The 230686-nt window shown below is 45.6% G+C and carries 206 protein-coding genes, 1 other RNA gene, 2 pseudogenes and 1 other annotated feature (2 of these 210 running past the window's edge); of the genes and pseudogenes, 41 read left to right on the forward strand and 168 right to left on the reverse strand.

The features are described 5' to 3' along the window. The 20 genes from murG to OM416_RS06865 form a co-directional block, all read right to left on the reverse strand. A protein-coding gene (gene murG, locus OM416_RS06765; RefSeq protein WP_169481616.1) for an undecaprenyldiphospho-muramoylpentapeptide beta-N-acetylglucosaminyltransferase crosses the window boundary here: on the reverse strand, positions 1 to 307 show its start. It extends 803 nt beyond the left edge of the window; the window shows 307 of its 1110 coding nt (coding positions 1-307); it begins with the start codon at positions 305 to 307; the stop codon falls past the left edge of the window. Between the two features lie 7 nt (positions 308 to 314). Continuing rightward, positions 315 to 1412 carry a stage V sporulation protein E gene (gene spoVE / locus OM416_RS06770; protein ID WP_062835457.1) on the reverse strand — a complete coding sequence of 366 codons (1098 nt, stop codon included), beginning with the start codon at positions 1410 to 1412 and terminating at the stop codon, positions 315 to 317. A gap of 48 nt (positions 1413 to 1460) precedes the next feature. Further along, on the reverse strand, positions 1461 to 2882 hold the full coding sequence (gene murD, locus OM416_RS06775) for a UDP-N-acetylmuramoyl-L-alanine--D-glutamate ligase (protein ID WP_264928060.1): 1422 nt from the start codon (positions 2880 to 2882) through the stop codon (positions 1461 to 1463). Between the two features lie 3 nt (positions 2883 to 2885). After that, positions 2886 to 3854 carry a phospho-N-acetylmuramoyl-pentapeptide-transferase gene (mraY, locus tag OM416_RS06780; protein WP_169481619.1) on the reverse strand — a complete coding sequence of 323 codons (969 nt, stop codon included), beginning with the start codon at positions 3852 to 3854 and terminating at the stop codon, positions 2886 to 2888. A gap of 12 nt (positions 3855 to 3866) precedes the next feature. Then, a complete protein-coding gene (locus OM416_RS06785) occupies positions 3867 to 5279 on the reverse strand; it encodes a UDP-N-acetylmuramoyl-tripeptide--D-alanyl-D-alanine ligase (protein ID WP_319951902.1) in 1413 nt (470 codons plus the stop codon). Continuing rightward, complete coding sequence (locus OM416_RS06790; RefSeq protein WP_264928063.1) at positions 5279 to 6766, reverse strand: UDP-N-acetylmuramoyl-L-alanyl-D-glutamate--2,6-diaminopimelate ligase; 1488 nt, start codon at positions 6764 to 6766, stop codon at positions 5279 to 5281. Before OM416_RS06790 ends, OM416_RS06785 begins: the two co-directional genes overlap by 1 nt. Before the next feature lie 140 nt (positions 6767 to 6906). After that, entirely contained in the window at positions 6907 to 8859 is a 1953-nt protein-coding gene (locus tag OM416_RS06795; protein ID WP_264928064.1) for a stage V sporulation protein D, read from the reverse strand. A 93-nt stretch (positions 8860 to 8952) separates the two neighbouring features. Beyond that, positions 8953 to 11286 carry a penicillin-binding transpeptidase domain-containing protein gene (locus OM416_RS06800; protein ID WP_264928066.1) on the reverse strand — a complete coding sequence of 778 codons (2334 nt, stop codon included), beginning with the start codon at positions 11284 to 11286 and terminating at the stop codon, positions 8953 to 8955. Between the two features lie 12 nt (positions 11287 to 11298). Continuing rightward, on the reverse strand, positions 11299 to 11727 hold the full coding sequence (locus tag OM416_RS06805) for a hypothetical protein (protein ID WP_264928067.1): 429 nt from the start codon (positions 11725 to 11727) through the stop codon (positions 11299 to 11301). A 27-nt stretch (positions 11728 to 11754) separates the two neighbouring features. After that, positions 11755 to 12705, reverse strand: a complete 951-nt coding sequence (gene rsmH / locus OM416_RS06810; protein ID WP_145151100.1) for a 16S rRNA (cytosine(1402)-N(4))-methyltransferase RsmH — start codon at positions 12703 to 12705, stop codon at positions 11755 to 11757. Positions 12706 to 12723: 18 nt separating this feature from the next. Continuing rightward, positions 12724 to 13161, reverse strand: a complete 438-nt coding sequence (gene mraZ, locus OM416_RS06815; RefSeq protein ID WP_017687291.1) for a division/cell wall cluster transcriptional repressor MraZ — start codon at positions 13159 to 13161, stop codon at positions 12724 to 12726. A 274-nt stretch (positions 13162 to 13435) separates the two neighbouring features. Then, positions 13436 to 14701: an adenosylhomocysteinase gene (locus tag OM416_RS06820; protein WP_047843755.1), complete on the reverse strand. Its 1266-nt coding sequence runs from the start codon at positions 14699 to 14701 to the stop codon at positions 13436 to 13438. A 44-nt stretch (positions 14702 to 14745) separates the two neighbouring features. Next, complete coding sequence (gene bshC / locus OM416_RS06825; protein ID WP_264928072.1) at positions 14746 to 16377, reverse strand: bacillithiol biosynthesis cysteine-adding enzyme BshC; 1632 nt, start codon at positions 16375 to 16377, stop codon at positions 14746 to 14748. Between the two features lie 157 nt (positions 16378 to 16534). Beyond that, the gene (locus OM416_RS31805) at positions 16535 to 18304 is read right to left on the reverse strand and encodes an ABC transporter ATP-binding protein (protein WP_319951892.1); all 1770 of its coding nucleotides are present in this window, start codon (positions 18302 to 18304) and stop codon (positions 16535 to 16537) included. Positions 18305 to 18321: 17 nt separating this feature from the next. Next, positions 18322 to 19203 carry an ABC transporter permease gene (locus OM416_RS06840; RefSeq protein ID WP_413775768.1) on the reverse strand — a complete coding sequence of 294 codons (882 nt, stop codon included), beginning with the start codon at positions 19201 to 19203 and terminating at the stop codon, positions 18322 to 18324. A 47-nt stretch (positions 19204 to 19250) separates the two neighbouring features. Then, a complete protein-coding gene (locus OM416_RS06845; protein ID WP_264928075.1) occupies positions 19251 to 20183 on the reverse strand; it encodes an ABC transporter permease in 933 nt (310 codons plus the stop codon). Between the two features lie 189 nt (positions 20184 to 20372). Next, on the reverse strand, positions 20373 to 22070 hold the full coding sequence (locus tag OM416_RS06850; RefSeq protein ID WP_264928076.1) for a peptide ABC transporter substrate-binding protein: 1698 nt from the start codon (positions 22068 to 22070) through the stop codon (positions 20373 to 20375). A gap of 153 nt (positions 22071 to 22223) precedes the next feature. Further along, positions 22224 to 22598 (reverse strand): DUF3397 domain-containing protein, encoded by a 375-nt coding sequence (locus tag OM416_RS06855; protein WP_264928077.1) that lies wholly within the window; start codon positions 22596 to 22598, stop codon positions 22224 to 22226. Continuing rightward, positions 22598 to 23557, reverse strand: coding sequence for a ketopantoate reductase family protein (locus OM416_RS06860; protein ID WP_264928079.1), 960 nt, complete (start codon positions 23555 to 23557; stop codon positions 22598 to 22600). The genes OM416_RS06855 and OM416_RS06860 overlap by 1 nt, the downstream gene beginning before the upstream one ends. A 148-nt stretch (positions 23558 to 23705) precedes the next feature. Beyond that, positions 23706 to 24356 (reverse strand): RsfA family transcriptional regulator, encoded by a 651-nt coding sequence (locus tag OM416_RS06865; protein ID WP_017687282.1) that lies wholly within the window; start codon positions 24354 to 24356, stop codon positions 23706 to 23708. A gap of 315 nt (positions 24357 to 24671) precedes the next feature. On the opposite strand from OM416_RS06865, the gene OM416_RS06870 reads away from it, so the two are divergent. Further along, positions 24672 to 24908: a DUF2626 domain-containing protein gene (locus tag OM416_RS06870; RefSeq protein ID WP_169481632.1), complete on the forward strand. Its 237-nt coding sequence runs from the start codon at positions 24672 to 24674 to the stop codon at positions 24906 to 24908. Positions 24909 to 25091: 183 nt separating this feature from the next. Next, positions 25092 to 26171 (forward strand): hypothetical protein, encoded by a 1080-nt coding sequence (locus tag OM416_RS06875; RefSeq protein ID WP_264928082.1) that lies wholly within the window; start codon positions 25092 to 25094, stop codon positions 26169 to 26171. A 2-nt stretch (positions 26172 to 26173) separates the two neighbouring features. On the opposite strand, the gene OM416_RS06880 is transcribed toward OM416_RS06875, so the two are convergent. Next, a complete protein-coding gene (locus OM416_RS06880) occupies positions 26174 to 27442 on the reverse strand; it encodes an extracellular solute-binding protein (protein WP_264928084.1) in 1269 nt (422 codons plus the stop codon). A gap of 221 nt (positions 27443 to 27663) precedes the next feature. Further along, entirely contained in the window at positions 27664 to 28998 is a 1335-nt protein-coding gene (locus OM416_RS06885) for a PhoH family protein (protein WP_024628438.1), read from the reverse strand. A gap of 152 nt (positions 28999 to 29150) precedes the next feature. On the opposite strand from OM416_RS06885, the gene OM416_RS06890 reads away from it, so the two are divergent. After that, positions 29151 to 29801 (forward strand): YhcN/YlaJ family sporulation lipoprotein, encoded by a 651-nt coding sequence (locus tag OM416_RS06890; RefSeq protein ID WP_264928088.1) that lies wholly within the window; start codon positions 29151 to 29153, stop codon positions 29799 to 29801. 7 nt (positions 29802 to 29808) lie between these two features. Here the strand turns inward: OM416_RS06890 and OM416_RS06895 are convergent, their stop codons facing one another. The 6 genes from OM416_RS06895 to OM416_RS06920 form a co-directional block, all read right to left on the reverse strand. Further along, positions 29809 to 30261, reverse strand: coding sequence for a pyridoxamine 5'-phosphate oxidase family protein (locus OM416_RS06895; protein ID WP_264928090.1), 453 nt, complete (start codon positions 30259 to 30261; stop codon positions 29809 to 29811). Between the two features lie 98 nt (positions 30262 to 30359). Further along, the gene (locus OM416_RS06900) at positions 30360 to 31421 is read right to left on the reverse strand and encodes an LCP family protein (protein WP_264928091.1); all 1062 of its coding nucleotides are present in this window, start codon (positions 31419 to 31421) and stop codon (positions 30360 to 30362) included. A 90-nt stretch (positions 31422 to 31511) separates the two neighbouring features. Continuing rightward, the gene (locus tag OM416_RS06905) at positions 31512 to 31808 is read right to left on the reverse strand and encodes a YlaH-like family protein (RefSeq protein WP_036614990.1); all 297 of its coding nucleotides are present in this window, start codon (positions 31806 to 31808) and stop codon (positions 31512 to 31514) included. Between the two features lie 343 nt (positions 31809 to 32151). Continuing rightward, positions 32152 to 33996, reverse strand: coding sequence for a translational GTPase TypA (gene typA / locus OM416_RS06910; protein ID WP_264928092.1), 1845 nt, complete (start codon positions 33994 to 33996; stop codon positions 32152 to 32154). Between the two features lie 176 nt (positions 33997 to 34172). Continuing rightward, a complete protein-coding gene (locus tag OM416_RS06915) occupies positions 34173 to 34667 on the reverse strand; it encodes a hypothetical protein (RefSeq protein ID WP_264928093.1) in 495 nt (164 codons plus the stop codon). Between the two features lie 297 nt (positions 34668 to 34964). Continuing rightward, positions 34965 to 35624, reverse strand: a complete 660-nt coding sequence (locus tag OM416_RS06920; protein WP_264928094.1) for a TerC family protein — start codon at positions 35622 to 35624, stop codon at positions 34965 to 34967. A gap of 86 nt (positions 35625 to 35710) precedes the next feature. On the opposite strand from OM416_RS06920, the gene OM416_RS06925 reads away from it, so the two are divergent. After that, positions 35711 to 36421 carry a TerC family protein gene (locus OM416_RS06925; RefSeq protein ID WP_264928095.1) on the forward strand — a complete coding sequence of 237 codons (711 nt, stop codon included), beginning with the start codon at positions 35711 to 35713 and terminating at the stop codon, positions 36419 to 36421. Positions 36422 to 36548: 127 nt separating this feature from the next. Here OM416_RS06925 and thiI read toward each other — a convergent pair whose 3' ends face one another. The 6 genes from thiI to OM416_RS06955 all read right to left on the reverse strand — a co-directional run bounded on the left by thiI (position 36549) and on the right by OM416_RS06955 (position 41358). Continuing rightward, positions 36549 to 37790 carry a tRNA uracil 4-sulfurtransferase ThiI gene (gene thiI / locus OM416_RS06930; RefSeq protein ID WP_264928863.1) on the reverse strand — a complete coding sequence of 414 codons (1242 nt, stop codon included), beginning with the start codon at positions 37788 to 37790 and terminating at the stop codon, positions 36549 to 36551. Positions 37791 to 37796: 6 nt separating this feature from the next. Then, complete coding sequence (locus OM416_RS06935) at positions 37797 to 38945, reverse strand: cysteine desulfurase family protein (protein WP_264928096.1); 1149 nt, start codon at positions 38943 to 38945, stop codon at positions 37797 to 37799. Between the two features lie 171 nt (positions 38946 to 39116). After that, positions 39117 to 39869 (reverse strand): lytic transglycosylase domain-containing protein, encoded by a 753-nt coding sequence (locus tag OM416_RS06940; protein WP_264928097.1) that lies wholly within the window; start codon positions 39867 to 39869, stop codon positions 39117 to 39119. Positions 39870 to 40016: 147 nt separating this feature from the next. After that, positions 40017 to 40430: a hypothetical protein gene (locus OM416_RS06945; protein ID WP_413775748.1), complete on the reverse strand. Its 414-nt coding sequence runs from the start codon at positions 40428 to 40430 to the stop codon at positions 40017 to 40019. A gap of 35 nt (positions 40431 to 40465) precedes the next feature. After that, entirely contained in the window at positions 40466 to 40684 is a 219-nt protein-coding gene (locus OM416_RS06950) for a DUF1540 domain-containing protein (protein ID WP_076211597.1), read from the reverse strand. A 167-nt stretch (positions 40685 to 40851) separates the two neighbouring features. After that, the gene (locus OM416_RS06955; RefSeq protein WP_062835484.1) at positions 40852 to 41358 is read right to left on the reverse strand and encodes a YpuI family protein; all 507 of its coding nucleotides are present in this window, start codon (positions 41356 to 41358) and stop codon (positions 40852 to 40854) included. A 283-nt stretch (positions 41359 to 41641) separates the two neighbouring features. Here OM416_RS06955 and OM416_RS06960 point away from each other — a divergent pair, with 283 nt between their 5' ends. After that, complete coding sequence (locus OM416_RS06960; protein WP_264928098.1) at positions 41642 to 43516, forward strand: S8 family peptidase; 1875 nt, start codon at positions 41642 to 41644, stop codon at positions 43514 to 43516. Between the two features lie 100 nt (positions 43517 to 43616). Here the strand turns inward: OM416_RS06960 and OM416_RS06965 are convergent, their stop codons facing one another. Further along, positions 43617 to 43874: a hypothetical protein gene (locus OM416_RS06965; protein WP_264928099.1), complete on the reverse strand. Its 258-nt coding sequence runs from the start codon at positions 43872 to 43874 to the stop codon at positions 43617 to 43619. Positions 43875 to 43960: 86 nt separating this feature from the next. Then, positions 43961 to 45481: a PLP-dependent aminotransferase family protein gene (locus tag OM416_RS06970; protein ID WP_264928100.1), complete on the reverse strand. Its 1521-nt coding sequence runs from the start codon at positions 45479 to 45481 to the stop codon at positions 43961 to 43963. Positions 45482 to 45589: 108 nt separating this feature from the next. On the opposite strand from OM416_RS06970, the gene OM416_RS06975 reads away from it, so the two are divergent. Further along, positions 45590 to 46819 (forward strand): PLP-dependent aminotransferase family protein, encoded by a 1230-nt coding sequence (locus tag OM416_RS06975; protein ID WP_264928101.1) that lies wholly within the window; start codon positions 45590 to 45592, stop codon positions 46817 to 46819. 257 nt (positions 46820 to 47076) lie between these two features. Here OM416_RS06975 and rnpB read toward each other — a convergent pair. From rnpB to OM416_RS07095, 24 genes are all read right to left on the reverse strand, one after another. Continuing rightward, positions 47077 to 47486: RNase P RNA component class A (gene rnpB, locus OM416_RS06980), an RNA gene on the reverse strand. Between the two features lie 82 nt (positions 47487 to 47568). Further along, positions 47569 to 48684 (reverse strand): Nif3-like dinuclear metal center hexameric protein, encoded by a 1116-nt coding sequence (locus OM416_RS06985; RefSeq protein ID WP_264928102.1) that lies wholly within the window; start codon positions 48682 to 48684, stop codon positions 47569 to 47571. Next, on the reverse strand, positions 48660 to 49418 hold the full coding sequence (locus tag OM416_RS06990; protein WP_264928103.1) for a tRNA (adenine(22)-N(1))-methyltransferase: 759 nt from the start codon (positions 49416 to 49418) through the stop codon (positions 48660 to 48662). The genes OM416_RS06985 and OM416_RS06990 overlap by 25 nt, the downstream gene beginning before the upstream one ends. A 184-nt stretch (positions 49419 to 49602) precedes the next feature. Beyond that, positions 49603 to 50742, reverse strand: a complete 1140-nt coding sequence (rpoD, locus tag OM416_RS06995) for an RNA polymerase sigma factor RpoD (RefSeq protein ID WP_062835490.1) — start codon at positions 50740 to 50742, stop codon at positions 49603 to 49605. Positions 50743 to 50785: 43 nt separating this feature from the next. Further along, the gene (dnaG, locus tag OM416_RS07000; RefSeq protein ID WP_264928104.1) at positions 50786 to 52606 is read right to left on the reverse strand and encodes a DNA primase; all 1821 of its coding nucleotides are present in this window, start codon (positions 52604 to 52606) and stop codon (positions 50786 to 50788) included. A gap of 47 nt (positions 52607 to 52653) precedes the next feature. Further along, positions 52654 to 53121, reverse strand: a complete 468-nt coding sequence (locus OM416_RS07005) for a YaiI/YqxD family protein (RefSeq protein WP_413775749.1) — start codon at positions 53119 to 53121, stop codon at positions 52654 to 52656. 229 nt (positions 53122 to 53350) lie between these two features. Further along, the gene (gene glyS / locus OM416_RS07010) at positions 53351 to 55426 is read right to left on the reverse strand and encodes a glycine--tRNA ligase subunit beta (protein WP_264928106.1); all 2076 of its coding nucleotides are present in this window, start codon (positions 55424 to 55426) and stop codon (positions 53351 to 53353) included. Then, positions 55419 to 56306: a glycine--tRNA ligase subunit alpha gene (gene glyQ / locus OM416_RS07015; RefSeq protein ID WP_145323243.1), complete on the reverse strand. Its 888-nt coding sequence runs from the start codon at positions 56304 to 56306 to the stop codon at positions 55419 to 55421. Before glyQ ends, glyS begins: the two co-directional genes overlap by 8 nt. A gap of 410 nt (positions 56307 to 56716) precedes the next feature. Beyond that, on the reverse strand, positions 56717 to 57469 hold the full coding sequence (gene recO, locus OM416_RS07020) for a DNA repair protein RecO (protein ID WP_264928107.1): 753 nt from the start codon (positions 57467 to 57469) through the stop codon (positions 56717 to 56719). Between the two features lie 33 nt (positions 57470 to 57502). Beyond that, positions 57503 to 57643 carry a YqzL family protein gene (locus tag OM416_RS07025; protein WP_076332313.1) on the reverse strand — a complete coding sequence of 47 codons (141 nt, stop codon included), beginning with the start codon at positions 57641 to 57643 and terminating at the stop codon, positions 57503 to 57505. Between the two features lie 104 nt (positions 57644 to 57747). Continuing rightward, entirely contained in the window at positions 57748 to 58647 is a 900-nt protein-coding gene (era, locus tag OM416_RS07030) for a GTPase Era (RefSeq protein WP_047843779.1), read from the reverse strand. 39 nt (positions 58648 to 58686) lie between these two features. After that, on the reverse strand, positions 58687 to 59100 hold the full coding sequence (locus tag OM416_RS07035) for a cytidine deaminase (RefSeq protein WP_062835495.1): 414 nt from the start codon (positions 59098 to 59100) through the stop codon (positions 58687 to 58689). A 310-nt stretch (positions 59101 to 59410) separates the two neighbouring features. Continuing rightward, positions 59411 to 59782 carry a diacylglycerol kinase family protein gene (locus tag OM416_RS07040; protein ID WP_145151048.1) on the reverse strand — a complete coding sequence of 124 codons (372 nt, stop codon included), beginning with the start codon at positions 59780 to 59782 and terminating at the stop codon, positions 59411 to 59413. Further along, entirely contained in the window at positions 59782 to 60279 is a 498-nt protein-coding gene (ybeY, locus tag OM416_RS07045) for an rRNA maturation RNase YbeY (protein ID WP_036674804.1), read from the reverse strand. The genes OM416_RS07040 and ybeY overlap by 1 nt, the downstream gene beginning before the upstream one ends. Positions 60280 to 60311: 32 nt before the next feature. Further along, positions 60312 to 62561, reverse strand: a complete 2250-nt coding sequence (locus tag OM416_RS07050; protein ID WP_264928108.1) for an HD family phosphohydrolase — start codon at positions 62559 to 62561, stop codon at positions 60312 to 60314. A 16-nt stretch (positions 62562 to 62577) separates the two neighbouring features. Next, the gene (locus OM416_RS07055) at positions 62578 to 63549 is read right to left on the reverse strand and encodes a PhoH family protein (RefSeq protein WP_017687243.1); all 972 of its coding nucleotides are present in this window, start codon (positions 63547 to 63549) and stop codon (positions 62578 to 62580) included. Between the two features lie 6 nt (positions 63550 to 63555). After that, positions 63556 to 64749: a sporulation protein YqfD gene (gene yqfD, locus OM416_RS07060; RefSeq protein WP_264928109.1), complete on the reverse strand. Its 1194-nt coding sequence runs from the start codon at positions 64747 to 64749 to the stop codon at positions 63556 to 63558. Next, a complete protein-coding gene (gene yqfC, locus OM416_RS07065; RefSeq protein ID WP_145323259.1) occupies positions 64746 to 65039 on the reverse strand; it encodes a sporulation protein YqfC in 294 nt (97 codons plus the stop codon). Before yqfC ends, yqfD begins: the two co-directional genes overlap by 4 nt. Positions 65040 to 65218: 179 nt before the next feature. Further along, positions 65219 to 65818: a hypothetical protein gene (locus OM416_RS07070; RefSeq protein WP_264928110.1), complete on the reverse strand. Its 600-nt coding sequence runs from the start codon at positions 65816 to 65818 to the stop codon at positions 65219 to 65221. A gap of 13 nt (positions 65819 to 65831) precedes the next feature. Continuing rightward, complete coding sequence (floA, locus tag OM416_RS07075; RefSeq protein ID WP_264928111.1) at positions 65832 to 66842, reverse strand: flotillin-like protein FloA; 1011 nt, start codon at positions 66840 to 66842, stop codon at positions 65832 to 65834. 161 nt (positions 66843 to 67003) lie between these two features. Then, the gene (locus tag OM416_RS07080) at positions 67004 to 68326 is read right to left on the reverse strand and encodes an NfeD family protein (RefSeq protein ID WP_264928867.1); all 1323 of its coding nucleotides are present in this window, start codon (positions 68324 to 68326) and stop codon (positions 67004 to 67006) included. Positions 68327 to 68610: 284 nt separating this feature from the next. Next, complete coding sequence (locus OM416_RS07085; protein WP_062835503.1) at positions 68611 to 69054, reverse strand: GatB/YqeY domain-containing protein; 444 nt, start codon at positions 69052 to 69054, stop codon at positions 68611 to 68613. Positions 69055 to 69069: 15 nt separating this feature from the next. Continuing rightward, on the reverse strand, positions 69070 to 69243 hold the full coding sequence (gene rpsU, locus OM416_RS07090; RefSeq protein WP_005547957.1) for a 30S ribosomal protein S21: 174 nt from the start codon (positions 69241 to 69243) through the stop codon (positions 69070 to 69072). 189 nt (positions 69244 to 69432) lie between these two features. Continuing rightward, on the reverse strand, positions 69433 to 69792 hold the full coding sequence (locus OM416_RS07095) for a histidine triad nucleotide-binding protein (RefSeq protein ID WP_264928112.1): 360 nt from the start codon (positions 69790 to 69792) through the stop codon (positions 69433 to 69435). 326 nt (positions 69793 to 70118) lie between these two features. Between OM416_RS07095 and OM416_RS07100 the strand changes: the two genes are divergently transcribed. Genes OM416_RS07100 through OM416_RS07110 form a run of 3 tightly spaced genes read left to right on the forward strand, consistent with a single transcriptional unit; the run spans position 70119 to position 72823 of the window. Beyond that, positions 70119 to 70763, forward strand: coding sequence for a class I SAM-dependent DNA methyltransferase (locus OM416_RS07100; protein WP_264928113.1), 645 nt, complete (start codon positions 70119 to 70121; stop codon positions 70761 to 70763). A gap of 1 nt (position 70764) precedes the next feature. Then, entirely contained in the window at positions 70765 to 71688 is a 924-nt protein-coding gene (locus tag OM416_RS07105; protein ID WP_264928114.1) for a PLP-dependent cysteine synthase family protein, read from the forward strand. Between the two features lies 1 nt (position 71689). Next, positions 71690 to 72823, forward strand: coding sequence for a bifunctional cystathionine gamma-lyase/homocysteine desulfhydrase (locus OM416_RS07110; RefSeq protein ID WP_264928115.1), 1134 nt, complete (start codon positions 71690 to 71692; stop codon positions 72821 to 72823). A gap of 309 nt (positions 72824 to 73132) precedes the next feature. Here OM416_RS07110 and OM416_RS07115 read toward each other — a convergent pair whose 3' ends face one another. The 6 genes from OM416_RS07115 to OM416_RS07140 all read right to left on the reverse strand — a co-directional run bounded on the left by OM416_RS07115 (position 73133) and on the right by OM416_RS07140 (position 87989). Further along, positions 73133 to 73477: a hypothetical protein gene (locus OM416_RS07115; protein ID WP_413775750.1), complete on the reverse strand. Its 345-nt coding sequence runs from the start codon at positions 73475 to 73477 to the stop codon at positions 73133 to 73135. A 360-nt stretch (positions 73478 to 73837) separates the two neighbouring features. Next, a complete protein-coding gene (locus OM416_RS07120; RefSeq protein WP_264928116.1) occupies positions 73838 to 77257 on the reverse strand; it encodes an SbcC/MukB-like Walker B domain-containing protein in 3420 nt (1139 codons plus the stop codon). Continuing rightward, positions 77254 to 78438 (reverse strand): exonuclease SbcCD subunit D, encoded by a 1185-nt coding sequence (locus OM416_RS07125; RefSeq protein ID WP_264928872.1) that lies wholly within the window; start codon positions 78436 to 78438, stop codon positions 77254 to 77256. Before OM416_RS07125 ends, OM416_RS07120 begins: the two co-directional genes overlap by 4 nt. A 56-nt stretch (positions 78439 to 78494) precedes the next feature. Then, positions 78495 to 82922: a helicase-exonuclease AddAB subunit AddA gene (addA, locus tag OM416_RS07130; RefSeq protein WP_264928117.1), complete on the reverse strand. Its 4428-nt coding sequence runs from the start codon at positions 82920 to 82922 to the stop codon at positions 78495 to 78497. Then, a complete protein-coding gene (gene addB, locus OM416_RS07135; protein WP_264928118.1) occupies positions 82919 to 86422 on the reverse strand; it encodes a helicase-exonuclease AddAB subunit AddB in 3504 nt (1167 codons plus the stop codon). Before addB ends, addA begins: the two co-directional genes overlap by 4 nt. 190 nt (positions 86423 to 86612) lie before the next feature. Continuing rightward, positions 86613 to 87989: a class I SAM-dependent rRNA methyltransferase gene (locus OM416_RS07140; protein ID WP_211080818.1), complete on the reverse strand. Its 1377-nt coding sequence runs from the start codon at positions 87987 to 87989 to the stop codon at positions 86613 to 86615. Positions 87990 to 88505: 516 nt separating this feature from the next. On the opposite strand from OM416_RS07140, the gene OM416_RS07145 reads away from it, so the two are divergent. Further along, positions 88506 to 89507, forward strand: a complete 1002-nt coding sequence (locus OM416_RS07145) for a Na/Pi cotransporter family protein (RefSeq protein WP_264928119.1) — start codon at positions 88506 to 88508, stop codon at positions 89505 to 89507. 58 nt (positions 89508 to 89565) lie between these two features. On the opposite strand, the gene OM416_RS07150 is transcribed toward OM416_RS07145, so the two are convergent. The 18 genes from OM416_RS07150 to gpr form a co-directional block, all read right to left on the reverse strand. After that, entirely contained in the window at positions 89566 to 90000 is a 435-nt protein-coding gene (locus OM416_RS07150) for an NUDIX hydrolase (protein ID WP_264928120.1), read from the reverse strand. Between the two features lie 107 nt (positions 90001 to 90107). Further along, positions 90108 to 91454 carry a tRNA (N(6)-L-threonylcarbamoyladenosine(37)-C(2))-methylthiotransferase MtaB gene (gene mtaB / locus OM416_RS07155; RefSeq protein WP_264928121.1) on the reverse strand — a complete coding sequence of 449 codons (1347 nt, stop codon included), beginning with the start codon at positions 91452 to 91454 and terminating at the stop codon, positions 90108 to 90110. A gap of 2 nt (positions 91455 to 91456) precedes the next feature. Continuing rightward, on the reverse strand, positions 91457 to 92221 hold the full coding sequence (locus tag OM416_RS07160) for an RsmE family RNA methyltransferase (protein WP_264928122.1): 765 nt from the start codon (positions 92219 to 92221) through the stop codon (positions 91457 to 91459). Positions 92222 to 92359: 138 nt separating this feature from the next. Then, positions 92360 to 93040 carry a site-2 protease family protein gene (locus OM416_RS07165; protein ID WP_264928123.1) on the reverse strand — a complete coding sequence of 227 codons (681 nt, stop codon included), beginning with the start codon at positions 93038 to 93040 and terminating at the stop codon, positions 92360 to 92362. Positions 93041 to 93043: 3 nt separating this feature from the next. Then, entirely contained in the window at positions 93044 to 94009 is a 966-nt protein-coding gene (prmA, locus tag OM416_RS07170; RefSeq protein ID WP_264928124.1) for a 50S ribosomal protein L11 methyltransferase, read from the reverse strand. Positions 94010 to 94198: 189 nt separating this feature from the next. Further along, positions 94199 to 94591 carry a hypothetical protein gene (locus OM416_RS07175; protein ID WP_264928125.1) on the reverse strand — a complete coding sequence of 131 codons (393 nt, stop codon included), beginning with the start codon at positions 94589 to 94591 and terminating at the stop codon, positions 94199 to 94201. Further along, a complete protein-coding gene (locus OM416_RS07180) occupies positions 94584 to 94763 on the reverse strand; it encodes a YfhD family protein (RefSeq protein ID WP_062835520.1) in 180 nt (59 codons plus the stop codon). Before OM416_RS07180 ends, OM416_RS07175 begins: the two co-directional genes overlap by 8 nt. A 28-nt stretch (positions 94764 to 94791) precedes the next feature. Next, entirely contained in the window at positions 94792 to 95160 is a 369-nt protein-coding gene (locus OM416_RS07185; protein WP_264928126.1) for a hypothetical protein, read from the reverse strand. A gap of 238 nt (positions 95161 to 95398) precedes the next feature. After that, the gene (dnaJ, locus tag OM416_RS07190; RefSeq protein ID WP_062835521.1) at positions 95399 to 96523 is read right to left on the reverse strand and encodes a molecular chaperone DnaJ; all 1125 of its coding nucleotides are present in this window, start codon (positions 96521 to 96523) and stop codon (positions 95399 to 95401) included. 129 nt (positions 96524 to 96652) lie between these two features. Continuing rightward, positions 96653 to 98497, reverse strand: a complete 1845-nt coding sequence (gene dnaK, locus OM416_RS07195; RefSeq protein ID WP_169481182.1) for a molecular chaperone DnaK — start codon at positions 98495 to 98497, stop codon at positions 96653 to 96655. Between the two features lie 161 nt (positions 98498 to 98658). Then, positions 98659 to 99231 (reverse strand): nucleotide exchange factor GrpE, encoded by a 573-nt coding sequence (gene grpE / locus OM416_RS07200; RefSeq protein ID WP_371327915.1) that lies wholly within the window; start codon positions 99229 to 99231, stop codon positions 98659 to 98661. 35 nt (positions 99232 to 99266) lie between these two features. Beyond that, positions 99267 to 100298: a heat-inducible transcriptional repressor HrcA gene (hrcA, locus tag OM416_RS07205; protein ID WP_036615092.1), complete on the reverse strand. Its 1032-nt coding sequence runs from the start codon at positions 100296 to 100298 to the stop codon at positions 99267 to 99269. Between the two features lie 253 nt (positions 100299 to 100551). Continuing rightward, entirely contained in the window at positions 100552 to 101022 is a 471-nt protein-coding gene (locus OM416_RS07210) for an N-acetyltransferase (protein WP_169481184.1), read from the reverse strand. 118 nt (positions 101023 to 101140) lie between these two features. Next, positions 101141 to 102325, reverse strand: a complete 1185-nt coding sequence (gene hemW / locus OM416_RS07215) for a radical SAM family heme chaperone HemW (protein ID WP_036668565.1) — start codon at positions 102323 to 102325, stop codon at positions 101141 to 101143. Between the two features lie 249 nt (positions 102326 to 102574). After that, entirely contained in the window at positions 102575 to 104389 is a 1815-nt protein-coding gene (gene lepA / locus OM416_RS07220; RefSeq protein ID WP_264928127.1) for a translation elongation factor 4, read from the reverse strand. 146 nt (positions 104390 to 104535) lie between these two features. Further along, positions 104536 to 104892 (reverse strand): hypothetical protein, encoded by a 357-nt coding sequence (locus tag OM416_RS07225; RefSeq protein ID WP_169481186.1) that lies wholly within the window; start codon positions 104890 to 104892, stop codon positions 104536 to 104538. 54 nt (positions 104893 to 104946) lie between these two features. Next, on the reverse strand, positions 104947 to 106242 hold the full coding sequence (locus tag OM416_RS07230) for a stage II sporulation protein P (protein WP_264928128.1): 1296 nt from the start codon (positions 106240 to 106242) through the stop codon (positions 104947 to 104949). Between the two features lie 144 nt (positions 106243 to 106386). After that, positions 106387 to 107388, reverse strand: coding sequence for a GPR endopeptidase (gpr, locus tag OM416_RS07235; protein WP_062835528.1), 1002 nt, complete (start codon positions 107386 to 107388; stop codon positions 106387 to 106389). A 175-nt stretch (positions 107389 to 107563) separates the two neighbouring features. On the opposite strand from gpr, the gene rpsT reads away from it, so the two are divergent. Next, positions 107564 to 107836, forward strand: coding sequence for a 30S ribosomal protein S20 (gene rpsT / locus OM416_RS07240; RefSeq protein WP_169481189.1), 273 nt, complete (start codon positions 107564 to 107566; stop codon positions 107834 to 107836). A 189-nt stretch (positions 107837 to 108025) separates the two neighbouring features. Here rpsT and holA read toward each other — a convergent pair whose 3' ends face one another. The 3 genes from holA to OM416_RS07255 form a co-directional block, all read right to left on the reverse strand. Further along, positions 108026 to 109042, reverse strand: a complete 1017-nt coding sequence (gene holA, locus OM416_RS07245) for a DNA polymerase III subunit delta (protein ID WP_264928129.1) — start codon at positions 109040 to 109042, stop codon at positions 108026 to 108028. Between the two features lie 257 nt (positions 109043 to 109299). Then, positions 109300 to 110586: a zf-HC2 domain-containing protein gene (locus OM416_RS07250; RefSeq protein WP_264928130.1), complete on the reverse strand. Its 1287-nt coding sequence runs from the start codon at positions 110584 to 110586 to the stop codon at positions 109300 to 109302. Beyond that, a complete protein-coding gene (locus OM416_RS07255; RefSeq protein WP_017687205.1) occupies positions 110583 to 111131 on the reverse strand; it encodes an RNA polymerase sigma factor in 549 nt (182 codons plus the stop codon). Before OM416_RS07255 ends, OM416_RS07250 begins: the two co-directional genes overlap by 4 nt. A gap of 350 nt (positions 111132 to 111481) precedes the next feature. On the opposite strand from OM416_RS07255, the gene OM416_RS07260 reads away from it, so the two are divergent. Further along, complete coding sequence (locus OM416_RS07260) at positions 111482 to 111784, forward strand: hypothetical protein (RefSeq protein ID WP_062835531.1); 303 nt, start codon at positions 111482 to 111484, stop codon at positions 111782 to 111784. Positions 111785 to 111919: 135 nt separating this feature from the next. Here the strand turns inward: OM416_RS07260 and OM416_RS07265 are convergent, their stop codons facing one another. From OM416_RS07265 to OM416_RS07275, 3 genes are all read right to left on the reverse strand, one after another. Next, entirely contained in the window at positions 111920 to 112075 is a 156-nt protein-coding gene (locus tag OM416_RS07265) for a hypothetical protein (protein WP_264928131.1), read from the reverse strand. Positions 112076 to 112185: 110 nt separating this feature from the next. Then, positions 112186 to 113238, reverse strand: a complete 1053-nt coding sequence (locus OM416_RS07270; RefSeq protein ID WP_264928132.1) for a copper amine oxidase N-terminal domain-containing protein — start codon at positions 113236 to 113238, stop codon at positions 112186 to 112188. Next, complete coding sequence (locus tag OM416_RS07275; protein ID WP_264928133.1) at positions 113238 to 113882, reverse strand: hypothetical protein; 645 nt, start codon at positions 113880 to 113882, stop codon at positions 113238 to 113240. Before OM416_RS07275 ends, OM416_RS07270 begins: the two co-directional genes overlap by 1 nt. Positions 113883 to 114592: 710 nt before the next feature. Between OM416_RS07275 and OM416_RS07280 the strand changes: the two genes are divergently transcribed. Continuing rightward, on the forward strand, positions 114593 to 115045 hold the full coding sequence (locus tag OM416_RS07280; protein ID WP_264928134.1) for a hypothetical protein: 453 nt from the start codon (positions 114593 to 114595) through the stop codon (positions 115043 to 115045). 412 nt (positions 115046 to 115457) lie between these two features. On the opposite strand, the gene OM416_RS07285 is transcribed toward OM416_RS07280, so the two are convergent. The 4 genes from OM416_RS07285 to OM416_RS07300 form a co-directional block, all read right to left on the reverse strand. Next, on the reverse strand, positions 115458 to 115946 hold the full coding sequence (locus tag OM416_RS07285) for an NUDIX hydrolase (protein ID WP_264928135.1): 489 nt from the start codon (positions 115944 to 115946) through the stop codon (positions 115458 to 115460). A gap of 394 nt (positions 115947 to 116340) precedes the next feature. After that, positions 116341 to 119214: a ComEC/Rec2 family competence protein gene (locus OM416_RS07290; protein ID WP_264928136.1), complete on the reverse strand. Its 2874-nt coding sequence runs from the start codon at positions 119212 to 119214 to the stop codon at positions 116341 to 116343. A 102-nt stretch (positions 119215 to 119316) separates the two neighbouring features. Further along, a complete protein-coding gene (locus tag OM416_RS07295; RefSeq protein ID WP_062835557.1) occupies positions 119317 to 119838 on the reverse strand; it encodes a deoxycytidylate deaminase in 522 nt (173 codons plus the stop codon). 39 nt (positions 119839 to 119877) lie between these two features. Next, positions 119878 to 120513: a ComEA family DNA-binding protein gene (locus OM416_RS07300; protein WP_264928137.1), complete on the reverse strand. Its 636-nt coding sequence runs from the start codon at positions 120511 to 120513 to the stop codon at positions 119878 to 119880. 186 nt (positions 120514 to 120699) lie between these two features. Here OM416_RS07300 and comER point away from each other — a divergent pair, with 186 nt between their 5' ends. Beyond that, a complete protein-coding gene (comER, locus tag OM416_RS07305; protein WP_264928138.1) occupies positions 120700 to 121545 on the forward strand; it encodes a late competence protein ComER in 846 nt (281 codons plus the stop codon). Here the strand turns inward: comER and leuS are convergent. The 17 genes from leuS to spoVAC form a co-directional block, all read right to left on the reverse strand. Further along, positions 121526 to 123970, reverse strand: a complete 2445-nt coding sequence (gene leuS, locus OM416_RS07310; RefSeq protein ID WP_264928139.1) for a leucine--tRNA ligase — start codon at positions 123968 to 123970, stop codon at positions 121526 to 121528. The two genes, comER and leuS, sit on opposite strands and share 20 nt — an antisense overlap. A gap of 78 nt (positions 123971 to 124048) precedes the next feature. Further along, positions 124049 to 124318 (reverse strand) — a binding site (T-box leader). Positions 124319 to 124430: 112 nt separating this feature from the next. Further along, positions 124431 to 125387, reverse strand: coding sequence for a phosphotransferase family protein (locus OM416_RS07315; protein ID WP_264928140.1), 957 nt, complete (start codon positions 125385 to 125387; stop codon positions 124431 to 124433). 222 nt (positions 125388 to 125609) lie between these two features. After that, positions 125610 to 126380 (reverse strand): class I SAM-dependent DNA methyltransferase, encoded by a 771-nt coding sequence (locus OM416_RS07320; RefSeq protein WP_264928141.1) that lies wholly within the window; start codon positions 126378 to 126380, stop codon positions 125610 to 125612. Positions 126381 to 126509: 129 nt separating this feature from the next. Continuing rightward, positions 126510 to 127415: a S1 RNA-binding domain-containing protein gene (locus OM416_RS07325; RefSeq protein WP_036668546.1), complete on the reverse strand. Its 906-nt coding sequence runs from the start codon at positions 127413 to 127415 to the stop codon at positions 126510 to 126512. Beyond that, positions 127412 to 127759 (reverse strand): ribosome silencing factor, encoded by a 348-nt coding sequence (rsfS, locus tag OM416_RS07330; RefSeq protein WP_036615136.1) that lies wholly within the window; start codon positions 127757 to 127759, stop codon positions 127412 to 127414. The genes OM416_RS07325 and rsfS overlap by 4 nt, the downstream gene beginning before the upstream one ends. 17 nt (positions 127760 to 127776) lie before the next feature. Next, on the reverse strand, positions 127777 to 128343 hold the full coding sequence (gene yqeK / locus OM416_RS07335; protein WP_264928142.1) for a bis(5'-nucleosyl)-tetraphosphatase (symmetrical) YqeK: 567 nt from the start codon (positions 128341 to 128343) through the stop codon (positions 127777 to 127779). Continuing rightward, positions 128327 to 128917, reverse strand: coding sequence for a nicotinate-nucleotide adenylyltransferase (locus OM416_RS07340; protein ID WP_074095918.1), 591 nt, complete (start codon positions 128915 to 128917; stop codon positions 128327 to 128329). Before OM416_RS07340 ends, yqeK begins: the two co-directional genes overlap by 17 nt. 15 nt (positions 128918 to 128932) lie before the next feature. Then, entirely contained in the window at positions 128933 to 129226 is a 294-nt protein-coding gene (gene yhbY, locus OM416_RS07345; RefSeq protein WP_017687186.1) for a ribosome assembly RNA-binding protein YhbY, read from the reverse strand. Between the two features lie 82 nt (positions 129227 to 129308). Continuing rightward, positions 129309 to 130178, reverse strand: coding sequence for a shikimate dehydrogenase (gene aroE / locus OM416_RS07350; protein WP_264928143.1), 870 nt, complete (start codon positions 130176 to 130178; stop codon positions 129309 to 129311). 42 nt (positions 130179 to 130220) lie between these two features. Then, on the reverse strand, positions 130221 to 131348 hold the full coding sequence (gene yqeH / locus OM416_RS07355; RefSeq protein ID WP_017687184.1) for a ribosome biogenesis GTPase YqeH: 1128 nt from the start codon (positions 131346 to 131348) through the stop codon (positions 130221 to 130223). Beyond that, positions 131345 to 131872: a YqeG family HAD IIIA-type phosphatase gene (locus OM416_RS07360; protein WP_062835565.1), complete on the reverse strand. Its 528-nt coding sequence runs from the start codon at positions 131870 to 131872 to the stop codon at positions 131345 to 131347. The genes yqeH and OM416_RS07360 overlap by 4 nt, the downstream gene beginning before the upstream one ends. A gap of 110 nt (positions 131873 to 131982) precedes the next feature. Continuing rightward, a complete protein-coding gene (locus OM416_RS07365) occupies positions 131983 to 134196 on the reverse strand; it encodes a DUF4129 domain-containing transglutaminase family protein (RefSeq protein ID WP_264928144.1) in 2214 nt (737 codons plus the stop codon). Then, on the reverse strand, positions 134193 to 135440 hold the full coding sequence (locus OM416_RS07370) for a DUF58 domain-containing protein (protein ID WP_413775751.1): 1248 nt from the start codon (positions 135438 to 135440) through the stop codon (positions 134193 to 134195). Before OM416_RS07370 ends, OM416_RS07365 begins: the two co-directional genes overlap by 4 nt. Before the next feature lie 3 nt (positions 135441 to 135443). Next, positions 135444 to 136400: an AAA family ATPase gene (locus OM416_RS07375; RefSeq protein WP_264928145.1), complete on the reverse strand. Its 957-nt coding sequence runs from the start codon at positions 136398 to 136400 to the stop codon at positions 135444 to 135446. A 208-nt stretch (positions 136401 to 136608) separates the two neighbouring features. Then, positions 136609 to 136959, reverse strand: a complete 351-nt coding sequence (gene spoVAE / locus OM416_RS07380) for a stage V sporulation protein AE (RefSeq protein WP_062835568.1) — start codon at positions 136957 to 136959, stop codon at positions 136609 to 136611. 5 nt (positions 136960 to 136964) lie between these two features. Further along, positions 136965 to 137981: a stage V sporulation protein AD gene (gene spoVAD, locus OM416_RS07385; RefSeq protein WP_062835569.1), complete on the reverse strand. Its 1017-nt coding sequence runs from the start codon at positions 137979 to 137981 to the stop codon at positions 136965 to 136967. Then, positions 137978 to 138481 (reverse strand): stage V sporulation protein AC, encoded by a 504-nt coding sequence (spoVAC, locus tag OM416_RS07390; RefSeq protein ID WP_036615164.1) that lies wholly within the window; start codon positions 138479 to 138481, stop codon positions 137978 to 137980. The genes spoVAD and spoVAC overlap by 4 nt, the downstream gene beginning before the upstream one ends. 652 nt (positions 138482 to 139133) lie before the next feature. Here spoVAC and OM416_RS07395 point away from each other — a divergent pair. Then, on the forward strand, positions 139134 to 140207 hold the full coding sequence (locus tag OM416_RS07395; protein ID WP_264928146.1) for a M42 family metallopeptidase: 1074 nt from the start codon (positions 139134 to 139136) through the stop codon (positions 140205 to 140207). A 183-nt stretch (positions 140208 to 140390) separates the two neighbouring features. Then, the gene (locus tag OM416_RS07400; RefSeq protein ID WP_264928147.1) at positions 140391 to 140714 is read left to right on the forward strand and encodes a hypothetical protein; all 324 of its coding nucleotides are present in this window, start codon (positions 140391 to 140393) and stop codon (positions 140712 to 140714) included. 226 nt (positions 140715 to 140940) lie between these two features. Here OM416_RS07400 and OM416_RS07405 read toward each other — a convergent pair whose 3' ends face one another. After that, entirely contained in the window at positions 140941 to 141648 is a 708-nt protein-coding gene (locus tag OM416_RS07405; RefSeq protein ID WP_264928148.1) for a metal-dependent hydrolase, read from the reverse strand. A 275-nt stretch (positions 141649 to 141923) separates the two neighbouring features. Between OM416_RS07405 and nirB the strand changes: the two genes are divergently transcribed. The 4 genes from nirB (at position 141924) to OM416_RS07425 (ending at position 146476) form a co-directional block, all read left to right on the forward strand. After that, complete coding sequence (nirB, locus tag OM416_RS07410) at positions 141924 to 144353, forward strand: nitrite reductase large subunit NirB (protein WP_264928149.1); 2430 nt, start codon at positions 141924 to 141926, stop codon at positions 144351 to 144353. A 56-nt stretch (positions 144354 to 144409) separates the two neighbouring features. Further along, complete coding sequence (gene nirD, locus OM416_RS07415; RefSeq protein WP_017687170.1) at positions 144410 to 144736, forward strand: nitrite reductase small subunit NirD; 327 nt, start codon at positions 144410 to 144412, stop codon at positions 144734 to 144736. A 49-nt stretch (positions 144737 to 144785) separates the two neighbouring features. Continuing rightward, positions 144786 to 145568 (forward strand): formate/nitrite transporter family protein, encoded by a 783-nt coding sequence (locus tag OM416_RS07420; protein ID WP_264928150.1) that lies wholly within the window; start codon positions 144786 to 144788, stop codon positions 145566 to 145568. A gap of 278 nt (positions 145569 to 145846) precedes the next feature. Beyond that, a complete protein-coding gene (locus OM416_RS07425; RefSeq protein ID WP_062835575.1) occupies positions 145847 to 146476 on the forward strand; it encodes a YfbR-like 5'-deoxynucleotidase in 630 nt (209 codons plus the stop codon). On the opposite strand, the gene OM416_RS07430 is transcribed toward OM416_RS07425, so the two are convergent. Beyond that, positions 146477 to 147298, reverse strand: a complete 822-nt coding sequence (locus tag OM416_RS07430) for a response regulator transcription factor (RefSeq protein WP_264928151.1) — start codon at positions 147296 to 147298, stop codon at positions 146477 to 146479. Then, on the reverse strand, positions 147291 to 149210 hold the full coding sequence (locus tag OM416_RS07435; RefSeq protein ID WP_264928152.1) for a sensor histidine kinase: 1920 nt from the start codon (positions 149208 to 149210) through the stop codon (positions 147291 to 147293). Before OM416_RS07435 ends, OM416_RS07430 begins: the two co-directional genes overlap by 8 nt. Before the next feature lie 135 nt (positions 149211 to 149345). On the opposite strand from OM416_RS07435, the gene OM416_RS07440 reads away from it, so the two are divergent. From OM416_RS07440 to OM416_RS07460, 5 genes are all read left to right on the forward strand, one after another. Next, on the forward strand, positions 149346 to 150650 hold the full coding sequence (locus OM416_RS07440; protein WP_264928153.1) for an ABC transporter substrate-binding protein: 1305 nt from the start codon (positions 149346 to 149348) through the stop codon (positions 150648 to 150650). A gap of 100 nt (positions 150651 to 150750) precedes the next feature. Continuing rightward, on the forward strand, positions 150751 to 151623 hold the full coding sequence (locus OM416_RS07445; protein ID WP_264928154.1) for a carbohydrate ABC transporter permease: 873 nt from the start codon (positions 150751 to 150753) through the stop codon (positions 151621 to 151623). Position 151624: 1 nt separating this feature from the next. Further along, on the forward strand, positions 151625 to 152449 hold the full coding sequence (locus OM416_RS07450) for a carbohydrate ABC transporter permease (protein WP_264928155.1): 825 nt from the start codon (positions 151625 to 151627) through the stop codon (positions 152447 to 152449). 92 nt (positions 152450 to 152541) lie between these two features. Continuing rightward, positions 152542 to 152967, forward strand: a complete 426-nt coding sequence (locus OM416_RS07455; RefSeq protein WP_076332272.1) for an Rrf2 family transcriptional regulator — start codon at positions 152542 to 152544, stop codon at positions 152965 to 152967. A 110-nt stretch (positions 152968 to 153077) separates the two neighbouring features. Beyond that, positions 153078 to 153935, forward strand: coding sequence for an SDR family oxidoreductase (locus OM416_RS07460; protein ID WP_264928156.1), 858 nt, complete (start codon positions 153078 to 153080; stop codon positions 153933 to 153935). Positions 153936 to 154108: 173 nt separating this feature from the next. Here OM416_RS07460 and OM416_RS07465 read toward each other — a convergent pair whose 3' ends face one another. From OM416_RS07465 to OM416_RS07615, 32 genes and pseudogenes are all read right to left on the reverse strand, one after another. Then, positions 154109 to 154963: an IS3 family transposase gene (locus OM416_RS07465; RefSeq protein ID WP_264928157.1), complete on the reverse strand. Its 855-nt coding sequence runs from the start codon at positions 154961 to 154963 to the stop codon at positions 154109 to 154111. Further along, positions 154915 to 155262 (reverse strand): transposase, encoded by a 348-nt coding sequence (locus OM416_RS07470; protein ID WP_264928158.1) that lies wholly within the window; start codon positions 155260 to 155262, stop codon positions 154915 to 154917. The genes OM416_RS07465 and OM416_RS07470 overlap by 49 nt, the downstream gene beginning before the upstream one ends. 131 nt (positions 155263 to 155393) lie before the next feature. Further along, on the reverse strand, positions 155394 to 155933 hold the full coding sequence (locus OM416_RS07475; RefSeq protein WP_264928159.1) for an RNA 2'-phosphotransferase: 540 nt from the start codon (positions 155931 to 155933) through the stop codon (positions 155394 to 155396). A gap of 32 nt (positions 155934 to 155965) precedes the next feature. After that, positions 155966 to 156406 (reverse strand): Imm48 family immunity protein, encoded by a 441-nt coding sequence (gene imm48 / locus OM416_RS07480; protein WP_264928160.1) that lies wholly within the window; start codon positions 156404 to 156406, stop codon positions 155966 to 155968. 236 nt (positions 156407 to 156642) lie between these two features. After that, positions 156643 to 157545 carry a nucleotidyl transferase AbiEii/AbiGii toxin family protein gene (locus OM416_RS07485; protein ID WP_264928161.1) on the reverse strand — a complete coding sequence of 301 codons (903 nt, stop codon included), beginning with the start codon at positions 157543 to 157545 and terminating at the stop codon, positions 156643 to 156645. A gap of 36 nt (positions 157546 to 157581) precedes the next feature. Continuing rightward, complete coding sequence (locus OM416_RS07490; protein WP_264928162.1) at positions 157582 to 158163, reverse strand: hypothetical protein; 582 nt, start codon at positions 158161 to 158163, stop codon at positions 157582 to 157584. A 523-nt stretch (positions 158164 to 158686) separates the two neighbouring features. After that, positions 158687 to 159019 carry a CbrC family protein gene (locus OM416_RS31900; RefSeq protein ID WP_413775752.1) on the reverse strand — a complete coding sequence of 111 codons (333 nt, stop codon included), beginning with the start codon at positions 159017 to 159019 and terminating at the stop codon, positions 158687 to 158689. 415 nt (positions 159020 to 159434) lie between these two features. After that, complete coding sequence (locus tag OM416_RS07495) at positions 159435 to 159953, reverse strand: SecY-interacting protein Syd (protein ID WP_264928881.1); 519 nt, start codon at positions 159951 to 159953, stop codon at positions 159435 to 159437. 362 nt (positions 159954 to 160315) lie between these two features. Then, entirely contained in the window at positions 160316 to 160549 is a 234-nt protein-coding gene (locus OM416_RS07500; RefSeq protein WP_264928163.1) for a hypothetical protein, read from the reverse strand. Between the two features lie 211 nt (positions 160550 to 160760). After that, positions 160761 to 161165, reverse strand: coding sequence for a hypothetical protein (locus tag OM416_RS07505; RefSeq protein ID WP_264928164.1), 405 nt, complete (start codon positions 161163 to 161165; stop codon positions 160761 to 160763). Then, positions 161132 to 161764: a DUF4291 domain-containing protein gene (locus tag OM416_RS07510; protein WP_264928165.1), complete on the reverse strand. Its 633-nt coding sequence runs from the start codon at positions 161762 to 161764 to the stop codon at positions 161132 to 161134. Before OM416_RS07510 ends, OM416_RS07505 begins: the two co-directional genes overlap by 34 nt. A gap of 15 nt (positions 161765 to 161779) precedes the next feature. Then, a pseudogene (locus OM416_RS07515) lies at positions 161780 to 162487 on the reverse strand (RHS repeat-associated core domain-containing protein); the annotation flags it as partial. A gap of 341 nt (positions 162488 to 162828) precedes the next feature. Beyond that, entirely contained in the window at positions 162829 to 163305 is a 477-nt protein-coding gene (locus OM416_RS07520) for a hypothetical protein (protein WP_264928166.1), read from the reverse strand. Between the two features lie 4 nt (positions 163306 to 163309). After that, positions 163310 to 164005: an RHS repeat-associated core domain-containing protein gene (locus OM416_RS07525; protein ID WP_264928885.1), complete on the reverse strand. Its 696-nt coding sequence runs from the start codon at positions 164003 to 164005 to the stop codon at positions 163310 to 163312. A gap of 135 nt (positions 164006 to 164140) precedes the next feature. Continuing rightward, on the reverse strand, positions 164141 to 164674 hold the full coding sequence (locus OM416_RS07530) for a SecY-interacting protein Syd (RefSeq protein ID WP_264928167.1): 534 nt from the start codon (positions 164672 to 164674) through the stop codon (positions 164141 to 164143). Positions 164675 to 164688: 14 nt separating this feature from the next. Further along, positions 164689 to 172182: an RHS repeat-associated core domain-containing protein gene (locus OM416_RS07535; RefSeq protein WP_264928168.1), complete on the reverse strand. Its 7494-nt coding sequence runs from the start codon at positions 172180 to 172182 to the stop codon at positions 164689 to 164691. Between the two features lie 33 nt (positions 172183 to 172215). Beyond that, positions 172216 to 172689: a DUF4280 domain-containing protein gene (locus OM416_RS07540; RefSeq protein WP_264928169.1), complete on the reverse strand. Its 474-nt coding sequence runs from the start codon at positions 172687 to 172689 to the stop codon at positions 172216 to 172218. Between the two features lie 2 nt (positions 172690 to 172691). Continuing rightward, positions 172692 to 173222: a hypothetical protein gene (locus OM416_RS07545; protein ID WP_264928170.1), complete on the reverse strand. Its 531-nt coding sequence runs from the start codon at positions 173220 to 173222 to the stop codon at positions 172692 to 172694. A 50-nt stretch (positions 173223 to 173272) separates the two neighbouring features. After that, positions 173273 to 174406, reverse strand: a complete 1134-nt coding sequence (locus OM416_RS07550) for a pentapeptide repeat-containing protein (RefSeq protein ID WP_264928171.1) — start codon at positions 174404 to 174406, stop codon at positions 173273 to 173275. 53 nt (positions 174407 to 174459) lie between these two features. Continuing rightward, entirely contained in the window at positions 174460 to 175983 is a 1524-nt protein-coding gene (locus OM416_RS07555; RefSeq protein WP_264928172.1) for a hypothetical protein, read from the reverse strand. Next, positions 175980 to 176603: a hypothetical protein gene (locus OM416_RS07560; RefSeq protein ID WP_264928173.1), complete on the reverse strand. Its 624-nt coding sequence runs from the start codon at positions 176601 to 176603 to the stop codon at positions 175980 to 175982. The genes OM416_RS07555 and OM416_RS07560 overlap by 4 nt, the downstream gene beginning before the upstream one ends. 22 nt (positions 176604 to 176625) lie before the next feature. Then, positions 176626 to 177402 (reverse strand): DNA and RNA helicase, encoded by a 777-nt coding sequence (locus tag OM416_RS07565; RefSeq protein ID WP_264928174.1) that lies wholly within the window; start codon positions 177400 to 177402, stop codon positions 176626 to 176628. Between the two features lie 29 nt (positions 177403 to 177431). After that, positions 177432 to 180077, reverse strand: a complete 2646-nt coding sequence (locus tag OM416_RS07570; RefSeq protein ID WP_264928175.1) for a molecular chaperone — start codon at positions 180075 to 180077, stop codon at positions 177432 to 177434. A gap of 38 nt (positions 180078 to 180115) precedes the next feature. Then, positions 180116 to 180805 (reverse strand): iron-dependent peroxidase, encoded by a 690-nt coding sequence (locus OM416_RS07575; RefSeq protein WP_264928176.1) that lies wholly within the window; start codon positions 180803 to 180805, stop codon positions 180116 to 180118. Continuing rightward, positions 180802 to 182121, reverse strand: coding sequence for a normocyte-binding protein (locus OM416_RS07580; protein ID WP_264928177.1), 1320 nt, complete (start codon positions 182119 to 182121; stop codon positions 180802 to 180804). Before OM416_RS07580 ends, OM416_RS07575 begins: the two co-directional genes overlap by 4 nt. After that, positions 182118 to 183962, reverse strand: a complete 1845-nt coding sequence (locus tag OM416_RS07585; protein ID WP_264928178.1) for a SpoIIE family protein phosphatase — start codon at positions 183960 to 183962, stop codon at positions 182118 to 182120. The genes OM416_RS07580 and OM416_RS07585 overlap by 4 nt, the downstream gene beginning before the upstream one ends. A gap of 40 nt (positions 183963 to 184002) precedes the next feature. Continuing rightward, positions 184003 to 184884: a PP2C family protein-serine/threonine phosphatase gene (locus OM416_RS07590; protein ID WP_264928179.1), complete on the reverse strand. Its 882-nt coding sequence runs from the start codon at positions 184882 to 184884 to the stop codon at positions 184003 to 184005. Then, complete coding sequence (locus OM416_RS07595) at positions 184869 to 185402, reverse strand: FHA domain-containing protein (RefSeq protein ID WP_062835604.1); 534 nt, start codon at positions 185400 to 185402, stop codon at positions 184869 to 184871. Before OM416_RS07595 ends, OM416_RS07590 begins: the two co-directional genes overlap by 16 nt. A gap of 43 nt (positions 185403 to 185445) precedes the next feature. Beyond that, positions 185446 to 185970, reverse strand: a complete 525-nt coding sequence (locus OM416_RS07600; RefSeq protein WP_264928180.1) for an FHA domain-containing protein — start codon at positions 185968 to 185970, stop codon at positions 185446 to 185448. 69 nt (positions 185971 to 186039) lie between these two features. Next, positions 186040 to 186462, reverse strand: a complete 423-nt coding sequence (locus tag OM416_RS07605; RefSeq protein WP_264928181.1) for a J domain-containing protein — start codon at positions 186460 to 186462, stop codon at positions 186040 to 186042. Positions 186463 to 186588: 126 nt separating this feature from the next. Further along, positions 186589 to 187014 (reverse strand): membrane-associated protease 1, encoded by a 426-nt coding sequence (locus tag OM416_RS07610; protein WP_264928182.1) that lies wholly within the window; start codon positions 187012 to 187014, stop codon positions 186589 to 186591. A 184-nt stretch (positions 187015 to 187198) separates the two neighbouring features. Further along, positions 187199 to 189367, reverse strand: a complete 2169-nt coding sequence (locus OM416_RS07615; RefSeq protein ID WP_062835607.1) for a hypothetical protein — start codon at positions 189365 to 189367, stop codon at positions 187199 to 187201. A gap of 649 nt (positions 189368 to 190016) precedes the next feature. Here OM416_RS07615 and OM416_RS07620 point away from each other — a divergent pair. Next, positions 190017 to 191999: a vWA domain-containing protein gene (locus tag OM416_RS07620; RefSeq protein ID WP_264928183.1), complete on the forward strand. Its 1983-nt coding sequence runs from the start codon at positions 190017 to 190019 to the stop codon at positions 191997 to 191999. Positions 192000 to 192172: 173 nt separating this feature from the next. On the opposite strand, the gene OM416_RS07625 is transcribed toward OM416_RS07620, so the two are convergent. The 4 genes from OM416_RS07625 to OM416_RS07640 all read right to left on the reverse strand — a co-directional run bounded on the left by OM416_RS07625 (position 192173) and on the right by OM416_RS07640 (position 195809). Then, the gene (locus OM416_RS07625; RefSeq protein ID WP_264928184.1) at positions 192173 to 193162 is read right to left on the reverse strand and encodes a serine/threonine protein kinase; all 990 of its coding nucleotides are present in this window, start codon (positions 193160 to 193162) and stop codon (positions 192173 to 192175) included. A 298-nt stretch (positions 193163 to 193460) separates the two neighbouring features. After that, complete coding sequence (locus OM416_RS07630; RefSeq protein ID WP_264928185.1) at positions 193461 to 194330, reverse strand: alpha/beta fold hydrolase; 870 nt, start codon at positions 194328 to 194330, stop codon at positions 193461 to 193463. Between the two features lie 210 nt (positions 194331 to 194540). Beyond that, positions 194541 to 195194, reverse strand: a complete 654-nt coding sequence (gene rnhA / locus OM416_RS07635) for a ribonuclease H (protein ID WP_264928186.1) — start codon at positions 195192 to 195194, stop codon at positions 194541 to 194543. A 126-nt stretch (positions 195195 to 195320) separates the two neighbouring features. Then, the gene (locus OM416_RS07640) at positions 195321 to 195809 is read right to left on the reverse strand and encodes a HEAT repeat domain-containing protein (protein ID WP_264928187.1); all 489 of its coding nucleotides are present in this window, start codon (positions 195807 to 195809) and stop codon (positions 195321 to 195323) included. Positions 195810 to 196015: 206 nt separating this feature from the next. Here OM416_RS07640 and OM416_RS07645 point away from each other — a divergent pair, with 206 nt between their 5' ends. After that, positions 196016 to 196648, forward strand: coding sequence for a DUF421 domain-containing protein (locus OM416_RS07645; protein WP_264928188.1), 633 nt, complete (start codon positions 196016 to 196018; stop codon positions 196646 to 196648). 143 nt (positions 196649 to 196791) lie between these two features. On the opposite strand, the gene OM416_RS07650 is transcribed toward OM416_RS07645, so the two are convergent. Then, the gene (locus tag OM416_RS07650) at positions 196792 to 197559 is read right to left on the reverse strand and encodes an ABC transporter ATP-binding protein (protein WP_264928189.1); all 768 of its coding nucleotides are present in this window, start codon (positions 197557 to 197559) and stop codon (positions 196792 to 196794) included. Between the two features lie 2 nt (positions 197560 to 197561). Then, the gene (locus OM416_RS07655; protein ID WP_264928190.1) at positions 197562 to 198671 is read right to left on the reverse strand and encodes a FecCD family ABC transporter permease; all 1110 of its coding nucleotides are present in this window, start codon (positions 198669 to 198671) and stop codon (positions 197562 to 197564) included. Positions 198672 to 198804: 133 nt separating this feature from the next. Between OM416_RS07655 and OM416_RS07660 the strand changes: the two genes are divergently transcribed. The 3 genes from OM416_RS07660 to OM416_RS07670 all read left to right on the forward strand — a co-directional run bounded on the left by OM416_RS07660 (position 198805) and on the right by OM416_RS07670 (position 201362). After that, positions 198805 to 199869, forward strand: a complete 1065-nt coding sequence (locus OM416_RS07660) for an ABC transporter substrate-binding protein (protein WP_264928191.1) — start codon at positions 198805 to 198807, stop codon at positions 199867 to 199869. 141 nt (positions 199870 to 200010) lie between these two features. Continuing rightward, positions 200011 to 200457 (forward strand): MarR family winged helix-turn-helix transcriptional regulator, encoded by a 447-nt coding sequence (locus OM416_RS07665; protein WP_264928192.1) that lies wholly within the window; start codon positions 200011 to 200013, stop codon positions 200455 to 200457. 56 nt (positions 200458 to 200513) lie between these two features. Next, positions 200514 to 201362: an alpha/beta hydrolase gene (locus OM416_RS07670; RefSeq protein WP_264928193.1), complete on the forward strand. Its 849-nt coding sequence runs from the start codon at positions 200514 to 200516 to the stop codon at positions 201360 to 201362. Positions 201363 to 201408: 46 nt separating this feature from the next. On the opposite strand, the gene OM416_RS07675 is transcribed toward OM416_RS07670, so the two are convergent. The 7 genes from OM416_RS07675 to OM416_RS07705 all read right to left on the reverse strand — a co-directional run bounded on the left by OM416_RS07675 (position 201409) and on the right by OM416_RS07705 (position 208114). After that, the gene (locus tag OM416_RS07675) at positions 201409 to 202770 is read right to left on the reverse strand and encodes an amino acid permease (protein WP_264928194.1); all 1362 of its coding nucleotides are present in this window, start codon (positions 202768 to 202770) and stop codon (positions 201409 to 201411) included. 163 nt (positions 202771 to 202933) lie between these two features. Then, on the reverse strand, positions 202934 to 203179 hold the full coding sequence (locus OM416_RS07680; RefSeq protein ID WP_264928195.1) for a hypothetical protein: 246 nt from the start codon (positions 203177 to 203179) through the stop codon (positions 202934 to 202936). A 176-nt stretch (positions 203180 to 203355) separates the two neighbouring features. Next, positions 203356 to 204054 carry an RNA polymerase sporulation sigma factor SigK gene (gene sigK / locus OM416_RS07685; protein ID WP_062329827.1) on the reverse strand — a complete coding sequence of 233 codons (699 nt, stop codon included), beginning with the start codon at positions 204052 to 204054 and terminating at the stop codon, positions 203356 to 203358. Positions 204055 to 204184: 130 nt separating this feature from the next. Beyond that, on the reverse strand, positions 204185 to 204364 hold the full coding sequence (locus OM416_RS07690; RefSeq protein ID WP_264928196.1) for a hypothetical protein: 180 nt from the start codon (positions 204362 to 204364) through the stop codon (positions 204185 to 204187). A gap of 199 nt (positions 204365 to 204563) precedes the next feature. Continuing rightward, complete coding sequence (locus OM416_RS07695) at positions 204564 to 205517, reverse strand: alpha/beta hydrolase (RefSeq protein WP_264928197.1); 954 nt, start codon at positions 205515 to 205517, stop codon at positions 204564 to 204566. Between the two features lie 396 nt (positions 205518 to 205913). Beyond that, positions 205914 to 207161 (reverse strand): MFS transporter, encoded by a 1248-nt coding sequence (locus OM416_RS07700; protein WP_264928198.1) that lies wholly within the window; start codon positions 207159 to 207161, stop codon positions 205914 to 205916. A gap of 26 nt (positions 207162 to 207187) precedes the next feature. Then, the gene (locus OM416_RS07705; protein WP_264928199.1) at positions 207188 to 208114 is read right to left on the reverse strand and encodes an ADP-ribosylglycohydrolase family protein; all 927 of its coding nucleotides are present in this window, start codon (positions 208112 to 208114) and stop codon (positions 207188 to 207190) included. A gap of 501 nt (positions 208115 to 208615) precedes the next feature. Between OM416_RS07705 and OM416_RS07710 the strand changes: the two genes are divergently transcribed. Both OM416_RS07710 and OM416_RS07715 read left to right on the forward strand, forming a co-directional pair. After that, complete coding sequence (locus tag OM416_RS07710) at positions 208616 to 209284, forward strand: HAD family hydrolase (RefSeq protein WP_062835621.1); 669 nt, start codon at positions 208616 to 208618, stop codon at positions 209282 to 209284. Positions 209285 to 209331: 47 nt separating this feature from the next. Then, positions 209332 to 210504, forward strand: a complete 1173-nt coding sequence (locus tag OM416_RS07715) for a mannitol-1-phosphate 5-dehydrogenase (RefSeq protein ID WP_264928200.1) — start codon at positions 209332 to 209334, stop codon at positions 210502 to 210504. A gap of 250 nt (positions 210505 to 210754) precedes the next feature. On the opposite strand, the gene OM416_RS07720 is transcribed toward OM416_RS07715, so the two are convergent. From OM416_RS07720 to OM416_RS07730, 3 genes are all read right to left on the reverse strand, one after another. After that, positions 210755 to 211645, reverse strand: coding sequence for a hypothetical protein (locus OM416_RS07720; RefSeq protein ID WP_264928201.1), 891 nt, complete (start codon positions 211643 to 211645; stop codon positions 210755 to 210757). A 142-nt stretch (positions 211646 to 211787) separates the two neighbouring features. Next, positions 211788 to 212441: a YkyA family protein gene (locus OM416_RS07725; protein WP_264928202.1), complete on the reverse strand. Its 654-nt coding sequence runs from the start codon at positions 212439 to 212441 to the stop codon at positions 211788 to 211790. Between the two features lie 37 nt (positions 212442 to 212478). Next, positions 212479 to 213387 carry a polysaccharide deacetylase family protein gene (locus tag OM416_RS07730; RefSeq protein WP_264928203.1) on the reverse strand — a complete coding sequence of 303 codons (909 nt, stop codon included), beginning with the start codon at positions 213385 to 213387 and terminating at the stop codon, positions 212479 to 212481. Positions 213388 to 213609: 222 nt separating this feature from the next. Between OM416_RS07730 and OM416_RS07735 the strand changes: the two genes are divergently transcribed. The 6 genes from OM416_RS07735 to OM416_RS07760 all read left to right on the forward strand — a co-directional run bounded on the left by OM416_RS07735 (position 213610) and on the right by OM416_RS07760 (position 221494). Next, positions 213610 to 214554, forward strand: a complete 945-nt coding sequence (locus OM416_RS07735) for a DMT family transporter (protein WP_076332254.1) — start codon at positions 213610 to 213612, stop codon at positions 214552 to 214554. Between the two features lie 99 nt (positions 214555 to 214653). After that, positions 214654 to 215490, forward strand: a complete 837-nt coding sequence (locus OM416_RS07740; RefSeq protein ID WP_264928204.1) for a sulfurtransferase — start codon at positions 214654 to 214656, stop codon at positions 215488 to 215490. A gap of 463 nt (positions 215491 to 215953) precedes the next feature. Then, positions 215954 to 218830, forward strand: a complete 2877-nt coding sequence (locus OM416_RS07745) for a helicase-related protein (RefSeq protein ID WP_264928205.1) — start codon at positions 215954 to 215956, stop codon at positions 218828 to 218830. A gap of 488 nt (positions 218831 to 219318) precedes the next feature. Next, on the forward strand, positions 219319 to 220026 hold the full coding sequence (locus tag OM416_RS07750; protein ID WP_264928207.1) for a hypothetical protein: 708 nt from the start codon (positions 219319 to 219321) through the stop codon (positions 220024 to 220026). Between the two features lie 93 nt (positions 220027 to 220119). Then, the gene (locus OM416_RS07755; protein ID WP_264928210.1) at positions 220120 to 220533 is read left to right on the forward strand and encodes a TIR domain-containing protein; all 414 of its coding nucleotides are present in this window, start codon (positions 220120 to 220122) and stop codon (positions 220531 to 220533) included. Positions 220534 to 220543: 10 nt separating this feature from the next. Continuing rightward, positions 220544 to 221494: a caspase family protein gene (locus OM416_RS07760; RefSeq protein WP_264928212.1), complete on the forward strand. Its 951-nt coding sequence runs from the start codon at positions 220544 to 220546 to the stop codon at positions 221492 to 221494. A gap of 173 nt (positions 221495 to 221667) precedes the next feature. On the opposite strand, the gene OM416_RS07765 is transcribed toward OM416_RS07760, so the two are convergent. After that, a complete protein-coding gene (locus OM416_RS07765; protein WP_264928215.1) occupies positions 221668 to 222372 on the reverse strand; it encodes a hypothetical protein in 705 nt (234 codons plus the stop codon). Between the two features lie 177 nt (positions 222373 to 222549). Here OM416_RS07765 and OM416_RS07770 point away from each other — a divergent pair, with 177 nt between their 5' ends. Further along, positions 222550 to 223206: an NPCBM/NEW2 domain-containing protein gene (locus tag OM416_RS07770; RefSeq protein WP_264928217.1), complete on the forward strand. Its 657-nt coding sequence runs from the start codon at positions 222550 to 222552 to the stop codon at positions 223204 to 223206. 321 nt (positions 223207 to 223527) lie between these two features. Further along, positions 223528 to 223815, forward strand: coding sequence for a hypothetical protein (locus OM416_RS07775; protein ID WP_264928220.1), 288 nt, complete (start codon positions 223528 to 223530; stop codon positions 223813 to 223815). A gap of 7 nt (positions 223816 to 223822) precedes the next feature. On the opposite strand, the gene OM416_RS07780 is transcribed toward OM416_RS07775, so the two are convergent. After that, complete coding sequence (locus OM416_RS07780; protein ID WP_264928889.1) at positions 223823 to 224848, reverse strand: DNA cytosine methyltransferase; 1026 nt, start codon at positions 224846 to 224848, stop codon at positions 223823 to 223825. Positions 224849 to 224853: 5 nt separating this feature from the next. Then, the gene (locus OM416_RS07785) at positions 224854 to 226680 is read right to left on the reverse strand and encodes an ATP-dependent nuclease (RefSeq protein ID WP_264928223.1); all 1827 of its coding nucleotides are present in this window, start codon (positions 226678 to 226680) and stop codon (positions 224854 to 224856) included. Positions 226681 to 226878: 198 nt separating this feature from the next. Here OM416_RS07785 and OM416_RS07790 point away from each other — a divergent pair. Continuing rightward, a pseudogene (locus tag OM416_RS07790) lies at positions 226879 to 227676 on the forward strand (sulfurtransferase). 135 nt (positions 227677 to 227811) lie between these two features. Here OM416_RS07790 and OM416_RS07795 read toward each other — a convergent pair. The 3 genes from OM416_RS07795 to OM416_RS07805 form a co-directional block, all read right to left on the reverse strand. After that, entirely contained in the window at positions 227812 to 229368 is a 1557-nt protein-coding gene (locus OM416_RS07795; protein WP_264928225.1) for an acetamidase/formamidase family protein, read from the reverse strand. Between the two features lie 500 nt (positions 229369 to 229868). Continuing rightward, positions 229869 to 230456: an imm11 family protein gene (locus OM416_RS07800; RefSeq protein WP_264928228.1), complete on the reverse strand. Its 588-nt coding sequence runs from the start codon at positions 230454 to 230456 to the stop codon at positions 229869 to 229871. Positions 230457 to 230506: 50 nt separating this feature from the next. Next, positions 230507 to 230686, reverse strand: the end of a protein-coding gene (locus OM416_RS07805) for an NAD(P)/FAD-dependent oxidoreductase (RefSeq protein ID WP_264928229.1). Its footprint extends 861 nt past the window's final position; 180 of the gene's 1041 nt are visible here — the last part of the coding sequence; its start codon lies off the right edge, out of view; the stop codon is at positions 230507 to 230509.

A 230686-nucleotide genomic window follows, 5' to 3' on the forward strand; every position in this document is an offset into this window, starting at 1 on the left:
CATATCCCCCCGTACCAATTACAACATCCGGTTTGAATTCCTTCAGCATTTTTTTGGACTTGCGTACACCTTGGATGAAACGCATGACCGTTTTCAGGTTGTCGATGGATAATTTGCGCCGAAAACCGGTGATATCAATCGATTTAAAAGGAATGTTTTCCTGGGGGACCAGTTTGCTTTCCAGCCCTCTGGTTCCGCCAATATATAGAAATGTCGAGTCCGGGTTCTCCGCCTCACATTGTCTTGCTATGGCAACGGCCGGATAGATATGTCCACCCGTACCGCCACCGCTTAGAACGACTCGCATCGCATAGTCACCTCGCATAACGGGATAAGTTCACTAAAATGCCCAGTGCTGTGAGCATGAGGGTCAATGATGATCCGCCGTAACTGATCAGAGGTAAGGTAATACCCGTAACTGGCATCATTCCAATGACAACACCAATGTTAATAATGACCTGTACGGCGACCATACCTACGATACCAACACCAAGCAGGCTGCCGAAGGCATCCGGGACGGTCATCGCTACACGCATTCCTCTCCACACCAACACCAGAAACAACAATAATACAATCATTCCACCTATAAAGCCGAGTTCTTCGGCCAAAATACTAAAAATAAAGTCCGTTTGCGGTTCAGGTACATAACTGTACTTCTGCCGGCTCATGCCCAGTCCCAATCCCGCCAGTCCACCAGGACCAATCGCGTATAACGATTGAATGATCTGATAACCGGCACCCAGTGGGTCGGACCACGGGTCCAAAAACGCTGTGATACGCTGCAACCGATAGGGAGCTGCTGCGATCAACGCTGCAAATCCGGCTACGCCGCCAAGAGCAAGCAAGCTTAGATGTTTCATTCGTGCTCCGGCTGTGAAAATAATAAGCATCGATGCTCCCATCATCACGGTGCCTGTCCCCAAATCAGGTTGCAGCATAATAATACCAAAAGCCAAACCGATCAATCCCAGCGGTGGCAGAAGCCCCGTTGTGAAAGTCTTGATTTTGCCCGGCTCCTTGCTCAGCCAGTGAGCGAGAAACAGAATCATGCCCAGCTTCATGAATTCTGAGGGCTGGATACCGAACGAACCTATACCAAGCCAACTTCGTGCGCCGCCGCGAACCACTCCAATTCCAGGAATGAGCACCGCAATAAGCATAATAAAACAGGCAATCAATATTGGCTTGGCATATTTCCTCCACACCCGATAGTCTACATTAGCAGTTACGAACATGGCCACAAGCCCAAGCACCGCAAACAAGGCCTGTCTTTTTACAAAATAAAATGAATCGCCATAATCATGAAAGGCAAGCACGGAGCCCGCACTATATACCATTATGATGCCGATGGCAAGCAATGCCAAAATACAAATCAGCAACCAAATATCTGGTGCTGGTCGCGTCTGTTTCATCAGGAGGCCACCCCTTGCATGGAAGTAGGGGCTTTTCCACCCCCCTACTTACAAGTTATGCGCCGCCTCTTTAAAAATGCGTCCCCGCTCTTCATAGGAAGCAAACATATCCCAACTTGCACATGCCGGAGATAACAAAACGACATCACCGGCAGTAGCAAGCTTCGATGCTTCCTGCACAGCAACGGTTAACGTCCGGGCAGCGTCCTCCTCATTATCGACGACCTTAATTTGCTTTAATCCGGCAATTTCCGCGACCTTGGCAATTTTTGTCCGTGTCTCTCCAATTGCAACGACAGCTTTTACCCGTTCCTGGAACAAGGGTAACAACTCCATCATGTCTGATCCACGATCCAGCCCTCCAGCAATTAACACGACCGGTTCCTTGAACGAATTCAGAGCCATGACCGTAGCCTTTGAATTGGTCGCTTTGGAGTTGTTGTAGTACGCAGATCCATTATGTTCCAAAACATATTCAAGGCGGTGTTCAACCGCCTTGAAGTCTGCAAGCGGAGCAGCCAGCACTGCTGGATCAGCTCCTGCAGCTACGGCAATGGCCACAGCAGCCATTGCATTTTCCACATTGAATCGTCCAGCGATGCCAATGTTCTCGATGTCGATAATGATGTGGCGATCTCCATTTTCATCCGCGTAGATCATCTGACGTTTCGCATCATCCTCTTCTCCATCCACATAAGGAGGATCTGCATACACACCTGTATCCAATTTCTCTATCATTGAGAAGGGGAGCAGTCTGCCTTTGATGTAAGGAACCAGAGCACGACATACCGCATCATCCCAATTCAGGATAGCTACGTCGTCAGGCTGCTGATTGGCGAACAGTTTGGATTTGGAAGCCACATAATCATCCATGCTCCCATGATAGTCCAGATGCGTCTCTGCAACGTTAAGCAAGCTGGCAATACGCGGTCGGAAATCAGCCGTTCCTTTGAGCTGGAAACTGCTAAGCTCAACAACCATCCAGTGATCTGGAGAAGCCTGCTCTGCCGCTTCACAGAGAGGTGTTCCAATATTACCGGCAATGATCGGCTTAAGGCCGGCATGTTCCAACATTTCCCCCACCCAAGTGGTCGTTGTTGTTTTGCCATTGGAGCCCGTGATACCAATCATGGGTGCAGCACATAGATGATACGCGACCTCTACCTCTGTCACCACTTTAATGCCTAATGCCAGAGCTTGCTGCACTGGAGCAGCATGGTATGGGATACCGGGATTTTTGACGACCAGCTTCACATCACTGTGAATCAGATCATCCGGATGCCCACCGCATACAACAGAAATTCCCAAAGCCTCCAATTCGGAAGCTTCGGGACACTGTTCTCTCTCTTTTTTATCATTTACTGTAACCTTCGCTCCGGCACGATCCAGCACTTTGGCGACTTGTACGCCGCTTTTGGCCAATCCGAGCACAACTACTTGTTGTCCGCGATATGATTCAGGATGGTTCATGATCTACAACCCCTTGTTGAGATAAAGTCCAAGAGCGGCCAAAATTGCGCCTACCGCCCAAAAGGTAATAACAACCCGCCATTCCGACCAGCCACTTAATTCAAAGTGATGGTGAATAGGGCTCATTTTGAATACACGCTTGCCGCGAGTCTTGAATGATACCACTTGAATGATAACAGACAGGATCTCGATGACAAAGATACCGCCAATGATGACAAATAGAAGCTCTGTTTTGGTTACAATCGCTACCGCGCCAATCGCACCGCCAATGCCCAGAGAACCTGTGTCTCCCATAAACACTTTGGCCGGATGTGCGTTATATACCAAGAAACCAAGCACGGCTCCAATCATGGCTGCTGCAGCTACAGCTGCTGGCATCGACGTGGCTTGCATCGCCACAATGGCAAACGCTCCAAAAGCAATCGCACTTACCCCGGACAACAAACCATCCAGACCATCGGTAAAGTTAACCGCATTGGTAATGGCAAGCATCATGAATACAACAAACGGATAATAGAACCATCCGGTCCAGTCGAACGAGAATGACGTACCCGGAATAGAAATGGCTGTGCTGTGCCCATTCTGGATCAGCAAGAAACACATCACTGCACTGAAGAATAATTGGCCCAGCATTTTTTGTCTGGCCGTTAGTCCCAGCGAACGTTTGAACACAATTTTGATGTAGTCATCCAGGAAACCTATCAGCCCAAATCCCAGCGTAGCCACGAGCAAGACATAAAAGTCTGTATTCTTGACTGCCGAAAATTTCAAAAAGGCCAATGTGAACGCAACTAAAATGACGACGCCACCCATTGTAGGTGTTCCGCTTTTTTTCAAATGGCTCTGAGGCCCATCTTCCCTAACCTGCTGCCCGAATTTCATTCGTCGTAACAGCGGAATCAAGAGCGGTGCGGCAATCACCGCCAGAATAAATGAAACGCCGATTGTTAACAGTAATACCTGAAAATCCATGGGTTCACCCCTCTAGTCTACTCGATTCTGTAATGGTGCTATTTGTAGTGCTTCGACCACGTCCTCCAGCTTCATGCCTCTTGAGGCTTTGAACAAGACAACGTCTCTGGGATGTAGTTTCTCCAGTAGATAACGGGTCATTTCTTCTTTATCTATAAAAGCATGCACAGCCTCTGTAGGCATATGCTTGCTTGCTCCTTCAGCAATCTTGGCTGATAGCGGACCATATACCAGCACCATGTCCATTTTGGCCGATGTGATATACTCTCCAATTCCGTAATGCAGATCCTGCTCCTGGGGACCAAGTTCAAGCATATCACCAAGCACAGCCACTTTCATGTGATACCCTTTCAGACCTTCCAATACATCGATTGCGGCCTTCATGGAGGTTGGACTTGCATTGTATGCATCATTCAACAGGGTTAGACCACTAACACCTTGAGTAACCTCGATGCGCATGCCTGTCAGTTTCAAGCGGGACAATCCCGCAGCAATCTGTTCCGTAGTCACTCCAAAATGACGGGCTACAGCGAGGGCAGCCAAACAGTTAATGACATTATGTGTTCCCAGCAGGGGGAGCGTAATTGCATGGTCTCCAAACTGTTTCGTGGTGAAAACAACCCCGTTCTGAGCATTCATGAGTCCGGTAGGATAGTCATCATTATCGGTTTGCAGACCAAATGTAAACCGCTGCAATCCCTCTGGTTGTTTCGTTGCGGGCTCTTCAAGGACTTGTGCAATTAAAGGCTCGTCTCCGTTGTAGATCAGTAATCCGCCCGGCTTCATTCCCGCTGCAATCTCGGCTTTGGCTCTGGCAATCTCCAATCTGGACCCCAGTTGCAGCAGGTGAGATTCACCTATATTGGTAATGATCGCTACATCAGGCTGCGCAATAACCGATAAATCGTTAATTTCCCCGCGACCACTCATACCCATCTCCAAAATGATAATCTCTGTATCCGGGTCCATGCTTAGTACAGTCAGTGGTAAACCAATATGGTTATTGAAGTTGCCTTGCGTCTTGTGCACTTTAAACGTCGTCGAGAGAATCGCATCCACGATGTCCTTCGTTGTCGTCTTGCCGTTACTGCCTGTAATGCCAACAACAGCAGCTCTATTCTCCGTTAGATAAGCAGATGCGAGTGCTTGCAGTGCGACAAGTGTGTCGTTAACAATAATGACAGCTCCTTGTGGCGGAGTACCATGATCCTTTTGCCAGATCGCCCCTGCGGCACCCTTCTCTAGACAGGCTTGCACAAATTCGTGTCCGTCAAACCTTTCACCCACTAGCGGGAGAAACAAACTGCCCTCCAGAGGTTTACGCGAATCGGTAAACACCCCTTCGACCATTACATTGCCATGAGCAGCAACGTCACTTAATGTTCCTCCACACATCTCGGCCAATCGTGCCAATGTTCTTTTTATCAATTGGATTTGCCCCTTATCGCTTCTTTGGCTATGATCCGGTCATCAAAATCGGTTTTGGTTGTGCCGATAATCTGATAGGTCTCGTGACCCTTGCCCGCAATCAATACTACATCGGCTGGGCTTGCCATTTCAATAGCTTCATGAATCGCCTGGCGCCGATCCACAATCATCGTATAACGTTCAGCAGGAACGGATTCTTCAATCAGGCCCTGTTCAATGTCTTTGAGAATCAGATCCGGATCTTCTGTCCGTGGATTATCAGAAGTGACGAGTACAAAATCGCTATACATCGCAGCAATCTTACCCATGAGAGGTCGTTTGGTACGATCTCTGTCACCCCCACAGCCAAACACACAGATCACACGTCCTTCAGCAAATTCCTTCACCGTCCGCAGTACATTCTCCAGTCCATCCGGTGTATGAGCGTAGTCGACAATAACAGCAAATGGCTGCCCTTCGTCAACTCCTTCAACACGTCCATCCACACCCGGAACTGTCTCCAGACTGCGTTTGATCTCTTCCAATGGAACGCCTTCCACCAGCGCTGCAGAGATTGCTGCCATCGCATTGTACACATTGAATTTACCTACCATGCGCAAGCGAATATCCGTGCTGCCTGCAAATGTATCCACGTGGAAAGAGGTCCCCAGAGAGGTAATTGAGATTTGGGATGCGCGTACATCCGCCTCTTCACCCATTCCATATGTAATCACTTCAGCCGCAGTCACAGAGATGAAATATGCCGCAGCCGGATCATCTGCATTGATGACAGCGAATTTACGCTGTGAAGCATCTTCGGTATACCCGTTACCCAGTCGTGCAAAGAACAACCCTTTGGCCCCGCGATATTCCTCCATGGAATGGTGGTAGTCCAGATGATCCTGCGTCAGATTAGTGAATACCGCAGTACGGAAATTCGTTCCCTTTACTCTCCCTTGTTCCAATGCGTGAGAAGAAACTTCCATAACACAGCAATCCGTCCCCTTCTGAACCATATCATGCAAGCTACGCTGCAGATCAAGCGCCTCTGGTGTCGTTCCTGACATCGGGTAGGTGCGACCGTCATACCGCATTTGAATAGTACCGATCAATCCCGTCTTGCGTCCAAAATCACTCATGATTTTTTCAATCAAATAGGTGGTCGTCGTTTTTCCGTTCGTTCCCGTTACACCAATCATATTCATCTTCTGGCTTGGCGAGTCAAAAAAGAAATCTGCCAGAACAGCCATCGCAAACCGACTGTCCTTCACCAGCAATTGCGGCACAGGCAGATCCAGCTGACGTTCAACCACCAATGCAACTGCACCGGCATTGACAGCTTTTTCTGCATAATCATGACCATCTACCGTATGTCCCGGAAGACAGATAAACAGATCACCCGGTTTTACCTGCCGGGAATCTGTCTGAAGGTTTTGGCATTCTGTATTCGATTCGCCCACGAGACGGGCGGTGGTCAGCATCGATGCAAATTGTTTTAAAAGCACATGAATAACCTCACTTTTCCAATTATACTTCTGTTTTAGCATATGTCTGTATTTATTAATATCGTCAATACAACCAAATAATGAAACGCGTTTGGATGAATTTTGTTGCGCTTGAAACCACAAACTGCTTCAAAGCCCCATTAATCATCCTTTGTGTGGTCATGCGCATCGTTCAGAACATCACCCATGTAAATGCGGATGGTTGAACCCTGATCTACCCTTGCCCCAGGCTTAGGCGCCTGATTAATCACGTATTTTCCACTGCCGGACTTCGCCAGCATAAAATTCATGTTCAGGTCTTCATACAGATCTTCGACTGTGGCTCCTGTCAGATCTGGAACCGTCACGATTTTGGTCTCACCATATTTGTATTCTTTGGCGACCTGATCTTTCCGAACAGGGACATTCATGTAATGCAGCGCATCCTCAAGGATGTTCTGTACAATCGGAGCGGCAACTACACCCCCGAACTGTATTCCTTTGGGATTATCCACTGCAGTATAGACCACAATCTGGGGGTCATCTGCTGGTGCAAATCCGATAAAGGATACGATATGCTCGGTTGAGGAATAACGTCCGTTGATAACCTTCTGGGCTGTACCTGTTTTGCCACCGACCCGGTATCCATCAATGAACGCTGGACGCCCGGTACCTTTCGCGACAACACTCTCGAGTGCTTCACGTACTTGCTTGGATGTATTCTCCGAGATCACCTGACGAACCAGCTCCGGCTTGGCTTCTTCCATCACTTCTCCCGTTACCGGATGGACCCACGCTTTCGTAACATATGGCTTGTAAAGTTTACCCCCGTTGATGGCCGCTGACACAGCTGCTACTTGCTGAATAGGTGTAACCGATACACCTTGACCAAAAGCAGTCGTTGCAAGCTCGACAGGTCCCACTCTGGACAGTTTGAACAGAATTCCACTGGCTTCTCCGCTAAGGTCGATCCCTGTTTTGGTACCGAAGCCAAAGTCTTTAATATAGGAGAACAGCGATTCTTTTCCCAGCCTCTGCCCCAGAGCCACAAATCCCGGGTTGCATGAGTTCTCCACAACTTGCAGGAAAGTCTGACTTCCATGGCCGCCCTTTTTCCAGCAACGCAGACGGGCTCCACCCACCTCAACATATCCGGGATCAAAAAATTGATCCTGTTGCAGATTGACCTTTTTCTCTTCAAGTGCTGCTGCCAAGGTAATGATCTTGAACGTAGAACCTGGTTCGTACGTCATCCAGATCGGTAAATTTCGATTGTAAATCTCCGCAGGATATTGTTGATAATCGGCCGGTTCGTATCCCGGCCTGCTCGACATACCCAAAATTTCACCCGTTTTGGGATTCATCGCTATAGCCAGAGCTGAGTTCGCCTGGAATTTCACCATGGCCTGATCCAGTTCTCTCTCCATGATGGACTGAATTGATTTATCAATGGTCAGCTTGAGGTTAAGGCCGTCCTTCGGTTCCACATACTTCTCGGATGAGCCCGGCATTAGCCTTCCGGCCGCATCGGACAAGTAGGACACACTGCCATTCAAACCATTCAGCTTATCATCATATTTCTTCTCGACTCCCGTTAGGCCCTGATTATCAATCCCCGTAAATCCGAGAATATGAGCAGCCAGATCATCATAGGGATAAAAACGTTTATTGTCCTCAGCAACAACGATACCCGGAAGCTTCAAATCACGGATGCGCTGAGCTTTCTCCATCGTAATTTTGCGGCCGCCGGGTTGTAATCGTACAATGAGTTCACGTTTCTTGATGGTTGCCAGCACTTTCTCTTCCGTCATCCCCAGCAATGGGGCAAGCGCTCTGGCTGTCGTTTCAGCTTCCTTGACTTGTGCCGGGATAGCCATAATGGTTGGTGTTGTCACATTATAGGCCAGAGAGGTTCCATTTCGATCCAGGATCTCCCCTCGCTTGGCAGAGTAAGGAATATTACGACGCCAGGATTCTTCTGCTTTTGCTGACAATTCAGGGCCTTGCCCGAGCTGTACATAAGCAAGCCTAATCACCAAGGCCGAAAATAACAAAACTAAAATCACTAAACTCCATAGCAACCTGCGCCGCAGATTTACGCTTGATCCCTTCACGAAAAGATCCCCCCACTCGTCCCAAAATCATGATCTCGTTCCATTCATGAATATTCAGGACAACCGGGGGTTAGAACAAGCTGTCAGAGCTCCCTATGGTAGTGAAGCCCCGTTTGTTGCTGCATCATCAGAGGATTCTGATTCATTGGCAGGAGCTTTATTGTTATCCGTTTCGTCTTTTCCGTCGGTTTTACCTTCTGCACCTGACGTTTCTTGTTCCTTCACTTCGGTTTCTGACGACGGATCAGAAGAGATTGGAGCCTCATCTGCTATGCCGGTAACTGCGGCTTTGGCAGTCTGCAAATTCAGCTGTACGGTTCTCTGCTCACCCGAGACCTGCTCAGTTTGCTTCACGACATAACCCTCGCCCTTGACGGTAACTCCCACTTTCATGAGAGAAAGTACTTCAAGAGCATCCCGGAGAGATTCACCTGTTAGATCAGGAATCTTCATCTTGCTACTTTCTTCCGTAAGCAGATAGATTCGTTGGCCTGGATTCATGGATGCCCCAGCAACCGGATACTGCCGAATTACATTATCCCCTTGACCAAGCGTCACATAAGCAATACCTGCGCTTAGAAGTTGGCTTCTGGCCTGTTTGGCTGTTTTACCACTCAGGTCCGGCGCCTTGGCTTGCACGACAGGAACTTCTTTTGACTTTTTGTCAGCAGTTTTGGCTGTATCCTTGGGAACTCCCATATATTGAAGCGTTTGGCTCACAATTTTTTTGAATACCGGGGCAGCTGCAGTTCCTCCCCCAATGTTCGTACCATCAGGCTGGTCAATGACAACAAGTATAGCGATCTTCGGATTGTTTACGGGTGCAAATCCAATAAACGATACAACGTCTTTCGACTTGCTGTATTCCCCGTTAACAACCTTTCTTGCTGTACCTGTCTTACCAGCTACACGGTAACCCTCAATATAAGCGTTACGACCGGTACCAATCGTTTGGTCTGCAACCACTTGTTCCAGATAACCGCTCACTAATTTGGAAGATTCCTTGGAAATCACCTGACGAACAACTTTGGGTTTGATGATTTCCGTTGTCCCATCATTCGGGTTCTTGATCTCTTTCACCAGATGCGGCTCCAGCAATTTGCCGCCATTAGCAATCGCCGAGATCGCTGCGACTTGTTGAATTGGTGTTACCTGTACAAGACCATGACCGTAAGCTGCGGTAGCAATCTCGGATTTGTAAACCAGTGGCTTGATCGGTGAAGCTGCCTCACTCGGCAGATCAATACCTGTCTTTTTACCAAAACCGAATTGGTCTATGTAATGACGCAGACGTTCACCACCAAGCATGTTGTAACCCAAGTTAACAAAGGCAATGTTACTTGACCTTTTAACACCTTCAAGATAAGAAATCCAACCATAGGAATGACCATTATCACTAATCGGGAAACCCCCGATATACATGCGTTTGGACTCAAAACTTGCATTGGGATCAAAGAGTTTTTCTTCCACAGCCCCTGCCAGTGTAACGATTTTGAATGTAGAACCTGGCTCATAGATGGATTGCGTCGCATGATTAATAAAGTTCTTTTGATCGGGCGTACTGCCGTACGTATTAGGATTAAAGGTTGGCCAGTTCGCCATCCCCAGAATCTCCATTGTGTTCGGGTCCGCAGCAATAACCGTCATGCTCAGTGGATTATACTTGGCGACGGCTTCTTTCATTGCATCCTCAATGTAGAACTGGATCGTATCATCGATCGTTAGCGTGAGGTTTTTCCCGTTCTGTGGTGGCAGATAGTTGTCCTGTGAATCCGGAAGTTTGATGCCTTTAGCATCCTTCTGATAATTCAGATACCCGTCTGTACCTGTCAGTGCTTCATCATATGAGACTTCAAGTCCATTGACAGCTTTTCCGTCACGGCTCATATATCCCAATAGATGAGAAGCAAGTGTTTCTTCCGGGTAAAAACGCTTCGACTCCTGAGCCATCACAATTGCATTACGAGCCTTGTATTCATCTTGCAATTCTTCACGCAACTCATTGACTTTTGCGGCAAGCTCAGGACTGATCTTATATCCTTCACTGCGCACTTCACGTTGCTGAAAAAAATCGCCATTTTCTTTCTTCGCTGTGACCAGAGCACGCATCTCACTCTCATTTTTCCCTAGAAGGGTAGAGAGTTTCTCCGTGACAACATCCTGTATGCCGAGTTCATCGATCAAGAGGGGATTGACCGAAACCGTATACGCAGGCGCATCAGTAGCCAGAATGTTACCATTACGATCCGTAATCGTTCCACGTGCAGCCTTAATGGTCTGTTCCCGCTCTACCAAACCGGCCGCCCGTTCCTGCCATACACCGCCATTCACAACTTGAATGAAAAAGATTCGGGTTACGAGTACAAGAAAAAAGAGGGTAATACATCCCCCTATTAGCAACGTGCGCATCTTTATTCTTTTTATCATCGGAACACCTCTTTACTTACTGCTTGCTGTATTCGAGGACGATTCAGTACCTGTTGATTTCGTACTTGTTGAGCGAGGTACAAAAATGACATCCTTACCGGAAGCTTCAACGTACCCAAGTTGTTTTGCATTTGCGATGACCTGGTTGTTCAATGTTTCTTTTTCCACTTGCAGGTCTGCAATGGTCTTCTCATACCCCTTGACTTCCGAAATAGTGGACTGTGCCTGCTTGTTCAGATCATAGATATGAGCATAACGAGACATCAAGGCTCCTCCAACAAGGATCACTGCAACCAGGGTAATCAGATACAAAATTTTCTCGCGTGCCGGAAGACCGGTACGACGAGTCACCACTTTGGTGGTTTCTTTGTATCGTTGCTGGGTCACACGTTCCTGGGACGCTTTTTCTTTTACGGCGAGATTACCACGTGTATATGCCATACTCCGATTCTCTCCTCCACTCTTGATCTACAATTTCTCGGCTACGCGCAGCTTGGCTGAACGAGCACGTGAATTTTCGGCCAATTCCGTTTCCGTTGGAATCAGCGGTTTTCTGTTAATTAAACGCAGGGACCCCTTGCCCCCACATACACACAACGGAAAATCGGGTGGACATGTACATTTCTCCAGATAACTGCTTAAAATCTGTTTACATATCCGATCCTCTAGGGAGTGGAAGGTAATAACAGATACACGTCCTCCTGGTGCCAGACAACGAACAGCCTGATGCAATCCTTCTTCAAACGCACCCAACTCATCGTTGACGGCAATCCGTAATGCCTGGAAGCTACGTTTGGCAGGATGTCCCCCGGTACGGCGAGCTGCCGCCGGTATGCCTTCCTTGATCAGTTCCACTAGTTCACCAGTCGTCTCAATGGTAGACTGAGCTCGTTTTCCGACGATAACACGAGCAATCCTTCTCGAAAACTTCTCTTCACCATAGCGATACAAAATTCGAGCAATCTCTTCTTCTGGCCATTCATTCACAATCTCTTTGGCCGTCAGCATTGCATCCTGGTCCATTCGCATATCGAGCGGAGCATCGTGATTGTAGCTGAATCCACGTTCTCCTTCATCAAATTGCGGAGATGACACACCCAAGTCGTACAAGATACCATCGACCTGTGGTACGCCATCCTTCATCGGTACATCCAGATCCTTGAGTACCTGTTCCAGATCTCGAAAATTGGTTTTCACCAATGTTACACGTTCTCCATAGGCAGCGAGCTTCTCGCGAGCATTATCCAAAGCCCAATCATCCTGATCAAGTGCGATCAGACGTCCCCCTGGACCGAGCTTGGAAGCAATCACGGAGCTATGTCCGCCACCGCCTAAAGTGCAGTCCACGTATATACCGTCCTGCTTGATGTTTAATCCCTCTGTTGCCTCTTCTTTGAGTACGGTTATGTGGTGAAACAACCTGCACCCCTCCTGACTTTATAAATCAAAATTAAAATCGACCAGCTTTTCGGCAATGTCGTTGAATGCTTCTTCGGATTGATTGAAATAACTCTCCCATATGCCTTTGCTCCAAATCTCCACCCGGTTCGACACGCCAAGAACAACACAATCCTTGTCCAGCTTGGCATACTCTCTTAAATTGCCCGGCAGATTTACCCTGCCCTGTTTGTCCAGTTCACATTCGGTTGCACCCGAGAAAAAAAACCGGGTAAACGCACGTGCATCAGATTTCATCAATGGCAGTGCTTTGAGCTTCTGTTCCATGACCCCCCACTCCTCCATGGGGTACACGAAAAGACACTGGTCCAAACCCCGTGTGACAACGAAAGACGGTCCCAGAGATTCGCGGAATTTTGCCGGAATGATAACCCGACCCTTATCATCAATGCTATGTTGGAACTCCCCCATAAACATTGGCCCACTCACTCCTCACCCGTTTCTCCCACTTTGCCCCACTTTCCACCACCTAAGCATAATAGATTCGCACAAAAAAATCAAAACCCTTCTTGCATTCTTTGATTTTTTGTTTTTTTAGCATAAAAAAAACGTCTTTGATCCTGTCACTCAGGATCAAAGACGTTTCCCGTATACGGGCAATCGTATGTCTACCCGCACATGAGCCATATCATCAATAAACCATTCTATACCTTTTGAACCATTTCAGCAGCTTGTAATTATTGGATAGTGCTTAAAATTTCCAGCTATCCAAATATTTTTCCTGTTCTGCTGACAAGGAATCAATCCCGATATTCAGGCTTTCAAGTTTGTAGCTGGCAACCTGTTGGTCGATATCGTAAGGTACATTAACCACGTTTTTACCCAAGTTTTCATAATTTTCACTCACATAACGCAGACCAAGCGCTTGAAGAGCAAACGTCGTATCCATGATTTCTGCCGGGTGACCATCTGCTGCACCCAGGTTCACAAGACGACCTTCTGCAAGAAGGTACATTTTACGACCATCTTTGAAACGATATTCTTCAATGTTGCGGCGAACTGTGCGAATCGATTCCGAACGTTTAGCCAATTCAGGTTTATTCACTTCAACATCAAAGTGACCTGCATTGCTCAGGATTGCTCCGTCCTTCATCACATCGTAATGCTCACCCGTGATAACATCCTTATTACCTGTAACTGCGATAAAGAAATCGCCCAACTTGGCCGCTTCCACCATCGTCATGACCCGGAATCCGTCCATGTGTGCTTCTACCGCTTTGATTGGATCAATCTCGGTTACGATCACATTCGCTCCAAGACCTTTGGCGCGCATCGCTACCCCTTTACCACACCAACCATATCCGGCTACTACTACATTTTTCCCTGCTATAACCAGATTGGTTGTACGAATAATACCGTCAAATGCGGATTGACCTGTGCCATAACGATTATCAAACAGATATTTGCAGTATGCGTCATTAACTGCCACCATCGGGAATTTCAATTGGCCTTCTTTCGCCAATGCTTTCAAACGAATAATGCCCGTTGTCGTTTCTTCTGCTCCTCCGCGAATCGTCGCTGCGAGGTCAGGACGCTCGGATGCAATAATGGTTGCGAAGTCTCCGCCATCATCAATAATGAGATCAGGTTTCACCTCAAGTGCACGAAGCTGCAGTGATTTGAATTCCGCAGGTTCCGGGTTGTACTTCGCATATACGGTAACGCCATCCTCTACCAATGCTGCACAGACATCATCTTGTGTAGACAATGGGTTGCTGTGCGTAATCGTTACTTCTGCCCCACCGGCTTGGATCACTTTTGCTAAGTAAGCTGTTTTTGCCTCCAGATGAAGACAAATGGCAACTTTCAAACCTTTGAAAGGCAGATCCTGTTCAAACTGGCGACGAATGCGGTTCAATACCGGCATGTGTGCCTCTACCCAATCAATTTTCAGATGACCCTCTGAAGCGAGTCCCATATCTTTAACAATACTGTTTTGCAATGCAGGTGTAGTCATTTCATGTCCTCCTCGTTTAAGTGTTTCTTCTATTATAAAGGTCTCTACAGTGCAATAACCCTGTGCTCTCCACGGAATTCACTTGAAGCCTTAATCAGTTCATCGATCCACTCGGTGCCATAGCGATTTAGGTAAAAGAGCGCATTATGTACTCGTTCCTGCGGTTTGCCCGTCGGGAATAGGGAGTTTTGAATGCCGTTCCAATGCCTTAGACTTACATTATGTTTATCCTCAATGGCTTTGTGAGTCTGCTGTTTGAGATACTGCATTTGCTCGTTGATTTTATTCAAGTTAGTATCTCCAATTCGTTCCAACCCCGGATGGATTTCCGTAATCTCATCTAACAATGGGCCATACAAATCCAGAAATGCTTCCTGAACCTTATCAAATTGTTCATCTACCTGGAACGTCTCCTGTTGTGCGAGCCACTGTTCCTTCTTGTCTTCCATATCATATTGAACATCCTGAAAAGAAAGTCCATATTGTTTCATATGTTTGTGATGAATATCTTCCATGATAGTGAAGGACAACCGTGGCAACAAAATAGGCATTTGCAGTCCAAACTGACGGAATGCTTCGCGAGTCAAACCCCAATATGCAATTTCACCTTGCCCCAAAATAACAGCCGCTACAGGCAGAACCGAATCCTGCATTAATGGCCGAGTCAATACGTTGTTACTGAAGCGCTCCGGATGTTCTTCTAGTTCCTGGAGCAGACGCTCCTCTGTGAAAGAAACCAGGCCTTTGCGGTCGCCGTATAAGCCATCCTTGAGCATCAAAAGCAAACGCGTGCCTTCATGGATATAGAACAGATTGGCTCCATCCTCAGCCACTTCGGCAGGCATAGCATAACCAGCTTGTTGTACCAACGAAGATCCTTGTGTGTACGCGTTACGCAACACTTCATTTTGTCGGATCAGCCGTTCAAACACGGGCTGTTCCAATCTGCGCAAGTCTGGATCTGATGCATCCATTAGTACAAGTCCACTACTGGCAAACAAAGCGGATATCATGCGGGCAAATGCATCACTCAGATTCGAACTGGATTGATGGATCTCTGTGATGCATTTCATCAATCCCGGTTTATGTATCGTATCAGGCAACAGATGTTCCACCTGCTCGAGTACACTCATCCACTGCTGTGTATCCACATGAACATTACTCACAGAATCCCTTCCTGCGAATCGTCCTTGCAACTTGACTTTCTTCATGTCTCCCTGTGGATCAGGCAAATACGTATGGTTAACCTCATCCCAGTCATGGTCTTCACCAGCGATCCAAAACACTGGAACTACCGGGCGTTGAAGTCTTTCTTCGGCTTCACGGGCAGCTGCCACTACGCTAGCTGCTTTGTATATGACGAACAGTGGTCCGGTGAGTAGACCGCTCTGCTGTCCTCCTGTAACCACTAATGCGTCTTGTTCAGCAAGACGTGTGATAGACGCATGAACCTCTCCATGGTCGTTCACCCGTTTATTATATATACGTAAATACTCTGCCAGATCACGACGATCAATACGTGTGTTTTCCGATTGGTCCAGCCACTCGGCACGCGCCTGAAGTCCTGATTCCCAGCGAATGTCATACTCGTAAAGGACACGCGCAGCATCTCTTGAACAGATATAATCTTCTGCAAGTCTTGATCCGCTGCGGAGTGCCTCGGTAATACCGTTCATGAGGTCTGCCTCCTATTCTGCTTCAAAGAGCCTTTCTTGATTGTACCGAATTCAGGGCCGCTTCGTCAAAAGAAAGTAATTAAAAAACGAAAAAAACCGCCGAACAAGTCGGCGGTACATAATACATCAATAATAGCATATTACTTTAATATTTCTATTATACGTAAGGTTCTGCTACCCAGTGACCTTTGGAAATCTCAATCAATTGAGCATTTTCCAGGTTGTACGGGTCATTTGCAGGACCACCAGATCCATTCTGAATCGGGCTCATATGCTCTTCCGGCAGCAAGATGCGACGTTTGTTCGCTTCGACTTCCGGATCAGGTACAGGGATCGCTGAGAGCAATGTTTTGGTGTAAGGGTGAATAGGGTTCGCATACAGTTCTTCACTTTCTGCGAGTTCAACCACTTTACCCATGTACATTACAGCTACACGGTCACTGATATGTTTAACCATCGACAAGTCATGCGCAATAAACAGGTATGTCAAGCCCAGACGTTGCTGAAGTTCTTCAAGCAATTTAACGACCTGTGCCTGGATAGATACATCCAGTGCAGACAATGGTTCATCACAGATGATGAATTTAGGGTCTACAGCAAGTGCTCGTGCAATCCCGATCCGTTGTCTTTGACCACCGGAGAATTCATGTGGATAACGAAGTGCATGACTCGGATTCAAACCTACGAGATCCAGCAACTCTTCCACTCGTCTCTTGCGCTCTTTAGTGCTGGAAGCCAGACCGTGAATGTCCAGGGATTCCCCGATAATATCCATTACGTTGAAACGCGGGTTAAGCGATGCATATGGATCTTGGAAGATCATTTGCATATCTTTACGCATTTCTTTCATTTTACGCGGGGACAACTTGTAGATATCTGTTCCGTTAAAGTTAACACTTCCGCCAGTTGGCTCATAAAGACGCAGAATGGTACGACCTGTTGTGGATTTACCACAGCCGGACTCGCCTACAACGCCAAGCGTTTCACCTTCAAAGATATCAAAGCTTACGTCATTGACCGCTTTGAGAATGTTACCTTTACCCAAATTAAAGTACTGTTTCAAGTTTTTCACTTGTACCAGAGGCTTGTTGCTGCCCTTGATAATACCAGCTGGAGCTGGCTTTTCCTTTTTGGGCTCGTCCAGACGAGGCAAAGCATTGAGCAATTTAATCGTATATGGATGTTGAGGATTACTAAAGATTTCAGCAGTTGTTCCTGTTTCAACAACCTCGCCTTCTTTCATAACAACAACACGGTCACACATACCTGCTACGACACCAAGGTCATGCGTAATCAGCATGATCGAAGTTCCAAGCTTCTGCTGCATGTCTTTCATTACATCCAGAATTTGAGCCTGAATTGTAACGTCAAGTGCAGTTGTCGGCTCATCCGCAATCAGAAGGGATGGACGACAAGCAAGTGCGATCGCAATCATGGCACGCTGACGCATACCACCAGAGAATTGGTGTGGGTAATGATTCATGCGAATAGCCGCATTTTTGATACCTACAAGTTCCAGCATTTCCAACGCAGCTTTATTTGCCGCTTGTTTGGACATATTCTGATGCTTGCGCAGTACTTCAGTAATTTGTTTACCAATTTTAATGGTAGGATTCAAAGAAGTCATTGGATCTTGGAAGATCATACCGATATCTTTACCACGAATCGCTTCCATTTGTTTGTCTGTCTTATTCAGCAGGTCTTGCCCGTGAAAAGTAATTTCTCCGCTTTTGACCTTCGAAGGCGGGGAGGGAATCAATTTCATGATGGTTTGGGCTGTAACACTCTTACCACTACCCGATTCACCTACGATCCCCAGCGTCTCTCCTTTGCCAAGTTCAAAACTCACATGTTTAACGGCATCAAATTCACCAGAGCGCGTTGAGAACGACACACTCAAGTCTTTGACTGTTAAAATCGGCTCCATAATCCCACCTCCTATTTCTATTTACGTAATTTCGGATCGAGTGCATCGCGCAGACCGTCTCCGAGCAAGTTAAATGCAAGCATTGTAAGAACCATTAGACCTGCAGGGAACCACATCCGCCACGGGAATAGTGTCCAGCCAGTAAGTGCATCGTTGATCATGGAACCTAGTGAAGATCTCGGTGCAGATACACCCAATCCAAGGAAGCTCAGGAACGCTTCGGCAAAAATTGCATTCGGAATGGACAACGTTAATGTTACGAGAATCGGTCCTATTGCATTTGGCAGCAAGTGGCGGAACAATTGACGCCCTGTGCTTGCGCCCATGGACCGTGCAGCAAGAATAAAGTCTCTGTTTTTGAGTTGCATAATTTCACCGCGCACAATCCATGACATGCTGATCCAGCCTGTTATAGTAAGGGCAATGATAATCGTTGTCAGACTTGGTTCCAATACAACCAGCAACAAAATTACAACGAGCATGTAAGGCAAGGAATAGAGGATTTCGGAGAACTTGTTCATAATTCCATCTACACGTCCACCGTAGAAACCCATGATCGCTCCATAAACAACCCCGATAACAAGGTCAATCAAAGCTGCGGCTAAGCCTACAGTAAGGGATACACGTGCCCCTACCCAAGTTCTTACCCACACATCACGTCCAAGCTCGTCCGTACCGAACCAGTGTTCCGCACTCGGCGGTGCGTTGGAATTCAGCAGATCATTGGAATAATAATTATAACTGGTAAACAAAGAAGTTGGACCAATCAAAGAGAAAATCACGACAAGAACCAATACACCTAGACTAATCATTGCAGCCTTATTGGTTGCAAGTCTGTACATAGCATCTTTAAAAAGGGATACACTTTCTTGCGGTTTAACCGCTGCCTGACTAGTCAGGTCAGTGTTCGCCGTTTCATTGTTTTTATTATTCGTGCCAGACAACGTTATGCCCCCTTCCGGCTTTCCAGCTTAATTCTAGGATCAATCAGCACGTAAGCGATATCTGTAAAGAAACGCGCCAACATCAGGAGGATACCATAGAAAATCGTAATCCCCATGATCATGGTGTAATCACGGTTTGTGATACTCTCTACAAACACTTTACCTATGCCACCGATGTTAAAGATCTGTTCAATTACAACGGAACCTGTGATGATATTCGCTGTCATTGGACCAACATAAGTTACTACCGGTAGAATACCGTTTCTTACAACGTGTTTAAACATAATTGCAGGCCATTTCAGGCCTTTGGCTTTTGCTGTTTTGATGTAATCGGCGTGTAAGACTTCGAGCATACTCGAACGCGTCAACCGAGCGATAAAAGCAATCGGAGATGCAGACAGCGCTGCAACCGGAAGAACGTAGTCCAATGGACCATCAAAGCCCATAACGTTAAACCAGCCCAATTTAGTAGCGAAGAGATACTGTAATAGGGAAGCAAGCAAGAAGCTCGGAACAGCTATACCTATGACAGCTAGAATCATCGTGACATCATCAATGAGTTTACGATGGTAAACTGCAGCAATAAGCCCCAGTAAAACACCCACAATAATGGAGATAACAATTGCAAACACTCCAAGCTTCAACGAAGCGGTGAAAGTTTCACCGATCATTCCGGCTACATCTCGATTGAGATATTTCATTGAAACCCCGAAATCTCCCTTAATGATTCCACCCATATACTTCAGGTATTGTTCATACATCGGTTTGTCCAATCCATACTTCTGTTCCAGTAAGGCACGAATTTCAGGAGACACTTTTTTCTCGGCTGTAAAAGGGTCACCCGGAATTGCCTTCATCAGGAAGAAGGTTGCAGATGCGAGTATGAAAAGCGATAGCAGCATAAATAGCAATTTTTTCAAAACGTACTTAATCAACCCTTGCACACCTCCACAAACAATATTTTGTATACAAATCGATTGTAGAATTAGACAGAAATAAAGTCCAATCCATTTATCGGAAATTTCAAGAATTATAAGGAAAATCGGTGCACATACAAAAAAATCGGGATATATATGGAATTCCACATATATATCCCGAAGTAATCATATAGACTTCAGAACAACTTATTTCTCTTCCAGATATGCACGAGTGAAGTCAATAGCTCCACTGAAATCAAGTTGTACGTCTTTCAGGTAAGGCTTAGTCAAAGATACGTTAGTGTAGTAATAGATTGGCATAACGCCCATTTCATCTTGAATCAGGATTTTCTCAGCGTCAGCAAATGCAGCCATACGTGCAGCTGGATCAGCAGATTTTACAGTGTCTTTAACATCTTTGTCATACTGTTCGTTGCTGAATTTGGAATCATTGTTTGTGTTTCCAGTAGTCCACATTTCCAAGAAGTTGTATGGATCGTTGTAGTCAGCAGACCAGCCTGCACGAGCTACTTGGAAGTTTTGGTTTTGACGGTTCTCAAGGAATACGCCCCACTCTTGGTTTTCTGTTTTCACATCAACACCAAGATTTTGCTTCCACATGTCAGCAATCGCCAAAGCGATTTTCGCGTGACCATCACTAGTGTTGTAGATCAAAGTGACAGCTGGCAAAGTTGTGTAACCTTCTTCTTTCATACCTTCAGCAAGCAATGCTTTAGCTTCGTCCACATTTTCAGTGAAGTAATCGTCTTTGTGCTCATCACGGAATTCGCCGTTTTCACCACGGATACCTGGAGGTACAAAACCGAATGCTGGAATTTGTCCACCTTGTGTTACTTTGTCAACAATCAGCTGACGCTGAATTGCCATTGCAAATGCTTTACGGATTTTAACGTTGTTAAATGGTGCTTCGTTTACGTTGAACTGGTAGTAGTACGTACTTGCAATACCAGTAGCTTTGAACTCGTCCGGCAATTCCGCTTTTACAGAAGGAATTTGGTCGGAAGGAATTTCACCGTTAGGTGCACCAGTGTAGTCCAATTGTCCTGATTTGTAAGCTTGCAGTTCAGAAGCACTGCTGTTAGTCAGGGACATATCGATTTGAGACAATTTGATGTCGGCAGCCGCATGGTAGCCATCGTTTTTCTTCACAACAATTTTTTGACCTTTAGCGAATTGATCCAAAGTGAATGGTCCGTTAACGATCATGTTTTTGTAGTCTGTGAAGAACTTATCATTGGTGTCAGCAGATGCATGTACTGGGTAGTACGTGTAGAATGCTGTCAGACCCAAGAAGTAAGGTGTTGGGTTTTCCAACGTTACTTCCAGCGTGTGCTCATCAGTAGCTTTAACGCCTACTTGTGAGAAATCTGTGATTTTAGTACCAGTGTATGTTTCGTCTTTGCTGAGGTTGTAACCTTCAGCGCCTTTGATGTAGTACAATTGGTATGCATATGGAGAAGCTGTTTCCGGTTTCAAAGCACGTTCCCAAGAACGAACAAAGTCTTCGGAAGTGATTGCATCACCGTTGCTCCATTTAGCTTCCGGGTTCAGGTTGAAAACATATTTCAAACCATCTTCGGAGATTGTCCAGTCTTTAGCTACACCTGCTTGTTCTTTACCATCAGCATCGATGCGTACAAGACCTTCATACAAGAATTTCAGAACTGTGTTGGTTTGGCTGTCTTTTGCTTGAGCCGGGTCCAACGTAGGAGGTTCAGCTGACAGGTTGATTTTCAGGATTTGATCTTTAGCAAGACCATTTCCTTCGTTTGCAGAACCAGTATCGGTGTTACCTGTGCCTTCGTTTTTCGATCCGCACGCTGCAAGTACGGTACCGAACGCCAAAATCAGCGTCAAAAGGACTAATAGACTTTTCCTTTTCATCTAACACGTTCCCCCTAAATTGATATGGTTTATATGTTTATAGATTATACAACCACCGGTCAAAAAAATCTACATTACTTTTTCAGAAAGTAATGTTTTTTTCAGTTTTCGACAAAATCGACACATTTTTTAGCCCTTTTGCGTTATGTATCCTCACATCTGTTGCATGAAGTATCTAATTAATCCAAATAAAGTAAACAAAACATACCCGAAACTCATGATGATGAAGGCCATGCGCCATACGGCCCGGAACATTCTACCCCCATCGACCTTCCCCTTTAGTCGATTTTGCGCACCCCCGATGAATCCAAGTGCTAGTAGTATGAGTAATAATGTCAGATAAAAACCAAAATTCGAGTCAAATGTTAAGTTGAATAACGCCGAAACTGAAAATACAAGAAAAAAAGTGGTTACATCCATTGCTGTCCGCAATGCTGTGCGTTTGTCTTTTTTCCATACGTACATGCCCCAATATACAAGAAAGAACGGAAAAAAAGGTAGTATGCTCAACACAATAAAAAGTCCCATTAACTCACTCCTTCCGGTTGCATTCCTTCAATCAGATGAAGCAGTATTTCATGTGTAGGTGCAGCAAGGCCTGATTTTTGTGCCATCCTTACAATATGTCCGTTAATTGATCCGATTTCTGTACCACGCCCTTGGAGCACATCTGCAAGCATAGAGGAGGTATTCGAAGCTGTGGAATGACAAACCGATATCAGTTGTTCCCACATATCCTGATCTAGCTGTATTCCATTGGCTGAGTAGATTTCCCATGTTTCATCATATAACTGGCGCATAAACCGTTTGCGTTCTTCTTTAATGATTAATTCACCGTTAGGAACCCGCCATATTGCCGTAAGCGGGTTAATAACTGCGTTGATCAATAGTTTCCTGTATATCAGCTTATCGATTTCATTCGACACTGTACAGTCAAATCCTGCCTGCTGCAGGAGTCTCGATAGAGTAAATGTTCTTTTATCCTCAATAGAGACAGAAGTTTCTATATGTATATTACGCCTTCCCACTCTGGTTTCACCTATACCCGCACGAGTGACTTGATACTGGGCACGCTTCGCGCCTTCTGTTGTAATCACGGGACATATAAGTGAATGCGGCAATGCAGCTTCTAGTTTCTCCAGATGACCCATCCCATTTTGAAAACACGCGATATTCAACACATGATCTTTCAATATGCCAATCTCATGAATAGAATCGTCAATGCTTGTCTGCTTAACCATTAGCAGTAACCATTCTCCAGGCGTGTGCTCCCATGTGTCCGACAGCTCGCTTAGCGATTTTGCCTGGATCTGATCCGGTTGAATATGTATCTTCCCGTCTCGTTCCACGATAGTTACTCCATCACGGCTTAGTAGGTCTGCTTGAGCGGATGTTCTGGTCCAAAATCGAACCTGGTTACCTGCCGCCAGTAGTTTTCCGCCATACAAAAGCCCCAGCGACCCCGCTCCTACGATGTCAATGATCATATGATGCCCCTCTCCGCTTCAGTAGTTGCTCTTACCTTATCTATAATAGAACAAAAACACCAAACAAAAAACCCGTCATACCTGCCGTTATGTAACGGAGGTGTGGCGGGCTCATATCTGTCTTTCGCAAATCTAACGCCTGTTCTCACTATTCAATTCGTTCCAGGTTCCCGTTGGCATCCATCTTGAAACGTGTCTTAAGTTCCTCTTCTTCTTCGGACAAAAATGCGAGTCTGCGAGCCCGATCCATAATCTGAATCAAAGCTTTGTAATCGTCATTCACCACACGGTAATCCGTTTGTACTTCGTTCACTTCCTTGGAGAGACGGTCATTCTCGCAACGCAGTTCAAGCAATTCGTCTTCTTTCTCCCGAAGCTCCTTCTCGAGCATCTTGAGCTGACGACTGCTCTCCTGCACTGTTCCTTTCCATTGTCGCAGGAAGCGGATTACTGCATCCATTGATAATGAATCGTCCGAGATCCCATCTGATTTGTACAGATGTTCTTCGGTATCCAGTGTAGACAGAGCTGCAACCTGCGGTCCCAGCATAGCCGGCTGCTTTCTGAGATAACTACGTTTTTGCCGTTGTGCCTTGGCGTTACTGATGGCAGACTCATACTTTTTACGTACACAGCTGTTCCAGCGAAAACCGCATGCGGCAGAAGTTCTGCCTATTTTTTCGCCTACCTCTTCAAAAGCGGCCAGTTGTGTACTGCCTTCCCGAATATGACGCAAAGTAACCTCAGCCAATATCAAATCGTCCTCTGTACTCCAAGCATCCTGTCTCACTGCAGTCATGCTATAATACCCTCCTAACAACATCCTAAAATAACCGTCCGCATTACCGGAAGCCCGGTATGTGAATTAGGTATAAAAGCTGCTTCATTCATTCTTATGCCTCTCATAGAGTTCATAGAATTGATTTCATACTAAAATGTATTTCCACATTTAGGCTTGCTCATACGTAGCATATGTAAAACTAACACCGCTGTACTTGTATGGAGACAAAAAAAGAATTCGCTTTCATATCCAATTTTGTTTACACGTTTTTCCTTTCCCGGTATAATGTTGTGTAGACAATCTATGATCGCACTTAGGAGAGGAGGATTTACCGTGGCACGCATGTTTCGGGTACTCGGGTTCTTCACGCTTGCGATTGGCCTGATGGCTTTTGCGGGAGATCTGGTCGAAATGGCTTTGCTTTTTTTCCTGCAGACTGCGTTTTTTGTCATTTTGGGATACTTGAAATTTACTGAACGAACGTACATATTGCTCTTCTGGGGTTATATGATCGTGACATTTTCGGGGTTCAGCTACTGGACCGTATTCCAAATGGGGTTGCCGCTCTAATCCACCTGCAGCATCAAAGTGATCCGGCATCAGTCGGGTTGCTTTTTTGTTATGTTCAGATTGAATGATGGTTCGTGGTGTTATGTAACCACTAAGGATATTTCACGTATTTGTTTCATATATTGTCTGGAAGACAACAAGCCTGTACTATTGTCATTTAAGAAGTAGAAAGGAGAATGATCGGTGAAACGTCAATACGGCATTGCCGCTTTTATATTATGCATCATTGTATTCCTACAGCCACCCTCAGCCCATGCCTATGGAGAGTCTTCGCCCGAAGATACACGTGAAATATTGCAAAAAAGTCTATCCATCGTCGAAATCGATCATGAAATCGAACGCATCGCAGAAAGGCAGAAGCAGCTAGCTCAACAATACGAGACATTATCCGTCCAGCTTCAGGAACAAGAACAACAGATACATATTCAGCAAGATCGAGCTGGGGCTGTGGTAAGGTCCTACTACACCGGGGAACGTGACAGTCTTCTCATGACGGTCCTGGGAGCCCGGTCATTCAAAGACTTGTTCGTCCTGTATGATTATTACCAGATTATAATCGGACGGGATCAGGCTGTGCTGGACAAGTATCAAGACCGTTATCGCGACCTGCAACAGACTTCGACTCAGATTCGTCAGACTACAGCAGAATTATCTGAAATGAAGACTAATCTTCAAAACCAGCGAGAGCGTGTTGTCGCCTTGCAAAAAGAAGTGGATGCCCAAATAGCCACCAGCGGAGATGCGGCGGCGATTCAAAAACTGATGGATGAACTGACTCTCTATTGGGAGAACATCGGCATTTATGAGGTGAAACGATATTTTAAAGCTTTGGCATCTGCCATGCAGAACCTGCCCGACTTTATTCAAGAGCAAAACGGCGGTATATCCACCACCGGAACAACGTATACGATTCGAATTGGGCAGGATGAGCTGAATGCTTTTCTACGTTCCCAAAATTCCATTTTTGAAGACTTTGCCTTTAAGTTCAATCAGGATAAGATTACTGCTTCCGGTCAGCGGGATCAGTTGCAATTAAGCATTGAAGGACATTATACGGTAGAAAATGAACCTCAAAACTCCATTCGTTTTCATGTGGACAAACTTGTTTTCAATCAGCTTGAATTACCAGACACCACCCGCCGAATGCTGGAAAGAGAATTTGACCTTGGATTCTATCCACAGAAAATTCTGTCCTTCGTCAAAGCCACCGATGTTTCAACAAGTGAGGGTGTATTGGAAGTAAAACTGGCTATATCTTTTTAAAGTTAATTTGTCGATCTAATACTATCTACGTATTGATTGGCCGTGATTTCTCCCTTTAAGAATTGCTGCACTTTTTTATGAAAATGGGTTATCACAGCGTGCCTTTCGGCCGGTGCAGTCGGGACATCTTCGGTTGAAAACCAGGATTGTCCCTTCGTCATGTCATAACGTTCAGCGAGCTTCTCAGATTCCATATCCAATTCCTTTTGCTTTGCGGGCAACTGATTAGACTGTTGGTACCATTTCAACTGTGTCGTAGCGGACGTCATGCCTTCAATCCATCTGCTTGCTTCCTCTGCCTCAACAGATCCTGCAGTAATCACAAGACTTCTGGACATTACAGATTCCAAGGTTTCCAAAGAAAGTCGCTCTAATGAATCGTTATCAACTGTACTCGCTTGTTCTGCACTTAATAATTGCGATAACGATGATACAACCATTGGTGTTCCGTTATCGTCAGCCGTTGGAGAGAACATCGAACTGGTAGACTGAGCTATAATATAAGGTTGGATCTGATTCATCAATTGAATTCCCTGCTGGAGATCCCCCGTTTGCGAATCTATTTGCGTACGATTAACTTGATCCGGTGCCATCCTCGGTTCCAAATGATTCAACCACGCACTCGTCCCGTACATATCATTGATGTTCATTGTAATTAAAGGGATGCCTTCAGCAATGGCATGATGAGTAAGTTTGACCCACTGATCTTTATTGTGAGGTAACGACTCCATATCAGCTCTCTTCAAAAATGAAGATTGTGCAGCCAGAATGTACGGATCAAAATCAAAAGGCATCCCCCATTGATAACCATTCCACTCTGTCATTCCCCTTAGCCCAACTACCGTATCTCCAAGCGACTTCGATAATGTTGTTCCGTTTAACGGATACAGGTACCCTTTTTGCGCATAGTACTGCACTTCCTCACTATCAAGCAGAACCACATCTCCGTTCTCCCCTAGTGAAAACTCAAGATCCAAAATACGCTTATATGTATCCGGCTTCTCATTCCGAAGATTAATCTCTACTAATTGTGAAGCAGCAACTTCTTTGGCTATCTTTTGAAAGGCTTGAAACTCTTCATCCGACATGGCGACTACAATCTCCAGCGGGGCTTGAGCATCCTCATTACGGGAAGAAGAACCCGGGAAGGTATCCTTTTCCTGGTCACGTTCCTGATTGAGCTGCGAACCTCTGAAGTCAAAACTCGGAGACAGGATCGTTAACGAAAGCAGCAATACCGCAAATAAAACAACCTGATGTCTACGCTTCATTAACTCCCCTCCTTGTTCACCTAGTTTTTTCCTGCAACAATTATTGTAACAAATAAATAGTACTCTTGTCCTACCCTGCCGAAAAACACTTTTTCGGATTTTTGCATAATAAGAGCATATCGAGTTCTGTGCAATAACGCTTTCTTATTTTTTCAGCAAAAAACCGGCTCCAAGAGCCGGCTTCAAGAACAACATTTTCCGGGAAATAAATCCCCTGAATTTTACAGTAGATCAGCTGCAAGCTGTGCCAGCTTGGAGCGTTCTCCTTTTTCGAGCATGATGTGTCCGCTAATCCCCTCTTGCTTAAACCGTTCCACGATATACGTTAGGCCGTTACTGGCGGAATCGAGATACGGATGGTCTATCTGCTCAGGGTCTCCCATTAAAATAATTTTACTGCCTTCACCGACCCTTGATACAATTGTCTTCACTTCATGTCGAGACAGGTTCTGAGCTTCATCAATAATGATAAACTGTCCAGGTATCGATCTTCCTCGAATATATGTTAAAGCCTCCACCTGAATACTGCCAAGCCCCATTAGAATTTTATCGATATCTCCGGCTTTTTTGGTGTCAAACAAGAATTCCAGATTATCATAAATCGGTTGCATCCATGGACGAAGTTTTTCTTCCTTCTCACCAGGCAAGTAACCGATATCTTTCCCCATCGGAACGACAGGACGAGCAATCAACAGTTTTTTGTATTTATGATCATCCTCTACCTTGAGCAGACCTGCTGCAAGTGCGAGCAAGGTTTTTCCTGTTCCAGCTTTACCAGTGATGGTTACCAGCGGGATGTCATCATTTAAAAGCAATTCCAGTGCCATGCGTTGTTGCGCGTTACGTGCGCTAATGCCCCAGACATTATCATTACTGAGGAAAAGCGGCTCCAGCTTCGTCCCCTCTGTATTCACTTTAAGCAAAGCCGATTTATTGGTTCCCATCTCATCCTTAAGAATGACGAATTCATTCGGATACAATGAATAAGACAACTGTAACGGTTTGATCGGTAAAAAACGATATGTGTAAAACTCATCAATCACAGACGGGTGAACTTTTAGGGCCGTATAACCTGGATATAACTCACTGAGTCCTGCCGTCCGATCTGATAAGTAATCCTGTGTGAACAGACCAAGTACATCCGCTTTGATACGCACAAGTACATCTTTACTGACAAGCACGACCTGACGTTCGACTACTTCCTTTTCATTCTCCTCAATCTGATAATTCAGTGCGACAGCCAAAATGCGATTATCATTGGACACTTCACCAAACATTTCCTGAACTTTTACGAAACTCCGATGATTCAGCTCTACTTTCAGATTACCTCCATTAGCCAAAGGTACCCCACTGTGCAGGTGACCCAGCTCACGTAATCCATCCAACAGTCTGGATACATTGCGGGCATTACGCCCAATTTCATCGGCATTTCTTTTTTTGGAGTCGATTTCCTCCAGTACAACCGCGGGAATGATTACCTCATGTTCCTCAAAGGCAAATATGGCATTGGGGTCATGCAGAAGCACGTTAGTATCCAATACAAAAATCTTTTTCATTCAATCCCCTCCAAAGCGGCGTCGTTAAAGGCATGGATAGTGTGATCTTTCAGCAGCGGCATGGACAATCATGATCCCATACATAAATGTATTCGACTAGGGCAAAATAATTGTCAACCATTCTGAAAAACTCCAAGAAAGGATGAACATTTATGAAAATATGGGTATGCACGCTGCTTCTGATCTTTATACTTACAGGTTGCAACAGTTCCACACGCAACGCTTCGCCGAATCAGGGTACACATGCGAAAGGTTACGGAGGAAATGTAACAACTCAGCAAGATCAAAGGAAAGGATCTCACATGCTCAATGAGAATACAGGTGAAGTTCATGATACCAACATTGCCGATGATGCAAAGAATGGCCGGATGCCAAATGAAAAACGAGTCAATCACCTTAAAGCCCTTGCCAAGCAAGTGGAAGGTGTCGAAGATGCGAATTGCGTTATACTGGGTAATACAGCCGTAGTTGGCATTGATGTTGATGGTGAACTGGAACGTGCTCGGGTAGGTACCATTAAGTACTCTGTAGCAGAGGCGCTTCGCAAAGACCCCGAAGGTGTAGATTCCATTGTTACTGCAGATGCCGATGTCACTGAACGAATCAAAGAAATTGGTGAACATATTCGTCAAGGACACCCGATATCCGGTTTTGCTTCAGAACTCGCTGACATGGTGGGACGCATTATTCCCCAACTACCAAAAGACGTCAAAGTCCGTCAAAATCCGGATGAACACGAGAATCAAAAACAACAAATGCAGCAGCTGCATTCATCGGACAAAAGACAACAAAAAGCCCAGTGATCTCTCACTAGGCTTTTTTCATGGCAGCAAAAACCTGCTCATCTAATTTCTCAGCAGCACGCTGATCATATATTTTGACATATTGAGGCACAGAAGACAGTTGAGCGCCGTAAAACAGAGCATTCCTCACCGCTTCAATCGTAATGTCGAAACAGCACATATTAAATGGAACATTCTGTAGCGGATCTTGTCGTACCGCAGCACGTCCGTTCACTGCGTACACCGTCTCTTCCCCAAAGACAGTAACTGTAATGAGCGGATTCGTAATCATGTTGTTTACTAAGCGTGAACGATGATCGATCGCTACACGAAACGTAGAAGCATTCTCCGCATAAATCCAGGAGATGGCTGTTGAAGTCGGACCTCCGGATTCGGCATCCACTGTGCTCAGAAGCACAAAGGTCTCATTCTTGAATTGCTGTAAAAGAGATTCAGTTAATTGTGTGACGGCTTCGGACATTCAACCAGCCCCCTAACCTTCTTTATGCAATTCTTAAACTTGGTTTATGTTATTATAGCATACCAATTAACGTGCTTCCAATCCCAAAAGAATGGAGGTTATTCGGCTGAAGGTGAAGTCGTTACTTTACCTGAAAGTGTATCTTGCAAAGCCTGCTTCGCATTGGCGAGTTCCGTCTCATTAATATATACATACGGACTTCTCCACTCTCCGGTAACCGGAGTATAATGTACATCCGAGGTGGAAATGTTCCAATACGTCGAGATAAAGTTTTTCATTTGTTCCGATTCCACATCTGTCGTCATGTTATCGTCAACTGCACCAATCACTTTGCTAATCTTCGTAATGCCCCCAAGAGATTTCATCTGATCCAGCATGGAATTCAGCACTTGGTTTTGACGTTTATTACGATCAAAGTCGTTGGATTCAGCAGTCTTTGGATTACAATTGGATTTGCGGTAACGAACAAAGTCCAGTGCCGCTTTACCATCGAGATGTTGTGCGCCAGCGACAAGATTAATATCCGTACCGTCGGCTGTATCTCTGTAACACATATTTTTATCCACAGTCACATCCACGCCACCTACGGCATTGACAGCATCACGGAATGCTTGGAAATTCAGGACGGTTGTATAATTAATATCTACATCCAAATACTTGCCCATCATTTCTTTCATCTGATCCTCTGCATTTTTACCAGAGGTTTTTTCCTGTGCTTTGAACCTTGGATAATAGGAGTTTAGCTTGTTGGATTTGTATCCATCCAATTGAATACGTGTGTCTCGTGGCAAAGATACAATGGTTGCCGTCTTGGTCTCCGGATTCAACGAAGCCACCATAACAACATCCGAGAGATACGTGCCCGTTTCAGGACGGTTATCTGTACCAAGCAACAGCATCGTGATCGGTTTGGTTGTGGCTGACATCCCCGGCGGTACCGGTTTGTCGATGCCTGTATCCACGACTTGATTGTATACCCAATACGCATATCCGCCGCCTACCACAATGGCAATAACCAATAGACTTAAAAAGATTCTGCCAAAAGCATTCATTCTCTTTTTCTTCTTAGGCTGCTTTCCCTTGCCATTCTTCGACCCAGAAGCGCCGGATTGCGTCGGTGCCTGTCTCCGTGGAGGCAGTCCGTTCGAATTCGAGTTCATATCTTCAACACCTTTATCACATCTGTTTTTGTCTAAATAAAAGACAACCGCTTTCCCTAAGGAAAACGGATGGTCTGTACAAGACAGGATTTATGAGTTTCGAGCGGCAGCTTCCGCTTTTTTCTTTTGACGACCTTCAATAAAATAACGCACTCTCACTAATAACATCAAACCAACCGCCACCAACAAACATTGAATGATGGGAAGCTTGTCGATCTGAAAAATAAGAAGCATGAATGTGCCCATCGCCATCAATATATAGAGAACGATTTCCTTACCAAGCGGTAATTTCTGACGTACCCGAAACACCTTGTTATATACGTAAGTAATCAATACAAAGATGACGATGTAGGCTACGATCGGGTGTGATGCGAACCATGCTTGCATGCACAGCCAGCTCCTTTCGTTATCATGCTAGGATATAAGTTAACTAGTTGATGGAGCACCACCAACAACATTAATTACAAAGCTCTGCATGTGACCGTTTCGGATTCGGATCGTTCTTTTGGTCGCTGTTATCCCCAGATTTTTTTGATCCATTTTTCAATGGTAAAATCCGGGGATAAGCGTATGCTTCCGATGTAGCTTTCTTTCAGAAAGCTTTCAGGCGAACGCTTCGCTCCTACAGAATCGATTCCGTATCCTCCACTATTTTAGTGGGTTGTAATCAACGCCGATGGTGCAAATGTGTTCCATCAAATGCTAACTTATATAAATTATTTTGTTGTTATTAGGCTTTAGAAGCCATTTTGCGTTGTTTTTCTGCACGTTCACGCTCGGATTTGTTCAGGATCTTCTTACGAAGACGAATTGATTTAGGTGTAATTTCACAATATTCATCTTCATTCAGATATTCAAGCGCCTGTTCCAACGAGAAGATAATCGGAGTTTTAATTTTAACCGTATCATCTTTACCGGAAGAACGAACGTTAGTCAGTTGTTTTTCTTTGCAGATGTTAACAACGATATCATTGTCACGTGTATGCTCACCAACAATCATACCTTCGTAGATTTCAGTACCCGGCTCAAGGAAGAGGGTACCACGATCCTCAACGCCCATCATTCCATAGAACGTAGATGTACCAGTTTCAGTTGAGATCAGTACACCTTGGTGACGTCCACCCACTTGACCGGAAACTACTGGAGCGTAGCTGTCAAATGCATGGTTCATAACACCATAACCACGAGTCAAAGTCAGGAAGTTTGTGCTATATCCGATCAAACCACGTGCTGGAATCAGGAACTCCAGACGTACTTGTCCACTACCCGTGTTGACCATGTTAACCATCTCTGCTTTACGTGCGCCCAGGCTCTCCATTACGGAACCCATGCTCTCTTCAGGGATATCAATCAACAAGCGCTCAACCGGTTCCATTTTCTTACCGTCAACTTCTCTTACGATAACTTCTGGTTTGGATACTTGAAGCTCGTATCCTTCACGACGCATATTTTCAATAAGGATACCCAAGTGAAGCTCACCACGTCCGGAAACGACAAATGCATCCGGGCTTTCCGTTTCGTCAACACGAAGGGAAACGTCTGTTTCCAACTCTTTGAACAAACGCTCACGAAGTTTACGGGAAGTTACCCATTTACCTTCACGACCTGCGAATGGACTGTTGTTCACGAGGAACGTCATTTGCAGGGTAGGCTCGTCAATTTTCAAAACTGGAAGTGCTTCTGGGTTATTCGGATCAGCGATGGTTTCACCAATGTTGATGTCCTTGATTCCTGCAATCGCAACAATGTCGCCTGCTCCTGCTTCTTCTGTCTCAACACGCTTGAGACCTTGGAAACCAAACAGTTTCTCGATACGTGCAGTTTTGCTTTTACCATCACGCATAATAACCGTTACCGATTGTCCTTGACGGATCACACCGCGGTTAACACGACCAATGGCAATACGGCCAAGGTATTCATTGTAGTCCATCAAAGTAACGAGGAATTGAAGTGGCTCTTCAACATTCTCTGTTGGGTGAGGGATATGACTAACGATCGTATTGTAGATCGCCATCATGTTATCGTCCTGTTTCGCAGGATCATTATCCATGCTGGATGTTCCGTTCAATGCGGAAGCATATACAACAGGGAATTCAAGTTGTTGATCGTTGGCACCCAGTTCAATGAACAGGTCCAGTACTTCATCAATAACCTCAGTCGGACGAGCCGCTGGACGGTCAATTTTGTTTACAACAACGATTGGTGTCAGGTTGTGCTCCAGAGCTTTACGAAGTACGAACTTCGTTTGTGGCATACAGCCTTCATATGCATCAACAACGAGCAATACGCCGTCAACCATTTTCATGATACGTTCCACTTCACCACCGAAGTCGGCGTGTCCTGGTGTATCCACAATGTTGATCAGGTAATCTTTATAAGTTATAGCCGTGTTTTTGGCCAAAATCGTAATACCGCGTTCACGCTCCAAATCGTTGGAGTCCATTGCGCGCTCCTGTACCGTTTCGTGATCACGGAAAGTACCGGATTGCTGGAGCAACTTGTCGACGAGCGTAGTTTTCCCGTGGTCGACGTGGGCAATAATCGCAATATTGCGAATGTGTTCTCTTGAATGCATGGTTTGTATCCATATCCTTTCCAATTTCAATTCTTATCTACTAAACTTCCCGCAATTTCGCAGGTTACTCACAAAATAAGCGTCGGTGATATCCCGACGCATGTCTATATCCCTTATATTATAGTTTATTATAGGTAAAAATCAAGATATTTCGCACGAAAAGACCACTGGGAATGTTACCAGCCTCTCCCTTGACGTCCTCGACCAAGCAATAACCAGACTCCACCCAAGATCAAAAGGACAGCAAGTACATAGATTATTCCCGTTTGGAGCAAGGTAAATCCGAATAATATGATGGATATCGCACCAAAGATCAAAGCCGCAGGTAACACAAATTCCGGTCTTCGCCTCTCAGCCATTCCATATTCCAGTAAACCTATGGCAACCCCCAGCAAAAATACTGGCCACAGCCTGTTCATAAGTCCTGCACCCCATGTATTCGTTATACTAAATAAGACACCATACACCGTTAGTATGCCGGCAGGAACAAGTGACCACGATGGTGAAATACGCGCATAGTATAATGCATGAAGGGCTATGCCTGGCAGCAGGATCAGCAAAGGCCAGAAATTACGACCAATGAATCCAAACACACCAAACTTGCCAAGCAGAATAATAATTCCCGCAGCTACAATAAATAGTCCAATCGCTTTTTCATTTCTCATCCTCATCTGCATTCACCTCTTATACCATTGGCTATGTATTTTATTTTTTATAAACGATGTGCATTCCATGATGATTTTTGGTTTTCAATCCTGTAATCCTGCTTCTAGTGTATCCGATGTTTCGTCAAAAAACTATACTTTATGTCGCATTATGCTTGCTCCCTTTACCTGTATTACCCTAAAATCTGCAACTTATGACTAGCCCAATGAAAACTCCATGGACAAGATATTCCTCTCCACACAAAACCGTCTAAACCGGACGGTTCAGACGGCCATATGTCCAAGCTTTTACCCAAAACCAAACTATGCGTTCTTCCTCACAAATTTATGTGCGCCTCCAACCGCGACAACAAGACAAGCCATTGCTGCGGGTAGTAGCATGTGCGCCTCTGCTGCCATTCCTCCAAGCCATTCTCCTAACTTGGGGTCTTTCATCAACATTTCACCTGCTGTGAAGGCCAGAATGCCTGAGCCGACGAATACCAGAATTGGAAATCGCTTCAACAAGCCAACAATTAACCCGCTCCCCCATACGACAATTGGGATACTAATGGCAATCCCGATGACGATCAATGCCAGATCTCCATCCGCCAATGCCGCTATAGCCAAGACGTTATCCAGACTCATCACAAAATCGGCAACCAGTATTGTTTGAATGGCTTTCCAAGTCGTCGAAGCTTCTCGAATATGTACTTCATCATCACTCTGAAGCAGCAGCTTCACTGCAATCCAGAGTAGCAGCAGCCCACCTGCAGCCTGGATAAATGGAATTCCCAGCAGTAATACCGCTACGAAGGTTAATACACAGCGTAACAGTACCGCACCAAAAGCCCCCCACCATACCGCCTTTTTCCGTTGTATCGGTGGCAGATCCTTGCTGGCAAGTGCAATAACAACCGCATTATCTCCACTCAATACCAGATTGATCATTAAGATTTCAGTTAAAAGCCATAGTGTATCCATGTCCTCACCCCCCACATTAACTTGTATGTCAGAGTTGTCCATGCTATTCTTAATGATTGAACTTTATATAAGGAGTGACATATGGCATGGAGCTATTTAGTCCCACATTCTGGCTGGCTTTGCTGAACGTTGTCTTTATTGATCTCATTCTGGCTGGAGACAATGCCATCGTCATTGGTCTCGCAGCTCGAAATTTGCACCCTTCCGTGCAGAAAAAGGCGATATTATACGGAACGGGCGGCGCACTACTGATTCGAATTTTGGCAACGATTGTTGTTCTATGGTTGCTTAAAGTACCTTGGCTCTTGCTTGTGGGAGGCTTACTTCTGATCTGGATCGCCTATAAATTATTGGCGGATCAGGGAGATGAACACAATGATATCCAGGCAGGAACTTCTCTATGGACGGCTATTCGTACCATTGTAATCGCGGATGCAGCGATGGGATTAGATAATGTGATTGCGGTTGCCGGAGCCGCACAGCAGCATCTCGTGCTTGTCATTCTCGGACTCCTGATCAGCGTACCCATTATCGTCTGGGGCAGCACCCTGTTTATCAAGCTAATTAATCACTTTCCTTGGATCATTTATATCGGAGCCATCGTTCTCGGGTATACGGCTTCCAATATGATCACTGAGGAGCAGCGACTCTTGCCTTACTTTACTCAACATCCGGCATTACGCATTCTCTTCATCGTTGTCGTTATTGCAGGCGTAGTCTTTGCAGGTTATCGCAAACGCTCCAGTAGCTCCAGCAACAAGGGATCTGGCGGGGAGCAGCAGCGTTCCTACTCATAGGAAAGCCTATTCTTAAAATATCTTCTGAATACAGCAAAGGACTGAACGATATTTCATCGAACAGTCCTTTTTTTTTTTACAGTTTACATAGCCCTTATTATGTCAGCCGTGCTAATTTTTATTTAGTTTAGAACCAATCATCCTTCAAACCATTATCACCTGTCTGATTCGATACCACAGAAGTTTCACCGGCATGAAGAGTAATCGTTTCTGTTTGCTCTACCGCCTGATCCAGCCATTCAGGCAACTGGCTCATTGTCGATTCAATTTTATCCACAATCCGAAGATTTGGATTGGTTGAAGGCGACTTTGGCACGAAGAGAGTACAGCAATCTTCATATGGCAAAATAGATATGTCATACGTTCCGATCTGTTTGGACAGAGTGATGATCTCCTGTTTGTCCATCATAACCAGTGGTCGTAGCAGCGGTAAATCCGTCGCACGACCAATGACATTCATACTTGGAAGCGTTTGACTCGCTACTTGACCTAGGCTATCTCCAGTGATCAGTGCAAGTGCACGTTCACGCTCGGCAAGTTTGGAGGCAATTCGCAGCATTGAACGTCTCATCAGCGTAATAATCAAGTTATCCTGACCCAGTTGGGTAAATGCCGTTTGGATCTCTGTAAATGGAACCAGATGCAGCTTGATTGTTCCTGCATGATCAGCAAGGGCACGCGCCAAATCGATGACTTTCTCTTTGGCACGCTCGCTAGTGAACGGATAACTGTAGAAATGTATACATTCCACTTCCAGTCCACGGCGCATGGAAGACCAGGCTGCAACGGGACTGTCTATGCCACCTGACAACAGTACCATCGCTCTTCCATTCGTACCCAGCGGAAACCCACCTACTGCCGGAATGGTTTCGTTGAAAATATAGGTGCCCTGATCCCGAATTTCCACTCGCAGTTCAATATCAGGTTGACGAACATCAACACTTAATTGCTGAAACTTCCGTAGAATTGGGGAACCAACCAGATGATTCATTTCATGCGAAGAGTTCGGGAACTCCTTCCATACCCGCCTTACATTTACCTTAAATGTGGTGCCTTCCTTGAATTCATCTTCCCTTTCGTCCATAAACGCGACAGCCGTTTTCACAATCTCATCAAGCTCGGATGGGGTGACTTTAACCGGACTAATCGACATCACACCGAATACCCGCTTCAGTACATTAATCAGTTCAATATGTGATTCACCGCCAAGATCCACATAAACACGCCCGTATTCTTTGCGAAGGCTCGCTCCTGGATAAGGTTTAAGCAAAGCTTTCACCTGTGTAATGATCGTTTTTTCAAATCGTGCACGATTCTTCCCTTTTAACATAAACTCTCCGAAACGGAGAAGCAGCATATCATATTTCATATCCATTCACATCCGCCTTTCAAGGGGTCGCAACTGCGCCACCATCTGATATAAAGCCTGCTCAAGCAAGGCTACATCTTCTTCTCTGTGTTCATCTCCAAGACTAATACGCAATCCACCAGCAGCACAAGCTGCATCTCTGCCCATCGCAAGTAGAATCCGACTCGGTTCAGATGAACGCGAAGAACAGGCAGATTGGGTGGATATGGTTACACCAAGTTGCTCCAAGGTGTGCAGCGCCACTTCTGCCTTCATCCCAGGATAGGAGAAGTGCACAATATGAGGAGCCCCCTCTTTGCGACTGTTCAATTCAAATTCAGGAATGGAATGTATCGTTTCCATCAATTGATCACGGAGCACCGTTGTACGTCGAGCAAAATCAAACTGATCCTCTGCAGCCATTCTCATGGCCTTTGCCATACCTACCAGCAAGGCCACGTTCTCTGTGCCTGCTCTTAGGCCCTGCTCCTGTGACCCCCCTGACAATAGTGGTGTAAGTTCCACTCCACTTCGCACATACAGGAGACCTGCTCCCTTCGGTCCACGGATCTTGTGAGCAGACAGACTGTACAGATCTGCACTCCAAGCGGCAGGTGTAGCCTTCATTTTCCCAAAGCCCTGAACACCATCCACATGGAAAAGCACGCGTGGTGCTCTCTTTTTGAGCTGTTTGCCGATCTCTGCAATCGGATGGATAGCTCCTGTTTCATTGTTTACATGCATCAGGCTCACAAGCACCGTATCCGGTCTGATCGCGTCTACAACCTGCCGAGCGTCTACCACACCATCAGAATTGACAGGAATTAGCGTCACGTCCCATCCCCACTGCTGCAATTGCATAAAACTTTCATACACCGAGGCATGCTCGGTAGCCGTTGTTATGATGTGTCTGCCTCGTGACTGATAACGTAATGCCGCACCTTTTATCGCCAGATTATTACTCTCGGTCGCACCGGAAGTAAATACAATCTCTTCAGGCTTAACGCCTATTGCCGCAGCACAGCCGGATCGCGCACGACGCAACAATTGATCAGCACGCTCTCCATACCCATGAATAGAGGACGGATTTCCGAATTGTGTCTCCATAATTTCGGCCATCGTGCGAATCACATCGGGATGGGGAGGTGTGGTTGCAGCATAATCAAAATATTTCAAATGAGGTTAGACCTCCCTTATCTCTTCGTTCATAAACCTACAGTGAGCATTGTAACACGATACCCGTACAACACAAAAAGACCAACCGGGAACAGGCGTTTCAAGCGCTGCTGCTCCCACATTTGATCTCATCCTGTAATGATGTGTTATCGTAAATGTCTTTCTGTAAGTCTAGATCACATATTTCAACTGCGCCTTCTCTACTTTGGAGATATAATTCTGAGTTTCTGAAGGTAGACGGTTAAGTACACTCATCAGTTCGCTATCATTCGATACGCCCAGACGTGAAACACGACCCGGTCCTGCATTGTAAGCAGCAAGTGCCATCTTCACTTCTCCACCGAAACGCTGGAGCTGAAGGGAAAGATACTTAGTCCCAGCATCAATGCTCTGTGCAGGATCAAATGAATTACTCACACCCAGCCCTGCAGCCGTGCCATCCATTAATTGCATAAGCCCCTTGGCACCTGCGGAGGACACTACATTCGGGTTAAAATTGGATTCTGTGTCAATGACGGCCTTGATCAATGATTCAGGCACACCATACTTGGCACTTGCCTCAGCAATCAAAGATTCATAATCCGTAGGTACAGATGCACCGGAATCCAGAATTCCTGTATTGGATGAAGATAATAAAGACTCAACGATGTTATTGGAGACAGAGGACGACCCTGCCGTATTTATATCCGGATTGTACGTGCTGCCAAGTTGCAACCACAGCAGACCATCACTGGATCTTTTGGAGACTGTGGCGCTGGAATCCGTATTGCTTGACGAATTGGCACCCGTGCCTAACAGCCCGTCCATCATATTGGCGAAATCCACTGTTGAACCAGCACCTGAGTCTGATCCTTTGGTTTGGTTGTTCACATTGGACAATTGCAATTCCAACAACTGCCGCGATCCGCTTGGATCAATCTGCATGAGTTATACCCACTCCCGTATAATAAGCGTATTATGACCTTATTCTACATCGTTTTACAGCAAGGTTCCATTGTTTTCAAAAAAAACCTTCTGTAATTCACCGCAAATGGGTGAGAACAGAAGGCTTTTGAATGAATATTTTACACTTTAGCGAGCGAATGGAATCATGAAAAAATAACTCAGCGTGGCTACAACACCCAGTCCAATGGACCAAGCTCCCGCTGTCTTCCGACCATTCACATATGCATAGTAACCCAATACGGCTGCAGCCGGTCCAAGTACGATTGACCACATGAACAAAGACGCGATCCCGAAGGCAAGCCCCATGTAACCCGCGACCTTGCCTGTGGATTCCATGACCCGGTCTGCCTCATGCTTCTCAGGTACAGGCTCCGCCCGTTCGGTACCTCCAGTTCTTACAACAGTCGGAGGAGCGACCTCTGCCCCGTATTCCTCCCGATGTGCTTTTCTGGGATAATCGACACGCATACGCTGTTTTTCAACATCAACATTGGTTTCAGGACGATCTTGAAAATTAAACTTATTATCGTCATTTTTCATTCGGAAGCACCTCCATTATGAATAGGGATGACTGCTCACTTGGGTTTGAACGTGTGACAGCATGTTGCAGAGGATGTGCGTGCATGATCATGGTGATCCGAGTCAAATGTCTCACCGGCAAATTCCTCATGCAAACGACGGGTGGCATGTTGGTCAATGTCAATCATGATGGCATCAGCTTGGCAGAAGTTGTTTTCTCCCCAGAAGTTGCAGTTGGAGACGCTGCATTTGACTATTGGTTTGTCTTGGCTCATTTTTTATCACCTCGACTACTATTGTCTCCCCGCCACAAACCCGATATTCCCCGCACAAATGCCAGATGATGACATGATCACGCCTCAGTTTAATTCTTACCTAGAAACACAAAAAAACCGCCACAAGGGCGGTTTCGTCCAATTTCATATTAAGGTTTAAACGTTCATTAAGCGTGATTACGTTGATTTTGCATACGACGCTGAGTCAAGTAGTCACTTTCATAATATGCCAGATCATCGCGCAATTCTTCGTACGTTTTGGAAACCTCAAGAATGACATCCCGTACTGCACGGATTGGCTTGTCACGGAAACGAATGGCATCCTGTCCTGTGTAAGCGTATCTTCCGTCTTCGGAATAACATTCATTTTTGGGATAGAAAAAGCTGTTTACGCATTGGTGATACGTATTATAAAGAGCCTTTTCGGCAAAATCGACATCAAAGTTGGCACGACGCAGCACAACGCCAAGTTTTTCGTAAGAAACTTCAGAAAAAACGAGCAAATGACGGAGATCTGAAAGAAATCCTTTGTAGAAGGCTGTTGATTCTTCCGTCTGATTCTGATCCAGTTCAGGCAAGGCATTTTCATTCAAAAATTTTTCAATCCGATCGATAGCCGGTTTTAACTTTTCCCTAGTTGACTCACATGTTTTCTGTACATTGGCTGCTGACATAAAGGTAGCTCCCCCTTAAATAAGTCCTTACATATAGGTCGGCCAACGGTGGTTTTCCCCTGACCTTTGAATTCTCAGCTATAATCCTACCATAAAAAGATGACGAGCGGTATCCCTTAATCATGCTTTCCGTTTCTGTCATTAAACATGCCTATTATACGCAGTTGGACTCGAACTCGCCTGCATAAAAATATGCGCTTTTTCTAACGATAGATATAACCAGTGACAACGATGAAGCACTGTTAATGATTGTCCAAAATGAACGAAGGAGGTTCCATCCACCATGTCCAGACCGAAATGGATTAACTGGGCCCTTGCAGCTGGTGTGGGAGCACTCGCCCTGACGCTCCTGCTTCCAACATCCAATCGTCCCGAACCTAAGCCAAGTGCCCTGCCCGATTCTGCTCATGAAGAGCACACGAACAAGCAACGTCTGAAAGTGCAGGATGTCAAAGCAACAGATCTCCTGACTCGCATGGATGCCAAGCAACATCTCAGTATCATGCTGGATAAAACTTCCACAATGAATGCCTCGCAGATTAATCGCTATGTGAGTGATCTCCAAAGTTCACATGAACATATCAGATCCATTCATCTCATGGGTGCCACTGGCTCATTCAATAAGCCATTTGATCAAGCATCCCAACAAGGAAGCAAGCTAGAGCGACAGAAGCTTGATCATGCGCTGAATCTTGCCAAAAAAGCGGTAAACAAACGTCAAAGCTTCGAATCCTCTTCTTTCCCTTTGGGAAAAGAAAAATATTTTGTTGTGGGGCAACCCTCGAAAGATGGCAAAAGAGCTGTGATTGCCTTGTTCAGTCAGAACGTATTGAATGCTGTTGAACAACATCAGCGCAAAAATCTGCGTATGATCCCTTATCCGCGTGAAGGCAAGTTCAAAATTGAGTCGGTTCACCCGGATACGCTGAACGAAATCACGGTGAAAACCGGGCATGATAATGCCAATGCCAGTCATTTTTACGAAAATGAAATCGTCATCCGTTTTCGACAAGATCCCGGTGAACGGGATATGCGAATCATTAAATCTGATCTAAGAGCGCAATCTGCGCGCAAGCTGGGATATACGTATGTTTTTCGGTCAGAACACATGAATTACAAGCAATTGCATAGCTATTTCGAAAGTAAATGGAATCCACTCTATATGGAACCCCATTACATGTATTTAACCAATGACACCGTAACTGAACAAACCGATGTAACGATACCCAACGACATTTTGTTCTCCGATTATCAGTGGAACTTGCCTGCGATTGAGACAAATAGAGGTTGGAATATTACCAAGGGGAACAAAGATGTCATCGTTGCTGTGGTCGACACGGGGGTTGATATGAATCACCCTGACCTGAAGGGCAAGCTTCTTGAGGGCTATAATGTGGTCGAACCGGGAAGCCAACCAATGGATGATGTGGGACATGGTACACACGTCGCAGGCATTATCGGCGCCATTGTCAACAATAATGAAGGCGTGGCAGGCATGAGCTGGTATAACAAGGTCCTGCCGGTAAAAGTATTGGATAACTCGGGGTCTGGAACCACGTATGCCGTTGCTGAAGGTATCATCTGGGCAGCCGATCATGGAGCTAAAGTCATCAACATGAGTCTCGGCAATTATGCTGACGCGCAATTTCTTCATGATGCCATTAAATATGCTTTTGACCGCGATATCGTGCTGATTGCAGCTACAGGAAACGATAATACGGAGCGTCCAGGCTACCCTGCTGCCTATCCGGAAGTATTTGCTGTATCTGCTACGGACCCGGATATGAGCAAAGCGTCCTACTCCAACTACGGGGATTATGTGGATGTGATGGCCCCGGGGTCCAGTATCGCGAGTACCTACCCGAATAATCAGTATGCAGCCTTATCTGGAACGTCTATGGCGAGCCCTCATGTTGCCGCACTTGCAGGTTTGATACGTTCCTTGAACCCGGATTTAACCAACACGGAAGTCATGGATCTGATGCGCCAAAGTGTCATCGACCTCGGTGATCCGGGCCACGATAAGTATTTTGGCTATGGGCAGATTGATGTCTATAAAGCACTGCAAGCCGCATCAGGCAACAGCGCACCCTTACAGTTCTGGCCCCAGCATGTCAGACAACAAATGGATAATACGATGAAAAAGTATACCAAGTAGTCGTCATGACTCAATTCTGTAAAAACACAAAAGCAGCTGCGCCCCGGGGCGTACGCTGCTCTTTGGTTTATATCCAAATTCCCCGGGGCACCCGCTGCGATTAACGTTTGCGTGAAGTTGTGCGGGCTTTGCTTGATTTTTTCACGGATTTTCTCTTCGGATTATGGCTGGATACATAGCAAGGGTCTTCTTCTTTAACAACAACCGGGTACATGTGGTGGTGAATCGGAACACAGTGATGTTTTTTGATAACTTCAATCGGGTGGATTACAGGTACGATTTGCGGGATGTAGTAATCCTCAACAACCTGGATCGGGTCACAGACAATCGGACAAAGCGGTGGACAGTAATGGTTCATTTCAAAACCAACTCCCTTTCTGGTGATACTATAACCTATTGCATCAGGTCGAAAGTGGATTGGATGTATGTCCATACTCCGAAAAATTATATGAGCGGTAGCCTGTCCGCCACTGCCCCACCCTGCTGAGGTGTTACTTTGTCAATGACTCCGCAGAGTACACGAAGCCCTTCACACAAAAGCTCAACGCTCGTTACCGTGAAGCAGATACGCAGACTTGATGTATCCGTCTCCCCCACATAACAGGCGGAACCCGGTAGGAAAGAAACCCCGGCAGCAAGTGACTGATGATGCAGTTCACGCATATCCAGACTACTCGGAAGTTGAAGCCACAGATTAAGTCCTCCCTCTGGCAAGCGCCAGTGTATATCCTTAGTAGCATGCTCTTCCAGCACCTCAGATGCCGCACACAAGCGAGAATACAATTCATCCCTCAAGCGGGATACATATGCCCCATACTGATTCTGTATAAAGGATTGCAATGCCTTCTGTGTGAGCAGCGGGCTCCCCAAATCCGCCGTAGATTTCGCAGCCACAAGCCGGGTCAGTACGCTTCCATCTGCAATGGCGCAGGCTATGCGGCAACCGGGAGACAGCACCTTGCTGAAGCTTTTGATATACACCACATGACCTGTCCCATCCATGGATTTAATGGAAGCCGGGGGAGGATCACGAAAATAAAGATCGGCAAACGGGTCATCCTCCAGAATGAGGCAGTGATAGCTTTGCGCAAGATTCAGAAGTTGTGCTCGCCTTCTTGCACTCATCGTAATCCCAGTCGGATTGTGATAGGTCGGGATCGTATAGATGAGCTTGGGCGGATAGGTGTCACATAAGCGGGTTAACAGATCAATACGCATACCTTCGTCGTCCATCGGAACCGTAATGATCTTCGCACCTCTGCTTGTAAACACATCAATGGCTCCGGTATAGCTTGGCGCTTCCATATACACTACATCCCCGGGTCCGACAAAAGTCCGTGCCACAAGATCAATCCCCTGTTGAGCACCGCTTGTAATTAACATGCGTTCAGGTGTCACCTGTAGGCCACGCTCGGCAAAATGTTCCGCAAAGATCTGTCTGAGTTCCCGATCTCCCTGAAAAGATCCATACGCCGCCATACGCTCTGCATGATCAGAGGAAAGGCGATAGGCACTGTCAATAATCTCGCGTGTAGGTAACAGTTCAGGCTGAATCGCTGACATATGAAGTTCATAACGTACTTGAGGTGATGTATCAAAATGTCTCCAGAGCTGTGCTCGCGGTAAATAATCCACCAGTGCCATCTGCCAATTCCATGGCGTACTGGATTCACTATTGCTATTTTTCCGCTGCGCTCGGTCCACATCCTCCCTCTGATCCGTGTGTAACGCCCCTCTGACATAACAACCTTTACCCTGGGAGCAGGTAATCAATTGAATCGCTTCGAGTTCAGCATAGGCCTTCGATACGGTGACCAGGCTGACACCCAGATCCGTGGTCATTTTACGAACAGATGGAAGTCGGGTTCCGGGTTCAATCAGTCCTGATCTGATGCGGTCCGCAATCGTTAGCGCAATTTGCACGTACAATTTGGTACTGCTTCCCCTTTTTAATTCGATATGCATGCATGCTCCTCCCAACTGTTATGATCTTCATTTTACTGTTATAGTGCAGTCCGTCTATTATAGTTTATAATATCAGTATAACAGTGAATAACAGGAGATGAGAATAACATGAGTATCCCTTGGTCCAAAATGGCACAAAACACCCCGTCCTCTGTCGTTCGTGACATGCTCCAGGCCGCTCAGGCACCTGGAATGATCTCACTAGCCGGTGGATTACCAGCCCAGACTTCATTCCCGCTGGAAGCTATCCGTGTTGCATACGAAAAAGTATTTATGAGCGGAGCAGCCGCTCTTCAATATGCGGAGACTGAAGGTTACCGTCCTCTCCGTGCCAAAATTGCGGAGCGTCTTGAATCCAAAGGCATTCCCGCTTCACCCGACCATATGCTCCTCACGACGGGTTCACAACAATCCATCGACTTGGTCTGTCGTATCCTTCTTGATCCGGGTGACCGCGTACTGGTTGAATCACCTACCTACCTCGCTGCCCTGCAAGTTATTCATTCCTATCAAGCTGAATCTCACGGCGTAGCCTGTGATGATCACGGCATGTTGCCTGAATCTCTGGAGGAACAGCTCCAGTTGCATCGTCCAAAGCTCGTCTACATCAACCCAACGTTCTCCAATCCTACGGGTAAAGTATGGTCACGAGAAAGACGTCAGCAGGCTGTAGACCTATGCCGCAAGTATGGTGTACTCATCCTCGAAGATGATCCCTATGGCGAAATTCGGTTCAATCCGGAGCAGTTGGATGTCCCTGCTCTTGCAGAATTGGATGCAGCATCTTATGATGGCCCTTCTAATGTCGTTTACACCAGTACGTTCTCCAAAACGGTAGCACCGGGTCTTCGTACCGGCTGGATTCTGGCCGCTCCCGATATTGTCAAAATGGCAGCACGGGCTAAACAGGGTGCCGACTTGCATTCCAGCAGCATCGACCAAAGAGCTCTTCACGCACTGCTTGAATCTTTCGATCTGGATGCGCATATCCGCCATATTTCAGAGGATTACGAAAAACGCATGAAAACACTGACGACCCTCATGGCAGCCAAAGCATGGGAAGGTATCTCGTGGAATTCACCACAAGGTGGCATGTTCTTGTGGCTGCAATTACCTGAAGGCATGCTTGCAAGCAATTTGTTCACTTACGGTATTCAGGAGAAAGTGTGCATTGTTCCGGGTGATTCCTTCTATGCGGGTACACCGGAGTTGAACCGCATGCGGATCAACTTCACGCATACGGATCCCGAGCTACTCCCGGAGGCTGTAGAACGAATGGATCGCGCCATTCAACGCTGGCATGCTTCGTTAACATCGGATAGTGTCGTTACACTGTAATGAACTGTCATAAACGTTTCGCTATTTATTAGCGTATGAAGGTTAAATTACTTGATATGAGAAATAAAAATAAGGCGGCAGGCCCGAGAATCTCGGAACTGCCGCCTTATTTTTATAGAACCTGTTATCAACAGGAGTTATGTTTTTTCGGATGTTCATGGGTCCTTCTGATCAGTCAGGCCATCGGATGATTCATACGAGTTGTCCTCGACTGATAGGTGGACTACATTGTGTTGCTATGGTGTTGTTGTTGCAGTTAGGAAAGCTTACCGTAAGCCGGGTTCTGTGCTCTTCGTGGTTCATACGGGAACTACCCTCCCACCAGAAGCGACAATCATCTATCTAGGCCATACATTGCTGCACAGCTCAAGCGACCAACCTAGACACACCTCGGGCTAAGGTTGCCTCCTCCGAAAAGGCGGCTGTGTCCCATTAGGTCTTGCTCCAGATGGGGTTTACCAGGAACGAAGTCACCAGCGTTCCTCGGGGTCTCTTACACCTCGGTTCCATCCTTGCCTGTGCCGGAAAATCCGGCCATCGGCGGTCCATTTCTGTGGCACTATCCTTCAACTCGCGCTGACTGGACGTTATCCAGCATCCTGCCCTGTGGAGCCCGGACTTTCCTCTCGTGGCAACAAAGGCCACCAGCGATTGTCTGTCAAACTTTCCGAACAACATTACATAGTATACAGGCATTTGAGTTCCCAGACAAGCTTAATATTACTGGGAATCGCACAGCAACTGTCTTTTTAGATAAACTGGAATACTTCCGTATTTACCTCCGAAGCCGTAACTTGCGTATCATATCGTTTATCTTGCAAATTAGAACGAAGCCAATCAGCTGTTTTCGGTTTCATAATCTTCTCGGAATTATGTCCCGGGTCGATGATACACATGCCTACCATTAACGCATCATGAGCCGTGTGATAATCGATGTCCCCGGTTACAATAACATCCGCACCTTTGAAGCGAGCCGTAAGCGCGTAACGGCTGCCGGAGCCGCCAAGAACCGCTGCTTTTTTGATCTTTTTGTTCAGATCCCCTACTACACGCACATGAGGAACATTAAATTGGGTCTTCACGACCTCCACGAGCTCACCTAATGTCTTAGGCTCCCTAAGGGGTCCCAAGCGTCCCAGACCGAGCGTACGACCTTTTAAATCCATTGCGTAGAGATCATAGGCCACTTCTTCATACGGGTGTGCCTTAAGCATCGCCTGAATGACCTTACTGCGCAAACTTTGAGGCACAATGGTCTCAATCCGCATTTCTTCCACACGTTCCATCTGCCCTTGGGTACCAATAAACGGTTGTGTCCCTTCACCTGGTACAAAAGTTCCTGTACCTTCCGTGTTGAAGCTACACTTGTTGTACTGGCCAATACTCCCTGCTCCGGCTTCCAGAATGGCTTGAAGAACCTGCTCATGATGCGTACGAGGCACAAATACAGCCAGTTTGTACAAATGATCTGTATGTACATCCTCCAGCGATTCCTTGCTCTCGATGCCAAGTGCTTCGGCCATCCAGTCATTGATACCACCTTCTGCCACGTCCAGGTTCGTATGACTGATATAGACAGCAATATCATGCTTAATCAGCTTTTCATACAATTTACCCATAGGCGTATCCGTACTCAATGACTTGACCGGTCGAAAAATAATGGCATGATGAGCGATAATCAAATTGGCACCGATGCGAATCGCCTCGTCCACCACTTCATCCGTCACATCCAAAGCAACTAGAACGTGACTGATTTCTTTTTGCAAACTGCCCAGCTGCAGACCAATGCGGTCATCCGGTACAGCCAGATGTTTAGGAGCAAGTTGCTCCATCAGTTGAATTACAGTTTGACCTTTGGCAAGCATGCCAAAACCTCCTTCAAGTTTGCGATAAGACGCTCTACCTCAGCCGCCTTGTCCCGGGAAGAATCCTGATCGGATTTGGAGATGGAGTTAACAACTCCTTGCAGTTTGACAATCTCACTTTCCCATTTGGCAAAGAATACATCCGTTGGACGATCCACCAAATAAGGCCCCATCCGCAGCAGCAAATCTTCCGTCAACTCTGCCCCGCCTTGAAGTGGACGTGCACGATACACCTCAACATTTGCAATCGGGCTTACGGATTGTGGCATCGCCGTGATAATTTCATAGATCTTACCGTCTTCTTCGAGCAACTGCTCTGCTACAACTACCCAGTGATGCTCCAGCAACCAGCGTCTAAGGATATCCTCTCCAACATTCGGTTGCAAAATAAGAAGCTGGACCCCTTCCAGTTTAGATAAACCTCGGTCCAAAATAGAGGCGATCAGAGCACCGCCCATACCCGCAATGGTGATGACTTCCACTTCTCCCGCAGAGATCACATCAAGTCCGTCTCCACGACGTACTGTGATTTTCTCTTTCAGGCCAGCATCGCTGACTTGTTTACATGCAGCATCATAAGGGCCGGGATTGACTTCCCCAGCTATTGCACTTGCGGCTTTCCCACTGCGGATCGCGGCTACTGGCAGCAACGCGTGGTCTGAACCGATATCAGCCATGCGGCTACCATCGGGAATTTGATCATGTATTCGTTGTAATCGATTCGAAAGTTTCATGAAGCACCTACACCATTCATTTAATTTATTGATTTGCATTGAACAAGGAAAAGCGATAAAATAAAATCCAATCAAACATTTCAAGGATGAATTTCCAAAACCAAGAAATCAAGACGTTTAAATTAAAAATAAAGGAGACCCCGCCGCCGCTAAAGCGTCTTGCGGAAAGTCTCCCATAGTTCGATTATTCGAGGAAATCCTTGAGTCGTTTACTACGACTCGGGTGACGCAACTTACGAAGAGCCTTGGCTTCGATCTGACGAATACGCTCACGCGTAACACCAAATACCTTGCCGACTTCCTCCAGCGTTCTCGTCCGTCCATCGTCCAGACCAAAACGTAGACGAAGAACATTCTCTTCACGCTCAGTCAATGTATCAAGTACATCTTCGAGCTGTTCTTTCAACAACTCATACGCAGCAGCATCCGCCGGAGCAAGTGCTTCCTGATCCTCAATGAAGTCACCCAGATGGGAATCATCTTCCTCACCAATCGGTGTTTCCAGAGAAACCGGTTCCTGTGCAATCTTCGTAATTTCACGAACTTTCTCCACACTCAGATCCATCTCAGCAGCGATTTCTTCTGGTGTCGGTTCACGCCCAAGTTCCTGCAACAGCTGACGGGATACCCGGATCAGCTTATTAATCGTCTCTACCATGTGCACAGGGATACGAATGGTACGCGCCTGGTCAGCAATAGCACGAGTAATCGCTTGGCGAATCCACCATGTGGCATACGTACTGAACTTGTATCCTTTTTTGTGGTCGAACTTCTCAACCGCTTTGATCAGACCCATATTACCTTCCTGAATCAAATCAAGGAACAACATTCCACGTCCAACGTAACGCTTGGCGATACTGACAACGAGCCGTAAGTTCGCTTCAGCCAGACGACGCTTGGCTTCTTCATCCCCGTTCTCAATCCGTTTGGCTAGTTGTACTTCGTCATCTGCCGACAACAATGGCACACGACCAATTTCCTTGAGATACATACGGACAGGGTCATTGATTTTGATACCTGGCGGCAAGCTCAGATCATCATCAAAGTGGAATTCGTCCTCTCCCTCTCTGGTGTTGTTCTCGGAATCTTCACTAGGACGAAGTGTAACCTCTTCATCATTTTCATTCACTACATCAATACCCAGATCACTCAGTTGCTCATAGAACTCATCCATTTGCTCTGCATCTTGCTCAAAAGGAGAGAGTTTCTCTATAATTTCCTTGTAATTCAGCGAAGCTCTTTTCTTACCTGATTCAATCAATTGATCTTTAACCTGATCCAGTGTCAATTCTGTTTCTAGTTCAGTATGCTGATCATTCGCCATAACTCGACTCCCTCCTCCCTAGAAACATCCAATAATCAGACGTTCACTGTCTCTCTAGGGCATTCATTTCAATTGCAATCTGTGCCGCGCGTAAATCATCACCTGCACGCTCTGCAGCAATCATTTCTTCTTTTTTCATTTCGTACTGTTTCTTACGCGGATACTTCAGCACTTCCCTGATGCAATCATCGAGCATTTGAATACTCCATTCACCTGGACCATCCATCATCGAGATTGAACTGACCGTTTTTTCCAGGCGATCGTCATGCAGTGAAGACATAAAGCGGCTTGTATCCGACGGTTTGCCTTGCGCATAGTAGGCATATAGATAAGCAGCAATAGCTGCATGATCATCCAAGTTAAAAGCTTCACCAAGATGCTCATTCACGTACTGGGCAGCCTCATCATCCTGCAACATCCAGGCAATCAGTTTGCGTTCAGCAGCGTGGTAAGCCGGCAACAGATTGGGTGTAGGCACCTGCCTATTTTGTTGCCTACCATTATTCCACCTTTTCGGGTTATTATCCCCAAACTGGAGGTTATTTTTCATCGCCTCCCGTTCTTCATTACACTCCTGCTTCAATGTTTCGAAGGATACGTCCACTTCTGCAGCCAGTTCACGAAGATACACCTCCCGCTCTGTTGGAGAAGGTAAGGGGGCAATCAATTTTACTGCTTCTTTCGAATAGGCGATTTGTCCGCCACCCTCTAGCAGTATATGGCTTTTTTTTAGGTTTATAAGTTTAAATTTTGTAGTTGTCACGGCGCCGTCCACAATCTGGTTTCGGAACCGTTCACCACCATGCTTCCGGATAAAATCATCCGGGTCAAGTCCCTCAGGAATGAGAGCCACTTTGACCTGCAATCCGGCTTCCTCAAGAATGGGAAAGTTTTTGAGTGCAGCAGCCTGTCCTGCTCGGTCGCCGTCATAACATATGATGACCTCGTCGCACATCCCTTTAAGCATCAATGCCTGATTCTCGGTTAACGCCGTACCCATTGCCGCTACACCATTCTGGATATCCTGATCCCATGCGGAGATGACATCACCATATCCCTCGAACAAAATGGCTTGCCGTTGTTTGCGAATTGCATTTTTGGCATGATGCAGATTATAGAGAACACGGCTTTTGTTAAATAACCGGGTTTCCGGTGAATTTAGATACTTCGGTTGCCCATCTCCCAATATGCGTCCTGCAAATGCAATCGGCTTACCGCTCCTGCCATTAATCGGGAACATAATCCGGTCTCGGAATCGATCCACATATCCCTGACCTTCATTTCGCGGTGACAGAAGTCCACCCTTTTCCATCTCTTCGAGCGGATAGTTACGTTTCTCAAGAAATTGTACCAGTGTGTCCCAACGATTTGGTGCAAAACCAATCTGGAACTGGTCAATCAACTTGTCGCCAAAACCTCGTGAGCGTAAATACTCCATGGCTGTTTTGCCGTGCTCTGTATTTTTCAACAAAAAATGATACAGCTTCGCGGTAAGCTCATAAGCCTCCAACAGACGTTCTGTCTCCGGATTCACATGAGCAGATTCACGCCCTTGCCAGTCGCCCATAGAGATGTGGCTTTCTTCCGCCATCGTCTTGACAGCCTCGGGAAAGGATAACCCTTCGATTTCCATCCTGAATTTGATGGCATTTCCACCCGTGCCGCAACCGTAGCAGTAGAAAATTTGTTTCTCAGGTGTAACGGTGAACGAAGGCGTCTTCTCGGAATGAAAAGGACAGAGGCCTTTCATATACTTCCCCTGTTTGGTCAGATGCACAAATCGGCTCACCGTATCGACAATATCATTCTGCTGTAACACCGATTCAATAATACTTTCGGGTATACCGCCTTGTCCGGTACTCATCTCTGGCCACCTTCATCTCTTCAACACGTAAATATAATTCGATAAACTTACACATTCTCCTGCAAATCTTTTAAAAGTTTTGTCAGTTTATGTTGAAAAATTTCTCGATCCTGCTCTGTGAAAGGCTTTGGGCCTTTCCCGTAATGGCCTCTTTTTCGTACTTTGGCCGCAGTATGACGAGAATCCAACATGAAATCAATGTCACGATCGTTAAACTCACGACCACGAAAGGACAAAACATAACAACGTTTGCCGAGCGCAAGTGCCGCAAGTCCATAGTCCTGAGTGATAACCACATCGTATGGCTTAATATGATTAGCAATATACAGGTCTGCGCTCTGATCACTGCGATCCACTTGCACGGTTCGCACCCCTTCTCCTCCTTGAAGCAAATGATCAAATGAAGAGACTAACAGTACGGGGATGTTGAAAAGGCGAGCGGTTTGCGCAATCTCGGTTTTGACCGGACAAGCATCACCATCCACAACAATGTGGCGTATATTTAACTCACTCAAACCCAGACCACCCGGTTTCATAAAATAGCTGCATATTGTAATATACGACCCCGGCCAGGCAAAATCCTTCTGCCGGAACGAGGGAAATCAAAGGCTAAAATACGGAGCGGTTGTCAAAAATACATTTCACAACCCGTTCCGTATATTTATACCCTCATATATCCTTCTTTAATACTGAAATTTAGCATTGCTCCAAGTCTGTGGAAAAGGACTCATGAAATACGCCCAATTACCCAATCAACTTGGAAAAATCAGCAAATCCTTTCAAGTCACGATCAATAGCCGCGAGCAGTGCAAGTCGGTTCGCACGAACAGCATCATCTTCAGCCATAACCATGACTGAATCAAAGAATGAGGTAATACCATCCTTCCAAGCGGATGCAATAGCCAGCGCTTCAGCAGCATCGTGCTGAGCCAACGCCTGACGGTACTCTGCATTCGTTCTGCTCCATGCCTCGTGTAACTGACGCTCTCCATCTTCTGTGAACAGTTCCGGATGTACGGAAGCATTGGATGCTTTGGCAGCCAGATTACCCACACGGTTGAACGATTCAACCGTTGTTTTGAATGCGTCTCCTGTCAGAACAGCCGCCATCAGCGCTTCACCTTTTGGAACCACAGCGCTGATATCATCGAATCCAGAAGAAATTACTGCATCCACAACGTCGTAACGGACGGTTTCGGACAACAATTTTTTCACACGAAGACCGAAGAAGTCTTGCAGATCTTTACGAACCTCTTCGTCCGCACGTTTCAACAGGTTCATCTGGGCATGTACTTGAAGTGCTACTCCGAACACATCTGACAATGTCAGCGGGAGCTTGTGATCCAGCAAAATCTGTACAATACCTGCAGCCTGACGGCGCAGCGCATACGGATCTTGAGAACCTGTTGGAATGATGTTGATGGAGAAGCAACCCACGATTGTGTCCATTTTATCCGCAGCACTGACAAGAGCACCTACAAGAGAAGCAGGGGATTGATCTCCAGCGAAACGTGGCTGATAGTGTTCAAATACCGCTTTGGCCACTTCTTCTTTTTCGCCAGCTTTACGAGCGTAATCCTCACCCATCACACCTTGCAGTTCCGGGAATTCTCCCACCATCAGTGTCACCAGATCGAATTTGCAGATATCTGCTGAGCGGCTAACAGATTCAGCAACATCACCGGATACTTGCAGTTTGGCAGCAAGTCCATCGGCAATCTTGCGAATACGACGCACTTTGTCTCCAACCGTTCCCAATTCTTCCTGGAAGACGATACTTTCCAGTTTCGACAATGCATCCTTAATCTGTAGCTTCTGATCTTCCTCATAGAAGAACTTGGCATCAGACAGACGTGCACGCAGAACTTTTTCATTCCCTTTGGCAATAACGTCCAGTGAATCACTTCCACCGTTACGTACCGTCACGAAGAATGGCAACAGTTGTCCCTCATTGTCCAGTACAGGGAAATAACGCTGGTGCTCACGCATGGAAGTAATCAATACTTCTTGTGGAATATTCAAAAATGAAGAGTCGAATGTCCCGAACAATACCGTAGGTGTTTCCACCAGGAACAGCACTTCTTCCAACAAGTCTTCCTTAATCGCAATATCCCATTTTTTTTCAGCAGCCAGAGCCTGAATTTGGGATACAATGATCTGTTCACGTTCCTGGATATCTGCAATGACATGTTCGGAACGCAACACTTCCACGTACGAAGACGGATTGGAAATCACGGCCTCCTTGCCGAGGAATCGATGTCCGCGAGTTACATTACCCGATTTAACACCTGTTACTTCCAGATCAATGACATCACTGCCGAGCATAGCCACAATCCAGCGGATTGGACGTACAAATTTGAAATCATAGGAAGCCCAACGCATGAATTTCGGGAACGTCATGGCATGTAATACAGAAAGCAACCCTTCGCCAACCACAGAAGCTGTTTCCACACCTTTGCTGCTCTTCGTTGCATAGATATATTCGACACCGTTTAATTCTTTGAACGTGAATTGGTCTGGTTCAACACCTTGACTGCGAGCGAATCCGAGTGCAGCTTTGCTCCAATTACCACTGTCGTCTAGTGCAATTTTGCGTGAAGGGCCTTTCACTTCTTCCTCTATATCTTCCTGCTTTTCAGCCACATTCTGAATCAAAACAGCCAGTCGGCGTGGTGTAGCATACGCATTCACTTCACCATAAGCAATGCGGGATGCGTCAAGCCATTTCACGACACGTTCTTGCAGCTGTGCGATTGCTGCGCTCATGAAGCGTGCAGGTACTTCTTCCAGCCCGATTTCAAACAAAAGATCCTTAGACATGCTCGGCTCCCCCTTTCTTGATCAGCGGGAAGCCTAGCTTCTCACGCTCTTCCATATATGTTGCAGCGACTTGGCGAGCCAGATTACGGACACGTGTGATGTAGCCCGTACGTTCCGTTACACTGATAGCTCCACGTGCATCCAACAAGTTGAACGTGTGGGAACATTTCAGCACATAGTCATATGCCGGGAATACCAGATGCTGCGCCATGGCCTTGTTTGCTTCTTCTTCATGCATGTTGAAGAGTGTAAACAGCATTTTGACATCGGATACTTCAAACGTATATTTGGAATGTTCGAATTCTGGCTGACGGAATACATCACCATAAGTAATGCCTTCCACCCATTCCAAATCAAACACATTCTCTTTTTCCTGAATGTAAGAAGCCAAACGCTCCATACCATACGTAATTTCAACGGCTACCGGATTCGTCTCGATTCCACCAACCTGTTGGAAATACGTGAATTGTGTAATTTCCATTCCGTCCAACCATACTTCCCAACCAAGACCTGCACAACCAAGGGAAGGATTCTCCCAGTTGTCTTCAACAAACCGAATATCATGTTTGAGCGGATCAATGCCCAGACGCTTCAGACTTTCCAGGTAAATTTCCTGAATATTGTCCGGAGAAGGCTTGATGATCACCTGGAACTGATGATGCTGGTACAGCCGGTTAGGGTTCTCGCCATAACGTCCGTCCGAAGGACGACGGGAAGGCTCCACATAGGCTACTTTCCAAGGTTCGGGTCCAAGCGAGCGCAAAAAGGTCATCGGGTTCATCGTACCTGCCCCTTTTTCCGTATCGTATGGCTGGACAATAATACAGTTATGCTCGGCCCAGAATTGTTGCAGCGTTAGAATCATCTGCTGAAAATTCATAATCATGCTCCTTTTCAATGGTTTGTTAGCAAGCTTAGAACGGTGCAGACAACAATAAATAGCCCCCGTCCTACGCCTGTTGTACAGACGTAGGGACGAGAGCTATTCCCGCGGTTCCACCCTACTTGGCTTGGATCAAACAGGATGATCCTGCTCGTTCCAGCCCACTTTTCCGTGTCCATTCATGCTCCCGAGTGCCGTTTCAAAAACGGATTCAACCAGGCTTCCACCATCCCCGGCTCGCTCATTCATGATTCGCAAGTGTCATATACGACTTGTCCCCCACAAATGCAATAAATCCAGTCTTTTACTTTCTCGTTCAATGCATGTCTCATAAAGAGAAATTATATTTCATAATATATAAAATCTAGTATGAAGTCAAGATATAGTTTCACTTCCACCAAAACGCCTCAAATCCCGTACTTCTCCATCTGATCGAGGAAAGAACGGGATTTAAGATTCAGGCCAAGCTGATGATCCATGAAGGCCCGCATCAGTTTTTTGATCTCATCACGGGTAGACTCACTTACTGATATATTTCCCAGGCGCTGCAGATCCAACTGAGCGAACAAACGCAACAACTTCAGAGCCTTTGGACTGACTGACATCGCCGGAGGATCGAAATGTTTGCATGCACGACACAGGACGCCGCCTAGTCTGGGACTCATAAACAACTGCTCATCCGGTCGCTCCTGGTTACAGGAGATACACTCATCGAACTGTGGACCATAACCGGATGCCTGTAATATTTTCATTTCGTACAGACTCGTAATAACAACCGGATCTTTCTCTTCCTTCAACGCCTGCAAACACGCCTTTAACTGTTTGAACCAAAATGTACCTGTCTCTTCATCCTGAAGCACGCGATCCAATAGTTCACATGCATAAGAAGCATAGGAGGCCTTGACCAGATCTTCACGCAATTCATGATAGGATTCAACGATTTCTCCAGCATTCAGTGTACCTAGACCCGTATTGCGAAAATAAACATATTGACCAAACGTAAACGGCTGCACCAGTGCAGCATGTCGGCTCTTGGGCTTTTTGGCACCGCGGACGAGTACCCCTACTTTCCCGCCGCTTTCGGTGCAAAGCGTAATGATTTTGTTCCCTTCGCCGTAGTCCATGCTGCGGATGACAATGCCTTCCACCCTGTATAGCATGCCTCGTCACCTAACCATTCTCGAATCAGCCAGTTATACCTCGGCTTCTTCATCTTCAATCACTTCCCTTGCAGGTTCCGACTCCTGTCCTAACGAATTACACGCCTCGGTATATAACAAATAGGACTCCACGTCCCCCGTCATCGCAAAAACCTTCCACGAAAAATCTCGCATCGGAATTTCATCCTCTCTTCGGAAATGACGTCTGCATCTACCAAATAGGATGGAGTCTTGCAAGGTAAACTATGTGTTGCAATTACTGGATACAATTCCGACGATCAGTCACGGCCAAAGCCAAGGTCACGCAGTACTCTATCCTGATTTCTCCAGTCTTTTTTCACTTTAACCCACAGATCCATGAAAATTTTGGAGCCAAGCAAATTCTGAATGTCGTGTCGGGCTCGTTTACCCACTTCTTTCAGAAGGGCACCTTGCTTCCCGATAATGATCCCTTTTTGGGAATCCCGTTCCACAAAAATGACGGCCGAGATATAAACGACACCGTTATCCTGTACTTTCATATCCTCGATCGTTACGGCAATCGAGTGGGGTACTTCTTCACGAGTCATCTGTAGAATCTTCTCACGAATCAACTCCGCACATACAAATTGCTCCGGATGGTCAGTAACCTGGTCATCAGGATAGTACTGGGGACCTTCCGGCAAATACTTGCCGAGCTGTTCCAGCAACGTGCTGACATTGCTGCCAAGCATGGCAGAGACAGGAACGATTTCAGCGAAATCGTGAAGCTTGCGATATGTCTCAATGAGTGGCAGCAGCGCTTCCGGCTCAATTTTGTCAATTTTATTCATGACAAGAATGACAGGCGTACGGATGTTTTTCAACTGTTCAGCAATATAACGGTCACCGCCACCCAAACCCTCCGAAGCGTCAATCAGGAACAGTGCTGCTTCCACTTCTCCGAGCGTGTTTAGAGCGGTCTGATTCATGTAATCGCCAAGTTTGGATTGACGTTTGTGAATACCCGGTGTGTCCAGGAAAACGATTTGCTGATGTTCGGATGTATACACACCATGAATCTTATTACGGGTAGTTTGTGGCTTGTCCGACATAATGGCAATTTTCTGTCCAATAACTTGGTTCATCAGTGTGGATTTACCTACGTTTGGACGTCCAATAATGGCTACAAAACCGGATTTGAATGCTTGTTTTTTCATATTTTCCTCCTCAGGCGCCTAGGCCTGGAATGTATTGGTTTATTTTTTGGCAGAATTCAGATCAGAAGGACCAAAAGCCCATGGTAACAGTTCAGCAACGGTGGTCTCTTGCAGATCACCTTTCATGTTCCCCAAGATGACTTTCATATCGGGTTCACACAGTTCGTACATGACCTGACGACATACGCCACATGGAGCAATCGGACCATCCGTGTCTCCCACAATGGCAATCGCTTTAAAGCTGCGAGGCTGCTGTCCACCTGCAATGGCACTGAACATCGCTGTACGCTCAGCACAGTTACCTGGGGTATACGCAGCATTCTCAATATTACAACCATGATGCACATGCCCTTCACTGTCAAGCAAAGCTGCTCCTACACCAAAATGGGAGTAAGGCGTGTACGCCTTCGTACGTGCCTTAATTGCCTCTTGCATTAGCAAACCATTATCCATTGATATTCTCTCCCTTAGGGTGCAATATAAAGTTATTACCTACGAGTTAAGTTCAACCAAAGCCAAATTTACACTAGTCACTCCGAGTCCAGAATAACCCTTCGATCGCTGTTATCCCCCGATTTTTTGATTCACTTTTTCAAAGTGAAAATCCGGGGATAAAGGCGAACGCTTCGCTTCTACAGGTTTATTTCTGTCCTCTTCGTTATCGTGTAATGTCTACAAGTTCAACTTAAAAAAGGTCTAACTTCACAAATTTGTGTAGTAATAAAATCAAATCATAACGAATCAAAACAAAGTTAAAACAAAATTAGTACAAACCCAGCCAGCTCATCACCGGCTTAATGAAAACGATGCAACCGATGATGACGGCGAATACCGCAGCCAGCAGAACTGCCCCGGCCGCGGTATCCTTCGCCGCTTTTGCCAGCGGATGGATATGGGGATGTGCCAAATCAACTGCAGCCTCTACAGCCGTGTTCATCAATTCAGTCACCAGGACCAAAAAGACAGCGGTTAGCACAAACATCCAATCTATTCTTGAGATTCTGAAAAAAAAGCCGGCTACACACATCAAAACAGCCACTCCCGTGTGAACTCTCACATTACGCTGAGTCCGCAACCCATATGCGATTCCTTCCGCTGCATTACGGAATACCAGACCCCAGGAGCGCCTTTTCATTATCGTGTCAACCCGGCCTGGGCCAATACCGCTTCTTGTTTGCCCATCATTTCAGCCTCGCTAGCTTCATCCTGATGGTCATATCCGAGCAAGTGCAAGAAGCCATGGACAAACAGAAAACCAAGCTCACGTTCAAATGAATGTCCGTATTCCTCACTTTGCAGGATGGTCCGCGGAACGGAAATAATGATGTCTCCAAGAACATCCGGCATTTCTTCCATTTCCTCATCTTCGTCCAGCTCATAGATAATATCGAGTTCTTCATCCACCGTTTCGTTCATTGCAAAAGACAATACATCCGTAGGACGGTCAATACCGCGATAATCACGGTTCAACTCATGGATCTGCTCATCGTTCACAAAAGTCAGAGCCACTTCCCCGTCTGCAACACCTTCTGCTTCTCCTGCAAGGTTCAGCAGCTGCTCCAGCATTGCAATCATCGGTTCTGTAATTTCTTTATCCTGTTGTTCATTATTCCATGCCAGATTAAGACTCATTCCTTCATAACTCCTGTCTTCATATTATTGAATTAGCCTGCTTCGGGTGAAGTCGGCTTCGGTTTCTTGATCTCCTCCGGATATTCTATCCGGGAGTGGAAGATACCCATGACCGTTTCCTTCAATGTTCTGGCGACAATATCCAGTTCACGCATCGTAAGGTCACAATCATTGAATTGATGATCGTCCAATCGTCCTTTAATAATCTTTTCAATCATGGACTCCACTTGCTCCACTGTCGGTTTGCGTAAAGATCTCACAGCAGCCTCCACACTATCGGCAATACCAACAATAGCAGATTCCTTCGACTGAGCCTTCGGCCCAGGGTAACGGAAATCTTCTTCCGTGAAATCAGGTTCAACGCCTGCTTCTTCCGCCTGGCGCAGTGCTTTGTGATAGAAATAGTGGAGAAATGTCGTGCCATGATGCTGTTCCGCAATATCCCGAATAGGTCTGGGCAGCTTGTAATCCTTTTGCATTTCCACACCATCGCGCGCATGGGCAACGATAATGGATTTGCTCAGTTTCGGATCGATCGAATCATGCGGATTCTCCATATTGTTCTGATTTTCAATAAAATAGATGGGGCGTTTCGTCTTGCCAATATCATGATAATACGATCCAACTCGACAGAGCAATCCGTTTGCTCCAATAGCTTCTGCTGCAGCTTCGGATAGATTCCCAACCATAACGCTGTGATGATAGGTCCCCGGTGTCTCCGTCAGCAACTTGCGTAGAAGCGGATGGTTCGGGTTAGACAGTTCCACCAGTTTGAGCGCTGACAAGATACCGAATGATGTTTCGAAAAATGGCATCAGCCCGATGACCAGTATGGCAGTTAATACGCCACCAGCAAATGCAAATCCAACGCCATACAGTGTCGTGGTTCGGTTCCAATCTCCTGAGTCAATCAAAGCCAGAGTGAAGACGGCTATGGACCCGAACAAGCAGACCATAATGGCCCCTTTCAGGATCGTCGATCGCTGGCTGGCCTTATGCGTTGCGAAGATCGCAACAAACGAAACTACCACGGCGAAGAACCCTAGTTCAAAGTCAAAAAGCTGACCCTGATGCGTGTTCAAAATAATGCTAGACAACATGCCGATCAGTATCGAACATACAAAGGCAAGCGACGTATCCAGTAACAGCGCAATTAACATCGCCCCTACCGCAACAGGTGCAAGGAAGCCAACATAAGACCTCTCATTGGTCTGAATAATGGCCGTTACATGCATAACCACAATCGTAATAATAAAAATGAGAACAAGCATCAACAGCTGCGCATTATTATATTTGAAATGCGTTCCGCTGCATTGCTGAATATACATCAGAATTGCTGCCGACAACAGGCAGGAAAACATCAGAAGTCCAAGCTGCGGCCAGTAGTTCACTTCATTTTTCAGCAAATCATTCTCATCCAGCAGTGTATACATTTCCGGGGTGATCATCTCACCTTTGGCAACTAATGTGTCACCTTGCTTGATAAAGACGGTTTGCGTGTTCTCACGCGCCTGCACTTTCGCTTCCTTGGTTCCCTCTTCGTCATAGAAGCGGTTAGAGGTCACCACGAGGCGAGCAAGCTCTTGCACCACCTCACGTTGCGTGCGCTTACTAAGAGAGCTGACACTCACCATCTCGGCTACTTTGGCACGCGCGGTGGTTGCATCGCTGATCTGGTCCGTCATTAGACGGGCAACAATGTCCCTCGCAACTGGTTTCATCTCCTGGATATCATCCGATGTCAGACGTGAGATTTTGATGTAGGTCTCTTCGGGAATACGATAGCTTTGCTCCTGTACCACATTTCGGATCTCTTCCAACAGCGTCTCGGAGTATGTACCGGCTTTCCGATTATTATTGATATAATTGGTCACAAAATCCTTCTGGCGTTGCGGAATTTCATCCCGATAAATATCAATCTTATCCTGACTTGAAATCTGATCATCCTGATTCAATCGATCTACACGATCAAGCAGGGTTGTCATCAAATTTTCGTTCCGCATCTGCACGATCTGAAATATCGGCTGTACGCGTTCAGCCGCTTCTTCCTGAGCTTTGAGTGTGGCCTTGTTATTCGGAATCTGCATGGGCGCAGCAATATCCACTTCACTTCGTGTACCTTCCTGAATATCATACCGCTCGGGGAGCAGCTTGGAAGCCAGACTCACGTAGAAAAGAATCACCAGAAACAAAAACAGAAGATAGCGTGCCCACACGCTATACTTCCATCCTGTAGCCTTATTCTGAAAAGATTTGCCTTTTGACGGTTCCTTCGAGGTCACTTTAGACAATCCCTTTCTATGCTTGATTTTCTGCGGCGTGGTTGTAAGCCACGATAATTTTCTGGACGAGGGAATGCCGCACAACATCTTGCTCGGCAAAATAGACAAATCCAATCTCGTTAACTTCGTTCAAGATCGTATTCGCTTCCACAAGCCCGGATTTCTTACCACGCGGTAAATCAATCTGTGTCACGTCTCCGGTGATGACCATTTTGGAGCCAAAACCAAGACGGGTCAGAAACATCTTCATCTGTTCCGGCGTTGTGTTCTGTGCTTCATCAAGAATGATGAAGGAGTCATCCAGTGTACGCCCCCGCATGTAGGCGAGTGGGGCAATTTCGATTAACCCACGCTCCAGTGCCTTCGCGGTCTGTTCCTGTCCCATAACGTCATACAGGGCATCGTACAGCGGTCTCAGATACGGGTCTACCTTCTCCTGAAGATCACCTGGCAAAAAACCCAGGCTTTCTCCTGCTTCAACAGCAGGCCGTGTGAGTACGATACGTTTGACGCTACCTTCTTTAATCGCGGCAACAGCCAGAACAACAGCAAGGTAAGTTTTACCCGTACCGGCAGGACCAATGCCAAATACAATATCACGTTTTTTAATTGTAGTTACATAGTGCTTCTGTCCAATGGTTTTAACACGGATTGGTTTACCTCGGTATGTCGTCGTAATCTCGCCCTTGAACAGATCCAATAGCTGGTCTGCCCGCATATCCTTGGCAAGTTCAATTGCATACTTCACATCTCTTTCGGTTAACACATATCCGTTGCGTATCAATTGCAGTAACACATCAAATAATTGTTCAAGCGATTCCACCTGTTGTGCATTGCCGAAAATTACAATCTCCGCTTCACGGGATGCAATCTGGGCGGGAATCTCGGATTCAATCAGTTTAAGAAAAGTATCTTGGGGTCCAAAAAGAGATTGACCCTCTCCCGCACTCTGGAGGGAGATTTGTATGCTGCGTGTTTGCTCTGACAAATATCCTCATTCTCCTTGACTATGGACTAGCGGAAGTTCCTCCGCAATGCTTTCTTCTACCTCAAATAAGACTTTCATATAAACTTTACCATTCTCTTTCTTCTCATGCAAAATTTTTTCACTTATAATTTTCGTTCCTTTGCCGTTTTTGGCGATAATATCGTTCCTTGCTCCTTCCAATCCTTTCGTTCTGGCCCATTCTATCGTCTGTTGTTCCTCATGCTCTCGGGTCTCCAGATCTTTCTCTGTCAGCCAGCCCATGGGAAGTGTAAAGGATCGCCAGGTCAATGGTTTATGATCGCTCTCGGTATCAAAAGAACTGAACGGTGTACTTCCATATCCCCACAGTTGGATCGCCCATTTCCCCAGCACCATGTAAAAGCGTTCTTTGCTCTCACCAGTCATCGTGTTATGTTTTTGCACAAGCGGAACTTCTACCTGATACTCACGCCATACCAGACCACGAACTTCCCCTTTGGCAACGATGGTCTTGGTGTTCTCCTCATCCCCGAGAATACCCGAGATCAAGACCTGACCCTTTTTGACACGCATATCCTTCTGAACAACAGGACGTCCCTGCTCTGCATAGATTTGAGTGACGACAGCATCTGCTTTGCTGATCAAATGTCTGGGATTCAATAACGGCTCGCGCTTCGGTTGCGCCGACTCTACGACCTGAATGGTAATGGTTGTCCCCTCTTTGCTCACGCCAATCCAAGTCACATCCGGTAGAGCGAGTGCAAGCTGTCTGGAGAGCTTGTCTTGGCTCTGCAAGCGGAACCCCCATTGGAAAGGGTATACCCCTTCTTTCTTCGCTGCTGCGAGCACCTCGTCCGTGGGAATGGTAACGTTACCCTTGACCTCCACATTCCATACCATAGACGACAATGCAAACAAAGCTGCCACAAAAAACAACATTCCCCCGAGAAAAAACTTCCTTCGCAATAGTCGGGCTGCAAAAAATGGAAAACCGCTGCGATGGGTCACTTTCACTCTGCAGCCTGTCCGTTTCAACATCGGACGCAGCCTGAAAAAATGCGGCAGCAGAATGTTCATCTCTGCCACGCGTCCATCGTGAGCACGCAGGTTCCACACTTCCAGTCCCTGCTCTGCCACTGTATTGATCAATGCTTCAATGTCTCCCCCAGTGACCGTGATTCGGACTGCTCCCCGCAGTTTGTACAGACTGGGCTGCTTCATGCGTTCCCCTCCACTCCATTCATATGAATATCCAGAATCGTTCCTTCAACAGCTACTTCATCCGGCAAAATGTTGCGTATCACCAAAGCAGTCCCCTTGATCTCCAACTGGCCTTGGGAAAGAGCCAGCACGATGCGATCCGGCGTGAAATGGATAACACCGCGATGATTCTCTATATATAGTTGCTTACTGCCAATCAGGGTTAACCGTGGCATATCATAAAGCACATCCTGCGGCAGATCCAACACTTCACTGGTCCATCTGCGCAGCTTGCGGCTGATCCGGGTCATTCGAAGGTCTTCCCCCTTCCTCTACAGTTCAACTTATGCGCAGATTCGTGAATTTATGAAAATTCCGGGGCGTTTAGATACGAATGTTGAGAAAAAAGCAAAGAACACAGAAAAAGCCGTCTCCGGCGGCTTTATGCTCACCAGAGACGGCTCTATTTCCGTCCAACAGTATGACTAGTTTATAGTTTCCCTCTTGTGCCAAACGGCTGTTTGGAACGAGGGGAACCCAGTACTTCTGCCCACAATACACCTGTACGAATATCGGCAGGGCGAAGCGGGGATGCACCCGATCCATCGGTGCTAGACTCATCCCAACTGGAATCAGACACAACTGGTCGATTCGCAGAAGAGATGCGATTCAAGCGTTCTTCAATCAAGCGTTGCTGCTGTTCCATGCCTCTCATCTGTTCCTCAAGTGAATTTTCCATGGCACTCATCGTGCCCTCACTTCTGTAATCACTTGCGGGGCGAGAAGATGCAGCAGGCTCCGAATACGGCTGATCATACTGATTCTCATATTGCTCGTCATCATACCGATCGTCATACTGTTCATCATAGCGGGGATCTGCAGGTCCGGAAGACTGCTGCGGAGATGAGTTATCTCTTGAGCGTTCATCCCGGCCTGAGTCACCGCTGCCTCCAAACGTAGGCATCCCGTTAGCAGGACGCTTTTTGTTCGGATCAGCCGATTTGGCAGCTTTCCCCAAGAAGGAGAAGAGCGCAAAACCGATGACGGCCACAATATACAGATTATCAAAAATCCATTCAAATAGGCCCATATGCACTCACCGCCTATCTTCCGTTTTTGGAATCACCCTGATCGTTGGAATTCGAACCTTCACCAGGTTTTCCCAATGTGTTACGCATTTGAGTATCTGCTTCAATATTCTTCAGGTTCATGTAATCCATGACACCAATTTTACCACTACGCAGTGCTTCGGACATCGCCAAAGGTACTTGGGATTCGGATTCAACAACGCGCGCTCTCATTTCCACTACGCGTGCTTTCATCTCTTGCTCTTGGGCTACGGCCATTGCACGACGCTCTTCTGCTTTCGCTTGAGCGATTCGTTTGTCAGCTTCTGCTTGCTCTGTTTGCAAGAATGCACCAATGTTTTTACCTACATCAACGTCCGCAATATCAATGGACAGGATTTCAAAAGCAGTACCTGCATCCAGACCTTTGGACAATACCGTACGGGAGATCAGATCCGGATTTTCCAGGACGTCTTTGTGAGAATTGGAGGAACCGTTCGTACTTACGATACCTTCGCCGACACGGGCGATGATCGTTTCTTCACCAGCACCACCGACGAGACGGTCAATATTGGCACGAACCGTAACCCGTGCTCTAACTTTAACTTCGATACCATCTTTGGCTACCGCAGAGACAATCGGTGTTTCGATAACACGTGGGTTAACGCTCATTTGTACGGCTTGCAATACGTCACGACCTGCGAGGTCAATGGCAGCAGCACGTTCAAATTCGAGCGGAATGTTCGCACGTTGTGCAGCAATCAGAGCGTTTACAACACGGTCAACGTTACCACCTGCCAGGAAGTGACTCTCCAGTTGGTTCATTGAAAGTTTAAGACCCGCTTTAGTTGCTTTAATCATTGGATTTACGATACGGCTAGGCGTTACACGTCTCAGTCTCATCGCAACCAGTGTAATAATACTTACACGTACGCCGGATGCAATCGCTGAAACCCAGAGCATAACCGGGAAAAAGCTGAAGAATACGCTCAATACGATAATACCTACTACCGCAATGAGCAAAATCGTAATCATAGGTGCGTCCATAGTTTAAAATCCTCCATTTACCATTTGAATTTGTTAAAAATATTAGAGAAGACAATCATAAGTCTGCTACTAAATCAAAAAATGCACCACCTCGCTGGCAGCTTCAGCTACGTGGTTATGTACATTGCCGAGGCGTTGATCCGCTTCGACAACAGAGCGAGTTACACCGGCAATGCTTGCTGAACCACAATCCGGGTACCTTCCGCTTTAATCACAATAATCGGTGTATCAATGGGAATGAAGTCTCCGTCGGTCACGACGTCAATTCGTTCCCCTTCAAACATCGCTGTTCCAGAAGGACGAAGCGGTGTCAGACTGATTCCTTGCAGACCCACCAGCTCTTTGCGTTCTGTCGCTGATGAATAACCACGATCCGCAGACATACTGTCACTCAGTATGAACCGATTCCAGATCCCTCGATCCTTAAAGATGATTGAGATGATCGCAATGACTACCAGTGCTGCTCCAAAAGCGATACCCAGAGATACAAATGCATCACTCGTATCATAAGCAGCCCTTACAACACCGGCCACAAGCGCAATCGATCCCAAAATCCCCAGAATACCGAAGCTCGGAATAAACATCTCCAGAATCATCATGATGAGTCCAACAGTAAATAGTACCCATGTCTCCGCTCCGGCAAATCCCGCAATGTAATTACCTGAGAAATATAAGACGAAACACACGATACCCACAATACCAGGAACTCCAAAACCAGGAACAATCAATTCAATGATCACACCCGCGATTCCGAGGAACAATAATACAGTCATGACAACAGGATTGGTAAGAAAAGATGAAATATTCTCTGCTGTCGTCCGTTCTACCTTAAATACATCATCCTGACTGTAACCGAGCCAAGTTGCCGCTTCTTCCGGTGTGTTGCTGATGTGGTCGGCATAACCGACTTTCAGCGCTTCTTCAGCCGAGAGAGCAATAATTTCACCTTTTTGCTTGGTTTTATTGATCTCTGGCATCTCCACAACCATGTTAACATCCGTCATTCCAGCTGCAATTTTGCCATCACGGCCACTGATTTCAGCCGCTCCCTGCATTTTGCTCTTCCAAAATGCAACAAGCTTCGGATCATCAATATGTTTACCAGAACTGTCCACCATTGCCGCCGCACCAATCATACTGCCTGGTGACATTACGATCTTATCTGCATTCAGAGCCAGAAAACTTCCGGCTGAAGCAGCATCTCCACGGACAAATGCAACCGTCTCTATCGGACTGTCCTTAATCAGGGTTCCCAATGCTTCTGCAGTGTCGACACGGCCTCCCGGCGTATTGATATCAAGAACGATCAGGCCAGCGTTCATCTTTTCCGCTTCCTTGAACCCGCGTTCCATGAACTTGCCAAGTCCCTGCTCGATTGGTTTGTCAACCGGAATAATATATACGGCGCCACTCTTCTCAGCTGCATGCGCTGACGGTGATCCAATCCAGACAGGAAGCAACAGCGTCAGCAGCATTAAGAGCATCAATGGCCCCGTAAGCTTCTTCCGGCGCTTTCCCTTCACAATAGTCCCCCCTTTTCCATTAATGTTATACTGTCCAGCTTATGGTATTTATTACGTGCAATGCAACATTTCGTTTCAAAATCTTAAAATTATATTTGAAAACAGGATCAATTGCAAGAATATAAATCCATAATAATATATATTAACCATTAAAAAGAAAAAATCACCGGTCACACGGACTTCATGTGTTCTTGTACATGGAAAAAACACCCCCTGACAAGTCAGGAGGTGTTTATTGATTTGCTTTATTGCAGAAATTGTTGAACTGCTTGATTTACCAGTTTGCCGTCCGCTTTGCCTTTAACTTTCGGCATAAGGGCCGCCATGACTTTCCCCATCTCTGCTTTCGAAGAAGCACCGGTTTCCTGGATGGTCTGCTGTACAATAACTTTAATTTCTTCTTCGGAAAGCTGTGCGGGAAGGTACTGGATGAGTACTTCAATTTCCGCTTTTGCATTTGCCGCGAGGTCTTCACGGCCCGCTTTGTCAAATTCTTGGAGGGCATCTTTGCGCTGTTTGATTTCACGACTCAGGATATCAAGCACTTCGTTGTCATCCAAATCTCTTTTCAAATCTATTTCAAGATTCTTGATCGTCGAACGAATCAACCGAATGTTGGAGAGTCTGAACTTGTCCTTACTCTTCATCGCTTGCTTCATATCTTCGTTCAATCGTTCGCTAAGATTCATGTAGTTAAAATCCTCCTAAAACTTTCTCTTACGAGCAGCCTCGGACTTTTTCTTGCGCTTTACGCTTGGCTTCTCATAATGCTTACGTTTCTTCACCTCAGCCAATACGCCATCTTTAGCGATGGAGCGTTTAAAACGACGAAGTGCAGCATCAATAGTCTCGTTTTTGCGAACTTTAGTTTCAGACACCAGTTTTCCCTCCCTCCGACCAGACCGTCCAAGAGCAATAACACGGTTCATCATCTTTCATTATAGGCGAAAGGTAATAAAGGTGTCAACCTCCATGTAAAGATCACTTATTTATATGAGCGTTTGGTTACATATTCATGGATTTAATGCATATGCATAACGACTCAATATTAGCACACGTTAGCTCTTTTATTTGTGAGAATCAGACAAACTTGTCAACACGCCAAGTCTGGTACCACCCAGCAAATGATAATGCAGATGATGAACGGTTTGTTCTCCATCCTTACCACAATTGTTGATTAAGCGATACCCTGTTTCCTCCACGCCAAGACGCTTGGCCGCTTCTTGAGCAGCCAGATGAATCTCGCCGATCAAAGGCAGATCTTCTGCAGTCACTTCATTCATGGAAGCAATATGTTTCTTCGGAATGATGAGCACATGTGTCGGTGCTGCGGGCTGGATGTCATGAAACACGATAACATGGTCATTCTCCAGTACTTTATTGGAGGGAATGCTGCCCTCTACAATTTTGCAAAATAAGCAATCCATAGTTCATACCCTCCTTTGTAAACCAATGTATGTATTCCTTCCTATCATACTAGAAGTAAAAACCCACGTCCAATCTCTAGGCACACTGCCAGCTAGTCTAAACAAACTCATCGTTCCTCTTCCCTTCAGCAATCCATATCCATGGCTTTCAGGTGAAGAAATAACTCAAGAAAGTCACGGGAATCAATCAAGTAAAGAGGTACAGAGGTGATGATTTAAAGCCATAAAATTCCATATTTTTCTTTTAAATTACACTTTTATAGTATATAATCCCCATTGATATAGTTGATTTTATTCTTGGCAATACCAAGGAGGATATTAAAGTAATGGGTAGAGAGTTTGTGGCTTTATTTGACCAATGGTCAAATGATTATGATCAAACCGTAATGGGACATGACCAACAATATCAGGAAGTATTTGAGCATTATGAAGAAATCCTTCATACAGTGGTCTCAGAGGTGCGCGGAACGATTTTGGAGTTTGGCGTAGGGACGGGAAATCTTACAGAAAAGTTGATAGCCGCAGGTCATAAAGTATACGGGGTTGAACCTTCACAAGGGATGATCCATCAGGTGCAAAAGCGGAACCTGAACTTCGAATTGTTTGAAGGAGACTTTCTGGAGTTCCCTCCTCTCGCTGAGCCAATCGACGCCATCGTGAGCACCTATGCTTTTCATCATTTAACGGATGCGGAGAAAGAACAGGCGATTTCAATATATGCCAAGCTGCTAAGCCCCAATGGAAAAATCGTGTTTGCAGATACCGTCTTTCAGGATCAGGAGAGTCGTCGTCAGATTGAGGATAAGGTAGCATCTCAAGGCTATACTGAACTGCTGACAGATCTACGGACCGAATACTATACGACAATCGATGTATTACAAGCCATTTTATCGAAATATGGTTTTAACACGCACTTTTCCCGATTAAACCAATATGTATGGTTAATGAACGCACAAAAGGAGATTGGTTAATTTGACCGTTTATCAACATGTACAGGAACTTATAGGTAATACACCTCTGCTTGAATTAACTCGTTATCCATTACCGGAAGGAATCCGTCTATTCGCCAAACTGGAATTCATGAATCCTGGAGGAAGTGTGAAAGATCGGATCGGCAAGTTTTTATTGGAGCAAGCATTGGCAAGAGGAGACGTTAAGCCAGGTGGAACGGTAATCGAAGCAACCGCAGGCAATACAGGGATTGGGCTTGCGATGGCGGCTGTAGGCCTGAACTTAAAGGTCATTTTTACAGTACCTCAGAAGTTCAGCGTCGAGAAGCAGCAATTGATGAAAGCTCTTGGAGCTACGGTTGTGAACACACCCACATCAGAAGGAATGACGGGTGCCATACGCAAGGCCGAATCGTTGGCGAAAGAAATACCAGGTTCGTATATTCCAGGTCAGTTCTCCAATCCGGATAACCCACTCGCACATTACGAACATCTGGGCCCTGAGATTTGGCGTGATTTGAACGGACAGGTGGATGTATATATCGCCGGAGCCGGGTCTGGCGGTACTTTCATGGGAGGATCGCGCTATTTGAAGGAGCAAAACCCGTCAATCAAAACATGTATCGTCGAACCCGAAGGTTCGATTCTCGCAGGAGGTCCCTCGGGACCACATCGTACAGAAGGAATAGGCGTCGAAACATTATCTTCTTTTATGGATGTGAGTTATTTTGATGCCATTCATACGATCTCAGATGAAGATGCCTTTGAGCGGGTCAAAGATCTAGCCCTATTGGAAGGATTACTGGTAGGAAGCTCCTCAGGAGCAGCTATGCAAGCCGCATTAACCGAAGCTGGTCGCGCAGCCCCTGGAAGTAAAATCGTCGTTATTTTCCCGGATAGCAGCGAACGGTATTTAAGCCAAAATATCTATGATGGAGGACAATAACATGAGACCAAAAACAAAGCTGATTCATGCAGGAATTGTTGGTGATCCACACACTGGAGCAGTGAGTGTACCTATCTATCAAGTAAGCACGTATGAGCAAGAATCGGTTGGCGTACACAAAGGATACGAGTATTCACGTACTGGTAACCCTACCCGTCATGCGTTGGAAGAAGTCATTAAAGAGCTGGAGGATGGCGTTCGCGGTTTTGCTTTTAGTTCCGGAATGGCTGCGATTCACGCTGTACTGTCTCTGTTGAAAACTGGAGATCACGTCATTCTGACGGATGACGTCTACGGCGGGACTTATCGTATTTTCACCAAAGTGCTGAATCGTCTGGGGATCGAGTCTACCTTTGTAGATACCACCTCACTACAAGCACTGGAGCAAGCTTTGCAATCCAATACGAAGGCCATCTATGTAGAAACACCTACCAATCCGTTACTCAAAGTCACCGATATTGCTGCTGTAGCGAAATGGTCGAAACAACATGAGTTGCTATTCATCGTGGATAACACGTTTAGTACGCCTTATTGGCAAACCCCGCTGGCTCTGGGAGCGGATATTGTATTGCATTCTGCAACGAAATACATCGGCGGTCATAGCGATGTCGTGGCAGGACTTGCGGTTGTCAACTGCGAGCAACTTGGAGAAGACCTGCATTTTATTCAAAATGCCATCGGCGCAGTCCTGGGACCCATGGATTCCTGGCTCTTAATGCGAGGTCTTAAAACATTGGGATTGCGGATGGAAGCGCAAGAACGCAATACCGAGCAGATTGTGGCATTTTTGAATCAACATCCGACTGTGAGCAAAGTCTATTATCCCGGGTTGCCCGACCATCCACAGTATAAGCTCGCTTCCACGCAAGCGAGAGGATATGGCGGTATGGTTTCCTTTGATGTAGGCAGCGCTGAAAAAGTAGATGAGGTGTTAAGCAAAGTCCGTTATTTCACATTGGCTGAAAGTCTGGGCGCAGTGGAGAGTTTAATCTCTGTACCTGCCCGAATGACGCATGCTTCCATTCCTTATGAACGTCGTCAAGAATTGGGGATTACGGATGGTTTGATTCGTATCTCCGTTGGGATCGAGGATGTTGAAGATTTACTTGAGGATTTGAAATCTGCATTAAGTTAAGGGCATTTTGAATAAAGTCTAAGCTGGCCATCAATCGATTCTTACACTAATTAGGTTCAAAAAAAGTCATGCCTTACAGAAGTTCGCTTCTGCACAGGCATGACCTTTTTGGATGTTCGGTATGTTGCCAGTTGTATTGCAATGACTGTCGCGATACATCAGGCTGGACTCCATATGTGATAAGACCGCTCTATTTCATAATCTAGGGTATCCATGAATCAAACATATCCATCCTCAACTTGTTCTTTTCAAAGACTTTCATAAGGTGCATAAAAATGGATCACTGTCGTTATACTTGATTTTCTAATTTCAATAGTACGGTAAAAGGGTTAACGCCGTAAGCGCAAATAACGGGAGCACCAGTCGGTTAAACCGTCTACGGCCATAACCATAATACGGATAAGGAGTAGGGTACCCGTATCCTGGATAAAATCCGCGGGTATGACCTATTGGATAGTTCGCTCCCGGCATTGCATTTGGAGCCCAGTTTGCATGATTCACCATGGCTTCTGGTCCAACGGGAACAGCCAAATAAATCATTTCATCATCCACATTTTCCATAATGCCATCATAGTGCATGCCATCATTCATCTGTACACATACATAACGATGCATGTGTTCCTTACACATTTTCTTCGCTTCCACCTTTTCCACTTGCCAACGCCTCCTCGATTCTGCTCTTGATCACCTTTTCATGGTATTCAGAACTGGGCGAATTGACACTACGGGGAAAAGGCAAAAAAAGAAGCACCCCGTGAGCGGCTTCCTTGGAAGGCTGCTGCGCGGACATCTATTCAGGAAACGTCCTGATCAGATGTCCGCCGGGGTACTTAAATAAAGTTTGTCGGCTTAACTGTAGTATAACAGCGGGATGAACCTGTATCTGTGATGTAACTCACTCCGCTATGTTATAAAAGCAAGAAAAGAAATATTTTTACAATAAGATTCGGTAATATTCAGTTGTTTGGACTATAAGAGGCGTTTCTATCATTTGTATTACTTACACGTTTCCCTCTACAGGGTCTCCAAGACCACCCGTGAGCCGTTTCCTGCTTCACCTGCAGGGATCACCACAAGCTTGCGTGGCAAGCGTGCGCGCAGTTCAGGCACGTGACTGATTACACCGACAGCCAATCGGTCGTCATGCAGTTTTTCCAGCGACGTAATGACGGTATCCAACAACTCCGGGTCAAGTGTACCAAACCCTTCATCCAGGAAGAAGAATTGAAGCGGGTACTGACCTCGCAGCTGAATCTGGGCCGACAATGCCAAAGCCAGTGACAATGAGGTCAAAAACGTCTCCCCACCTGACAACGTCGATACTGGTCGTTTGACTCCCCCGTTGGCATCATCACAAATCACAAAACCACCACCGGAGTCTACCTCCAGTGAATAACGCTGTTTGGTCAGGAAACGCAGACGCTGAGATGCCGCATGACTAACCTGCATCAGTTGTTCTTCGGCAATATACTCGACAAAAGCATTGCCTCTGAACGCGGATTGCAGTTTGCTGAGCAGCTCGCCTTGACGGCTTACCTCCACCCGCTTGTTCTCCAGTTCGGTCCAGCGAACATGTCGCTGCTCTACATCCTCCAGATCACGTTCAGCGCGTGCTTTGGCACGAAGGGCAGCCTCATCCTCAATTCGGACCTGCTGCAAACGTTCGGTACAGGCTAACCACTGTTCCTCCGATACAACAGCACCACCCAGCTTTTGTTCCAGTTCACGCAACTGGGATGCCAGTTCACGCTCGCGTTCACGGTGCTGCTGGATTTCGCCTGCCAGTCGTTCTGCTTCCTGTGATGGAATCGCCGCGGATACAACAGCATCATCCGAGTCAAACGGGGATTGTTCCAGCAATAGCTGCCACCGTTCCTGTGCCTGTTGCAGATGTTCTGCTGCTGAGGCAGCTGCCTGCTGAGCCATGACATCTTTCTTGGCTGATTCCTGCTTCAGCGTGTCCGCTTCTTTGAAGCGTTGTGCCGAGTCCGCAGCTGCTTTTCGCAGTCCATCCAGACGAGCCTGAGCCGCAGCAATCAGATCTTCTACTCGCTGCTCCCCGACCCACTGGCGCAAACGTTCTTCCTTCTCGGTGAGCTGTTTGCTATTTCCCTGCCACTGCGTTTGCCACTGGATCAGTTGTTTATCCAATTCAACCAGCTTTTGCTGGAGAGTTTGGATGCTCTGATCTTTTTCCTCAAGGAACGTCACGCTTTTGTTCAGACGTTCCTTGATGTCTTCGGCGCGTGCATCGCGCTCCTGCATCGCCTGATAGAGGGCCTTGGCCTCCTCCTGAGCGATGCCCGGCAGTTCCGCGGCCCAGCGGCCCTGCAAGGCAGCCGCTGCGGCCTCGCTCTCGGCCAGCTTGCGCTCCGCCTGGGCGAGCCCGGCACGGCCGGCCTCCTGCGCAGCTGCCGCTTCCATGCGGCGCTGCTGTGCGCCCACAGCCGCCTGCTGCAACGCGGCGGCTTCGGCCTGGAGCGGCGCTGCTGCGGTAGCCAGCGCCTGCGCGGCTTCGCGCAGCGCAGCGGCACGCGATACCCAGCCTGCCGGGGAGCGCCCGTGTTCGGGCGACCCGGCGGGCTCGGGCTCCGCTGCCGCAGGCGCGGCCTCGGCTGCGGCAGGAGCTTCGCCGGCCGCAGCGCCAAGCTGCGTCAGCAGGCTGCGACGTTCGTGCAGCTGCTGGCGCAGCCCAAAGCGCAGCTCCTGCAGCTCCGCGTGCAGGCTGCGCAGCAGTTCCAGGTCCGCATCGCCTGCGTGCGGACCTTCTCCCGGCGGCGCAGCCGGGAGCGGGTGATGCGGCGAGCCGCACACCGGGCATGGCTCGCCGTCACGCAGCTCGGCGCGCAAGGCGGAGGACAGCCGGTGCAGCTCCTGCTCACGCATCGTGCCACGCATCTGTTCCTCCGCAAGGGACAGCAGGCTTTGTTCGCGACTGATGTCCTGCTCACAGCCAAGCAAGGCCTCAAGACCTGCTGACGCCTGTTCTACCAAGTGCTGACGCTGATCACTCAGGCGTTTTTCTTCCTCAGCCGCCCCCTTCAGCTTGTCGGCTCCCTGTTCTGCCGACTGCTTGTAGGCCAGCATGTCAGCCTTGTTTTGCTGCAGCTGCTCCGCGGCAGTATCCACACGATGCTTCAGTTCAAGCGCAGCCTGCAGCTGTCTGCGTTCCTCTGACTTCACTTCATTTGGCTTGAGGCTCTCCTGTAGTTCCTCACGCCGTTTGCGTCCACGCTGTTGCAATTCCTTTTCTTTCTCAAGCTGCTGTCCCAGCGCAGTCTGTTCGCCCTGCCCCTGTTCCAGCAGCTGCGCGAGGCGCGAGCAATCGGCTTGAAGTCCGTCCCGTTCCCGTTGCAGCTCTTTCGCTTGTTCCAGTTGTTCGAGGCGCAACAGCAGTTTCGGTTCTTCCTCAGCCATTTGCGAACGTGCCGTCTCGGCCTTCTCCGCTTCCTGAACAGCCAGACGCTCATGTTCCAATGCTTGCTGATGAGCTGTCTCGGCGGTATCCTGCCGCTGCTTCTGCGTAGACTTGGAATCTCGAACCGTCTGCAACGCAGGCAGTATTGCATCTGCCGCAACAGATTGTTTCAGCCGTTGTTCGCCTGCCTCAACCTGCGGTTCCAGCGCTTTAAGCTTCTGCTGTTCATCCGTACGGGCCTGCCGTTCGTTACTTAACTCACGAATTTTGCCCAGCTGTTCGGCTTCCTTCGCAGCTTCATCCAGCGCTTTGCGGGACAATTCAGACTGCTGAACAGCAGTTTGAAGAAGACGTTTCGTTTCTTCGAGCGTCTCCTTGCTGGCATTACCAAGCCCCTGTTGCTCCGCAGCAAGAGATTGGTGAACCATATCATTATCCTTGACACGCCGACTTAATTTGATAGCCAGCTGATCCCCATACTTTTCCAGATGGAACAATCGTTGCAGCATCTGGCGACGTTCACTGCCTTTGAGTGACAAAAACTCGGCAAACTTCCCTTGCGGAAGTACCACTGCCCGTGTAAAATCATCCATCTTCAAACCGATCACATCTTCAACACAGCGATTCACATCTGCCAATTTGTCGGCAAGTACCTGTTCTTCGCCATTGACCGTCTCTATGAATTTGCTGATCGTGTTACTCACCGAAACTTCATTATTTCGTTTGAAACGTCGCTCTACCCGGAACCTCCGAGTGCCTTCCGCCGACATCAGTTCGAATGTAAAAGCAACCGACAACGAATCTTCTGCGTGATTCATAATGCCTTGTGTACCGTTCACCGCACGTTCTACTTTTCCGTACATGGCGAGTGTGATGGCATCGAGCAAGGAAGATTTACCACTGCCCGTAGGACCGAAAATACCGAATAGACCCGTCTCCGTCAGCACGGTAAAATCAATTTCCTGCATCTCCCGATAACTTTGCAGTCCGGCAACTTTTAATAAAATGGGCTTCATCTTTCCTCGACCTCCTCACGCACACCCGGCTCGTCTTCATCCACAAGTTCCAGGAAAAGCTGTACCAGGCTGTCTTCCGGTTGTGCACCACCCGTCTGGCGCTGATAGAATTTACGGAACAGTTCGTGTACCGGTAGCTCGGATCGTTGCTCCAAAAGCCCTGCTGCAGCCATCTCGGGGTACACGGGGCGAATGTGAATAATACCCTCATGTGATTTTCGCAACTGCTGAATCTCCTTCAGCGACATCGCCTCGTCCAGCCACACTTCCATGTCGATAAAAGCCTGCGGATCACGTCCCTCGTCCAGCCAGCGATATACTTCTGCCAGACCACCACGTGCCTGCCAACGCACAAGCGGACGCCCAGACGTTAACAAAACTTCCTCTACCTGTGCAGCTCCACCCGGTGCCAGATCAACCATCGTGACAGACTTACTCTGCCCCGCTTCCGAGAAGCTGTAGGCCAGCGGAGAACCGCTATATCGAATCACTCCGTCTCCTTTGACAGCCTGTGCACGATGAAGATGCCCAAGCGCTGTGTATTGTGCGCCAGTCGATAAGGACGAAGGGTCTACCGTGTAGGCCCCACCGATCTGAATCGGACGTTCCGAATCACTCTCAAGTCCGCCGAGCACATAGATATGGCTCATGGCTAAATTTACGGTATCCGGGCGAAAAGAAGCTGCCAGACGCTGCATTAACATGCCTACCCGGTGACTGTATGCCTGACGAAGTACATTTTCGTCCCCATCTGTTGTCAGCAATTCATTCAATCTGGCTTCAGAAGGATAAGGTAATGCGGCAATCTGTGCAGTTTCTCCGGTTCGCTTCGCATAGATGGTTACCGCTTCTGAAGTAGGCATCCCTACGAGTGTAATACCCTGCCTGTTTACCAGTGGAGTTACAGAAGCCACCCGCTCTGGCTGATCATGATTCCCTGCAATTACCACGAGAGGTCTTCCATGCTCCGTCAGACGTGCTGCCGCTTCATAAAAAAGTTGTTCCGCCGCTGCGGGAGGATTCACGGAATCATACACATCTCCGGCCATCAATATGGCATCCGCCTGCTGCTCATCAGCCACCCTGACAAGTTCATCAACGAAATCTTCCTGTTCACGCAGTCGGCTTCGTCCTTCCAGCGTTTTTCCCAAATGCCAGTCCCCTGTATGCAAAATACGCATCGTCCGTTCCACCCCTCTCTCCCATGTAATATCCATGGTTTTAAATTCCGACCTTTTTATAACTTCACTGCATGTCCACCATCAAAAAAGTACAGCCACTTCCGGTCAACTTTCCGTCCCAATATATCTTCAATGGCCCGTCCATACAGCTCCAGTTGGAAGCCATAGTTGTCTGTAAGTGTACGCAGTCCACCGCGATGGTCCAAAACCCGATCCGTCTTGTAATCGAGCAACACAAGCTCACCGTCCACCTCATATAGACAGTCAATAATTCCCCGGACCAACACCGTTTCATTTTCAATGGTGGCCTGCATTTTATTTTTTTCATCTACAGTCTGGATTTCTGAGTTCGTAGACTGCGCATGTAGCCATTCCACAGGGGACTGATGTGCCGGAAGTCCATACACAAACGGGATCTCCCGTTTTACCCACGCTGCACGCAACAGCTCTTTACCTGGTTCTGTATCGAAAAATCCGACCAGCTCTTCGAGTTCGATAGCCTCCACGTGGTGGGGCAGTAAAATCTGAAGTTTTACCAATCGCTGAGTGGTCTGCTCAATAAGCTGTGAATCAATGGCCGATCCATCTACAGGAAGATGTTGCATCAACGTATGATACACGGTCCCCCGCTCTGTCCCTGTCAATTGCTTCTCTCCCATAAATTTGGGACGACGCAGATGCAATTTGAATGACGTACCCGCAGATCCCGCATCCGAAACATTCACCGTACCGTTTGAATCTGACCCTGATCCAGTCTCGCTCTCGTTATATTCACCAGATACGCCACGTAGTACATGGCCTGCTTCATCTCTGGTGTAATTGATTCCTTGGGTGTTGTGAGCCAATAATTTCTCGGACTGTTCTCCCAGTTCCTCCATCACCTCTACGGACTGGATGTCCTGCATCGCAAGTAAAGTTTTCAACTCCGTGACAGATGTACTGGCTGCTACTTGAGTTGCTGCTTCATAGGGGTACGTCCATGAAAGCCGTTGATCTACCTCGCGAATCAGCCGAGCCTCTTCTTCTTGATTAACGACTATATTTCCATCTTCATCTCCAAAGTTTTGGTTAACTGCATCTTGTGCACTCTCCGTCAGCTCTTCTACAGTTGAAGTTGGAACCAAATTCACAGGCTGAACTGCTTTTAGAGCAGCAATCCGTTCTTTCCGCACCTCAGTCATCCCGTCTTCTTCCCCAAGTGTCTGATCCACCACATGGTCACGAGACACCTGATCGGCAGAAATAATAGAAATCGCCCATCGTGATTGATCATCTGCAAGACAGGCTGAGAAAGAATCATTGCTTCCAGCAAGTTCTCGCAACACAGCCGCATCTGGATGTCTCATCAGGGATGGTCCAATCCAGTCCAGGTAGCTTCGTCCTGCAGCAAGCAGATAGTCTGGCAATGCCAATTCAGGGCTATCCTTGACCTGAGACCACGCCAGCGCTTTTTTCGCGGTATCTTTTACGGTACCCAGCAAAATCATTTTCTCTTTGGGACGGGTCAACGCAACATACAGCACACGCATCTCTTCAGCAAGCAGTTCAAATTGCGCACGACGACGAATCGCCAGATTGGCTAATGTAGGATAGGCAACCCGATTCTCACGATCCACAAACCTCGGGCCAAATCCCAATTCCTTATGCATTAGAAACGGTGCGTTCAAGTCTTGCTGATTAAACATCTTGGATATGCCACCGACAAAGACAATTGGAAACTCCAAACCCTTACTCCGGTGAATCGTCATGATCCGTACGGCGTTGTCCTGCTCACCAGAACTACTTGCTACAGTCCCGAGGTCTCCCCTGTTTTCCCGCAGTCTGGAAACATAGGTCAGGAAACGGAACAAGCCGCGATTCGCAGTCGATTCCTCATATTGTCGTGCGCGGTCGTACAATGCCTTAAGATTACTTTGACGTTGCAGCCCTCCTGGAAGACCACCAACCCAGTCCAAATAACCGGTTTCCCGATACATACGCCAGATCAGTTCACTTAGACTGCCTTGCCTTGCCTCAAGTCTCCACTGCTGCAATTGACGCATAAAACGAATTAACTTTTGCTGTAATTCCGAGCCTGAGATCTCCGTTATGCCCAAATCCTCACTTGCATGTCCCGCAACACCAGCATCTTGCATTCCATCTGTATGCAATGTATGCACATCGGATTCATAGACATCATCCAGGATCTCTGCCTCGACTGAAGCTGCTGTCTCCCGCTGTCCCTGTTCCATCTCTGCCCAGGCTTCCGGCCACTGCAACTGGACCATATTGGAATCAGGATGATTATCCTGCCGGGATTGTTGTACAGCATTAGTGGAGGAATCGCTCCAATCTCCCGCAGCCGATATAACCGCATCATAGAATGATTGTCTTTTGTCACCAAGCCGAATCTGTGCCAGTTCCTCTTCATCCAGTCCAACAATCGGGGAACGAAGCACGGAAGCGAGCGGAATATCCTGCCTTGGATTATCAACAAGCTGAAGCAGAGACATCATGATTTCCACTTCTGTAGCCTGAAAATAACCCTTGCTCTGTTCTCCTCCAGCAGGAATTCCCTGCTGTCTGAACTCCTCTATCATGAGCGGAGCCCACATCAAGGTCGAACGCAGCAAGATGACCATGTCACCGTAACGTGCCGGGCGCATCGTTTGCAGGGCTTTGTCATATACATTGAGGGCAGGTTTGTCCGTATCCCCAACCATCTCACGAATACGCCTTGCGATCGCCCTTGCTTCCAACTGTGCTGTTTCGAGTTCGGCACTCTCCAGTTCTGCGGAGACCGATACATCCCCATTCTCATCCGTGCTCTCTGTCAGATCAGGACCACCACCCTGACGATCGATCAGCATGAGTTCAGGTGTATACGCCTCATCGCCAAGCGTCTCTGACGGGAAGGTAGCCCCATATGCCAGCTGAGCTCGCTCATCGTAAGCAATCTCTGCCACACCTTCGTTCATGAGTTGACGGAATATCATATTGACTGAATGCACGACTTCCGCACGACTGCGGAAATTCCGTGCAAGATCAATACGTTGACCCGTTCGATTCATGCGATCTTCATCGTTTCCGTCCTCACGCGTGCTCGCTCCATACTGGCGATACTTGTTCATAAACAGACCCGGCTCAGCCAACCGAAAACGGTAGATACTCTGTTTGACATCCCCTACCATGAATCGGTTACCCGGGTTTTCTCTAGAGATGAGCTTCACGATATCTTCCTGAACCGTATTGGTATCCTGATATTCATCAAGCAACACTTCATCGAATCGCGAACGGTACTCCATAGCCGCATCGGAAGGCATCGACAGTTCAGGTGTTGAATCCTCATGTCGCAAAATGTGGAGGCAATAATGCTCCAGATCACTGAAGTCAACTTGCCCACGTTCCTGTTTGGCCTGTCGATAACGTTCTCCAAATGTACTAACCAGCCTCGACAGTTCCTGCATGAGCGGTGCCGCCTGCTCCAGTTCCTGCCAGAACGAAAACGCAGTTCTTCCGAACAATGAGCCTTTCAGTTCGATAACTGCTTTTTTTGCAGCCTCACGGAGTTCCTTCACCTGATCCTGTAAAGCAGGGTCCGTCTGATCTTTTTTGCAAGGTTTCAGTTTACCAAATACAGCGGGTTGAAACACTTCAGGCAACCTCTCCCATGGCATAACCTGGGCCGCAGATAACAGCTCTTCTACCATCACCAGGTCTTCTTTTAACGTATCTGAATAAGGTGCCGGACCTTCAGGCTGCATGGAAATATGGATGCCTTGACGGAGCAGTCCTGCTGCACCACTTAGAGCAAGAGCCGCATCACGCAAAATACTCTGAACCCATGCTGAATGTCCAAGTGCCTCCACACTTTCCACCTGAAAAGCAGATGCCATCTCTGAGAGCCAATGATCCGGCCAGGAATGACTGCGGGAGAAATCATACAATCGCTGCACCAGTCGATGCATCGCATCATCATTTCGTTCTCCACTGAACCAGTCTACCAATTCGCGGAATGTACTCCCTTCATCTTCTTCACCATACTTTTCCTCAAATAGTTCTTCGAGCAGTTCCTGGCGCATGATTTCCGCTTCATTTTCATTCAGAATACGGAAAGCCGGGTTCAACGGAATTTGCTGATAATAACGGCGAATGACTTCCATACAGAATGAATGCAGCGTTGTAATAGATGCACGCCCAAGCAGTGACAGCTGCTTACGCAGATGCTCTTCTCCTGGCTGTTCTTCAAGCGCACGTTCCAGCGCTTCCCGAATCCGTTGTTTCATCTCGGCGGCGGCTGCTTTGGTAAATGTAGCTACAAGCAAGCGATCCACACTGAATCCTTGGGAGGGATCTGCAATCTTGCGAATAATTCGTTCAACCAATACGGCTGTCTTGCCTGATCCCGCCGCTGCGGCAACCAGAATGTCTTCTCCGCTTTCGGAGATGGCACTCCACTGGTCATCGCTCCAGAAGCTACCTTCCGGTTTTGGCATATTCGTCATGATGTTTCCCCTCCCTTGGTGTGAGATAACATATCCCAGATTTGCTGTTTGCCCGGTTTGGACAAAAGTTTATATTCATTTCCTTCAATATTCTCATCAAACTGACAAACAGGCTTATACGGACAGAAGGTGCACGCCACTTCATGCTGAATACGATAAGGCTCAATGGCCACATCCCCATCCGTAATCCGGGTACCAATCTCACGGATATTACTGCGTACCGAAGCAAGCAGCGTATCCCATTGCTCTGGCGTAGCTACAGCGGCGCTACTATAAAAGCTTCCGTCTGCCTTAAGGGCAACTGGAATAATGGCTGAATACCCCTTATCCAGAGTGTTATCCATTTGAGCAATTGCGTCCCGATCCGCCAGCAGCAAACCTTTCATTTTGAACCGTTTCAGCAGTTCTTGTCCGGCCTGCTCCGATGTCATGCCATTAGCGGATTGCAGCAGCGGGTTATGCACATGGAAATACAGCGTTCCTCCCGGCATCGCCGTTTCCCCAAGCCATTCCTCGGCAGCACTAAGCAGCACCTCCAGATAGGTGAGCATCTGCAATGACAGACCATAGTACACTTCATGTAACTTGAGGTCCGTCTGGCTTGATTTATAGTCAATGACACGCAAGAGCAAACCATTCTCGCCTTCTGCCACATCCACACGGTCAATCCGACCCACGATCTCCATTACACAGCCGTTCTCCAGTTCGAAACGTAGTGGTGGCAGTGTTTTATCCGGTCCAAAATCAAGCTCCAATCCAATTGGTTCAAAACTTCCGCGTCTGGACTGTTCACCAAGAATAACGGATGCCCGGCTAACGATGTCCTTCAATTTGCGGAAAATATAACCGTATCGCTTGGTGCTTAGCAAAATCTCCCCTTGCAGTTGTGGTGCAATCTGCTCCACGGTTTGCTCGGCTTCCTTACGACATTGGTCTGGAGTCAAGCTGCCCCAACTACGATTTTCTTCACGCAACCGCATAGCCAGTTGGCTAAGTGCAGCATGAAACAGTTGTCCGATATCAGGAGCCTGAAGGCGGTACAATTGCCGTTCTTTGAGACGCAACCCGTGCGAAGCAAAATGGGAGAACGGACAAGCTACGAAACGCTCCATTCGCGAAACACTCGTCCTCACCTCTGTGCCATACAATCTGCGACTGGTAGCTGTACGTAGTGGTAATGCCCGATTACGATAAAAGATCGATCCCATTAACCGCTCCAGCTGAGGTCTGCTTGTCTCCCGAGATACATGCCAATTGTAGACCGCCCACCACATTTCAGGGATGTCTTCCCCACGGCGCCATTTGCGCAATTGTCCAATGAGAGTAGACAGACTCTGTCCTGGATGGGTGACATAGGACCAATGCGCTTCTTCCGAGTTCGCAACCGGCGGTTGAGCGAGCAATGGCTGTTCTTGTAAACCAAACATCTTCCGTACATGGCGGACAATCTCGGAAGGAAGCAGTGCTTTCCCCTCATCATCAGCAACCGGGTAACTCAGCCACAACTGGCTGCTTGCCGCTGTAAGTGCCGTATAGATCAGAAAACGTTCATCCAGCATCTGCCTCGTTGCACCTGGTCCAAGCGCCACGCCTCTTTCTGTCAGTAACGCTCTCTCCAGTTCTGTTAATACGCCATCATCCTGAGGTACGGCGGGTAATTCACCATCAACTGCGCCAAGGATAAATACATATTTGATGTCCTGAAGGCGTGTACGGTCCATAGAACCCATCAAAACCTGATCAAGTGCTGGTGGTACCAGACCCAGCTTCAGTTCCGTCAATCCGGTCTCAATCATCCCGGCAAACAGCGTGATTTCCAGCCGTTCATTCCCCATCATATCGACCATCTGATCCAATAAATCCAGCACAGCTCCCCACATCTGCCGATGCTCTCTGTACCGTTCGGGGTCACCTTGATCCTTAGCTTCGGCAGACATATGTTCCAACTTCCAAGGAATTTCGGCATCTTCCAGCAGTCTGTATAATGCCTCGCATTGGGCTTTGGCTGTCTTTGCCTTTTTCATTCGTTTCTCAAAAGCACCCAAGGAATCTGTAATGACCGTTCGACAACTCTCCATTAAAGAAAGCATTTGGTCCCGTCCTCGACTACGGCCATCCTGACCGTTATCTTCCAGTGATAAGCTAGGAACATACTTCCACGGTTTGCCGTCAGTCCAGCGATATCCATGAATACCACAGGCCAGTGCATAATTCTCAAGCTGGTCCATATCTTCACGGGTGATGGAACCATCACGCGGAAGCAACAGATCCGTTTTGACACAGCGAAATACATCCTCGTAACGCCAGTGGCGACGAACAATATCCAGTGCGGAACGGATAAACTCAGATAATGGATGATGAAGTTCATTTCTTCTGCGGTCCAGAAAGACAGGTACGCCATAATCCCTAAATAGCGGTTCAGCTATATCGGCGTAGGTATCCAACTGACGGACAAGTACCGCCATATCCCGATAACGCGCACCCTCGTTTTGCGCCAGGCGCCGCATCTCACGCAGTGCTCCCTCCATCTCAGCTCGTCGGTTCTCCGCTGCAACCAGTCGGATTCCGGAATCACAGCCATCACTTTTCCACCGGATTCGGCGGTCGAAACCAGCCTCCAGATGAGCAAGTCCCGGACGATCCCTGTATCTCGGTGGAATCTCTGAATCTAGCACAGTTATATCACTCGGTACACCCAGTTCTTCAGCCATTCCTTTCAGGCGCGTGTAGGCACTCGCCGTGGGATAGAACAGTTCCAGTTCTCCAGGCAGCGCACCGTGATCATATGGACGATCCAATGTCAGTGCAATCGTCACGGAAGAGGATTGCAACATGAGCTGACCAATCACACTCATCTCCTGTGGCGTGAATCCCTGAAAACCATCAATCCAGATCTGGGCATTCTGTAGCAATGCACTTTCCGACAAACGCTCTGTCAGCTCGGTCAACGTGTCTTCATCATCAATATATAATTGGGTCAGTTCCTGTTCATAGTCACGATATATTAGATTCAAGTCATGCAACTTGTCCTCCAGAATTGGCGAAGAGGATGAGGTATTCCATCCAGACAGCCCTTCTTCCAGTGATGATGGATCAACTTCATAACGTTTAAATTCACTATACAAGTCATTTAATTCCCCTATAAAACCCAGCTGGCTGCCGGATGCACCAAACAGCTTCAATTCTTCCTTACGGCGCTGGATGACTTTGTAGAGCAGCATCTTTTTGCCTTCGGCTCCGATCGGAATACGAGCAGAACCGCCTGCTTCCTGCATTACACGATAGGCTAAACGGCGAAAGCCGAGCACTTCTGCACGCATCGTACCTTTAATTGCTCCAGAAGACACCAATGCCTGCTCTGTTCGAAAAGAACTCTGTTCCGGAACGAGTAAAATCAAAGGTTTACCTTGCGGCTCCTTTTGAAGCAGGGATGTAATTTCCCGGGTAATCAGCGAGCTCTTGCCGCTGCCTGCCCGACCAATAATAAAACGAACGGACATGTCTAATCCTCCAAACCACACGTACAAGATTTTAATTCCCAGTATAACATATCTGACTTAGTCGGAACATACGTTTGCCACTATCCGGTAAAACCGGAGAACATCTCCGTTAACACGGCAAAAAGCCCGCAACTATCACACTGTGGACTTTTGACTTGATCTATACTTGATTGGAACGAAAATCATACGATTAATTCTTTTTACTGCGCACTTCGAAAATAGCAAATTTCAGGTAATGTCCTTCATCCACGCCCAAAATTTGTGGGTGATCCTTACCGGCTGCTTTCCAGTCGATCAAACGAAGCACTTTGCCTGCATCTTCCGCTGCATCAGCAATCGTATCCAGGAATAAGTCTGGACGCATATGATACGAACAGCTGGCTGTTACCAAATATCCGCCCTCATTAACCAATTTCATTCCTTGCAGATTGATATCTTTATAACCGCGACATGCACCTTTAACTGCTGATTTCGTTTTGGCAAATGCAGGAGGATCAAGGATGACAACATCAAATGTTTTACCGCCAGCTGCCAGCGCTTTGGATGTATCCACTTTCTGTTCGGCTGCACGCGCACGTGCAGTACGTTCATCCAGTCCTTTCACTTGCTCACGCAAGTACTGGAATGCATCGGCAACTACGAATTCGACCCGGTCGGTGAATCCGTTCAGCTCCACATTCGTTCGTGCACTCTCAATGGCATGCTCTGAAATATCAAGACAAGTCACTTTTTTAGCTCCATATTTGCAAGCATTCAACGTGAAGCTACCCGTGTGTGAGAAGCACTCCAGTACGGTGGCACCATCCCAATAAGGGAATGTAACTACCTTACCGCTTTTGTTCACAGGTAAGAGCTGCTCTGTGCCATCCTGCTCGGTTGTTTGGAGTGTAATTCCACTCTTGTAGCCCCAACCCTTCATGAGCGGTTCGATCGCTGCACGATTCTCACGTTGGTCGAAGAAGTAACCTGTTTTCTGTCCTTCCACGATATCCACTTTAATGAGAAGTCCATTCTCTGTAACGGTGACATGTCGCGGGCACTCTCCGTACAGCGGACCTTTAGTCTGCTCCAAACCTTCGAGTTCACGAATTGAGACATCACTGCGCTCATATATGCCTTCCGGCTGCATTACTTCAATGAGTGCCTGTACAATCGCTTCACGGCAACGATCCATGCCAAGTGTAAGCAACTGTACAACGAGGATGCTGCCGAATCGATCAACGATCAATCCTGGCAGAAAATCAGCTTCGCCGTAAACGAGACGGTATGCCTCTCCATCCTGGATAAAGCGTTCCCGATGACGCAAGCAATCGCGGAAACGCGCTGCAAAAAACGCGGTGTCCATCTGTTCAGACTCCAGTGGTTGATAAGCTACAACTCTTACAGTGATCTGAGATGCGGGATTGTAATATCCTGTCGCCAGATAGCGACCTTGATGATTCAATACATTGACCAGATCTCCCGGTTCCGGGTTTCCGTCAACAGAGGCAATTTCATTGTTAAATATCCATGGATGTGCATGTTCTAGCCGCTTTTTGCGACTGCGTTCGAGTGTAACTGATGGCAAGGTAGATCCACTTCCTTTAATTTAATAGTTCAAAAGATAGGTTTGGTGCGGCGCGTAGATGGCGTTTCGGTTACGAATCGATCTTCCGATCGCTGTTGTCTCCAGATTTTTTTGATTCCCTTTCTTAAAGGGAAAATCCGGAGACAAAGGCGCACGCTTCGCTTCTTCAGATTCGATTTCGTCCCCTCCACTACGTTTGCACAAATCACCGTATCTTTCGAATTGGGGTGTAGCAATTAGGGGCCGTTCCGGGTTCGAATCGATCTTCTGATCGCTGTTGTCTCCAGATTTTTTTGATTCCCTTTCTTAAAGGGAAAATCCGGAGACACAGCGCACGCTTCGCTTCTTCAGATTCGATTTCGTCCCCTCCACTACGTTTGCACGAATCACCGTATCTTTCGAATTGGGGTGGGGTAATTTAGGTTGCTTCCCTCTGAATTCCTTTGGGCTTGTCATGGTTGTCTTTGTTTACTCATAGGATGAGTTAAGGAACCGGACGGAAGGAATGATGTTTCTATGTTTAGAGATGTGATATTGCCCCTACTCTATGGGCTTATTATCTTTTTTGGTGGCATGAAGCTGATGGAAACGGCCTTGCAACGCATGGCTGGGCCCATGTTGGCGGGTTGGCTCAATCGTGCTACCTCTGCTCCATGGAAAGGCATGGCCTTCAGTGCAGGTGCAACGGCCCTGTTGCAGAGCAGTACTGCGGTCACTGTACTCACCATTGGACTGGCTAATGCCAGATTAATTACATATGGACGCACACTCGGCATCATCCTCGGCACCAACATCGGGACATGTCTGACGACGGAGCTGGTAGGACTGCAGATCGGACGTGCTTCCTTACCGCTACTCGTCCTGTCGCTGACGGGCTGGGCCACGTTTGTTGTTCTTGGTGAACGCAATCTGGCCGCTCCTGAACGCACGCGCCGGACTTTGTTTAATATCCAGTACAGCTTCCTCGCGACTGCCGGATTTGCACTCGTCATGACAGGCATTCAGGTGATGCAATCCATTGCCTTACCCTTACGGAGCATGGGCGTGTTTCAATGGTTTCTCGATCGATCGGCCGACAGCTTATGGTGGGGCTTCCTGGCAGGTGCCTGTCTCACAGCGCTTATTCACAGCAGCGCAGCTGTCATTAGCATGGCGATTACGCTCGTAGCCACAGGCGTATTACCTGTGGAGATCGGCATCGCCATTGTGATCGGGTCCAACGTGGGGACCTGCATCACCGCCGTGATCGCTGCCGCGGGCGGAGCATCCGCAGGCAAATTTGTCGCAGCCTCCCATGTTGTATTAAACATTACGGGAGCGCTGCTGTTTATGCCGCTGATCGGCCAGCTGCATGCAGCTTCGGCCTGGCTGTCAGCGGATAACGGGGCACAGATTGCGCATGCCCAGACCCTTTTTAACATCACCAGTTCACTGCTTGCCTTACCGTTCTGTTACTTGCCAATCTGGCACAAAAAACCACCGGTCCACGCCCCCGCGGCGAAGTCACCCGTGGCTTGATGATCTGTCTATCCAGACCTCCAGAACGTGTGCGCTAACTGGACAAGACAACCACTCGTTATACGTTAATGCCTAACTTGTTCAGGGCTACACGCAAGATATCATCGTTATTATCATATCCGCTCTGCTGCTGTAAGGACCATGCTTCTTCCGGAGCATACCAATCCACACCCTTGATCTCTTCAATCTGAGGCTGTAAATCACCACTCTCGGCTTCAACCAGATAGTAATGGACTTCCTTATCTACCGGACCGAACTCTGCATGTTGGTACGTATAGGCGATGATATCAACTGGCTCCACAATACGACCGACCATACCCGTCTCTTCCAGAATCTCGCGCAGTGCCGTCTGTTCAATTGTTTCTCCATCTTCCATTTTGCCCTTGGCGAGAGTTGTTTTACCATAACGATCTACGATAAGCTGAATTTGAAGACGTCCGTCTTCCCTTGTTCTATAGACAACTCCGCCTGCTGAAATTTCTTTTTTGTTCATCGTGCTCTCCCCCATCGACTTCAATATCTTATTTTTTTGCAAAAGAAGGACCTCATCTCCCGGGTAAGCTCCCCAAGGAAATGAAATCCTTGTTTCTGACGCCTCGATTACATCGCGGCGGACTTAAGATTATCTTCCAACACACGTACCAGTGTAGCCTGACTTTCGTTGACGCCAGCTTCAATCACTTTGACTCGGCACACTTTACCGACCATATCCATCGTTCCTTCAAAGACCACTTGAATGTAGTTGTCGCTATAACCGTGCAGCTTGCCACTTCCCTCGCGACCCTTGGCTTCGCCTTCAGGAATAACATCAAGTACCTGTCCGACAAACTGTGTGGCGTACTCCAGCTGCATCTGCTCGGACAAGTCAATCAGTTCATGAACACGTGCATTTTTGACTTCTTCGTGCACCTGATCTTCCATTCGTGCCGCTGGTGTACCTGTACGCTTGGAATAAGGGAATACGTGCATTTCGGAGAAACCGATTTTCCGCATCAACTCATAGCCATTACGGTACATCTCATCCGTCTCACCTGGAAATCCAACAATAATGTCAGTCGTGATTGCCACATCTGGCATCGCTTCCCGAATGCGAAGCATTTTGTTATAGAACTCTTCTGTCGTATATTTGCGGCGCATGCGTTTCAACACCGTATCATCCCCCGCTTGCAGCGGAATATGGAAGTGACGAACGAGTTTGTCCGAACGTTGGATCACGTCGAGCATGCGGTCATCGATCTGGCTGGCTTCAATCGAGCTGATACGAATACGCTCCAAACCCTCTACTTTATCCAAATCCCACAGCAAATCGGTCAGATCATAGTTCTCCATGTCATCCCCATACCCACCTGTATGAATACCAGTCAGAACAATCTCCTTGTATCCGGCGTGCACGAGTTGATGAGCCTGTTGAACGATGCTGTTCGCTTCCCGGCTACGTGAGAGACCACGAGACCAGGGAATAATGCAGAACGTACAGAAGTTATTGCAACCATCTTGAATCTTCAGGAAAGCGCGGGTACGGTCAGCAAAATCCGGTACGTCCATCTCTTCAAATACACGGGTTTTCATAATATTACGCACCGCGTTAACGGGTTGACGTGACTCCTGAATTTCATTGACATATGGCAAAATCTTATCACGGTCCTGTGTACCGATAACCAAATCCACGCCAGGGATGTCCAGAATCTCTGCCGGAGAAGTCTGCGCATAGCAGCCTGTAACGGCCACAATCGCCTCCGGGTTGCGCCGAATGGCACGACGAATAATTTGACGGCTCTTTTTGTCGCCGGTATTGGTTACTGTACAAGTATTAATCAAGTATACATCCGCTGTCTGTTCGTCAAAGTCCACTTGATCGTATCCTTCGTTTTTGAACAATTGCCAAATCGCCTCTGTATCATAGAAATTAACTTTGCAGCCTAAGGTGTAAAACGCCACGGATGGCATAATTACATTCCTCCCATTTCTCCGGATTCATATAGCACACAAGTTAGTGCTGCCATCCCTGCTGTCTCAGCACGCAAAATGCGTTTGCCCAGTCCAACAGATACAGCACCTGCCTGATCAGCTTCTGCCGTCTCCTTCTCAGAAAATCCACCTTCCGGTCCAACAACGATCAATACTTCTGCACTTGCACCAGGTGCAAGCTGCTCAACAAACGGTTTCAGCGCATCTCTCAGCTGTTTACCGTTTTCTTTCTCATAACAATAACATACCAGGCTATAGCCCTCAAAAGAAGATAAAAGCCCTTTCCAGGAAAGTGGCTGTTCGACGGATGGAATGCGATTCCGGTGACTCTGTTCGGCAGCTTCCTTGGCAATTTTCCGCCACCGCTCTAACCGTTTGCCTTCTTTCTTGGCATCATATTGCACAATCGTACGTTCTGACAGGAAGGGTACAAATGATACCGCCCCAATTTCGGTACATCTCTGGATGACCGTCTCCATCTTGTCGCCTTTGGGCAAACTCTGTGCCACGGTTACGCGAATCTGCGCTTCATGGTCCATAACCAAAGGTTCTACAATATTGGCCGTAACTTGGCCAGCTTCAATCGTCTCAATCTCCACGAGTGCTTCTCTGGAATTTCCGTCACTGACAATCAGTTTATCTCCAGGTTTACCACGCATGACTTTGCCGATATGGCGTGCATCATCACCTGTGATGATCACAGCGTGTTCATTAAACTGTTCTGCAGATACAAAATATCGCTGCATAAGTCAATCCACCCATTCTGTCCTGTTATGACTGGAATTCACCCCGCCTGTTGGCAGGCGTGAATCCAATCGCCACAGATGATCATACAACTTTTACGTGTTTCTGACCAGTATATCCGTCCAAAACACGATACGCTTTTAGCGATATAATTCAATAACCAGCTTTGCCAGATCCACATACATCGTTTGCGCGAACTCATACAAAGGTTGAATGGTTACATTTTGCAAAGGAGGTATAACAAGAATTAATAGGAAGATAAAAATGGACCATTGCTCCACACCTTGCAGCTTGCGGCTGATTGAAGGTGGCAGTGCATCTTCTAGAATCCGATAACCATCCAACGGGGGCAACGGAATCAAGTTAAACAGGAACAGGAAAAAGTTTGTTAGGTTAAAAATAGCGAAGAACGTCGTGATTGCTGTGAGCAGTCGCTCATTATCAATCCCGCCGAGTGCTCCTGAACCAACCAGTGAAGCATAGATGATTGTACCGATGATCGCGAGTAACAGATTGCTTAGAGGCCCTGCTGCAGATACGATGATGCCCATCAATCTAGGCTTGTCGAAGTTAGCCCGATTAACCGGAACCGGACGTGCCCAACCAAAACCGGCAATAATGAGCAGGAGCACACCAAACAAATCAAAGTGAACAACCGGATTCAGTGTAACCCGACCCAACAGCTTGGCTGTCGGATCACCGAATTTGTTTGCAAAATATGCATGCGAGAATTCATGCACCGTAAATGCGATCAGAATGGTCAGCAGGAAAAACGGAAGCTGATCGATCGGATAACGAAAGAACGAATTCCAAAAGTCCATGGGTTACCCCTTTCTGGCTACAAACGCCAGCCAATCCTCATCACGGTGGATCGCACTCACTTCAAACCCGGAGGCTACCAGTGCATCATGCACAACCTGCTCTTTGTTCTTCCAAATGCCCGATACAATATAGGTACCACCAGACTCAAGCGCATTATAGACATCATCTACGAATAACAAAATGATCTCAGCCAGAATGTTCGCCACGACAACCTTAACTGGCAGTTGCACACCAAGCGCAGGGTCCTGACTCCCGAGGACGGACAACAGATCACTCTCTTTAACCGTAATTTGTTGCTCCAGCCCATTCAGTTCCACATTTTCCCTGGCGCTGATTACTGCAACCGGATCAAGATCCAGCGCCAGTACATGTTTTGCCCCAAGTTTTATAGCTCCGATAGCCAAAATACCCGAACCTGTACCTACGTCAATAAATTCCTCGCCGCCTTGAATAACCGTTTCCAGTGTGCGCAAGCAGAGGGAGGTCGTTGGGTGGGTTCCTGTACCAAAAGCCATGCCTGGATCAAGCTCAATTATTTTCTCATCTGGACTTTCTGGCGTATACTCTTCCCACGTTGGTTTGATCGTCAGACGTTCCGATACACGTACCGGCTTGAAATATTGCTTCCAGGCTGTTGCCCAATCATCTTCGTCCACTGTACGCGTCTCATAACGAACCTCACCAGTATCAATTCCGAATTCGGAGAGTTCCTCAATTCTCGGATGAACTTCGGACTGTAATGCAACCATATCCGTTCCTTCGGAAAAGTACCCTTTGATGACAGCAAAGCCTTCAGGAATATCATTCAAAGGAACGTCGTATAACTCACCATACGTTGTGTCCCGTTTTTTATTTAAAGTACCGGACTCTTCAATCGAAACCCCTCCAGCACCCGCTTCATGTAAAAAATTCGAAATCATCTCCACAGCTTCTTCTGTGGTATGTATTGTTAGTTCATGCCATAACATACTTGGTTTTTCCTCCTCATTTTTCAAACATCCCAACTATTGTACTACACAAGCGAGCCGGAGCACAAAGCCGACCACTAAAAGAAAAACAAAACAGGATACCCGCAGTCTAACTGCTCGAATATCCTGTCATCTATTCAACCATATCTGTTTCATTTACTTCAGCATTTTGCATAATTCGAATCTCACTTAGCAAAAACGTCCACCGTTCTGTGTGATCATCTCTGCGGCTTGCGGGAGCGAATCGTTGGACACGGACACGGTCAGCAAAATTTCTTGTTTTAGCCTGTTTGCCGAATCCTCTTCGGGCGTATCATACACCTGACCATTAGATAACATTTCCGTTTCATCACTAATCAGCGCAAGTACATTCAGTTCGCCACTAAATCCTCCGACGACAGCCGTAGGAGAATTATCGGAGCCCGTAACATCGTATGAGTCCAATGCAGAAGCTTCATTGCCAAGGCTCTCGATACTCAATTGGTTCGGGTGTAACAATTCCAGGGCTCTGCGTGCAGACTCGGCCTCAGTCCAGCTTGTAAATACAGCTTCGAGGGTCACTGCCGATCGATCTTCAGTCATGAAGCTCCCGTCCCTGACGTCGATCAGCCGCTTCACTGCGTCGTAGTGCTTCTATATCTTCATGATCCGCAGCTTCAGCGCTGAATTCCACGTCCTCATTTTTAGCGGACTGCAATCGTTTCATCTTTTCCGTTTTCGTGAGAATCTTGCCTGGACGTTCATGTTCTGCCATTGTTATGCTCCTCCTTCATATTGGGAAACTAGATCATTCCACCGGCTTGTTCGATAATAGACATCGCGCGGTGATGTACCGATTCATCTACGATGACCGTTAGTAATACATCCCTTCCTGTAGGTCCTCCCTGTCCGCCATCACTCATGCCGCTTGCAGAAGGGTCCGCCGCAGCCATAATTCCAGCACTGGCATTCGCCTGCATCGAATCGGGCACCCATGATGAAAAACTGCCGGAAACGCCCGGCTTGTAGGAAGCCCCACTTGGTCCTACACCCGCATATCGGCTGAATCGATTAATCGACAGGTCCTCCACTCGCAATGCCTCCAGTTTTTTGGCTGCCCCTTGAGCTTGCTCCGGGCTATGAAAGTACGCCAAAATATTTTTCTCGGTCATCCGCTTCACCTGCTTCCCTAATTTCTCGCATATCAGCTATGCATATCATTCTCGCCATGCTATCTTTCCGCAAGTTTGCTCAGAATATACTGAAATGCTCCCACAAATTGCTGTCGTGCTTTGTAGCATAAATCCATGGATTTTGCGAAAACCATTGAATTACTAAAAAAGGCGTAAAAAAAGGACACCCGCGGTAAAAACCGCTGTGGTGTCCTTTTGGGATTGCTATATTTTATTCTCAGTCGCCACGAAAGGCGCGTTTCACTCTGTCAAAGAAAGATTGTTCATGCTCATGTGTTTGCTCTCCATCCAGCGCAGCAATTTGGCGAAGCAGATCCTTCTGCTCGTCATTCAGCTTACTAGGTGTAACCACAACCACTTTCACATGCTGATCCCCTTGCCCCATACCGCGCAGGCGTGGAACACCTTTTCCTTTGAGACGGAAATACGTTCCCGTTTGTGTACCAGCTGGTACTTTCAACTTCACTTTCTCGGTCAACGTCGGGATCTCAACTTCATCTCCCAGAGCTGCCTGAGCAAAGGTAAGTGGAATTTCGCAATAAATGTCGTCGCCTTCACGCTCGAAGAAATCATGTGATTTCACGCGAATGACAATATACAGATCTCCCGCTGGTCCGCCACGCAGGCCTCCCTCGCCTTCACCTGTCATACGCAGTTGCGCGCCGTCATCTACACCCGCTGGAATACGAACATGGATTTTGCGTTGCTTGCGAACTTTACCGCTGCCACTGCACGTAGTACATTTTTCTTTGATAATTTGGCCCGAACCGCTACAGTTCGAACATGCACGACGATTAACCATACGACCGAACGGTGTATTTTGCACGACTTCCTGCTGACCGCTACCTTGGCAGACCGAGCAGGTTTCCGGTTTCGTTCCAGGTTTCGCACCTGAGCCATGACACGTATCACAGCCTTCGGTACGAGGAATCGTAATATCGGTTTCTTTGCCGAATACAGCTTCCTTGAACTCAATCGTCATCGTGTACTGTAGATCATTCCCCCGTTGCGGAGCATTTGGATCACGTCGTCCGCCGCCACCGCCGCCAAAGAACATATCGAAGATGTCGCCAAATCCGCCGCCGCCAAAATCACCGCCACCACCGAATCCACCTTGATTCGGATCGACATGACCATATTGATCATACTGCGCACGCTTCTGACCGTCACTCACTACATCGTAAGCTTCTTTAACTTCTTTAAATTTAGCTTCCGCATCAGCAGCCTTGTTTACGTCAGGGTGATACTGACGGGCAAGCTTACGGTAAGCCTTTTTAATCTCATCGTCGTTAGCCGTTTTGCTAACGCCAAGCACCTCATAATAATCACGCTTTTCAGCCACTCTTCCACCCCCATATCATTCACCATATCGCACATCGTGACAAAAGGAAAGCCAAAGCACGGGAGCCCCGGCTATGACTTTCCCTCTAATTCGAACGTCACCGATGTTTAATTCGCGTAGAACTACGAATTAGTTTTGTTTTTTATCTTCGTCCACAACTTCGTAATCAGCGTCTACGACGTTGTCACGTTTAGCAGAACCTTGTTGCTCTTCAGCACCTTGTGCTTCTTGCTCTTGCGCCTGTGCTTGCTCATACAGTTTCACAGACAGTTGTTGAACGATCTCTGTCAGTTCTTCTGTAGCAGCTTTGATATCTTCCAGGTTGTCGGAAGCCAGAACGCCTTGCAGTTTTTCTTTAGCAGCATTAGCTTTTTCTACTTCGCCAGCGTCTGCTTTTTCGCCAAGATCTTTAATCGTTTTGTCAACAGAGTAGATCAGTTGATCTGCACTGTTTTTCGCTTCAACGAGTTCTCTGCGTTTTTTATCTTCTTCAGCGTGCAGCTCAGCATCTTTCATCATTTGCTCAACTTCAGCATCGCTCAAACCGCTGGAAGAAGTGATTGTGATTTTTTGAGTTTTGTTTGTTCCTTTATCTGTTGCAGATACGTTAACGATACCGTTGGCATCAATATCGAAGCTAACTTCGATTTGTGGAACGCCACGTGGAGCTGGTGGAATATCACCCAACATGAAACGTCCAAGCGATTTGTTACCCGCTGCCATCTCACGCTCACCTTGCAGAACATGAATCTCAACGCTTGGTTGATTATCTGCATATGTGGAGAACACTTGAGATTTGCTTGTAGGGATCGTTGTGTTACGCTCGATCATTTTAGTGAATACGCCACCCGCTGTTTCGATACCCAGGGACAATGGAGTTACGTCAAGCAATACAACGTCTTTCACATCACCTGTCAATACGCCCGCTTGTACAGCAGCACCCAATGCTACAACTTCATCAGGGTTAACGCCTTTGTGAGGATCTTTACCCGTCAGTTTTTTGATCGCTTCTTGTACTGCAGGAATACGTGTAGAACCACCAACCAATACGATCTTGTCGATATCGTTAGCTGTCATACCCGCATCGCTCAATGCACGACGAGTTGGTTCAAGCGTACGCTCAACCAGACCTTCAGAGATTTCTTCAAATTTCGCACGGCTCAGGTTCAACTCCAAATGCTGAGGAACGCCATCAGCAACTGTGATGAACGGCAAGGAGATCGTTGTAGTCAATACGCCGGAAAGTTCTTTTTTCGCTTTTTCCGCTGCATCTTTCAAACGTTGAACCGCTGCTTTATCTTTACTCAAGTCAATGCCTTGATCTTTTTTGAATTCACTTACGAGATAATCGATGATCACTTGGTCAAAGTCATCTCCGCCCAATTGGTTGTCCCCGCTAGTTGCTTTAACTTCGAAGAAGCCATCACCCAGTTCAAGAATGGATACGTCGAACGTACCGCCACCCAGGTCATATACGAGGATCGTTTGGTCTTCGGATTTCTCCATACCGTATGCCAAAGCTGCTGCTGTTGGCTCGTTGACGATACGCAGAACTTCCAGACCTGCAATTTTACCCGCATCTTTAGTTGCTTGACGCTGACTGTCATTGAAGTAAGCTGGTACAGTGATAACTGCTTGAGTTACCGTTTGACCCAGATAAGCTTCAGCATCGGATTTCAATTTTTGCAGGATGATTGCAGAAATCTCTTGTGCGGAGTAGTCTTTGCTATCAATTGTTTCCTTGTGGGAAGTACCCATGTGACGTTTGATCGACATGATGGTACGATCCGGATTTGTGATGGCTTGACGTTTTGCTGTTTCACCAACAACGCGCTCTCCATCTTTTTTGAAACCAACTACGGATGGAGTTGTACGTGCGCCCTCCGGATTTGGAATTACGACAGCCTCGCCGCCTTCCATTACTGCTACGCATGAGTTTGTTGTTCCTAAGTCAATACCGATTACTTTGCTCATCCGAAAATTTCCTCCCTCTACAATTTAAAATGAATGGGTCTGATATGACCCTTATTAGATGTTCATGTTGCTAATCGTGCTCTATGTGTACAAACCTTTATATTAAACTTCGCCCACATTGTTCAACCAAGGAAGCCGACTCATTCCTTCCAATACGGAAATTATGAGCTGACTTTAACCATAGCTGGACGAAGCACTTTATCTTTCAACATGTAGCCTTTTTGGACTTCCTCAACAACGATACCTTCTTCGTATTCGTCGCTCTCCACTTGCATGATTGCTTGGTGGAATTCAGGATTGAACGGTTGTCCTACCGATTCCATTGCTGTCAGTCCTTCATTCGTCATCACAGTTTCCAATTGACGGAAAATCATTTGGATGCCTTTGGAGAAAGATTCGGACTCTGTTCCTTCCGGTACAGTAGCCATGGCGCGCTCGAAGTTATCAATAACCGGTACCAGTTCGGTGACCAGCTTCATCGAAGCGTATTTAGCCAATTCTTCTTTTTCCTTCTGTGTACGACGACGGAAGTTGTCAAAATCAGCTTGTGCACGGACATAACGCTGCTGTTGCTCCTCAGCTTCTGCCTTCAGACGTGCAAGCTCATCCTGCTCCTGATCAGCGATCTCTTCAGCTTGTGCTTCTGCAGCGCCAGCTTCATTGACAGGCTCCTGCTCAGCTGCTGTTACCTCTTGTTCTTCTGTAAATGATTGCTCCTCTTTCAAGATGTTCACCTCCTTATACGAATGAAATGGTTCATTCCCGTCTCTTATTTGAAACGATGCGTCAGCATCGCCGTCAAATCACGGGATAGTGTATTTAAAATATGAATGACACGTGCGTAATCCATCCGTGTGGGTCCCAGAATACCGATCGAACCCAAAGCCTCGCCGTCCAATGAATAGGAGGCTGTAATCAGGCTGCAGTTAGCAAAGGCTTCATGATCATTCTCAGTGCCAATTCGCACCTGAATACCAGATCCACCCGGCACGGGCATCATCAATTTCATGAGTGTTGGTGTCTCTTCCAGCAGGTCAAGAATATCTTTTACCTTTTCGATATCTTTAAACTCCGGTTGAGTCAACATGTTGGTGGCACCACTGAGGAACAGACGATTGTCATGTTCGTTGTCAAAGGCACTGTTCAGCACCTGCATAACTTCCTCATAACGTGTAATATGCCGTTCCATCTCTTGCCCAAGTTCGGTATAGAGACGGGACTTTAATTTGTAAATTGGTACGCCCACAAGCTTGGTATTTAACAGGCGAACCACATTCTCCATCTCGGCGACCGAGATTTCTGGCGGAATCTGGACCGTCTTATTCTCTACCTGACCTGTGTTGGTCACAATGATTGCCACAGCTTCACTCTCGTTCAGCGGAAGCAATTGGAAGTGACGAAGGGACGTATGGAATACCTCCGGTCCAAGCAGGATCGAAGTATAATTCGTCATATGTGACAAAATATTGGATGCATGCTGAATAACTTGTTCCATAACGTTCAGCTTTTCGGCGAAGAACGACTTCAGATCATCCAACTCTTGAGGCTCCACCTGATTCCAGGGAACCAAATGATCGACATAATATCGATAGCCTTTATGGGATGGAATGCGTCCTGCCGATGTGTGCGGTTGTTCCAAGAAACCCATATCTTCAAGGTCCGCCATTTCATTACGGATCGTCGCCGGACTGTATCCAACATCTCCCCTTTTGGAAATGCTCCGGGACCCTACGGGCTCAGCTGAACGGATATAGTCATCCACTATAGCGTTCAGAATCATTCGTTGACGCTCTGTTAACATGGTGAGTATCCCTCCTTCTGACTGTACTGTCCCATGTCGTTAGCACTCCGGTTAGATGAGTGCTAAGCGGTAATACAAAAATACCAAACTGACGTGAACATTGTCAAGTGAGTTTGATGAGTGGGCTCATCTATTTATAGTATAGACCAATGTCGGCGAGTACTAACAACATTATTGAACATCCTTTGAAGTAAAAAGGACTGCATGTAGGGCAGAGGTTAACTCGGCTCAATCCATGCAGTCCATTCAGTTGTTAGGCGGAAACGTTAAGCTCTTTCAATACCGCGATCTCATCACAACAATCCTGCTTGCTGCAATGAACACAGTCGGTCCATACTTTCTCGGGGAAAATCTCTTTCTCCACCACGGCAAAGCCGTTTTTGAGGAAAAAGGATACTTCATAGGTCAACGCCATTACCTTTGGAATCTGTTGTTTTTCGGCTTCTTCTACCAATCGATCCAGCAATTTGGAGCCAATTCCGAGCCCTTTATGCCCTTCCGAGATACCGAGTGATCTGACTTCCACCAAATCATTCCCTAGACGACAAAGCGATCCGCAGCCCACCACTTCACCATCGACTTCGGCTACAACAAAGTGCTCCAGCTGTCGGTGCAGTATTTCCCGTGATCGCGGAAGCATGATCCCACGCTCTGCATAGCCCTTAATCATTTCATACAGTGGTTCAACATCTTCCGGCACGGCTTTTCTGCATATTACCGACATCCTGCTCTCCTCCTATTACCAAGCTTTCCAGAGGAAAGCTGACTTCGTAGTTGTTAAAATAACACGCTCTGTAAAATCAATATGAATAAATATACAACAAAGCGTATAGAATTTCAAGCTACGAATTCAGCGATATGGACCCGATAAACTCCGCAAAAACGTCATTTCCGAACAGGATACCCTGCTCGCTCAGTCGGAAGCCGTCTGCCGTCCGCTCAAGCAATCCTGCGTTAAGCATTTTGCCCAAAGGCTTCGCAAACACTTCTTCCATGGACTCTCCGAACTGTTCGCTAAAGCGTGAGGCCGAAGCTCCCTCCAACATTCTCAGTCCAACCATCAGATAATCTTCCATGGCCTCTGGGCGAGCAATCTCAAAATGATCCAGACGAGGCAGTCCTGCTCGCGAAGCTTCAACATAAGGATTTATACCTTTAATATTCATATGCCGTTCGCGACCCACGTATCCATGTGCACCTGCACCCAGACCATAGTAGTCCTCATTACGCCAGTAGGTAATATTGTGACGACTCTCGAAGCCTGGCTTGGCAAAGTTACTGATCTCGTATTGTCCATAACCTGCTTCTTTCATACGTCTCATTAATAGAAGATACATCTCCAGCTCGTCATCTTCATGAGGAAGAGGTAACTGGTTCTTCTGATACAGTGTATGGAAAAGCGTATTCTCTTCTACTTTCAGGCTGTAGATGGAGTAATGCGGCAAATCCAGTTCCAGCGCTTTGTCGATGCTCTCATTCAACATTTCAACGGTCTGGTTCGGCAACCCGAACATTAGGTCAATGGACAGGTTATTCAAGCCTGCTTTGCGAGCATTCTCCAAACTACGGTATACATCATCCGTATTATGAATACGACCAATGCCTGTCAGCAGATCATTCTGAAAAGCCTGTACGCCAAAACTGACGCGGTTGACGCCGCCTTCTTTCATCGCCGCGAGTTTCTCAGCATCCGTGGTTCCCGGGTTGGCTTCCATCGAAAATTCAATATCGTCCGCCCAATTTGGGAAATACGTTTTGACGGAACGTAGAAATACCGCCATCTCATCCGGTTTCAGAGCTGTTGGCGTACCACCACCTACAAATATGGTCTTGATCTCACCCGGTGGATTTGCCTTAACTGTATGTTCCATCTCCCGTTCCAGCGCTTCGAGATATTGCATCACGGGCTGATCTTTCAGAACGTAGGAGTTAAAGTCACAATAAAAACATTTATTCGTGCAAAAGGGAATGTGAAGATACACCGCTTGGGGCGCACCTGTCTTCCGGCTGTGTGCTGCCAATGTCATGGCAAGTCCCCCTCTATTTGAAAAAAGGAAAGCCATCCGGCTTCCCTTTCAGCTTAGTTATTTAATATTCTGTGTTGTACCAATTCAATTTCGATACACACAATCTGTGATGTACCCGAAACAAACTTTTGTTTATCCTTTCATACACAAATTATTGATGTACCAAAAGGATTCACGTGACGTTTGCAAGCAAACGTCCTAATCTAATTTGAATACACACATTCTGTGTTGTACCTCAAATTAGATTGTTTAGTCATCAATTTTCAGTACCGCCATAAATGCCTCTTGCGGTACCTCAACGTTACCAACCTGTTTCATCCGCTTCTTACCTTCCTTCTGCTTCTCAAGCAGTTTCCGTTTCCGCGAGATGTCACCACCATAACACTTGGCAAGTACGTTTTTACGCATTGCTTTTACCGTTTCACGAGCAACGACCTTCGTACCCACAGATGCCTGAATCGGCACCTCGAACATTTGCCGTGGAATCAGCTCGCGCAACTTCTCACAGATAATGCGTCCGCGGTTATACGCACGGTCACGGTGAACGATAAAGGACAAGGCATCGACTTGTTCGCCATTGAGCACGATGTCCATCTTCGCCAGATTGGACTGACGGTAACCAGACAGTTCATAATCCAGGGATGCATAACCTTTGGTACTGGATTTCAGCTGGTCGAAGAAGTCATATACAATCTCAGACAACGGGATCTGATAAGTAATGGTAACCCGCGTTGTGTCCAAATATTCCATATTCACATATTCGCCGCGTTTATTCTGACACAGCTCCATAATGGTACCTACATAATCATTCGGTACGATAATGTTTGCCTTAACGTATGGTTCCTCGACAAAATCAATCCGTCCTACTTCAGGATAATTGGATGGGTTGTCAATTTTCATCACTTCACCGTTCGTCAAGGTCACGTGATAGATTACACTTGGTGCAGTCGTGATCAACGGAATATTGAATTCACGCTCAATACGCTCCTGGATAACGTCCATATGAAGCAGTCCAAGGAATCCGCAACGGAATCCAAAACCGAGTGCACTGGATGTTTCCGGCTCAAAGCTGAGCGAAGCATCGTTCAATTGCAATTTCTCCAACGCTTCACGCAGATCAACATAGTCCGATGTTTCGATCGGATAAAGACCACAATACACCATTGGATTAATTTTGCGATAACCCGGCAAAGGTTCCGGTGTTGGATTTTTGGCATCCGTTACCGTATCCCCGACTTGTGTATCACCTACATGCCGAATACCAGCAACGATAAATCCAACATCACCCACGTTCAGCTCGTCCACGATGGACATGCGAGGTTTGAACGCTCCAACTTCAATGACTTCAAATGATTTGCCTGTTGCCATCATTTTGATTTTGGAACCGGATTTGATTTTACCATCAATAACACGCACATATACAATTACACCTTTGTACGGGTCATAATGCGAGTCGAAAATCAGCGCTTTCAGCGGTTGATCCGGGTCGCCAGTCGGTGCAGGAACACTTTGCACCACTTGCTCCAGAATCTCTTTGATTCCGATACCTGCTTTGGCCGAAGCTAGAACAGCGTTGCTCGTATCCAAACCAATAACATCTTCTACTTCCTGCTTCACCCGATCAGGATCAGCGCTTGGAAGGTCAATTTTGTTGATAACCGGTAAAATTTCAAGATTATTGTCCAATGCCAGATACACGTTGGCGAGTGTCTGGGCTTCAATTCCCTGAGCCGCATCCACAACGAGTAGAGCGCCTTCACAGGCTGCAAGGCTCCGTGATACTTCATACGTGAAGTCTACGTGCCCCGGTGTATCGATCAGATTCAATAGATACTCTTCACCGTCATCCGCTTTGTAAGTCAGGGCTACTGCTTGTAGCTTGATCGTAATTCCACGTTCACGTTCGAGATCCATCTGATCCAGTACTTGTTCTTGCATTTCTCGTGTTGTCAGCGCACCTGTGTACTCCAAGATCCGGTCCGCAAGTGTTGATTTGCCGTGATCTATATGTGCAATAATAGAAAAGTTACGAATTTTACGTTGTCTTGCCCGAATATCAGTCATTCCTTACCCCCAGAAACAGCCTAGTGTCAATCACTTCATTATAACAGTTGATGCAGAGTGCATCAATCCCGTGATGTCTTAACTTTATAATAAAGTGTGATCATGAAACTCCCAGAGGTTATATTGTACCAATAAATCATCGTATTTTATTCAGCAACTCCGCTAAAAAGAGAGACCACCCACTTGATTCCACTATGAGAGAGATTTTGCAATAGTCCCGCTGTTTTGTCTGCCAACACATCAACCGGAGCCTTACTCTGATCTGCCCCAAGCACTTGGCTTGGTGACTGAACAGGTACAAATGTTTCTTTGACTTCCTTTTGGACAGGAGCAGTCGGAACAGATTCGGTAACCGATGAAGTTGGCTCTGTTGTCACAGCGGTTGACGTGCCACCTGATGGATTACCCATATGAAAGTTGCTGCCAGCCAGTTGCATTCCAAACAGCACACCCAGCAACATTAATACAGCGATGGATAACAGTCTTTTACCGAATCTGGACATATTCTTTGCCTCCTATCACTCTCTACTATTTTCATCTTCATACATATATAGTCCTTATCCGCCCTGTGACGAGGTTTCTGCACTGGCTTTGTCTACCTTCTGATCTTCCCAATACACTTGGGCAATCATGTCAGCGAGAATTTTGGATGTCCGTTGTAGCTCAGCTCCTGTATTATCAATCCCACCAATCTCAATCAAAATGCTGTTGGGTGAAAGGGTTTGGTTATACTCTCCGTTGTTGGCACCACCGCCGTCCTTGCCCCATACACCACGGGATACCCCAGGATACTTGGCTTCCAGTTTCTTATGAATTTTCGCTGCAAAGGCTTCATTCTGCCGCCAATTTGGATTTTCATGTCCAATAATGAAATACACTTTGGCGTAACCCAAGTCATTAATAGTAGTTGTTGTTTTGCCATGACGCTGTGAATCCCGATGAATGTCTATGAGATACGTCAGATCGTCATTTTGAGCGAGTGCCGCTTTTACCGTTTGACGTGAGTATTTATAGGAATAGTTCCAGTTATAGTCCTTTACTTTGGTAGGGTAATCATCCTTGGCGTGCTCTACGCCGATTCCCAGCTTCTCCAGACTGTCTGAGAGGTAGGTTCCCACTTGAAATACATTGCCTGTTGATTTGCCTGATGATGGATTGTCACTCTTCGTACCTAGTAGTGGATTGTAGCCTTCCCTTGGATGAGAATGATAGATAAGAACTGATTTTTTACCTGTTGTCGGTGAGCCGCTATTGTCTTTCTCGCCATCCTTCGCTGGGGGGTCTCCTTTAACTTCTCCATCTCCAGGCTCGCTCGAATCAGGTGGATCCGTGTTGTCCTGACCTGGTGGAACATGCAGCTCACTACCGGGTTTTCCTCCACCCGCTGACGCCGTATCCGTAAGACCAGGACCGGGCTGATAATCTTCGGGAGCTTCGGCTTTTTCATTACCAGAGCCAGGTCGGAGCAGTACGGGTTGGTTGGAACCCATGCCCGGCATTTCTCTCGCAATCAGGCTCTTGGGGTCTTGGGGATTTACATTCGTCAGCAATTGGAAAACAAAAGAGGTGAGATTCTCACCGGATATGGCAGAGGTCTGTTCTTTCTGGGTGAGATGAGGCATCTCCATACCAAGCATATCGACGAAAAAGCGGCTTGATACGGCACTCGCAAATCCCTTCATGGAAGAAACGGGGGAATTATTCAAACGTTTCTCTGCCATGCCCCCCAGACCTAGTACGACAAAAAACAAGGCAGATATGATCATAAGCAACAACAACGTACGACCCATGGCCAGCACGTGCAGACATCTTTTTTTCCACTTTCCAATATTCCAGGCCAATATCTTGTTCATTCTGCTGTCTCCTTCCCTGCTGGACAACTCTTATACTTCAACTCTATGAGCCTCCAAGAATTGATAGAACAGGAAGATGAAAGATTCCAGGAACAAAAAAAGAAAGTCCGATAGATTCGGACCTTCTTCTCAGCAGTTTAAGTTTTAATGTGTATAGGCGGCTACGTTATCTGGATTCACTGCATCATGGAGTGCGGCGTTAAGTCCTGTAGCGATAACATTGGCGATTCCCTCAATAAACTCATCAATTTCTTTGGGAGTAACAATGAGGTCATGACCCAGTGGCTCCAGTACCTCTTTCACCAGACTTAGTCGATCTTGCTCACCGATGTCGTCCAGCATGCCCATGATCTGTTTCGTCTGATCCGTTTCCTGGCGGAAGTGTGAGCGCATCATCTCAATGACATTGTTCACAATAGTGGATGCATAACATACGGTTGGTACGCCGATGGCGATGCAGGGAACGCCCAATATTTCACGGGTCAAACCACGCCGTTTGTTTCCAATACCGGACCCTGGATGAATACCAATGTCCGCTACCTGAATCGTTGTATTTACACGTTCCAAGGAACGGGAGGCCAGCGCATCAATCGCAATAATGGCATCCGGCTTGGTCCGGTCTACAATCCCCTGTACGATGTCACTGGATTCAATGCCCGTTGTTCCTAGCACGCCGGGGGCAATTGCGCTGACTTCCCGATACCCTGGCGCAACCTGGTCTGGCACTAGTTCGAAATACTGACGGGTCACCATCAGATTTTCCACAACAAGTGGACCGAGTGAATCCGGGGTGACATTTAAGTTGCCCAGACCAACAATCAAGACCTTGGATGTTTTGTTAATTCCGGCCTTAACCATAAAATCTTCCATCTCACGTGTGAACTCGGCGGCAACACGCTCCTGTAACTCCGTATCACCATTCCGTAGTGACGGCACCTCCAAAGTGACATAGTGGCCTTTCACTCGACCAATGGCTTTGGCTGCTTCATCATTAAGTACATCAATACGTGTGATCGTAATACCCTCTTTTTTCTCAACATCTTCCCGTAGTCCGGGAATGGTCTGTTTCTGTCCACCTTGCGCCATTTCCTTGGAGTCAATTGCCAAATCGGTACGAACTGTATAGTTTTGCAAATCCAGTGTCATTCTGTCCCTGCCTCCCTTACCGCATTTGAGCATATTGTGTGGGAAAAAGAGTTTCTTTATGCAGCATGTCGAACATCGTAGGAATATCTGTTGCATTTTACATGCTAGCGTGATAGAATATTTTAAGTTGTGAAACGTTTGTATTCATGCAAATGCCTTACAGGAGGTGAATGTAATGCCAAACATCAAATCCGCTGTTAAACGCGTAAAAACGAGCGACAAGCGCCGCGCACTCAACGCTTCCCAGAAGTCTGCACTCCGTACAGCTGTTAAAGCTGCTGATGCTGCTCTGGTAAGTAACGAAGTTGATACTGCAAAATCTGCGATTCAAGCTGCTTCCAAAAAGCTGGACAAGGCTGTAACTAAAGGTCTGGTTCATAAAAATGCTGCAGCACGCAAAAAGTCTCGCTTGGCGAAAAAACTGAACGCTCTTTCCGCACAAGCGTAAGAAGCGTTACTTATACGATCCAATGGAAAAATCCTGAACAGCATAGGCTTTCAGGATTTTTTAGTATCTGATTCGTTAAGTATAAGACACAAACAAAAGCGACCTTTATTCCAATGATCTAACCATCATGGAGCAAAGGTCGCTTTGTTTTTTTATCATACTATTATTCTATCAGGTTTACGTGTTCATTCACGCACCAAGTCTTAATAAGAACAGCTCCAGACCAAGCACTTTATCCACCGCTCCTGTTTTCATCTGGTAATCCAGTTCACTGAGGTGACTCAGGATCATTCTCAGACGTTCCGCCTGAAATTTACGGGCTTGTTCACCCGCAATCTTAACGGCATATGGATGCAGACCAAGCTGACTGGCGATCTGCTGCTGGGAGTAACTTTGCTGGCCCAACTCTTTCACCTGGATCATGATCCGAAACTGACGTGCAATTAAAGCCGCAATTTTAATCGGTTCTTCGCGCTGCTTCAGCAACTCATAAAAAAGAGCCAACGCTTTTTCCAGTCGCAAATTGGCGATTTCTTCCACCAGTGAAAATACATTCTGCTCTGTACTGCGGGCAACCAGCGACTCGATATCAGCACGCTTGATTGTTCCCCCATTACCCGCAAACAAACATAACTTGTCTACTTCAGCAGACAGCGTCTGAAGACCTGTTCCCGCGTAGCTGATCAACGTGTCTGCCGCTCCCGTCTCAAAGGAGACATCACGCTGCTTCGCCAGTTTCACAATCCAATTCAACAGCTCATCTCCACTCAATGGAGCAAAAGCAAGAACGACCGCCTGTTTCTTGACAGCCTTCACCAGTTTCTTACGCTCATCCAGCTTATCCCCTTGGGCCAGGAAAACAATTGTACTATAATCTGCCGGATTTTCCATATATGTAAGCAGACGATCAACCTGATGTTCAATCTTGGATTCTTTACCTGCAGTGAACAAGCTAGCATCCCTTACAATAATCAATTTGCGGGGTACCAGAAACGGTACAGTCTCCGCTTCTTCAATAACGACCTCCACAGCCGTTTCAGACAAATCATATGGAATAATCGCAAAATCACGATGTTCTTCTTCAATAACCTGTTCTTTTAACATATCCGTAAATTGCTGTATCTGATACTTTTCCGTTCCATACAGCACATAGATCGGAGCCGGTTCTCCATTACGTATTGCCTTTGTTGCACTTTTCACATCCATTCACGGCGCCTCCTTATCCCTCTTATCCTACCAGAAAAAGCGCAAGACAACAAAGGGACCTTACATCCAGTTTACGGATGAAGGTCCCCTGTCCTACATCTATATAAACGCAGACACCAGCAGTTCTAGAAAAAGCCGGTGCGCGGTCATACGACGTCAGTTGTTTGAACTGAGATAGGACGTTTTGTTACTTCCAATATATGCTTGTCATACTGAAAATGTTCTTTCGTTTAGTGGCGTTGAATCCCCAATTCCACTTATTTCGCAGAAGCTCCACCTGAAACAGAAGTTACATTAAACGAGTTCTTCGCCGTTGTTCCGTCCTTGTCCGTTTCGTAGTTAAATAGGGTACCATCCTTCGACCAACTTGCTGACTTCAGCGTCCCCTCTATATTGCGTTGCTCAACCAGATTCAGAACATCCGGTTCATTGGCAGGTTTGGAGTATATGCTGATTTGATCACCAAGAAGCATAACTACATAGGAGCCGTCAGGTGATTTCCATTCTTTTGGTGCTGCCGTTGTAGCCATTCCTTGATCCGGTCCTGCCAACCCTTTGTTTCCTCCAAAGGTGTCTGCACCAGTACCGGAATCAGGAGCAGCAGCGCCTTCTACCGGAGCATCTTCATTTGTATTCGGTGCTGTATCCTCAGAAGTGAAGGATTTCGCATCTCCATTTTCTGGTTCGGTTGTTCCATTCTCTTCCCCATCTGCAGAAGATGTAGAAGCACTGCCAGATTCTTGATTCCTCTGCTCAGCGTCTTGGTTCTGAACCGGACTCTTCTGATGATCCGTTGAAGGAGTACTGGACGAAGGATCCTGAGTTCCTTTATTCGGAGCAGGTGTTGATTCAGTAGCCGGTTGTTGAGGTGTCGGATCTTTCTGAACTCCAGGCTCCTGTACCTGACCTCCACCATTCTCTTCAGGCATGGTTTCTGATCCCAGGTTATCCCCTTCCGTTGAGGAAGCATTAGATTCACTCACAAATACATCGTTGCTGCTTGGTTGGGATGAAGTTGAAGGATCATAATTCTCAATATTTTTGCTCAAGGCATTCTGATCCACATTGCCGCTCTCTTGAGTAGCTCCAGAGCTCAGCATCATGGAATCGGCATTCTCAATCTGTTCAGGCTCATATCCCCAGATGGCAAATCCCAATACAACTGCAGCAGCCGCTGCCCCCATGGACATTCTTCCTGCCATCGAGTTAAGCCATTTTTGTTTTTGCTTCGTTTTCCGCTCACTTGAACGTTGTAAATTTTCAAATGCAGCGGGGACAGGATTCATTTCCTGTATGGTGCTACTTTGCTCCCTACGCGCTTCGTCTATAGCATCAAGCTGTGGCATAATCGCATCAACCAGACTAAACTTCGGGCTTACTTGCGGTAATTCTTCCAGTTCTCTGGAAAGAGCTCTGAGTAAACTAAAATTCTCGGCGCACTCCGGACACTTCGCCACATGCTGTAGCATCTGCGCGGTTTCCGCTTCGCCCAGATCATGATCCAGATAGCGGTGCATCCATTCCACCACCTCTTCGCATTTCATCCTGTCACACCACCTTTCTGATATTCCTGTAGTAGATTCTGTAATTGCTGTCTGGCTCTAAATAAATAAGATTTCACCGTATTCAACGGAAGATCGAGACAATCCGCAATTTCATTGTAGGATAAGTCCTGCAAATATCTTAGAACAATAACGGTACGATGATGCTCGGGAAGCTTGTTGATCGCATCCTGAATGTCTTGGGCCACGTATGTAGACATGACCTCGTACTCCACATCCTGATTATCCTGAAAAACCATATCATGTTCGTCAATGGAGACGGACGGCTTGGTTCTTCTGAATTTATCAATACAGATGTTCGTGACGATGCGTTGTACCCATGTTTTGAATTGGGCCTTTTCTTCGTATGAATTGATTTTGGTGTAAATTCGGATCAACGCTTCCTGAGCAGCATCCAAAGCGTCCTGTTCATTATTTAGAATGTAATATGCGGTCCGATAGACGTGTTGTTCAATCTCCCGCAATAGGGTAATTAGAGCGTCGCGATCGCCCGATTGAGCGGCTCTGATGAGTTCCGGCTCTACCACAAAGGATCCCCCTCTCCCTGCAACCTTACAGACGTGATCATCAATAAAATTGTTGCAAAGTTAAGTATTTTTTAATTTGCCATAACAAAATAACGGCGTATGTATTAGGGCCGCTGAAATCTCCTCTTAGAATAACAGAAATCGCATAACGAGTCACCAAACGAGTCCAAATGGGATTCCATTACTTACACGACTCAATTCAAATGCAATGGCATACATTATAGCTAACCACCTTTTTGGTCCCTAAAATAAAAAAAGTCGAAATTTGTCCAAATTTAAGCTATTTTTAATGCAATTTTCATGAAAATAGTGTATTGTAAATTTACATTCATAAACACGAGGTGATGAGCATGCCAGCTCTTGCGAAAATTCAAGCTTTAAAAGAACAAATGCCCAAAGAATACCAAAGCATTTCCCACTTTGTGGAACATGCATTGGAGTCCATTGATACTCTGGTCGAGGAACATCGGAAGTACGTAGCTGCACAGGCATTATACGGCGATAAAATCGTTGGATCGGAAGAACGCTTGTACAGAGAAACCGTACTTGATGTTAGAGCACAGTTGTTGATGACTCTCGAGAAAACGGTAGAAGATCTGTTGCACAAAGGCGACAAACACTGGAACAAACACTTTAAGGATGGCGTAGAGTAGTTCTTATATTTCTTCCACAGTTGAAAAAATGGCCCGTTTTCCGATATTCTCCCTCGTGGAGTGTAACGGAAAGCGGGCTTTTTTTGTGCTGTGCTGTAACTTGTAATCAGTTGAAGTGATTAATTCGTATATTCATCAGTAAATCGCCATCAGTTTGCCATTGAGAAACCCTAAAGCTCTTATGCCTGCGGAGCTGGCATACACCCAAATCTCGATTTTGCCTTTTGAACTCGTTTCATACGTAATGCTCGATGGATCTCCCCATGCAAGGCGCACCTGAGTTATGTTCATTCCTAAAGCTACTTCTCCAGCAATGATTTTATTCCAAGTGGACTTGGACCAATTGTATTTCTTATACGGATCAGAAGAGAAGAATTGGTTGGAATCGGCAAGCATCTCCGTCACACTGGAATAGAGTAACTTCGATCACCGTATTTAATCTTCTCAATTTTGATATCTGATATGGTCACTTTACTGAAACGTTGCCCTAAACTCGTATCACTGTTGATCCAGTAGGACTTGCCAATGAAGCGAGCAAGATTCCCCAACTCTTTTTTCTTGATCAGTGCAAGTGTATCCTTCGATTCCACCAGAATAGAAGAATTTCCAACTAGCACCTTGGCCTGCTTTAGCTCAGCATCCCATCGAACCTGAATACCAGCAGCCTGTCTTAACAAGTCCGCAGGAAATACAGTTTGTCCTCCAATGGTTTGTACTTTCCCTTTCAACTTCATCTCTTTGTTGTTTAATCGCGCAACAGCACTTCCCTTTTGCAAAGTAATACGGTCATCTCCAAATTGAATTTCAAAAGATGAACCTTTCACATCAATTTTGGCTCCCAATGTTTTGAACACCGACTGCACTGGCAAGTATACATTTCCTTCCAATAATGTGGCGCCTGTTAACTTTTGCTGTGAATCAACGTTCAGTTGAAGACTTGAAGCCAAATCTCCTATCTTCAGTGTCACTTTGGTTGTTCCCATGCCCGTAACCTTTAGTTTGCCTCCTGCCTGAATCTGTGCAACTTGCGGCTGTTCCACTACAAGTTCTTCAGGCAATGGCGCCCGCTTGTTTTTGAAACCATTACTATAATTCTCCTGAACGGTAAGCGTGATCGTATCCCCAATATTAGCTTCCTTGGAAGATGCCGTAAGTGTCACTTGACTTAAGGCGGGAGCTGATAGAGGAGTTAACTTTCCATTATCATATGTAGCCCATGATCCATCTTGTAACTGTGCATATAGCTCATCCAGATTAGGCGCATACACCATCCGCGATACGTTACTTAAACCAGGCAGTTGCTCGCCCTTATATTTGGCAGTTCGATCGTAGCTCCAGACGGTTCCATCCTGTTTCACCGTGAGCAGCTTATGCGTCCCCCCCCACCAAATCAAAGATTGCACATTATTCGCAACCGTGATGTAGTCATCCTCATACAGCATACTTACAATCACTACCGAGCCATCATTTTCAGCACTGCTGCGTAAACACCATTCGTTGCAATCGCTTTACCATCAGGTACATTTCCTGCTTTACGTATTTTGTTGTATTTGTCATAATATATATCTCCTGATGAAGATAATGCGCTATACGAAGAATCGCTTCCAGTACTACTCCAATAAGAATCCGCATCGATAATCGATTCCAAAACCTTAGCCTGATCATCAAAATTATAAAGGTTCCCATCCTGAAGCTGAATCCATCCATGGCCATATACCTTAATCACACCATTGAATTGTTTCGTTACTGGTATATGTGCATTGTTCTTATCCCACCGAATGACTTGGCCATCGGCAGTCCAACCATAGATGGAATGGTCGTCTGATTTTGAAATACCGATCAGTTTTCGATTTTGTGTCCATACTCCACTTACGGTCCCTTTAGACCAAAGTGTACCATCGTCGAGTAAATAATCATTCCGGTCAAGAACTGAAATGATGGAGCTACCCGATCCAGATGATGCCAAAGCGGAGGACTGTCCTGCGATCAAACCGATAACTAAAAGTCCAATCCACAACGCTATTGTCTTCCGGACCCTTTTTACTCTAGACTTCTTAGTTGCATCGGTGTTGCTTTGTGTCAATTCTACAAGTTCCATTTTCTTGATCCCCTCATTATTATGTATAGTGCTACGATCACTAGGTATCTCTAGCCCTTCTTCAAGGTGGGCCCAACTAATATTCGGTAAATTTACTATAATCCTTCAAAAAATCACATAACATTATTCAAATCCGTAACTAAAAACATATTTTTACATAAATACAACAAACCAAATATAAATGATTGCATTTAATCATCTAAAATAGAAAACATATTACAAACGAAATAGAGCGTGCAACCGTAACAAACTTCTAAATGGATATGCGGGAGATTAAATGAATCTAAAAATATTTTTCAAATACTTCCTGGGATTCTTTCTACTCAGTAGTGCTTTATTCATTGCAATTAATATGATAATAGGGCATAAAAGTTGGGATCAAATTGATCACATACTCAACTTATTCAGCGCAACTATAATTAGCTTGCCGATTAGTATCTCAAAAGCAAGAGAGTAATTCCTTCCTAGTCAACTTCACTAAGAGACAGCCAAAGTATCCTTATAGCGCATAACGATTGGAATATGTTATCATCATGCAATTCAAAAAAAGTCGTTCGCAGCGGAATGACTTTTTTTCTGTTATTGGTCAAGTAAGTAATCCCTTCCTCTATTTCCCACTTTTTTCTCAAAATGTGTATGTTAAAATATAGTAACTACCTTAGCCCATCTCTTGTTGATTGTAGTTATTTAAGATGGAGGTCAATATTTAAATGACAAACACCCATAGAATCAATATTCCACACGGAAAAATACTTACAGCTTTATTAACTGCAATTGTAATTTCACTTGCAATGGGGATATATCACTACGTTCCCTTGGATGAAAGAATAGAGAATTCTCACTATTATTCATTCGGGTATACATTTGCGGTTGGTTTATTGATTAACCTCGCTATTTTACTTTTCTTAATTACGCCACTTTCTATATTGGTAGATGGATTACTTTTATACAGAAATAATGATAATAAGTATTTACGATTGCTCGTTGCTATTGCCGCATATGGTCTATTAGGCTTCATAGGTGGGATCATCTACTCGATATTTACACTTAACTTCAATACTTTTTCTGCTCATACTATCCACATTATTGTATGTTCTCTTGTCTTTTTAACCTTTCAGTTGGTATTAAATCGGATTTTTCTTCACTTATCTGCAAACCGATAAATAGATTGCGTACGACTACTTAACCCATAAGGTTTCCACTTGGTAGACTTATGCTTCCAATAGTGATGGCACTTCAGTATCATCTTGGTATCATCACAAACAAATGGATAACTCAACGAAAAATTAAGAGCAGTCTAGAAAACTACAGACTGCTCTTAATTTCTCAACTAACGTTTCCCGTTAGCTTAATACATCAGGCGCAAAGTTTCATTTATTATTAAACAAATTCATTTACTAATTCATCATTCCAATGATTATCAGTATACCCACGGCTGTTGTTCCATTCTGCTAACATTTTTCTTTGTCTCAATTCTAAATCTCTGTAAAGGGCTGCAACAAACTCAATTCAGCTGCTTTTTAGTTTTATTGAGTTATCGTTTCCCGTTAATTCAATACACGATCCCTCGTACAACTAAATACTTCTTTGAAGCTTGACATTAAATTCTGTCGTTGACGCAGTGACATACTCCATATAATTCACAGAGCCGTTAAAGTTCAAATAAGCTTCATAACGCATGCGGATTTCAGGTAAAGTAATCAAATCCAGAACATTTTCCTTTGGAACCCACCTGCATTCGCTCGTTTCATTAGAAGTAGCTAACTCTCCACCTACAGCTTTACACACGAAATCAAACATGACCTTCGTAGGGACATCAGTCACACCGTCATACCACTTATGGATTGCTGTATTCGAAATAACACTAACCAAATAGCTAACCGTAGCGTCTATTCCACTTTCCTCTTTGATTTCACGGATGACACCATCAATCAGGTTTTCTCCTACTTCAGTTATCCCACCAGGATACACCCAACCATCGTCATGGGCTTTTACTAAAAGGATATTTCCAGTTCCATCCTCTACAATTCCACCTGCAGATACAATATGTGTCGGGAACGTCATTTTACAACCTCCAAATAAGATAAATTTGTATATTTATTCCACATACTTTTCATATTTTCCTGCTTTGTGAATTTCCAAAAGATACTGTCGACATGATTGAACTAACTTGCCCGTTAGCTTAACTTAAAAGAACCCCTATAGATTAGCTGGCTGTATACTCGAATTATCATTCTATTGGGAATTCACGGCAACTTCATGCTTCCAATTTCGACTCCTGACAAACTTATGTTTCTGTTTGTGTTCCGAAAAGCAAAAAACAACGGAAATTAAAGCAATTTCCGGCACACATATGGGTGAAAATTTATCTTCTTATGGTTTAAGTCACATTGCGTGCCGTGACATCCGTTTTTATAAACTCTTCAACCCTGCTTATTATGCAACCATGCAAATTCCGTCACTTAACTCCAACCAGCTTGTATCGAACATCAATCTTCCCATCTTTCACTCTCATCTGAACCTCACCCATCTGATCCGTCCGATAAATATCTGACCCGGTAGCCTCCAGACGTTCCATCACTCCCGGATTGGGATGCCCATATGTGTTGTTAACACCGGCAGATATCACGGCAGTTCTGGCGTTCCAGTATTGGAGCCAAGCTTCGGTGGACGACGTTTTACTTCCATGATGAGCGACCTTTAGAACGTCAATGGATACAGACGTCGCCGCTGAAGCATCATTTGAATCAACCTGCAACAGGCCTGTAAGTATCCTTTGTACAACTCCCTCTGTAACTCCAAGATTTGCACCTTTCTGTTCAAACCGGGCAGTCAATGAGCCGTCCTGAATCATATAGAGCAGGTCCTGTTCGGCTGCTGCATCCATATCCCCAGTAAACAACATGGACGTGCCAGCCATGTCCAGCAAAAAGACAACGGAATCATGATTTTGGTGTTCAGACACAGGCAAATTGCCTGAAGCTTCTACTTCCATGTGTGCCAGATCTGGAGCTATAAAGTGTAAACTCGTCTCCTTATCAGCCTTATAGGACATGCCCTGCTGAATGGCGTATAGAGGAATGTTCCGTTCCATGGCTGTGTCCAGTAATTTATCAAAGTTTTCTTTACCACTGGTTGTGCCATTAAACATGAAACGTTTAACCGGAATCTGTTCCAGCACAGCCTGTAGTCCTCCGGCATGATCCTGATCGGCATGAGTTACAATGACAGCGTCCAGTTGATGGATGCCTCTCTTTTTCAATAAAGGAACAACCACCTTGGCTCCTACCTCATACGGATCACGTCTTGTTTTCCAAGATTGTTCGGTGTTCCCGAAGTTAACCGTTCCCCCACCATCCACCAAAATATGTTTTCCTTCCGGGGTTGTAATCAACGCACTGTCTCCTTGCCCAATATCCAAAAACTGCACGATGCCAGCTCCAGCAGGCTTCGGAGTCTGGTATGCCCACCACAATCCAGCAAAAAAGCTGAGCGCGAGCAACCCACACAACCATTGCTGAACTTTACTCATTCGCTCATGTGCATAATAACCTGCACCTCGTGCGGTAAATGCACTTGTATACTCCGGCCAGGCAATACTGGCTCCTAATGTCGTTAATGAAGTATCTTTTCCATCTACACGCTTCTTACCTTGATCCTGTGCCACGGTAGACATTGAAGAGCGAATGCCCACATTTCCGATTGCAACAGAAGGTTGTCGCCTCACAAGAGGAGCCGTATCCTCCTCAATAAACGTTGTTTCACGTTGCTCACCATTTCCACGATGCAACAGGTAGAGTAAGGCATACAACACAGCATAGTATGCGGCAATCCATAACAAGGAAGGTGTCGCCCAGATCAGCACAAAACCTGGCAGGCTGTTCATCCACTCCACGCTTACAAATGTCAGTTGGTTCAGTTGAATCGCAATCCATGCGAGAGGTCTCGCCAAGGGAATCCATATGAATGACAATAGCATGGCGACCGTCCCAAGAGGCAGTACAATGGCACTGATCAAAGAAACCAGCAGAAAGTTAGCTACAAATGAGAGCAGTGAGAACTGGTTGAAATACAGAATGGTTACTGGGAACGAAATCAGCTGAGCGGTCACCGTAACCGATGCTGTTGCGGCAAGAGATTTCGGCCAACTGCTGAACAGTCGATTAATCAATGACATATAGATCATCAAACCTGCGGTCACGAGAAAGGATAACTGAAAGCTGACGCTCAGCAAAAAGTACGGGTCCCACCACATCATCAGTAATGCCGCTGCACTTATCATCTGAAGGCCGTCTCTCGCGAGACCACGACGTGCCATATACAAACCAATCATGGACATAATTCCTGCCCGAATCACCGAAGGTGAACCACCGGATAGCAGTACATAAGCTGGCACCAGGATCAATACAATCGTGAGTGCCGTCTCTCTGGTAAGCCTTAGCCAAGATAGAATAAGAAGCAGCGAAGCTACATATACAGCGACATGGGTTCCGGAGATTGCCAGAATATGCGTTAAACCCAGTTGTGAAAACTGACCATAGGTGCCTGGATCGATATCATTAGCCATCCCGATAATAAGACCCTTCATATATCCTGCATGAGGCTCAGGAAATAACTGCTCGACCGCTGACCCCAACGTATGCCTCGTCCAATCCGTCCATCGTAGTACGTTAAATTGTCCAAACCCTTCAGGGGGAGCTGCTGTTACTGAACTGGCTCCCTTCACTTTGAACAACCAGTGGATATGCAATGTTCGCAAATAACTGCGATAATCAAACCCGCCAAAGTTCCTGGCTTCACCGGGAAGGGCAAAAGAACCATTAAGCGTGATTGAATCGCCCCTCTTCCAACCTGCTGCTACTTGCTGTTCCTCTTCCTCCATCAGTCTGACTTGCACCATTAATTGTTCATCTATTTTGAATGCAGCTGATGTTGCCAGATCTGTATCTGCTGATGAATCCGATATGGGCAATATTGAAGACATCTGTATCTTAAAGTCTGCCCGATCTCCATCAATGCGTACATCTGATACAAGCTCACCCTGAATTTCGGCTGCCAAACCGTCCAACTCTCTAGCAGAGATGTGAGTAGTCTTGAGCAGACTGCTATGATTGCGTGCATCATTCCATTCCCAATGTGCAGCACCTCCAATAAAGGCAGCGAGTAAAAATAAAATGGACCAACCACGTACATCTATGAAACGAAGTAGAAGTGGCAGACACGCCAGCGCTCCAATCATTCCCCAGATCAATGTCCAGCCTGTTAAAGCACATGCCATCCCGCTACCGCATAACCAGCAAATCGTAAAGCTTAGCAAAGGTCTACCTTTCATTCATCCCGTCTCCTTCATTTCACCCGATGAACGCAGAAAAACCCCCGGAAAGCCCATTCAGGCTGCCGGAGGTTCTCCCTCGCGTATTCGACCATATTCACATTAATTGCTCACAGTCATCATCGTTTCCCGCGGTGGCTGGTAATTCTCCAGTCTGCGGAACGTTATGCCCTTCTGTTGCATCATATTCGTAACCTTGCCAGTATCTTTAGGATAAGAACGATGAAAGACGATTTCTGTAATCCCGCTATTCGCCAGCATATTGGCACATGTCCAGCACGGTTCGTCGGTCACATACACAGATGAGCCTTCGCGGTCAATTCGATCTGTGAATAAAAGCAAATTTTGCTCCGCGTGGATTGTGCGAATGCAGCGTTGCTTTTTGACCATTTCTTCCCGACCATCGGTCACGACCAACTCATATTCTTCCGAAATCATGCAACCTGCTTCAGAACAATCCGGGACGCCGGTGGGTGCACCATTATAGGCTGTTCCCAGCAGTTTCTTTCCCTGAACAAGAACGGAACCCACGTGACGACGCGAACAGCGGGAACGGGTCGAGACCATATATGCGATATCCATAAAATACGTGTCCCAGTCCTTGCGTACCTCTACTGTACTCATGCTGCTTTCCTCCCGCTCAACACAATTTTTATTCTAATATTACCGGATCTGCACATACGGTGCCATCTTCTCCAGCATCTTCATGCCGATTCCTTTGACCTTCGTCAGATCACTGACTTTCACAAAAGGACCATGTGCATTCCGATAGTCCACAATGGCCTGAGCTTTCTTCTCCCCAATTCCGGGAAGCTCCGTAAGCTTGGAGACAGGTGCTGTATTCACATCAATCTTGCCACTGTCGCCAGTTACTTCACGAACTACAGGTGGATTACTGTTCGAAGCCGTCTCGGAGGTAACCGAAGGATTCGAATTCGTACTTTGCGCAACTGGTTCAATCGAATTTGAGGTGTCTGGTGGATTAGCATCCGTCTGACTTGTAGTTTGAACAACTGAATCACCTTCAACTGCAACACTCGAAAGCTCTTTAGACTCTCCTGCCTTTGCATCATTCCCAGTCTGCATCCCACTTGCATCCGTTACCGAAGATGCCCCTACATTGCCATCAACCGAAGTAGCCGACAGTACAGCAGGGAGTTCCTGCTCTATCGTCGGCTTCTCGGTGCCGAGCTGCAAGGGTTCCCAGCCACTAGGTGGTTGTTCACTTTTGCCCGACCATAATATAAGTATACTACCAACCACCGCAGCAGCAATGGTCATTCCTTTATTCCATCTCATTCTTCCACACCTCTCCCTGAATTCAAAATCATTCATTTCGAACACGGGCGGTGCTTCCGAACCGTTGGACTTTTCCTGATGAAACAAGTTATGCATTTTTCATGTCATGTGAAACAGGTCCTCACGCATAGAATAGAGGGAATGAACTGCGCCAGTACCGTAAAGCATGAAAGGAGGCCTGAAACAATGAAGGTTGGATTTATCGGAACCGGCAGCATGGGCAGCCTGTTGATCTATGCCCTGATCCAATCGGGTGCACTCGAGCCCCGGCAGATCGCCGCCAGCAATCGAACCCCGTCCAAAGTACGTCAGTTATCCCTCCGTTACCCCGGTCTGCATGAATCCCAGAGCAATCGGGAAACGGTGATCCGAAGCAATATCATCTTCCTGTGCGTGAAGCCGCTTGAATTCAAACATGTCATTGACGACATCCTGCCTGTCGTGAATCCCAATCATATAATTGTCTCGATCACCAGTCCCGTGCAGCTGCGACATCTGGAATCTTCACTTCCTTGCAAAGTCTCCAAGGTAATTCCCAGCGTCACACACCAAGTCGGCAGTGGAGCGTCCCTCTGCATACATGGCGAACGAATGACCAGCGAAGACCGCGCTGTGTTGGAAAATCTACTCAGTCATATAGGAAGGCCGTATCAGGTGGATGAAGCCTGTACAAGAATCACATCCGACTTCTCCAGCTGCGGACCAGCATTCATATCGTTCTTTTTGGAACAGTGGATCGAAAGCGCCGTGAAGCTGACAGGCATCAAAAGGGCAGATGCCTGTGCTCTGGCTGGCGAAATGCTCCTGGGAACAGGCAAGCTGCTCACCGAAGGAGGATACACGCCGCAAGAGCTTCAGGCTCGTGTCGCTGTACCTGGCGGTATTACCGCTCAGGCACTTGCACTGCTGAAGGTTAGTCTGGACGGTGTTTTCGACAGCCTGATCCACACGACACATGACAAATATGATGAAGATTTGTTAAAGCTGGATGAACTATTCCGAGCCGGTGAGATTAACCGGCAACAATATTAACGAGTTTGCCTGGAACGGCAATGACCTTGCGAATGGTCTTGCCTTCCAGCGCCTGCTTAACAGGTGCCAGCTCCATCGTAAAGTCCTGCATACCCTGTGCATCCAGATCCTTCGCGATTGTCGCACGGGTTACGATTTTACCGTTTACCTGAACAACGATTTCTACTTCCGCATCCACTGTCATGGACTCATCATATTCAGGCCAAGCCACGTAAGAGATGCCACCTTCATGACCCAAACGGCTCCACAGTTCCTCTGCCATATGCGGTGCCAGTGGTGACAACAACTGCACAAAGTTCTCCATCGCTTCACGAGGCAGTGTGTCGGCTTTGTATGCATCGTTGATGAAAATCATCAGCTGGCTGATGGATGTGTTGAAGCGCAGGTGTTCCAGATCTTCCGTAACTTTTTTGATCGTTTTGTGGGCAGTCCGCTTGAACTCATCCGTTCCACCGTCCACCATAATCTTGTCATTGATGGCTCCTGTGTCTTCGTTAATGAAGAGACGCCATACACGTGAAAGGAAGCGGTGCATGCCTTCAACCCCGTTTGCATTCCACGGTTTTGTCGCTTCCAATGGTCCCATGAACATCTCGTACAAACGCAATGTATCTGCACCGAATTCATTGACGATTTCATCGGGATTGATAACATTACCACGGGATTTACTCATTTTCTCATTATTCGTGCCCAGGATCATGCCTTGGTTCACCAGTTTGTGGAAAGGCTCTTTGGTATCCACAACACCCAGATCATACAGCACTTTGTGCCAGAAACGAGCGTACAGCAAGTGAAGTACCGCGTGCTCTGCTCCGCCAATGTACAGATCAACTGGCAGCCATTGCTGCTGTTTCTCCTTGGAGATCAGTTCCTTGTCATTGTGCGGATCGATAAAGCGCAGGTAATACCAGCAGCTACCTGCCCATTGTGGCATAGTGTTGGTCTCACGACGTGCCTTCATTCCCGTTTCCGGATCTACCGTATTCACCCATTCCGTAACATTCGCCAGTGGTGATTCTCCAGTACCCGAAGGTTTGATCTGGTCGATATCAGGCAGCAGCAGTGGAAGTTGATCCTCCGATACTGTTTTCATCGTTCCGTCTTCCAAATGCAGAATCGGGATTGGCTCACCCCAGTAACGCTGACGGCTGAACAGCCAATCGCGCAGACGATAGGTCACTTTCCCTTGTCCTTTGCCGTTCTCTTCCAACCAAGCAATCATTTTAGCAACCGCTTCTTCATTATTCAATCCGTTCAGGAAATCGGAATTCACATGCGCGCCATCACCCGAATACGCCTCTTGTGTAACGTCTCCACCTTGAATAACCTCGATGATATCCAGACCGAACTGCTTCGCAAATTCCCAGTCACGTGCATCATGACCCGGAACAGCCATAACCGCACCTGTACCGTAACCTGCAAGAACGTAATCAGCAATCCAGATCGGCAGTTTCGCGCCATTAACCGGATTGATTGCATAAGCGCCAGTGAATACACCTGTTTTGTCTTTGGCCAAATCCGTACGTTCCAGATCACTCTTACGAGAAGCCTGCTCCTGATAAGCCTGAATAGCTTCACGTTGGTCATCCGTTGTAATTGATTCTACCAATTCATGTTCCGGAGCAAGTACTGCAAAGCTCGCACCGAACAATGTGTCTGCACGGGTAGTGAACACTTTAATAACTTCCTCGCGACCCTCAATGGCAAATACAACTTCTGCACCTGTCGATTTACCGATCCAGTTACGCTGCATATCCTTGATGCTTTCAGACCAATCCAGCTCTTCCAGGTCTTCCAACAGACGCTCTGCATACTCGGTAATTCTCAGGACCCACTGGCGCATCGGTTTGCGTACAACCGGATGTCCGCCACGTTCACTCTTGCCATCAATAACCTCTTCATTAGCCAGTACCGTTCCAAGGGCTTCACACCAGTTAACTGCGACTTCATCAACATAAGCGAGGCCCTTATTGTACAGCTGGATAAAGATCCATTGCGTCCATTTATAGTATTCAGGGTCCGTTGTACTGATCTCACGATCCCAGTCATAGGAGAAACCGAGCGATTTGATCTGACGACGGAAATTATCAATATTACGGAATGTAATATGACGTGGATGTTCACCTGTATCCAGTGCATGCTGCTCAGCAGGCAGACCGAAAGCGTCCCAACCCATTGGGTGCAATACATTATAACCGCGCATACGTTTGTAACGGGAAACGATATCCGTTGCTGTATATCCTTCCGGGTGGCCTACGTGCAGACCTGAACCGGATGGATAAGGGAACATATCCAGTGCATAAAATTTTGGCTTAACCGGGTCCTCACCCGTTTTAAACGTTTTGTTTGCATCCCAGTATTGCTGCCAACTTTTTTCCATGACTTGTGGCTGATAGCCGTGTTTCGGCTGGTTATTCTCACTCATCTATTGTTCCTCCTTCAGGTTATTCGCTTTAGCTTTAATTGCAACAAAAAAACCTCAGCATCCCGTAGCGTTTGCAGCGCTAGGGACGAGAGGTTGAATTCCCGTGGTACCACCCTAGTTAGCGGACGAACGTGCTTCGTCATCCACTCCCTTTGGACCTGTAACGGCGGTTAACCGATGCGGATTTCCATTCCTGAACCCAAGCTTTATACAAGCAGGTTAAACAGAATGGTGTAATCACCGCATTTCTCCAAGGCGAGTTCGCAAATCACTGTCAACCGGCTTGCACCAACCGCCGGCTCTCTGTTATGTACAGGAATTACTACTGATCCTTATCATCGAAATATGTATACAATATCGGGACCATTATATAAAAAAGCAAGCCCAAAGTCAATATTACACGTCATAATTGCCCTCTTGAATCCCACGGTTCGAACCGTTCCATAACACTATTTGTTATTTAGGATAAGCGAAAACGCTCAATGCCTTCCTCCAGATTATGAATGGTCCAATTCACATGTTCCTGATTATCATATTGGCGATAAGCGCACTCAATGCGTAGTACAAGATCAAAGTACAAGTCATACAGACTTCTTCTTCTCAGCTCACTTTCAGTCGTAATCGCATGCCCATACCCTTTCACAAAACCGGGAGTATAGTTAAAATGACTGAAATAATGCTCCATCAGAGGGTCTGCCCACAAAGAACGCTCAAAATCTATAATCGCTGTGATATGACCTGCATCCACTAACACATTGCCATCCCACAGATCCCAACTGACAAGCACAGGTTCTTTGACATCGTCCAGCACATCCGATTTTTCTTCAAGCAAGCGTCTCAACTCAGGGTAATCCATCGAAAATGTAATCCCGGCTTCTTCCCCATCAGTAAGAATGTCATCCATCAGATTCATAAATGCTTCCTTCCATGTGGAATATCGCTGTTTTTGCTCCGAGAAATATCCGAACTGCTCACCCTTAATTTCGTTAATTCGACGATTGTACTGACCTAGCTGGTGTTCAACGGCTTCCTGCTCTTTCGCAGAATACTGATCCTTGACCTGATTATAGGGTGTTCCAGACATATACTCCATGATAAAATAACGCGCTGGAGCCATGATTAACGAATCATCATAAGCCAGCACTTGGGGGACGGGAACATCCTTCAGTTCGCTGACAAAACGCAATGCCTCAACTTCAGCAATCATCAGATCCTGTTCACAACGCATCAGATTGGTCGAAGCTGAAGGAGCAATTTTGAGTACCACCCGCTGTGCGTCACTCAGTGTAATGAGATATGCATGATTGGCCCAGCCATCCACCATTTCCTTGTAATCCTGTATACTTGCAGAGAAATGATGCTCTATTATGGCATTCAACTGTTCTGACAAGAGTCTTGTTTTATATGTACTTTCCACTTCTACACCTCACCTTGACTATTGATTGATTTTCTTAGAAAACGCTTTCCATCCGACTATTATGGCCTCCTTTGCTTTGGCTGGCAATACCTTTTGTCACGTGATATGTCTTTCCTTGCATTTCCTTACTCTATTACAGAAGCTTGCTATTCATTCTCCATGGAAATTGGAACAAAAAAAACTGCCCTTATACACTATAAGGACAGTTCTCATGATTCGCTCTTACTTCACAGCAACGTAGAACAAGCGCTGTGCGCTGTCTCCCGCCTCTTTCCATTCAAAATCCGCATATACCTTCACATCTCTAAAGCCTGCCTTGGACAACTCCAGCTTCATCCAGTCCGGATCATACGCACGCTGGACATGAACTTCTTCAAACCGCTGGTACATATCCTTGCGACCATCATCCACACGCGAAAAGATACTGAGATGATGTTCAATCTCACAGCGATTCTGGTCCAGATCACAAGTCCAAATATAAGATACGGAGCGCTCATCCAGTACGAAAGGCTGCTCCTCATCATAACGAATAAGGGTATTGGGATGATGCACATCAAACAGGAACGTTCCATCAGGCTTCAGCATCTCATATGTGCGCTGGAATGTTCGAATGACACCTTCTTGTTCAAGCAGATAATTGACGCAATCACAGAAAGATATCACCGAATCCACAGGTTCCGGAACTCGCCATTCCCGCATATCCTGCTGCACCCAACGGACACTCCCCTCGCGATACAAGCGATGACCCTGAGGCGTAGCCTCCATCTTGCTGCGTGCAACCGACAGCATATCAGATGAGAGGTCAATGCCTGTAACTTCGAAACCGGAGTTCACGAGTGGGATCGTAATGGAGCCCGTTCCACAGCCAAGTTCAGCGACACTTTTGGGCATTCCATGCTTTTCCCATGCTGTTCTTGCAAACCTTATCCAGTCCGGATAAGGCATATCTTCCATTAATTCATCATAGACGTAGGCAAATTTCCGGTAAGACATGTCAGGCACCGCACTTTCAATTTCATTTTCCAATCCTGTTAACAAAAGAAAAAGCAGGGGCATCCGGTGTTTACCCAGCCTATCCCTGCCTTATCCGAGTTCCATATTACAACTATTTAATCAGGAAGATTACTTGTTTTCACTTTGATCCGCAGGAGCAGATTCAGACAGATACGTCCAGCTTTCCTTTTGGACCACCAATCCGTCCTTCATCAATTTGCCCAAGGCACGCTTGAAAGCAGATTTACTGATGCCAAAGCGCTGCTTGATGATATCCGGCGGAGTTGCATCTGAGTAAGGCATGCCGCCCATAGGACGCTCTTTCATAAAGGCGAGCAGCTTGTCTGCATCTTCGTTACGTCCAACTTGTTTGAGTTGAGTCATGGCCAGATTCACACGTCCGTCTTCACGTACCAGTGTCACCCGACATTTAACTTTCTCACCAAGACGCAGCATATGACTGCGTTCAGATGAATGAATCATACCAATCGCGCCAAAGCCCAATACACCGCCCTCTACAAGTACAAAAGTACCCATCTGCAGTGGCTTATATACCGTCGCTTCAACCCACTCGTTTAACCATGAAGTAGGCGCATGGAAAGACAAGGGTGACAGCTCACGTTCCCCGGCCAATTTGGCACGCAGACGTCCCTGCTTGTCATGTTCCATGATTACAAAAACTTCATCCCCCACTTGAGGACGCAGTTCTTCCAGTTCAGGCAGTTCACGAATAGGAAGCAGCAATTGCCGTCCAAGTCCCATTTCCAGGAAACAGCCCAGTCGTGGGTGAACATCTGCCACAACCAGTCGTGCCATTTCGCCAAGCATGAGATAAGGCTTTTTCATCGTTACAGCCAGACGATCTTCCGTGTCAAAGAATACAAATACCTCAAGCGTTTCACCAATCTTAATATCCCGCGTTAACTCGGTGTAGTGAAGCAGTACATCTTCCGATCCTGTCGTCAAAAAGAAACCAAACGGAGACACTTCACGTGAAACCGGCAAAGAGACGACTGTTCCAGCAATCAAACTCATACAGTTTCCACCACTTTGGCATCAGACCATAGTCGTTCAATGTTGTAGTATTCACGCTCGTCGCGGTGGAAGATATGAACAACAACATCGCCCATGTCCATCAATACCCAACGTGCGGAATCCATACCTTCGATACCTTTGATCGTCGCTCCGGCTGCATGAGCCTGTTTGCGAATTTCAGTGGCAATGGCTTGTACCTGTGTATCGGAATTCCCGTGACAAATAACAAAATAATCTGCCACCAGAGAAACATTAATTAGATCCAACGCTACAATATTGGATGCCTTTTTGTCGTCAGCGGCAGCAACCGCCATATTCATAAGTTCTTTCGATGATACTGTCATGAACCAACCTCCATAATCTATAATTGTGCAATCAAGTCATTCCGCGACAGCATGGTCAAAGGATAAATGACACGTCGCTGCGAGATCAGCAAGCTGATCGTCGAATCGAATCCGGCAATTAAACCTTCCTCCAGACTACGTTCAGCCTGTTCGCGAATATGATCCACTCCCGGGAAATCTCGTCCCGGTTCAATGTAATCAGCAAGACATACCACTTTGTCCAGCAGGCTCATGCCTACCCGACCCGAGGTATGCCACCGGATGGCATGAATAACTTCGGAATCCGTTACACCGTAATCACGCTCGGCTACAAAAGCACCGACTTCGGAATGCCAGAGTTGCTTGTCATGCTGCAAAAGTTCCTGGTTTAATCCGTTATCACGGATGACCGCTTCCATCTCCGCTACGGGCCAGTACTTCGCCACATCATGCAATATCGCTGCCAGATCTGCTTTCACAGGATCAGCACCATATTTTTTAGCCAACATCACTGACGATTCCATCACACCCAGTGTATGCTTCCAGCGTTTTTCTGGCATTTGTCCGGATACGGCTTGAATCAGTTCCTCACGGCTTAGTGCCATATAAACCGCTCCTTACAATGTATTGGTGCACCTCATCAGGAATCATGAAGCGTACCGAATGACCTTTGGCCAGACGTCTGCGTACGGCTGTCGATGAAATATCGACCAAGGGCATCTCGGCCAGCAGGACCCGATCCTGTAACTCGTCTGGTAAATCATCGAGATGTAATTGGAAGCCCGGCCGACCAACTCCGATAAAGGTTAAGCGTTCTGCAAGCTCCTCAATCTGCTCCCATTTGGGAAGATAGTTCACCATATCAGCCCCGATAATGAAATAAAATTCATGTTCAGGATGGCGACGCCACAGTTCCTTCATCGTATCGATGGTATAAGACACTCCGCCCAATTCCATCTCGATACCCAGCACCTCATATTGCTGCACACCCTTCACAGCCGCCTCCGTCATATCGAGACGTTGCTGTCCCGAAGCTCCGGCTCCGCGTTTGTGAGGTGGAACATGGGAAGGCATGAACCAGATCTCATCCAGTGCATGTGAGTCCCTTGCCGCTTCAGCTGCCAGGAGGTGTCCCATGTGGATCGGATCAAACGTACCACCCATGATGCCGATCTTCACCTGCGTCACGCTCCCTTATCTAGGTAGTTCGATTTGTTTGTTATCGCGAGATTCTTTGTACAGGATGATTGTGTTACCAATGAGTTGTACAAGCTCACTTCCCGTTTCACGGGCAACTTCTTCTGCCATCTCTTTTCTGTCCTCGTCATTGTTGTTCAATACTTGCACTTTCATCAATTCGCGCTTCTCAATTGCATCTTCGATGTGACGGAACAGGTGCTCGTTGGTTCCACCTTTACCAATCTGAAATACAGGGGTCAGGTGATGTGCCTGTGACCGCAAAAAGCGCTTTTGTTTACCGTTTAACATGAATACTCCATACTCCTTATGTTGAGCAGGCCCTGATCGACAGCGTAAAAACTGTCCAGACCTGACCATTCAATTATTATTTTCACACTTCAAAACTTTTTAACACCGCTCGTCTCATCGTCTCCACTGGAGCCGGAATGCCGAGCCAATGCTCGAAGGCCACTGCGCCCTGGTATACAAACATCCCCAGACCACCGTGCACCGTGCATCCGCGTAATCGCGACTCCCGAAGCAGACGGGTTTCCAGCGGATTGTAGATCAGATCACTCACCGCTGCTCCTTCACGGATCAGTGCGGGATCAACCGGTACGTCATCAACATGCGGATGCATTCCGGCAGCCGTTGTGTTAATCACGATATCAGCCGTAGCCAGTACCGTCGCAACGTCTTCCATGCCACTACCCGAGATCTCTCCCAAGCCGTGGCCTCGTAAATCCGAAGCAAGTGCAATAGCTCTATCCGCTGTACGATTCAGAATGTGGATACGCTCAGGCTTCTCAAGTGCAAGTGCATATATGACGCCTCTTGCTGCTCCTCCTGCTCCGAGTACAGCAATACGTTTGCCCGCAAGCTCCGGCACAGCCTCTTCTTTCAGCGATCGGACATAGCCAATACCATCGGTATTGTACCCTGTCAGTGTTCCACCTTCATTGACGATGGTATTCACCGCTCCAATCAGGCGAGCACTTTCATCGATTACATCCAGATACTGCATCACCTGCTCTTTGTGCGGGATGGTGACATTGACACCACGGTAGCCCAATGCCACAATTCCCCGAACTGCCGCTTCCAGTTGATCCGGATGAACATGCAGTGGCATATACATTCCATTCACTCCTGCAGCCTGCAGAGCCGCATTGTGCATTGCCGGAGACTTGGAGTGAGCAATAGGATCACCCATGACACCAAGCAACACGGGAAGTGAAGAGTTGAACTTTTTCTGCTCAGACATAGGTCCGCCTCCGATCCATCTGATGTACAGGTTCTGAGATTATTAGATCAAGGATGGGCGGATCTGTACACGAATGCCTTTAGGCGCATGAACAGCAACCAGTGCTCCAATATCGCCATTAACCTTAATCCAGCCCAGACCAGAGATAAATACATCCGATTGACTACCGCGTTTGATGCGGAATTCATGTCTGGTCCATTCAGCCATCTCTGCTGCATCCTCACGGGTTGGCGGAGATAACAATTCTCCCAGGTGGTCGCGGTACAGGTCATCTGCACGCTCCAGCTTCGTCCGGTGAATATCAAGCGCAGTGCTGATAAAACAAGTGAACGACTGGCGATCACCTTCAACAAAGTCGAATCGAGCCATGCCGCCAAAGAACAGCGTCTGACCGGAATTCAACTGATACACAGCCGGTTTAAGCGGTTTTTCCGGCATGATGGCAGCGAGATCCTTACGTGAAACAATCTCGCTGAAACGCCATGGATACACGATTCCAGGCGTATCAATGATATATTTTCCATCATCCAACGGAATGTTCACCATATCCAGCGTTGTTCCCGGATAACGGGATGTGGTCAGTTCCTGCTCCAGATCGCTGTAATCACGGATCAGACGGTTAATCAGTGTGGATTTACCCACATTGGTACCGCCAACCACGTACACGTCACGATCTTCGCGATACGTTCCCACAAGCTCAAGCAGTCGGTCGAAGCCCTGATTTTGCTTTGCACTGCACAAGACTACATCCACGGTACGCAAACCCTGTTCTTTGGCTTGCTTTTGTACCCAGTTGCGAACCTTGTTCCAGTTAGTTACCTTCGGAAGCAAGTCCGTTTTGTTCACAGCAAGCAATACCGGATTGTTGCCTACAAAACGTTGCAGACCGGAGATAATACTGCCATCAAAGTCAAACAAATCAACGATATGGATGACAAGTGCATCCTTATCCCCGATTTTGCTAAGCAGCGCCAGGAATTCGTCCTGATCCACCGTAACGGATGATGACTCATTGTAGTTTTTGATACGGAAACAGCGCTGGCATATAACCGGTTCACGATCCAGTGCTTTCTCGGGGATAAACCCTGGTAATTCCGAATTTTCTGTTTGCAGATGCACGCCGCATCCGCTGCACCTTACGGCAAGATTGCCGTTATGCGGTTCTGTCATTTCTTCTTTTCCTCCTCAAGCCATAAGCCTTTCCTGCGTAAACTCGTTAGAGCAATCCGTTCCACGCGCCGATTGAAGCGGGTCATAAATCCTTCGTCTCCAATGGAGATTGGCAGTACCAGAACGGTATATAACCCCATTCGGTTCCCTCCATAGACGTCCGTAAGCATCTGATCGCCTACTACAATCGTTTTTTCAGGAGATAACTCCATCATTTTCATTGCTCTACGAAACGGTACATTCGATGGTTTGCGTGCACTATGCACAAACTGGATATCCAGCGGGGTCGCAAACAGGGATACACGATTCAAATTGTTATTGGACACAATCATCAGCTTGAAACCTGCCTCTTTCACACGTGCAAACCATTCAATCAGTTCGGGCGTAGCGTCAGGGGCTTTGGCTCCAACGAGTGTGTTATCCAGATCAGTTATAATTCCACGGTAGCCTTGAGCGTACAGCTCTTCCAGATTAATGTCAAAAACCGTGTCTACACGCAGCTTGGGCATTAACATTTTAAACAAAGAAGTCACCTCAGTTTCATACGACACACTATATCACAAATCCGTCTTTCCTGAAAATGCATACAGCGCCTGATGGCATAGGAAAAAAGGAAAAACGGGACGGGCAACAACTATGCCCGTTCCGCTTTCAGTTCCTTCCGCAGCTTCAAGGCGGTCTGATAAACACCCTTCCAGTCGTCGGCAGTTACGGACGCCGGACTGTAGCGAGTCTGTTCAAACTTCGTGAGAAGCTGATGCAATGTAGCTTCTGCAGCCGGTTTGGCCTGGCTCCATCGAGTTACCGATTCACGAAGTGTTTCGTCTCCGCTCCGGGTCAGTCCTTTGCGTTTCACATACTGAATCCAACGCTCGGTCTCTGCCACTACCTTCTGTTCAGGGGTGAGCGGTCCACCTGTCCGTAGACGAAGCAGGAAGAATCGCATGGAGAAACGATTACGCCAGAACATGTATGCTACCCACAATACAATAATCGCTCCTGCAGCCCAGATAACAAAAGTCGGGATGGCAGACGATGCCTGCTCAGGTGCAGGGGTCTGTTCTTCCTCTTGTACCGGCTCCTCTTCTGGCTGTTCTTCAGGCTCATCTACAGGCTGTACATCAGGCTGTTCCGTGAGCAACGGCATATCAAAGCCCGGCGTTGCTTCAACGGGAATCCAGCCATACTCACCAAAATAGACCTCTGCCCAAGAGTGTGCATCTGCATTGGTAACGGTGTAGGTCGTCTCAATCTCCGCACCAGGTTGACGTGGAGCCTGCATGTCCGAATTCAGGGACAGTTGTCCAGGCGCATAACCTTTAACCCACCTTGCAGGAATGCCCTCCGAGCGCGCCATCATCACTAGCGCAGTGGAGAAGTAGTCACAGTAGCCTTCCATAATATCGAACAGGAAGCCTTCCACAAAGTCGCTGCTTACTTTTAGAGATAAATCCGGATTGTTCGTGTATTCAAAATTAGTTTGTAAATAGTTTTGCAGTAATGCCACTTTTTCATACGGCGTATTCGCAGTTGCCGTTATCTCGGCAGCCAGATCCGAAACCCGGTCAGGGAAACGGGATGGTAACTGCAAGTACATATCATCTGCCGGATTGCTGGTATACAGATCATCAAAAGACTTCGTACGAAGCTCATCTTCCACTATCACTGGGGCTTCCGATACGATGGTATATGTCTTGGGATACTGTGGTTGCTGACGGTCTGTCACCACATGCAGTTCAGCCTGTTCGGCATTCCACAGCATACGTTCCGTTCTGTCCTCACCGTTAATCGAACTCACTTCCGAGATCGAATAAGCACCAAACAGAATCGGATAGACATTGTCATTCAGCATCGTTACGTTCTGAGTCACTTGTTTGGTGTTCACGTTACCAGATTCATCATTCTCCAGAGGCTGTCCCGCTTCAACATTCTCTGTCGCACCACGTCCGCGGTCGTCCCAACCTGTGCCTGTGTACTCCGCACGTGTCTCACCGCGCCAGTAACTGCGTTCATTGGTCGTGACAGACATGACAGGAGTATAGTCGAAATTAAATCCTCCACCCAGCTGATTGTCTTCCCTGCTATATCCAGATTCGGTAGCCGACGGAATATCAAGATTTCCGTTACCAGCCTGACTTGTGGAAGTGCCGGTGTAGTTACGCCATGCCGTATATGGGTCCGTCAAGGTGGGTGGAATCTCCGGCATATTGACGCTGGCTACAATAATCAAAGAAAAGATAATGGCAATATTGGCCAGGATTTTATACGGATACCGGATGATTCGTTTCCAACCTTGTGGATACTGTAGCTGATAATTACGGAAATGCTGACATACAAGCCATCCCATGCCCGCGAACATCACCCAAGCGATTTCGATCCAGAGTGGAATCTGGGTGAACGAATCAAGAATCCCCATCGAAATGATGTTAACACCCAGAAAAACAAGAATGCGACGTGTTGTGGTCACAAGGCGTAGGGCAGCTTCAAGCATTACCCATGCACACAGGGAGAACCAGATGTACGGCGACATGTGCAATATAAATTGCTCCGCTCGGTCTGTTAAAGAACCATAAGGGATGTACACCGTGTAATCAATTAGCGTTTTATGCAAAATGTAAACAACGACAACCGCCTTGATGATCGTCCGATACACCGTTTTGAAGGGCAGAATGACCTCCAGCACACTGACTGCTGCAAGTGTCCATAACACCAGAGAAGTTGTCTCCGTATACCACGATTCCTGCGTAAATGAAATCCACTGCATTCCAATTAGGAAAATCCAGAGCAATGAAGCTGCATGATACCAGGATCGTTTGCCTGTAACACTTTCATTTCCTTTTGTACTCATACAGAACCTCCCCCCATCACCGTTGGAAGCTCCTGCAAGTGAGAAACAGTGAATGACCTCGTGCCTCTTCCACGCAACATGGCATTCCACTCCGCACTCCGGCGGGATTCACTGGTATCGATCAGAATATGACATGGCGTCATGCCCCGCGTATCGGCCCAGCGCAACAGTTCCAATATTTTTTCATCCTTCTGAGGAGAAATCACAACAAAATAAGCTCCCTGGGGCAGTTGACGCGCTATTCTTTCCACCCCAGGCAACAGCTGGGTATCCTGCCCGTTATATTGAATATCCACCAGATGATGCATCATCTTCTGTCGTTCTAGCAGACTTTCACTGGGGGCCATGAAGGATGTCTCCTCTGACAATGTCAATAGTCCCATCCCCAACCGTTCCCTGGCACCATACTCCAGCAGAGAAGCAGCCGTGGATACGGCAATTTCGAATGCTTCCCCATGTTCATAACTTGCTGCCAGCGCATCGAGAACCAAAATGGTTTTCGGTACAGACTCATGCTCGAACTCCTTGGATTTCCAGTTCCCCGTCTTCGCCGTAGCATTCCAGTGAATGCGGGAAAGTCGATCTCCGTATACATAGTCACGTACACCATTGATCTGTGTCGTCTCTCTGCGTGAGCGGGTCAGATCCGTCTGAGGACCGGATAATCGTGATTTCCGGTCGTAGAGCTGCCAATATGGAATAAATACCGTTCTTGGCAGTACTCGAAACTCACCTTTGGCCTTAAACTTTCCACGATGTTCAATCAGTCCAAATATGTCCTCACTGGCACATTCCGTTTCCGAAAAAACATACTTGCCCCGCTCAAGTGGCGGTGTCTGGAAAGAAAGCTCGCCATTTCCTCGCATATTGGGAATCAAACTTTCCTTGAACGACCAGGATTCTCCATTATGCCGGTGCAGCATTTCACGCACAACCACATAGGGAAGCGGGAGGAATCCCGGAATCGTCAGACTCAACTGTACTTGAACCTGGTCACCTGCATGCAGCAGTTCTTCGTGGTCCGGACCAGAAGATAACTTGCGCACTCCCTGAGCACGTCTTACTCCGCTAAATCCAGCAATGGCAAGATACACACAGAGCAGGGTTACCATCGACAGCAACATAAGTGATGTCTTCCCGCCCTGAAACAAAACATAAGCCAGACAGCACATCCACACCATTGCGATGCTCCATACGCGTGGGTGGCGCAGCCCTCTATTGACTGTACTAAAAAGCGGCTTCATAAACTATTGCCCCATGGAGACGGGCACACGTACCTGCTGGAGTACGGCATTCAGAACGGCCTCGGAACTCATACTGTCCAGTCTCGATTCGGGACGTAGCACAATACGATGAGAGATTACATAAGGGGCCATCGTCTTCACATCATCCGGCAGCACATAATCACGTTCCTGCAGGAAAGCAAAGGCTTTTACGGCCATCATAAAGGATATGGCTGCCCGTGGGCTGGCACCCAGCAATACAGATGGGTGGGAGCGAGTTTGACGAACAACGTCCAGCAGATAGTCCATGACCGGATCACCGATGAAGACTTCCTTAATCTCCTGCTGAATTACCGAGATTTGGTCCATATGGGTTACCGATTCAAGGCGATCTACAGGCTGACCCAGCTGATGTGTCTTGAGCAAGGTTTTCTCAATCTCTTTATCGGGATAACCGAGACTTATTTTCAACATAAACCGGTCAAGTTGCGCTTCCGGCAATGTGTACGTACCTTCAAAATCAATCGGATTCTGAGTTGCACAGAGCATGAACGGATGTGGCAGATCATACGTATCTCCATCAACGGTTACACTACGCTCCTCCATGACTTCGAGCAAAGCCGACTGGGTTTTCGTTGTTGCCCGGTTAATCTCGTCAGCCAGCAAAATGTTGGTCATCACGGGACCTGGACGGAAATAAAAGCGCTCATCCTTCGGATGAAACACGGATACGCCCGTAATATCACTTGGTAAAATATCAGGATTACATTGAATGCGTCGGTACTCTCCGCGCATGGATTTCGATAACGCCTTGATTAACTGCGTTTTGCCAGTTCCCGGTACGTCTTCAATCAGAACGTGCCCGCCTGCAAGCAAAGCTGTAAGTAAAAGTTGAATTTCAAAGGATTTCCCCATAATGCAGGATTCCAGATTCGAACGAACTGCGGATATGATTTGGATCGACTCTTTGCGCACAGGCATGTGGTCTAACCTCCTAAAAAAGCATACAGATTTCCTTTTATTGTACATGATCCACGGGCGTGAGTACACTCGAAGGAACTCACAATTTGTTTCCAGCCGTCAGATTCACCGCAGTTCACGCATGAATACGACAAAAAAAGGCCCGGATAGAAGTTATCCGAAGCCTTTGCTGAATCGCCTTATGTTCAAGTAGATATTCCACTCTATGTCAGCCTTTTGGCCTAACCACCAATGCGGCGAGAAATGAAAAGATGATCGCTGAAGATATCCCTGCCGCAGTTAGATCGAATATCCCCGTAATGACACCAAGCCATCCCTCTTTCTCCAGTTCCGTCAATGCCCCGTGCACCAAGGAATTACCGAAACTTGTGATGGGGATTGAAGCACCCGCACCTGCAAATTTAACCAAGGGGTCGTACAGGCCAAATGCATCCGCAAGCGCACCTGCCACAACAAGTGTGCTCATCGTATGTGCCGGTGTCAGTTTGACCCCATCCATCAGAAGCTGCCCCACAACACAGATCAAACCGCCAACGATAAATGCCCACAAGAACTGCATGACCTTTATCCCTCCTTTTCTATGGCTACCGCATGAGCAATACAGGGAATACTTTCACCCTGCTGGTACGAAATTGGAGACAACAGTGCCCCGGTAGCAACGACGAGCACACGCTTAAGATCACCCTTCTGCATTCGATTCAAAATGTGACCATAGGTTACCGTGGCAGAGCACCCACATCCACTTCCCCCGGCAACAACATAAGGCTGTTTCTCCCGATCATAGATCATTAGGCCGCAGTCATTAAAAACCGTCTGTTCCATAGGAATGCCTTCTTTTTGCAAAAGCTCTTTGGTAATTGGCAGACCGACGGAAGCCAGATCCCCGGTAACAATGAGATCATAATAACTAGGCTCCAACCCCGTATCCCTGAAATGCGAGATCAGGGTGTCGGCTGCTGCCGGTGCCATCGCTGAACCCATGTTGAAGGGATCTTTGATGCCCAAATCCATAATGCGCCCAATGGTGGCTTTGGTAACTACAGGACCATCACCGGTACGGGAGACTACACCACACCCTGCTCCTGTTACGGTATATTGCGCATAAGGCGGCTTCTGGGATCCATATTCGGTCGGATATCGAAATTGTTTCTCTACCGTACAATTGTGGCTGACCGTTCCTGCAAGGACATAATCACCAGCTCCCGAGTCAACAATCATCGACGCTAGCGCTAACGTTTCCATCGAAGTAGAACAGGCTCCAAACACACCCAGGTAAGGCACACCCAATTTTCGCGCGGAAAAGGAACTGCTGATAATCTGGTTCATCAGATCTCCGCCAACAAAAAAGTGAAGCTCTTCCTTGGTAATATTGGCATTAACCAATGCCAGCTGGGAGGCCTGTTCCAGCAGTTTGCGTTCTCCCTTTTCCCACGTCTTCTCGCCGATCTCAAGATTGTCATAGACGTAATCAAAATCAGATGACAAGGGACCCTTGCCCTCATCAGGTCCTACAACTGCCGCTTTACCGATAATTCGTGGACGATTCTCAAACTGCCACGTTTGGCGACCCAATCGCTTCATAGATGTCCACCTCCGAATCCCAGAAAGGCGTAAACGATGCCTACGACAAATGCTGCAACGACACCAAACACGATAACGGAACCAGCAAGTTTAAACATGTTGGCCCCTACACCGAGCACCAGTCCTTCAGCCCGATGTTCCAGTGCAGCAGAACACATGGAATTGGCAAATCCGGTAACCGGCACAGCCGTTCCTGCTCCTGCCCATTGAGCCATTTTATCGTAAACACCGAGACAAGTTAGAATAACCGATATGAGAATCATGACCGCCACCGTAGGACTGGAAGCCTCCTTCGATGTCATGTCGAAACCGGCCATAAAAGCCTCTTGAATGGCCTGTCCAATCAAACAGACGGTTCCACCCACCAGAAATGCCTTAAGGCAGTTTTTCAGGATTGGACGAGGCGGCTCATGTTTTTTGGCGACTTTCTTGTACTCCTTTTCATCCATGGAAAGGGACGATGATTTTTTTTCGCTTCCGGATGCAGATTGAGCTGGCAAGATACAAGACCTCCTCTATGTGAAAATGGATCAAAGCTAAGGCTGAATGCCAATGTGTGTAATCCTCTATTCATTGTTTGTTAATGATGGGAAGGTTATGTATCCGGCGACAGACAGCATATGTTTCCAACTGGATCAAGCCGTGGAAGCAGGATTGGTTTACGCCGGATCTGACACATTATTTAGTTACGTCCTATAAATAAAGAAGAACGATCACGAGCAAGATAAAAAGAACGATAAAGAGCACTTTTTCCGTGCCTTCTTCTGGAGGCTTCATCTGATATCCCGGCTCCTTCCTGTGTGCAGACAAGCGAATATTGAGCATGAAGACCTTCACATAATGATGACATCCCCTCCATATATTCATATTCATTGTAGTGGCAACAGGATTGCGACTACAGCGGATAGAATGGAGAAACCTCGAAACGATCCGAGCCCAAAACATGCCTTAAATACGTGACATAAACATGGACAATCACTTGCGCAAGGTTCATACTGTAATGTGACCAGTGGTTAAATAACAAGTCCTCAGCATATTAGAGTGCATGTTCAAAAAGATAAAAGACTTTTTGAACTACATATTAAAGGACAACAGGCGGGTAGCCGTTCTACTGTGACCTGATTTACATACCAACAGAGGAGTTGTTGACACATGAATGAAAAAACGATGGATATGTTCCGTACATTAACGGAGTTCCCTTCCGCATCCGGTTTTGAACGTGAGCTTCGCGGATGGATGAAAGAGCAACTTTCCGCTTATACCGAGGAATTCGTACAGGATCGCCTGGGGAGTCTTTTTGGTGTATTGCGCGGCGAGGAATCCGGCCCTAAAGTTATGGTAGCCGGACACTTTGACGAAGTAGGTTTCATGACTACTGGCATTACGGAAACAGGCATGATCAAGTTCCGTCCACTGGGCGGATGGTGGAGTCAGGCTGTACTGTCTCAACGACTGGAAATCATCACACCTGATCGCCGCATTACCGGAGTAGTAGGCTCTACACCTACACACTTGCTGGACGAGTCCCAGCGGAGCAAACCTGTTGACCTGAACACCATGTATCTCGATATTGGAGCGGACAACCGGGCCGAAGCAGAATCCTGGGGCATTCATCCGGGGATGCAGATCGTGCCAATCTGTGAATTCACACCCATGGCCAATCCGAAGAAAATTATGGCTAAAGCGTGGGATAATCGTTACGGCGTAGGACTTGCACTTGAACTTGTTGAAGCACTGCACAAGGAAAAACTGCCTAACACACTCTATGCCGGTGCAACGGTTCAGGAAGAACTGGGGCTTCGCGGTGCACGTACGGCGGCCAATCTGATTCAGCCTGATATCTTCTTTGCATTAGACTGTAGCGCGGCGAATGACATGACAGGTGACAAGCAGTCCTTTGGACATATCGGACAAGGGGCATTACTTCGTATTTTTGACCCGGGTATGTTCACCCATCGCGGAATGGTGGAGTACGTACAAGATACGGCTTCATCCAATCAGATCAAAATGCAGTATTTCATCTCACCAGGTGGTACCGATGCAGGTCAAGTTCACCTGAGTGGAATTGGTGTGCCATCCACAGTTATTGGGATTTGTGCCCGTTATATTCACACCTCTTCTTCCATCATTCATACAGACGACTACGATGCAGCCAAAGAGCTGATTGTGAAGCTGGTGAAGGGTCTGGATCGGACAACAATGAATACGATTATTGGTAACGCATAGTAGTTTGATTAACGGAAAGTCCATAAATATTATAAACCAAAAAAGAGATGTCCCGTCAGACCGGGATGTCTCTTTTTGGTTTAATCAACTAGATTAATAGGTCGAACGTTATGGAGAACGCACACATAAGATATACGATAATGGAAGATCAATAACCAAACACCAACCAGTGGGGGACCTGTTATGGCAGTGGGAAGGAATGGAAAATCAAATAAAGGTTCTAACAAAAAAACAAATGCTGCTAACACCCTCCTTAATGGAAGCCTCAAAGGGAAAAATCTCGAACTGATTGTAGCAGCGCTATTGGTGAGCGGAAAGCTGAGAGTGGATTCAGTCACGTTGTTTCGTGAGGCTACATTGGTTGTAGAATTGGTCGGTCAATATAAAACGCTTCAAAAGGTCACACCCTCGAATTCAGACAAACTGGTGCAATTCCTAGATGAAACTGGTGCGGATATGACGCTCAATGATGTTATACGGGCATTTCAGCAGAGAATCAATTCTTAATGGCCAAGAAATGAGGTGGACGTCATGTCCGAGTTTGACGGAATCGGATTTGCCGAACTGTTAATTGTACTTATTCTTATTGTTTTATTTGCGTTTGGCTCCTCAGATATTGAAGGTTTATCCAGCACTCCAACAACGAATTGATCACATGACCCTCTTCTCATGGATACAGGTAAATTAATAATATAGAAAATACCAGTCCTTATGCAGGACTGGTATTTGGTCATTACAGAAATAACGGTGAGAAAGCAATCCAGGCCAAAATAAGGGTAAGCACAATGCAGACATTCTCCACAACGGCTCCACGCTTGGTTCCTGTACTCATTAGATTGACCCGTATGCGCCACTTGAGCGGTGGTAAGGGGCGAATCCCCCGATTGGTTAGTGAATCAGCAAACAGATGCATCGCGTATGCCGTACCTCCCGCTACCCATATCTCCGGTCCCTGCTGCTGGGTCGTGCTGTAAAGCAAGCCCGCCCATATTGCGGTTCCGTACAGGGTATGAGTCAGTCCCCTGTGGGTTAGCGTGGTGCATAACATTAACAAGCTGCCTGCAATCAGATTCCATGGTGCGAACGCGTGACCATAGAATACTAGCCCGAGTCCAATCGCAAACATCAGCACTTTGCGAAGCGAACGGGAAGGCAGAAATGACACGAGCGCAATAAGGATCGCAAGTAACAGATTCCACGGTTTGGCATGAACATAAAAGTACACGAAGACAGCTGTGGGCAACAGAATCGTCTGTAACAACCTGATCAGGCTATTAGGTAACGCTCTCGATACCAACAGTGAATTCGGCTCATCGATGTCAGGCAATAACGAACCAATCAGAGCAACCGTAACTGCAGGCGCAGTCACCGGCATACCTGCCAACTGCAGAACAGATAGCGATACGCCTGTCCCGATAATCAGGTGGGATCTTCCCATCATGATGCAAAAACTTCCTTTCGAAGAAATAGGGAACATATAGGGCCCAGTTCCGATTTTACAACGAAAACAATATAAGAACAATAGTTCGCATTTATCATTTATATGAAAAAAATATAACATTCTGTGATGGGGCTCACACTATTATATTTATGACTCATCTATCTTTATTAGTGAATTAAATCACATATATTATCTTCAGCTACTTGTATAATTTCAAATATAAACCATTAAAATTGTTGGTAATGTACAGCGTCTACCCAAGGAGGCCTACACACATGAACGGAAAAAAAGAGAAACTCGTTATCATTGGTAACGGTATGGCAGGAATCAGTACGGTTGAACAAATTTTGAAATTAACTTCGCGATTCGATATCACCGTTTTTGGCACAGAGCCCTACCCTAATTACAACCGCATTATGTTGTCCTATGTATTGGAAGGAAGCAAAACACTGGATGACATTGTGTTGAATGATCTCCACTGGTATGAAGATTATGGTATTACTCTCCATACAGGAACAACTGTATCCCGGATTGATCCGGATACGCTTGAGGTCGTTACAGAGGATGGCACTCGCTTCCCTTATGACAAAATTATCATTGCGACTGGTTCCAACTCCTTCATTCTCCCCGTACCAGGGCATGACAAAGAGGGTGTTGTCGGTTTCCGGGACATCGCCGATTGTAATGTCATGTTGGACGCTGCTAAACAGTATAAAAGAGCGGCCGTTATCGGCGGCGGACTGCTGGGTCTTGAAGCAGCCAAAGGTTTGGTACAATTGGGCATGGAAGTTACCGTAGTACATCTGATGCAGGATCTGATGGAGCGTCAGCTTGATCCGCAAGCTTCAGCCATGTTGAAGGCAGAACTGGAACGTCAGGGTATCCGCTTCAAAATGGGTGCGCAAACGTCCGAACTGCTAGGTGGGGAACGAGTTGAAGGAATTCGTTTTGCCGATGATTCCGTACTGAATGTTGATTTTGTGGTCATGGCTGTAGGCATCAAACCCAATACGGTTGTAGCCCGCGAAAGCGGTATGGAAGTGAACCGGGGTATTGTCGTGAATGACTACATGCAGACTTCACTTGAGAATGTGTATTCGGTCGGGGAATGTACAGAGCACCGCGGGGTATGTTACGGCCTCGTTGCCCCATTGTTCGAGCAAGGTATGATTCTCGCGAAACATATCTGCGGTGTGGAGACGGCTCCTTATGAAGGTTCTGTTGTATCCACGAAATTGAAAATTTCGGGTGTGGACGTCTTTTCAACGGGTGAATTCATTGACAGTCCAGAGCACACCGTCATTTCGCACAAAGACGACTGGAAACGGACTTACAAAAAAATTCTGCTCCGCGATAATAAAATGGTCGGTGCCGTGCTCTTCGGTGACATCACGGATTCTGCCGAATTGCAAAAGCTGATCAAAAATCAAACCGAAATGACCGAGGAACTGTACGGTTCGCTCATGGGCACAGGCTGCGGCGGACATAAGAAAGCAACCTCTGTTGAAACGATGCCCGAGGACGAGATCGTATGCGGATGTAACGGGGTGACTAAAGGAACTATTGTCGATGTAATTACAAACCAGGGCCTTACCACTGTAGATGAAATCAAAGCCTGTACAGGTGCAACCCGCTCTTGCGGTGGATGTAAACCGGTTGTGGAACAAATTCTGCAATACGTGCTGGGAGACGGCTTCAGCAGTGGTGCGAAACAGGGAATATGCGGATGTACTTCTATGGGACGAGATGAGATCGTAGCCGAAATTCGTCAAAAAGGACTGCAAACGACCAAAGAGGTCATGAATGTACTTGGATGGAGTCAGCCAGAAGGTTGTTCCAAATGTCGTCCGGCGATCAACTATTACCTTGGCATGATTGCACCGGATACGCACGAAGATGAGAAGGAATCCCGTTTTGTTAACGAACGCATGAACGCGAATATTCAAAAAGATGGAACATACACGGTTGTACCTCGGATGTATGGCGGGGTGACTACACCAGCAGACCTCAAACGCATCGCTGACGTTTCCGTCAAATATGATGTTAAAGCAGTCAAAGTGACTGGTGGTCAGCGTCTCGACTTGATTGGTGTCAAAAAAGAAGACCTGACCAAAGTCTGGGCTGAACTGGATATGCCTTCAGGTTATGCATACGCCAAATCGCTGCGTACAGTCAAAACTTGTGTCGGCTCCCAATTCTGCCGATTCGGTACACAGGATTCCATGGCCATGGGCGCTCGCATTGAACGTAAATTCGAACGTCTGGATCTGCCAGCTAAGTTTAAATATGCCGTGAACGGTTGTCCGCGGAACTGTGCAGAAGCATGTACAAAAGATATCGGTATTGTAGGTAACGACGGCGGCTGGGAGATCTTTATCGGCGGTAACGGCGGTATAAAAGCAAGACTTGCTGATTCCCTGTGCAAAGTGAAAACGGATGAAGAATTGATCGAACTGTGCGGCGCCATCATGCAATATTACCGCGAAACAGGCAACTATCTGGAACGGACTTCCGAGTGGGTGGAACGCGTGGGTCTGGAGCATATTCACTCGGTGGTCGTGGATAACCTTGAGGAACGTAAAGCGTTGATGGAGCGGATTGAATTTGCACTTGAGCATGTTGAAGAGCCTTGGCAAAAAGCGATTCGCAATGAAGAAGGCCAAAGTAAAATGTTCCATGGTATCGAAGTATCGGCTCGTCCATAAACAAGCACGCAAGATCAATACTGGCTGAGTGATAAATAGATAAGGAGTGGTTCAAGATGACGACAAAACAATCAGGCACCTACTTCCCTGCCGGAGTAGTTGAAGAATTCCTGCCACGAATCGGAAGAGTAGTTGAAATTCAGGATCACCAGCTTGCTGTCTTTCTTGCATCGGATGGTACCATCTTCGCTGCAGATAATCACAACCCCCACCCTAAGGGTGGCCCGCTGGCTGAAGGCATAGTGTCCGGACATTATCTATACGATCCACTGTATGATTGGAAAATCGACCTGACTACCGGACTTGTGCAAGCACCGGACAATGGGCAAGTGCAGATGTATCCGGTGAAAGTAGAGAACGGCCAGGTCTGGATTGAAATATAGCTCCATCGAAACGTTCAAAGATTGATGCAAAATAATGGGGGAAACCGTAATGTATACACCAAGTGTTGAGGGAATTATTGAAGCTGCGGTAAAAAAACGGGATCAGATGAATTCAAATCTTTCACGCTACATGGTTGCCGCCTTAATGGCGGGTGCCTATGTAGGGCTTGGCATCGTACTGATCTTCAGTATTGGTGCCCCGCTCCTAGCGGCACAGTCACCACTGCAAACCATGTTGATGGGCATGTCCTTCGGACTCGCCCTCACGCTGGTCATCTTTGCCGGATCGGAACTATTTACAGGCAACAACATGTTTTTCACCATGAGCACGCTCGCAGGCCGGACCACAGTTAAAGATACACTGAAAAACTGGGGACTCGTCTTCCTTGGCAACCTGCTAGGTGCAATCCTGCTCAGCCTGCTTATTGTGGGCAGCGGCCTGTTCAAAACGGCTGCGCCCGAACATCTTTTATTTGTCGCTTCTGCCAAAAAGATGGCCGCTCCCGTATCGGAGTTGTTCTTCCGCGGCATTCTATGTAACTGGCTCGTCTGTCTGGCGATCTGGATGGCTGCTCGCACGAAAGAGGATATCGCCAAAATTGCTCTCATCTGGTGGTGTCTGTACGCCTTTATTGCAAGTGGATATGAGCACAGTGTTGCCAATATGACATTGCTGTCCTTGTCCTGGCTGTTGCCAAACCACCCGGATACGATTACTCTGGCAGGCTGGTTTCATAACATGATCCCGGTGACACTTGGTAATATCATCGGCGGTGCCCTCTTTGTCGGAATGGCTTACTGGTATACTTCGCCGGTACGTAAAAAAGCATAATTATTGATTCAACTGCACTTATGTAACGCTAAGTAACTGCACACTAAAGCCACGATGGATGCTGGACTCACGTTCAGTCACACATCGTGGCTTTTTATTGTTTGTCGTTAAGCTCTTACTCTCTCGTACATTTCACTTTCATCCTCTCGTCCTTCTATAGAGAATTAAAAATTCATTTTACCTTTAACGCTACCCGCGTTAATCCACAGTTGACATAGCTGGCGTATAGTCGATGGATACTCACACTTATACTCAACCAGCAAAGGATGAACGCTTATATGGGAATTCACACGTACTTCAGGTCACTAAACGATCTTGAACGTATTATTCGTACACCTGGCAAATTCAAATTCGAAGAACACAGCGTATCCGCCCATTCCTGGAAAGTCGTACAGTACGCCAAAACGCTCGCAGATATTGAGGAGCAACATGGAGTCACCATCGATTGGAAGAAGTTATACGAAATCACCAGCAGTCATGATTATGGCGAAATCTTCATCGGTGATATCAAAACACCAGTCAAACATTATTCACTGGAACTGCGTTCGATGCTGCAAAAGGTAGAAGAAGGCATGGTTGAACATTTTATTAATGAAAATATTCCTGAAGAGTTCCAGCCTATTTTCCGGAGACAACTGCGTGAAGGTAAAGATCAATCGGTCGAAGGACTGATTTTGGAAGTCGCAGACAAGATGGATCAAGTGTATGAAGCCTTTGCCGAGCTCCAACGTGGCAATACGGAGAAAGAATTTATCGTCATGTACCGTTATGCTTTGGTCAAAATCAAAAATATCGACCTCCACTGTGTACAGTATTTTCTGGAACAGATTCTCCCCGACATGATCGATGAAGGTATTCGCTCCCCGTTTGATATTCGCAAAATAACCGAAGAAGCTTTGGCCCAGTAATCAGCTCAAGTCAACATGGTGCTCGTCATCCATGGACAGGGCTTTTTTTCGTTCCTGTAATTGCAGTCGATACTCGCTAGGATACATGCCCGTTTTGTTTTTGAAAATCCGGCTGAAATAGTGGGAATCACTATAGCCTACCGCTCCGCCAATGGTCTTGATATCCATATTCTCGTGAGTAACGAGCATGCGCTTGGCTTCATTTATTCGCAGGCCTGTCATATATTTCAGCGGAGTCTCCCCTGTTACTTTCTTAAAACACTTCCCCAGATAGTCCACGCTAAAATGCATCTGCCCCGCCATGTCCTGGAGTGTGATCTCATGCATGTAATTCTGCTTCAAATACAGCTTAACGGCCTCTGCGATGTCCTCCGGCTTCACCTGCTCATCCAGTACGGCACTGACATGGGCAAGCGAATCCACTGCGCTCCCAAGCTTCAATTCCATCGCATCCAGCAGTGTACGAAGCTGCTCTTCCGACAATGGTTTGAGCAGATAATCCTCCACCTTGTAACTGATCGCCTGTCGTGCATACTCGAATTCATGATAACCACTCAGAATGACAATCTTCACATGCGGGTAGGCAAAATACAGATATTTGGCCAATTCCAATCCGTTCATCACCGGCATCTGAATATCGGTTACAACCAGATCAGGCACAGTATGTTCAATGAGCTGTAATGCTTCCTGACCGTTCCTCGCTTCACCGATCACCTCAAACCGAGTGCCCAGCTCCTTGAATTTGCGTGATACATTACGGCGAATCAAGGCCTCGTCCTCCACAATAATCGTTCTGTACTTGATCGTCATGGGTTCAGTCATGCTCCTTTCGAATGGAACCACCTATGGTAATCTGGACACCGCCGGAAGGCTTGTTCGTAATCTGCATGTGAGCTGCCGTGCCATACCATAATTTCAATCGGACCCAGATATTCTTGAGTCCCATACCGTTAATTTCAAGATCGGGCATACGCTCCCACTCCTGTGACTGTTCGATGTAATGCATGATCTTGGCAAGTGCCTCGGGTTCCATGCCAGGCCCATTGTCTTCCACGTGGATCTGCCAAGTCTCCTGTAACGCATCCATTTCTCCAGTAATGTTCAGTCTCCATGGAGACGTATCAGCCAGTCCATATTTCATGGCATTTTCGAGTAGTGGCTGTACCATCAGCATCGGAACCTGGATATGTTGCATCTCATCCGGAATATGGAACGCATAGTGCAGATCATCCTCGAACCGAATCTTCATACACTCCAGATATCGCTCGCAATAATCCAGTTCCTGAGACAGTGGGACCCCGTTCTTACCCGGAGTAGAAATATAACGGAGCATGGATGCAATATGACCACAAAACGCGACAATCTGCTCATTCATGCCTTCTTCCGCCATGATGCTAATATTCGTGATGTTGTTGTAGAGAAAATGCGGGTTCATCTGGGATTGTAACGCCAGTAATCTCGCTTCTGTCTCCTGAGATTTCATCGCCAGCCTGTCCTGAAAGGACTGCATAAGCTGTTGATTCAACCGGATAAACGTATCATTCAACTCATCCATCTCCCGGATGGAACCGGGATGATCCAGCTTGAACAAATGCGCCGAAGCCTGACCTGATATCAGATCGTTCTCACCCGTCTTCTGAATAATGCGCTGTAAGCGATGGAGCGGTAAAGTGACCCGTTTGGAGATCAGATACGAGAGAACCAGAATCAGCATGAGAGTAGCTAACGTCGCACCGATAAACATCACAGCCATCCGGTTAAGACTCGCGAAAAGGGACTGCTTCGACTGCATGACAACAACGGTCCATCCCGTCTCCTGTGACGTCATGTACGTCATCATTTGCTTGGAATGATCGAGAGGATCGGTTACTTCTTGCATGGTATCAGGGGGAAATGTACGATGTTGAATCAAGTCCACATCATCGAAATGGCCTGCTTCGGAAGCATCGGCGTCCGACGAAAGCGGATATAACCGTGTATTTTGTTCATCCATCACATAGATGCGAAGCTCATCGTTACTCGCCTGCAAGTCATTCAAATGCTGGAACAGGGTTCCGGCATCCTGCAAAATCTCAACCACGCCCTGGCTGACATAATTGCCATCTTTGTATACCCGGGTAAGCGAAATGTAGGGTTGATCTGATTTCCCCTCCCCTGTTGGCATGGGCAAAGCCCCTCCCTCTAACAGACGGATCACTCGCCAGCCACTCCGCTCCCACGTTTCCTTGTACCAAGGTCGCTGAGTCAGATCCACAGACAGTTGCCCGTTGAATGCACCTGCTCCCAGCATCTTACCGTTCACATCATAGATATTGGCCTGCTTGGCTGTATTGGAGCTGCTGATAATTGCCAGAATGACATCAATCAGTGTAGTTGTATCCTTATACAATGCCGGATCACTCGTCAGTGTCTGCTCACTGTCCTCTGCTGGTGCCAAGTAGTGACTGAAGTGTTCTTTTACCAGATTGGAATAGACGATATTCATGGAGAAGTTGTTCATTTTCACCACTTCCTGATCCAGATTGCCAACAATCGATACCCCCAGTTGTTTCTGCTGTTCTTCACTTCGATGACGAATGTCACTTGCGAGAAAAACATACAGAAGCCCCGCCACAATCAGCGAAAAGATAATAAATACCGCAGAGTAATAGGCAAACAGACTTTGCTGAAGCGTTCCAAATCGATACCGCAATCCCCACACACCTCGTCCTATGATGATATTGGTTACACCCATCGAAAATGTCCACTCAACAGAACGCTTTTGTCTATTGAGCGCATCCCTTGTTCGCAGTAAAGTTATCCACATAAGAATACGCTTACATTAAGCGTTTCGGCAAGTGACAATTTTCTTTATAATCCGGGAGGTTTAATGATGAGAAAACGATTTCTATTTTCGCTTGCAAGTGTGCTCTTGCTCTCCACCCTGCTGCTTGCCGGTTGCAACTCAGGGAAAAGTGCTGAAGGTTCCGGTAAGGTGACTCTCACGTTTGGAACGAGTCAATCCGGTATTCCGCGTACAGGCATCATGCAGACGATGGCCAAGGAATATGAGCAGGAGACGGGTGTCAAAATTGACTTTCAGGTCGTTCCTGACGCACAGTGGCGTGACCTGATCAAGGTGAAGCTGGCCTCTGGCGAAGCACCTGACATTTTCAATGTCGATGTGGACCCACTGAGCATGCCGGCCAATGTAAGACCGGAGGAAAATGCCATAGACCTGACCAATGAGGAATTCACAGGTCGGATGTCCGAAGAGATTTTGCCAACCGTCAGTCACAATGACAAGGTGTATGGGGTTTCTTTTGCACCAACGAAAATCTGGTATGTGTACTATAACAAACGTATCTTCGCAGAGCTTGGCATTGAGCCTCCTACATCCTATGCGGAATTCAAGGCGATCAGCCAGAAAATTAAAGATAAAGACATCATTCCGTTCTATCAAGCACCTGCCAGCGGGTGGTATCAGGTTCTGCCTTTGTTCGAAACGGGGCCTAACTATGAACAAACGACAGCTGGAACCTATGAGAAGCTGAACAATAATGAGATGAAAGTAGCTGATATGACACAGCTTAAGACGGTCATTGAGCAGTTAAAGGAATTTGCGGATCTCGGTTATTTCGGCAAAGACTTCTTGTCCAATACAGTTGAAGCGGGAATTGAAGCGTTTGGTCAGGAGAAAGCGGCTATGCTGCTGCGGGTGCCAGGTACGGAAAAGGAAGTGTCCGAAGCGTATCCGGAAATGGAAGACAACATGGGATTCTTCGTCATGCCATGGGGTGACAATCAGACGATTGGCGTGAACCCGGGCGGATCGGCTGCGATGTTCGGCAACAAAAACAGTAAACATCCCGAAGAAGTGCTGAAATTCTTCCGCTGGATTACCGAGCATGATCATCTGCAACGTGTGTTCGATGAAGGTGAAGGTAACCTGACGATCTGCTGGCCGGAAATCGAACCGAAGCTGACACAGGATTATATTGATTATGAGAAAAATCATGAAAAAGGTACGGTCATGCAGGCCGCTGTGAAATATATTGATCCACAATGGATGGATATTGGCAAGGACTTGTCAGGGATGTTCGCTGGAGCCATGACACCGGATCAGATTCTGCAAAATATTGATAAACGACGGGCTGAACAAGCTAAAGTGTTGAAGGATGAAGCGTGGCAATAATAGCGTATCTTTCAGATAAACATAAACGCTGAACAGCGTTACATGCAGCGGGCATTTGCCCGCTTGTGTATTTTGGCAGGAAGGAAAGGTGTTACGGATTATGAATGCGAACAAAATCTATCCCTGGTATTTCTCATCTGGAGCGATTGTGTTATATCTGATGTTCATTGTCGCTCCCGCCCTGCTGGGCATCTATTACTCCTTCACTGACTGGAACAGCTATAGTTCGGAGAAGAACTTTATCGGTCTGGAGCATTTCCGTACGATTCTCGCGGGTGATCCGACCTATCTGCTTTTTATCAAAAATACAGTCCTGTTCACCCTGGTTACATCCATTGCCAAGACGGTTCTCGGCTTGTTTCTGGCCCTGCTGCTGGTCAGCGGTGTAAAGGCCGCCAATCTGCATCGGATGATTATCTTTTCCCCACAGGTGCTGTCTTTCCTGATTGTTGGGCTTGTGTTCAAAAGTCTGCTCGACCCCAACAACGGGTTCGTTAACGTAACCCTACGTTCTATGGGACTGGACGTTCTCGCCCAGAATTGGCTGGGTTCCCTGACCTGGGCCATGCCATCCATTATGGCGGTGGATACCTGGAAAGGCATGGGGTACATCATGGTGCTGTTCATCGCCGGACTGCTCGCCATCCCCCGCGATTACTACGAGGCAGCTTCCATTGACGGCGCCGGGTTCGGGCAAAAGCTGTTTCGGATCACGATTCCGATGCTGATGCCTACCATTACGATCGCCACGGTACTCAATATTACATATGGACTGAGAGTATTCGATGCCGTATACGTGTTAACCAATGGTGGCCCCGGTAACGCGACAGATGTCATTAACACGGCGGTCTATTCCTCTTTTGCCAAAGGATATTGGGGGCTCGGAAGTGCACTATCCACCATCCTGTTTGTCATCATGGCGATCATCTCCTTCTTCATCATTCGTTTGATGAACCGAAAGGTGGAATACTAACATGCGATTGAGAAAAAGACTGGCTTCGATCAGGTTAAATGTACTCGCCTGGCTGCTCAGCCTGGTGGTCCTGATTCCTTTTGTCGTCATTGTACTGAATTCATTCAAGTCCGACGCCGAGGCCAAAGTGCTGAAACTGACGCTGCCCGAGAAATTTATCTTTGAAAATTACAAAATCGTCTATGAACAAGGACACTTGGGAGGTTCCTTTTTCAACAGTCTGCTGCATTCCGGGGCTTCTTCCCTGCTATTGGTGTTTGTTGTGGCTTTCTCGGCCTTCACGTTATCCCGTAACCATTCGAGGCTCAGCAAGTTTCTGTACTTCTTCCTGATTCTTGGCATTACGCTGCCACTCAACTACATTCCGCTGATGGAAGTCATGAAGTCCATGGGTATGATCAATTCACATCTTGGCATGATTCTGCTCTACACGGCCATGGGCATTCCGATCTCGCTGTTCATTACGTATGCATTCGTGTCTAACATCCCGAAGGAGCTGGATGAAGCCGCCATCATGGACGGATGTAATGGGATCAAGCTATTCCTGAGAATCATTGTGCCTTTGTTAACCTCGGTACTGGTGACGGTATTTGTCCTGAACTTCCTGAGTGTCTGGAATGAATTCACTGCTCCACTCTATATGCTCAACACGGTGGAAATGTGGCCGATGACGCTGGCTGTATATAACTTCTTCGGACAATTCAGTGCCCAATGGAATCTGGTCAGCGCAGATATTGTGCTCACGTCATTGCCTGTGTTAATTGTGTTCCTCATTGGGCAAAAGTATATTGTTGGGGGACTAACTTCAGGGGCAGTGAAAGGGTAAATGCTAATGCTACGAAATCTGGCTAATGCAAAAGATCTAGTTGACAACAGATCATTTTGTAACTAATATGGTTACAACGGTGGTGATCATCCATGAGACAAATCAGCAGTCGCTTTTCCATTGCGGTTCATACCCTGTCCCTGATCGCTGTTATGCCGAATGAATGCACCGGAGATGTGATTGCTCAGAGTGTGAGTACGAATCCCGTGATTATCCGGCGGATTATGTCCAAGCTGAAACAAGCTGGTCTGATCGACGTCAGACCCGGTGTGGGCGGTGCTTCCTTGTTGAAAGATCCGGCAGACATAACCCTTCTCGATGTATATCGAGCGCTTGAGGTCGTGGAGGATGGGGAATTGTTTAACTTTCACAAACATCCCAACCCGAAATGTCCGGTGGGCAACATGATCGAACACACCTTACGTGCTGAACTCATTGCGGCTCAGACAGCCATGGAACAGCGCTTGAATCGTGTAACCATACAGCAGATGATGGATCAGATTCATGTCTCTGAATAAAAAAAGCTCATTGCGAGCTTTTTTTAATCCTTTCGTTGTAATCATACCTGTTATAACATTTTTGATTACAACCATATACAAACAAACACATATCCTAGGAGGAAAAGAAGATGAAAATTTTGGTTACTGGCGCAACAGGTCAATTAGGTTCACTGGTGGTAGAGGCATTGTTAAAAACGGATTCTGCCAAGGATTTGGCAGTCAGTGTACGTAATCCGGAGAAAGCGGAAGCACTTCGCGCTCAAGGCGTTGACGTGCGTCACGGTGATTTCGATCAACCGGAGACGTTGGAGAACGCTTTTGCCGGTGTAGACCGTCTGTTGCTCATCTCCACTGATGGTGACAATGAAACGCGTATTCGCCAACATCAGACGGCCGTGGACGCTGCCAAGAAAGCAGGCGTGGGCTTCATCGCTTATACAAGCGTTGTGAATGCAGAGAAAAACACCCTGTCCCTGGCTGAAGTACATCGCGCTACAGAACAGGCTATTCGCGAGTCTGGCATTCCTTATTCCCTCTTACGTAATAACTGGTATCTGGAAAATGAAGCAGGAAGCGTACAAGCAGCTACGCAAGGCGCACCTTGGGTTCATGCCACCAACGACAGCCAAGTAGGCTGGGCTACCCGTAGTGATTATGCTCATGCTGCCGCAGCTGTACTTGCAGGTGAAGGACATGAAAATACTGTGTATGAATTGTCTGGCAAACTGCGCACGCAAGCTGAACTTGCTGCCATTGTTGGTGAAGTGCTTGGACAGGAACTGGGCGTGCAAAACGTGGACGATGCTGCTTACGCTGACATCATGAAAGGTGCAGGTCTACCGGACTTTGTCGTATCCATGCTCGTTGATATGCAAAGTGCCATTCGTGAAGGCGCACTGGCTGTAGAAAGTAATACATTGGAAACATTGCTTGGCCGTCCGGCTCAGCCACTAAGCGAAGGTATCAAAGCAATTGTAGGCAAGTAAGTTTTGGATATGAGAAAGGGACACACCAACGAATGTTGGATGTGTCCCTTTTTTGGTATAGCTAACGATCAATACAACGATATAAAAGTTGAACGGATAACTATACACTCAACCCATTCATTTGCGACTGCAATATGGTCAAGACCCCATTTAATAGACATTGAAAAAAGACCCTAGGCTATAAACTGCTTCCGGAACTCTACCGGAGGCAGTTTATTTAGTTTTCGTTGTGGTCGATGTTGGTTGTAAAAATGGATATACGCTTCAATTCGCCTTTGTGCCTCGTCCATATTTCGGATATCATAAGGATAGAGTCCTTCCGTTTTGAGATGCGAGAAGAAGCTCTCCATCGAGGCATTGTCATAACAATTCCCTCGGCGAGACATGCTGATTTGGGCGCCAACCTTTGGCAGCATGTCGTGGTAGGCATAAGACGTGTACTGGAATCCCTGATCGCTGTGAACGATCAGTCCCGTCACGTCTTTTGTCTTGTTAAAAGCATTCTCAAAGGTCTGTAAAACCAGCAGATTGTCGTTTCTCTGACTCATTTGATAGGCTACAATCTCATTATTAAATAGATCTTTCACGGCAGAGAGGTAGATCCATGACTCACCTACACGGAATTGAGTGACGTCCGTAACCCATTTTTGGTTCGCTCTATCTGCTTTAAAGTCGCGCTTCAGCAGGTTTTTGGCAACACGTCCTTCAGTTGAAGAAGTGTAGTTACAGCGATGCTTACGCCGAATTCGTGATCGGATTCCAAGCGTCTGCATGAGCCGTAGCACTTTCTTATGATTCATCCAGACCCCGTGATCCTGTAGCAAAAACAACTGAATCTGGCGGTAGCCATACACTCCGTTGTATTGGTCGTAAACCTTTTGTACAAGTGCCTTGTCCGTTTGATCACGATCTTGACCTTTGCGTTTGAGATAAGCATAGTAGCCGCTTCTAGAGACCCCAAAAATCTTGCAAAGTGCGCTCACTGGATACTCTTTTGCGGCTTTCTCGACGCTAATATATCTTTGCATTTCATCTCCTGCATCCAGATTTCCAAGCACTTTTTTAGCATTTCATTTTCTCGTTTCAGCCGCCTCAACTGTCTGTCATGGTCAACATATTCCTCTCGTCTTCCACGATGATCAATGAGTCCAAACTCACCGGATTCCTTGTACTTCTTCATCCAATCTTTGAGACGATGTCTGTCTTTCATGCCAAACTTCTCCATGATTCTGCGATACGTCCAGCCTTCCACCAAGTGAAGATGTATCGCTTCCATCTTTATCTCGAAGGAATACTGTTTAAACTTCTGACCTTTAACTGCTGGCATAAAAAATGCACCCCTTAGAATTTCATCGGATAAACCAGGGGTTTAATCCAATGTCTATTCTAAGGGGTGCACTTCAATTCGATGTAGGTGTTTGTAATTTCCACGACGGTTCATCGCTTATGGCTCATAGGTCATGCCTCAAGAATATATCGTGCCGGAATATGATCGGCCAGCCAGATATTTTCATTTCCATGATAAAAGAGGATTCCATCTATGGCCGCTTGAGCAGCATTGATTTTCAGAATGACAGGCTGATCATCACGTCTTCGTCCCACCTGAGTGGCCGTATCGATATCTGCGGACAGATGTACATATTGCCTTTGCCGCGGTTGTAAGCCATGTTCCATAATAGAATTTACGGCGCGTGCCGGGGTACCATGGTAAAGGTTTTCCGGTGGCTCAGCAGGTGACTTGGATATCTTGTGCGGAGTGGAATGTCCATACAATGCCCGGATGCGGCCTGAAGAGATCTCATGTCTCTTTTTCTCCGAGGCTTGGATCATCTGCTCCAGATCGTCTTCCGTCACTTCCTTCCACTGCGGACTTTCATGCAAAGCCACCAGCAATTGCGAAATTTCCACCCAACCCTCTTCGTCCAGCTCCAGCTCATACTCCCACGGGGCATGTCGCAGAGCGTATGAGAGTTCCTTGCTTAATTTCATCAGATCCATTGTGATCACTCCCCAAATCTAATAAAACTCGTCTATTGCTGCGATTGAACCGCTGTTAAAATCTCCTGAATGTTGCGGGTCAACCCTTCATCATCTTCCTGATTGAATTGATGGTGTCCATCGATCCCCCGATGAATAATGGTGTTCATCACTGGATGAACTTCACGGTCGGAAGCCACCCGAATCAGGTCATCCGCAAAATCGACCGCCTGCTGTTCACTGTAGTTAAACGGTTTAATCAGCATCCGGATACTCAGTGCATGCGCCTGCGGCTCCGCCAGCCGATCCCGATGAGTGATACCATACACCGCACCAAAACCAAAAGCAGCCATCACCTGACGCTCCAGTTCTGTCGTCTGTTCCAAAGGCGTGCCAATCAACTCACACATTTTGTCCACCATCTGCTCAAGCTCCTTGGCCGCCGCAGCCAGAATTACGTCATTAATATCGTCAGCGTTGATAAAATCAGTCATATTGGTTTTCTCCATTTCTGAGCCGTATTTAATCCATCTCTCAGACTCTATGAGAACATTGTATCGGAGATAGGGTGCTCCTTTCAAACTTCTCTGCGGATAGACAAGTGATCATTCAGCTTACTATGCAGAATGAACTAAAGAATATTTAACCTTGCCACTTCGATGACAGAACAAGCTTCTGATCCCTGTTATCCCCAGATTTTTTTGATTCACTTTTACAAAGGTGAAAATCTCTATTTATGCGTAGAGCAGTTTGGTAAATGCTCATATGCGTCATTGTTAATCCCCGCGTGGTTCATCGTTTGGCGCAGCTCCGAAACAAACTCCATAAAATAGACTTCAGGACTGCGGCTTCCAGCATAATACTGCAGGTCATAATCGTAATTTAACCGCAAATACACATCATGCAGATCGTCAACCAGCACCTTTTTCATAGCCTCTCTCGTAATAGCCGGGTCCATATTGCACTCATTGACTAGGGTTTGCAATGTCTCCTTGAGCGCCTGCTGATCGTAGGATGGGTTAGACAACAGATGTTGCAAATCGTACAGATCTTTGAATCGGGGCCTCACTATCGTCTGATGCAGTTTCCATGCAATTTGAATGGAGAGTGGTACGGTGTGAGGAACGATAAAAGCTTCACCAACCATGGGTTGGTACGATAGAGCAACAGACTTCTCGTCCAACTCGAGGTTAAAGGATATATCCAGATGCAGTTCATCCTCATCTTTATACTCATTTCCGACCCTTGGTTCACTATCAATATAAAAGGCAAGCTCCGTGTTCACCGTTGGAAAATCATCCGCCATGGCGTAGTCTATTCTGCGCCAGAAGGCATTCTCCCGAAAGCTTCGGAATACGATACCGTCATTCAGGTCCATCTCCGTTACCCGGATCATCCAGTCTGTAAATATTTCATTGGCCTGGTCCTCAGTCTCAATTCTACCTGTATACAGAAAGTCGATGTCGTCAACATAACGAACATTGGGATTCTCCAAATACTGTCTTGTCAATAAGCTTCCTTTTAATACAAATGGACTATTCACCAGAGAGGCACGCTTCAATAGAGCTTCCAACACAACAATGAATCTCTCATCCTCATTCAAGGTATGTAATTGTACACTTTTTCCGGACATCGTTCTCCTCCTCCATTCATCGTACTCAACATCCGATTAGATCCATCCACGATCCAGTTCTTCTCTGCTATCGTAGATGCACAGTTCATATTGCTGTTTTAACAATTGGATCTTGTTCATTTGCAAAATGTCATGTATTTCTTCCACTCTACGATAAAAATGTTCTGCACTTTCATATTCCCGGACAGTTACGAATCTAACTTTCCCATCAGCATTCAGCGAGTTCCGTGAGATATGTCCGCCTGAGTTGGCGCATAATTGCTTCAATACGGCCACATCATCCACATATACTTTACCGTGCCATTCAAAGTAAGGCTTGGACTGTGCCAGCATCGGCAGATCAAAATCTCTCTCTTCCTTTGCCGGAATTTCTACCTTCGTCCGAACAACCGTGAATCCACTATCCCGAAACTTCGCGGTAACCTCTTCAATAACATTCTTCACTTCTTCATAATCCGTGCTATGTACAATGCCAGTGATCATCGGTTGATTAATATATTCACCTTGGTCCAAGACGATCAATACGGGTTTCACGTTCTGTTCATTACAAATGTTGATAAAGGTTTCCTTCTCATTCTGCTTCAGATCACTCATGGTTACATGATATTCAAATTCCATTGGGTCACTTCCTTTTACTGGTTTTCTTATAACTTGAAGGAAAGCACACATTCTATGTACTCATTGAATTTGTCCTTAATTTGGTTACATACGCAAGCGTTTCGTTCTACAATGAATAATATTTTCTTTTTCCTCCCGTATAACTGATATAAAGTCAATACTAAGTTCAAAAGAAATTCAACATCAACAAGCACCCATTCAGATCTGATACACTCTTTATACAGAATCCACGTTGTAGAAAACCAAGACGATTAATATCTCTTTCTACTCAGGCCCCCGTAACAAATAATGGAACGCCGTAAATATAATATATCATGTGTATGATACATTAAAGTGTACGTTACTAGAAATTTAAGTCTCAAATATATGATTTACTCGTACAAAGATATGTTCAATCGAAAAAATCAAGTATTATCCAGATGTAATCTGTACTTCCCTTCCCTTAATAAGGATTCAAATAAATACAACCCCACATCATCGGAAATTGAATTTGTATCAAAACTATACTTCTCACTAAGTTCATCTAACGCTTCCGTAAACAACGTATTTTTTTTATTTCTTCTAATGTTAGGTACTTCACAAAGGCAAGAGGGTAATTGTCTTCTGTTAACCAATAGGACTCTTGCCAAGATACATATCCAGGGGTTCTAAATAATAATTCTTCAATTGCGGGTTCTTCTAATGAAGAAATTTCATCATAACCATGAAAATATAAAAACTTATTTGTAGTATCATCGTACGAAACCGATAGTGCAGAACCTATATATTCCACTCCTCCTTGAAAGATCCCATTATTTTTCCAGAATAGAAAAAGAAAGAACTTAAGAAGTATTATTAATTTACTCCTTAAGTTCATACTAACTATTATTAATTACCGAAACTCAAATTTAAAATTAATTCAATACAACTTCTGTCCTTCTTCTCCCAACCAAGAGGTTTGGGGCAAAGTTCCGTTAATCTCTTTCCAAGTAGTGATATACCTATCAAAATAGTTTTCCATTGATCTGATTATCATCTTTTTCAGTCCACCTACTTAATAAATTTTTGTAATAGTTCAGCATACATAGAATCGTTCCCCCAAATACCAATTTTCTTCTCCACATTGTGTATCCCAACATAACGAACCTGCGCAATCTTATCGAGTTGAACTATATCTGTTAAATGATAATATCTTCTTGTTAGAACCCTTAGATTACTTCCATTGTGACAAACCCTAAACCCAAATCTACTTGTTTTTATAAGTTACCTCTTTATAGATATAGAAGTCTGGATTACTTTTTCATCTTTAAAGAAGAAATAAACTCGCCTAAGTTATTTGACAATACTGTAAATTCACCTCTTTCAAAATCTTCTAATTCCACCTTTCCATTGTGATTATTCACAACAACAACCAAACCATTACCTTCTATTCCTATCGGCACATATTCCAATTTGTTTTTATGGTTATTCTTGTAACATTGCAGTTTTTTTTCAAATGAATTCAATTCCATTCCTGGTAAAACTGGCTCGAGATTAACATAACGCCCATCAATGAACCCATCTAAATCAGCAAACCAATATGAATTAAAATAATCATATATCGAAGTATAGAATTTACAATTAAATTTCTCCTCTAATGCATCTAGACTATGAGTTTCATTCTTTACCACTGGCCTCCATCCAATTTCCCCATCATCATTAATTTCACCTTGATAAATGATTGATGCAACTTTCTGGTTATATTCTGTTGTAAACAAAAAATTTACACCTTCATTATAACGCTGCAATCTAAGTTCAAAATAGTTTCTCATCGATACTTGAATTTCCATTAATAAATCACCTATTCTTTTAAATTTTTTTTCTAATAACTCAGCATAGGTACTGTCTTTGCCCCATGCACCTATAGCCTTTTGTTTTCCTTTTCCTACGTGCGGCATTTCAACTAATAATCTAGGGTCAGCCTGAAATATTTCATCTAATTTACTAAGATCAGCATTTCTATAAACTCTGATAGATGGTCCGAATTTGTCTCATAATTAACACCCTTATTCACACAAGAAGCTAGGGTTCCTGCTTTTGCATACCCACTCGGGTCTACATATCGGATCGGGTTGTTGGAGACATATGCATACAGATTCAGGCCGTCTCCACGGTACGTGTCTTTCTACGCGAATCAAGCAATCAGCGGATTGTAGAACCGGGCGCGCAGATAGTAATGTCCCGTCAGCGCGTCCTGCATTTCTCCCGTATAACAGAACGGATTGCTACGTGGCTCTCTTACAGACAGCATGTTCCGGAAAGCAACATACGTGTATGCATTTAGGATATGGCCCTGTGGTCCTATCAGATGAGTCACATCACCGTGAATATTATTTACATAATAAGCCACTTCGCCCTGATCATCCACTTCTTTAGCGACACCGTTTCCATACCAAAAAGAAACCCTGTTTCGTTCATGAGTAGATCTTGTACACATTCATAATTTATAATGAATGTTATGTTTTAAATTTGACTAATTAATACAAAAACCCTGATTGAAATAAACCATATCAGGGCAAAATGTTGGTAAGATTATTTAGTTATAGCCTTATGTTTCTTATACTAATTTCTCGATGGTCTTAGCTGCCATTCATAGGAATATCTTTCTTCAGATAATTTTCGAGCGCCTCCGACTCCCACCATTTCATATTTGGACCAACTCTATGTCTTAACAGGTACTTTCTCCCCTTTTCGGAATTTATTTTTGATAAAGCTATAATGGCAAATGCCGAAATGGAACCGAGCTTATATTTTTGAAGAATTAACAGCTTTTCTTCTACTTTTTCAAGAAGCTCCTCTTCAAAATGTGATATCCAATAGGATGCCCCCCCAGAAGCATCCGTAGAGTAATCATCCATAGCGATTCTGATTAATAAATTTAATAAGTCTGGATCATCAAACCTTTCCTCGAAGTACTTTTTCGCTTTTTCCGCACCATGTATTGCATCAATTAATTGTTCTCTGATAAACTTTCTTGAATACATTGACCATCATCACCTTTACTTAATCCCAACTCCATAGCTACTGCATCATTAATACTGTATTTTGTTTCTAAAGGAAGCAGACTAATATCTAAATTATTATTCAGAATCATCCTCTTATAATTTTTCGCTTTATCAGTTATCTCTGAAAAACCAACGATAAATTCATTTACATACTTTATAAGGATTTCATTTTTCAATCCTAACTGCACAGCTTTTCTCTGTAGCTCATTGCCGTAAAGATCTCTGTCCGGATCCATTTGACACAACACGTTTGTTTCATTCAACTTTTGTTTCCACTCATTGCTCGTACTATGGATCTTAGGCCTGAATTTAGTTAAAACTGCTTGTGATAGAATATAATCAAAACCTTCTTTTGTTATTTGTATAGAAAAAATTCTTTCTTGGTCTCTTTTACTAGCCCATTCAGACCGGTGCATCATCCAAAGAAACGAAGTTTTTATCCATGAGACTCTGCTTAAGCTAAAATAAGAACCGAATTTACCATATAATAGTAATTCATCAGCAATCTTATTTCCAAATGCTTGATATACAGTTACATGTTGATCTGAATACGTTGCATAGATACTTTTATTCCTCATTATTAATCGACCTTATCATTTTATTTTAAGTGTATCTTCCAATATGCGTACTGACAACAAATTATCTGGATGATTAAACTTATCTAGTTCCGTAGGGGTAATTCCATAATTTGTATCCGGTCCTTTTTTAGGTAGTCCCTCGTAATGATATTTTATGCTCCTTGATTTCCGGGAGCCTCTTTGAGGTACGGCTGTATCTTGAATATATTTAAAGTAATTCTCAGAAACTATGAACTCTACCACACCTTCTTTTGTTCCCTTTTGAACAGCGTAATTTTCGAATCCCCCTTGACTAGGTATCGCAGTTAATTTGTTTAAACTAGTTGTAATCCACTTATCAGAATCCGAAGCATGGATTGCTGGTTGAAGTTGTTTACTATCAAGGGTGGTGTTAATTTCCTCCATACTCATTTTTCTGTATAGCCGAATCCCATTCACACCTGAAACGTTTTGCTCATGGACATCACCCTTGTTCACACAAGACGCAGGACTTGCTCCACTCCCCGCTTTTGCATACCCACTCGGGTCTACATATCGGATCGGGTTGTTGGCGACATACGCATACAGATTCAATCCATCGCCACGGTACGTGTCTTCCTGCGTGAAACGAGCTATCAGCGGGTTATAGAACCGGGCGCGCAGATAGTAATGTCCCGTCAGCGCATCCTGCATTTCTCCCGCATAACGGAACGGATTCACACGCTGTTCTCTTGTGGACAGCGTGTTTCCGAAGCTGTCTTAGGATCTGGCATATCGGGCTTCCAACAGTCGATTGTATTTCCGATTTAGTCAAACGCATATCTATTATCGAGTAGCACCGTGCCATCTGCTGCGCTGGTTCAACGCAAAACCTCCGACTTGTATTCTTCCACCGTGCGAAAGTAAAAAAAAGAGCCCTGATTGAAATTCAATCAAAGACTCAAACCTTAAAAAGAGCGGAGTGGAAGTCAAAACTGAATACATAAAACTTCGGCAGAAATGCGCATACATCATATCTGTCATACAAGTGTTTATACAGAAAAAATATGGGTACTCCTACAAGCAACAAAAATTTATGGGTACGTTTAAATTAATTTTAATCTGACTAAAAAGTGATACCACTCGTCATACTCAAACCCAGGAACTAACTCCTCATATCCCTCTCCCAAAATATAATGTATTAAAAATACATCGAACTGAATAATTTTTTTTGAATCGTTTATTGAAACCTCGTCCATTAAAATTGAGATTTCTCCTGTTAACTTACTTATAACTATAGGTTCATACAGAAGTTGTCCAATTTCAAGCCAGTTATCGCTCTCGCCGATCCATTGATCTAATTGATACTGGTGACTCTCCAATTCCTCATAGGCCCACAAATCTATACTCCCGAATCGTGCACCATTACTTATTTTTAAAAATTCGTAGAATTGTACTAAATTTGCATCAATATCCCCGTAAGTGTCAATGCCTTTTTGCATAACCCCGTATATGATGCTACTGTCGTCCTGTTCAAGTTCGTGTCTAATTACTTGGAGTAAGGCATTCAATCTACTATTCATATTTTTAATCCCCCCACTCAATTATTATCCTTATTTTTGTTCCAACTGGTAATTTTCTGATCTGCGGTCTAATTTGTTGGGTACCTATATGCCAATTGGTATGAGTGTCCAGAAATTTTAAATTAGAGGGTACGTCAGGACCGCTTAACTGAAGCTCCCAAACATGATCGGGCTGCATTTGTTTTGTAACCCTATTTATAAGCTTATCAGCGAAGATTTTGTTATTATTCCCATATTGTGCCCAAATCCTTTTTATCATATCTTGCCGATATTTAGTAGTAACAGACCTATCTCTGGATACAGGGTTTTGAGCTTTCACTAGCAGCCCCTGTTCACCTAATAATTTTAATGCTTCCGCCTTTCTCTCAAACTCACGTTTAGGGAATTCATTCTTGTACTTTAAAGTAATCCATGCTTCTGTTTCAGAAGATCCCTTCCAAACATTCCCCCTATCCTCACACATATACCCACTCGGGTCTACATATCGGATTGGGTTGTTGGCGACATACGCATACAGGTTCAGACCATCCCCGCGATACGTGTCTTCCTGTGTGAACCGCGCGATCAGCGGTTTATAAAACCGGGCGCGCAGATAGTAATGCCCTGTCAGGGCGTCCTGCATTTCTCCCGCATAACGGAACGGATTGCTAAGTTGCTCTCTTGCAGACAGCATGTTACCAAAGGCATCATAGGTGTACAGCCTTCAGGATCTGGCCCTGTTGCCCGGTCAGGTGGGTTATGTCACCGTGGATTTACTTTCTCTCATTTTTCAGGATAGAAAAAAAGAACTTAAGAAGTATATTTAAATTACTCCTTAAGTTCATATTAAATATTATTAATTACCGAAACTCAAATTTAGAATTAATTCATCTAAGCTTAAACCTAAAGATTCAAAGCTACCTGCTTCAAAGTCCTCTAAACACACTTCTCCTGAGATATTATTAAGCACAACCACTAAACCATTAGATTCTATCCCTATGGGAATATAATTAGTTTTACCATTATGTGCCTCTATATAGTTTGAAAGTCTTTGTAAAAAGCTTTCCGGTTCACTTTCCGGGATGACTGGATTAAGATTTATATTATACTCCTTAATCCAACCTGCTAATTGAAAGAAATAATACGAGTTATAGTATTGTTCTACTGATTCATTAAATCTTATATTAAACTTTTGTTCAATAGAGTGGAAATTTGTAATATCATCTTTCTTGGTTGGCAGCCAGCTAATATAACCTTCTTTATCTTTTTCACCAACATACAACCTCTGTCCTTCTTCTCCCAACCAAGAGGTTTGGGGCAAAGTTCCGTTAAACTCTTTCCAAGTAGTGATATACCTGTCAAAATAGTTTTCCATTGATCTGATAATCATCTTTTTCAGCCCACCTACTTAATAAATTTTTGTAGTAGTTCAGCATACATAGAATCGTTCCCCCAAATACCAAGTTTCTTCTCCACATTGTGTATACCTCCCGAACCAGGGTGTATTGGAGTAGGAACAGGTACAGCCTGTCCTCCACCACCTACGTGATGGTGAACTAATCCCTGACCTCTTAATCCTTTCACATCATATTGTGGAAAATATGTTCTAAAAACTTCATCGTTGGTCGGCATTGTAGTAAACGGGTTCTTTCCGGCTATTATTTTTTTATTGTTATCACTAAATGCCTCAGGGTATCTGTCCAACAATTCCTTCCAAAAATACTTATGATCTCTTAACCAACCCTCAGAATTCGTACTAGATCCACCTTTTCCTACATATGGCATTTCAACCACTAATCTTGGATCAGCCATATATACTTCATCTAATTTACTAAGATCACCATTTCTATAAACTCTGATAGGATGGTCCGGATTTTTCTCATAATTATCACCCTTATTCACACAAGAAGCCGGGGTTCCTACTTTTGCATACCCACTTGGGTCTACATATCGGATCGGGTTGTTGGCAACATACTCATACAGGTTCAGGCCATCTCCGCGGTACGTGTCTTCCTGCGTGAAACGCGCGATCAGCGGATTATAAAATCGAGCGCGCAGATAGTAGTGTCCTGTCAGCGTATCCTGCATTTCTCCCGCATAACGGAACGTATTGCTGCGTTGCTCTCTTACAGACAGCATGTTACCAAAGGCATCATAGGTGTACGCGTTTAGGATCTGACCTTGTTGCCCGGTTAGGTGGGTTACGTCACCGTGGATATTATTTACATAATAAGCCACATCGTCCTGATCGTCCAGTTGTGTTAGCCAGTCATGACCGCGTATATAAGATGCCTGCACTCGCTCCGTTTCGTCCAACTCATTGACGACATGCCAGCCGTCATGCACGAAGTGGCGTACAGTTCCGTTCGTATCCAGTCTGCTTCGCAAGCCTTCCGGGTCGTACCCGTGCTGTAACACACCGACATCTGCTTGCTCGACTCGAATCGTCCGGTTAAACGCATCATAAGTGTAGTTTATCGACTGCTCCCCTTGATGCTCTCGGATTAGGTTTCCTTGCGCATCATAAGTGTAGCGAATGTTTTTCCCGTTTGCTCGCTCAGCGGATACACCTTGCTCCTCTTTCTGCAATGCCTCCTCAACTAGGCTGAGCAGGCGGTTCCTTGTATCATAGGTGTAGCTTGTCCGCTGTCCGTTCCAGTCACGAGAGACTCGGTTTCCTGCGGCGTCATAAGCGAGTTGCTCCGTGCCGTATCCGGCATACCGGGCTTCCACCAGTCGATCCAGTGCATCGTATCGATACTCTGCGCGATCTTCCGTGCCATAACAGCCAACCGTATTCCCGCTTTGGTCATACGCATATCGGTTGTCGAGCAATACTGTTCCATCCGCTGCGCAGGTATGGAGCCGCGATACTTGCCCTTCTGGCGTATACTCATACGCCGTCTGCACACCGTTGCCGTAAAGCATGGACGCGATTCGGTTGCCTGCTGCATAGGTGTACTGAGCCAGATCTTTTTCCCCTTGCCGGATGGCAACAACCCGCCCCACTGGATCATGCGCGTATTCGACGCGCGTTCCGCCAGCATCCGTGCGGGCCACCGTTTGGCCTTCTGCATCATACTCGTAGCGCAGCACCTGAAGCGAAGTTGTGTCCTTGGTCAGATTACCAACTCGGCTCTGATATTTGGCCGTAAGCAGACCGTCTTCGTTATAATCGTAGTCATAACGCACTTCGTTATTCGCGGACGAGATCAGCTGGCCGTCTTCGCGGTAGGTGTACGTTTCTTCCTCACCGCTGGACAGCTCCCGTCTGCGAACGAGTTGGTCATTAAAATTGTAGACCATGTCCAATACCCGCTGGTTCCGGTCCTGCTGCCTTGCCAGGCGGCCTTCCCGGTCATACTGGTACGTCATGGGTAAGCCGTCCGGGCCTGTAATCGCGGACACTTCACCCAGGGAATTATACGCATATTGAGTCGCATGTCCCTTCGCATCCGTAGAACGAGTTAGATTACCCGCCACGTCATAGTCATAGTGCTCCGTCGTGCCGTCCGGCCGCGTCAGAGCTGTAATGTTACCCCATCCGTCCAGTGTACGAAGCGTCATCCGCCCCTCGCCATCCCGAATTCCGACGACATGCCCTGCGGCATCGTACTCATATTCCTGTCGCAAAACTGAGATATGATCTGGTCCATTGCCCCACACTTGACGCACCTGGCCCGCCAACGTATAGGCATACCTCGTTTCGACGCCGTATTCCGTCATGGCTTCCTGCTCCCCATAACGGTTAAAGGCATGCCGCTGCATGATCTCGCCCAACGGATTACGGATTTCGGTTAGACGGTTCAGCACATCATACGTATATTCTGTTCCTGCCCCATCGTCACGGGCTACATCGTACAGACCAGGTGTCACCTTTTTGGCGAGTTTCCCTTCGGTATTATAGAAGAGCCGGGTGATACCACCCCGCTTGCCTACAAAACGGATCGGTCGATTTCGAACATCGTATGCATATTGTATCCCATGCCCCAGCGTATCCGTTTCTTCTGTCACGTTGCCGCTGCGGTCATACTTCAGGTACATGGAACTGGCCTTCGCCCCCGTATGCTCCCGGCGGCTGATCTGCACAATCCGGTCTAGGCTATCATAGCTAATCTCGGTTTCGTATCCTTCGGGCGAACGGATGTGGGTGATGTTCCCGTTACGATCATACCCATACCTTGTCTCTGCCATGACCGTTCCCTGACGTTCATCACGCAGGTCTTCCCCGTCGAGGACATCCAGCTGACGTAACAGCCTGCCCGCTTTGTCATATTCGTAACGGATGTATCGCTCCTTGCCTTCACTCAGCTTATAACGTTCGGAGGTCCGCTGATTCAGACAATCGTATGTATATCGAATGTCCGCTCCTGTGTCATCCGTGATGCGAGTTACACGCAAATTACGATCATAGGCATATGTAATACCATGATACGTCGCCGGATATCCCTCCCGTGTAACGAACTCCGACGTTCGCTCTTCCTTCACCAGGTTTCCGGCAAGGTCATATTCATAACGGGACAAGCGGTACATCACCTGCCCATATACCGTAAGCTCACTCTCAGAGGATATCTCTTCCTGAACAGGTTCCCGTTTTTCGGTCAACCATCCTGCCGTATTGTAACCATACAATGTGCCGAACCGTTCGGCATCTTGGTCACCACTGTCCACTGCCTTGCCGTCCATTTCTTTGACGACCCGTCCTGCGGAATCATAGGCGTACCGCCGTTCGATGTGCCCCTCTGCATTGGTCACCTGAACCAGACGATCCATGGCATCATAGTCATATTCCGTTCCCAGACCATCATCTGTCGCCGGATCATATTGCTCTGGACCGATGGACTTCACGAGATTCCCGGCGGCATCATATTTAAATCGTTGAATCCCTCCATCGGCTAATATGGTCTGGATGCGGTTTCCACGATGATCATATACATGCTCCGTGCCTTGACCATCATCCAATACCGGATCATATTGATTCGGCTCCACCTCTTTAAGCATATGGTCGTACATGTCGTAGTGGTACCTATGGGTATGATGAAGGGAATCGGTGATGCGAATGAGATGATCCAACGCATCGTAGCGGTACTCCGTTCCTTTACCGTTATCGATTCGTTCCATGTAATCATTGGGCTGCACCCGCTTAATCAGGTTGCCCATCTTGTCATAGAACATCAGTGTCGTATTGCCTTCTGCATCCACAATACGGGTTCTTTTGTTCAGATCGTTGTACTCGAATTCAACGGTTCCATACGCTGTCGTTATGCCGGTGACCCGGGCCGCACCATCAAATGCATATCGATATTCTTGGCCCTCGGCATCCCTAACATAAGATGGTGTATCCGTATGATTGACTTCATAAGCATACGTAGTCACGTGACCCAGCGCATTCTGGCGTGTGAGAGTCCTTCCGTGTGCATCATAGGTATAGGCAGTAACCGCCCGACGCTCGGCATCGATCGCTTGCGTCTCTTCCAGTACGCGTCCGAACGTGTCATAGGCATACGTCTTTTCCACGATATTATTGACTGACACGGAGATACGGTTGAATTGTTCATCATAGACCTGACTATGCTGTGTGCCATCAGCTGCAATCTCCGTCAGTAGCTGCCCATTAATACCATACTCCCACCGAGTAGTCCGGCCACCTGTATCCGTATGTGCACACTTGTATTGATACGCATCATATTCGAAAGTTTCGTGTGTCCCATCCTGATAGACAATGTCGGTTACAAGGTAATCATTATTATAGCGATACTTCTCCATGACATTCGTCGCATGGAACGTGAATGTCGTTTCACGATCAGCATCATTATAATGGATATCGGTTATTTGATCGTAAGCATCCCGTTGCCGGATTACTCTACCTGCAGCATCATAGATGTTAGTCACATAGGTATTTCCGTTCTGGTCCGTTATGCTCTCAAGATAACCTTGCTCCGTATACGTATAGTGAATGTTCCCCTGGTTAGGATAGGTCACCCGCATGAGGAGGTCGCCGTCATATTCATATATCACGGTTCTACCAATATTGTCTGTCAGCTTCATTAACAAGCCATTTCGGCATTCCATGAAGACAGACTTGCCGCCCGGTGCAATCAGACGGCTAATGCCGTTGTCGTTGTACTCTAACCGCACCCGGTTCCCTGACCGATCTGCGATGCTGCGTAAACGTCCCCTCTCGTCATACTCGCACGTTACCCGGTCCGGGCCAATGAGTGCATATCCCGATGCATCCTCATATTCGATCAGGCGATAGTCCTGCTTACCTCCCAGCGCGTTGACCCAATTGCCCTCATGAAATGTGAATCTCTCATAATGGCTATCCGGACAAATGACGTAAATTCGGTCTCCCTCTCGTCTAAGGTAGGATTCATATGTAAAAGTAAAACCTCGGCCTGTCAGTCCTCTAACCGGATACAGGGAGTTATAGTTCCGAACCATTTCAATCGGAGAACCGATATCAAGCACGATCATGTCTTTGGCAAAGTAATGGAAGGCACCTCTCGTGACATCCACGGGATCACCGGTCTTAACCATGGTAGCAAGGCTGGAAACCGCGACTTTCTTTAACGTGTCCCACGTCAGAGACTGGTTCACATTCCCGTTTCGCCATAAGTCCTCCGCCGCAGCTCCTCCCATACCGCCCGCTACGGAGGAAGCATAATCGGTTAGTTTATTTTTACCAGTAAATGAGAATATTCCACTTACCATGTTGCTCGCAAGATTCGAGGTAAGACTTGTGTTGCCCGTGTTCATCGTATCCTGCGTCATGCCGCTGATTGTACCGCCTGCTACCGTTCGGCCATAGATATTGGCGATATTGCTGAACCCAGTACCGCATTTGATACCAGACAGGAATTTCCCCATCATGGCACCACTCAAAAAACCATTCTGGAAACTCTTCATGTAGTGACCAATTAATGTCTCTCCTGGTTGTAAAGTGGGGTCGAATATGGCAGTAATACCAACGTTTATCCCACCACCAATGGATGGAAGGATTAATGCTGATGCTCCGCCACCAGTCAATACGGAGAGTCCCCCGACGGAGACAATCACTGACCCGTATTTGACCATATCATACAGTTCAACATTTTCACCTAACACCGTATCCCGCATAAAATTGTAAGATTGAGATAAATCGCCTGCTCTCGCTTTCGAGATATCCTCGCTTCCCTCAGCCATCTCACTAGCTGCCACAACCATTGTCGTTGTACCAGCAACCAATGTTGCTCCTGCTGCAATAACCAGAGGGGCTGCGGCTCCACCCGTAAGAACGACTGCTGCAACACCCACGGCTGCCGCTCCGATCAGCATCGCTATTTTACCAAACCCCATCTTGCTCTGACCTTCCTCAATCTTGCTGGCAAGCGCCTGCCGCATAGCCAAAGCATTCTCGTTCACAGCCGCCATTTGTTTAGCATCTTCTGCCAGAAGTGCTGAATCGTCGAATGAATCTACCGGAGGCGTTCCAGGGGTTCCCTCGTAATAAATGGTAGTCGCCTGAACATCTGTTAGGTCCGCAATATATATGTATTGCTCCAGATTAATGGCCTCCACCGGACTTCTGGATATCGCCACCATTTCTCCAGCAGTCATCTCAATACTCTCCGGAGAAGGCATGTCTCCTTTGCTGTCTATCAAGAAATCTTCCATAGCGAGGATGCTCAGATCCGTATTTGACAGGATTTCGATCGTTCCATCACCAGCCAGCTTCAGCTTAACTGTTTCGGCAGCATCTGCGGCAAAAACAATATCTTCACCCGTCAGCTTCATTTCCTGATCCGAATCATTGGTTAGGGACTTCACTGCTGGATTAGAAGACTTTTGTCCATATTTGCTCTGTTCCGCACCTCTGCGGACCGAACTCGTGGCGATAGCACTTTTCTCAGACGGCTTAGGAAAATGTAACTTAACAGCCGAACCGGGCTTCGGCATCATATAGGCACTCTGATTGTCCATTCCCGTGGAGTACGGGAACCAGCAAGCATTATCGGTTTCCTCCTCCTGATCGATATCGAGATGCAACTGGACTTGATTACGACTGATCTTCGTAATTTTCCCTTCAAGCGATACCCCCTGGATACCGTAATGCATGATTTTGGGCAACTTCGCTTCAGACTCGGATAACAAAGTATATCTATGAATAAGTTCACCCTGAACGACCGTCGACTCCATCTCATGGATTACAAATGGGCGTTGTTGTATTTGCGTTTTCCCACCCAGCCTGTAGCTTTGTCTACTTTGCACCTCATATCGAATCTCCTGTGTTTGCTGATGTGGAAGAAAGCGAGTCTGCATCGTATACGAATCAAAGGTTAATTCGTTTTTGGCCATTTCCTCCGGAATCCCCAGGGCAAACACAGGTCCATCGTCAATCAGTGGTATGATAACTGAACCAAGACGAGAAGCAAGACGAAGAATAAACTGCCAGTCCGTCTCCTGATATTGAAGTAAAAGCTGGCCTGTTACATGATCAGGTAGCGTGTTATTCAATTTTGACCCCTGGTAGTCTTCCAGCACCTTATTCATGATCTGAGCATACGTCCGTTGCTTATTCTGAAAGGACCTCTTCTTCCTCTGAATATCCAGCAAATACGTATATGATATTGCTTCAATTTCCAGATAATAAATCCCTTGCACATGCTGTACCGCAGCTTGCCTAACCATTCCGGAAAACAAGTTACGCCCTTTCCCCTTACCATCGTCAGATGCCAGATACACGTTCACCTTGTCATCGGTATTCAATGTATGGGCATCATTGCTAGCTTTCTTAGGAATTACCGCTTTGAATCGCATGAAGGAGTGTTCATTCATTTTCTGCAAAATTTGAAACTCTTCAATCCTGATTAGATGAGATGGGGCATCAATAATCATGCCTGCATAATAGATTTCCACCGAATTTTCTTCCCCCTTTCCTTTCAGTCGAGACTACTTGCGTTGTCCATCATCAATAATGGTGATCTGTCCGCCATAAATACAGGAATTGGAGCACGTATTCAGCATAGCGTCTGCAATGCCTACCTTGACATCCTCCTTGCCAAAGAACCATGGACGAACCGTCCTGGGTACACACATCGCCACACATTCCGGCGGAGGAAGTTCTTCCAAAGGGATATCCTCTTCCTTGGTGAATAGGGATTTAAACCAACCGATATCTTGCTTGGGTGCAACAACAGCCTCTTCCACTTTTTTCATCTCGGCTTGTACATCGGGGTTACTCTTACTTGTACACAATCCGAAAGGCCGTACATGGGTCATTGATAAGTAATCAAACACATTCAATTGCGGCTGTTCGTGAATGTAGTCCCCATGACTTGCAGGTACAATCAGTCTCGCAGGGCGCGTCCCCAGGCTACATATAGCGTAGGCACCGTGTACCGCATAACTGCTGTCTTCCCCCATGACTACTCCTCCTCTCCTATCTCAATGCTCTCCAGTGTCATCCCCCATAGTTCACGCCGCAATACACTTTCCGTAACATCCAGATTGATTATCAACCTTTTATCGTCAATGCCTGCAATCCGGAACACAGCATGACCTGCTGCCTTATGCTTGTCGATCACAATCCGGGTCGGCCTTCCCCACGGATCATACTCGGACAGACTGGAGAGACAGTCCAGTCTGTCCACCAGAATAAGCCAGTAGGTTAGCTGTGTTTCTTCTACCACATTGGTGAGCACAGCGCATTTGAACATAATGTTATCATCATGCATCTCCATTACTTTTTTAAGTTCATCGGATACAAGCACAACTGGTCGATCGATAAAATCGGGAACGATCTTGTTCTCCCCGTGCACAAAAACAACAGTCAAATCTTTGAGCTCCTGAGATTGATCTGTCGTTATTTCCAATGTTCTTGTGGCAGATTTCAGTCCTTCAAATGAAATCAGGTGCTCATCCAGATTCCGATCCTGTGAAATCATAAAGTACTCCATGTGTTCACCCCAAATCGTCAAATATCATAATAGAACTGCTTAAATTCAGATCAGAAATAAATACTCAATTCATTGAGTTGCTCTTGACTTAGTTCAAGTTGTAAAATATCCCTTTCATCGAAATGAGCTCCTTGCAATTGACACTCTTCGAAGATCGTCTCTTTGAACAACGCACCTCTGAAATCTGCTCCCCTGAGATCCGCATGTGCAAACCGAGTGCCTGTCAGATTCGCTCCTCTAAACCGGGTGGCAACAAACGGAGGTATATGGAATTCCTCCCGATTTGGTTTGATATAACTGCCATTGACTTCTTCTAGTTGTGCTTCCGTCAGGTTGGCTTCACTAAAATCGGCACCATGAATAAGACTATGTGCAAAATTGGCATGAATGAGATTCGTATGACGGAAATCGGCACCAATTAGGGGACATCCAATAAGCTGACTTCCGTTCAAAATTGCCGCTGTAAAATAGGAATAACTAAGGTTGACCAACTTAAAGTACATATCGCTGAGATCCAGTCCTCTAAAATTACCGTGTACATATTCATCATGATCATTGGGAGTGAGACGCTGTCTGACCTCATCCGTGTTAAGATCACAGGAATCGTATTTGTAGACAAGCTCATTGAAGTCCTTATACTCACCTGCACGGATGAAGACTTCCACCTCTTTCTGCATTTGGAGGAACGCATCTTGTTCAACGACCGTCTTCATGACATGCCTTAGTAGATTAGCGACATAGTGCATATAGAGGGAAACTTCTTGTCTCGTGATCAAGTCCAAATCTGGCTTAAAGATTTTACCCACGTACATTTTACTCTCGTTCAGAAGTAACTCACTAAACTGTTTCAAATAATTGAACGCCCAACTGGCATCATATTCGACCATATATTCTAATGGATCCCCGTAGAGTTCATGATCATAAAAATAAACCCGGATTCTGAAATCCTGATGAATGATACGGTGTCTGAAAAAGGTGATATGAATATGTTGAATCTTACCCTTTCGCGCCTCATCCTGTAGCTGCTTCACCTTCGTGCACGCCTCCGTGAAAATCCTCAAAACATTCTGCTCCAGTTCTTCAAGGTGATCCCCCAGATGATGATGTAGAGCACTGATATATGAAACCCTATGATTCGGAACGAAATCATTACGTATTTGTGATAAGGCTTCTGCTCTTTTCATACGATAAGCACCTCCTTCTCACGGTTTTAATATTCAATAAATATTCAAATCTGTTAGTTGGTGAATACTTCTGTACCTGCCAGTTTGGCGTTCCCTGACTCATCAAGGGTGATTTTCCCACCTTTATCTGTTCCTATGACAATTTGGTTTTTGGCAGTTAGAAGCAAAGATTTCTCAGCACGGATTCGCACACTCTCCTGGGAGTGAAGAGAGACTTCTTTTTGTCCCATAATGGTAACGGCCCCACTCGCTTCTAATGTGATGATTGATTGTCCATTATTGGCAGATATCTGTACATTGTCCGGCGTAAGTTTAACTTCCATACCCGCTGGATTGCGAAAATACCGAACGTTGGGATCTGACATGCGGTCGCCTCCCGCCGCTGTACCGGAGCCACTTCCACCGCCCGATGGGGCAGCGACCATAACGCCCGAACTGCCCCCTCCTGAGTTTGTCTGTACTTGTGCAGCTTCCTCGGAATACGTATTCACTGAACTGATCGCATAAGCTTCCCTTTCCTTGGGGCTTGGAAAATGAACTCTGACACTGTCACCTTTCTCTGGCATGCAGTACCATCCACTTCCATCTTCAGAGGCATAGGAAGTAGCATAGGGGAATGCATATGCCGTACTTTCCTGAGCCTGTCCGTCAATTTCAAGTTGCACCTTAACGGTGTCTCTTTGAATGGTAAGGACTCTGCCCCCAATCGATGCACCGCGAATCCCATCATTGTAGCGCGGTGCCTTATTCATCGCTTTACGGCTTGTAATCGTATACCGATGCACCATGAGCCCTTTTTCCATCGTTGAGATGCATTTCTGTATGCAATATGGACGATTTTGAAAACGAATGACATCGCCCAACTTCAGTACGCGGTGTGTTGTGACTTCATAATGGACAAAATCCGACTCATGGATGGGAAACTTACTGTTCTGGGATTGTAGCAGAAAGGAAGACAAATCTTTTTTGACTATATAGTTGTAGTTCTCCAGGTGTTCATCCGTATCAGCATCAGGGATTCCAAAGAAGATTTTCACGTTACTTAAATGAGCTGCTGGCAAGAGGACCGTATTCTTGCGCGCAGCCATTCTTTTGAGAAATGTCCAGTCAGTCTCGTAATATTGTAGTACAAACTTCCCGATAGGTTCATCTGATCCCACAGCATAGATAACGTCATAGTTCTTGTAAGTATTGCCGACCTCCTTAGCAAGTGAAGCGTAGTTCATGGAGGGATTCTGAAACGAACGAGTATTTAACTTCAGATCCAACATGTAGGAATAAGTTTGCGCTTCTGCCTGTATGTAAAACACATCAAGTACTTTTCGCATCTCCAACATTGTGATTAATCCGCAAAACAAATCCTTGTTATCACCCTTATCCATTACTTGCTGTACACTAACCGGAGTTAAAGCCTGAATAGTTTGCATATACTCTTCATGCTGTTCCTTGGTGATTGTCCCAGAAAATGTGAGCTTCCCATGTTCATTCACCATCTGTTCAATAGAGAATTGTTCAAGTCTCATTTGGCCAAAAGGAGTTATTTTGACATTCTCATAAGAGAGGGCTTCAGCACTCATTGAATTCTCACCTCCAGTGAAGATATCATTCCGATGATTACGGGCTTCCAATAAGGTAAACGCTTGACGTTACCGTTCATGTTAAAGAGCAACTGATGGTCATTGATCTCGATAAATGCCAGATAGTTAAATACCTCTCCATTAGCCACAGAGTTGGTGAAAAGGCAGTATTTGGTGTCCAGTGGAGAGGACTCGACCTTTCCTTCCTCTATCCATTTCATGGCCATGTCCATGGAACGAAATTGTTGTTGCATCACTTCTCTAAATTGTTGAATTGACATGTTTTGAGTAGGCCTGATCCAGTTCATGATCAGATTCAATTCCTTCTCTGCACTGCTATAGACAAAATGTTCTGCTGATTCAAGAGAAGGTACAAAATCCTTGGGAAGGAACATCTGAATACCCGTCTGCATAATGTCGAATTGTTCGAAGGTCACCTCAGCGCTTTCTATGGTTAGCCCCCCCGCGCGTAAACCTGTCATCACGTCATTGTGCGACAGTATTTCCTTCGTGTGCTGCTCCGTCTCCGCTCCAACATTTTTTGTAGAAAATTCCTCCTGTTGGGGTTGGCTTCTACGTTGCCTTTCAAGTTTGGCAATCTCTTCATCCAGATACGTCATATTCATTGCCTCCTTTTTGAGCTCAGTCTACAATCATTCTCCCACTCCGTGCTCCTGACCAATGAGCATTTGGCCTTTTTCTGCGACCTGCTCCATCCAAAATTATGGACAACTGCTTATGAAGTTGAATATTAGAATAATGGTTATACTCTGTTCCAGTCTTCAACGAAATATAGTGCTGAATTGCTTCACGAGAGACCCTCTCAGAGTTCAGACACATGAATGAGAATACAAGATCCTGAGCTTCTTCTGAATTTGTTTTCAGCATTTCTGTTGCAAAGTAGCGCATGATCTCTGGCCTTAGTGTTGGTGATTGAACTGCAGCGTAAGGGGCATGAAGATCACTCCAAGTATTGTACTCGGTAGCGATATCTGTAAAATCCTGATACTCGGAACGAAGAACTGCACCCGGCTTCAACTTGAACCTGCCTAGTTCGGCCTCTTCCAATCCCAATGTCCCTTCTTCCTCCAGCACGATCTCGGCATGGTAAGAGGTAGAATCAGGTCGCCGGGTCGGCTCAAGAAAGATCATTTTTAGTATGGAGGTCCTTCCTGTTGCTATATAAGGGAGAGAGTATTCCTCTTCCAACATATACAGGCGACCTGCCTGTTTGAAAATTCCTTTACTAATTGCCAAGTCATGTTCACCAACTGCAACCTTTAAGCCCGCAACGATACCGTCTGAATACTCCCCATATGAGATATCCATAAAGGTTCGGGGAAAATCCCTGAGATTCTCAAGCATTTCAGTTCGTAAAATGCGTCCCTTTTCAAATCGTGGTACGATATGAACTAACAAAATATTTCCCTCCTTTCTCTACTTCTGGATTATTTGGTTCCATCAAAGAAATCCAGCTCTGACAATTCAGTTTCAAAAGGGAAAAATCCTTTGGGTCCGAGATATAGCTGTTCATCGTGTCGTGAGACAGGCACAACCATGAAGCCCCACCGATGATCCCCCGCAAATACAAAGTACTTTGCCTCTCCATTGCGTATGGAATCAGTATCATCCTGCGGGATGTGCCTTCCGAAAATTCGATGGATCTCTTCATATGGTTGCGCTTCATAAGCCTCTGGTTGATTATGATAAATGTAACGATGTGTTCGCTTGCCATCATCCGAGGTAAGGAAAAATTCAATCTCTGTTGCTTGAGATGGTCTTGATATAAATCCTGATGTCTGCTGATCATTTAGACTGGCGATTAAATTCCGCTCTTGTCCTGTATGAGTTAAGGCACTAACTGTATAGGGAATAGCTGGTATTTGATGTGTCACTCGTGAATCAATCATTCCCATTTTCTTTGAATTCAGATATCGAATAGCCCCTCGTAAACAAGCCATCTTCAGTTCAGGCGTTTTCTGAGAATCTTCAGCTTTTTGTCGGAACTCAATACTTTTCCCAGGCACAAATTCTTTGAGTGCTTCCCGAAATAGATCAATTCGGCAGGATTGTCCTGTAAGTTTAATGATCGAGTAATCCTGTAGCTTTCCATTCAGATAGAACTCTTCCAAAAACTTGCGTACGATATTATAGATGTCAGCTTTCAGTAGTTGATGAATCTCGCGAATATTAAAAACAACATCAGGAAGATGGTGCTCATCACGAAATCGTCCATTGTCGATCACAGAGATCAGCCAGCGATCCATGACTTTAATATTAAGATCCGTATCAGGGGTAAGCCCCTGTTCCGCTTCAAATTTGCTACGTAGTACCCCGGTCCGATGGAAAAATTCTTTTTTCATATTCTCCGCCGTGCCCCATAAGAGATGAAAATTATTTAAAACCCTCTGATACTCTTCTCGGGTTGCATTTTCATACTCTTCGAACGCAGTAGGAAGAATTCTTCCCGCTTCAAGATAGCGCTTTTCCAACTTGTCATAAACTGCATCGACTCCAAATTCATCCACATGTCGATAAACGTCCCCTCCAGGTATGCCAATCAAGGTGTCAATGTCTGTATCAGTGGAGCGCCCATCCGTTGCATAATAACCAGCGAATACAATCTTCATAAATTGCATAATTCGATAAGTTAGATTATTGCCACCAAAATTCGTATCTCCGTTCTCAAAAGTGGTATGAATGTCTAGCTTGTAAGCAATTCTTCCATCTTCGATCCGAAATCGACATGAGGATAAATCCGTGGTACCTCCCCCGCAATCCATTACTAGTGCCTGGTACTCTTCACCATCTGCAAAAGTCCCTTTATCCATGTGATCAGCAAGTGTATTATAGAGAACAGCCAAACCTTCATCTAACGCATCGACTGTAATAATGTTATAGTCAGGCAGGATTGCTGCGAACATCTCCAAAAATTGGGTCTGTAGCTTAACTGGTGCAGTAAAGTGCAAATTTTTGAATCGACATTTAAATTGTTGCTCCGCTGTTCGAATAACATGTCGAAGGAAAGCACCCAAGATGTCGCTTCGACTGACAATAGCTGTATTCCCCTCGGAATCAATCAGTTCCTCGTTGATTTTGTAGTTGTTAACCCACCGTTTGATTCCTCTCAATACACTGGCCCGAGTTCCCCCAAATTCGTAATCTCCAATAGCTTCCTCGCCAAAAGCATAAACAATATGATTCAAATCTGAACAATCCAAGACACGAACTGCAGTTGGAAGAACTTCGCTCCACTCCCTACCCTTGCGTTGTGGAAAAGCTACATAATTAATTTTATTCAATTGAATGGAAGAACTGTAACCTGTGTCAGGATTGGATACATACCTGTTATCCAAATAAGCCCCTGCAGTCGTATTGGATGTCCCAAAATCAATGGCTAGTACAGTCTCAGTTGTCTCTGTCTCTTTAATGATTAGTTCGGAGACAGAGACATCAGATACATGAAAATTGAGAGGGAGAAGAGGTCTATCACTGTAGTAAGTGTTATAGAAATAATCCGAATCTTTTTTCTTCACAAATAACAGGCTATAATTCTGATTCGATGTTTCTATTAGATCTGTATCCTCGTCACGGGACAAATAGAATGTACCCGAATGTTGTTCATCTTTGATCAAGTTTAAAATACCGCATAATTGACCTAATCCATTCACCAGCAAAACGTTGGAGGTATTCAGCCAGCCCTCATCGGAATGGATCAAATAACGATCAATTCTCCCCGTACGTACGCCTTTATACAATGTTAATCTAGCTGGGACACGTATACTGCCACTCTCCGACCTTCGTTCTTTCCAGAATCGAGACAGTACTGATTCGATTCGTTCGAATCCACCTGGCTGATGACGCGTAATTAGGAAATGCTCGTCCGCACTTCTGAATCTCATGATCAAGTCAATCAATGCGCTTCGATCTAAACGATTAGCCAATCCTTCTACCAGACGCTGTTTATTGCATATTTCAGTCAATTGGAACGTCGTCATTTGTTCCAGTTCTACTCTTGTATACCTAGTTGCGAATGGATTGCCTCTGAAATCCGCGGCTGGATGATTCAGCCTGTACGTATAGTGTCCATTCATCTCTCACATGTCCTTTCATCCAAGCAGACACCCTGCATTTAATACAGTGCGATTGCCTCAATTCGCATGGTTGTTTCTTCTTCCATAATTCCAAAATGATGCTTCCAATAGAACTCAATACTGAAATGAAGTGGTAAGAATAAATTCATAATGAGATCTACTTTGGAACGAGCGAAAGTTGTTTCTTCCTGTCCCATATAAATAAGAAGTTCATTTTTTTCTTCACAATTGGCATAAATGATTGATCTCTTAAAGATCCTGTTCATCGTTTGCTTCATAAAATGAATTGTTTCACCTGTCTCATAAACCATTAATAGTTTTTCACATATAACATCCCGTTCTTCCCTATCTAAAGAATGAAATGAATTGGCTACTTGTTCACCATAGGCTCCATTTTTGATGTCTCTGCTGAGAAAACGAATATAGAACTCACGTTTGTTCATCCCTTGATAGAGATCCATTTCTCCCAGAAAATGAACCATAATATCGAATAGATTTTCCCTAAGTTCATATACTTCTTCATTATCTGGCAGAAAGAGTTCTTTAAATATGGAATAAAAACGATAATAGGGATTCACTTCAACCGTTTGTTCGATCTCTGTTACATTCAGATTCTCCAGACTCAATTCCATATAGGGAGAATAGGTGGTAGCAGGAATATATTTGATGCTACCTTGGTCTATATTATTGGCTTGTGCCTGTAGCATGATATCCCAGATGTAGTTCATAGGCATGTTCCCTCACAACAATATTCTGGCAAGTATCTCTGGACTTCAGCCACAAGGAAACTCAATACATCAGTATGTAAAAATTCCGGAATGGAAGACTGAATTCCCTTATCAACCCTAATACTTAAGTTCATGACAGGTTTCCCATGCTTCGTACGTATACTGTCGCTCACGAATGTATTCAGTGGATAGGTGACAGATTTCTCTTTCGTCACTATCTTCACCTTACCCTCTAACGGATCTTCGACTTTAATATCAACTAGTTCAAAACCTTTCAATGCTTCCAAAGAATTAAGGATACGTGTTATTTCTGCCTTCGATCGAATGCCCCGACTTTGTCCCTCTGCAAAACGGGTTACAAATGTCTCCTGTCTATGATTGGAACATACGGGATATGGAAAATGGCTCAAATTTGTAGTAGAGGGGTTTGTAATTTTCAACATATTCCAATCTCCCGATGCATCTCGGGGTGTTACTATAATTAATTTATCTTCGGTTCGTTGAATGTAGCGTATATCTCCTTGAGTTCCATCCACCAAATAGCCATGTTCTGTCCCTTCTTTACGTAAAGAAAGCGTGTGTTCGTAATTGACCCGATCAATTGCGGGCATAGGAAACCCTGTATTACGTTGAGTTATGGACTCCAGATTCCATAACGGAATAATGTCAGAGCGTTTATAGGCATCATACTCTTCCAATGAAATGGATATTTCTTTGATTTCCTCATGAACCGCTGGTTCCCCTTCCCCTCCAACAAGAACACAATCCACGAATTTGAAGATATAAGGGAAGTTAATAGTTCTCCAACTCACTCCATTCAGCATGAATGCGTGATACAACTTCTCTATTTCTTTAAGGTATGTAAGATTTGATTTTAGACGAAAGGTTAAAGGATATGTTCCTGCATTCGTGGTCAATATCCCCTTAAATGTCCGATCACTTTCGAGTAAACGTCTGATTTGTTCAGTCTCCAGTTCAAGAAACAATGTAAACAGTGAAAGCTCCCCTCCATCACGGACAACCTGCACAACACCACTCACATCCAATATTTGATTGTCCAAATCGGAAGCAATAACCGGACTTAAAAACTCGTGAATTGGATCGTAATCATCACGATTGATCAGAGACGTATAGAAATCAAATTTATCTTCAAGATGCTCCACCTCATCAAAAACACGTTGCTCAATTTGCTTGTTCAGCGTCTCCTGATACTCCACAAGATTAAGAAAAACGCCTGTCATGAGATCTTTGAGCATGCGGCGTTGTTCGAGATCCTCCATCTTGTTAAGACGGTCACGAATCATGTCTTTCATCATGAATCTCCTCCTTCCGATGACTCCTGTTCGTTCACGTCAGTCTCCGTGGTGTCGGTGCTTCCGTCAGCCTTGGAGGCTGAATTACTGCTGGCATTACTTGTCGTTTTTCCAGCAGAAGCACCTGAGCCAGAAGTATCCACACTGCCACTTCCAGCTGAGGTGACATTACCAGTGGAAGCACCATTCCCCACTGTATTGCCTGCGCTCATACTTCCCGTACTCCCGGTCATATCTGAGGTCATACCCGATGTATTTGCTGTATCTAATCCTGCCGTATTCTGCGTAAGATCAGCCGCCGGTACAGGTGGGTTCAATTTTTCATCCAACTTGTTTATTTTCCGCTCCATGGCCAGCACGCGTTCCAACATATCGATCTCCTGATAAATTTCCTGTGCCGAAGCATAGGCATCCATGGCTCCACTATAGTCTCCAGCTTCATTGAAGCGGTCACCCTTCTGTTCCAGCGTATCTGCTTGAAGCTGCCGGGATTGCCGTTTGATATCTGCACGTTTGGTCTCGGCCGTCTCCAGTTGCGTAGCAATTTCCTTCAGCGCATCCTTGTAAGCTGTCTCCGTCGCGGCTGTTCTGGCCCTTTTATACAAAATGATCGCTCCACTGTAATCTCCGTTCTGGAGTTTCAGATCGCCCTCGGTGATCCAGTCTTGCACTTGCTGGAAAGTCGTCATCTGCTCCAGGCGCTCCTGAATAACTTCCCGGTTGAACATGCTATAGGATTCAGACAATTCTAATGCTTTGTTGTAACTCGCGGTTGCTTTGGTAATGTCGCCTTCTTTCAGGTGAGCTTCCCCATCAACCAGCGTCTGAGCAGCAGCCATTTTCGCAGTCAACAGCTTTTTATGTATAGGGTCCTTGATTTTGATGGAATTATTGCGCGCCAGACTGTAGTCCGAGACTGCCTTGGCATACTCTTGTTCCTTGACGTACTGGTCTGCGGTCTGTTCATATTGCAGCATATCTACGGCCAATTCAGCTTTTTTCGCTGCACTTTTCACCGCGTAGAATATGCCGGCTCCACCAAAAATCAGGAGCATAACCAGCATGATGGCAATCCGCTTAATCCATTTCTTACGGTTCTTGGGCTCTTCATGAAAAATCTTGTTCACATATATGGCTGCCGCACTATAATTCTCGATACGGGCACGCTGCTTGCTAAGCATCACTTCTTCAAGCGTATCCGCCAGCGTCTGCGGGTCATTGGCACCTTCAACCGCATCGATCATCTCGGCATCCTGAACACCTTCCCATAATCCAGGGGTGCAAAGCACAAGAACATCGCCATCGGCCAGCTTGATCTTATCCGATACATACGGCTTGATCATGCCAGGTTTGCCCGCATATTCATTCAGATTACCGCGTTCATCATGCTGATCCACACGATCCTCTGCAATCTGGCCTTCGGCTGCCAGCTGAGCAGCAACGCTGTGATCCTTGCTTTTTAATGCAAGTCGATTTCCACGAAAATGATACAACCGGCTGTGTCCGGCAGATGCCCACACCATACGTGTATAGTCTGTCACAACAATGACGAATCCCGCTTTGAGCCTGACTCGGCGACTTTCATACTGAAGCCATTCATGTGCAATCTTGATATATTCTGTTAGTCTGCGTTTGGACATGGTTGGCTTTTCCAAAAAGGATTCCAGAATGGTCTGCACTGTGATCTGTGCGCTATTCACTTCCGTATCCGTATCCAGGCCATCTGCAATGACATAACAGGCCCAATCTTCCAGCTCAACGCAGCCGTAGAAATCCCGATTTTTCAGGAAAGATCCCGCTTCCGAGACAAAAGCCGTCTTGAATTCACTGTTCTCCTTCCTCATCCGTCTCCCCATTTCCCTTCCCTGTGCGTTGCCTGATCCGTTACCATCCTTGCTCCAAAATGATAATCGTGGCATTATCCTGATGCACGAGCTGTTTTTCTTCAATCAAATCAATGATGGTCTGGGCTGCATCAAATGGCGACATGTCTTTCGCCAGTATAGTTTCCAGTTCCATCTCAGTAAGGGAGTTGTATACCCCGTCACTGCATAACACAATCTTGTCCGCCGGCTGCAGTGCAAACGGCTCGTCCGCGATTTCCATTTGTTTAAAATGGTCGTACCCCAAATAGTTGACCAGCCTTTTGCGCTGCGGATTATCCAACGCCTCCTGCTCCGATATCTCTCCAGACATATACTGTTCTTCGAGTTGAGTTTCCAGTGTATGTTTATGATTGATAGCAAGTAGCTCACCTTTGCGAAACACGGCCAAAATGCTGTCCCCTACTGCTCCCCAATACAGCTCCCTGCCCTTGATCATGGCTGATACCAGCGTCGTTCCTCCAGGAACGCCAAGTAAATTGCGAAGAATCGCCTGGTTTGCCGCATGGGAAGAAGCATCCCAAAACTCTCCCGGATCAGGAAACCGCTCCAACTCTTCAAACTCACGGATAAATGTTTCTACAGCAGTTGTACTGGCTACTTTCCCACCAGATAAACCGCTAATTCCATCGGCAAGTACCGCAAGTACACCATATGGCTCCACGGCACAGGCAAAATAATCATCCTGCTCACTGCGAGCACCAATGGTCTGTCCATTCCCGATCTGAACACCTACTGGCCTATCGTCACGTTGCCTTACCGGAATCCGGCTTCGGACGAATAACAACAACCAGATCGACAAACAGCCTGCTGCCAGAACCCAATAAGGCGTTAGCTCCTTGTCGTGCCACAAGATCATAAAGGTATTCACTGTTGCTCCCATTCAAAATGCACACCACATAATGGGATGAAAATGAATTTACTCCGTCCCAATTGAATGACGTCGTACGCAGCCAGTTCCACCGGAGAATAGACCGCTTCATTGTTGTGATAAGCAAGGCCAGAAGCATCGCCGGGCAGCAGATAGAAATTCCGTTTTTTGGGATCATACACAATCACCGCATGATTACGCCTTGAAATCGTGTTATCCCCAAGGATTCGAACATGCATCTCTTCCGAACGTCCAATAAAGTTCTTTTCAGCCATAATTCGATAATCCTGGCCCATCTGCGGACCTTCGATGCACACCATCCATCCCGTTACCGGTTCAATTCCTGTCGTTTCTCCCAGGTATGGCATCGTTCTGTCATCCTCTGCTGTGCGAGGCGCGCGTGGGACTGCTCCCGCTGCTTCACTATTGCCGGAGGCCGGTGACTCGACGGCCAGATTGCAATATGGACACGTGTTTCCGTGCCGTCTCGTACTGAACATATGTCCGTTTCCACATCTTGTCAGACTCATTTCTTTTCATTCCCCCGTAAGCTTGTATAATGGTACGCCAACGTTATTTCACCAAAATTCGGGTATTGGCAATATAAATTAAGTCCCCTGCCTCAATCAGGCTGGGTTCTTCGATTTCCAATTTGGATGATCTGCTTTGATTTCCCTTACGAACACCTACGCCGCTAGCCGAGTCAATATCCTCGATAAACCATTGGCCCGAGGCTTTGTTCAGCACAGCATGTTGCGGACTGATGAGGGAGGCATATGGAGTATCGGACAGATCAATGTCCGCCTCACTGTTCTTCGAACTTTTTCCGATCAATACACTCGTCTCACCCTGAATGTACCATTCCTTCACACTTGTACCGTCGTCGTCCAACAGCACGAGTTTCACAACACGTGAAGACAACTTCTTCTTTTCCCCCTTGGTGGCAGGTATGTATTTAAAAAATAGGTATGCTCCCCCGGAGAGGACTACAATAATTCCAGTTATCCATTGGGCACTCATGTCCCGGTTAATGATGAATATGTAATACAGCACGGCTAACGAAATCATGGCGACGCATGCGTCAAGCCCTATCGTCATTACCGACCTTCCTCGTCTCACTTCCATAACCTCCGCCTGAACCGGCACGATCCATTACAGGCCACCGGCTTACTTTTTTCGAACTCCGAAATATCGGTCAAACATGGCGGACATATCCATTCCTTTATTGGGATCGGCTTTGCCACTGTTTGAGCTTTCCTTGCCTTTGGGGCTATAGCCAAAAAATTGTTCAAACTGTTCCTGCATTCGTGATGGATCAGACCATACCTTCTCGGTATTCGTACTGGATGTTGCTCCTTTTACCCCTTCTGGATTCCCTGTAGATCGAGGTTGTTGATTGTATGCTGCCCTTAACTCGGGATTTCCGAGTGTGCTGTAGGCCTCATGTACTTGTTTGAAACGCACTTCTGCCTGCGGATCTCCCCCATTAACATCCGGGTGAAATTTCTTCGCCAATTGACGATAAGCCTTCTTGATCTGCTCCGGAGAAGCTTCACGTTCCACACCAAGCACGGCATAATAATCTTTCATGGTATTCGTTCCTGCCTCCCTGCCGTATTCGGGCGTAAATAAAGATTAAGGGGCACCAGGGCCCCTTAACATGACAGCGTTATTCTGGGCCAGTCATAACTGACCCGGAACATTAGTTGCCCCCTTTTATACCGGGAAGCCGCCTTCGATTTTAGTGAATTCAGTTTTGTCTTTTTTCTGTTTGATGAACAGGCTGAATTCACCCACGCCTTCGGTATCTCCGAAACGCTCTGTGTAATCCACAACGAACGCGTTAGGCAAGTAAATTTTGCGTACCACTTGATCCGCTGCAACCACTTCCAGGGTTACTTTACGGTAGCAATCTGCTTTTTCAGCTGGAACAAGGGACCACAGAGCAAGTTTCATCGTGTCATCTGCATTGTCACCGTCTGTTGCTGTAATAATTTTGCCACTGATGCGAAGTGTTGCACCTACATCTGTGGATCTAGCGTTGGAATCATCTGGCGTATCTGTGTCATACACTACGGTTTGGATATTATCCATTCCCAATTCGATTGTTTCTGCGCCTTCTACTTTCAATACAAAACCCATTAATAAAAACCTCCTTAAGATTAGAAAACAATGTGCCCGGCATGCTCTCCATCTGGGGAGAGGTACCGGAATATATGTATAAGGTCAGCCAATAAAGGCTGCCTCTAACACCAAAATAAATGTCTATAATTCGTTGTTTAAAGAATTATATTCAAAATTCAAAACTTGTAATTACTCCAGCCTCTTACACTTTCATCGCGCTGGTGCCTTTGGTAATCATGACCTCCAGATTCTTCACGTTGCCGTTGAATACCAGGTCAATGTGGCACATATTGCTCTTCTCATCGATGATAAAGCTCATGTCGTCACCTTCCTGAATGATCGAATTGATCGACCCTCGGGTTCCCAGCCACCGGCTCTTCTGACTGCTCGGATTGTTGCTGAAGAATTTGACGATATTTTCATGCTTGAAATCACCCGTCTGGAAACGGAGCAAGCGCTCAATGTAAGTACTTACGAGTGTTTTATACAAGGAATCAAAGCCATCTTCGGACATCGCCATGCTTCTCGCTTTGTATACCGTGATCCGCTTGATATCACTATCCTGGATTTGGGCATTTTCCGATGAGAAAATAAATCCAAAGTTTTTCCGGTTAATCGAATCCTTGATAGTGTTCGTAAATCCGGAGATTTCTTTGGTCATCGTAGTCACTACACGCAGACTGTTATCGCCTGCTTCAATATCAAAACGCACACCTGGATAATCCCGGTTCACGGTTTTGAATGCGCCTCGTAGGTACTCAGGGCACTGATATGCAGCCACAATTCCGGCAGATACATAAGACGCACCGACATACACACCTTCAATCCACAGCTTCAGAATGTCTTCTTTCTCCTTGGAAAGCTCCACACCATTCTCCGTCTGGAGCATACGACTGTCGATCACGACACCCGATTTCTCTTTCGGAATGATGGTGAAATTCGGAGCACTTGGAATGGCGAATTCGCTGTAGTCCTTGCGAGTTAATACCGCGCATTTATCAATATATTTATCGATGCCTGCGGTAGCCATGCTGCTGAATGTTGTCTCTTCTCCAGATTCAAAGCTGAAGAATACTTGTACTTTGTAGTCTTTAACGACTTGCAGAAGCATAGACAAGGATTCCATACTGTTTCCGTCTTGTTTAACCACTTTCTCATTACCACGGAAACGGGCACGACTGACTTGAACTTGTCCCGTATTCTCCAGTTCAACGGAAGGAACAATACCGAACCAAATGGTGTCGGTAAAATCATTCTTCGCATTGACTGTGTTGAGATAGGTCTCCAGCCGCGGAATGTTACTGCTCTTGACAAGCATATCCAGCTTGGCATTGGCAATCAGCATGGAAGGTAGCATACCTTTGTTTTTGGTCGCATATTGATCAAAGAACATTTTGACACCCAAAATTTTCTCTACCAGCGGTTTTACGGTTTTCACAAAGTCATCCTTGGCGTTCTTGTAAAATTCCAGGTATGTATTGTAATTCTGTACTTCAACTGCCGTATCCACATCCGTCTGAACCGCGGGCAGTGGGCAGAATGTACGAACGACCAGATCCTGTACATACGGTGAAGGTGCCTCAGAGAGTGAATCATAATCTTCGGCAAACACCTGAGTCAAATCTGTGCTTGTCGACTCATCCAGGAGCATCAACTCGTTGTTATCACTCTTTGGAGCTTCGATAATTTTCAATTCTCCGCTCTCACCAATCGTGAGTTGTCCTACCTGAATTGCTTCGGAAGAAGTTTCTTCTTGAGCACGGCCCAGCAACAAGCGGGTTTTGATATCTTCGATGGCCAGTGGCAGCATTGCCATAACATTGTTATAGTTCCGGCTGGCATCTTCAAACATGACATTAAGTTTATCCCCGATATCCAACTTCTTCGGGTCCCCATCATCCAGCTTCTCATGCTGGCCGTACATGTAATGAATTTCTTTCCGTACCTGCCGAATGTCATCCATAACCTTTTTCGGTGAAATCATATCCAGCAAATTTTCAAACTTGAAATCTACATTCGTAATCCCCTGACTACGTTTGGTATCGATCAGGGTAAAGAGCATTCTCAGGAAGTCATTGCTATGATCAATTTTGATCTCAGAGATTGCTTCATCCGGAATCCCTTCCGGCTTTTTGAGCGTATACATGACTTTCTGATTTACTGCATTGAAAAAGGAATACACACTGGGAGAAAACTTGTCCAAAAACTCATCGAAGTTTCGTACAAGCAAGTGTTCGTTGATCTCCTTGATCTTGTCATCATTCAAACTGTCGATCCCTTTTACGTCACCGACAATCGTAATCAAATCCATTTTCTCCGGATTGATCTCTTCGAAAAGCATCGTTCGGTTCGTTTGATTAATAATATCCATTCAGGCAACATCCCCCAAATGATGGTTCATTCGGGCGAATGCTTCCCCCCCTCCATCAATTTTTGACACTCCGCACACACTATCAGCCTTTAGTCATGATCTAAGAGAATCATTCTCTCAGGCAATCACAAGTCCAATAGAACGAGCTGTCAACATACGACTGGAACTTATGTACCAGATTATGCCGTTTGCTTTGGAGATTTATGGAATTCATCTTAATCATCAGCGATATGTTTTGTCAATATTCCCCTTTATAGGTCTAAAAGCTCATTTATGTGACTTCGATATACCTATAGAACTAATTTCCGATTTTCGCTTCACTTCCCTTCGAATCATGCCGATGATAAAGAATATCCTATAATCTGGATGATGTTCAATGATTTAAAACTAGTGGAGTTTTCCCCCTAATCAAGAGGAAAGCACCTTATCGTATGCGGTGTTGCAATATTCTTCACTTATCAAAACTACGCATAACGGGGTTTTATCGTGTAGAAACAAAATTTTTTCAACAAAAATTAGCTTGATATCAAAAAAACAATTGCAGTACCCAAAACAGAAAGGAGATTCAAAGCATCATATGATATTAATAAAATTCAAAAAAACAATTTTAACTCTCTTGTTCATCAGCTTTTTAATTCCAGCATGGGACATGAGGAGCATATACGCTGAATCATCTGTCAAGACCCAGACGTATGAAGGCCTCGATGCCATGTTTGTCCTGGATGTTAGCTACTCTATGAATGAGACCGACAAAGATCGCATTGCCGAAGAAGTTATACATATGTTTATGGATATGAGTAGTGGACCTAAGACCCGATTAGGGTTTGTAGCTTATAATGATAAGATCACTTCATCCGTACCACTGATGGATATTTCATCCTCTGGTGCTCGCAATAATCTTCGTAGCCGTGTGGATGGCTTAAAACGTTCAGGATATACAGATCTCGGACTTGGCTTACGCCGAGGGGCTAGCCTGCTCGAACAATCGCAGACGGACAAACGTAAACCATTTATGATTTTGCTCTCTGACGGAGAAACGGATTTGCGAGGATCAACGAGCAGAACACCTGCTGACTCCTCCAAAGATGTGGACAAAGTTATTGAGATGGCACAACAAGCTGGTTATCCCATCTATACTGTGGGACTAAACCGCGACGGTACCGTTAACCCGGCAGAATTGGAGCGTATCGCCAAAGAAACGGGTGGTTCTTCCTTTATCACCGGCAGTGCGGACGATCTGCCTGAAATCTTCAATCGTATTTTTGCAGATCAGATTCAATCCGTTCTTGTATCTGTAGCGGCTGTAACTGCAACAGGAGCAATGCAGGAAGTAACCGTGGATATTCCTAACTCCAGCATGGCGGATGCCAACATTATCATGCTCTCTGATCATGCTGTCTCCGAAGCTCAGCTCTATTATCAGTCGAGCAACGTCAGCTTCATTCGTTCTGATAAATATGCTCTGATGAAGATCATTCGTCCGGTCAAAGGACAGTTCAAACTGAAATTCAAAGGCCGTAGCGGTGATCTGGTGAAGATTAACCTATTAGGGAACTACAACGTCTCTGCGGTCGCAAATATGGCAACGGAGCAGCCAGTCAAGGGGAAGAGCATCACATTTGAGGCATCACTCTACGATCAGGCTGTGGACCCTAAACCCATTAAGGACTTGGATGTGTACAAGGGACTGGAAGCGGAACTCATTGTAACTCCATCTGATGGAAAAACAGAACGTATCCCTTTAACCAATACAGGTAGCGGATTTACGGGAAAATATACTTTTCCCATGTCGGATCTGTACACATGGGGACTGCGGATCGACGGTCCAGACTTTTATCGGGAAATTACTCCGGTTGAAGTAGACATTACGAATCAAGCACCCGTAGCCACCGGTGAATCCATGGTGTTATCCAAAGATGACAGCAATACAGATGTCGACCTGAACAACTACTTTAAGGATGCCAATAATGATCCATTAACGTATGTCCTTGCAGACGGTGGAAGTGAGCGCAAACTCGGGGATGCCGTCATTGAAGGTAACCTGTTGCGATGGTCTTCTCTTCACACTGGAAGTTCAACGATCAAGGTGACAGCAACGGATTCTGAGGGAGCAAGTATAACTACAGACATTTCGTTGCAAATTCATTCTTTACGTGAAAAGGTACTGCTCTATACAGGATTGGGCCTGCTGCTTGCTGGTGCTATTTTCGCACTGTATTGGTTCGTATTGAAGCCAAAACCCGTATTTCGCGGAAGACTGGAAGGATACTTTCTAGCTACAGCGAACGGCGAGGATATACCAGTGACCAATTGGCCTTTAACCTCATTGGAACGCCGAAAAGTAAGTCTCAGTGAACTGTTTGATCGCATGGACATCGGGGTCAAAGTACCAGAAGCGGGACGAATCTGGCTGGAAGCTGGTAAGAAAGAAACGTTATTGGTACGCCACGATACGAATTGTACGGTTGTCCGAGGCCGAACGCCAGTGAAGCGCCGACACACGGAAGCTATGGAGTATAATGAAAAGTTGTATATTACGTTTGAGGATGGTGTTACGGAGATCGAAATTCGTTACAAAGCCATCAAACCAAGTACCAATATCTATGTAGGACAAAAGAGAGATCCACAGTAAACTACGTAAGTGGAAATGAAGCACGCTGATGCATGTTCTCTCTGAAAATATAAAAGAAAACAAGCCAGTTCATACCCTTCAAGGGGACGAACTGGCTTGTTTATGTTGTTCATACATATAAATGCTATGCTCTCATTAAGTGCTTCTACTCTATGAACACAGGTCACGCCTGCTTACGCCGTCTCATGTTGCTTTTTCGGCTCCACTTCATAGACCTGCGTATGTTCATTTTCAGCCAAAGACCATTCCACCGTTCCAGGTTTACGCACTTTCCACACCCAGGCTTGAACTCGGAGCGAGCTTCTGACCCAAGCCAGAGAAGCACAGCGTTTCTCAGAACGCACCGACAGCCCCCAATGAATAACACGTGCAAGCCAAGGATTCACATATTCATTATGTGAACGAACAGATGGCAGTTCATCCTGGAACAACCGTTGCTTCACGTCCATAGGCGGCTGACCGCATGTCCAATAATGGAGCAGAGCTGCAAGGCTATAGATGTCCGACATAGGTCCCTGACTGGATTTTTCCGAATAAAACTCCAGCGGAGAATAGCCAGCCGATGTAAATATCGCCTGTTTTTCTCCGGATTGCATAGGCCAACGGGTAGCTGAGCCAAAGTCCAGAAGCTTGGGTGTACCGTCCTCCATGACCATAATGTTGGAAGGTTTCACATCCCGGTGAAGAATGCCTTGCTTATGTATATAATCCAATGTATCCACCAGTGGAAGCAGCGTCTCCGTTATGAATGCAGCATCAAGCGCATGATTGTGTTCATTCAGATACTCGGTCAACGTAATCCCTGTGCAGTATTCCATAACCAGATACCCCGTATCATTCGCTTCAAAATGATCCAAATACGAAACAATATGAGGATGATCCAGTGTCGATAACAGTTCACCTTCGAGCAGAAATGCTGCTAGCAACTCCTGATATTGCCCACTATATCCCCGCGAAGAACAGTAGACTCCCCGCTTGTCTGCCTGACGTTCAGCCAGTCGCAGTGGGAAGAATTCCTTAATGGCTACCTTGGCACCTGTGTTACGATCTCGCCCTGCATATACAATAGCCAACTCACTGCTGGCCAATACCTGTCTCACCTGATATGTATCATTTATAATCACATTGCGTTGCAATGCCATTTTGCAATTGTCTTTTCTCATAACAGACCTCTTTTCAACCTTGTCGATCGGAAGACTTTCCGCGTAAATGCATCATTTGGTCCAGCCAGTAAGCGATTCATCGCCAACCATCTATATAAACCAAATGATGCAATACGAAACACCCCTACGCGAAATATTTAAATATTAATGAAATCAAGCTTTCTACGATCTACTTCTAATCCCTATTCACACTATTATATAGAAGAAAAGAGTTCTCTTATATAGAGTATCGACAGATGAAACCAATAACTTTATTAAACTGGAAAAACACTTCTACGTCCAGCTCTATCCGCTTTTTTTAATAATTTTTCTGTAAAAACTGCCCTATTTCCTTGTTCATTTGAACCAATACATCCTGTGAAGGAAAATGTCCTGTATCATACTTGATGGCTTGAACATTCGGAATAATTTTTTGAGCCCGTTCAATACACTTATCCGCTGGGAAAAATACATCCTTCTCCCCCACCAACAACAAGGTTGGTGACGTATAGTTCACCAGTTCTTCCCGCTCCGTGAGCTTGGGCAGATCCTGATCTATGCTGACGTATTTAAAAAGTTTGCCGATAATGTTTTTGTCCATTTCTTTCATGCAGTTGCACGACATGGTGTCCGTAATTTTTTGCAAAGAAGATGGTGAAGACGTCATGCGGTACTTGACGAGCGGTAGCGTGATATCCTGAGCTGTTTTGATTTTGGAATTGACAGCGAGACCCGCAGGAGCAACCAACACGGAGCACGAAATGCGTTCCGGAATATAGGTGGCCAATCTGAGGATAATGCCTCCTCCAAACGATGGACCGATAAATGCACTCTTTTCGATATCATAGTGATCCAGCAGATCCGACACCCATAATGCCAAACTATCAAACCGTGTCGAGATGCTGGCTTCCTCACTATAGCCGGGATGACCAATCGTATCAGGAGCAATAATACGGTATTCTTTAAACAAGGAAGAGAACCATGACAACGTCATCGGATTCACACAATTACCGCCCTGAAGAATAAATAACGGCTTGCCATCTTGAGGACCTGTTAATAAAACATGCGTCTTCCCAAAACGTGTCTCCACATACTCCCGTGTAAATCCCTCACCCAACTCATTCAAATAAATCTCATACTCTTCGAGAATGCTACTCTTGCCTTCTTCACTTCTGTAAATGGAACTCATGTCTGCCTCCTGCAAAATATACTCAAATAACCCATTCTAGTGAATGGACTTGCTAATCAATGGACCAAAAAGATAAAGAGGGCCTGCAGATGACAGGCTCCTCCATATGTTTAACTAATCATATTCAGATGATTATAGAGCGGAAACTGGAAATTGTAAATATCGATTCTAATAGACAAGAAATGAAGGAGGCATCTAAAAGAAAAATGCTTACTTCCGGCCGTAATCTGCCTTGATTTCGCCCCACTGTTTGGTCTGCCATTTTAGCACTTTATTGCTGTACGTATTCGTCTGAAGCCACTGCTCCGCACGGTCAATCATCAGCCAGATCTCTTCCGTGGAGTTGTCCCGCGCTAACGTCGTGGCTACTTTTTTCTGCTTCAGCCATTTCATGGCATTGACCGAGTCGGTATACACCGTTTTGGTACTGCCTTCTTTCTTCAAATGTGCGAGAGCATGTACAATAGCCAAAAATTCGCCCAGATTGTTCGTGCCTTTGGAGATCGGTCCGACGGAGAAAATAATCTCACCTGTGCGGGTGTCTACCCCTTTGTACTCTACTGGTCCGGGGTTCCCGCGTGTACCCACATCAACAGAGATGCTGTCGTAATCCACTTCCTCCGACGTTTCCATACCTGCGCTTCTTCCGCTACTGGCTGACTTTGTCTTCGATGCTCCGCCTGCACTTGAACCCCAGTTCCCTTTCCATCCGGCACGATACGCTTCTTCTGCAGCCGATTTGGATTCGTACGATTTATATTTTGCTCCGGTATAATGATCCGTCTGCGCTTTGCAATCCGCCCATGTGTTATATACGCCAGGCTTCTTACCTTCCCAGACAACATAGTATTTCTGTTTCGCCAATGTGACCCGCTCCTTCATTTGCTGCATTCAATACCCTATTGTAAACGATTGGGAGGTCCGAATGAAAGCAGTCGTTCATCCTTTTAAAGAAAAGAAGGTTATGAAAACTCTCCTATGTTTGGAGGATCACCTCCAAGTCCTCAACATTTCTAAAGCTACTTCCAAAAGCTTACTTTGATTGTTTTGCATTTGTAACTCAATGATGTGTTGATACCTAAGTATTTGTGAATTTGTTAGCCTATCCATCGCTTGCTCCAATAACATGAATGACTGCGCACTCACTTCCAGACTGGAATCACCGATAAATGGGATGATGTTCTCTATATGTAGTATGTAATCCAGGTGTTCAAGAGCATATAACAATGTGCCTCTGCTGCCCAAAGTCTTGGGGTCTGTTATGACTTCCAATAATGGCTCGACTGCTCGATTGTCTCCAATGTCAGATAAAGCGATGGCAATTTCATTTCGTAATACATTGTTTTCTGTAGATTTTAAAATTTCAATCAGAAAAGTTAATTGAGATATATCCCTCTTCTCACCAATACTTGCTACTTGTTGGATAGCACCTTCCATATCTCTTTGGGAAAGCATTTCTTGTATTATGTTCGTATACATCGTACGTAATATCACTCCTCTTTTGTTATAAAAAAGGACTACTTAAATAACATCGGTAATTTCCTTATTTTAGGATGTAGGATAATAGTCCCTTTATTATGGGACTATTTCACTTACTCCCCTTTCTTCCTTTCAATTGCATAATTCCTCCAACTCCAGAACAGCCTAAGCACAGAGCATAGTGGACATAGAAAGGAACAACACCAATGGACTGGATATGGAAATCCGTTTTACTTGTACTTATCGGCATGATTCTGCTGCGGATTGCAGGACGCAAGTCAATCTCGCAGATGAGTGTCGCCACAACGGTCATCATGATCTCCATCGGAACAACGATTGTACAGCCCATCGCGAATCATGAGCTTGGCAAAGCGATTGGATCGGCATCAGTATTCATTCTGACATTGCTTTTGGTAGAACAACTGCAATTGAAATTTAATGTTTTTGAACGTATGATGAGTGGTAGTTCCAAAATGGTGGTAGAGGACGGGAAAGTCATTATTCCGAATCTGAAACGTATGCGATATACGATGGATCAACTTGAAATGCACATGCGACAGAACGGAATTACAAGTGTAGACGATCTGGAGACGGCAACCGTAGAGCCCAATGGTCAACTCGGGTATGTGCTAAAACGACATGCTCGTCCCGTGACGATCGGAGACCTGGAAGAAATACTGCGTAGCTATACAATTACAGATAATATTCCTGCAACGGGAGAACAACCCCCACAACAGGACAGCAACAAGTCTTCCACGCCTAGCGATAACTCCACAGATATTTTCCAAGAAGTCAGCATAGGTGCTCATGCTCAGCCCGTCGACCCTAAGCTTCAATAGATGCTCTTTAACCTCTCCAAAAAAATTAAAGACCGGCCCTGCGAGCACCTAATAACATCGCTCCAACAGGTTCGGTCTATTTTTACTTCAATTAATTATTCCTAATATTCACCAAATCAATCCAAGCGGAGATATAGTCTTAATCAACGTGTACTCAGGTAAGCAATACCCAAGCCGCCCGTAACCGGATTTTTATAGATTTCACAGTCTACATCGAATACCTCGCCAATCATCTCGCGAGTCAGAATATCAGTCGGTTTCCCATGGACCACAATCTGGCCCTTTTTCACCACATAGAGATAATCGCAATATTCTGCGGCGAGTTCGAGATCATGCAACGCTGCCAATATGCCAATGCCGAGTCCACGGACAATATTCAGAATTTGTAGCTGGTATTTGATGTCCAGATGGTTCGTCGGCTCGTCCAGAATCAGAAATTCAGGTTGCTGTGCCAGGACACGTGCCAAGACCACACGCTGTTTCTCTCCACCGGACAGAGAGACGTAATTACGATCAGCATGTCCAGTCAGATGTACTTTTTCCAGAGCCTGCTCCACGATTTCGTGATCCCGCTCATTATCCGTTTCCAGCATTTTTTTATGTGGAGTACGACCCATCATGACCATCTCACGCACCGTAAAATCAAAGCTGAGCTCATTAAATTGGCCGACAACGCCCATATGTCTGGAAACGATCTTCGGGCTGGATTTGAGGATATCTGTATGATCCAGAAAAACCTTGCCTTGCTGCGGTTTGATCACTTTATAGATGCTCTTGAGCAACGTTGATTTGCCACAACCATTTGGTCCGATCAATCCAACGAACTGTTTGCCGTTCACCTGTAATGAAATATCCTTGATGATGTCCGTGTTCAGCACAGAGATGGATACATTTTCTACGTTCAGTTTCATGTTTAATTCCCTCCAAAACCGTAGCCTTTTTTGACCAGCATATACATAAACATTGGCGCACCAATCATGGCTGTAATAATACCGATTGGCAACTCCACGCTGGATATGAGGGATCGTGCGATCACGTCTGTCCAGATGAGGAAAATGGATCCAAACAGCACGGATACAGGCATCACTTTACGATGGTCAGAACCCACTAGACCTCTCACAATATGCGGAATAATCAGTCCGACAAAACCAATCATGCCACAGCTCGCCACCATGACGCCTGTCACCAAAGCGGTTAACAGCATGTACAGCCTGCGGTACACACTCAGATTAATACCCAGCGTAACGGCCGCCTCGTCCCCCAGTAACATCGTATTGAGAACTCTCGACTGCAACAGGAAGAATAGAATAGCCACCAGCACGACGATACCCACCAGCGGAAGTTTGTTCCATCCGGAAGCCGCGAGGCTACCCATGGTCCAAAACGTCACTGTTTTGATGCCTTCGGCATTGTTGGCAAAATAGATAATAAAATTGGAGAAAGCGCTACATAGCGCATTAATGACCATTCCAGCAAGCACCAGCTTGACCGACGTCATTTTACCCCGAATCCCTGCCAAAGTCAGGACCAGTAAAGAAGCCCCCATCGCTCCGGCAAATGCCCAGAAAGCCACCCCCGTCTGACCCAGCCAGCCAATCGCACCAAAGCCAATGAGAATCGCAAAAGTCGCTCCAAGTGAAGCGCCTGAGGATATACCCAGTATGTAAGGATCAGCCAGTGGATTCTGCACAGCAGCCTGCATAACAGCACCGCACAAGGCCAAGCCTGCGCCGATAAACATCGCCATCAGCACACGCGGGAAACGAATCTGCCAAATGATATCGGTGAAGGAGCCTGCCTCAATTGGTGTTGCCCCCCACTGAAATCCCGTTAATTTGTATACAAGAATTCGATAGGACTCCGCCAGCGGAATACGAACCTGTCCAATGGAAACCGCGATTCCTACGGAAATAAGCGTAATAATGATTAAAGCTGCAATCAGTAAGGCAAATCCGGATTTACTATGAATCAAAGACTCTCTTTTCCCCTTGCGCTGTGTCTGAACCTGAACCGTCTGTGCCATCTCTTCCCCCATCAATTCGCGTAAAATGTAGAACAAATTAATTTTAGCTATTTACAAAGTGTTTTCTCGGATTATAATTGAGAATGATTATCTTTGTCAATTTAAAACACATAGAAAAGGGGTTCATCTTTTAATGAAATTCACATCCAGAACTATTGGCTTCGCTGCTCTAAGTCTCCTGTTACTGCTGCTTGCAGCCTGTTCAAATGCATCAACTTCTTCCCCTGCCGAAGAAACAACTTCAACAACTAACACGACAGAAACTTCAGCTTCTGCTGAGAATACTAATAAAACGACATACCCGCTCACCATTGAGAACTTCACAATCTCGGGTGAGGGCGGCGAGTGGAAACCCAAAGTGCAAGTATTCGATAAAGCACCTGAACGTGTTGTTGCGAATACCCAATCTGCGGCTGAGATGCTCATCAAATTAGGTCTGACCGATAAAATGGTCGGTGTTGCTGCTCTATACGGTTCGGTTACACCGGATGTGGCTGATGATTTCGCCCAAATTCCGGTATTGTCCAAGGATTATGTCGGTAAAGAGCTAGTTGTGGGCGCAAGCCCGGATCTGGTACTCGGACGGGGCGACTTGTTCGCAGATGCAGACTGGGGCGTGGGTACCGTGGATGGATTAAATGATATGAACATCCGTACATTCCTGCAAACAACCAATCACAAAGGTACGCTTGACAGCCTGTATAGCGATATCGCACAACTCGGTCAGATCTTCGACGTCCAGGAAAATGCCGTAACATTCACGGAAAGCCTGAAATCACGTGCTGAAGCGATCAAAGCAAGTGTAGCTGATCAGCCTGAGCACAGTTTTGCCTATATCGTACCTGCCACGGAAGACACGATTACCGTAAGCAGCATGCAAAACGATACGTTTCAACTTGATGCACTCGGCCTGTTGAAGCTGAAAAATACGTTTGATGGTGTGCAAGGTGAAGTTAGTGTAGAGCAGCTGATTACAGCGAATCCGGACTACCTGCTCTTGTCCGCTTATGCCGGTTCACCGGATATCGATAAGCTGATTGAGAACCTGTATGCCAACCCTGCCCTGCAAAGCATGAACGCGATCAAGAACAAACAAATCTATGTGACAGATTTCAGCCAGTTCTGGGGTTATGGATATCAAATTCTGGATGGTATTGAGAAAATGGGACAGGAAATGAGTGCCAATCCAATCAAGTAATCGCCGGGTGTTGGCTTGTAATGTAGTATTGCAGCGAAGTATTAAAATGAAGTAAAAGCAAAAGAGCAGGAGAAGAAATTCTCACTGCTCTTTTGCTATACTGCGCATGCAATAAATTATGGAGCAAAGCTTGACATTAGTTTGATAACAAACTATATTACACGTATGAAAACAAGAGACGCTATTTCACTCATATCCAAAATTAAAGAGAAGGTCAACCGCTTTATCCTAGCCGAGATGGCTAAGCAGGGAATCCAAGATCTCGCTACGTCCCATGGGGATATTATCTATGCCCTGTACAACAATCAGAGGATGACCATGGCTGAAATCGCCAAAAAAATTGGCAAGGATAAATCCACAGTGACTGCACTTGTGGACAAATTGGTGCGGACAGGATATGTGCTCAAGGAGCGTGATACGACAGATTCACGAGTTGTTCATGTGGCTTTGACTGCAAAAGGAGAAGAACTAAAGCCTGTCTTCGAAGAGATATCGCAGCGCATGCTGGACATGTTTTATGCGGACGTTACGGAGGCAGAGAAAAAAGAACTGCTGCGAATTTTAATGAAAATTCATAGCAACTTCTAATTTTTTTTGGATAAATAGTTTGATATCAAACTAATAGTTCAAAGGAGGTTTTTGATATGACGGACTACACTCGATTGTTACCTGAACATGAGGTAACGAAGATCGGAGAACATGATTTACACTTGGAAATATTCGAAGGAACCCCAGTTCATGACGCCGAAGTAACAACGAAGAAGCCACCTCTTCTATTTGTTCACGGTGCATACACAGGTAGTTGGATGTGGTGCAAATACATCCCCCACTTTGTCCAGCATGGTTGGACCTGTTATGTCATGAACCTGAGAAGTCACTACAAGAGTCGGGTCATGGACATGACCAAGATTACGTTTGACGATTATTTGGAGGATATTCGTGAAGTGTTAGCCGGGATCAACGAACCTCCCGTTCTTATTGGCTTTAGCATGGGTGGCATTCTCAGTCAAAAGATTGCAGAAACCGTTACTCTTGCAGGCCTGATTGTAATCGACGCCAGTCTGAGCAAGGAAGTTCATGAGCTAATCCCCTACCCGCAAAGCAATCAAATCACACCTGGGATCATCATTCCTGCACCTGTCCGTGATGAGCTGACCAGTATAGATGAGACGGCAGATGACATTGCTTTTCAACGTAAATATCTTCAGATGGAGTCTTCGAAGGCATTTAGCACATTTTCCGTGATGTTTGGAGCAGATGGCGGTGTATCCATTAATGGCGACCTGATCAATTACCCCAGCTTGGTGATCAAGGCTGTTTCCTGTGAAGACGAAGATCAGAGAGGCAAATTAACTGCCAAGCAGCTGCATGCTGAATATGCCGGACTGTGGGATACGACCCATACGGGTTTACTAGTAGGCCAACGGTACATGGAAGCTGTCGATATCATTCTTAAATGGTTACACAGACAGCAAGAATGTAAATACAAATAACCGCCCAATATCATTGGGCGGCTTTTTTCTGCAACAAAAGTAAGACCTACTGTCTGTTAGCGCTCAGGTTTCTCTTTTTAAGGAGGTAGATTCCAGCAACCAGTATAAACCAAACCGGAGTGACAAATAGCGCTACTCGCGTGTCCTCAGCCAACGCCAACACTACCAGCACAAATACCAAAAACGTCAGAATTAAGTAGTTCGATAACGGATATAGTGGCAGCTTGAAGCGACTACGGCTCGCCAGTTCCGGCTGAGTACGACGATATCTGAGATGACAGATGACCATGATGCCCCAGACAAAGATGAAGCACACAGTCGACACGCTCGTGATCAGCGTGAATACGCCCTCTGGCATCACATAGTTCAACACAATCGCGATTAATATAACAATCGTGGAGAAAAACAGTGCGTTGGAAGGAACTTTCCTTTTATTCAGTCGTGCAAATGACTCAGGTGCGTTGTGATCTTTTGCCATGGAGAATATCATACGGCTTGTACTGAAAATGGCACTGTTACACGCTGACGCTGCGGACGTCAGTACCACGAAATTCACAATGCCAGCGGCGGCCGCAATACCTACAGCTGCAAATACCTGTACAAACGGACTTTCCGTAGGCACTATAGCGTTCCACGGGTAGATGCTCATAATAATCAGCAATGCGCCAACATAGAAGAGTAAGACCCGAATCGGAATCTGGTTAATCGCTCTCGGAATAACTTTCTCCGGGTTCTCCGTCTCCCCCGCTGTCAGTCCCACCAATTCCATGCCTACAAAGGCGAACACCACCATCTGGAACGATATGATGAATCCATGCAGTCCATTCGGGAACCATCCCCCATGACTCCACAGATTGGTGAAACTTGCTGGACCTTGATCCGTGGTAAATCCTTTGAATATCATATATAAACCAACAACAATAAGTGCCAGAATGGCCACGACTTTAATTAGAGCAAACCAGAATTCCATTTCACCAAACAGCTTGACTGTCGCCAAGTTCATGATTAGCAAAATGACTAACGCAATTAACCCTGGCATCCACTGAGGTACATTCGGAAACCAAAACTGCGTATACAATCCCACGGCGGTAATGTCGGCCATGGCAATGGAGATCCAACAGAACCAGTAGGTCCACCCTGTAATAAATGCCGCCATATTTCCCAGGTAATCACGCACGAAATCGACAAAGGAATGATACTGCAAGTTGCTTAAGAGCAGCTCCCCCAATGCACGCATGATCAGGAACAACACAACCCCCGTAATGATATAGGCCAGCAAGATGGATGGCCCTGTTAGTTGGATCGTTTTGCCTGCTCCGAGAAACAGCCCCGTACCTATTGCACCACCAATCGCCATCAGCTGCACATGCCTGTTTTTTAATCCCCTTGTTAACGTTTCTTCCTGCATGGTAAACCACCACTCTCTTTCTGCAAATGCTCTCTACGATGAAAAATAATATTAATCATCATATAATAATTTGCCCAGAATACATATCCCTCTTTTATATATTTTTTTGCACAGCAAATAGGCCGCCTTTGTAAAAGGTGACCTCTGTTTATGTACACGTTTATCATACATACCTGATGAAATATATTAAAATATAAATCAAGCATAGAGCGGCAACGACTAAAAAGGTAATCGCTAATGAACGTTCATTTTTCCAAATTCGAATCGCATTAGCAACATTAATCATGAATAACGCAATAAAGTTGATAACACTGGAAGACGATTGAAACGAGTTGAACACGATCATCATAAATCCTACGATCCAGATTAACAAAAACCACAGTGGAGTCTTCTGAATAAGCTGCTTCATTATGACTTACTCCTTGCATATTAAATTGGTCAGTTTACAACATATTCTTCAGTAGAGAGGTAAATCCCTTTATTTAGGTTATAAATTAAGCTGTTTAATAATATTCAGCTCCAATTTCAAGCATCTTCACAGTAAAAAGGGCTCCCGATTAAGGCGCCCTCTGGTCTGTTCAAACACTATTTTTGCTTATAAAACTCATGATACAGCTTCATTAACGCCCGTTTCTCAATCCGCGATACATAAGAGCGTGAAATGCCCAGTTCCTTGGCAATCTCGCGTTGGGTGCGCTCTTCCCCGCCTGCTTCTAAACCAAATCGACCGATCACGACTTCCTTCTCCCGATCATCCAGGATGTCGAGATTGCGATAAATTTTGCTTTTCTCAATCTTGAGCTGCACTTTATCTACAACGTCGTCGGCTTCCGTTCCGAGGATATCGATTAGCGTAATTTCGTTGCCTTCTTTGTCCGTACCAATGGGGTCATGCAGGGATACGTCTTTACGTGTTTTCTTCAGGGAACGAAGGTGCATAAGTATCTCGTTTTCAATACATCTTGCTGCAAACGTAGCGAGTTTGGTTCCTTTGCCTTGTTGAAAACTTTCAATCGCCTTGATCAAACCGATGGTTCCGATGGAAATAAGGTCTTCCTGATCTTCGCCAGTGTTGTCGAACTTCTTGACGATATGCGCGACGAGGCGCAGATTGTGTTCAATGAGCAAATTGCGGGAGTGGGCATTGCCTTCAGCCATAAGGCGTAAATGTTTGGCTTCATCATCCTCAGCCAGTGGCTGGGGGAACGCATTATTTTTGACATACGAGACGAGTAACGTTAACTCTTTAATGAATAGAGCAATTGCGGTAAACAATCCGGGCACAGATGACACCTCCTGCAGTTTTACAACGATCTGGCCTGAGCACATGTGGGAACAGGGTCGATCTATTGTATGTAGGCAGGGGCCCAGAAGTGCACGTACACTTGAAAAAGGGGATGATCTTGCGAAGTTTTCACAAACTCACCGAAACAATGGAGCCCACCCGCTGAAGCAGGAGAAATTCTTTTTCCACACTTTCAATGAAATACTTTTTCTCACCAAATAAGACGACATCATTCTGGGCTAATGCAACATCGCTTTTAAAATAGATTACATTATCTGTTTCTCGAAACGCACCTTTGTAGTAAAACATCAGATCACTCTCCTTCATAACGCTACCTATGTAATAAATTAAACCAATCCTTACATATTATTATGTCGAATTCCACCACAACATAGTAACTAACTCAAAAGCCCCAGCCCTGTGCGAAACAGAACTGAGGCCTTTACTCACTCTATGAGAATCCCTGTAAATATCCTTTTAAACTCAAATCCCTGTGTACACCGGTTCATCACTTGAAGATTCGTTGTGAAAACTGGTACAAACCGCTGTTCCAGACAGATGGTTCGTGCCCACCTACATCCAGATACCAGGTATGCGGAATGTTCATGCTGCTCAAGCCGTTTTTGAAATTCTGGCTGACCCATAACAGACCATCACTCGATCCACAGGAGATCCACAACAATTTGAGTTGGCTAGCGACTTGTCCCGGATTGGAAACCAGCTGCGATACAGATTGCGTATTCGGTGCAGCCGAGAAGGCCCCTACCCAGGCAAAGGTATTCAGATTTTTCAATCCAAAGTTTAGTGACTGCCCACCTCCCATAGACAATCCGGCTAGCGCACGACTATTCTTGTCTTTGTACACCGGATAATTGGCCTCGATATGAGGAATCAGATCCTTGAGTAGGTCTTGCTCAAATCGTTCAAACGCAGCCACTTTATCCGGAGCAAAAATGTCACCGACTGGACGATCGTCCTTCATGGCACGACCATTCGGCATGACAACGATCATCTGGGACAGCTTTCCTTCCGAATACAGGTTGTCCAAAATGTTCTTGGGTTTCATTGCATTTACCCACTCATACTCATCCCCGCCGATGCCGTGCAGGAGATACAGGACGTTATACTTTTTATTCGGAGAATATCCTGGCGGTGTATACACCGTTGCTTTCCGTGTAGTGCCTACCGTTGTGGAATAATAAAAGATCAGATTGGTATTTCCGTGCGCAATATCGTTTCGATAGGCATCATAACCCGGTGGTGCAGGCACAACCGGAGTGTTAGCCAGCGCATTTTGCCCCGTATTATCCATGGTGCCAGTCACTCCCTGATCTATCACCGCCTGAATGGGGGCTGGGGCTGGAGCCGCAGTTTCCTGCATATCGGTTGCAGACGCCATCGTTGGTACAAGGAGTGCTGCTGTAATGGAGAGACTCAGAATCTTGGACAGACGCTTTTTCATCAATATCAATCTCCTTTGGAATATGATTTTAAACCGTGTACAAATCTCATAACAGGTCTTTCAGATACACACCAACCCTAACTGAAAGCCCTTACATTTTAAAGCGAAGTTCCTCCTTTCCAAGCATGAATACGAACCGTTGTCCTCCCCCAATACGGAAGCAAAGATCCTTGATCCATAATTTACAATCAATTCCAATTGCACCTTTATTATATCATCTCACAAGACTTGTACATCATCAAAAGACTTAAATAACTATATCTTATAGTTTAAAAAGTATACTTTTACTCACCATCAGACCGTCTATCTGCTCCCCTACTCCGGATCTAATCATGATATAAAAAAGCCTCAACTCTCCGTGTTCAACGGATGAATTGAGGCGAACAGATTTCATTTTCAACTTGCCGATGCTGCCTCTGCAACTTCTACAACCTCTGACCCATGATGCTTACGCTCCATGAACAGACTGAAGAGCAGTCCTAGCAAGCCCAATCCGGCAATAACTGCAGCATACAAAGGTACGGATATTAGACCCGTTTGGGTAATTGCATATCCGCCCAGATAGGCACCAGCTGCATTCCCCAGATTAAACGCGGAATGACTCGAAGTTGTCGCCAGCAGCGGCGCTTCACGGGTCATATTCATGATTCGAATCTGCAATCCTGGCATAATACCAAAGGCCGCAACACCCCAAAAGAATATCGTAATTACCGCGAGATAAGGATTGTCCAGCGTAAGCGTAAGGATTGCCAGAAGAACCGCCAGTATCCCGAAATTGACGATCAGGGAAGGCATTAGTTTCCAGTCCGCCAGACGGCCGCCAAGCATGTTACCCAAGGTAACGCCGAAGCCGAACAATACCAGAATCCAGGTCACATTCTGCTCAGCAAAACCACTAATGTCCACAAGCATCGGGGTGATGTACGTAAACACTGTGAATAGACTTCCACAGCCCATCGCGCCAACGAGCAGGATCAATAATACTTGTGGACGCACCAGGTTGCGGAACTGCTGTCCGAGGTTTGCAGGTGCTCCTTGAGGTAGAACAGGAATGAAACGAATGATACCAATTAACGAAATGATGCCCAGAATCGTAATCGCCCCGAAAGATGACCGCCATCCGAGCTGCTGTCCGATAAATGTACCAAACGGAACACCAATGATGTTGGCGATCGTAAGCCCTGCGAGAACAACGGATACTGCTCCTGCCCTTCTCTCGGGTGCAACGAGCCGCGTTGCCATGATTGAACCTACACCCAGGAACGTACCATGGGCAAATGCTGTTAAAATCCGTGCCGAGATTAACAACCCGTAGGTGGGAGCAATGACAGACAATGCGTTACCGATGATGAAAATGCACATGAGCAGCACCAGCAGTTTCTTCTGCGGAATCTTGTGTGTAAATACGGTCAATATCGGCGCACCTACCGCTACACCAAGCGCATATCCCGTAATGAGTTGTCCTGCCTGTGGAATGCTCACATTCAGATCTGTTGCCACATTGGGCAACAGACCCATGATAATAAATTCAGTCATACCAATTGCAAAAGCTCCTATCGTCAGGCATAACAGGGATAACGGAAAAGCCCCTCGTTTACCAGACTGCGAAGCCTGTGGTTCTGTTGTGTGTTCTGTGGTGCCCATAGATGTTCTCTTCTCCTGTCTCTTTATCAACGTTTTTCTGTCGCCTTCAACCACAAGGCATCTGTTAATTGGTCAAACGTTTCACGCATGGCCAGCTTGTCCCGCCAGTGTGCCGGAATGCCGCTTAGCCCGTAATAAGCACCTGCGATTTGTCCGTACACCGCACCCGTGGTATCCGCATCATCACCCAGATTAACAGCTAGCAACGCGCCTTCCTCAAAGCTTGAGGATTTATGGAACGCCCATAATGCTGCTTCAAGTGAACGAACCACGTAGCCACTGCCCTTGATTTCTGGCGGTTCTTTGCTCTGATACGAACCCATGACAACCTCTTCAATTGCGGGTGAAAAAGTAAGCTCTTCCCTCCACTGTCGACATGTCTCTGGCATCAGCATGACGTTCTTGTCCGCTCCGCGCAAGCCAGCAACAAGTATCGCAGCCAGCACCTCACATGCTTCCACACTTTCCGTTGCTGCATGTGTTGTACGGGAGCTCAGCGCTGCATAATGAACCGCCTCCTTCGGACGATTGGCGTAAGCCATCGCGACAGGCGCAAGTCTCATAATAGATCCATTGCCCGCTGTCATCGGGTCGGCTGATCCGCTGTAGGCTTCTCCAGTTAATTCAAACCTCTCCAAGGCACTTCGTGTGGCCCCGCCGATGTCAAAGCAGTCGCCTGTGCTGCTCATATACCCAACCTTGTACCAATTGGTATATCTGCGCATCTGATCCGCAGGATCAAAATCTGCCTTACGTACCAGACTTTCTGCCAGACATAAAGCCATGGATGTATCATCTGTCCACTGCCCGGCCTCAAGCCCGAATACGCCGCCTCCCACAATATCGGTAACAGGTTCGAACGTACCCGGAGGACTGAATTCAACCGTAGTTCCGAGCGCGTCACCCACTGCAAGCCCGATGAGGCAGCCATTGAAACGGTCCTTTTGCAGCATCTTTGTGTTCCTCCCTTACTCCATATACTTTCAGAATCTTTCTTTCATTTTCCCACATCGCTTCATCCGGCGTAAAGCTAATAAATCCAATAACTTAAGTTCCATTTCTTCTATTCTAAAAGTGTCGAAAGCTGTTGAACGGTCAGTTCATCCAATTTTCATAAAAAAAGTTTTATTTTTTTGAACTGAAAAAACGGTTTATTCAGTACACCGCTTACATGTAAAGAGCTTAACGGTTTGCAACGTTTATTATTTTCTGAAAACAAGTCATTCACGCGAAAACTTTCAATGTAAACATTCATGACGCGCTTGACCCTTCAGTTTGTCCTATGTTACGGTTTTATTAGCTTCAACGCATATTTTTTCCCAAATTAATATTCATTTTCGATCTACTGCGTCAACTAACATACCGCAGGTTAATGAATATACGGGAATGAATTTGCAGAAAACTTTCACTTTGTTTTATCCCCAAACTAATTCTGAAACAGGAGGAACAAATTTATGATTAAGGCACTGGTGTTTGATTTCGACGGAACGATTATTGATACAGAGACAGCATGGTATATTGCTTTTCGTGATGCTTACAAGGAACACGGCGTGGATTTAACCCTGGAGATGTATTCACAATGCATCGGTACCAGTCTGAAAACATTTAATCCATATGAGTACCTCATCACAGATTTGAATCTTCCGATCGATCGGGAAGCGTTCAGGGAATCCGTTCAGTTGCAGCATGCTGCATTGATGAACAAAGAGGTGGTTCGTCCGGGCATTCAAGAATATCTTGATCAAGCACGTGAAGCCGGACTAAAACTGGCTGTGGCCTCTAGCTCCAAACGGGAGTGGGTCGAACAGCATCTGGAACAACTGAAACTGAAAGATTATTTTGAAGTCATCCGTACGGCAGATGATGTTGCGAATGTGAAGCCTGACCCGGAACTTTACAATCAAGCGCTTGAAGCCCTTGGAGTAACTGCAGACGAAGCCGTAGCGATTGAGGATTCACCTAACGGCGCGCGTGCAGCTGCTGCGGCTGGTATGCACTGCGTAGTCATCTCGAATACCATCACAGGAACACTGGAATTCGATATGCCTCACCAACGGCTGTCTTGCTTGACCGACCTCGCATTTAACGATTTGATTTCGAAGCCACTCGTCACTACCGTCTAAGGTCTGCACGAATTTCGCGATTTAATCCTTAAAGGGGGAGTTCACACATGAAAGCTGTACATTTTGGTGCGGGCAATATAGGCCGCGGTTTTATCGGTCATATGTTGTCCGCTTCCGACTACGAAGTCTGCTTTGTCGCACGTAACCCAAAGAAAATCTCCATGCTGCAAGAGAGACAGGAATATCCGATTACCCTGGCTAATAGGGATCAGGATACAACGATTGTCAACAACGTGACCGCTATCAATGTGAGTGAAGAGGATCGTGTTGCTGAAGAAATCGCTTCAGCCGATCTGATCACAACCGCCGTGGGTGTATCTGCACTCGGAGATATCGCCGAGCCGATCGCCAAAGGCATTCAACTTCGCATGAAAAACAATAATCAGGCTCCACTGCATATTATCGCTTGTGAGAATGCCATCGGTGGCAGCACTCGACTGAAGAAACGCATCTATCCATTCCTGGATGAACCAACCCGTAAAAAAGCCGAACGTTATGTTTCTTTCCCCAATGCAGCTGTGGACCGGATTGTTCCGGCTCAAAACCACAAGGACCCGCTGCAGGTCACTGTTGAACCTTTTTACGAATGGGTCGTTCATCGTCCAGCACTTCTGGATGGTTTTAAGAAAATAGATGGCGTCCACTATGTGGATTCGCTTGAACCTTATATTGAGCGTAAAATGTTTACGGTAAATACAGGTCACTGTGTCGCCGCATACTTCGGCTATCTCGAAGGATTCAAGACAATCCGCCAGGTGATGAGTAATTCCACCCTGCGGGCCAAAGTGCGCCATGTTATGGAAGAGACCGGTCAGATGCTCATACAGAAGCATGGATTCAACGCTCAGAAGCATAACAAATATATCGACACCATACTGGAACGCTTCGCCAATCCTAACCTGACGGATCAGGTGACCCGGGTCGGACGTTCCCCCCTTCGCAAGCTTTCGCCTCATGATCGGCTTGTTCGCCCAGCGATGCAGGCCAGTGAATTCGGAATTGAAATTCCTCATTTAACTTCTGCTATGGCGGCCGCAATGCTGTTCAATGATGAACGCGACGAGGAAGCCATGAAGCTCCAATACATGATTCGCGAAGAGGGTGTCTCCACCTTCATCCGTGAACGCATGGGAATTCCCGACGAACATCCCGTTCATCAGAATGTGATCGCCCGCTATCAAGAACTGAGAGGGCGCAAGGAATCGACTATACTAACCTGATATGATCATTAGGGTTACTGGTTCGATCCCGCAAACTGAATATAAGTATGGCCAAGAAGCCGGGAAGAACCTATGCATCAGCATCGTTCCTTCCGGCTCTTTGTCTTTGCACGGCACGACATATTCTATAATATAGTAACAGCAAAAAAAACAGCGCATCTCCTCTATCAAGGAAACACGCTGTTTAATGGTCGATTTAACTCACTTTATCGTTTGGCTTTAACTTTGTAGTCTGTAGCTCATCCATTTTCTACTCATTCATGATGGAATTAAGGGATGCATATGCCATGGGCAGGAAACCTTCAGACGGTTCACCAATAGGTGCATGGATGTGGAAAACGAAACCATTGCCGTCTAGGTCTTTAACAATAAAATACTCTGTTTTCTTATCATTCTGGGACATCATGTACAGTTTTGCATCCTTCATCGGCCCATTGCTGAGTTGTTCAGCCGTTAATTGCTTCACTTCTCCGGTCTCGGACAACTCTTCCTTGGCATTCATCTTCAGCGTATCCAGATTGTAATCCGCTGGCAGCTTCTCAATCTCTACCTCATAATCCGGATCAATCTTCATTGTTAACTCCTGGTCTTCCGCGTCAAAAGCCATCGGCTCAAACACATAAAGTGAATAACCTTTCGCTTGTGCCAGTGTCACTGGGCGCTTCTCGGTCATTCCTTCTACCGTCACTTCCAGCTCTGACGTCTTCGGACGATCAGACGTTACAGTACCGCCTGCATTGGAACCGTTATTGTCATCACCTGATTCGATTTTTGCAATCTCAGTGAGTACCAGCTGTTTCGTTGTTGCATCAATCGTTTTCTCTACATATTTGAAACGAACTGAATCTTCGTCATCGATATCATCCAGTGACTTCTGCAGATTTTCGCCCACCTGGAATGACATCGGTTCTTCATTCACTCGAATCTCCACGGTGTGCGGATCAGCCCATCCAGTCAGAATACCTTCGGCTTCTATAACAACACTTTCATTCGGCTGTTGCTCCGGTGCGGGTGACTGTTCTTCCGTATTATTCACTGGTGGCTGTGCAGCAGGACTGCTGTTCCCACAGGCCACAAGCGAGAATCCCATAAGTAAAACCAAGAGTGATGTACTGACTTTCATTGTATTTCCTTTTCGCATATGAACACCTCCGTTAGCTTATACGCAATGATGCTTGTCCATGTTGCTTCTCATCCATTGGCTTGGCTGTATACTAGTACTTACACGGGAGACAGGCGGCTCAATCATGCAAAATGTCTGAATGGTGACTCAGATCCTCTGCTCAACTGGCCTGATCCATCTGTACCAGTTTCGCATTGGCTCCGTTAAATGCTTTGGTCTGCAGGTTGAATTGCTTTCGGAATTCAGCAAGCTGCGCATATTCGCTATTCCGTACCCGAATGGCTCGCTTGATCTTCACCAGATTAGGTTCCACACTTTCACTCATCAGGCCATATAACTGCTCATCTGCATTCAGACTCTGCTGATACGAAGCCACGAAATTTTCAAATGCACGTGCTCTTGCTTCAAATTGATCCAACACCTTCTCAGCCTGGGCCAACGTTTCTTCATTTTCAAACGATAGTTCCTTAAGGGAGCTGCGCAGGGCCACCGTCTTCTCGTTGGTTTCTTTCATGGCCTCTTCCGCCTGCTTCAACAACGTTCTTCGTTCATGAATATGCTCTGCTGCCTGATCCAGAAGTGCTTCGAGATCACTGTTTTTGTTCTTGCCTTTATCTAAGATAGTCTTGTATAACTTCATGTCTTCCTGCTCATGACCAGCCAGGGCCTTCAAGCTATGATCGATCGCCTGACCGCTGAGCACCAATTGATTCACCTGATTTGCCGCAGGCTCCTGCGGCTCTCCACAACCACTTGCCAGCAGCATTAGCAATACGCTAACTGCCGCAAGCGCCATTTTTTTACTCGTTAGCACCCAAGCCCTTCCTCTCTTGCATCATCTTGTTGTTATATTACAAGCGGCTATCTCCGCTAAAATTGGCTATCCAATGTGCATCTGGATCGTATACTTCGAACTCGTAGCCCCGATCTTCCAAAAGTTTCAGAATCCGTGGCAAAGCCTGAACCGTCTGCTCCCGCTCATGCATCAGAATCACTTCCTTATCCCGATGTACACTTTTGCTCACGCGAGCCACAATTTTATCCGGCTGACCGGGAAGATTCCAATCGAGTGAATCTGTCGTCCAGTCCCACATTTTGAACCCAGCCGCCGCAATGTCACCTCTGAACTTTTCACCGATCTGTGGACTACTGCCATAAGGTGCACGAATAAGATGAGGTGTAAAACCAATCAAGTCCTGCACCATCTTCTGCTCCTTCTTAAACTCTTTCACAAAGTTTGCAGAACTGCCGCTCTTATACAGCTTTTTATAGTTGTGCGTCATGCTGTGGAGTCCGGGATAACTGCCTTCCTTCAATAGCCGTTTCACTGCTTCCGGATGCTGATTCAACTGACGTCCGATCATAAAAAAGGTAGCTTTCGCCTCATGCTGCTTCAATATATCCAGCAGTTGTTCTGTATATTCAGTTGGCCCATCATCGAACGTTATGTATGCCAATTTGCGAACCTGACCCTGGAACCGTGCCGGCTCCTCCTTCGCATCCGGAGTAACTTGTATCATGCCGAGCTTGGCGGGCTGTTCTATTACAGTAATCGGAGGCGGCGCCACAACGCTTTTGATCCAATGCGTCATGCCAAGGAATACATATGTAATACCGGTAACGAATAGTACCAGGAGCATTAGAGCTATGCTAATCCTTCCATACCGGATTTTTCTTCGTTTATGTGTTTTCGTGCGACTTGTGCTAGGCGGAATACTGCCACGTTCTCCCGCTCTCTCTTGTTGGACTCTCACTGTCATGCCACTTCCTTACTTTCATTTTTTCCCGATTATTGGTATATTATCTCGTTTCATGTCTCTATATAGAAGATTAATAGAAAAATGGATCGGGAGAATGACAGAATAGTTACAAGCCCGGTTACAATCTACTTATCTCTTCGTTCTCTTTATCTTTCCTGCGGTTACCTTCTCCTGTATAATAAAGTGATTTACGCCATCAGACTTCAAGAAGGAGCTACACCCATGACAAGCTTGAACCGGGCCGGCAGATCCATCTATCTGCTGTTCTTTGTCGGCATTATCGCCATTTCTTTTTCTTCGATCTTTGTACGCTGGTCTACCGCAGATGTTGCGGTCATTGCGATGTACCGTCTATTTTTGACCAATCTGCTTATGCTGCCTTTTGTCTGGAAATACAGACATGAGATGATGCGTCTGAGCTTACGGCAATGGGGCTTGCTGCTTGCATCCGGTGTGATGCTGGCCCTTCATTTTCTACTCTGGATGGGTTCGCTGCGGCTCACCAGTGTTGCCAGTTCCACCGTTATTCTCGCGCTGGAGCCTATACTGATTCTTGCCGGTTCGGTATGGCTGTTCAAAGCCAAAATTAACCGCATGATGATCATCGGCATGGGCATCGCCCTGCTTGGATCAATCGTCATTGGTGCTGGAGATTTCCAGTTAGCAGGTACTGCACTGCAAGGTGATGTCCTGTCTTTGCTTGGCACAATCGCAGTCGCCGTTCATATGCTGTTGGGACAATTTTTGCGAGCGGGACTTAGTGCATTTTCGTATAACTTCTGGGTGTTCTTTGTCGCTGCTTGCACGCTGGCGGTATATAATCTGATCATGGGCCATCCGTTCGGGGGCTATGCTGCGTCAGAGTGGGGAATCTTCCTGCTGCTCGCCATTGTGCCAACGATCTTTGGACACTATCTCTTCAACTGGCTGCTTCAATATATGAATGCAACGACGGTATCCATGGGCGTACTTGGGGAACCCGTATTCTCTTCTTTGCTGGCCTGGATGCTGCTCGGCGAATCCCTCAGTGCATTACAGATGTCTGCCGGGGTCGTCATTATATTCGGGGTATGGATCTTCATTCGATATGGCAAAACCAAACCTCAACCCATTCCTGCTGATGCTCCTATCGCTGGCAAAGGGCCTGTTGAACCTACAGTGGTGTAACTTGCGTTTGTATTAGGATTTTTGTAAAAAACAACTGGGACCTGCACCACGCAGATTCCGGTTGAATCCATCCCACTACATATAAGGCGGTGTATTTTCATGAAAAATATTGTATCCATGCGCTGGCTGCTCGCCAGAATGTACGAACCGGATGTCGTCATTGCAGATTGCCGATTCTTGCTCGGTCAACCGGAGGCTGGAAAACAAGCCTATGAAGCTGGACATATTCCAGGAGCTGTCTATCTCGATCTGGAAAAAGATCTGTCTTCTCCTGTGTCTACGCACGGAGGACGTCACCCGCTTCCTGATCCGGCTGAACTGGCTAATCGTCTCGCCAAAGCGGGCATTGGCTCCAATAGTCGAATTGTTGCCTATGATGATCAAGGCGGCATGAATGCATCTCGTCTTTGGTGGCTGCTGCGCTACATCGGTCATGAGCAGGTGTACATTATGGACGAAGGCTTCTCCGCTTGGCAAAATGCCAAGTTCCCCGTGACCACAGATGTGCCCGTGCAGATCCCTTCTTCCTTTGAGGTGAATGTGCAGCCAGCCATGCTGGCAAGTGTAGAGGATGTGCAACAAGCTTCGGCAAGTGGCAATGCCGTGCTGATCGATTCTCGCGATGCCCGCCGCTACGCTGGATTAGAGGAACCGATTGATGCCAAGGCCGGACATATTCCGGGTGCGGTGAATTATTTTTGGAAAGATGTGTTGGATTGGGATGGACGTTGGACAGGTACTGAGGTGTTAGAAGAACGTTTCAGTAAGCTGGACAAGGATGGTGCGATTATCGTGTATTGTGGCTCCGGCGTATCAGCCTGCCCGAATGTGATTGCACTGGAAGAAGCGGGATTCTCGAATGTGAAGCTGTATTCCGGAAGCTGGAGCGACTGGATTAGTTATGAGGAGAACCCGGTGGCTACAGGGGAAAAATAAGAATGTAGCGAGGGTGTACATTATCTCAAAGAGGAATACACCGCCATGCAGGCTGACGCCTGGGGCGGTGTATTGGTTCATCTAAGTCAACAAGAGATCAACATTCGTTCAAGGAAAGTGATTACACCGGGCGAATAAAGGCATCTTACTTTCTTCAATTTAATAGTATATCTATCAATAAGAATTAGTAGAATGAGCAATATTAACATTTAAAAATCCAACGAACGCTTCTGCTTTACCGATTATAATCAACATAATTCAAACACAATCAACACCTGATCAACATTAATTTATTCAAGGCTCAGAGAAGGCTAACGCTGAGGAATAAGACAAAAATCAATTTGAGTGTAGAAACGAAGGATAGAACCCTTTGTATTCGATTTATTTATTTTGGCATAGTGTCGTATTGTATATTACAAAAATATAAAATTTGGTTCATGAACTAATTGTAGGAGTGGTCTACTTGGTTAAACGTAATTGGCTTGAGTTTGTTAATCCTGAATTAATTGATTTATTTCCATTACAATTTGTAAACTGCGATCGCATACAACAACACGATGTTTTATACATATTTGATGAAGTAGGAAGCGGAAAAACCATTACGAGCGGCTTAATCGCACTTGATTATATCGAGCAAAATCATAAAGATGTATTAATTATTACCACAAAAGCTCTCTCTGAAGGTGAACATCAGGGGCAGTTCTTAGGTGATTGGTATCAAAAACTGCCATTTATACATATGGGATATTCACATCATGTACATATTATTAATAACAATTATTCTCATATTGAGAAACTCGCAGGCAAAGCTTTTGGACTCATTATTATTGACGAAGCACACTTATTCTTGGCAGATAATACAAAAAAAAGAATAGCCCTTGAAAAATTAGTTGCTGAGAAAGTTGTTTTTTTAACGGCAACACCTATTAAATCTAATAAATATGACTTACAAACGTATATTAATATCGCTAAAAGTATGACTCAAAAGGATATTCAAAACAATTGGATTCAAAATATTGAAACGATTGGTAAGGAAAAAAATGCACTCATTTGTTCAAGCTTCGATATTACTTCACCAGTCACACGTTATTTCAAGGATACAATTCAGTCCTTGCAAATAAGTGAGTTTCATAAGACGACCATTAAGCGCCATGAAACAATGATTCATGAAGTAGGAATTAAATACGAAGATAGCAAAACTACACAGCAGCAAAAGGCAGAACAAACTGTGGAATTTTTAGAGTCACGCTTGAAAGAACAGCATGATGCCCGCTTTGTTATTTTCACACGTTTCATTGAGAAGGAAGCAACAGTACTTCGTCAGGCTCTAGAAGATGCCAATTTTATGGAATTCCGGGCAGAAACAACAGGTAATAGCTTTGCTATTGTTTCGGGGAGTAACAACTATGAATTAGCACATTATTCTAATAAAACGAAAGAAAGCATACTACCGACCGTGCTTGTTGTTAGTTATCAGATTGCAGAACAGGGTGTCAACTTACCTGGCTATAATCATGTGATTAACTATCATATTCCTGCCTTCCCTTCCGCTATTGAGCAACGCTACGGCAGAATTGACCGACTTGCTAAATCGGGCAAACAATACGAAGCCATTTATAATTGTTTCATATTAACAACTAATTTTTACGATAGCAACAATTCCAACTTTTATACAGCTATCTCTATTTCCTTGAATAACCTTTTAAAATTTATACCGTCTCGAAATACGCTGCTGTCTCGTAAGACCTTAACTTCATATTTAAGTGAAGCCTCCGTCCTTCAGAAACAACGCGAACTCTTCACTGACGCACTTAAATGTCAGGAGCAAATAGTGAATCTGTACTTTTCAGTTAAGAACGATGAAGTTACTAAAGATGATTCAAATACAACTTATCAGCTCTTATTTTCGCTTTATGAACAAGTTGAGGATTTTGAGTTCAACGATGAGCCCCACAATATTGATCGTTTCAAGAAAGCACTTGAAGATGTGTTAAGTACATTTGATGTGCTAAGTGAAAAAGGAACTAGACTAGCTGAAGAGCTACTAAAGAAATATGATGTGGCCGCAGAAACGGCAATTTGGGACAACATTTTTTATCGAAGTACTATAGATTTGCACGAGAACTTATCTGATTTGAATGCAATAAAAGAGGCAGCTGCGTTCATTAGAGAAAGTGATGCTTATGCGGAATATCGCAATAGATTCGAACGAGAATTGGCACCTAATTATCGTTTTAATCAGTATAAAAAAGCGCTAGATTATTTTTTCTACAAACAATTTGATAACAATCAGTTAAGATATGTGTTTCCTGTCGCAGTCAATCAGTCTTATCAGAAGGTTGTATTTGATTGTCAGGAAATTATTAAGGAGCTTGCAGTGAAAATCGGTCAGAAACTAACAGAGGCTGATATGCAAATCATTTTAACCAGCATTAATCGGTGGGCACCAAAGCTCCCTCTTTTTGTATTCTTTAGGGAGTTTGAGCGATTAGTAGGGAATATTAGCAGAACAAATGAGGAGATAATTAAAGGACACGACGATATAAGTAATAGATTATGCACTCGCAAAAACTATACAGGGAATGTGTTTATAAAAGCAATTTGCCAACTCCATAATATTCAAACACCAGCATATCCAGCCATTCAAAACGAAGTTCGTGGAATGAGTTATGAAGAGTTAACAAAGCAGTTTATATTAATTAAATCTGATCATGTCGATGAGAACAACAATATATTTAGGACAGTGATAACAACCTCTAAATATTTTAAATTGCTATATCACTTTTCTCGTAAAGAAGTATGCAGTTTTGGCAAGCTAAGGGATTCAGGCCGCAATAATGGCAGCGTTTATCATTCTATTTTTGCTAACATTGAGAATATTAAAACTCAGATGGTAAATATCATTTACCATTCATCGATACCAGAAGAAATGAAAGTACACTTCAAGAAAAATTATTATAAGGAAATTCCTAAAGAAATGATTGAGCAAGTTTCGGAATCATCTTTGCTCGACGAAGTGAATGAATACAATCGATTATCTAGAAATCTTATAGATTTTGATAATCAACAATTCACTATTCGTAACTATATGTCAATGTTTATGCATTTTGTCTTTTCTGAGTATCCGAACCACAGAAATAAGCATGCTCAGCGCTCTTGGGTGAAAAACGATTATAACTATGATATGAAACTGCCTCCTAATAACTATCATTACTATTCGAAGGATTATTGGACCATTCATATTATTGGAGAATTATTCGGAGTGAAGTTAAACTCTGATCATGTTGTGCATTCGTCAGTTCAAAAAATAGATACGGTAACCCTAAAAATTCTGGATTGACCAGATACAAGTAAAGCATCGAAAATACATCACGAAGGTCGCAAGCTTTTTAAGTTATTTGACAAACTGTGAATTTGCTTCATTTGAAATTTTACATTTTATGGTAATTGAACGAAGCAATAAGGACTAGGGCTCAGGTAAATTGAAATGGTGACGAGTTAGGTTAGGTAATATTCGCGCGATTAAACCATCCTAATCTAGCTCTAACTTCTTATAACAGTTTAAAAATCAAAGTCCAACAAATATCTTCATAAAACAACAAATAATTGATCCATAATGCCTATATGACTTTACTTTATTGTAAGCACAGCAATATAATAGAAATAGACCTATCTGGAACAACTCTGTTGCAGCAGGCCTCTCTTCAATAAATAAAACTAATAACGGAGGATACGTATGTTTGAAGTTTAAATAGTTCCTTCTCTGATAACTACTATGAGGAGGGCGAAAAAATATTAAATTCCCACAAAAGTAAGGTCAAAGCATCATTGGATAAATACATCAACAAAGCAGATCAAAGCATTGATGGTTCATCAATTCAAGATGATTGGTTCCCCCAAGTTGATGTAGATATATTTCTCTCACATTCCCACACAGATGAGAAATTAGCCCTATCTTTAGCCGGGTGGCTTAGCATAGAATTTAACTTGAAAGTTTTTGTGGATTCTTGCGTATGGGGGTACGCTGACGTTCTTTTAAGAGAAATAGATAACAATTTCTGCAAAATTAAAGATTCCTCCTCTTATTCATACGAAGAAAGAAATAAATCAACCGCCCACGTACATATGATGCTATCGACAGCTATAACTCAATTGATGGATAAGACAGAGTGCATTGTTTTCTTGAATACTTCTAATAGCATTACAACCGATGAAGCCATGAAGAAAACGAAATCTCCTTGGATTTTCTATGAATTGATGATGATGAAATTGATCAGGAAGAAAACAATTAAAGAACATCGTCACCATGTACTTTTAGAGTATGCAGAGTTGAAAAAGAGTGCAGAAGCTTCAATGAAGATTAATTATAGGATTTCTCTTGATCATCTCATTCCTCTTTCTGACAAAGATCTTTTTTCGTGGAAAAAAACTTATTCCCAGAACGAGCTCTACTATCCTTATCCAATGAGCAATGGAATTAAAAGAGTCCCTTTTGCTTTAGATAGTCTTTATGAAATTAAAGTACCTAAACGATAAGAATAAAATCCAAATTGAACCGCGATTAATAGTACGCAGTATTCGCTAATATCCGGTACTGGAAGGATAAATAGTTAAGGAGGCAACAACTCGATGCTAACGAACAGACAACATTATAATATTTTTATCAGTCATTCTTGGACATATGGAGACGCTTACACTAGATTAATCACCATGCTAGACAGGTCAGGTCTACCATACAAAGATTACTCTGTACCCAAAGACGACCCTATTCATAATGCCCTAAACGATCAACAACTTTATGCGGCAATAAAGAATCAAGTTAAATATTGCAATGTTGTTCTTATGATGTGTGGCGTCTATGCAACATACAGCAAATGGATGAACCATGAAATTATAATTTGTAAGAAAGATTTCAATAAACCTCTCATAGCAATTGAACCCTGGGGATCAGAAAGAACTTCACTTGAAGTTAAAAAGAACGCTGACAAGGTTGTCGGTTGGAACAGCTTATCTATTGCTAATGCAATTAGAGAATTAGGATAGGGAGATAACAATGATGAGAAAAGCTCTAATTGTCGGCATTGATGATTACGGGGATGCAAGTTTAAGCGGTTGTGTTAATGATGCTACTACAATGAGCACAATATTAGAGCGTAATGCTGACGGATCGCCAAATTTCGCAATAATGTCCATTACGTCTCCTCCTTTAGGTGTCACTCGCCAAAACTTACGTCAATCTTTGAATCAATTATTTCTTGGCGACTGCGACGTAGCATTGTTTTATTTTGCAGGGCATGGTTTGATAAATGAAAGCGGTGGCTTCATTGTGACAAGTGACTATGATGCTTATGATGAAGGCATATCTATGGATGAAATCTTGAAACTCGCTAATAAATCTAAGGCAAAAGACAAAATTATAATTTTAGATTGTTGTCACTCTGGTACTTTAGGAAATATATCAACTGACGGTTCTAATTCAACTCAACTGAATGATGGTGTGACAATATTAACAGCCTGTCGGCCTTACGAATCAGCTATGGAAAATAATGGACAGGGTTTGTTTACATCACTGCTAATTGATGCACTTTACGGGGGAGCAGCGGACATTCGCGGGTATATAACCCCCGGAGGCCTATATGCCTATGTAGATGCAGCATTGGGCCCATGGGATCAAAGACCTATGTTTAAAACTAACGTTTCACGTTTTACCAGAATAAGAACAGTTCCTCCTCAAATTCCTTTTGATGTTTTGAGAAAGCTCACAGACTATTTCACAGATGCACAGTCAGAACACGATCTAGATCCAACTTATGAGGATACTACCCCTGATGCTAATCCAGAAAATGTTCAGAAGTTTAAACATTTACAAAAATATGTGGCAGAGGGTTTAGTTAAACCTGTGGGCGAAGACCACATGTACTATGCAGCGATGAATTCCAAATCATGTAAATTAACAGCGCTGGGTTATCATTTTTGGCGGCTAGTTAAAGAAGGAAAAATATAGAATTCATTTATGTATCACAAAAAATCAATAAATAGCTAAGGAAAGGGAACTTACAATAATGATTAGAAAACCTATGCCTGATAATTCGGGGAGTAAAAAAACAGTTCCTACTCCCCATCGAAATGTTGGACAAACACGTTCTGGAAGTAAACCAACTGTCAATAGGCCACCAGTTAAGAAGTAGTACGACTAGATCGGGAAGGTGTCTGATAATACTCAGGCTTCTTCCTTTCTTCAATATCAGCCTTGTTGTATTCTTCTAAATCATAAATATAAATATGCACACCAGCATCAACATCCGTATAAACTTCTTTTACTGGCACTTCGTATCTTTCTACTATTTTCTGCACGTAATCCATATAAATCAATCTCATTGCTCTCTTTGACTCAAATGGCCTCGAAACCCTATCAATACAGCCATAAACTTCAGGAGAACTATTTCCGTATTTGGATATACCTACAACTAAAGTATCATTACTGAAAAAAACTTCCTCCCATACAGATGGTGACTTTGAAAGTTCGGTTTTCTTCACAGAAATCCTTATTTTGTTTATTATCCAAACCTGTGATGAATATCCGAATTTAGCATACAATAAACTTAGTATAAAACTCACTACTACACTTATCCCTGTAAATCGAACCAAATAATAAAGGTTTTTCGATTTTTCATACAAAGCCTCAATTGTATAAACTGGACTGGCAAACAAGTTCATTAATACTATCGTCAAAACTGAAACAGGGATCCATGCTATAGCTGCCATCGCCGTGAATTCTGGAACAGTATGCTTCACAACTGGATTTATCCCCATCATTTGTACCCAAAAGTACATCATAAAGCCGGGAAGAATAAAAACTATTGTACTTAAAATATTTTCCATGTAATCCTCCTTAGTGTATTAAATATATTTATTCTCTTATCGATGCCGATTCCCTGCTAAATTATTAATTCAGATGCGTTAATTAATTGCTTACCAATTTTCTAAACTTTAGTCTTTTAAAAGTAGCATAAGGCCCCCACAGTATTGTAGGGGCCTTATTTAGCAGCAGGTTTTTTAGTGGGTACTTTATTTTTCAGTGGAATAGCTTGGGGAGCAACAAACAAGATTGAAGTCAGCTTTGATCCGGTTAGATTTATTGTGGACAAAGTCGACAAAACTCCTTCTGGTGGTAAATTTAACAATAACGGCTCGCCTGTTCCCTCCTCCCTCATCTACAGTGGAACAACATATGTGCCTATTAAGCTCATTGGAGATATGATAGGGAAGCCTGTTGCCTGGGATGGTAAAACAAAATCTGTTTTGTTTGGGGACTCAGTCGTAGAAGGAGATTACTTAACGGATAAAGCTCCCGTTGATGTGGCTGATAAATCAATAGTTAACTCTGAAATGCAGCTCGATAACCAAACATATAAAAACGGACTATATGTAAATATTTATTACAGAAATAAAACCAAACAAAGCTATAACCTAAATGGACAATACAAATCTCTGAACTTCAACTATGCTAGTCTTGACAAAGCAAGTGATGATTCATCCGCATCCATGGTCATTTATGGTGATGGCAAAGAACTATGGAGTAGCACAGCCGTAAAAGGTGTTCCCGTTCAGTCAGCCACAATTCCTGTGAACGGCGTACTCAAGTTGGACATAGAATTCGCCAATATCTCCGGAAATTCATATCCAGCTATAGTAAACCCACTCTTATCGAAATGATTTTTTAGGGCCTGAAATCTCTAGATTTCAGGTCTACCTCATCTTTAACAACATCATTCTGTTATATTCAATATGTTTGTTCAGTAAATTCCAAGGTTGATGCCCGTTTTGTGGATACAAAGTGTTCCATATTAAAAGAACAACTACAAGCATTCACTGTGATTCTTGCAAGCAAATCACCTTATTCATGGCAATGAATTAAAAAGAACCAAAGGGTACAGTGCTTAATGAGAAAGAACAATATATCTCTGTTTAGCAAAGTTAAATAATTGACACCAATATCTCGTCCGATATTTAATGAAAATAAAAGGACTGATCCAGTTGTCAATAAAACATAGTTTTCTTGAAGCTTGCCAAAACAATGATATTTTAAAATGCGCTATGCTTATTAGTACCTATAGAAACGAAATTCTCCAAGAGCCACCATTCATCTTTGAATGTGTGGCTCTTGGAGATGTACAAACGCTTTTATTGATGTTGAACAACGGACTGAATCCAAACTTGTGCGACTTTGAAGGGATTAGTCTGCTAAGCCTTTGTTCGCAACTTGATAAAAATGATGAAGTGGCCGTACTTATTTACATTGCTAATGCTATATTAATAGAATGACCAATAATTACTTTTTTTCTTCAACTAAGACATTTTTTAAATAATTTGCTTGAAACTCAGAGAATTTAGGGGGGAAAGAGTTCCCTATCATCTGAGCTAGTTCTGTCTTAGAGATATCTGATGGAAACACATAATCAATCGGGAAGGTTTGAAGTAAAGCTGCTTCTCGAGCAGTAATAACTCTATCTTCTGTTGGATGCAGAAACCTTCCTTTAGAAGGGTTAAGGCACCCTCCCGTAATTGTAGAAGATACTTTGTTCCAGCTTAGGCGTCCATAAATGTCTGAAAAGCCAACTCCGCTTTTTTTATGACATTCTAACCAGTGCTCGGGAGGCAGATCCTTTCTACTACCACCATCTTTAGGAATTAAAGCAATAATATTCTTTACCTTCTCACTATGTTTTGTGGTATTTCTATGCATAGGATCTTCACTTATATCTACAGATGGGAGGTCATAAATGTAGTCTTTTACAGTTGTACGTAACGATGGTGAACTTTCAGGGATAGTTACTTGTTTACTCAGAGAACCCAATAAAACTAACCTTTTTCTTCGTTGCGGAACCCCGTAATCCTCGACATTAACTATTTTATAATCTAATTTGTACCCAATTTCAATTAGACGATTAACCGTTTTATCGAAATTAATGTAATTCACAATGCCCGGAACGTTTTCCATCATAATAAACTCTGGTCGTATTCCTTCTACTATTCTTAAAAATTCGAGAATTAATTTATTCCTATCATCATCTATAATATTACCTTTATTACGTGTTCTCACACTAGAAAATCCTTGACACGGAGGACATCCTACAACTAAATTTATTTTTTTATCAGGGGTAACATTTAAAATTTCGTTGACACTAACATTACAAATGTCTTGTTCAATTAGTACAGTTTCAGGGTGGTTCATTTGATAAGCTCTAGCTGCGCTACGATTAATCTCTACCGCAGAAGCAACATCGACTCCTGCTTGCTTTAGTCCTTGGGTTAAACCTCCGCAACCTGCAAACAAATCTATTGCGGTTAAATTCATTACATTCACTTCAATACCACCTCTTGATTGTTCATTATATTCATAAATTCAATCAAAATATCTTTGATAGCCTGTTGAGAATCATCATTTTTATCGATCCATTTCTTAATCAACATGTCCTGCATTATGTTGATAGAAGCTGAGTTATCATTACCAGTCATTATTTCTGATAATTTTGATATTTTATTTTTATAATCTTCCTCTTCCATTACTTCGCCAAGTAAATTTCTATTTTGAAGTAAAATCATATCAGATACGTAATCGTCATCCCAAATGATTTCTTCAGGAGTAAGCTTAGGGAGAAACCTTACACAATTTTTATAAAATTCGATATATCGCTTTTGCGCCTTAACAACTTGATCGTCCCTCTTTTTCCCTTCTCCTCCATCTTTAACGAAATCTATATCTTGGTTTGTAAAGTTTTTAATTTGGTCTTTTAGATAATCCTTGTCATCAAGTAGCTTCGCAGGTAAGGTATCAAAGTCAATACAAATATCGTTAACTTTTTGATCACCATCAAAGATCACAAAACTGTTGCCAGTTTGTTCATTTGCATAATGTTGAATATAATTCTGTTTTATATAAGAAGCACCACCAGGTGTGAAAAAAATACTGAAATTGTCAAATCGATCAGAGTTATTTTTTATGACAGCATTTAAGATTTTTTCAGCTAAATGATCTTCGACATGTATCTTAGCATTATCATACTTTGAAGAAAGTCCTAAATATCTAAACGCTTCGCTCGGGAAACATTCATCGAGAATATCAATTTTAGAAGACTTAGGATTTCTAATAAATCTCTTAATTGCTTCTTTGGGCATTTTCTCTGCAAATGCAGGAGAATGTGTTGACAAGACAATTTGATGCTTATTCACTTTTATTTGCTCTAATAGAAACAATAGTAATAGCTTCTGAGCACCAGGGTGCAAGGAAACCTCTGGTTCATCCAATAAAATCAAACTTCTAGGAGGTGAATTTAAAATCCTATGGACTAAAGTAACTATAGCTATTTCGCCACTACCAGCGTGTGCTTCAGAATAAGAAAAACCATTTTTACTCCATATAACGGATGTTCCCCAACCCTGAAAAAACTTATGATTAATCAGTTTGATATCAACATAATCTTCTTGTAAAATTAAGGCCACTGCCTTTATCTCAGACTCAGTCAACTGAATTACATTTTCATTTTGTATACACCCATGTATTTCATAAATATCACCTGAATCAATTAAATTCTTTAGTTTGGCTGATTGTAACCTTAAATAATCTTGCTTAGAACTTGAACGAAGATGATCTATACTTCCAAAATAAAAGAATTTATCAAAAGCACTTAATTCTTTTCTAAAATCAATGTAAACAAGATTTTTATCAATAGGATTTGAACGTGTTTTACTAGTAGCCATACGATATTTTGCTCTAGGTCGTGAAGTCTCCCAATACTCCATGCTACTACGATTTTTGTGATTCATCTTCTGATAAAGTACAGAATGCTTTTCTCCTTTGTCTACATATTCATAAAAGAAACAATGACGCTCTTGAACATCTCCGAAATCTTCTATTGGATCAAGTTGTGATGAGAACCAGTAATCACTAATAATCGTTCCTTTTGGAGAACCATAAAGCGCATGGAGTGCTGAACTTTTACCAGAACCATTTTTCCCAGTTAAAATAGTTAAAGGGAATTCAAAGTTTATTACTGAATGAAAAGCGAAATTTTTAAAATAGGGAAACGCTATTTTAGTTATATAATTGTCAAAAATCTTTCTTTCTTTCATTATAAGAATAGTATTTACAGCGTTCTCGAACTTCCCATTAAATTCTCCTACTTCCACAAAAAAACCACCTTGTATAAGTTTCTATGTAATTAGTGTCTTTTTTTCTAATCGATCCCTCTTCATCCCCGTTATTTGAAGCTTATTAAACAGGTAGTATCAATTATATCATAATAATACATTCTGATTCTCGGAGGAATGTTCTCACAAAATAAACCGGCAGACCTGTAATAAGCTTCCGCAACTGGCAGCGCTGTGTTGATTGATTCTCGCGATGCCCGCCGTTATGCGGGGCTGGAGGAGCCGATCGATGCGAAGGCCGGACATATTCCGGGTGCTGTCTATCTTGATCTTGAAAAGGACCTTTCCGCTCCGGTCACCGAGCATGGCGGACGCCATCCGCTCCCTGATCCAGCTATGCTCGCAGGTCGCCTTGCCAAAGCAGGCATTGGCTCCAATGCACGCATTATTGCCTATGACGATCAAGGCGGCATGAACGCCTCGCGTCTGTGGTGGCTGCTGCGCTACATGGGGCATGAGCAGGTGTATGTGATGGACGAGGGCTTTTCGGCTTGGCAGAGCGCCAAGTTTCCAGTGACAACGGACGTGCCTATACAGATTCCGTCTTCGTTCGAGTGGAGCCTGCAACCGCAGATGCTCGCAAGTGTCGAAGATGTACAGCACGCATCGGCAAGCGGCAGCGCCGTGCTCATCGACTCTCGCGATGCCCGCCGTTATGCGGGTCTGGAGGAGCCGATTGATGCCAAGGCCGGACATATTCCGGGTGCGGTGAATTATTTTTGGAAAGATGTGTTGGATTGGGATGGACGCTGGACAGATACTGGGGTGTTAGAAGAGCGTTTCAGTAAGCTGGACAAGGATGGTGCGATTATCGTGTATTGCGGATCAGGCGTGTCGGCTTGACCGAACGTGATTGCACTGGAAGAAGCGGGATATACAAATGTGAAATTGTATTCCGGGAGCTGGAGCGACTGGATTAGCTATGAGGGAAATCCGGTGGCTACAGGTAATACGGAAGCGGACAGAGAAGTATAGCAGTGTATCGATGTTGAATACATGGCCAGGTGGCTTATCTGCCCCGGCGATGTATTTTTCTATGTTTTGATTCATGATAATAGAAAAAACCGTGATGGACATCTGTCCACCACGGTTGAATAATGAAATCTATTATTACTTTGTACTTAACGATACATTTGCTGTTAACGTCTTGTCGATCGTCGTCCAGTTTACATAAGCACCTAGTATTTCATTAATGATAGAAACCGGAACTACGGTTTCGCCTTTTAAAAGCTTTGGTACGTTACGATTGAACACTAGTTTATCGTTAATTGAATACACATCTGAACCAATTTGAGCACTTATATTTTTAGCGCCTAATTTGATTTGCGTTGTACGCGTCTTATTATCCCATACTACTGTACCACCCAACAGCTCGGAAATTGTTCGAATCGGTACGTAGAACTCATCGTTATGAACAACCGGTTTGATTGTCGTACCACCTACATTCATGGCAACGTCAACATATTCAAGGAAATCGGTCTTTCGAATGAGTCCATGAACGCCTTTCGTTCGGTCCACGACCTGAGATACTTCGTAATCCGTTGCGGCCGATAGGTACGCATAAGCTACACTTCTATCCATATCAAGCTTATCGGATAAGAATTGAATCGATTCACGTACTGATTCTTTCATTGCTTCATCCAAATCAGGGTCCAATCCAATTGGAATCCAATAATCCTCTGTTTCAGCAAAAGGTTGCGTGAATTCTCCACTATGCGGTAGTGATGGATCACCTTTCTTTAACACCGTTAACCGAACTGTCCCCCTTAAGGAAGCTTCCAATGCAGTTAACGCTACTTCTCCATCTCCTTGAGCAAAGTGTGGATCTCCAGTATAGAATAGCCCGCCTTTAACTTGAATCGGATAATAAATAGTTGCACCAACACCCAACTCATTAATATCCATATTCCCTCCTGTTTCAATAGGCGGGATAGAACTCACAACTTCGCTGGTATTTGGTGCAACCCCCATAACACCTAGAAACGGGTTAATTGGGAAACGTACATTTTTTCCAGTTTTTGTTGGTAATACCCCATACCAATTGCCGTTGATCTCTTCAATAGGCGTAAATATAGATACATTATTATATAATTCCGGTTTTGTTGCGCTAGCTCCCTCTTTTGGGCCTGTATTTTCTGGAAATTCGTTAGGAAGGGCCCCTTTACCATGGCGGTTAGAAATGACACCATATGGAACTCGAGTTTGCAACGAAAGGACTTCTACTTTAAGAACATCTCCTGGCTCCGCTCCCTCAACTGCTACTGGCCCAGTGATAATATGAGGTCCATCTTCTACATAATCATGCTTAATCGCAGAAGCCGCAATCACCTTCGCATCATCCAACACTCCATCGGATGAGATACCGAATTTGCCGAAGTACTCCACTGGATTTCTCCCTTGATCCTCCATCAGTCCCTCGTGCGATACCGTATCAAATGTTACAGCACTTCCTGATGGTACAGTAAGAATCGGAGAGCTGTCTCGATTAGGCAGTGATCCCCAGCGAATGTTCTCAATCGCAGACGTTACATAATAATCACCTTCAACCCTATCGATGGTTGTTGGTTGCAGTGGCATACTAAAGCCCACTGAAGGTAGAGCAAATGTAAACATACTTATAATCCCTACTGAAACCCCAAATTTCCTAATGGTTCGGTTAATAAACATTACATCCCCTCCACTATTTATGTAATATTACCTAACACTTAAATACACACTAACATATAAATATATTTACAACAATGTTTTTTTGTTAATAAAAACAACATTTCAAAGCTATATATCAAGAAAAATTTATAAATACAAATTATACGTCAACATACTTAACATATATAAATTATGTAAAATTTAAATATATTTAGTAAACTTGAGGATTCTCGTTCAGAGATTTGAACAAATAAAATTAAGTTGCAGGGAAATTATGTATGTATTTCATGTATCTGATCCCGCCGTAGGAACACTACTACACTCCGTTCAGGCATAATCACCTCTCCGCACGTGTTTGCACTGGAAGAAGCGGGATTCTCGAATGTGAAGCTGTATTCCGGAAGTTGGAGAAATTGAATTAATTATCAGGAGAATCCAGTGGCTATCGGGGAAAAATAAAGACTAAAGAGCCCACGTTTTGCGTGGGCTTCTTTGTGCTTTCATTATATCCATGTAGCATTTTAGATGCTTACATTTCCGACCTCTGTAACGTTCATATTCAGCCCATGTTTTCGGCATACATCGTAAAAATCTTTTGAAACAATGGGTTTGAAGATATTTATATAATCCAGCATAAAAAATTCATGCTCGCCAATTCGCTCTTCATGAAGGCAGATTTGAGATACAACTTTGACGATCTTACGTGGAGGCTGTTGTACAGATGCAGCAATGACCGCTTTGCGTCCATATTCCGAACGTTCATAATCGAAAACATCCAAACGATCAAGCTGATGTACAGTCCAATAGTTTTTTTCAACTGAACGACCGTCGTGGTAACACACCGTTGTCGGAATAAACTGGGTGTTTGTCTTCGTTTCCTCCAACAGCGTTTTAAAACGATCTGATACGTGTCTCGTTCCTGTAATCGTCTCAAAATAATCCACGTTCAGGTTGCGCACCGTAGACAGCAACTCAACCTCTGCCGTTGTCACCTCTGGCAACGGATTCTCTATCGCCAAATAATTCATTTCTAATTGGGGAGTAAAGGTCGTTCCGCCACTAATAAACCCTCTACGTGGATATTGAGATTCCAGAAAATAATAGTTCATAGAAAGAAGTCTCCTTTCCGAATTATGTGCTTTTCAAGTGTGGAGTGATCTTAAAACCGGGAGAGGCGACAAGGTTCTAATTCATTTCTTGCTTCGCCATCAATAATTTCACTTGCAGCCAAATGCGCAATCAGCGGTGCCAGCGTAATTGCAGAATGCATCACCGTCAGATAAAGTCCATTAATATGATCTTGGAAGCCCACGATCGGATAACCGTCTTCAGGCATGGG

The organism is Paenibacillus sp. LS1 (assembly GCF_026013365.1).
Taxonomy (GTDB): Bacteria; Bacillota; Bacilli; order Paenibacillales; family Paenibacillaceae; genus Paenibacillus.

Bases quoted from the DNA above. Each gene is read 5' to 3' on its own strand.
- yqeK (WP_264928142.1), bottom strand. From the start codon at position 128,343: ATGGCACTAAGCCGTGAGGAACTGATTCAAGCCGTATCCGGACAAATG.
- OM416_RS31900 (WP_413775752.1), bottom strand. From the start codon at position 159,019: ATGAACTTAAGGAGTAAATTAATAATACTTCTTAAGTTCTTTCTTTTT.
- bshC (WP_264928072.1), bottom strand. From the start codon at position 16,377: ATGAACGGTATTACCGAGGCACTCCGCAGCGGATCAAGACTTGCAGAA.
- OM416_RS07795 (WP_264928225.1), bottom strand. From the start codon at position 229,368: ATGTTTATTAACCGAACCATTAGGAAATTTGGGGTTTCAGTAGGGATT.
- OM416_RS07705 (WP_264928199.1), bottom strand. From the start codon at position 208,114: ATGCTGCAAAAGGACCGTTTCAATGGCTGCCTCATCGGGCTTGCAGTG.
- OM416_RS06800 (WP_264928066.1), bottom strand. From the start codon at position 11,286: ATGATAAAAAGAATAAAGATGCGCACGTTGCTAATAGGGGGATGTATT.
- OM416_RS07435 (WP_264928152.1), bottom strand. From the start codon at position 149,210: ATGGGTGTAACCAATATCATCATAGGACGAGGTGTGTGGGGATTGCGG.
- recO (WP_264928107.1), bottom strand. From the start codon at position 57,469: ATGCTATACAGGGTGGAAGGCATTGTCATCCGCAGCATGGACTACGGC.
- spoVAD (WP_062835569.1), bottom strand. From the start codon at position 137,981: ATGAAGCGATTGGGTCGCCAAACGTGGCAGTTTGAGAATCGTCCACGA.
- OM416_RS07550 (WP_264928171.1), bottom strand. From the start codon at position 174,406: ATGAAAAGAGCAGAAGCCTTATCACAAATACGTAATGATTTCGTTCCG.
- OM416_RS07290 (WP_264928136.1), bottom strand. From the start codon at position 119,214: ATGAAAGGTAGACCTTTGCTAAGCTTTACGATTTGCTGGTTATGCGGT.
- OM416_RS07645 (WP_264928188.1), top strand. From the start codon at position 196,016: ATGGACTGGATATGGAAATCCGTTTTACTTGTACTTATCGGCATGATT.
- glyQ (WP_145323243.1), bottom strand. From the start codon at position 56,306: ATGAATTTTCAGCAGATGATTCTAACGCTGCAACAATTCTGGGCCGAG.
- addB (WP_264928118.1), bottom strand. From the start codon at position 86,422: ATGTCCGTTCGTTTTATTATTGGTCGGGCAGGCAGCGGCAAGAGCTCG.
- OM416_RS06990 (WP_264928103.1), bottom strand. From the start codon at position 49,418: ATGAAACTTTCGAATCGATTACAACGAATACATGATCAAATTCCCGAT.
- OM416_RS07605 (WP_264928181.1), bottom strand. From the start codon at position 186,462: ATGAAAGATTATTATGCCGTGCTTGGTGTGGAACGTGAAGCTTCTCCG.
- OM416_RS07165 (WP_264928123.1), bottom strand. From the start codon at position 93,040: ATGGACTTTTGGAATTCGTTCTTTCGTTATCCGATCGATCAGCTTCCG.
- OM416_RS07445 (WP_264928154.1), top strand. From the start codon at position 150,751: ATGAATGCGAACAAAATCTATCCCTGGTATTTCTCATCTGGAGCGATT.
- OM416_RS07630 (WP_264928185.1), bottom strand. From the start codon at position 194,330: ATGAGTTCCATTTACAGAAGTGAAGAAGGCAAGAGTAGCATTCTCGAA.
- OM416_RS07395 (WP_264928146.1), top strand. From the start codon at position 139,134: ATGAATGAAAAAACGATGGATATGTTCCGTACATTAACGGAGTTCCCT.
- OM416_RS07145 (WP_264928119.1), top strand. From the start codon at position 88,506: ATGTTTAGAGATGTGATATTGCCCCTACTCTATGGGCTTATTATCTTT.
- lepA (WP_264928127.1), bottom strand. From the start codon at position 104,389: ATGACTGATATTCGGGCAAGACAACGTAAAATTCGTAACTTTTCTATT.
- OM416_RS06970 (WP_264928100.1), bottom strand. From the start codon at position 45,481: ATGCATATCGAATTAAAAAGGGGAAGCAGTACCAAATTGTACGTGCAA.
- OM416_RS07780 (WP_264928889.1), bottom strand. From the start codon at position 224,848: ATGAATTTAACCGCAATAGATTTGTTTGCAGGTTGCGGAGGTTTAACC.
- rpoD (WP_062835490.1), bottom strand. From the start codon at position 50,742: ATGGCGAATGATCAGCATACTGAACTAGAAACAGAATTGACACTGGAT.
- OM416_RS07720 (WP_264928201.1), bottom strand. From the start codon at position 211,645: ATGCGAAAAGGAAATACAATGAAAGTCAGTACATCACTCTTGGTTTTA.
- OM416_RS07540 (WP_264928169.1), bottom strand. From the start codon at position 172,689: ATGGGGGAAGACAGCAGTTATGCGGTACACGGTGCCTACGCTATATGT.
- OM416_RS07580 (WP_264928177.1), bottom strand. From the start codon at position 182,121: ATGATGAAAGACATGATTCGTGACCGTCTTAACAAGATGGAGGATCTC.
- OM416_RS07650 (WP_264928189.1), bottom strand. From the start codon at position 197,559: ATGAAACTGAACGTAGAAAATGTATCCATCTCTGTGCTGAACACGGAC.
- OM416_RS07715 (WP_264928200.1), top strand. From the start codon at position 209,332: ATGAAAGCTGTACATTTTGGTGCGGGCAATATAGGCCGCGGTTTTATC.
- OM416_RS31805 (WP_319951892.1), bottom strand. From the start codon at position 18,304: ATGGAGCCGATTTTAACAGTCAAAGACTTGAGTGTGTCGTTCTCAACG.
- OM416_RS06890 (WP_264928088.1), top strand. From the start codon at position 29,151: ATGAAAATATGGGTATGCACGCTGCTTCTGATCTTTATACTTACAGGT.
- OM416_RS07405 (WP_264928148.1), bottom strand. From the start codon at position 141,648: ATGATGGGAAGATCCCACCTGATTATCGGGACAGGCGTATCGCTATCT.
- OM416_RS07095 (WP_264928112.1), bottom strand. From the start codon at position 69,792: ATGGATTGCTTATTTTGCAAAATTGTAGAGGGCAGCATTCCCTCCAAT.
- OM416_RS06915 (WP_264928093.1), bottom strand. From the start codon at position 34,667: ATGAGGATGAGAAATGAAAAAGCGATTGGACTATTTATTGTAGCTGCG.
- OM416_RS06900 (WP_264928091.1), bottom strand. From the start codon at position 31,421: ATGAACTCGAATTCGAACGGACTGCCTCCACGGAGACAGGCACCGACG.
- OM416_RS07470 (WP_264928158.1), bottom strand. From the start codon at position 155,262: ATGCCAGCAGTTAAAGGTCAGAAGTTTAAACAGTATTCCTTCGAGATA.
- OM416_RS06925 (WP_264928095.1), top strand. From the start codon at position 35,711: ATGGAGCTATTTAGTCCCACATTCTGGCTGGCTTTGCTGAACGTTGTC.
- OM416_RS07575 (WP_264928176.1), bottom strand. From the start codon at position 180,805: ATGAACTACATCTGGGATATCATGCTACAGGCACAAGCCAATAATATA.
- addA (WP_264928117.1), bottom strand. From the start codon at position 82,922: ATGACGAATATGCCAAAACCGGAAGGTAGCTTCTGGAGCGATGACCAG.
- OM416_RS07285 (WP_264928135.1), bottom strand. From the start codon at position 115,946: ATGACGTTCCCGACACATATTGTATCTGCAGGTGGAATTGTAGAGGAT.
- comER (WP_264928138.1), top strand. From the start codon at position 120,700: ATGAAGGTTGGATTTATCGGAACCGGCAGCATGGGCAGCCTGTTGATC.
- holA (WP_264928129.1), bottom strand. From the start codon at position 109,042: ATGGATGTGAAAAGTGCAACAAAGGCAATACGTAATGGAGAACCGGCT.
- OM416_RS07180 (WP_062835520.1), bottom strand. From the start codon at position 94,763: ATGGCAGAACATGAACGTCCAGGCAAGATTCTCACGAAAACGGAAAAG.
- typA (WP_264928092.1), bottom strand. From the start codon at position 33,996: ATGCATTCAAGAGAACACATTCGCAATATTGCGATTATTGCCCACGTC.
- OM416_RS06985 (WP_264928102.1), bottom strand. From the start codon at position 48,684: ATGCTTGCCAAAGGTCAAACTGTAATTCAACTGATGGAGCAACTTGCT.
- spoVE (WP_062835457.1), bottom strand. From the start codon at position 1,412: ATGAAACAGACGCGACCAGCACCAGATATTTGGTTGCTGATTTGTATT.
- OM416_RS07730 (WP_264928203.1), bottom strand. From the start codon at position 213,387: ATGACAGTGAGAGTCCAACAAGAGAGAGCGGGAGAACGTGGCAGTATT.
- OM416_RS06920 (WP_264928094.1), bottom strand. From the start codon at position 35,624: ATGGATACACTATGGCTTTTAACTGAAATCTTAATGATCAATCTGGTA.
- OM416_RS07560 (WP_264928173.1), bottom strand. From the start codon at position 176,603: ATGACGTATCTGGATGAAGAGATTGCCAAACTTGAAAGGCAACGTAGA.
- OM416_RS06955 (WP_062835484.1), bottom strand. From the start codon at position 41,358: ATGTCAGCAGCCAATGTACAGAAAACATGTGAGTCAACTAGGGAAAAG.
- hrcA (WP_036615092.1), bottom strand. From the start codon at position 100,298: ATGTTAACAGAGCGTCAACGAATGATTCTGAACGCTATAGTGGATGAC.
- OM416_RS07230 (WP_264928128.1), bottom strand. From the start codon at position 106,242: ATGAACAAGATATTGGCCTGGAATATTGGAAAGTGGAAAAAAAGATGT.
- murD (WP_264928060.1), bottom strand. From the start codon at position 2,882: ATGAACCATCCTGAATCATATCGCGGACAACAAGTAGTTGTGCTCGGA.
- OM416_RS07570 (WP_264928175.1), bottom strand. From the start codon at position 180,077: ATGAATGGACACTATACGTACAGGCTGAATCATCCAGCCGCGGATTTC.
- OM416_RS06975 (WP_264928101.1), top strand. From the start codon at position 45,590: ATGAGTATCCCTTGGTCCAAAATGGCACAAAACACCCCGTCCTCTGTC.
- OM416_RS07700 (WP_264928198.1), bottom strand. From the start codon at position 207,161: ATGGGCACCACAGAACACACAACAGAACCACAGGCTTCGCAGTCTGGT.
- OM416_RS07450 (WP_264928155.1), top strand. From the start codon at position 151,625: ATGCGATTGAGAAAAAGACTGGCTTCGATCAGGTTAAATGTACTCGCC.
- OM416_RS07440 (WP_264928153.1), top strand. From the start codon at position 149,346: ATGATGAGAAAACGATTTCTATTTTCGCTTGCAAGTGTGCTCTTGCTC.
- OM416_RS07370 (WP_413775751.1), bottom strand. From the start codon at position 135,440: ATGAAGCCGCTTTTTAGTACAGTCAATAGAGGGCTGCGCCACCCACGC.
- OM416_RS07595 (WP_062835604.1), bottom strand. From the start codon at position 185,402: ATGAGTCTGACAAGATGTGGAAACGGACATATGTTCAGTACGAGACGG.
- OM416_RS07755 (WP_264928210.1), top strand. From the start codon at position 220,120: ATGCTAACGAACAGACAACATTATAATATTTTTATCAGTCATTCTTGG.
- OM416_RS06880 (WP_264928084.1), bottom strand. From the start codon at position 27,442: ATGAAGCGTAGACATCAGGTTGTTTTATTTGCGGTATTGCTGCTTTCG.
- OM416_RS07460 (WP_264928156.1), top strand. From the start codon at position 153,078: ATGAAAATTTTGGTTACTGGCGCAACAGGTCAATTAGGTTCACTGGTG.
- OM416_RS07280 (WP_264928134.1), top strand. From the start codon at position 114,593: ATGACAAACACCCATAGAATCAATATTCCACACGGAAAAATACTTACA.
- OM416_RS07695 (WP_264928197.1), bottom strand. From the start codon at position 205,517: ATGAAAAAGCGTCTGTCCAAGATTCTGAGTCTCTCCATTACAGCAGCA.
- OM416_RS07080 (WP_264928867.1), bottom strand. From the start codon at position 68,326: ATGCTCTTAATGCTGCTGACGCTGTTGCTTCCTGTCTGGATTGGATCA.
- OM416_RS07455 (WP_076332272.1), top strand. From the start codon at position 152,542: ATGAGACAAATCAGCAGTCGCTTTTCCATTGCGGTTCATACCCTGTCC.
- OM416_RS07510 (WP_264928165.1), bottom strand. From the start codon at position 161,764: ATGAGGAATAAAAGTATCTATGCAACGTATTCAGATCAACATGTAACT.
- OM416_RS07590 (WP_264928179.1), bottom strand. From the start codon at position 184,884: ATGGGAGCAACAGTGAATACCTTTATGATCTTGTGGCACGACAAGGAG.
- gpr (WP_062835528.1), bottom strand. From the start codon at position 107,388: ATGACACTGGATTTGCAAAACTATACAGTTCGTACCGATTTGGCAATT.
- OM416_RS07260 (WP_062835531.1), top strand. From the start codon at position 111,482: ATGCCAGCTCTTGCGAAAATTCAAGCTTTAAAAGAACAAATGCCCAAA.
- OM416_RS07655 (WP_264928190.1), bottom strand. From the start codon at position 198,671: ATGGCACAGACGGTTCAGGTTCAGACACAGCGCAAGGGGAAAAGAGAG.
- OM416_RS07690 (WP_264928196.1), bottom strand. From the start codon at position 204,364: ATGTTTTACTACAAAGGTGCGTTTCGAGAAACAGATAATGTAATCTAT.
- OM416_RS07600 (WP_264928180.1), bottom strand. From the start codon at position 185,970: ATGACGATAGGGCTTGACGCATGCGTCGCCATGATTTCGTTAGCCGTG.
- OM416_RS07085 (WP_062835503.1), bottom strand. From the start codon at position 69,054: ATGAATCTTAGCGAACGATTGAACGAAGATATGAAGCAAGCGATGAAG.
- prmA (WP_264928124.1), bottom strand. From the start codon at position 94,009: ATGTTATGGCATGAACTAACAATACATACCACAGAAGAAGCTGTGGAG.
- yqfC (WP_145323259.1), bottom strand. From the start codon at position 65,039: ATGACCCGGATCAGCCGCAAGCTGCGCAGATGGACCAGTGAAGTGTTG.
- nirB (WP_264928149.1), top strand. From the start codon at position 141,924: ATGAACGGAAAAAAAGAGAAACTCGTTATCATTGGTAACGGTATGGCA.
- OM416_RS07420 (WP_264928150.1), top strand. From the start codon at position 144,786: ATGTATACACCAAGTGTTGAGGGAATTATTGAAGCTGCGGTAAAAAAA.
- OM416_RS07375 (WP_264928145.1), bottom strand. From the start codon at position 136,400: ATGCCTGTGCGCAAAGAGTCGATCCAAATCATATCCGCAGTTCGTTCG.
- OM416_RS07295 (WP_062835557.1), bottom strand. From the start codon at position 119,838: ATGAGTACAGTAGAGGTACGCAAGGACTGGGACACGTATTTTATGGAT.
- dnaK (WP_169481182.1), bottom strand. From the start codon at position 98,497: ATGAGCAAAGTAATCGGTATTGACTTAGGAACAACAAACTCATGCGTA.
- OM416_RS07495 (WP_264928881.1), bottom strand. From the start codon at position 159,953: ATGAGAAACTATTTTGAACTTAGATTGCAGCGTTATAATGAAGGTGTA.
- ybeY (WP_036674804.1), bottom strand. From the start codon at position 60,279: ATGAGTCTTAATCTGGCATGGAATAATGAACAACAGGATAAAGAAATT.
- OM416_RS07740 (WP_264928204.1), top strand. From the start codon at position 214,654: ATGAAAAATATTGTATCCATGCGCTGGCTGCTCGCCAGAATGTACGAA.
- OM416_RS07660 (WP_264928191.1), top strand. From the start codon at position 198,805: ATGAAATTCACATCCAGAACTATTGGCTTCGCTGCTCTAAGTCTCCTG.
- OM416_RS06940 (WP_264928097.1), bottom strand. From the start codon at position 39,869: ATGCAGATTGATCCAAGCGGATCGCGGCAGTTGTTGGAATTGCAATTG.
- yqfD (WP_264928109.1), bottom strand. From the start codon at position 64,749: ATGAAGCAGCCCAGTCTGTACAAACTGCGGGGAGCAGTCCGAATCACG.
- OM416_RS07185 (WP_264928126.1), bottom strand. From the start codon at position 95,160: ATGACCGAGAAAAATATTTTGGCGTACTTTCATAGCCCGGAGCAAGCT.
- era (WP_047843779.1), bottom strand. From the start codon at position 58,647: ATGAAAAAACAAGCATTCAAATCCGGTTTTGTAGCCATTATTGGACGT.
- OM416_RS07800 (WP_264928228.1), bottom strand. From the start codon at position 230,456: ATGAACTATTATTTTCTGGAATCTCAATATCCACGTAGAGGGTTTATT.
- OM416_RS07765 (WP_264928215.1), bottom strand. From the start codon at position 222,372: ATGGAAAATATTTTAAGTACAATAGTTTTTATTCTTCCCGGCTTTATG.
- OM416_RS06965 (WP_264928099.1), bottom strand. From the start codon at position 43,874: ATGAACCATTACTGTCCACCGCTTTGTCCGATTGTCTGTGACCCGATC.
- OM416_RS07365 (WP_264928144.1), bottom strand. From the start codon at position 134,196: ATGAGTACAAAAGGAAATGAAAGTGTTACAGGCAAACGATCCTGGTAT.
- OM416_RS07585 (WP_264928178.1), bottom strand. From the start codon at position 183,962: ATGAGGAAGGAGAACAGTGAATTCAAGACGGCTTTTGTCTCGGAAGCG.
- OM416_RS07760 (WP_264928212.1), top strand. From the start codon at position 220,544: ATGATGAGAAAAGCTCTAATTGTCGGCATTGATGATTACGGGGATGCA.
- OM416_RS07555 (WP_264928172.1), bottom strand. From the start codon at position 175,983: ATGAGTGCTGAAGCCCTCTCTTATGAGAATGTCAAAATAACTCCTTTT.
- yqeH (WP_017687184.1), bottom strand. From the start codon at position 131,348: ATGACAGAACCGCATAACGGCAATCTTGCCGTAAGGTGCAGCGGATGC.
- OM416_RS07735 (WP_076332254.1), top strand. From the start codon at position 213,610: ATGACAAGCTTGAACCGGGCCGGCAGATCCATCTATCTGCTGTTCTTT.
- OM416_RS07610 (WP_264928182.1), bottom strand. From the start codon at position 187,014: ATGGGTTTTGTATTGAAAGTAGAAGGCGCAGAAACAATCGAATTGGGA.
- OM416_RS07225 (WP_169481186.1), bottom strand. From the start codon at position 104,892: ATGTCCAGATTCGGTAAAAGACTGTTATCCATCGCTGTATTAATGTTG.
- OM416_RS06850 (WP_264928076.1), bottom strand. From the start codon at position 22,070: ATGAAAAGGAAAAGTCTATTAGTCCTTTTGACGCTGATTTTGGCGTTC.
- OM416_RS07530 (WP_264928167.1), bottom strand. From the start codon at position 164,674: ATGATTATCAGATCAATGGAAAACTATTTTGACAGGTATATCACTACT.
- OM416_RS07640 (WP_264928187.1), bottom strand. From the start codon at position 195,809: ATGTATACGAACATAATACAAGAAATGCTTTCCCAAAGAGATATGGAA.
- OM416_RS07265 (WP_264928131.1), bottom strand. From the start codon at position 112,075: ATGAACATAACTCAGGTGCGCCTTGCATGGGGAGATCCATCGAGCATT.
- OM416_RS06860 (WP_264928079.1), bottom strand. From the start codon at position 23,557: ATGATCATTGACATCGTAGGAGCGGGGTCGCTGGGGCTTTTGTATGGC.
- OM416_RS06885 (WP_024628438.1), bottom strand. From the start codon at position 28,998: ATGAAAAAGATTTTTGTATTGGATACTAACGTGCTTCTGCATGACCCC.
- yhbY (WP_017687186.1), bottom strand. From the start codon at position 129,226: ATGTTAAACGGTAAACAAAAGCGCTTTTTGCGGTCACAGGCACATCAC.
- OM416_RS07040 (WP_145151048.1), bottom strand. From the start codon at position 59,782: ATGAAAAGGCGCTCCTGGGGTCTGGTATTCCGTAATGCAGCGGAAGGA.
- OM416_RS07620 (WP_264928183.1), top strand. From the start codon at position 190,017: ATGAGGAGCATATACGCTGAATCATCTGTCAAGACCCAGACGTATGAA.
- OM416_RS07675 (WP_264928194.1), bottom strand. From the start codon at position 202,770: ATGCAGGAAGAAACGTTAACAAGGGGATTAAAAAACAGGCATGTGCAG.
- OM416_RS06895 (WP_264928090.1), bottom strand. From the start codon at position 30,261: ATGTCCGAAGCCGTCACACAATTAACTGAATCTCTTTTACAGCAATTC.
- OM416_RS07670 (WP_264928193.1), top strand. From the start codon at position 200,514: ATGACGGACTACACTCGATTGTTACCTGAACATGAGGTAACGAAGATC.
- OM416_RS07490 (WP_264928162.1), bottom strand. From the start codon at position 158,163: ATGGAATTTGAATATCATGTAACCATGAGTGATCTGAAGCAGAATGAG.
- rpsT (WP_169481189.1), top strand. From the start codon at position 107,564: ATGCCAAACATCAAATCCGCTGTTAAACGCGTAAAAACGAGCGACAAG.
- OM416_RS07615 (WP_062835607.1), bottom strand. From the start codon at position 189,367: ATGGATATTATTAATCAAACGAACCGAACGATGCTTTTCGAAGAGATC.
- OM416_RS07325 (WP_036668546.1), bottom strand. From the start codon at position 127,415: ATGAGTTTGATTGCTGGAACAGTCGTCTCTTTGCCGGTTTCACGTGAA.
- OM416_RS07125 (WP_264928872.1), bottom strand. From the start codon at position 78,438: ATGCGTATTTTGCATACAGGGGACTGGCATTTGGGAAAAACGCTGGAA.
- OM416_RS06820 (WP_047843755.1), bottom strand. From the start codon at position 14,701: ATGACTACACCTGCATTGCAAAACAGTATTGTTAAAGATATGGGACTC.
- OM416_RS07110 (WP_264928115.1), top strand. From the start codon at position 71,690: ATGAGACCAAAAACAAAGCTGATTCATGCAGGAATTGTTGGTGATCCA.
- OM416_RS07300 (WP_264928137.1), bottom strand. From the start codon at position 120,513: ATGAGATGGAATAAAGGAATGACCATTGCTGCTGCGGTGGTTGGTAGT.
- glyS (WP_264928106.1), bottom strand. From the start codon at position 55,426: ATGTCTAAGGATCTTTTGTTTGAAATCGGGCTGGAAGAAGTACCTGCA.
- mtaB (WP_264928121.1), bottom strand. From the start codon at position 91,454: ATGCCATCCGTGGCGTTTTACACCTTAGGCTGCAAAGTTAATTTCTAT.
- OM416_RS07400 (WP_264928147.1), top strand. From the start codon at position 140,391: ATGGCAGTGGGAAGGAATGGAAAATCAAATAAAGGTTCTAACAAAAAA.
- OM416_RS06960 (WP_264928098.1), top strand. From the start codon at position 41,642: ATGTCCAGACCGAAATGGATTAACTGGGCCCTTGCAGCTGGTGTGGGA.
- OM416_RS07475 (WP_264928159.1), bottom strand. From the start codon at position 155,933: ATGGATCTGATGAAATTAAGCAAGGAACTCTCATACGCTCTGCGACAT.
- hemW (WP_036668565.1), bottom strand. From the start codon at position 102,325: ATGACATTGGCAGCACACAGCCGGAAGACAGGTGCGCCCCAAGCGGTG.
- OM416_RS06945 (WP_413775748.1), bottom strand. From the start codon at position 40,430: ATGAAAAATGACGATAATAAGTTTAATTTTCAAGATCGTCCTGAAACC.
- rsfS (WP_036615136.1), bottom strand. From the start codon at position 127,759: ATGACAGTATCATCGAAAGAACTTATGAATATGGCGGTTGCTGCCGCT.
- OM416_RS07425 (WP_062835575.1), top strand. From the start codon at position 145,847: ATGGGAATTCACACGTACTTCAGGTCACTAAACGATCTTGAACGTATT.
- OM416_RS07250 (WP_264928130.1), bottom strand. From the start codon at position 110,586: ATGAAATGCGAAGAGGTGGTGGAATGGATGCACCGCTATCTGGATCAT.
- OM416_RS06855 (WP_264928077.1), bottom strand. From the start codon at position 22,598: ATGGGACTTTTTATTGTGTTGAGCATACTACCTTTTTTTCCGTTCTTT.
- spoVAE (WP_062835568.1), bottom strand. From the start codon at position 136,959: ATGCAGTTCTTGTGGGCATTTATCGTTGGCGGTTTGATCTGTGTTGTG.
- OM416_RS06805 (WP_264928067.1), bottom strand. From the start codon at position 11,727: ATGGCATATACACGTGGTAATCTCGCCGTAAAAGAAAAAGCGTCCCAG.
- mraZ (WP_017687291.1), bottom strand. From the start codon at position 13,161: ATGTTTATGGGGGAGTTCCAACATAGCATTGATGATAAGGGTCGGGTT.
- OM416_RS07120 (WP_264928116.1), bottom strand. From the start codon at position 77,257: ATGAAGCCCATTTTATTAAAAGTTGCCGGACTGCAAAGTTATCGGGAG.
- OM416_RS07160 (WP_264928122.1), bottom strand. From the start codon at position 92,221: ATGCAGCGATATTTTGTATCTGCAGAACAGTTTAATGAACACGCTGTG.
- imm48 (WP_264928160.1), bottom strand. From the start codon at position 156,406: ATGACTGATTTTATCAACGCTGACGATATTAATGACGTAATTCTGGCT.
- OM416_RS07070 (WP_264928110.1), bottom strand. From the start codon at position 65,818: ATGGGCCTATTTGAATGGATTTTTGATAATCTGTATATTGTGGCCGTC.
- OM416_RS07625 (WP_264928184.1), bottom strand. From the start codon at position 193,162: ATGAGAAAAGACAATTGCAAAATGGCATTGCAACGCAATGTGATTATA.
- aroE (WP_264928143.1), bottom strand. From the start codon at position 130,178: ATGTCTGAGCAGAAAAAGTTCAACTCTTCACTTCCCGTGTTGCTTGGT.
- OM416_RS07520 (WP_264928166.1), bottom strand. From the start codon at position 163,305: ATGAATAGTAGATTGAATGCCTTACTCCAAGTAATTAGACACGAACTT.
- OM416_RS07485 (WP_264928161.1), bottom strand. From the start codon at position 157,545: ATGTCCGGAAAAAGTGTACAATTACATACCTTGAATGAGGATGAGAGA.
- OM416_RS06950 (WP_076211597.1), bottom strand. From the start codon at position 40,684: ATGAGCCAAGACAAACCAATAGTCAAATGCAGCGTCTCCAACTGCAAC.
- OM416_RS07430 (WP_264928151.1), bottom strand. From the start codon at position 147,298: ATGACTGAACCCATGACGATCAAGTACAGAACGATTATTGTGGAGGAC.
- OM416_RS07035 (WP_062835495.1), bottom strand. From the start codon at position 59,100: ATGGATAATGGTTTGCTAATGCAAGAGGCAATTAAGGCACGTACGAAG.
- OM416_RS07100 (WP_264928113.1), top strand. From the start codon at position 70,119: ATGGGTAGAGAGTTTGTGGCTTTATTTGACCAATGGTCAAATGATTAT.
- dnaG (WP_264928104.1), bottom strand. From the start codon at position 52,606: ATGAGTACCGGACAAGGCGGTATACCCGAAAGTATTATTGAATCGGTG.
- OM416_RS07465 (WP_264928157.1), bottom strand. From the start codon at position 154,963: ATGCAAAGATATATTAGCGTCGAGAAAGCCGCAAAAGAGTATCCAGTG.
- OM416_RS07505 (WP_264928164.1), bottom strand. From the start codon at position 161,165: ATGTATTCAAGAAAGTTTATCAGAGAACAATTAATTGATGCAATACAT.
- OM416_RS07150 (WP_264928120.1), bottom strand. From the start codon at position 90,000: ATGAACAAAAAAGAAATTTCAGCAGGCGGAGTTGTCTATAGAACAAGG.
- OM416_RS07545 (WP_264928170.1), bottom strand. From the start codon at position 173,222: ATGGAGTACTTTATGATTTCACAGGATCGGAATCTGGATGAGCACCTG.
- OM416_RS07175 (WP_264928125.1), bottom strand. From the start codon at position 94,591: ATGACTGAAGATCGATCGGCAGTGACCCTCGAAGCTGTATTTACAAGC.
- nirD (WP_017687170.1), top strand. From the start codon at position 144,410: ATGACGACAAAACAATCAGGCACCTACTTCCCTGCCGGAGTAGTTGAA.
- OM416_RS07210 (WP_169481184.1), bottom strand. From the start codon at position 101,022: ATGTCGGTAATATGCAGAAAAGCCGTGCCGGAAGATGTTGAACCACTG.
- OM416_RS07320 (WP_264928141.1), bottom strand. From the start codon at position 126,380: ATGTCTTACCGGAAATTTGCCTACGTCTATGATGAATTAATGGAAGAT.
- OM416_RS07680 (WP_264928195.1), bottom strand. From the start codon at position 203,179: ATGAAGCAGCTTATTCAGAAGACTCCACTGTGGTTTTTGTTAATCTGG.
- mraY (WP_169481619.1), bottom strand. From the start codon at position 3,854: ATGGATTTTCAGGTATTACTGTTAACAATCGGCGTTTCATTTATTCTG.
- OM416_RS06865 (WP_017687282.1), bottom strand. From the start codon at position 24,356: ATGACTGCAGTGAGACAGGATGCTTGGAGTACAGAGGACGATTTGATA.
- OM416_RS07710 (WP_062835621.1), top strand. From the start codon at position 208,616: ATGATTAAGGCACTGGTGTTTGATTTCGACGGAACGATTATTGATACA.
- OM416_RS06905 (WP_036614990.1), bottom strand. From the start codon at position 31,808: ATGCAAGCATGGTTCGCATCACACCCGATCGTAGCCTACATCGTCATC.
- OM416_RS07025 (WP_076332313.1), bottom strand. From the start codon at position 57,643: ATGCGAGATTTTTCGTGGAAGGTTTTTGCGATGACGGGGGACGTGGAG.
- thiI (WP_264928863.1), bottom strand. From the start codon at position 37,790: ATGAAATATGATATGCTGCTTCTCCGTTTCGGAGAGTTTATGTTAAAA.
- OM416_RS07275 (WP_264928133.1), bottom strand. From the start codon at position 113,882: ATGGAACTTGTAGAATTGACACAAAGCAACACCGATGCAACTAAGAAG.
- floA (WP_264928111.1), bottom strand. From the start codon at position 66,842: ATGGACGCACCTATGATTACGATTTTGCTCATTGCGGTAGTAGGTATT.
- leuS (WP_264928139.1), bottom strand. From the start codon at position 123,970: ATGAGTGAGAATAACCAGCCGAAACACGGCTATCAGCCACAAGTCATG.